Genomic DNA, 229,147 nt, shown 5'->3' with positions numbered 1-229,147 from the left:
ACGGCTACGACGGCATCCCCACGCGCCTCGTGGAGCACGTCCAGTACACGCTGATGGCCCTCGGTCTCGCCGCCGCGATCGGGCTGCCCGTCGGTCTGCTGACCGGGCACACCGGACGCGGTGGCAACGCCGTCGCCTTCGTCGCCACCGCCGCCCGCGCCCTGCCCAGCTTCGGCCTGCTGGTGCTGATCGCCGTCGTCGTCGGTATCGGTCTGCTGCCCGTGATGATCCCGCTGGTCGTCCTCGCGATCCCGCCGATCCTGGTCACCACCTACGAGGCCGTCCGCTCCGTCGACCCCTCCCCGGTGGACGCCGCGCGGGGCATGGGCATGCACGAGACCGGCATCCTCTTCCGGGTCGAACTGCCCGTCGCCCTCCCGCTGGTCCTCAGCGGGCTGCGCTCGGCCGCCATCCAGGTCGTGTCGACGGCGACCATCGCCGCGTACGTCAGTCTCGGCGGGCTCGGCCGGTACATCATCGACGGGCTCTACCAGCGCGACTACGAGAAGGTCGTCGGCGGCGCCGCACTCGTCGCCGTCCTCGCACTCGTCACCCTCGCGCTCTTCTGGGCCGCCGGGCGGTTCGCGGTGTCCCCGGGGGTGCGCAGGCGATGACGGCGCACGGCGGCGGGAAAACCGTAACCAGGCCGTTCTTGACTGACCGGCAAGTGGCTCGTTTGGATCGACGGATGACTTTCACCGCCAAGAGCAGCAGGTCCAGAACGAGGCACACCGGCGCGGCGGCCGTCGCGCTCGCCGCCGCGGCGGCGCTGCTCGCGGGCTGTTCCTCCGACTCCGACGACACGTCCGACAATCCGCTGGCGGGTGACAAGGCGGAGGCCGGCACCGTCGTCGTCGGCTCCAACAACTTCGCCGAGAGCACCCTCCTCGCCGACATCTACGGGGAGGCGCTCAAGGCCAAGGGTCTCAAGGTCTCCTACAAGCACAACATAGGCAGCCGCGAGACGACCTACGGCCTGATGAAGAACGGCTCCGTCACGGTGCTGCCGGAGTACAACGGCTCACTGCTGGCCTACCTCGACCCGAAGGCCGTGCAGAAGTCCGCCGAGGCGGTGAACGAGGCGGCGAAGGCGAAGCTGGACAAGAAGCTGACGCTGCTGGAGTCGTCGCCGGCCGAGAACAAGGACTCGGTCACCGTCAACGCCGAGACGGCGAAGAAGCACGGCCTCACCGCCGAGTCGACCCTCGCCGACCTCAAGGAGGCCGCACCGGACCTGGTGATCGGCGGCTCGCCCGAGTTCCAGACCCGGCAGCAGGGCCTCAAGGGCCTGGAGTCGGTGTACGGGCTGAAGTTCAAGTCGTTCAAGGCGCTCGACGCGGGCGGCCCGCTGACCCAGTCGGCGCTGACGAAGAACACCGTGCAGGCCGCGGACGTCTTCACCACCGACCCGACGATCATCAAGGAGAAGCTCGTCGTCCTGAAGGACCCGGAGAACCTCTTCGGCCACGCGAACGTCACCCCGCTGGTCGCCAAGGACGGACTGTCCAAGGACGGCGTGGCCACGCTCAACGCGGTCTCCGCCAAGCTGGACACCAAGACGCTCCTCGACCTGGACGCGAAGGTCCAGCTGGACAAGAAGGACCCGCTGGACGTGGCCAAGGAGTGGCTGAAGTCCGCGGGCCTCGGCTGACCGAGGCCGGCGTCACGACGCCGCGGCACCGGCCGCGGCGTCGATCAACTGGTCGATCAGGGCGATGAGGACGTCCCGGCTGGAGGTCCGCTCCCGCGCGTCGCACAGCAGCACCTGCACGTGCTCCGGCAGCGCGAGGGCCTCGCGGATCTCCGCCGCCGGGTACGGGTGCCGGCCGTGGAAGCCGTTCACGGCGACGACGAACGGAATGCGCCGCCGCTCGAAGAAGTCGACGGCGGCGAAACTCGACTCCGGCCGCCGGACGTCCACCAGGACGACCGCGCCGAGCGCCCCGATCGCCAGGTCGTTCCACATGAACCAGAACCGCTGCTGACCTGGCGTGCCGAACAGGTACAGCACCAGGTCCCGGCCGATGGAGATCCGGCCGAAGTCCAGCGCCACGGTCGTGGCCCGCTTCTCCTCGATGCCGGCCAGGTCGTCGACGTCCAGGCCCGCCTCGGTGAGCGGTTCCTCGGTGCGCAGCGGGGCGATCTCGCTGACCGACCCGACCATGGTGGTCTTGCCGACCCCGAAACCGCCCGCGATCAGGATCTTCACCGCGTCGGGCGCGGTGGAGCGTGCGGGCGCCGCGGCGGCCGCGGTGATCTCGGCAGCCGCGGTGTTCTCGGCAGCCGCGGTGGTCTCGGCGACGCGCTCAGAGCCGGCCAAGGCCGTCCCTCACTTTCTGCAGCAGGTCCAGGTCCTCGGAGGCACGGGAGACGACGTGCGGCGGCCGGGCGGTGATCCGGCCGGCCTCCAGCAGATCCGAGAGCAGGATGACGACCACGCTCACCGGCAGGTCGAGACGGGCCGCGATCTCCGCCACGGCCACCGGCTCGGCGCACAGCCGCAGGATCCGCAGGTGCTCGGGCTGCGGCCGCGCCGCCCGGGTGGGCTGTGGGTGGACGGCGGTCACCGTCGTGATGAGGGTGAAGTCGGCGCGGCTGGGCCGGGTCCGGCCGCCGGTCAGCGTGAACGGCCGCACGAGCCGGCCCGCCGCGTCGCCTCCGGTCACGTCACTCGCCGGGGCCGGCGGTGGCCCGCGGTGCCGCGCTCAGGTGCTCGCCGATCTTCTTCACCAGCATGTTCATCTGGTACGCCACCACGCCGACGTCGGCGTTCGGACCGGTCAGCACCACCAGGTGCGCGCCGGGGCCCGCGGAGGTGAGTATCAGGTAGCTGTTGGCCATCTCGATGAGCGCCTGGCGCACCGGGCCGCCCCGGAAGTCCATGCTGACGCCCTTGCTGAGGCTCATCAGGCCCGACGCGGTCGCCGCGAGCCGCTCGGCGTCGTCCCGCAGGAAGCCGGTGGACTTGCTGACGACCAGTCCGTCCTCGGAGAGCACCACGGCCTGGTTCACCTCGGCGACCCGCTCCACGAGTCCGGTGAGCAACTGGTCCAGCTCGGTGTGCGTGGCGGGGGAGGGTCGGGTCATCGCGTGTCCTTCGTCGGCGGTCGGCGGTCGGCGGTGGGAGTCGAGGGGCCGGCGGACGGGACCGCGCGCCCGTCGGTGTCGGTGTCGGTGCGGGTGTCTGCGGCGTCCGGGCCGTCGTCGCTCTGGGCGCGCAGCGTGCCGCGCTGGAAACCGGCGAGGGACGACGCGGCGCGCTCGGCCGTGAAGTCGGCGTAGTCCCCGGGTCCGTCGTCCGGGCCCTCCCGGCGGCCGGGGTCCTCGTCGCGCAGCTCGGCGGCGAGGCTGGTCTGCGGCACCCGGCGGGGCAGCGGCGCCAGGCCACCGTGCCCGTCGGGGGAGCGGCCGGGCGAGCCGTCGCGCGAGCCCCCGGAGGCCCCTGCCGCGATCGCTGACCGGGCCGGCGGCGCCGGACGGGAGGACCGTACGGGCTGTTCGCCGCCGGCCGGGCCCGAGGCGGGGGATGCCGTGCCCCCGGAGGCCCGGGAGGCCTGCGCGCCGCCCGGCGGGACACCGGTGCCGTCGGCCCCGTCGACCGCCTCGCGCACCACGATGTCGTGCGGGATCAGCACGATCGCCGTGGTCCCGCCGTACGGGGAGGGGCGCAGGGTGACGGTGATGCCGTGCCGGTGCGCCAGGCGGGCGACGACGAACATGCCGAGCCGCAGGTCGTCGGCGAGGGCCACCACGTCGAACTGCGGAGCCACCGCCAACTGGGCGTTGAACGAGGCGTAGTCCTCCTCGGACAGCCCCAGCCCGCGGTCCTCGATCTCGACGGCCAGGCCCTTGGCCACCAGCGCCGCCCGCACCCCGACCGGGTTGGGCGCGGGGGAGTACGCGGTCGCGTTGTCGATCAGCTCGGCCAGCAGGTGGATCACGTCGGCCACCGCGGGCGGGGCGAGGGCCACCTCCTCGTCGGCGTGCAGCTCCACCCGCTGGTACTCGGCGACCTCACCGACGGCGCTGCGCAGGATGTCCACCAGCGACACCGGCTCGCGCCACGTGCGCCGGGGCTGCTCACCGCTGATGATGACGAGGTTCTCCTCGTAGCGGCGCAGCTGACTGGCCGTGGAGTCCAGCTCGTACAGGCCCTTGAGGATGTCCGGGTCGGTGTGCTCGCGCTCCAGCGCGTCCAGCTTGCCCAACTGCATGTTGACGAGGTTCTGGCTCTGCCGGGCGATGCCCAGGATCACCTTCTGGAACCCGCGCCGGGTGTCGGCGAGTTCGACGGCGGTGTGCACGGCGGTGCGCTGCGCCGTGTTGAACGCCTGTGCCACCTGGCCGAGTTCGTCCCGGCCGTAGTCCAGCGGCGGGGTGGCCGACTCCACGTCGACCTTCTCGCCGCGCTCCAGCCGGGCCACCACGTCGGGCAGCCGCTCCTCGGCCAGGCTCAGGGTGGCCAGCCGCAGACCGCGCAGCCGCCGGGACAGCGAGCGGGTGATGCGCCAGGACATGACGATGCAGAGCAGCAGCGCGAGCAGCCCGCCCGCGCTGAGGGATGCGGCCTTGATCAGCAGGGCGCGTGCGTCGTCGGCGCTGCGGTCGAGGAGCCCGCCCGTCTGCTGCCGGATCAGCCGCCCGTACTGCTCGGTGACCCCCTCCATGGCGGGGGTCCACCGCTGCCGCAGGTCGTCCGGCAGGTCGATGCGGTCCTCGCCGTCCGCCGTACGGGCCGCGAGCACCTGGTCCTCGACGCTCTGCAGGGTCTTCCATTCCGGGCCCGCCAGGATGCGCTCGGTCTCGGTCTTGGCGCTGCCGTCGAGCGAGGGGAGGATCTGGTCCCGGATCAGCCAGCGCCGGGTGTGGACCAGCATGGCGAACTGCTCCCACTCCGTCTCGTCCATCCGGTCCGACGGCCAGGCCAGGGTGAGCCGGGCGTCCTCCTGGGAGACCAGCTCGGCGGCGTGTTCGAGGGCGACCAGCGGACCCGCCTGCGAGGTGAGGTCGCCGTCGTCGACCTGGGACAGCTCCTGGAAGGCGTGGATCTGCTCGTCGACGATCGCGGTGTACTGGTCGAGCGCCTGCTCGGCGGTGATGTCGCTGGGGTCGTCCACCTGGTCGCGGTAGTACTCCAGGCTGCCCACCGAGCCGAGGACCGAGTACAGCCGGTCCGAGATGCGGTCGGGCGCGCTCTCGATCGCGTCGGACTGGCTCACCAGCTGGGCGATCGCCTCGTCCGCCTTCTTGCGCTGCGCGTCCAGTTCCGTCCGGTCGCCGCCCGGGTCGGCCAGCAGGGCCGCGGACAGGCTGCGTTCCCGCTGCAGGGCGAGGGCCGTCTCGGTGCCCATGGCGCCGGTGTCGCGGCTCAGCTGGGTCTGCGCACGCAGCCGCAGGCCCTCGGAGAACATCTGGATCGTCGTGACGCCCCACACGGTCGCGAGGGTGACGCCGGGCACCAGGGCCAGGAGGATCAGGGACAGGCGTATGGAGCCCAGGCGACGCCGGGCGCGCGTCCTCCGCGTCGTGCCTGTGGTGCGTGCAGACATCGTCGTCCTAGGCGGTCAGTGGGCGGGAAGGGCGGGGACGCGGAGGTGACGGCGGCCGCGGGACCGCCCGGTCACCGGGTGCCGCCCGCGGCGAACTTCGCGACCGAGTCGGCGTTCGTCCGGGTCACGAACGCGGGGCCGGTCAGCACGGGGGACACCCCGCCGCCGCTGACGTTGCCGTTGGTGCGGTACAGCCACAGCGCGTCCACGGCGAGATAGCCCTGCAGATAGGGCTGCTGGTCCACCGCGAACTGGACGTCCCCGCGTTTGACGGCGGCCACCAGGTCGTCGTCGAGGTCGAACGTGGCGACGTGCGCCCTGCTGCCCGCCTCGTCGACGGACTCGACCGCGGTGAGGGCGAACGCCGCGCCGTTCATGACGACTTCGTCGATGGCGGTGTCCTGCCGCAGCCGCGCCGTGACGGCCGCGCCGACCGCCTTCATGTCGGTGCCCTCGACGTAGAGCATCTCGGTCTCGCCCCGGAAGGTCTTCTTCACGCCGGCGCAGCGGGCCTCCAGGGCGACGTTGCCGCGCTCGTGGATGACGCACAGGGCGTGCTTGGCCTTGAGGGCGTTGAGCTTCTCACCGACGGCCCGGCCCGCGACGCTCTCGTCCTGTCCGAAGTACTCCAGGAGCCCCGTCGAACGCCAGGCGTCGATGCCGGAGTTGAGACCGACCACGGGGATCCCGGCGGCCTCGGCCTCGGCGACCGGCGCCTTCATCGCCTGCGGTTTGGCCAGGGTCACGGCGATGCCGTCGACCTCGTCCCGGACGGCGTCCCGCACCAGGTCGGCCTGGTCGGCGGTGTCGGCGTCACCGGCGTAGGTCAGGTCGACGCCGTCCTTGGCGGCCGCCGCCTCGGCGCCCTTGCGCACCCGGTCCCAGAAGGCGTCGCCCTCACCGCCGTGGGTGACCATGACGATCTTCATCCGGTCGCCGCCCGGCCCGCTCGCGGCGTCCCCCGCCGAAGAACCGTCCTCGTCCCCGCCGAGGGCGGAGCAGCCGGCCGCCAGCAGACAGACGGCGGCGGCGAGGGCCGCGATGCGCAAGGGGCCGGGGGAGTGGGTGGGCGGGGGAGCTGTACTCATGGGGGCGGGGGCACCTCGCTGTGCGGCCGAGCAGGAGGAACGGGACGAGCCGGCCCGGAGCCGCGGGTCAGTGCGTCAACCGGGTGAAACTCGCCTGGCCGGAGCAAACCGTGTGTGACCGCTGACAGTCAAGTGACCAGGGATGCGCTGTCAGTTGTCGGTGCCGCATCGTGATGAACCGGTCGGCGAAAGCGGGCCGAAGCGGAATCCCGGGCGGTATGCCGGTGGCTGTGGCTGTGGCTGTGGCTGTGGCTGTGGCTGTGGCTGTGGCTGTGGCTGTGGCGGGACTCCGGGCGCGAGATCCGTGCCGTCCGTGCCGTCTGTGCCGTCCGCGGGTTCGCCGAAGAAGGCTGATCTGACGGGCAGTTAGCCGGTGAGTTATCGTGTACAGGGGGTAAAGGCAGGCGGCCGGCCTGTCGGGTCCAGCCCGGGAGAGTTAAGCCGATGGCGAGGCAGGCACGCGCCGAGCAGACACGCGCGACGATCGTCGACGCCGCGGCAGACCTGTTCGACCGTCACGGGTACGAGTCGACCAGCCTGAGCGAGATCGTCGCCCACGCCGGAGTGACCAAGGGTGCCCTGTACTTCCACTTCGCGGCGAAGGAGGACCTCGCCCACGCCATCATGGAGATCCAGTCCCGCACCTCGCGCCGGCTGGCGCGGGACCTGGACGGGCGGGGCTACTCCTCGCTGGAGGCGCTGATGCGTCTCACGTTCGCCATGGCGCGGCTGTGCGAGGAGGGTCCGGTGCTGCGGGCCGGGCTGCGGCTCGCCACCGCCGGAGTGCCGGTACGGCCGCCGCTGCCGCACCCGTTCACCGAGTGGCGGGAGATCGCCACCTCCCGGCTGCTGAACGCGGTGCGGGAGTCCGATGTGCATCCGGACATCGACGTGGACTCCGTCGCCCACACCCTCGTCTGCTCCGTCGTCGGCACCCGCGTCGTGAGCGGCACGCTGGAACCGTCCGGCCGCCAGCCCCGCCGCCTCGCCGAGATGTGGTACATCCTGGTGCGCGGCATGGTCCCGGTGACCCGACGGGCCCGCTACCTCACCCTCGCCGCGCGCCTGGAGCAGGAGACGGGCCCGGCCTGACCGGTACGGTGACGGGCATGCCCGACACCCCGTCCCCGTCCGCGCCCGTCATCCTCGGCGACGAGCCCGGGTCCTTCCCGCACGGCGTGCTCGCCGAGCGCCACCCCGCCATCGTCCGGCAGGTGCGCGACGCCTTCCCGCTCGACCCCGGACGGCGCCGGGCGCTCGACGCGCTCCTCGCGAGCTGCGCCGACGGCGTCGTCGAGCCGCTGCCCGCCGACGCCGACCCCACCGGACGCGACCGGGAGCTCTGGGCGGCCTGGGGCCTCGACGGGTACGCCGGCCGCTCCTGGTACGACGTGCCCTGGCTGTGGGCCGAAAGCCACTTCTACCGCCGCCTCCTGGACGCCGTCGGCTACTTCGGCCCCGGCCCCTGGCAGGGCGTCGACCCGTTCCGGCCCGCCAAGCTGGCCGAACTCGACGCGCCGGAGACGGACGAGGAGCTCGCCGCACTCGACGGCCTCGCCGAACTGCCCGCCGCCGAGCGGACGAAGGCCCTGCTGCACGGCTCGCTGTGGGGCAACCGCGCAGACCTCGGCTTCCGCCTCTCCGGCCGCGGCGCGGACGCCGCGGACCAGGTGGACGCGCTCGTCGCCGACGACAGCGACACCCTCTGGTCTCTGCTCCCGGCCCCCGGACCGGGCGCCTCGCGGCCGGGACCGGCCACGCTGTGCCTCGTCGCCGACAACGCCGGCCGCGAACTCGTCCCCGACCTGCTGCTCGTCTCCCACCTCCTCGCCGAGGGCCGCGTCGACCGCGCCATCCTGCACGTCAAGCCGTACCCCTACTACGTCTCCGACGCCACGCCCACCGACGTGCTCGACGCCCTGCGGCGGCTCGTGGCGGCGGGCGGCACGGCGGCCGCGTACGGCGACCGGCTCTGGGCCGCGCTGACCGACGGCCGCGTCACCGTGCGCGCCCACCCCTTCTCCTGCGCGCCGCTGCCGTACGCGGACATGCCCGACGACCTGCGCGAGGACTTCGCCGCGGCCACCGTCACCGTGCTCAAGGGGGACCTCAACTACCGGCGTCTGGTGGGTGACCGTCGCTGGCCGGCGACCACCTCCTTCGCGGACGTCACCGCGTACTTCCCCGGCCCGGTCGCCGCCCTGCGCACCCTCAAGTCCGACGTGATCACCGGGCTCGACGCCGGGACGGAGGCCGCGCTGGAGGCGAGCGGCGAGCGGCGATGGCGGACCAGCGGGACCCATGCGCTGATCCAGGTCAGGCCCTGAGGGAAAAGTTCCGCGGCGTCGGCCGGTTCACGCGATGGTGTGATCATGTGCCGCCGGCCGGATGCGTCCGAGGAGCCGTGGGTAGGGCCGGGCCATGACGCAACAGCCCTTCCGACTCCCGCACTTCTACCTGCCGCATCCGGCGCGGCTCAACCCGCATCTCGACGAGGCCCGCGCCCACTCGACGGCGTGGGCCCGCGAGATGGGCATGCTGGAAGGCTCCGGGGTCTGGGAGCAGTCGGACCTCGACGCCCACGACTACGGCCTGCTCTGCGCCTACACCCACCCCGACTGCGACGGGCCGGCGCTCTCCCTCATCACCGACTGGTACGTGTGGGTCTTCTTCTTCGACGACCACTTCCTGGAGAAGTTCAAACGCACCCAGGACCGCCTCGCAGGCAAGGCCCACCTGGACCGGCTCCCGCTGTTCATGCCGCTCGACCCGGCCGCCGACATGCCCCGGCCGGAGAACCCGGTGGAGGCCGGCCTGGCGGACCTGTGGACCCGTACCGTGCCCGCCATGTCGGCCGACTGGCGCCGCCGTTTCGCCGTCGCCACCGAGCACCTCCTGAACGAGTCCCTGTGGGAGCTGTCCAACATCAACGAGGGGCGGGTCGCCAACCCCGTCGAGTACATCGAGATGCGCCGCAAGGTGGGCGGCGCCCCCTGGTCCGCCGGGCTCGTGGAGTACGCGACCGCCGAGGTGCCCGCCGCCGTCGCCGGGTCCAGGCCGCTGCGGGTGCTCATGGAGACCTTCTCCGACGCCGTCCACCTGCGCAACGACCTCTTCTCCTACCAGCGGGAGGTCGAGGACGAGGGCGAGCTGAGCAACGGGGTGCTGGTCCTGGAGACCTTCTTCGGCTGCACCACCCAGGAGGCCGCCGAGCTGGTCAACGACGTCCTCACCTCCCGGCTGCACCAGTTCGAGCACACCGCGTTCACCGAGGTGCCCGCCGTCGCCCTGGAGAGCGGCCTCACCCCGCCCGAGGTCGCCGCCGTCGGCGCGTACGCGAAGGGCCTGCAGGACTGGCAGTCCGGCGGTCACGAGTGGCACATGCGCTCCAGCCGCTACATGAACAAGGGCGAGCGCCCCCTGGCCGGCTGGCAGGCGCTGACCGGCCCGGGCACCTCCGCCGCGGACGTCGGCGCGCTGCTCGCCGAGGCGGCCGCCCGGCGGACCCGCTCCTACACCTACGTGCCCTTCCAGCAGGTCGGCCCCTCCGTCATCCCCGACATCCGCATGCCCTACCCGCTGGGGCTGAGCCCCGCCCTGGAGGGCTCCCGGCGGCACCTGTCCGAGTGGTGCCTGCGGATGGGCATCCTGAGCGAAGGCGTCTGGGACCAGGACAAGCTGGAGAGCTGCGACCTGGCACTGTGCGCCGCCGGTCTCGACCCCGACGCCACACAGGACCAGCTCGACCTCGCCTCCGGCTGGCTGGCCTTCGGCACCTACGGCGACGACTACTACCCTCTCGTGTACGGCCACCGCCGGGACCTCGCCGCCGCCCGGCTGACCACCGCCCGCCTGTCGGCGTGCATGCCGCTCGACGGCGAGCCGGTCCCGCCGCCCGCCAACGCCATGGAGCGCTCCCTGACCGACCTGTGGGCGCGCACGACGGCCGGGATGACGCCCGAGGAGCGGCGCCCGCTGAGGACGGCCGTCGACAAGATGACCGAGGCGTGGGTGTGGGAGCTGTCCAACCAGATCCAGCACCGCGTCCCCGACCCGGTCGACTACCTGGAGATGCGCCGCGCCACCTTCGGTTCCGACCTCACCCTGGGCCTGTGCCGCGCCGGACACGGCCCGGCGGTGCCCCCCGAGGTCTACCGCAGCGGTCCCGTCCGCTCCCTGGAGAACGCGGCGATCGACTACGCGTGCCTGCTCAACGACGTCTTCTCGTACCAGAAGGAGATCGAGTACGAGGGCGAGATGCACAACGCCGTCCTCGTCGTGCAGAACTTCTTCGGCGTCGGCTACCCGGCAGCGCTGGGCGTCGTGCAGGACCTGATGAACCAGCGCATGCGCCAGTTCGAGCACGTCGTCGCGCACGAACTGCCCGTCGTGTACGACGACTTCCAGCTGTCCGACCAGGCGCGGACCGTCATGCAGGGGTACGTGACCGACCTGCAGAACTGGATGGCCGGCATCCTCAACTGGCACCGGAACGTCCCGCGCTACCGGGCCGAGTACCTCGCGGGGCGCACCCACGGATTCCTCCCCGACCGGATCCCGGCGGCGCCCGTGACCGCGCCGGTCCTCGCGCCCCCGCCGGTGCCGGTGCCGAGGAGCAGTCCCGTCCCGACGACCTGACCGGCGTTCAGTCTCACTCTTTCGTGGCTCGTCACGCGCGGGTGCGCCGGGTAGAGCACCTGCCGGAGGCGATCCATGGAACAGACAGCGTTGCGTCCCAAGCCGATGCCCGGCAGGGACCCGGGGCCCGGCACGGAGCCCGACACCGACCGGCGTCCGCACACCGGGGGCCGGCGCCGTCGGCGGGCGGTCACCGTGCTGCTCGGGGTGCTCGCCGCGGTCGTCCTCGTCCTCGCGGGCGTGGGGCTCGGCACGGTGGGCGCCACCGTGATCGGCATGAGCAAGTTGGCCGAGCTGCAGCAGCGGGCCGGTGCGGCTGGGCCCGGCGGGGCGGCGGGAGCGCCGGGGGCCGGGGGGACGGCGGGAGTGCCCGGGGCCGGGGGGACGGCGACGGGCAGCCGGGGAGCACCGGCCCACCCGTCGTCCGGCCCCTCGCCCTCCCGGGTCCCGGTCGGGGCGACCCTCGGAGTGGAGGTGGTGGACGACAAGGGGCCAGGCGCCCGGGTCGTGGGCGTCCACGTGCCGGGCCCCGGATACGCGGCGGGCCTGGTGCGGGGAGACGTGCTGCTGGCCTTCGGCACGACCCGCGTCGACTCGGCCGCCGACCTGGCGCACGCCGTGTCCCGCGCCAGGCCCGGCAAGAAGGTGAGGCTCACCGTGCGCCACCGGAGCGGGGGCTACCAGCAGCTGACGGCCCTGCCCGGCGTGGTCACCTGACGGTTCGCGCCCGGCCGTGCCCGGTCGCGTGCCGTCACGCGACCGTACGGAGCGGCTCGTGAGCCGTCCGGCACCGTCCGACACGTGGTGGGCCGGTCGCGTCCCGGCCCGCTACTGTCCCGGCCCGCTACTGTCCCGGCCCGCGACTGTCCCGGCGCCCCTGCCGTGTCGCCGGGACATCCGTCCACCGGCTCGCCCGCCCGGGCCGCCGGGACACCGCCCACAACCTCCCCGGTCAGAACAGCCAGCCAACCAGCCAGCTCGCCCGGGCCGGCCGCGGAGCCCGCGTCACCCGGCGGCGATCCCGGCGGCCGCCCGCGAACACGGTCGCGGCGGGAGCGCGGGCCCGCCGTGATCTGCGGTCCCGGCGCGGACCACCGGGTGGGCGCGAGCACGGGCACGGTGCCGTCCCACTCCGAGCGGCGGACCCGTCCCCCTCGAGACCGACGCGTGACGGCGCCCGGCCGTCGGCCGTGAGGACCGAGCAACGGCAATCGGCTCGCGCCGCCCCCTTCCTGCGGGCAGGATGCTGCCCGTGGTTCCTTCACCCTCGTGCCCTGGGAGGCCCGGATGACCGGCAGCAGGCCCGCTGCTCCCTTCACCGCCGACGACTACCGGACCCGTATGCGGCGCGCCGCCGGTGCGGCGGCCGACGCCGGGCTGGCCGGACTGCTGGTGGCCCCGGGCCCCGACCTGGTGTGGCTCACCGGCTACGCGCCCACGGCGGACACCGAACGGCTCACCCTGCTCGTCCTCGCCCCGGACCGCGATCCCGTGCTCGTCGTCCCCGCCCTGGAGGCCCCCGACGCCGCCAAGGCGGCCGGTGCCCCCGCGCTGACCCTGCGCGACTGGACCGACGGCAAGGACCCCTACGCGGCCACCGCCGCCCTCCTCGACCGGACCGGCCGCTTCGGCATCAGCGACAACGCCTGGGCGATGCACCTGCTCCAGCTCCAGCGCACGCTGCCCGACACGTCCTACGCCTCCCTCACCGAGGCGCTGCCCATGCTCCGCGCCGTCAAGGACACGGCGGAGCTGGAACTGATGGCGGCGGCGGGCGCCGCCGCCGACGCCGCCTTCGAGGAGATCCGGAAGGTCCGCTTCGGCGGGCGCCGCGAGTCCGAGGTCGCCGCCGACCTCGCCGAGCTGCTGCGGCGGTTCGGGCACTCGCAGGTCGACTTCACCATCGTCGCCTCCGGACCCAACGGCGCCAACCCGCACCACGAGGTCGGCGACCGCGTCATCGAGGACGGCGACATGATCGTCCTCGACTTCGGCGGCCTGAAGGACGGATACGGCTCCGACACCTCCCGCACCGTCCACGTCGGCGCGCCCACCGACGAGGAGCGCCGGGTGCACGACCTGGTCCGCGAGGCGCAGGAGGCCGGCTTCCGCGCGGTGCGGCCCGGAGCCGCCTGCCAGGACGTCGACCGGGCCGCCCGCGCGGTCATCGCCGGCGCCGGGTACGGCGAGTACTTCATCCACCGCACCGGCCACGGCATCGGCGTCACCACGCACGAACCGCCGTACATGATCGAGGGCGAGGAGCAGCCCCTGGTGCCCGGCATGTGCTTCTCGGTCGAGCCCGGCGTCTATCTGCCCGGCCGTTTCGGGGTACGCATCGAGGACATCGTCACCGTCACCGAGGACGGCGGCAGGCGGCTCAACGACACCACGCGGGAGATGATCATCGTCGAGTGACCGGTGGCGGACGGACACCGAACGCCCCGGCAGACCCGGAAGACGACGGCGCGACATGACCCAGGCACCGACACCCACCGCGGACACCGTCCGCCGACTGGTCCGCTCCCTGCTGGGCGGGAGCACGGAACCCGACGTCCGGCCCGTCCCCGGGGGCGACGGGCCCGACACGTGGTGGGTCGGCCCCCGGCACGTCCTGCGGCTGGCCCCCGACCGGGAGACCTCGGCGCGCAGGCGCCGCGAGCTGCGCCTGCGGGAACTGGTCCGGCCGTACGTCCCCGTCGCGCTGCCGACGAGCGTGGCGCACGGCGACTGGGCGCCGGGCCTCGCCTACACGCTCGACGCCAGGGTGCCCGGCGGGTCGGGCGAGGACCACGACGTGTCCGCCGCGGGCGAGGCGGACCTCGCGGCGCTGCTCGGCGGCCTGCGCGAGGTGCCGGTCCGGCAGGCCGAGACGCTCGGGGTGCCGCGGGCCGCCCCCCGCTCCCTGGAGACCCTGCGGCAGTCGGCCGAGCACGCCGCCCGCCGCCTCGCCGCGGCCGACGAGTTCGACGCCGCACGCCCGGAGCGCCTCACCCGGGAGGCGGCGGCCCAGCTCGGCGTCCAGCAAGGCGCGGCGGTCCTCGTCCACCACGGGCTGACCGCCGGGCACCTCGTGGTCGGCGCCGACGGCCGGGTGCGCGGTGTCCTCGGGTGGAGCGACGCCGTCCTCGGCGACCCGGCCGAGGACATCGCCGGGCTCGCGCTGTCCGTCGGCTCACCGGCCGCCGTGCGCGCCGCCACCCTCGCCGGTTACGGTGCCCGGCCCTGCCTGCGCGGCCTGTGGCTGGCCCGCTGCGACGCCGTCGCCCACCTGGCGGAGGGCCTCGCCGGCCGGTCCGGCGCGCCGCTTCCCCTGCTCAGGACCCGGCTGCGGCACGCCTGGGAGCCGATCCTCCTGGAACGCGTGACGGAGCTGCGCGACGACGGCCGGGACGACCCCGCCTGACCGTCCCGGGCCCCTCGCTCACTCCTGCACCAGCACCACGCTCGACTCGCCCGGCACGCGCAGTATCCCGTTCGCGCCCGGGCCCTCCACGGGTTCCCACGCGGCGAGCACCCGCGCCGGGCGGTTGCCCAGCGGGATCGCCGCCGGCTCGGTGCCCAGGTTGACCACCACCCGGATGTCCCCGCGCCGGAAGGCCAGCCAGCGCGCCGTGACGTCGTACGCGACCCTGGTGTCGGCCAGGTCCGGGTCGGTCAGGTCCGGCTGCTCCGCGCGCAGGGCGATCAGCCGCCGGTACCAGTCCAGGACGCGCGCGTGCGGCTCGCGTTCCGGCTCCGACCAGTCCAGGCAGGAGCGCTCGCGCGTCGCCGGGTCCTGCGGGTCGGGCACGTCCTCCTCCCGCCAGCCGTGCGCGGCGAACTCCCGCCGCCTGCCGTTGCGTACCGCCTCCGCGAGCTCGGGGTCGGTGTGGTCGGTGAAGAACTGCCACGGCGTGCCGGCCGCCCACTCCTCGCCCATGAACAGCATCGGGGTGAACGGCGCGGTCAGCGTCAGCGCGGCCGCGCAGGCGGCGAGCCCGGGGGAGACCAGGGACGCCAGACGGTCCCCCTGGGCGCGGTTGCCGATCTGGTCGTGGGTCTGGCTGTAACCGGTCAGCCGGTGCGCGGCCACCCCGGCCCGGTCCAGTGCCCGGCCGTGCGAGCGGCCCCGGAAACTGGAGTAGGTGCCGTCGTGGAAGTAGCCCCGGGTGAGCGTCTTGGCGAGGGCCGCCAGCGGATCGCGCGCGAAGTCGGCGTAGTAACCCTGCGACTCGCCGGTCAGCGCGGTGTGCAGGGCGTGGTGGAAGTCGTCGTTCCACTGCGCGTGCACACCCAGGCCGCCCTGAGCGCGCGGGGTGATGATCCGCGGGTCGTTCAGGTCGGACTCGGCGATCAGGAAGAGCGGCCGGCCCAGGTCGGCGGCCAGCTCGTCCACGGCGCTCGACAGCTGCTCGAGGAAGTGGCACGCGCGGGTGTCCACCAGGGCGTGCACCGCGTCCAGGCGCAGCCCGTCGAGCCGGTAGTCCCGCAGCCACGCCAGCGCGCTGTCCACGAGGAACGCCCGCACCTCGTCCGAGCCGGGCGCGTCCAGGTTGACGGCGACGCCCCAGGGCGTGTGGTGGGTGTCGGTGAAGTACGGGCCGAAGGCGGGCAGGTAGTTGCCGGACGGGCCCAGGTGGTTGTGCACCACGTCCAGGACCACACCGAGCCCCAGCTCGTGCGCCCGGTCGACGAACCGCTTCAGCGCCTCGGGTCCGCCGTACGGCTCGTGCACCGCCCACAGCGAGACCCCCTCGTATCCCCAGCCGTGCCGGCCGGGGAAGGGGCACAGCGGCATCAGCTCGACGTGGGTGACGCCGAGCCGCACCAGGTGGTCGAGGCGCTCCGCGGCGGCGTCGAGCGTGCCCTCGGGCGTGTACGTCCCCACGTGCAGCTCGTACAGGACCCCGCCGGGCAGCCCGCGCCCGGCCCAGCGGGCACGCCACGCGTACCGCCCGTGGTCGACGACCGCGCTGAGCCCGTCGGGTCCGTCCGGCTGGCGGCGCGAGCGCGGGTCGGGCAGCACCGGCCCGTCGTCCACCGCGAAGCCGTACCGCGAGCCGTCCCCGGCCCGTGCCTCACCGCACCACCACCCCGGCCGCTCCGGATCGCGCTCCAGCGTGCGCGTGGCGCCGTCGCACTGCAACGTCACCCGGCCGGCCTGCGGTGCCCACACCTCGAACTGCACGGACGGTTCCCCTTCGTCTGTGGTCCCTGACCCGTCCATGGTCCTCCACCGCGGATCGTTCCGCTGGGGATTCTCCGCGCGCCGGGTGTCGCGTCCGGTGCGCGGCCCTACCGCCAGGGATCGAGCGCGAACTTGCCCCGGGTCCGGCCCGCTCCGAGTTGCCTCAGCACTGCCGGTCCCTCGGCCAGGGGACGCACGTGGGGGGTGCCGGGCGGGTACACGCCGTCGGCGACAAGGGCCTCGATCTCGACGAGCAGCGACCGGTAGAGGGACGGAGCCGCGACCGCAAGTGCGCCGATGTGCAGACCCTTGACCTGGACCGGGTGGGCGAAGACCAGGTCGTGGGTGGTGAGGGTGGCGTCGCCGGAGGCGGCGCCGAACACGACGACGCGTCCGGTGAAGGGTCTGGTGACGGCCAGGCTGGTCCTGAACGTGGCCCGTCCCACGGACTCCAGGACCAGATCGACACCGCCGGTCAGGCGGGTGATCTCCTCCGCCAGGTCGGGGCGCCGCCTGTCCAGGACCGCGTCGGCGCCGAGGGCTTCGACGGTGTGGTGCTTCTCCGGTGAGGCCGTGGCGGTCACGCGTGCGCCGTAGTGGCGGGCGAGGCGGACGGCGGCCTGCCCCACGCCGCCTGCCGCGGCATGGATGAGGACCGCCTCACCCGTCTCGACCTCGCCCAGCGGCTTCAGTGCCGCCAGGGCGGTGGCCCAGTTCAGCACCAGACCGAGAGCTTCGGCGTCACTCCAGCCGGACGGCACGGGAAACACACCCGCGGCCGGCATCGTCATGTACTGCGCGAAGGCGCCCGGTCCGGCTCCGACCACGTGGGTGCCGGGCTGGAGGGGGGCCTCGATCTCCGGGCCGACCGCCACGATCTCGCCGGCGGCCTCGAAGCCCGCCACGTAGGGAGCCTGCGGGCCTCCTCCGTAGGTGCCGTACGTCTGCATGACGTCGGCGAAGTTGACCCCGGCCGCCCCGACGCGGATCAGGTACTCGCCCGGCCCCGGAACGGGGCGGCGGTGACCGGTCGTGAGGGCCAGGTCCTCCGGTCCCCGGTGCGAGTGCTGGACCAGTGCCCGTACGGTCGGTCCGACGCTGTTCTGCTGCCTGTCGATCTCCATGCGTCCGAACGTAGGAGCTTGACACTTGCGTCAGGGTCAAGCGGCTGTCAGAGATCGGTACGGCGGGCCTCCAGCAGGTAGGCGTCGAGTGCGGCCTGCTGACCGCTGAGAACGGCGATGCGGGCGGCGAGCCTGTCGCGATGGCGCTGCACCTCGTGGAGGAACTCCTCGGACACCATCTCGGTGCCGGCGCCGGACCCGTCGGCGGGGCCGGGCAGGGCTTCCTTGATCAGCCGCACGGGCAGCCCGGACTCCAGCAGCGAGCGGATGACGAGGACCCGGTCGACGGTGGACCGGCAGTAGTCACGGAACCCGTTGCTGAAACGCCCGGGACGATCAAGCCCTCGTCCTCGTAGTGCCGCAACGACCGCGCACTCACACCGCTGGCTCTGGAAGCCTCGCCGATCCGCATACACGCAACCAACGACCAGGAGCACCGCGTTCTTCCGGCACGCGCCGCGTGTCCCCCGACATCCGGCCGGTTCGTCGGCCATCGCTCCCGAGGAGGCGCCTCAGAAGCCGGGTCGGTCTCGTCGGACAGGCCGGCAGTCGCTGTCACCGGCCCGCGTTTCTGGACACCCCGGCCCTCGCTGACCGACAATCAGGCGCGTGACGTCGTCCTTCGAGTTCCCCGTACACCCCGCCCGGTTGTCGGACGCGGAGCGCGACAAGGCGCTGAGCGTGCTGCGGGACGGCGTCGCCGCGGGCCGCCTGTCGCACGACACCTTCCTCCGCCGGATGGAGCTGGCGCTCGCCGCCCGCCGCCTGGAGGAGCTGGCCGTGCTCACCGCCGACCTGCGCACCGAGAGCCGGCTGTCGCGGATGGTCTTCGGCACCGTCGAGGCGGTGTCCGGGTTCGGGGTACGGCTCGGCCGGGCGTGGCGGGCCGAGCGGCTGCCCAAGTTGCTGCTGCCCCACCCCGGCACGGGTCATCCGCTGCGCATAGGGCGCGACCCGGCGAGCGGACTGCGGCTGAGCCACGACACGGTTTCCCGGGTGCACGCCGAGCTCAGCCGCCAGGGCGGCATGTGGGTGCTGCGCGACCTCGGCTCCACCAACGGCACCACGGTCAACGGGCGGCGGGTCATCGGCGCGGCCGTCGTCCGCGAGGGCGACCAGGTCGGCTTCGGCCGGATGTCCTTCCGCCTCGCGGCGGCCTGACGCGAGCGTCCCCTCGGGCGGTGCGGGCCCGGCGGACCGAGCGACCGAACAGAGCCCTGGCCTGGGCCTCACGTGGAGTCGTGGCCGTTTCGAGGGGGCAAACGCCTTTGCTTCTCGCGGTGTTGACGTAACCCCCGACTCGTGACTGACTGTGCGTACACCGCGCACGCCAGGTAAATCGACGGCCCGCTTCGTGGAGGTGTGCCCTGCCGCCCCTCCTGCGTTACCCGACCGTGGACGAGCTGGGGGCCCGGGCCGCCGCACTCGTCGCCCGGCACCCCCGGCAGGCCCGGCTGCGCCGGGTCGGGACCTCCCGCGCGGGCAGCCCGCTGCTGCTGCTCTCCGTCGGCCACGGCAGCCGCCATGCCCTCGTCGTCGCCGGACCGCACGCGAACGAGCCCGTGGGCGGCGCCACCGCCCTGCGGCTGGCCGAGCGGGCCGTGGCCGATCCCCGGCTCACCGACGGCGCCGACGCCACCTGGAACCTGCTGCTGTGCGCCGACCCCGACGGCCTGCGGCGCAACGAGGGGTGGCTCACCGGCCCCTACACCCTCGGCCGCTACGCCCGGAACTTCTTCCGGCCCGGCTTCCTGGAGCAGCCCGAGTGGCTGCCCGACGGCCCTGAGCGCGCCACGCTGCCCGAGACCCGCACGCTGCTCGCCCTCCAGGACGAACTGCGGCCCTTCCTCCAGTGCTCCCTGCACGGCGTGGACGTCGGCGGCGGCTTCGTCGAGCTGACCCACGACCTGCCCGGCCTCTCCCAGCGCATCGCCCACACCGCGGCCCGGCTCGGCATACCCCGCGAACTCGGCGCCTACGACACCCTGTACTGGCCCGACCTGGGACCCGCCGTCTACCGCATCCCGCCGCCCCGCCGCGGCGACTTCACCGCCGCCATCACCGAGGCCGCCGTCGACTCGACGTGGTGCCACCCGCACCGCTTCGGCACGGTCACCGCCGTCGTCGAGGCACCGATGTGGGGCGTGGCGGCCGTGGCGGACGGCTCGCCCCCGGCCGACCGCGACGCGGTGCTGCGCACCGTCAGCCGCACCCTGCGCCACGACACCCGGCGCCTGCACCGCATCCTCGCCCGGCTCAGGCCGCACCTCGCCGACGTGCCGGAGGCGGCGCACCTGCTCGCACCGGTCGACGACTACCTGCTGGTCTGCCCCCGGCTCGCCGACGCCTGGGACCCCGACACCGACGACGGGACGGGCCGCTCACTGCCGCCCATGAACACCTCCCACCTGGTCGCCCTGCGGCTGGCCGGACGGCGCCTGTCCCTGCGGACCGCGGGGCTGCTGCACCAGCTGGTCACCCGGACCGGCGGCGATCCGGCGGGCGTCCTGACCGAGGTGGACCGGATCGTGGACGAGGGCTGCGCCGACTACCGCGACGGCTGCGCGGCGCACTGGATACCGGTCGGGCGCCAGGTGGAGTACCAGACGCGGGTCGTGCTCGCCGCGTTCGAACTGGCCGTGCGGCGGGACGCCGGGGACTCCCGCCCGGGGGAGCCGGACCGGAGCCCCGGGGCCACGGTGCCGGTGCACCGCGACTGACACGGACCGCCTCCGGCCCCGGTTCACGCCTCCCTCGCCGCCCAGGGTCCGTCGTCGTACTCCCGCCCGCTCGGCGCCAGGCGCGCACGCCGGCCGCACCGGGCGCCGACCACGTACGACCCGTACGCCGGTCGACGCCCGGCACACCGGGAGCCCCCTGACGCCGCCGAGCCCGCCCTGCGGCCGGACGACGGGAAGGTGGCGGCAGGACCTACCCCCGCGCCTCGTCCACCCGCTCCAGCAGTGCCACCGGCGTGTCCGCGAACAGGTCCGCCACGCGCGCGTGCCCCTCGAACAACCGCCCCGGCACCAGCGCGTCGGCCCACCGGCCCGGCGGCAGCGCCAGCGTCGTGCCGCGCCAGCCGCCCTCCTCCGCCAGCCGCAGCGACAGCCGGGTCACGGCCGTCACGACCCGGCCGGAGCGGGCGAACGCCACGCAGTGCTCCGCCGCCGGACCGTCGGCGGGCAGCGGCTCGTACGTCGCCGCGTCGCCGAACGCCTCGGGCCGCCGCGTCCGCAGGGCCAGCGCCGCCCGGCTCACCGCCGCCTTCTCTCCGGCGTCCGGCTCCCGCACCCCGGCGGGGAAGTCGACCGGCCGGCGGTTGTCCGGGTCCACCAGCGCGAGGTACTCGTGCTCGGTGCCCTGGTAGAGGTCCGGCACGCCCGGCATCGTCAGATGGACGAGAGCGGTACCGAGGACGTTCGCCCGGACGTGCGGCCCGAGCGCCTCGCGGAGGGCCGCCACCCGCTCGCCCGGGACGCCGCACGGCCCCGCCGCCACGAACCGGGCCACCGCCTCCTCGTACGCGGGCTCCTGCTCCGTCCAGCTGGTGTGCATGCCCGCCTCGCGCACGTGCTTCAGCAGCGCCTCGCGCACGCGCTCCCCGTCCGCCGGGCCCAGCCCGAAGACCGTCTGCCAGGCCGCCCACGCCGCCTGCCCGTCCGGCGCCCCCTCGCCCGGGCGGGCGACCTCCGCCAGGACGTCCTCCCAGCGCGCCGGGCACTGGGTGAGCACCGCCAGCGCGGCACGCACGTCGGCGCTGCGCTTGGTGTCGTGGGTCGAGACCACCGTGCCCGTCGTCGGCCAGTCCCGCTGCACGCGCGCGCAGTACGTGTGGAACTCCCGCGCCGACACCGCCGGCCGGCCAGGATCACCCCCCACTTCGGTCGCCGACAGCAGCGGCACGTAGCGGTAGAAGGCCGTGTCCTCGACGGACTTGGCGCGCAGCGCCGACGCGGTCTGCGCGAAGCGCGTCCGGAACTCCACCTGGTCGGGCCCGTCCCCGTACCGCCCGAGCAGCAGATCCCGCACCACGTCCACCGCGCCGGCCTCCTCCGGCACCGCGAAGGCGAGCCGCGCCTCGGCCGCCGCCTCCTCGGTGACGACGGCCGCCGCGTCCGCCGTGGTGTACGGCCGGTACACCTCCAGCCGGACCAGCAGTTCCCGCAGCGCCGTGCGCAGCGCCCAGGGCGCCCGGTCGCGCAGCGCGGGCTCCGGCGAGGTGGCGCACAGGCGGTGCGCCACCCGGGTCAGCCGGTCCGTCTCGGTGGCCAGCTCGTGCGTGAGCACCTGGTACGCGGCGTGCCGCACCGTCGCCGCCCAGTCCCCGCCCAGGTCCGCTCGCGGGGCGGCGAACCGGCGGTAGTGGTCGAGCAGTTGCCCGTACCCCGCCGGGTCCACGAAGAGGCCGTCGACGTGCCGCAGGGCGTCGTAGCCGGTCGTGCCGGCGACCGGCCAGGCGGCGGGCAGCCGCTCCCCGTCCGCGAGGATCTTCTCGACCACCGTCCACCGGCCGCCGCTCGCCCGGTGCAGCCGCTCCAGGTACGCGCCGGGGTCGGCGAGGCCGTCGGGATGGTCGACGCGCAGTCCGTCGATGACGCCCTCGCGCAGCAGCCGCAGGACGGTCCCGTGCGTGGCGTCGAACACCTCCGGGTCCTCCACGCGCACGCCGATCAGCTCCGAGATGCTGAAGAAGCGCCGGTAGTTCAGCTCGGTGCGGGCCAGCCGCCACCACACCGGCCGGTACCACTGCGCGTCCAGGAGCCGGGGCAGCGGCAGGTCCGCGGTGCCCTCCCGCAGCGGGAAGGCGTGCTCGTGGTAGCGCAGGACGTCGCCGTCGACCCGGAGATCGGCCAGCACCTCGCCGACGGGGGCGCCCAGTACCGGCAGCAGCACCCGGCCGCCCTGCGCCTGCCAGTCGATGTCGAACCACCGCGCCCAGGGCGACTCCGGTCCCTCGCGCAGCACCTCCCACAGGGCGCGGTTGTGCCGCGGGGACATCGCCATGTGGTTCGGCACGATGTCCACCACCAGACCCAGACCGTGCTCCCGCGCGGTGCGCGACAGCGCCCGCAGTCCCTCCTCGCCGCCCAGCTCGGCGCGCACGCGCCCGTGGTCGACGACGTCGTAGCCGTGCAACGAGCCCGGGACCGCCTCGAGGACGGGGGACAGGTGCAGGTGCGACACCCCGAGCGAGGCCAGGTACGGCACGGCCGCCGCGGCGGCCTCGAAGGGGAAGTCCGGCTGGAGCTGGAGCCGGTAGGTGGCCGAGGGGGCGGGCGAGGCGGGCGCGTCGGTGGGGGCGGAGGAGGCCGGGGAGGGCACCGGGTCGGGTCGCTCAGGTGTCATGGAAACCTACGTACCCGCCCCGCCGCCTTTCCTGTCACCGGCCCCCTGCTCGGGTGCAGGGGGCCGGGCGGCGGGCGGGCGCCTACACGGGACGCTGCAGCACCGTCAGGCTCCGGTCCACCAGCGTCAGCCGGTCACCTGCCTGCACCTTCGGGCCGGTGCCCGCGGGCACTCCCTCCGCCAGCGCGGTGTCGACGACCACTTCCCACTGCCGGCCGTGGTCGACCGGCACCACGAAGTCGAGCGGCTTCGGCGAGGCGTTGAACATCAGCAGGAACGAGTCGTCGGCGATGCGCTCCCCGCGCGGGTCGGGCTCGGAGATCGCGTTGCCGTTCAGGAACACGGTGAGCGCCGAAGCCCGCGCCGAGTTCCAGTCCCGCTGGGTCATCTCCGCGCCCTCCGGGGTGAACCAGGCGATGTCCGACAGCTCGTCGTACGTGCCCTGCACCGGGCGCCCGTGGAAGAAGCGGCGCCTGCGCAGGACCGGGTGGTCCTTGCGCAGCCACACCATGGCGCGGGTGAACCGCAGCAGGTCGTGGTCGTCCTCCGGCCACTGCACCCACGCCAGCTCGTTGTCCTGGCAGTACGCGTTGTTGTTGCCCCGCTGGGTGCGGGCGAACTCGTCGCCGTGGCTGATCATCGGGACGCCCTGGGAGAGCAGCAGGGTGGCGATGAAGTTGCGCATCTGCCGTGCCCGCAGGTCCAGCACCGCGGGGTCGTCGGTGTCGCCCTCGACGCCGCAGTTCCAGGAGCGGTTGTGGCTCTCGCCGTCCCGGTTCTCCTCGCCGTTGGCCTCGTTGTGCTTGTCGTTGTAGGCCACCATGTCGTGCAGGGTGAAACCGTCGTGGCAGGTCACGAAGTTGATCGAGGCCAGCGGGCGGCGCCCGTCGTCCTGGTAGAGGTCGGACGACCCGGTCAGCCGGGAGGCGAACTCCGCCAGCGTGCGCGGCTCCCCCCGCCACAGGTCCCGCACCGTGTCCCGGTACTTGCCGTTCCACTCGGTCCACAGCGGTGGGAAGTTGCCCACCTGGTAGCCGCCCTCGCCCACGTCCCAGGGCTCGGCGATCAGCTTCACCTGCGAGACCACGGGGTCCTGCTGCACCAGGTCGAAGAACGACGACAGCCGGTCCACCTCGTGGAACTGCCTCGCCAGGGTGGCCGCGAGGTCGAAACGGAACCCGTCGACGTGCATCTCGGTGACCCAGTACCGCAGCGAGTCCATGATCATCTGAAGGACGTGCGGGGACCGCATCAGCAGCGAGTTCCCGGTCCCCGTGGTGTCCATGTAGTAGCGGGGGTCGTCCGTCAGCCGGTAGTACGAGGGGTTGTCCAGGCCCTTGAAGGACAGCGTCGGCCCCAGGTGGTTGCCCTCGGCGGTGTGGTTGTAGACCACGTCCAGGATCACCTCGATCCCCGCCTCGTGCAGCGCCTTGACCGCCGACTTGAACTCCAGCACCTGCTGGCCGCGGTCGCCCCAGGAGGCGTACGCGTTGTGCGGGGCGAAGAAGCCGACCGTGTTGTAGCCCCAGTAGTTGTTGAGCCCCATGTCCACCAGGCGGTGGTCGTTGACGAACTGATGGACCGGCATCAGTTCCAGCGCGGTCACCCCGAGCCCCGTGAGGTGCTCGATCACCGCCGGGTGCGCGAGGCCCGCGTAGGTGCCTCGCAGCTCCTCCGGGAGATCGGGATGCCGCATGGTCAGGCCCTTCACATGGGCCTCGTAGATCACCGTGTGGTGGTACTCCGTCCGGGGGCGCCGGTCGTCGCCCCAGTCGAAGTACGGGTTGACCACGACCGACGTCATCGTGTGCGGGGCGGAGTCCAGGTCGTTGCGCCGCTCGGGTTCGCCGAAGTGGTAGCCGTACACCTCCTCGCCCCACTGGATCTCGCCGCTGATCGCACGCGCGTACGGATCGAGGAGCAGCTTGGCGCTGTTGCAGCGCAGTCCGCGCTCCGGGGCGTAAGGACCGTGCACGCGGTACCCGTACCGCTGCCCGGGCATCACCCCCGGCACGTAGGCGTGCCGTACGAAGGCGTCGCTCTCCCGTAGCTCGATCGCCGTCTCCGAGCCGTCGTCGTGCAGCAGACACAGCTCTACTCGGTCGGCGGCCTCCGTGAAGACCGCGAAATTGGTGCCGGCGCCGTCGTACGTGGCACCCAGTGGATATGCCTCTCCAGGCCAGACCTGCATGAACACGACTCTTTCAGGTGTGGGGCGCCGCTGTGGGCGCCTTGGCTGCGAGTCCCGCGGAAGTCTCCCCGAAAGTGAGGTGACCACCTAGCACGTACGTCCTCATACCCATCCCTCGGCGTTCTGTTCCGTCGGACCCCGTGCGGGTGCCCGGCCTCCCGCGTCGTACCCCGCCCACGTCACCGCTATGAATCCGCTCACTCCCCGGTGTGAGCCGGTGAGGAACACGCCTACGGGCCAACGACGTTGGTGAAAACCGGCCCGTCCATCGGGCTGCACCGCGGACCGCTCCCGGAGTACCCTTCCTTGATCGTTGGGACGGGGTGTCCCCGGCAGTGACCGGGGGAGCGGAAGGCGGTACTCGGGTGGGCTCGGGAGGGCTGGAGCTGCCTCCTGGTGACGAGGATCACCAGGAGACCTCCACGGACGTCCCGCCCGGTGCGGTGTCCCTGGCGCGGCCGATGAGCGCGGGCGCGATCGGTCCGGAGCTGGACTGGGACGCCGGGGACTGGAACGAGGTACGCACCCGTGCGCAGCGGGCGGGCCGGGCCTACATCTGGCTCAACCTCGTCGAACAGAGGCTGCGCGCGGTGGTCGCCGCCGTCCTGCGGCCCGTCTACGAACCGGTCCACGGCGACGACTGGGTGGTCGCCGCCGCCGGGCCCGCCGGCCAGGAGTGGGTGCAGCGCGCCGTCGCGGTGCGCGAGGTCAGCCGCCGCAAGGGCTACCTGCTCGACCCGGCCGACGACAACGTGCTCAGCTTCCTCACCCTGCCCCAGCTGCGCGAGCTGATGGTGCAGCACTGGCCCTGCTTCGAGCCCTACGTGGACGAGCGCCGCGACGTCGAACTGGCCCTGGACGAGCTGGAGGTCACCCGCAACGTCGTCTCCCGCAACCGGGCCCTGTCCGAGGCCGTCCTCAGCCAGGCCGAACGGGCCTCCGCGCGGCTGCTCGAAGTCCTCGGCGCGGGCAGCGACGTGCCCTCCGCGCGCCGTCTGCCGGTGGACGCGGTGGAGGACCTGGTCGGGGACCGCTACGCCGACGTGGTCGCCGTGCACCCGGACCGGGTGCGGCTGCTGCGCCAGTTCCCCGCCGAGGACCTGTTCGGCAGCGCCCGCCGGGTGGACGCCCTCGGCATCGGCCTCAACCTCCTCGTGCAGAACTTCTCCGGCCGGCGCCTGCTGCGGATGGCCGAGTCCGGCGGCCGGGTCCGGCTGCTCTTCCTGAACCCGGCCTCCAGCGCGATCAAGCGCCGGGAGCGCGAACTGGGCATCAAGCGGGGCGAGCTGAGCCGCGCCGTGGAGATGAACATCCTGCACATGCGCCGGGTGCGGGCCCGGTTGCGGGACCCGGGTGCCTTCGAGATCCAGGTCTTCGACGAGACACCCCGCTTCACGGCCTACCTCGTCGACGGGGACGGCACCGACGGCATCGCGGTCGTGCAGTCCTACCTGCGCCGGACGCGCGGCATGGAGGCTCCGGTCCTCGTCCTGCGCAACGGACGCAACGGCGGAAAGGTCGTGAAGTCGGACCGGCTGGACGAAGGCGGACTCTTCCCCACCTACCGTGAGGAGTTCGAGCTGATGTGGGCGGATTCGCGCCCGGTGTCGTGACCGGCGCGCCCCCGGGACCTCCCGGGCGGAAGCGGAAGGCGATCCTCTGATTGTCAGTGGCCCGTGCGAAGGTGGAGACCACTGGGGGACGCACCACCAAGGAGGGGGACCGCCCATGGGCTGGCACCGCGAGCTGCTGATCGGCTTCGACCTGGAGACGACCGGCACCGATCCGCGCGAGGCGCGCATCGTCACGGGAGCCGTGATCGAGGTCAGGGGCGGGGAGCCGCTCGGCCGCCGGGAGTGGCTGGCCGACCCCGGCGTGGAGATCCCGGCGGACGCCGTCGCGGTGCACGGGATCAGCAACGAGCGGGCGGCCAGGGAGGGCCGGCCCGCCGACCAGGTCGCCGACGCCATCGCCGGCGTCCTCACGGACCACTGGAAGGCCGGCGTCCCGGTCGTCGCCTACAACGCGGCCTTCGACCTCACCCTGCTCTCCGCCGAGCTGCGCCGGCACGGACTGCCGTCCCTGCGCGAGCGCCTGGGCGGCCTGGACCCCGCCCCGGTCGTCGATCCGTACACCATCGACCGTTCCGTCGACCGCTACCGCCGGGGCAAGCGCAACCTGGAGGCGGTCTGCCGGGAGTACGGCGTCCCGCTCGACGCCGCCCACGACGCCACGGCCGACGCCCTCGCCGCGGCGCGGCTCGCCTGCGCGATAGCCGGCCGGCACCCCAAGGTCGCGGCCTTCGGTCCGGCGGAGCTGCACCGCCGTCAGATCGAGTGGTGCGCCGAGTGGGCGGCCGACTTCCAGGCCTTCCTGCGACGCAAGGGCGACCCCACGGCCCTCGTCGACGGGACCTGGCCGCTGCGCGAGCTGACCGCGGAGCCGGCCGACGAGCGGGTCTGAGCACCCCTGCCGGAGCGGCCGGGCCGGGTCAGAAGGGGTACCACCGCACCGTCGGGTCCCCGTCCCGCAGCGACGCCACCCTGCGCTCGAACTCGGTCAGGGCCTTCGGGTTGCTCGGCGCGTGCTGGGCGACCCAGGCGCAGCTTGCGGTCTCCCGGGCGCCGCGGAGCACGGCGCAGCCGTCCCACTCGCGCACGTCCCAGCCGTAGGTCGCGGTGAAGGCGTCGTACGCCTCGGCGGGCAGCCCGTAGCGGTCCCGGCTCAGCGCCATCACCACGAGGTCGTGCTCGCGCAGGTCGGCGGAGAAGGTCTCCAGGTCGATCAGGACCGGTCCTCCGGGGCCGACGTGCACGTTGCGGGGCAGCGCGTCCCCGTGGATCGGGCCCCTCGGCAGGTGCGGGGTGAGCGCGGCGGCGGCCGACGCGAAGCCGTCCCGCCGCTCGCGCAGATACGCGGCGTCCGCCGGGTCGATCACGTCACCCGCGAGGCGCAGCCAGCGTTCCACACCGCCCAGCAGTTCGCGGGGCGGCAGCTCGAAGGACGAGGGGAGGGGCAGCTCGTGGACGAGCCGGAGCAGCGCGGCCACGTCCCGCGGCTCGGTGGGCCGCACCGGCTCGGGCAGGCGCCGCCACACGGTCACCGGGTGCCCGTCGACGATCAGCGCCGTCGGGTCGGCCGCCCGCACCGCGGGTACGCCCGCCTCCTCCAGCCAGAGCGCGACGGCCAGCTCCCGGCGCGCCCGGTCGAGCAGTTCGGCGTCGCGGCCGACCTTGACCGCCAGGTCCCCGGCGGCGAACACCGCGTTCTCGCCGAGCGCCAGCAGCCGTGCCTCCCGGGCCTCCCGTGCCGGGCCGGGCAGTACCCCCGCCGCGGCCAGCACCTCACGCGCCCGTACCTCGTCCATCGTCCCGCGCCTCCGTGCCCTCGGTGTTCTCCCGCGAGTCCCGTGTTCTCGCCGACCGTCGGCCAGTGTCGCATTCGCACTGGTGGGAGGGTGTACGCGGGCCCTTGACGGGACACGGTCACTTCACGACCATGGCCAGGCCCGTTCGAGCCGTGCAAAGGGGTTGATTACGTGACATTGGTGACCGATGCGAGAAGACCGGCGCGTCGTGCGCCCGGCGCGGACCGCCCACCGGGCGGACCGGACCACGGCGCCTGGTTCCTGGTGCTGCCCGCGCTGATCCCGATCCTGGTCCTCAGCGTCGGTCCGCTGCTCTACGGCATCCTGCTGGCGTTCACCGACGCCCAGTCGGGCCGCACGGAACCCACCCGGTGGATCGGCGCGCTGAACTTCCAGGACCTGCTGCACGACACGCTGTTCTGGGAGTCGTTCCGGATCGGCCTGGTGTGGGCGGCCGGGGTGACGGTGCCGCAGTTCCTGCTCGCGCTCGGCCTCGCCCTGCTGCTCGACCAGAACCTGAGGCTGCGCTGGCTGGCCCGCGCCCTCGCGATCGTCCCCTGGGCGATGCCCGAGGTCGTCGTCGGCATCATGTGGCGGCTGGTCTACAACACGGACGCGGGCATCCTCAACGAGACCCTGCGCGACCTCGGTCTCGGCGACGGCCACGACTGGCTCAGCGGGCTCGGCACCGCCCTGCCCGCCGTCATCGTGGTGGGCGTCTGGGCCGGCATGCCGCAGACCACGGTCGCCCTGCTCGCCGGGCTGCAGAACACCCCGCGCGAGCTGCACGAGGCCGCCGCCGTCGACGGCGCGGGCGCCTGGCGGCGCTTTCGCACGGTCACCTGGCCCGCCCTCAGGCCCGTCGCCCTCGCCATCACCGCGCTCAACCTCATCTGGAACTTCAACTCCTTCGCCCTGGTCTACGTGCTGACCAACGGCGGCCCCGGCGGACGTACCCGGCTGCCCATGCTCTTCGCCTACGAAGAGGCCTTCCGCTACGGGCAGTTCGGCTACGCGGCGGCGATGGGCTGCGTGCTGGTCGCGGTGATCTCGATCGCACTGGCCGTCTTCCTCGTCGGCCGGCTGCGCGGCGGAGCCGGGGGAGGTGACGAGGCGTGAGGACCTCGACGAGCGCCCGGGTGGGCCAGTACGCCGCACTGCTCGCGTATCTGGTCTTCCTGGCCTTCCCGTTCCTGTGGCTGATCTCCGTAGCCTTCAAACCGCCGCGCGAGCTGGCCGGTCTGCACCCCACCTGGATCCCCGAGCACCCCACCCTCGACAACTTCCGGCAGGCCTTCGACGAGCAGCCGCTGCTGCGCGCCGGGCTCAACTCCCTGCTCGCCGCGCTCGGCGCCGCCCTGATCGCGGTGCTGATCGCGACACCGATGGCGTACGTCATGGCCCGCCGTCGCGGCCGGCTCGCCAAGGCGGCCACCGGCTGGGTGGTCGTCAGCCAGGCCTTCCCCTTCGTGCTGCTGATCATCCCGCTGTTCCTGGTCCTCAAGAACCTCGGACTGATCAACTCCGTCCCCGGTCTGGTGATGGTGTACGTCGTGTGGTCGCTGCCGTTCGCGCTGTGGATGCTCGCCGGGTACGTCCGCGCCGTACCGCGCGAGCTGGAGGAGGCGGCCGCGGTCGACGGCGCCGGCCGGCTGCGGACGCTGGTCTCGGTGACCGCGCCGCTGCTCGCGCCGGGGATCGTCGCGACGGCCCTGTTCGCGTTCATCACCGCGTGGAACGAGTTCTTCTTCGCGCTGGTGCTGCTGAAGACACCGGAGAAACAGACCCTGCCCGTGATCCTGACCCACTTCATCGGCGCCGAGGGCGTCGCCGACCTCGGACCGCTCGCCGCCGCGGCCGTCCTCGCCACCCTGCCCTCGCTGCTGGTCTTCGCCCTGATCCAGCGACGGATCACGGGCGGCATGCTCGCCGGGGCGGTGAAGAGCTGATGCGCACCAGAACCACCACCCTGCTCCTCGCCCTCGTCCTGCTCCTCGCCGGCTGCGCGGGGGGCGCCGACCGCGACGACGGCCGGATCACCCTCCGCTTCCAGTCCCTGGCCTGGCAGGACGAGTCGGTGAAGGCCAACAAGGAACTGGTGCGGGAGTGGAACGCCACCCACCCGGACGTGCGCGTCGAGTACGTCCAGGGCAGCTGGGACAGCGTCCACGACCAGCTCCTCACCTCCTTCGAGGGCGGCGAGGCGCCCGACATCATCCACGACGCCTCCGACGACCTCGCGGACTTCGCCTACGGCGGCTACCTCGCCGACCTCACCGGGCTGCTGCCCGCACGGCTGACGTCGGACATACCGGAGCGCAGCTGGGAGGCGGCCACCTTCGGCGACGGCGTCTACGGCGTGCCGTTCCTCCAGGAGCCGCGGGTGCTGATCGCCAACGCGACCCTGCTGAGGAAGTCGGGCGTGCGGATCCCCACGCCGGAACATCCCTGGACCTGGGCGGAGTTCAGGCAGGTGACGAAGGAGCTGAGCGGCGAGGGGACGTACGGGGTGGCCTGGCCGCTCAAGGAGCCCGTCTCCGCCACGCTCAACCTCTCCCTGTCCACCGGCGGCCGGCTCTTCCACCGCGGCGCCGACGGCAAGGTGACCGTCCGTTTCGAGGAGGGCGACCAGGTGGTGCCCCGCACCGTCCGGGACCAGGTCGGCGCCGACCGCAGCGCCTCGCCCACCACCCTGGGCAGCGGCGGCTCCGACACCCTGCCCGGCTTCTTCGCGGGCAAGTACGCGATGGTGCCGCTCGGCTTCTCCTACCGCCAGCAGATCGAGCAGCAGGCCCCCGAGGGCTTCGACTGGCAGGTGCTGCCCGCCCCGGCCGGCGCCGACGGACTCGCCCAGGGCGTCAGCCCGCAGACCCTGTCGGTCGCCGAGGACAGCCCGCACAAGAAGGAGGCGGCCGCGTTCGTCGACTTCCTCCTCCAGCCGGACAACATGGTGCGCCTCGCACTGGGCGACTGGATGCTGCCCACCGGCGAGCAGGCACTGAAGGACCCCGCCCTGCACACGGCCGAGCACGGCTGGGACACCGGCACCGCCCTCGCCGGGCACCTGCGCTCGGCGCCGGCGCAGTCCGTGCGGGGCTACGCCGAGTGGAAGGACAAGGTCGCGACACCGGCGCTCCAGGAGTACTACAGCGGGGCGATCGGCATGGACGAACTGCGCCACAGGATGGAGGAGGACGGAAACCTCGTACTCGCCCGCTACCAGCGTTGACGGCTACCAGCGTTGACGGCTGCCCGCACCGACGACGGTCCGCGCCGGCGTCCGCCCGCGCGAAAACCGGTTGCCGGCCGGGCGCGGACCCGCCTAGCGTCGACTCCGTGGCAGCTTTCAACGCGATCTTCAACTCCGGTCTCGGCCGGGGCCGCACGTACGCCATCAGGATGCGTCGTGGCCCCGGAGCCCTGACCGGCCCGGGGTCCCCCCGCCGCTGACGCGCCCGAAGCGTCCGACGCGCCCGGCGCGCGTGCGGCGGGGCTGAGCCTCCGCATCCCTTTTCGCCTTCGTCTTCCGGTCAGGGCCTTCGGCTGCCCTTTTCCCTTTCGTCACGGAAGACAAGGACCGCAGGCCATGGCCCGCCCCACCCAGCGTGCCCGCACGCTCTCGCAGAACTTCCTCGCCGACCGCGCCACCGCCGACCACGTCGCCCGGCTCGCCGCCCCCGACCGCGGGCGCCCGCCCCTCGTCGTCGAGGTGGGCGCGGGCAGGGGCGCCCTCACCGAGCCGCTCGCCCGCCGCAGCCGCGAGCTGCACGCCTACGAGATCGACCCCCGGCTCGTGCCGGTACTGCGCGCCCGTTTCGCGGGCAGCCCGCACGTCCGCGTCGTCGCCGGTGACTTCCTCGCCGCCCGGCCTCCGCGCGCGCCCTTCTCGGTGGCCGGGAACGTCCCGTTCTCCCGCACGGCCGACATCCTCGAGTGGTGCCTGACCGCACCCGGTCTCACCGACGCCACCCTCCTCACCCAGCTCGAGTACGCCCGCAAACGCACCGGCGACTACGGCCGCTGGAGCCTGCTCACGGTCCTGACCTGGCCGCGGCACGAATGGCGGCTGGTGGGCCGGGTGGGCCGGCACCGCTTCTGCCCGGCGCCGCGCGTCGACGCCGGCATCCTCCGCCTCGAACGGCGCCGCCCCCCGCTGCTGACCGACGCCGCCGCCCGCCGGACCTGGGCGGACCTGGTCGAGCTCGGCTTCTCGGGTGTCGGCGGCTCGCTGCACGCGTCCCTGCGCCGGGCCCATCCGCGGCGCCGGGTGGACGCGGCGTTCCGGGCCGCGCGGCTCGATCCCGGCGTACTCGTCGGCGAGGTCGCGCCCGGCCGCTGGCTGCGGCTGCACGAGGAGCTGGTGGGGTGAAGCACCATCAGTTGCACGAGACGTCTCGTCTCGCGTACGGTGGGGTCATGTCCACTCCCGCGCACATCGCCATGTTCTCCATCGCCGCCCACGGTCACGTGAACCCCAGCCTCGAGGTGATCCGCGAACTCGTCGCGCGGGGGCACCGGGTGACGTACGCGATCCCGCCGCTCCTCGCGGACAAGGTCGCCGAGGCCGGCGCCGAGCCCAAGCTCTGGAACAGCACGCTGCCCGGTCCCGACGCCGACCCCGAGGCATGGGGGAGCACCCTGCTGGACAACGTCGAGCCCTTCCTCGACGACGCGATCCAGTCGCTCCCGCAGCTCGCCGAGGCGTACGACGGGGACGAACCGGACCTGGTCCTGCACGACATCGCCTCGTACCCCGCCCGCGTCCTCAGCCGCCGCTGGAACGTGCCGGCGATCTCCCTGTCGCCCTGCATGGTCGCCTGGGAGGGATACGAGCAGGAGGTCGCCGAGCCGATGTGGGAGGAGCCGCTGAAGACCGAGCGCGGCCGGGCGTACTACGCCCGCTTCCACGCCTGGCTGGAGGAGAACGGGATCACCGAGCACCCCGACCCGTTCCTCGGCCGCCCCGACCGCTCCCTCGTGCTGATCCCCAAGGCGCTCCAGCCCCAGGCCGACCGCGTCGACGAGAAGGTGTACACCTTCGTCGGCGCCTGCCAGGGGGACCGCACCTCCGAGGGGGACTGGACGCGTCCCGAGGACGCCGGCAAGGTCGTGCTCGTCTCCCTCGGGTCCGCCTTCACCAAGCAGCCCGCGTTCTACCGGGAGTGCGTCGAGGCCTTCGGTGGGCTGCCCGGCTGGCACACGGTGCTCCAGGTCGGCCGGCACGTCGACCCCGCCGAGCTGGGCGACGTACCGGCCGGCGTGGAAGTGCGCACCTGGGTGCCGCAGTTGGCGATCCTCCAGCAGGCCGACCTGTTCGTCACCCACGCGGGCGCCGGCGGCAGCCAGGAGGGCCTGGCGACCGCCACGCCGATGATCGCCGTACCGCAGGCCGCGGACCAGTTCGGCAACGCCGACATGCTCCAGGGCCTCGGTGTCGCCCGTACGCTCCCGACCGAGAAGGCCACCGCCGAGGCGCTGCGCACCGCCGCCCTCGCCCTGGTCGACGACCCGGAGGTGGCCGGGCGGCTGAAGGAGATCCAGGCGCGGATGGCCCAGGAGGGCGGCACCCGGCGGGCCGCCGACCTCATCGAGGCCGAACTGGCCGCCGCGCGGGGCTGATTCCCCGTACCGCACACCGCGGGTCCCGTCGGTCCCCCCCCGGAACCGACGGGCCCCGCGGCGCGGCTGTGCCCCGTACCCGTGTCTATCGGGTCCGCATGACCGGCCTGCCCCTCATGTGCGGTGCCGGCCCCCTGCCGCCACCTTGCGATGGGGCACCTTCGCGGCGTTGTCGAACACGTCACAGGCGCGTGCGGTGGTTGAATTCCGCGCACCGCATCGGAGAGAGTGACGCGCACGTGCGCCCGGCGCGCGGCCCGGCCGTCGTGCCCACCCCCACGGGGCACGACGGCCGTTCTATGGTGTGCCGATGACGACGATGTACGCGGCCCTGCTGCGCGGGATCAACGTGGGCGGCCGCCGGAAGGTCCCGATGGCCGACCTGCGCGCGCTGCTGACCTCCCTCGGTCACGACGCCGTACGCACCCATCTGCAGAGCGGGCAGGCCGTCTTCGCCTCCGACCACGGCGACGAGGACTCCCTCGCCGCCGACCTTGCCCGGGCGATCGAGCAGCGGTTCGGCTTCCCCGTGGACGTGATCGTGCGCGACCACGCCTACCTGGAGGCGGTCGTCGAGGCGTGCCCCTTCCCCGCCGCCGAACTGGAGGCCAGGCAACTGCACGTCACGTACTTCTCCGCGCCGGTCGCCGAGGAGCGCTTCGCGCCGGTCGACCGGGACGCCTTCCTGCCCGAGGAGTTCCGGCTCGGCGACCGCGCCCTGTACCTCTGTGCGCCGGACGGCCTCGGCCGCTCCAAGCTCGCCGAGGCCCTGGCCAAACCCCGTGTCAACAAGGGGGTCGTCGCCACCACCCGCAACTGGAACACCGTCACCAAGCTGGCGGAACTGACCGGTCCCTGACCTCAGGCGGCCCCGGCCGCCCGCGCCATCGGCGCCCGCGCGGCGTCGTACCGCTCCAGCAGCACCCGCGCCACCTCCGGTGCGGGGCCCAGGACGTCCGCCAGCACATCCGCCCCGGCCGCGCCCCGCGCGATGCGGTCCGGCAGGAAACCCGGGGCCAGGACGTACGGGGCCACCGCGACGCGCGCACACCCCAGCGCGCGCAACTGCCGCACCGCGTCCTCGGTGCGCGGAAGGGATGCGGAGGCGAACGCAGGCCGCACGGCGCACCAACCGGTGAGCCGCCACTCCCGCGCGATGTCAGCGATCACTGCGATCGCCTCCGGGTCGGAGGACCCCGCCGAGGCCAGCACGACCCCGGTGGAGGACTTGTCGGCGGGCGTGAGGCCCGCCTCGTACAGGCGCCGTTCCAGCGCCGACAGCAGCAGCGGCGACGGGCCGAGCACCTCGGCCTGCCGGATCCGCAGCCGGGGCGGCGCCGCAGCCAGGACCGCGGGGATGTCCGCCTTGGCGTGGAAGGCGCGGGTCAGCAGCAGCGGAAGAACCACCACGTCCCGCACGCCCTCCGTCTCCAGGGACTCCAGGACGCCCGGCACCGAGGGGACGTTGAAGTCCAGGAAGCCGGTCTCCACCCGCAGGTCCGGACGCAGCGCCCTGACCCGGCGGACCAGGGCGTGCACGGTCGCGGCGTGCCGCGGGTCGCGGCTGCCGTGGGCGACGACCAGGAGCACGGGGCGGAGCGACGTGGACATGGCGTACCTCAGCCCTTCACCAGCAGACCGCGGCTGCGCAGCACCCACCGCTCCAGCGGACTGAAGATCAGCAGGTCGATGGCGATGCCGACGATCAGGATGAGCAGGATGGCCTCGAAGACCATGGCCATGTCGCTGGCGTTGCGGCCGTTCTCCAGCAACTGCCCGAGGCCCACCCCGAGGTCGGGGAAGGACGCGATGATCTCGGCGGCCATCAGCGAACGCCAGGAGAAGGCCCAGCCCTGCTTGAGGCCGGCGACGTAGCCGGGCAGCGCGGCCGGCAGCACGATGTGCCAGGTGCCCTTCAGCCCCGTCGCGCCCAGGGTGCGGCCCGCCCGCAGGAAGATCGGGGGGACCTGGTCGACGCCGGACACCAGGCCGTTGGCGATGGAGGGCACCGCGCCGAGCAGGATGACGGCGTACATCATCGAGTTGTTCAGGCCCAGCCAGATCACGGCCGGCGGCACCCAGGCCACCGACGGCAGCGACTGGAGGCCGGACAGGATCGGGCCGATCGCCGCGCGCACGAACTTCACCCGCGCCACCAGCAGTCCCAGCGGGGTGCCGATCAGCAGCGCGAAGCAGAAACCGAGCAGGCCGCGCGAGACGCTGGTCCAGATGTAGCCGATCAACTCGCCCTTCAGCCACGCCTGGTGGACGACCTCCCACACGTCCGACGGGGCGGGCAGCTTGGTCGGGTCGTCGACGATCTCGAAGGAGACCAGGGCCTGCCACACCGCGAGGACCAGCAGGACCGCGACGGCGGGCGGCAGGATCTTCTCGACGAAGGTCCGCCGCAGCGGTGTGCGGCCCTGCTGCACCGACTCCAGTGCGTCCAGGCCGGCCTCCAGACCGGCGAGGTCGCCGACGTCCTTCGCGCCGCGGTCCCCGGCGGGACGCGTCGTGTCAGTGCTGGCCATGTCGGCGGATCTCCCCACGCAGTTCTTCGGTGATCTCGACGGACAGCTCCGCCACGGCGGTGTCCTCGATACGGCGCGGCTGCGGGATGCCCACCGTCCACTCGCGCGCCACGCGCCCGGGACGCGAGGACAGCAGGACGACCCGCTCGGCCAGCCGCACGGCCTCGCGGACGTTGTGCGTCACGAACAGCACGGACAGCCGCGTCTCGCGCCAGATGCGGGTCAGCTCGTCGTGCAGCACGTCCCGCGTGATGGCGTCGAGCGCCGCGAACGGCTCGTCCATCAGCAGCAGCCTGCTCTCCTGGGCGAGCGCCCGCGCCAGCGCGACCCGCTGGCGCATACCGCCCGACAGTTCGTGCACCCGCTTGCCGTACGCGCCCTGGAGGCGGACGAGTTCGAGCAGCTCCTCCGCCTTGCCGCGGCGCTCGGGCTTGGGCACGCCCCGCAGCTTCAGGGCGAGTTCGATGTTCTTGCCCGCGGTCAGCCACGGGAACAGGGCGTGCTCCTGGAACATCAGGGCGGGCCGCCCGTCCGTGCTGATGCCGCCCGCGCTGGGCTCGTCGAGGCCCGCCACCAGGTTCAGCAGCGTGGACTTGCCGCAGCCGGAGGCTCCCAGGAGGGTGACGAACTCGCCGGGCGCGACATCGAGGGTGATGTCGTCCAGGACGAGCTGCTGCCCGGCGGGGCCCGCGAAGGACTTCGAGACGTGCTCGATCCGGGCGGCGTACGCGGCCGGCTCGGTGCCGTCGGCGGCCTTGGCGAGGGTCGTGGTCGTGGCCATGGTCGTCACCTCCTGGGTGGTCGGATCCGGGCTTTACTCGACGCCGAGTCCGGCGTCGTCGACCGCGGGCTCGCCCTTGGCCTTGAGGACCTTGTTGAGCAGCGTCAGGTCGTAGATGCCGGTCAGGTCGGGCTTGTCCAGCAGGCTGGCCTTCACGGCGTGCTTCGCCTGGGCGTCGAGGGTGGAGGCCAGCGGATCGTCGATGACCTTGATCGACTTCCAGGCCTGGTCGAGCACGGCCGCGGGCAGCGCCTTGCCGGAGTCCTTCTCCAGCTGGGCGTTGGCCGCCGTCTTCGCCTCGTCCGGGTGGGCCGTGATCCACGCGTTGGTGTCGACCGACGCCTTCAGCACCGCCTCCACGGCCTTCGGGTGCTCCTTGAGGAACTTCTGCGACACGATGATGTTCGTGATCACGAACTTCTCGTCCGGCCACAGCGTCGACTCGTCGAGGAGCACCTTGCCGCCCTCGGCGACCAGCTTGGACGCGGTGGGCTCGGGCACCCAGGCGCCGTCCAGCGAACCGGACTTGTAGGCGTCCGGGGTGACCTTGTTGTCGCTGCGCACGACCGTCACGTCGCCCTTGCCGCTCTGCGCGTCGACCTTCCAGCCCTGCTCGGCGATCCAGTTGAGGAACGCCACGTCCTGCGTGTTGCCCAGCTGCGGGGTGGCGATGCGCTTGCCCTCGACGTCCTTCAGGGACTTGATCTTGTCCGGGTTCACCACCAGCTTCACGCCGCCCGACGCGGAACCGCCGATGATGCGCAGGTTCTTGCCGCCGGACTTGGTGTAGCCGTTGATCGAGGGCGAGGGGCCGATCCAGCCGATGTCGATGGAGCCGGAGTTCAGCGCCTCGATCTCGGACGGGCCCGCGTTGAAGACCGCGTACTTGGCCTCGGTGGCGCCCAGCGCCTTCTGGAAGAAGCCCTTCTGGTTGGCGACCAGGGGCGTGGCGTGCGTGATGTTGCCGAAGTACCCGATCCGCACGGAGTCGAGGCCGTCGATCTTGTCGGCGCCCTCGGCGACCTTGGCGGAGTCGTCGTCCTTCGCCTCGGAGCCGTACCCGCAGGCGGCCAGGGAGAGCAGGGGAAGGGCGGCTATGACCGCCAGGGTGCGGCGAAGGGCGGTGGTGGCAGGCACGGGAGGTGTTCCTCTCGTTGGTCCGGCACGCACGCCTGTCGGATCGTCCGAGGTGTCAGGTCGTGGCCGGGAGGTCGGCAGGTCTTCGGCTGTGGGGGGTGTGGGCGCGCGAGCGGTGCGCGTACGTCAGCGCGCACATCGCGCCACTCCGCCCTGCCCGCTGCCGAGGAAACCGCTGCCTACGCGGCCGCCCTCCTTGGCGAACGTGGAGTAGAAGTCGGGGGAACGCATGCTCAGAAGTCCCACCCGTCGTCGTCGGCCGCGTCCTTGACCGGCTCCGGCGCGGCGAAGGACTCGCCCGCCATGCCGGCCGTGAGCGTGGTGCCGTCGCTGGGGTCGATCAGGATGAACGAGCCCGTGCGCCGCGAGTCGGCGTAGGAGTCCGCGGGCAGCGGCTCGGCGGTGCGGATCTTCACGCGGCCGATGTCGTTGGCGACGAGCTGCCCGGGGTGCGGGTGCAGGGACAGGTCGTCCAGGGTGAGCCGGGCCGGGATGTCCTTGACGATCGCCTTGACGGTGCGGGTGCCGTGCTTGAGCAGCACCCGGTGGCCCACGGTGAGCGGCGCGTCGGCGACGTGGCAGACGGTGGCCTCGACGTCCTGGCTGGTGTCCGGGGCGTCCTCGCGGGGCACGATCAGGTCGCCGCGCGAGATGTCGATGTCGTCCTCCAGGAGCAGCGTCACCGACTGCGGCGTCCAGGCGGCCTCGACCGGCTGGCCGAGCAGGTCGATCCCGGACACCTTCGAGGTGCGGCCCGAGGGCAGCACGGTGACCTCGTCGCCGACGCGGAAGGTGCCGGCCGCGATCTGGCCCGCGTAGCCGCGGTAGTCGGGGTGCTCGGAGGTCTGCGGCCGGATCACGTACTGGACGGGGAGCCGGGCGTGGCAGTGCGCCAGGTCGTGGCTGACCGGCACGGTCTCCAGGTGCTCGAGGACCGTCGGGCCGCCGTACCAGTCCATGACGGCGGAGGCCTCCACCACGTTGTCACCGGCGAGCGCCGAGATCGGGATGGCGGTGACCTCGGGGACGCCCAGTTCGGTGGCGTACGCCGTGAACTCCTCGGCGATCCTCGCGAAGACGGACTCCTGGTAGTCGACCAGGTCCATCTTGTTGACGGCCAGGACGACGTGCGGGACGCGCAGCAGCGCGGCGATCGCGGCGTGCCTGCGGGTCTGCTCGACGACGCCGTTGCGGGCGTCGACCAGGATCACCGTCAGCTCGGCCGTGGAGGCTCCGGTGACCATGTTCCGCGTGTACTGCACGTGGCCCGGCGTGTCCGCCAGGATGAACCGGCGGCGCGGGGTGGCGAAGTAGCGGTAGGCCACGTCGATGGTGATGCCCTGCTCGCGCTCGGCCCGCAGGCCGTCGGTGAGCAGCGCGAGGTCCGGGGCGTCCTGGCCGCGGCTCGCGGAGGCGCGCTCGACGGCCTCCAACTGGTCGGTGAGGACCGACTTGGAGTCGTGCAGGAGACGGCCGACCAGCGTGGACTTGCCGTCGTCGACCGATCCGGCGGTGGCGAAGCGCAGCAGCGTCGTCTCCGACAGCTGCCACACCGACAGCGCCTCGGCGGACTCGGCCGACGGGGCGGGCTCGATGGGCTCGGTGGTGCTGGTCATGGTTAGAAGTACCCCTCGCGCTTGCGGTCTTCCATCGCGGCCTCGGACATCTTGTCGTCGGCACGCGTCGCGCCGCGCTCGGTGAGGCGGGAGACGGCGATCTCGGCGATCACCTTCTCGATGCTGTCGGCGTCCGAGTCGACGGCGCCGGTGCAGGACATGTCGCCGACGGTGCGGTAGCGCACCCGCCGCTTCTCGACGCTCTCGCCGTCCTTCGGGCCGCCCCACTCGCCGGCGGTCAGCCACATGCCGGAGCGGGCGAAGACCTCGCGCTCGTGGGCGTAGTAGATGGCCGGCAGTTCGATGCCCTCGCGGGCGATGTACTGCCACACGTCCAGCTCGGTCCAGTTGGACAGCGGGAAGACCCGGACGTGCTCGCCGGGGGCGTGCCGGCCGTTGTACAGGTTCCACAGCTCGGGGCGCTGGCGGCGCGGGTCCCACTGGGAGAACTCGTCGCGCAGCGAGAACACCCGCTCCTTGGCGCGGGCCTTCTCCTCGTCCCGGCGCCCGCCGCCGAAGACGGCGTCGAACTTCTCCGCCTGGATCTTCTCGGTCAGCGGCAGCGTCTGCAGCGGGTTGCGGGTGCCGTCCGGGCGCTCCTTGAGCACACCCCGGTCGATGTAGTCCTGCACGGAGGCGACGTGCAGCCGCAGCCCGTGCTTCTCGACCGTGCGGTCGCGGTAGTCCAGGACCTCGGGGAAGTTGTGCCCGGTGTCCACGTGCAGCAGGGAGAACGGCACCGCCGCCGGGGCGAACGCCTTCAGCGCCAGGTGCAGCATCAGGATCGAGTCCTTGCCGCCGGAGAAGAGGATCACCGGCCGCTCGAACTCGCCCGCCACCTCGCGGAAGATGTGCACCGCCTCGGACTCGAGCGCGTCCAGGTGGGAGAGGGCGTACGGGCTGCCCGTACCCCCCTCCACCGCGGCCGCGGACGTCACGGACGTCGTCATGCCAGTCCCCTTTCGGTGAGCAGGGCGTGGACCGCCGCGGCGGACTCGTGGACGGTCTGGTCCTGCGACTCGATGCGCAGGTCGGGCTTGACGGGCTCCTCGTATGGGTCGTCCACCCCGGTGAGCCCCGTCAGCTCACCCGCGGCCTGCTTGGCGTACAGGCCCTTCACGTCGCGCACCGAGCACACCTCGACGGGCGTGGCCACGTGCACCTCGACGTACGCCGTGCCGTTCGCCTCGTGGCGCTCGCGCACCGCGTCGCGGCTGTCCGCGTACGGCGCGATGACCGGGACCAGCGCCGTGACGCCGTTGCGGGCGAGCAGTTCGGCGACGAAGCCGATGCGCTGCACGTTGGTGTGCCGGTCCGCGCGGTCGAAGCCGAGGCCCGCGGAGAGGAACTCGCGGATCTCGTCGCCGTCGAGCAGCTCGACGCGCCGGCCCTCCTCACGCAGGCGCTCGGCCAGCGCGCGGGCGATGGTGGTCTTGCCGGCGCTGGGCAGCCCCGTGAGCCAGACGGTGGCTCCGGTCGTCACGTGGTTCTCCCTGGAGGTCGATGGTCCCGACGTCGTCGGTCCGGTGGTGGTCGTCATGTCAGCCGTGCAGTCCGCACTCGGTCTTGGAGCGGCCCGACCAGCGTCCGGCGCGGGCGTCCTCGCCCTCCAGCACACGGCGGGTGCAGGGCGCGCAGCCCACGGAGGCATAGCCGTCCGTCAGCAGCGGATTGGTGAGGACGCCGTGCTCGGTGACGTACGTTTGCACATCTTCCTGTGACCACTTCGCGATGGGCGAGATCTTCACCTTGCCCCGCTTCTCGTCCCAGCCGACGACCGGCGTGTTCGCCCGGGTCTCCGACTCGTCGCGGCGCAGCCCGGTCGCCCAGGCCTGGTAGCCCGCGAGGCCCTCCTCCAGCGGCTTCACCTTGCGCAGCGCGCAGCACAGGTCGGGGTCGCGGTCGTGCAGCTTCGGGCCGTACTCGGCGTCCTGCTCGGCGACCGTCTGCCGGGGCGTGAGCGTGATGACGTTGACGTCCATCACGGCCTCGACCGCGTCACGGGTGCCGATGGTCTCCGGGAAGTGGTAGCCGGTGTCGAGGAACACCACGTCCACGCCGGGCAGGGCACGCGAGGCGAGGTGGGCCACGACCGCGTCCTCCATGGAGGAGGTCACGCAGAAGCGCTTGCCGAACGTCCCGGCCGCCCACCGGAGGATCTCCAGCGCGGTGGCGTCCTCCAGCTCACGGCCCGCCCGCTCGGCGAGTGCCTTGAGTTCCTCGGTCGTACGTTCTTCCTGAACCGCCGTCATATCGGTTCCCCTCCCGTGGAGTCGGGCTGAAGTCCCCGGGTCAGCAGCCCGAGGAACTTCAACTGGAAGGCGCGGTTGCATGCCCCGCATTCCCAGGCTCCGTGGCCCTGCTCGCCCGGACGCAGGTCCTCGTCGCCGCAGTAGGGGCAGTAGAAGGGCGCGGCGCGCTCGGTCACGACAGGGCCTCCTCGGAGGCCCGGGCCGCCCAGGCGGCGAAGCGCTCGCCGTCCTCGCGCTCGGCCTGGAAGCGCTTCAGCACGCGCTCCACGTAGTCCGGCAGCTCCCGGGCGGTGACCTTCAGGCCGCGCACCTTGCGGCCGAAGCCGGCCTCCAGGCCGAGGGCGCCGCCCAGGTGCACCTGGTAGCCCTCGACCTGCTCGCCCCGCTCGTCGAGCATGAGCTGGCCCTTGAGGCCGATGTCCGCGGTCTGGATACGGGCGCAGGCGTTCGGGCAGCCGTTGAGGTTGATGGTGAGGGGCTCGTCGAAGTCCGGGAGGCGGCGCTCCAGTTCGTCGATCAGCGAGGCGCCGCGCGCCTTGGTCTCGACGATGGCGAGCTTGCAGAACTCGATGCCGGTGCAGGCCATGGTGCCGCGCCGGAAGGTGGAGGGGCGGGCGGTGAGGTCGAGCGCCTCCAGGGACTCCACCAGGGAGTCGACCTGTCCCTCCTCGACGTCGAGGACGATCATCTTCTGCTCGACCGTGGTGCGCACCCGGCCCGAGCCGTGCGCCTCCGCCAGGTCGGCGACCTTGGTGAGGACCGTGCCGTCGACACGGCCGACGCGCGGGGCGAAGCCGACGTAGTAGCGGCCGTCCTTCTGCCGGTGCACGCCGATGTGGTCGCGCCAGCGGCTGGTGGGCTCGGCGGGCGCCGGGCCGTCGGTCAGCTTCCGCTTCAGGTACTCGTCCTCCAGCACCTGGCGGAACTTCTCCGGGCCCCAGTCGGCGACCAGGAACTTCAGGCGGGCGCGGTTGCGCAGCCGCCGGTAGCCGTAGTCGCGGAAGATGGAGATGACGCCCTCGTAGACGTCGGGCACGTCCTCGATCGGCACCCAGGCGTTCAGCCGCACGCCCAGCTTGGGGTTGGTGGACAGGCCGCCGCCGACCCAGAGGTCGAAACCGGGCCCGTGCTCGGGGTGCTCGACGCCGACGAACGCCACGTCGTTGATCTCGTGGACGACGTCCTGCACCGGCGACCCGGAGATCGCGGTCTTGAACTTGCGGGGGAGGTTCGAGTACGCCGGGTTGTTCAGGACCCGGCGCTTCATCTCCTCCAGGGCCGGCGTGCCGTCGATGATCTCGTCCTCGGCGATGCCCGCCACGGGGGAGCCGATCATCACGCGGGGCGTGTCGCCGCAGGCGGTCACCGTGGACAGGCCGACGCCCTCCAGGCGGTTCCAGATCTCCGGCACGTCCTCGATCCGGATCCAGTGGTACTGGACGTTCTGCCGGTCGGTGATGTCGGCCGTGCCGCGCGCGAACTCCTGCGAGATCTCACCGACGACGCGCAGCTGGGCCGTGGTCAGGGCGCCGCCGTCGATGCGGACGCGGAGCATGAAGTAGCGGTCGTCCAGCTCCTCCGGCTCGAGGATGGCCGTCTTGCCGCCGTCGATGCCCTGCCGGCGCTGGGTGTACAGGCCCCACCAGCGCATGCGGCCGCGCAGGTCGCCGGGGTCGATCGAGTCGAAACCGCGCTTGGAGTAGATCGTCTCAATGCGTGTCCGCACATTGAGACCGTCGTCGTCCTTCTTGGTCTGCTCGTTGCCGTTGAGCGGGGTGAAGTGCCCGGCCGCCCACTGGCCCTCACCGCGGTGACGGCTCACCTTGCGGCGGGGGCTCGCGGCAGCAGGCTTCGGCGGAGTGGCGGCCATGGTGTGACACGTCCTTTGAAAACGGGCGGAAAGCGGCTCTGACCTGCGCGCATGGCGCATGGCACTACGTGGGCGTACAGGAGGCACGCGTGCGCGTCATTGCGCGGGAGCAAGGAGAATGCGGGGAATCCGGAGGTGCTGGAGGGGGCTCTCAGCGGCCCGGACAGATGGCGCTGGACATGCGGCCGAGGTCGACGTGCCGCCGACTCACCAAGGCAATTCCAGTTCCAGACATGACGGAAGCGTGGCACGGCGATCTGTGACTGGTCCAGCTTAATCCAAAATGTGGACACCCTTGTCTCGTGGGGCGAGACAAGGGTGTCCTTGGTCACTCGTGTGGCGGCGCGGCCGGTGACACGGCCGGAAAACGATGTGTCGGCGCAGGTCAGGCGGGGAAGGCCCCGGGCCACGGCCCCGGGGTGGCCACGTCCGCCTCCTCCTCCACCTTGGTGTCGAACAGGCGGAAGCCGCGCCGCTGGTAGTTGGCCATGGCGTGCGCGCCGTCCTTGCTGCAGGTGTGCAGCCACACCCGCTTGGTGGTGGCCAGCCCCGGCCAGCGCTCCGCCAGGTCCCAGGCGCGGGCGGTGCCGAAGGAAAGGAGGTGACCGCCGATACCCCGGCCGCGGAAGGCCTCGATCAGGCCGAAGTACTCGATCTCCACGACCCCGTCGTCCCCGGGCGTCAGCTCCACGTATCCGGCGGGTGTGCCCCGGTCGTGGGCGACCCAGGTCTCCACGCCCGGCCGCTCCAGGTGCTCCCGCCACCGCGCGTGGCTCCAGCCGAGCCGGTCCGTCCACCGGATGTCGCCGCCGACCGAGGCGTACAGGAAGCGGCTGAACTCGGGGGAGGGCACTTCGGCGCGGACGATCCGGACGTCCCCCTCCGGTGCGGCGGCCGGCAGCAGATCGGTGGGCGCCGTCTGCTCCAGGGACCACGTGGTCACGGCGATGTTGGTCATGCCGGTCAGGGAACCATCCGCTTCGCGGATCTGTCGATTCCCGCCCCGCGCGGCCCGGGGTTCCCGTCAGCCGATCGCGTCCACGATCGCCGACAGCGGCAGGGCGAAGAGCACGCGGCCGGACTGGGACCAGACCTCGCCGGTCGGCGCCGCGTACGACAGCGAGCCCGCCCGGCCGCTCCAGCACCGCTGCGACCGGTCCGCCCCGCACTCCGAGGCCCGGGCGCCCTCCGAGTCCTGGCGCCACAGGGTCCCGCGCCCTTCGTGTCCGCCGGCCGTGCGCCCCAGGTACCACTCGGTCCGTGCCGTGCCCGGCGGACGGTACGACAGCACGCCGCCGACCTCGGCCGCCCCGGTCTCGTACGCCTCCACCGCGTCCACGTGCCCGGCGGAGTCGGTGGCGGGCAGCCCGGTGCGGGCCGGGTCGGTGGTGGTGCGCAGCGCGTAGCGCCACAGCCGGGTGGGCCGGCCGTCGTCCGCGTCCACGCGCTCGCTCGCCACCAGGCTGGCCGGGGCCGTGCCGCGGTCCAGGGAGATCGCGCCGGGCCGGGCCGCGCCGTCGGTGTCGGGAAGCCGGTAGGAGGCGACGGCGGGCAGCACGTACCGGTGACCGCCCGCCGCCCAGCCGCCGGGCACCCGCCCGACGGCGTCCGCCGCGGTGGTGGCGCGCTGGATCCGGTCCACGTCGTACACGTACAGCGCCTCGCGGTCCCCGGTGGCGGCGGTGACCAGCAGCTTGTCCTGGTACCAGACCATGCCGGTGACGGGGGAGGCGAGCCCCCGGTAGTCGTGGCCGCCGTCGACCGGCACGGCGAGGAGCGCCGAGGCGTAGCCGAGCCGGCCGGGGCCGTCGGCGTCGACGAAGGAGACCCGGGCGAGGCCGCCCTGGGGAGTGCCGTCGTCGCGGGACCAGGCGGAGAGGACGACGCGATGGGTGCCCCAGCGGCCGTCCTCGTCGGCGTCCGCCGAGGTGGTGACCGCGCCGGGGCGCCAGCCGTCGGTGTCCGCCTCGTCCCAGCAGTAGGCGCGGGTGGCGGCGGGGGAGACCGGCAGGTCCTCGCGCTCCCCGGCCGTGCAGTCGGCGTCCTCGCGCAGCCTGCGGTCGGCGGAGGCGAGGACCGTGTCGACGCCCACCGGGTCGCCCATCGCGGCGGAGAGCCGGTCGAGCCAGGCCGTCGGCACCCGGTGCTCGGTCAGCCGCAGTGCGTCGGTGTCGGCCGCGGAGGTGAGGGGTTTGAGGGTGCCGGGATCGTCGGCGACCGTGGCCTGAGAGGCGCTGATCAGCGTGGCGGCACCGGTCAACGCGAGTGCCGCGCCGGTCAGGGCCGCGCGCAGCGCCCTGCCCCGTCTGCGCCGGCGGTGTCTGCCGCGCTGCTTCATAGAACCTCCACGGACACCGGACCAACTGCGCTCGACGGTGGTCGCGTTGACCGAGGAGCGGATGAGGCGGTCCGTAGGGGATGCTACGGCAGAAGGGCGGGCCGGCGGGCGCAGACGGTGCAAGTATGCGCGATCGTGCCGTCCTCGCGGCCACCCCGGGGGTGCTGCCCCTCGCCTCCGCTTCCGTATCCGTCCCCGTCCCCGGCGGGAAGCCCACCCGGACCGGGCCGTCTCCCCGTCACGGCACCCTCGTCGCCCCCGTCACGGCGCGCCGCGCGACGCCCGCCCCTCCACCACCGCGGGAGCCGAGGAGTGGGGGAGCAGGTCGCGGGGGTCCGGCGGGAGGAGGAGCTCGATCTCCGCGTCCTCGCAGAAACGATACGGCCGGTGTTCCAGGTAAGCCCCGAGGTATCTCCGCACCCGTGACATCTCGGCCCGTACCGTCACCGTGCGGGCCGGGTCGCCGAACATGTCCTCGGCCAGCCCGGCGGCGCTGCGGCCGCCCCGGTGCACCGCCAGCAGGTAGAGCAACTCCGCGTGCCGCGGACTCAGTTCCCGCGCCCAGTCCTCCGCGCCGCCCAGCACCCGCACCGACCAGCGGCGCGGCTGACCGAGGTCCAGCACGATCCGGGTGGCGCCCTGCGGCACCGGCCCCGCCACGGCCCGCACCAGCCAGCCCTCCGCCAGCGGCTCCACCGTGCACGCCCCCAACGCCGGCAGCCACCGCACCCCCGCCTCCGGCGACTTGGGCAGCACCACCCGCTCCAGGTACGGCATTCCCGTCACCGCCGCCGTCCAGCCGTCCCGGTCCGTCACCAGTGCCCGCCCCTCCAGCCGGGCCAGCACCGGTGCCGCCACCGTCCGCAACCGCTCCAGCGACTGCGTGTGCAGCTCCCGCAGCCGGGCCTCGGCCAGCTTGGCCACCGAGTCCACCCAGGCCAGCGTCGCCGGGTGCATCGTCTCCAGCGGCCCGCTCACGTCGACCACGCCGAGGAGCCGGCCGCTGCGCGGGTCGGTGATCGGCGCCCCGGCGCAGGTCCAGGTGGCCTGGGACCGCACGAAGTGCTCGGAGGCGAAGACCTGTACGGGCCGCCGGGTGACCGCCGGTGTCCCCACGCCGTTGGTGCCGACCACCTCCTCCCGCCAGTCCGCCCCGAGTTCGAACCCGAGCCCGTCGGCCCGGCGCAGCACCCGGGCGCTGCCCTCCCGCCACAGCAGCCGGCCGTCCCCGTCGGCGACCACCATGATGTGGTGGGCCACGTCCGCGACCGACAGCAGCGCCTCCCGCAGCACCGGCAGCACGTGCCGCAGCGGGGAGGCCGCGCGCCGCCGCCGTATCTCCTCCGGCGCCAGCAGTCCGGAACGGACGTCGTGCTCCGGATCGACGCCGCTGCGCAGCATCCGGTCCCACGACTGCTCGATCACCGGCCGCGGCGCCATCGGAGCCCGCCCGCCGGAGAGTCTCGCGGAGCGGACCTCGCTGAGCATCCGGGCCGCACGCGCCGTGTCGACGGCGGCGAACTGCGTCACGTCCATGGGCGAGAGCGCCACGGGACCTCGTCCTTCCGGAAGCCGAATGTTCGTCTCATGGTGACCGGTTGCCCCCTGCCCCGCGGGCACGGTCCGCACACAGCCGACCGCAAGTTGCAACCCCCTGCAACCCTGGTGGACGACTTCGTCGGTGGCCAGACTTGAACCACGCCGTCCCGAGCGGCGTACGCGGCCTGAACGGGCCCGTGTGGCGGGGGTGGTGCCGTGTCGGCGCAGCACCACCCCCGCGCCGCGCGGCCGGAATCAGACCTCCGGCCGGGCCCGCCGCACCACCGACGCCAGGTCCAGCGAGGGCGGCAGCGTGCCGAACGCCGTCCCCCCGTCGCCGCCGAGGCGCGAGGCGCAGAACGCGTCGGCCACCTCGGGCGGCGCGTACCGCACCAGCAGGGCGCCCTGAAGCACCAGGGCCAGCCGCTCCGCCAGCAGCCGCGCCCGCCCCTCGGCGGCCGCGAGGTCGGCCAGCTCGGTCAGCAGCTCCCGGATCGCCGCGTCCAGCCGGTGATCGGCCCCGCGCGCCCGGCCCACCTCCGTCAGGTACGCGTCCAGCACCTCGGGCTCCCGGCCCAGGGTCCGCAGCACCTCCAGCGCCTGTACGTTGGCCGCGCCCTCCCCGATCGAGTGCAGCGGCGACTCGCGCACCAGCCGGGGCATCCCGGACTCCTCGACGTACCCGTCGCCGCCCAGGCACTCGGCCGCCTCCAGCACCACCGGCGCGCACCGCTTCGTCACCCAGTACTTGGCCGCCGGCACCGCCAGGCGCAACAGCGCCGCTTCGCGCTCGTCGCCGCCCTCGGCGGCGTCGTGGGCCGCCGCCAGCCGCAGCCCCAGCGTCGTGGCCGCCTCCGACTCGACGGCGAGGTCCGCGAGGACGTTGCGCATCAGCGGCCTGTCGACGAGCATGCCGCCGGACACCTCGCGGTACCCGCAGTGGTGCACCGCCTGCGCCACCGCCTGCCGCATCAGACCCGCCGAGCCCAGCACGCGGTCGAACCGGGCCGCCGCCAGCGTGCCGGTGATCACGGCCGGCCCGCGCCCCTCCTCGCCGACCCGGCGCGCCCACGTCCCGGCGAACTCGACCTCGGCACAGGCGTTGGACCGGTCGCCCAGCGTGTCCTTGAGCCGCTGGATCAGGAACACGTTGCGGGTGCCGTCCGCCAGCACGCGCGGCACCAGGAAGCAGGTCAGCCCTCCGGGTGCCCGCGCCAGGACCAGGAAGCCGTCCGACATCGGCGCCGAGCAGAACCACTTGTGCCCGGTCAGCTCGTACGTGCCGTCCTCGGCCAGCGGCCGCGCCGCCGTGGTGGTCGCCCGTAGGTCGCTGCCGCCCTGCCTCTCCGTCAGGCCCGTCCCGAACAGCACCCCGGCCTTCAGCCGGGCCGGCCGCAGCTCCCTGTCGTAGACCCGCGAGGTCAGCCGCGGCACCCACTCGGCGGCCGGCCCGGGGTCGGCGCGCAGGGCGGGCACCGCCGCGTGGGTCGTCGACAGCGGACCGCAGGTGCCCGCCTCCACCTGCGTCCACACCACGAACCCGGCCGCGCGCCGCACGTGCCCGCCCGGCCGGGACCAGGCGTCGGTCAGCCCCGCCGAGACGCCCTTGCCCAGGAGCCGGTGCCAGGCCGGGTGGAAGTCGACCTCGTCGACGCGGTGGCCGAAGCGGTCGTGGGTGCGCAGGACCGGAGGGTTCGCGCCGGCCTGTCGGCTCCACTCCTGGGTCTGGAGCGCCCCGCCGGCGCGGCCCGTCCCCGACAGCTCGGCCAGCGCCTCCTCGCGCAGGTCCGCCGGCAGGTGCCGCCGGACCGCCTCCGTCAGGGCCCGGTCGGAGGTGAAGACGTCGTAGCCGGTCAGCGGCGGTGCCTGGTTCGTCACGGTGTGGGTACGGCCTGCCATGGACGTGAACCTACCGCGCCGCGGGGCCGCCGCGAGCCCGGTACGGGATCAGGGGCCTCCGCGGATGAGTGCCGCCCCCCACGCCGGATACCTTTAGGGCGTGCAGCCAGCAAGTGACTCCCCCGAACGGCCCTCGGGCCGGCTTCACCGTGCCCGGGTTCTGTACCGGAACGTCTCCAAACGCAGGACCGCCTGGCTGCTGCTCAAGGACACGGTCAACTCGTGCATGGAGTACCGCATCCTCGGCCTCGCCGCCGAGGCCGCGTTCTTCACCCTGCTCTCGGTGCCGCCCCTGCTGCTGAGCGTCCTCGGACTGCTCGGCTACGTGGACTCCTGGATCGGCGCGGACACCACCGAGAGCCTGCGCAGCAACATCCTGGACGCCTCCCGCGCGGTGCTCTCCGAGCGGGGCGTCAAGCAGATCACCGAGCCGATCCTGGACGACGTGACCAAGGGCGGCCGGCCCGACGTCATCTCCATCGGTTTCCTGTTCGCCCTCTGGTCGGGCTCCCGCGCGGTGAACGTCTTCATCGACACCATCACCGTGATGTACGGCCTCGACGGCGTCCGCGGCATCGTCAGGACCCGGCTGATGGCCTTCCTCCTCTTCATCGTGGCGCTGCTGATCGGTTCGATCGCACTGCCGCTGATGGTGGCGGGACCGGACGCCGTGGTGCGGGTCGTGCCCTGGTCGACGACGGTCGTCCAGGTCCTGTACTGGCCGGTCGTGATCATCCTGTCGGTGGCGTTCCTGACCACGCTGTACCACGTGTCCGTACCGGTGCGCTCGCCGTGGATCGAGGACGTCCCCGGCGCGCTGGTCGCCCTCGCCATGTGGGTGCTGGGCAGCTTCCTGCTGCGCATCTACCTCACCAGCACCGTCGAGGGCCCCACCATCTACGGCTCCCTCGCCGCGCCCGTCGCCGTACTGCTGTGGATCGGCGTGTCCGCGTTCGCGGTGCTCGTCGGCGCCGCGGTGAACGCGGCCATCGACCGGGTGTGGCCGGCCGCCGCGACCGCCGCCGCCCGCGAGGCCAACGAGCGGCTGCGCCAGGCCCAGGTCGCCGAGTACGTGGCCCGTACCTCCGCGAGCGGCGAGAGCGACCCCGACATGCCCTCCGAGTTCCCGGAGCGCTGGTCCCGCTTCCTGCCCCCCGAGGACGTCACCGCCCGCCTGCGCACCGCGAAGAACGCGCAGCCCGGCCAGAACCACGCCCACGACCACGAGCGCGGGCACGACAAGCCCGAGGCCTCCTAGGGGGCGTCGCCCGGGTGGGACCCGCTCCGGGGGAGGCCGGAAGCCGGGGATGCGGCCCATCTCGCCGGCGCCACCACCACCCGGGCGGGACGGGAGGACGGCGTCAGCACGTGGGAGGGCGGGAGAACCGTCCCGGCGTAACCTGGCACGCGTGTACGTGGAGCGGCGGGCCCGGCTGGCCGGCGCGGTGGTGTGGACCAGCACACCGACGGGGTCCGGAACCGGGCGGGTGCTGCCCGACGGCTGCATGGACCTGCTCTGGTACGACGGCCGGCTGCTGGTCGCGGGCCCCGACACCCGTGCTCACGTCACCGAGGGCGCCCCGGGCAGCTGGGCCGGCGTCCGCTTCCACCCCGGCACCGCGCCCACGCTGCTCGGTGTTCCCGCCGTCGCGCTGCGCGACCGGCGCGTCGACCTGACCGACCTCTGGCCGGCCGGCCGCGCACGGCGCCTGACGGCTCTGGTCAACGCGGCCCCCGACCCGGCGACCGGCCTTGAGGAGGCCGCGCTGTCCCGCGCCGCCGAGACGGGGCCGCCCGACCCGCTGCCGGCCCGGATCGTCGCCGCCCTCGACGCGGGCCGCCCGGTCGCCGCCACCGCCGACGCCCTCGGCATCGGAGCCCGCGCGCTGCACCGCCGCTCCCTGGCCGCCTTCGGCTACGGCCCCAAGACGCTGGCCCGCGTACGGCGACTGCAACGCGCCCTGGCCCTGGCCAGGGAGGGCACGCCGCTCGCCGAGACGGCCGCCCTGACCGGCTTCGCCGACCAGGCACACCTGGCACGCGACGTACGCGACCTGACGGGTCTGACCTGCGGCGAGCTGCTGAGCGGCTAGGGGCGGACCGTGCCGCCCCGCCGTCCATCAGCAGCAGGGACCTGTCACTACCGCGCGCGTTCCCGGGCCGGCCGCGGTCCCCGACCGTCTCCTGGTCCGGCGGGGCGTCCATGAGCGGCGAGAGCAGCCGTCAAGCCGAAGGCGCGAAGAGGTCGACGCCGTGGCCGTCGGGGTCGGCGACGACGGCGTACCGCTGGCCCCAGGGCGCGTCCCAGGGATCCCGCTCGCCGTGGCAGCCCGCGCCGGTCAGTTCCGCGTAGAGGGCGTCCACCTCCGCCGGGCCGTCGCAGAGCAGGGCGAGCGAGTGCCGGCCGCCGCCTGCGGGGGGCTGCCAGCCGGGGGTGAAGGAACGGACGGACTCCTCGGTGTCCAGGAGCAGCCGGATGCCGCCCGGGAGCCCGGCCTCGGCGTGCGGCTGCCCCTCGCTTCCCTCGGGGAAGGCGAAACCGAGCCGGCGGTAGAAGGTCACGGAGGCGGCCATGTCGGAGACGATGAGGCCGATGGCGTCGAATCGTGCGGTCATGGCGTCACCGTAGGCAGGGTGCGTGGTCACGGTCTTGAAGAAAACGGACACCCGGCTGCCGCCTGCCTCAGAACCCGCTCAAGTCCGTTGAAGAACACGGGTGTCCAGCCGATCATGGCCGTATGTTCGGACGACTCGCCCCACCGGAACTCAACGTCCTCGTCCTGCGCGACACGGACGTCGTCGCCCACGGCATCCGTCAGGCGCTCGCCGGGGCGACGCCCGAGGAACGGCCCGGACTCGAGCGGGCCGCCGCCCTGGTCGAGCGGGCCGCCGCGGAGCCCGACGCCGCACTGCTCGCCCGCTGGGTGCACGAACGCCTCGCCGCGGCCGGCCACGAGGGCCCCGTCGACTCCGTCCGGGCGGTGAAGACCCTGCGCGAGGCGGCCCCCGGCATCAGCCTGCGCCAGGCCGTCAGACTGACGAAGGACGCCGCCGCCCACCACCCCTAGACCCCGTCGGGAGCACACCCGTGGAACACCTGTGCGGCAGGATGAGCACATGATCCGTCACGCGCGCGTCCTGCCGGTGCTGCTGCTGGCCCCGCTGCTGCTCACCGCCTGCGGCTCCGAGAAGGCGGGTGACTCCCAGCCGTCCGGCCCCACCTCGGCCGGCGCCCCGGCCGCGGCCCCCGACACCGGCGAAGTCGCCTCCCGCGCCGCCGCGTCGGGCGTGGCACCCGAGCTGGTCTACGTCACCGAGGCACCCGGGTTCACCCTGGCCCAGCAGTCCGTCGGGGTCCTCGGTGACGACGGTTTCTCCGCCACCTGGGTCTCCGCAGGCAGCGGCGCGCAGCTGCGCCTCGCCGTCGACCGGGGCACGATCACGGCCGCCACCTGCCCCCAGCAGCCCGTCGGCGACATGCCCGGCGAGCACACCACCTGCGAACGCGACGGCGACGCCTGGTACCGCACCGGTGCCGGACGCCACGAGTACGCCCTCCCGGAAGAGGGCCACGTCGTCCGCGTGTCGGCGGAGACGGACGCCGTGTCCCGCGACGTCCTGCACGCGGCCGCCCTCGCCGCCCACCGCCCCGACGCGGCCGAGGCGGAAGGTCCCCCGCCGTCCGCCGATCCCGCGCCTTCCACACCGGTCGAGCGCGGCGACCTGCCGCCGTTCGGGGACGGGGCACCCGACAACCACGTGGACGTCGGCGGCTGACCCGGCTACGCCGTGAAGGCGGCCACCGTGTCCAGTCCCGCCTGCCGCAGCGTCCGGTGGACGGCCGGGCGGGCGCCCCGGACGGTGAGGGCGACCGGCTCCGGTGCGCGGGTCACCGTCCGCAGCAGCGCGTAGGCGCAGGCCAGGTCGATGTGGTCCAGGCCGCTCATGTCCAGGGTCCAGGTGCCCGGCTCCCGCAGCCGCGGGTCGAGGAGCAGCTCCTCCAGCACGCGCAGCGCGGCGGCGTCCAGGTCTCCGGAGAAGGCCAGTACGGCGCGGTGCCCGTCGGCCTCGGCGATCCTCACGGGTGCGTCCGTCACGACGGCCTCCTCAATCGCGCAGTGCGTGCGTGGCGTGCGTGGTGTCCATTGTCCCTCCGCCGGGACGGCAGGGGCGCCCCGGAACACAAGTCCTTGCGCCGGTACGGCAGGGGCACGCCCCGGAATAGAACCGGCCGGCGTGACGCTGATCCGTGAGCGGTACGGGAGTACGGCGAAGGGCTGGTGGGCGCATGCGGTCAGGCCGGACGGACCCCGTCGTCAGGACGGTGCACGGGGCGGTGCGCGGCAGGTACGAGCACGGGACCGCGGTGTTCCGGGGCATCCCCTACGCGGCGCCCCCCTTCGGGCCGGGCCGGTTCCGCCCGCCCCTGCCGCCCGAGCCCTGGGACGGCGTCCGCGACGCGGGCTCCTTCGGCCCCACGGCGCCGAAACCCCCGTACTCCGAGGCCTTCGCCCGGTACCTCTCCGATCCGGCGATCCCCGGCGACGACTGCCTCAACCTCAACGTCTGGACCCCCGTGCCGGGCCCCGGCGCGCGTCTGCCGGTGCTGGTCTGGCTGCACGGCGGCGCCCTGACCAGGGGCTCCTCCGCCGTACCGGTCTACGACGGCCGCACCTTCGCCCGGGACGGCGTGGTGTGCGTGTCGGTCAACTACCGACTGGGTGTGGAGGGCTACGGCCTGTTCCCCGACGCCCCCGCCAACGCCGGACTGCGCGACCAGATCGCCGCTCTCCAGTGGGTGCGGGACTCCATCGCCGCCTTCGGCGGGGACCCTGACCGCGTCACCGTCGCCGGCCAGTCCGCGGGCGCCATCAGCACCGGCGCGCTGCTCGCCGCACCGCGGGCCCGGGGCCTGTTCCGGCGGGCCGTGCTGCAGAGCGGCGCACCGGAGGCATCCGACCGCGACAAGGTGCGGCGCATGGTCCGCCGGATGGCCTCCCGGCTGAAGATCCCCGCCACCGCCGAGGCCTTCGCCGCCGCCGACCGCGACCAGCTGCTGCGGGCCCAGGCCGAGGTGGGGCGCTTCAGCAGCCCCGTGCTCGGCGGTCCCGGCTTCGGCCTCGTCGTCGACGGCGACGTGCTGCCGCGTGATCCGCTGGAGGCGCTCGTCGCGGGCGACGCGGCACCGGACGTCGACCTCATGATGGGCTGGACCCGCGACGAGTACCGGCTCTGGCTCGTCCCCGGCGGCCTGCTCGAACGCGTCGACCGGCTCGGCGCGGTGGCCCTCGCGGGTGCCCGCGCCCGCTGCCACTGCGGCAACGAGGTGGTGCGCGGCTACCGCGCGCTGCGTCCCGGCGCGGGCGCCGCGGAGACCGTGGGCCAGCTGGTCACCGACCACCTGCTGCGCATCCCGATGCACCGCCTGGCCGACGCGCGGACCGGTTCGTCGTACGTGTACGAGTTCGCCTGGCCGTCCCGCCTGCCCGGCCTCGGTGCCTGCCACGCCCTGGAGCTGGGCTTCGTCTTCGACTCCGGCGACCATGCCGACGCGCGAAAGCTCGCGGGCGAGGGGGCGCCGCAGGAGCTGGCCGACGCGATGCACGGGGCGTGGGTGCGCTTCGCGGAGTCCGGGAACCCCGGCTGGGCGTGCTGGGACGCCACGCATCCCGTGCGGGTCTTCGGCGACGGTGCCCCACGCACGGCCCACGGCCCGCTCGACGCCGAGTACGACCTGTGGAAGGCCGACGTCACCGCGCGGGAAACGCCCCGGGGAACGCGGCCCAGGCGGCTGGTGCGACGGTGACGTGCCCCCGCGGGGCCGCGGACGGCGGTTCGGTGCGTGGGCGAACGCGACGCAGCAGCCCGGCTCCGGTTGCGGAAGACCGCCCAGGTGGTCGTCTCCGTGTGCCGCAGGCCCGGCAGCACCCGGTTCCCGTATGACGAGATGGCGAGATGGCGAGATGGCGAGTGATCCGTCGCCTTCAGTCCCCCGGGGCACCGGCCTCCGGGGCATCGCCCCGCCAGCGGGCGCGCAGCACCGCGGCGCCGGCCACCGCGAGCCCCACCACCGTCCCGGCGGCGATCACCCGGTCCAGGCCCGAGCCGGTCCCGGTCACCGGTACCGCCGCCGCGGCCGCCACCACACCCGCACCCGCGCAGGCCGCGACCGCCTCGCCCCACACTCGGGCGGGCCCGCGTCCCCACCGCCACGGCCACGTCTCACTGGTCACCAGGTAGGCGACCAGCAGCCCGACCGCACAGGCACCCTCCCACCGGGCCCGTTCCCCGAACGCGGCGATCACCACGACGCCCGACGCCAGCAGCGTCGTCCGGTGGCGCAGCAACCGGTCGGACCAGAAGGCCCCCACCGACGGCCGCCGGTCCGGTGCGGGCGCCGCCCACACCGCGAAGGCGACCGCGCAGACGAAGGGCACCGCCCGCCCGGCGGTGTCCACCGTCGTCCACGGCCGCCACGCCACGACGACGGCCGCCACCCCCAGGACCCGCACCGGCACGGTGCCGATCCAGTAGCCGAGATACTCCCGCAGGCCGACCCGCGTGTCCGGCGCCGTCACCCCGCCCTCCCCCGCCCTCCCCCGCCCGCCGACCCGCCCCGCCGCCATCGGCGCCAGCGCCAGGTCCAGTGACTCGCCCTCGGTGTGCCGCAGGACCGGCACCCCGCTGTCCCGCAGGGCGAACCGCATCGCGTCGCGCTCCGCGTGCCACAGGCGCAGCCCCAGTTCCCCGGCCTCGTCGCCGTCTTCCACCACCGGGTCCCCGCTCGGTATCTCCACGACGACCGGGCGGCGCCCCCGCGTCTGGAGGTCCCGCAGCACCGCCAGGATCCGTGCGTCGCTGAGCGGGGTGAACACGTACACCAGGGCACCCTCCGGGAGCGCGGGCGGCGGGACCCGCTCCAGCCCGCCCCGGCCGAAGGCGCGGTCCTTGCGGACGTCGAGGACGCTCTCGACGATGCGGTAGAACGCCGCGTCCCCGGTGCCCGGCACCAGCCAGCGGGTGGTGCCGCCGGTCGAGACGACCCCCACCCGGTCATGGGTGCGCAGGTAGGCACGGGCGAGCCCGGTGGCTGCGCGCACCGTCTCGTCCAGGGAGGACGCCCCGGTCACCGGATCGGCCACGTCCCCGAAGGCGTCGAGCAGCATCACCGTGTCGGCCGCGCGCTCGGCGGCGAACCGGTGCAGCTGCACGGACCCGCGCCGGGTCGTCGACGGCCAGTGGATGCGCCGCTGCCGCTCACCGGGCACCCACGGTCCCACCCCGACCACCTCGACGCCCTCCCCGGACTGCGGCGCGGCGTGCTCGCCGAGCCGTTGCGGCAGCCGTACCGGGACGGGCGTGAACCGGGCCTGCGCGGCGCGCGGGAACACGGACACCTCCGCCGCCTCCACGCGCACGGTGCGGCGGACGGTGCCGCCGCGGTCGTACACGTCGAGATCCACCGGGCCGAGCGACCAGCGGCCCCAGCGCAGCGCCGTGTGGTGCAGCGTCACCGTGGACCGGCCGACGACGACCTCGTCCAGGCGCAGCCCCGGGCCGAGCGTGACCCCGGGGTCCAGGCGCACCCCGTCGCCGTCGTGGGCCACCTCGACGCGGACGGTGACCCTGTCACCCTCGAAGCAGCGCCTCGGCTCGACCGTCGCGGAGGTCTCGACGCGGCGCGCGTGGGCGCGGGGCAGCGCCAGCGCGAGCAGTACCAGCGGCGCCGCGGCGAGCGCCAGCAGCCACGCCCGGCCGGTGAGCAGCGCGGCGGCCAGCGCCACGACGGCGACGGTCAGCAGGCGCAGCGTGCGCTCACCCGGACGCGGGCCGCCGGGCGGCGGGGGCGGTGGCTGCGTCGGGGAGGTGCGCCCCTCCAGGGCGCGGGCCACCGCCGCGCTCGGCACGGGCCCGGGCGCCGGGTCCGGCGCCGGTGCGGGCGGGGTCACGACGGCACCGCGGCCGTACGCCGCGTGGTGGGCGTGCCGACGCTGCCGACGATCTCGCGCAGCACGTCGTCGGTGGACATCTCGCGCACCCACAACTCCGGCCGCAGCGACACCCGGTGGGCCAGGGCGGGCACCGCAAGGCCCTTGACGTCCTCCGGGACGACGTAGTCGCGGCCGTCCAGCACGGCACGGGCGCGGGCCAACTGGACCAGGGCGAGCCCGCCGCGCGGTGACGCGCCGATGCTGATCTGGGGGTGCTCGCGGGTCGCGCCGACGAGTGCGACGGCGTACTCCAGCAGGTCGTCGTCGATCTCCACCCCCTCCACGACGGCCCGCCACGCCACGACGTCCTCCGGTCCGGCGAGCCGTTCGAGCACCGCCTCGGGCGCCGCCCGGTCGACGCGGGCCCGCAGCATCGCCAGCTCCTGCGCCGCGGTCAGGTACCCCATCCGCACCCGCAGCCGGAACCGGTCGAGCTGGGCCTCGGGCAGCGAGTACGTACCCTCGTACTCCACCGGGTTGGCCGTCGCGATCACCAGGAACGGATCGGCCAGCGGCCTCGTCTCGCCGTCCACGGTCACCTGCGACTCGGCCATCGCCTCCAGCAGCGCGGCCTGGGTCTTGGGCGGCGTCCGGTTGATCTCGTCGGCGAGCAGCAGGTGCGTGAAGACCGGGCCTGGGTGGAACACCATCTCGCCGGTGCGCTGGTCGTACAGGGGCGTGCCGGTGACGTCGGAGGGCAGCAGGTCGGGCGTGAACTGGATACGGCGGAAGTCCAGCCCGAGGGTGGTGGCGAACGACCGTGCCAGGAGCGTCTTGCCGAGTCCGGGCAGGTCCTCGACGAGGACGTGGCCGCCGGCCAGCACGCCCAGCATCACGAGTTCGAGGGCGTCCGGCTTGCCGACGACGGCACGGCCGATCTCGCGCAGTACGGCACCGGCCTGTTCGCCGACCTGCTCGGCGGTGCGGGGCGTTGAGGTGGGTGTCACGTCGATCGGTCCTTACCGGTACGGGGGCTGGGCGTGCGGGGCGCGCCGAGTGCTTCGAGCCGGTCGACGAGGCGGCGCAGCACGTCGACGGGTATCCCGCCGTCGGGTCCGGCGTCCGGTGGCACGGGGCCGAGCCACGGCCACAGCTGGGGACCGATCAACTCGGCGGCCCGTTCCGGCTGGTGCTCCAGGGAGACGTGGTGGTGCTCGGCGAGCACGGCGGCGTACAGGTGGCGCAGCTCGGTCCGGAGCACCGCACGGTAGTGGAGGGCGCCGTCGGGACCGGTGGAGGCGGCCACGTTCCGTCGCCACTCGCCCATGCCCGGGGCCCGGGTCCGCAGCAGCCGCACCTCGTCCCGGTAGGCGGGGTCCAGGGCGCCCGCCCCGGCGACGTACCGGGCGGCGGACAGGCCGACGGCGGCGAGCACGGCCGTGACGGCACCGGCGGCCTCGGCACCGTCGAGCAGCAGGACGAGCAGGGTGCCCGAGCCGGCGACCGCACCGCCGAGCAGTCCGAGCCGGCGCAGCGTGAACGCGTTCTCCTGCGAAGCCCTCGTCGCGGAACGGTTCATCGCCCGGCCTCCGGATCCGGACGCGAGGCCCTTTCCCCGTTCCCGGCGGGCTCCCCGAGGAGGGCCGCGAGCGCCTCCAGCGCCGCGGCCGCGGCCGCCCGGTGCGAACCGTCCATCGGGTGCGAGGAGTAACGGGCCTCGCGGAAGAGTGCGGTGAGGCGCGCGGGGGCCGGTCCCGGCGCGAAGCCCGCGCCGACGGCCCGCGAGAGCAGGTCGGCGGGGCTGTCGGAGGCGCGCCGCGGCACACCGGACACCGCGAGGGCGTCCTCCATGGCGGCGTAACAGGCGATGACGGCCTCCCGGGCGTCCTCACCGCCGTCCGCCAGGGCGCGGCGGCCCGAGTCCACGGCGGACAGGAGCAGCCGCGCGTCCTCGTCCGGCGGTGCGGTGCCCGCGGGGCCGGGCCGCTGCGGCACCCTCAACCCGAACCGTCGCAACCGCCGCACGACGGCCACCACCACGAACGCGGCGGCGACCGCGGCCGCCAGAGCGAGGACGAGGTGGAGCGGCAGGGAGGAAGGCTCCGGCGCACCGTGCCGCAGCCGGGGCGGGGGAGTGCCGGCGGCGGTGGGCGTCGGCATCGGGTCCGCCGCGCCCGGCGGGGGAGGCCCCGATGTGTCGTCGCCGGTGGAGAACCGGTGCAGCACCAGGGCCAGGACACCGACGAGGCCCACCGCGGCGAGCAGCAGGGGCCCGGCGGCCTCCCGCAGCCGCTCCTCGACCGGTGACGGCGGCGTGCGGTCGGCGCCGAAGCGGTGGCGCACGTTCTCCACGGCCGTCCAGACGCCGAACGTCCAGGCGAGGGACGCCCCGATCGCCAAGAAGCCCGAGCGGCCGAGCGGACCTCTGCCGGAGTGCAGCAGCCCCTCGGCGGGCCGCAGCGCGAGCGCGGCGAGGGCCAGGGCCATGACCACCGCGACGGCGATCACCGCCCCGGGCGCCGTCCGGCGTCCCGTCCGCTCCCCGTGTGCCATGCCGCCCCCGCCGAACCCGCCGCCACCGAACGCCTGTTCAGCACCATCCTGGCACACGGCGCACCGTCCGCCCCGGGCCCGGCGCCTCCCCGGCCGACGGGGAGGGGCAGGCGGTCCGCGCCCAGGTAGCGGGCAGTCCTCACCCCGGGGGGGGGGGGAGTCCTAACCCCGGTAGCGGGCGCGCCCCACGGCGGCGGCCACCGTCAGCGGGACGGTGAGGACCGCGGCGGTGAGGAACAGGCCGTGGTAGGCGTGACGTTCGGCGGGGCCGGCGGCGACGGCGCTGGCGACGGCGCTGCCGACGTAGAGGGCCACCCCGAACATCGCGACCCCGGTCGCACGGGCCGCCGGGGACAAGGCGGTGGCCCAGGACTGGATCGTGGAGTGCATGAACGACCAGCCGCCGCCGAGCAGCAGGGCGCACGCCACCAGCGCGGGCACCGACCGGTCGGCCGCGGCACAGCCGAAGGCCACCGTGATCTGGACCCCGCCGGTCACGATCAGCCGGACCGGCGTCCACCGTCCGACCAGCCGCTTGACCAGCTGCGCCGCACCCATCGAACCCACGCCGTACAGCGCCGTCACCGCGCCGGCCAGGGCGGCCGAGGCACCCTGGGCCTCCAGCGCCGGCGCGAGGTAGGTGAGGAAGCCCAGCAGCACGGCGCCCTCGAACGCGGCGACGGCCATGACGTACCACTGCCAGCGGGACCGCAGGACGATCCCGAAGGGCGCGAACAACGCGCCGGGCGTCGCGCGCGGCGGCTCCGGCAGCCGGCGCAGGGCGACCACCAGGTAGGCGGCGATCAGGCCCGGCAGGGCGAAGACCACGCGCCAGCTCGCGTAGTGCGCCAGCACCCCGGCGACGACGGTGGCGACGGCGGTGCCCAGTGCGAAGGCGGTCATCAGCTCGCTGAGCGGACGCTGACGGACCGCGGCGGGCACCGTGTCGCCGACGTAGGTGATGGACGCGGCGATGGACGCGGCGAAGCACGCGCCGGCCACGACACGCGCCACGATCAGCACCGTCGCGCCGGGCGCGAGCACCGAGGCGAGCGCGGCGACGGCCGCACCGGCCAGGGAGATCCGCATGACCCGCACCCGGCCCAGCCGGTCGCTCGCCAGTCCCCAGACCGGCTGCATCAGGCCGTAGGCGAGGAAGTAGCCGCTGGCGGCGAGCATGACCGTGGTCAGCGGGACACCGAGCGCGCCGCCGATGACCAGCAGCATCGGAGTGATGCAGAACCGGTCGAAGTTGCTGACGAACCCCGCCGTGCGCAGCAGCCGCAGCGCCGCAGGGGGCAGCGGCACGGCGGCCGGGCCGGCCGGGTCGTCGGCGCGGTGGGCCGCCGGAGGCGGTGCGGACGTGGTGGGGGACGGGTCGGCCGGGTCCATGGCGTGCTCCTCGAACGGTGGTCACCGGCCTGTCCGACCGGCGTGACCAGCTCATCACCGCGGCCGGCCGCCCCGGACCCGCAGCCGATTACCCTTGCTCACAGCCTGAGGTGCGATGCGATGCGATGCGTCGCGCCGTCGCGGGCCGGTGGCGCGAGAGGAGCGAGGACGTGGACGGCGGGGGGACCAGCGACCCGCGGCGCGAGCTGGGAGCGTTCCTGCGCTCCCGCCGGGAGCGGCTCCGGCCGGCCGACGTGGGACTGCCCGGCTCACCGCGGCGGCGCACGCCGGGGCTGCGCCGCGAGGAGGTCGCCGAGCTGGCCGGGGTCAGCGCGTCCTGGTACGCCTGGCTGGAACAGGGCCGGGTCCGCACGTCGGAACAGGTGCTGCGTTCATTGGCGCGGGCCCTGCGGCTGACCGCGGACGAAACCGCGCACGTGCTGTCCTTCGTCGAGCCGGCCGCGCCGGCCGGGCGGCCGCCGCGCTGGGTGTCGCGGAACCTGCTGTCGCTGGTGGAGTCGCTGGCACCGAACCCGGCCGCGGTGCTCGACCCTCACTGGGACCTGCTGGCCTGGAACGCGGGCTACTCGGGGCTGCTGACCGACCTGGCGCGGCTGGCGCCCAAGCAGCGCAACCTGCTGTGGCTGGTGTTCCGCTGGCCGCCCTCCCGCACCCTGCTGGCCAGTTGGGAGTCCGAGGCGCGCAGTCTGCTCGGGCAGTTCCGGGCGAAGGCGGCCCGGCATCCCCAGGACGGCCGGTACGCCGAGATCACCGAGGAACTGCTGCACGATCCGGACGCCGCCCGCTGGTACGGCCGCCGGGAGACGGCGGCGTTCCACCCCGCCGTCCGCCATTTCCGGCACCCCGAGGCCGGTGACCTCCGCCTGCGGTACGTCAAACTCGCCGCCGTGGACGAGCCCGGCCACCACCTGCTCGCCTACCTGCCCGACGACCGGGCGACGGCTGAGGGACTGGGGCTGCTCGCCGGGCAGCGGTGACGGCCCGGGCCGCGCGGAGGCGGTCGCCGGGCCGTCGGGTTCACCGGGTGCGGCGGGGTCAGGACGTGAGCACGGCCTTGATCACCGATCCGTCGGCGACCGCGTCCAGCGCTTCGGAATGCCGTTCCAGCGGGAACGGCGTCACCAGACCCGCCAGGTCGAACCGGCCGGTGAGAGCGGGCAGCAGACGTACGTACTCGACGAGATGGGCGCCGGTGAAGGCCCAGGAACCCACCACGTCGAGTTGCCGGTGGACGATCTGGTGCGGGTTGACCGCGGTGTCCCCGGCGTCGGTGTACTGGCCGATGACGAGGTAGCTGCCGCCCCGGCGGGCCAGGGCCAGGCCCTGACCGACGGCGGCCGGGACTCCCGCGCACTCGATCACGAGGTCGGCGCCGTCCCCGCCGACCGCGGACCGCGCCTCCCGCAGGACCGCCGCGGGGTCGGCGGCGCCGGCGATGTCCAGGTGGACGTCGCCGATGCCCGCCTCGGCGGCCCGCTCCAGCCGGCCGGCCGGACCGCCGACGATCACCACCTTCGCGGCCCCGGCCAGGTGCGCGAAGGCGGCAGCGGCCAGTCCGACCGGACCGCTGCCCTGCACCACGACCGTCTCGCCGAGCCGCACCGGCCGCCGCTCGTACAGCGCGTGCGCCACGGTGGGCCCGGCGCAGGCCAGGGACATGGCGGCGAGCGGGTCGGTGCCCTCGGGGACCTTGATCACGGTGGTGCCGGGCTGGAGCACGATGTGGTCGGCCCACGCCCCGGACAGTTCGGGACCGTCGGTGAGGGCCCGGTTGACGCCGTAGGTGCGGCGCCGCTCGCACAGGGTCGGTTCACGGTGCAGCCGGCAGGGCGGGCAGACTCCGCAGGAGATGGAGGAGGCCCACATCACCGTGTCACCGGCCGCCAGCGGCGTCCCGGCGGCGTCCAGTTGGGCGCCGGGGCCCAGTTCCCGTACGACGCCCAGCCCCTCGTGGCCCAGGACGAGGGGGACCGGGATGTCCAGGTGGCCCTGGCACAGGTGCAGGTCGGTCCCGCAGACACCGCCGTAGCCGCAGGCCACGACCATGCCGCCGGCCGGCGGTCCGGGCAGCGGGAACCTCCGCAGCGACAGCGGCTTGCCGAACTCCTCCAGGACGACGGCGCGTCCGGTGGCGGCGCCGGTCGCGGTGCGGCCGGTCACGAGGCCACCGCGACCGGCGCCTGCGAGAACGGCAGGGCCAGCGGGCGCAGCGGTGCCGTGTCGCGGCACACCACGTAGTCCGGGCGGGGCTCGCCCGCGGGCCGCGGAAGGTTCTCGGTGTCGTTGTAGGTGGCGATCAGCAGGCGGCGGGCGAACGGCGACATGTTGGGGGACGAGCCGTGCACGATCTCAGGGGAGAACAGCACGACGGAACCGGCCGGGCCCTTGGGGCTGGTCATGCCGTGGCGGTCGACGTGCTCCGCGAGCTGTGCCGGCGACAGCGAGATGTCGTCCGGGTCGAGGTGCTGCTCGGACCGGGCGGACGCCGACCGGCCCCGGTGGACGAGCCCGCGCCGGTGCGAGCCGGGCAGGAAGATGACCGGGCCGTTGAACTCGGTGACGTCGTCCAGGAAGACGCCGATGTTGACCTGGCGCGGCGCGGGCAGGCCGTCGGCGATGCGCCAGGCGAGGAAGTCCTGGTGCCAGGCCCACCTGTCGCCGCCGAAGGCCGGCTTGGCGTTGATCTTGAACTGGTAGACGTAGACGTCGTCGCAGAGCAGCTGCCGCACCGGTGCCAGGATGCGCGGATCGCGGACCAGCCCGGCGTACTCCGGCTGCCGTTGGTGCGAGGAGTAGACGGCGCGGACCTCCGTGCCGCCGTCCTCGGTCACCACCTGCGGGCCGGGAACCTTCGCGTCGCGTTCGAAGGCGGCGCGCAGGGACTCCACCTCCTGCGCGTCGAGGAGGGATTCGAGCATGAGGAAGCCGCGCTCGTGGTACTCGGCGGCCTGTTGCTGGGTCAGTCGCATGCGCTTCTTCTCCTGATGGATTCGGTGGGGGCGAGGAAAGTGGGGAAGACGGGGGCGGTCATCCCATGAAGTGGCCGCCGTCGACGACGAGTTGCTGGCCGGTGACGTAGCCGCTGCGCGCGCTCACCAGGAACTCGAGGGCGTCGGCCATGTCCTCGGCCGTGCCGAGCCGGCCGCGCGGGACGGTGTCCAGGACGGCGCCGAGCCGCGCCGGGTCGTCCAGGCGGTAGCGCTCGGTCACCTCCTCGGTGTCGGTGAACCCGGGCAGCAGGGCGTTGACCCGGACGCGGGGGGCGAGTTCGAGGGCCAGGCACTTGGTGAGCTGGAGCAGGCCCGCCTTGCTCGCGCAGTAGTTGGCACCGTCGGTGCGGGGCCTGATCGCCGTGGTGGAGGCGACGTTGACGACGTTGCCCCCGCCCGCCTCCACCATCGCGGGGGCCAGCGCGCGGGTCAGGTGGAAGGGGCCGGAGAGGTTGGTGGCCAGGACCGTGTCCCAGTCCCGCGCCGTCATCGACAGGAACGGCCGGTCGCGGTTGACACCGGCGTTGTTGACGAGCACGGAGGGCGCCCCGAGGCGCTCGGTGAGCGACGCGCAGACGGTCCGGATCTCCTCCGGGCGGGCGAGGTCGCAGCGCAGCGTCTCGACCCGGCCGTCACCGGCCCTCTCGGTCTGCCGCGCGGCGGCCCCGTCACTGCGGTAGAGGGCGACCACCCGGTGGCCGAGAGCGGCGAGCCGGAGACTCAGCGCCCGCCCGATGCCGCGGGTGCCGCCGCTGACCACGGCGACCGTCATGACACCTCGGCGACCAGGTCGCCGCGCTTGAGGCCCGAGCCCGCGGGCACCTCGGCGGGGTCCGAGCCCAGGGCGGCGATGGCGTTGTGCTCGTCGACGAACACGACGTCGGGAACGAAGGAGGCGGCCTCTTCGTCCGTCATGGCGGCGTAGGCGATGAGGATGACGAGGTCACCGGGGCTTATCAGCCGGGCCGCGGCTCCGTTGATGCCGAGGACGCCGGAGCCGGCCGGGCCCGCGATGACGTACGTGGACAGCCGGGCGCCGTTGTCGATGTCGACGATGTCGACCTTCTCGCCGGGGAGCAGACCGGCGGCGTGCATGAGGTCGGAGTCGACGGTGACCGAGCCGACGTAGTGCAGGTCGGCCTGGGTGACGGTGGCGCGGTGGATCTTCGACTTCATCAGGGTGCGGAACATGCTGGCTCCTTCACGTGGCGGGGGAGTGGGACGGACGGGGACGGCCGGTCGATGCCGGGTCACACCGGCCAGGTCGCGTAGCGGCGCATGCCGTACAGCAGGGGTGCCGCCTCGGCGGCGGGGACGTGCGTCTCGGTGTGCAGGACCTCGCCGATCACGATGGTGTGGTCACCGGCCGGGACCATCCGGGTGACGCGGCACTCGGCGGTGGCGTGGGCGTCCTGCGGCAGGACCGGCAGTCCGGTGTGGTGCCCGGCCCGCCAGGGGACGGTGGTGAACCGCTCGGCGGCCGGACCGGCGAACGCCTGGGCGGCGCGCCGACCGGTGCCGTGCAGCAGGTTGACGGTGAAGGCCCCGCGGGCCGCGAGCACCGGCAGGGTGTTTCCGCCCGCCGACGCGCACACCAGCAGCTGCGGCGGATCGAGGGAGACCGAGCACAGCGCGGTGCAGGTGAAGCCGTACGGCGTGCCCCGCGCGTCGGCGGTGGTGACGACGGCGACACCGCCGGGGTGCGAGCCCATCAGGGCCCGGAAGGCGTCGTGCGGTACCGCGTGTTCGTCCGCGGCGAGCGGGACGGAGGGCACCGGGGCCGTGGCGCTCGCGGGGGTCACCACGAGAAGGCCCGGGCGTCGTAGAGGTTGACCCCGGTCGCGGCCTTGCCCAGGTACTCCAGGCACTCGTGCGGCTTGGCCGGCATCACGTGGGAGAACTGGACCTCCCGGACGAGCCGTTCCAGCGCGTGGCCGCGGCTGACCGCGGCCGAGCCGCACAGCCGCAGGGCGTCCTGGGCCAGGCTCGGGCCGGTCTCGCCCACGACGTACTTCGCGGCGTGCACCATGGCGTTGGCCTCCAGGCTGCCGCGTTCCGCGGTGACCAGGTCGCCGGCCTCGTGGACCAGGGCGCGGGCGGCCCGCAGACGGGCGGACATCCGGCCCAGTTCCTGCTGCACGACGGGCGAGTCGGCGCGGCCGGGCACGGCGGTGACGTGATCCACCGTGTGCCGGAAGAGGGCCTCCACCATGCCCAGGTAGGCACCGGTGTAGCCGGCGAACATCCAGTGGGGTTCGCGCACCACCTTGAACAGGGACATGCCCTCGACGCCGAGGTAGAGACGGGAGCGGGGCACCACGACCTCGTCCAGCGTCATCGGGGCGGTGCTGGTGCCGTACATCGCCGACAGGTGCCGCACGGAGCCGAAGCCGACGCCCGGGTCGTCGGCGGCGACGACGAAGTGGGAGACCTCGCCGCTCTCCTCGGCGTCGCCGTCCGCGGCGGCCACCACGTAGTAGTCGGCGGCGCCGGCCAGGGACACGAAGTCCTTCCTGCCGTTCAGGACGTAGTGCGTGCCGTCGTCGGAGCGGCGGTAGCGGGTGTGCATGCCGCGCAGCTTCGCCCCGCGGCCGGCCTCGGAGGTGGCGGAGGCGAACATCTTGCGACCGTGCACCACCTCGCCCAGCATCCAGGTGCGGAAGGCGTCGGCGGCCGGGGACAGCCGGGTCCCGGCGGCTTCGGCGAGTGCGCCGACGACGACGTGGTGCATGTTGAAGCCGAGGGCCGCGGCGCCGTGGTGCGCGCCCAGTTCGGCCAGCACCCGCCAGTAGTCGCCGAAGCCGAGTCCGGCGCCGCCGGCTTCCCGGGGGACGAGCAGGGCGAGCAGCCCCGACTCGCGCAGCACGCGGTAGGCCTCGTGGCCGTCGTCGTCCGCGGCGTCGGTGCCGGCGGCGAGCGGGGCGATCGCGGAGCCGGTGTCCGCGGCGAGTTTGAGGAGGTCGTCGAAGTGGGTCGGCAGCGTCATCGATGTCCTTGGGGTCGGTTCTCGGCCGGTGGGTTGTCGGCTGTGGGGCGTCGGCCGGCCGGGTCTCGGCCGGCCGGTCCGGCCGGTCGGCCGGGTCGATCGACCGCGTTTCGGTCGGCCGGGTCTCGGTCGGCCCGTTCGGTGGCCGGGTCTCGGTCGGCCGGGTCTCGGGCGGCCGGTTCGGCGGGCCGGTCGGGTGACCGGTGGCTTCACGGCCGGTCGGGAGGCGACCGGTCAGTTCTCGACGGGCAGGCCGAGCTGACGGGCCACGGCGACCCGCAGCAGGTCGTTCGGGCCGGCGTAGGTCAGGGCCGCCATGGGACTCGCCAGGTCCGCCGCGAGGTCGAAGCCGGGCAGGAAGGCGCGCACGCCGGACAGCGCGGTGGCGTGCTCGGTCATCCGCACGTAGTCCTCGGAGACGGAGATCTTGGTGAGGGCGGCCTCGGCGGCCAACTGCCGGGCGGGTGTGTCGGCGTCGAGCCGGGCGGCCATCGCGTACAGCTGCACGCGCGAGCGGTGCAGGGCCAGCGCCATGTCGCTGACGCGCGCGGCGACCTGGTGACTCGCGCCCATGCGCCGGCCGAAGTGCTCGCGTCCGGCGGCCCACTCCACGGTGCGCGCCAGCAGACGGTGCATCGGGCCGAGGGCGTAGCCGAGGATGACGGACCGCTCCCAGGCGGTGGTCGACGCCATCACCGCGAGTCCGGAGCCCTCCTCGCCGAGCAGCGCGTCCGCGGGGAGCCGGGCGCCCTCGAAGATCAGCTCCCCCATCGGCACGGTGGGCAGCGCCGTCTTGGCGAAGCTCTCGCCGCGCCGGACCCCCGGGAGGTCGAGGGGGAGGAGGAACGCGGACAGGGCGAACGGTGAGCGCCCCGGAGCGGTCCGGGCGAAGACGATCGCCCGGTCGGCCACGGGGGCCGCGGTGACGAACGTCTTCGCGCCGTCGAGCACGAAGCCGTCGCCGTCGCGCACGGCGCGGGTCTCCATGGAGAACGGGTCGCTGCCGCCGCCGCGTTCGGTCAGCGCGTGGCAGAGCAGTGTCCGGCCGTCCTGGACGCCGGCGACCGCGTCCCAGGCATCGGCCGGGAGCGTGGCCCGCAGGGGGAACTGCATCCCGAAGACCTGCGACGCCAGCGCGTAGCACAGACCGGGGTCGACGCCCGCCAGTCCGATGCCCTCGATCACGGCGAGGGAGCGGGTGACGGGTCCGGGCGCCGTGGCGCCGGGCGGGGCGAGACGGAGCACCCCGAGGTCGGCCATGGCCCGCCAACCGGCGGTGAAGTCCAGGTCCCCGGTCCGCTCCGCCAGCGGCGCGGCCAGGTCACGGTAGGCGTCGACGACCTCCTCGGTCTCCGGTGCGCAGCCGCGCAGCGCTGCGGTGGCCGTCGCGCTCATGTGCGCCCCTGGGCGGCGAGGTTCCCGATCGCGGCCCACAGCGCCCTGGGGCTGCGGAAGTTGGCGGCGACGATCTCGGTGTCGGGCAGGGTGACGCCGGCCTCCTTGTCGAGCGCCGCGACGATCTCCATGATCGCCAGCGAGTCGACCAGGCCCATCTCGAGGAGCGGGGTGTCGGCGGTCAGGGAGCCGGCGTCCTCGCCGGGTCCCCAGGTGATGCGGCTGCCGATCAGGTCGCAGAGTTCTTCGACGCTGTTCATACGGTGACGTCCTCCGGGTGTGCGGGGCCGGCCGTGCCGCTCAGGGCGCGGCGGTCGACCTTCCCGCTGGTGGTGGTGGGCAGGGTGGTGAGCGGAACGACGCGGTCGGGCAGCATCCGCTTGGGCAGTACGCCGCGCAGTGCGGCCAGGACCTCGTGCTCGGCGGCGTCGGTCTGCGCGTACGCCCAGATCTGGCCGGTGCGGGAGCCGTCCGCGGCGTCCTTGGCGACGACGGCGGCGGTGACCACCTGCGGGAGCTCCAGGACGGCGTGCTCCACGTCCATCAGGTCGATGCGGTGGCCGCGCCGCTTGACCTGGTGGTCGCGCCGCCCGCGCAGCAGCACCCGGCCGTCGGGACGGATCCGGCCGAGGTCCCCGGTGGGGTAGGCGCGGCGGGCGACTCCGTCGCGGAAGACGGCGGTGACGGTGGGGTCCTCCGGTGCCCCGCCGCGCAGGTAACCCTGGAAGACGACGGGGCCGGCGACGTGGATCTCGCCCTCGCCGTCGGTGGGCCGGCCGTCCTCGTCGAGCACGTCGACGTGGACGCCGCCGATGCCCCGGCCGATGGGCAGTTCCCGGTCGGCCGTCCAGTCGGCCGGCACCCGGTGGTAGGTGCAGGCGTTGGTCTCGGTGGGCCCGTACAGGTTGTAGAACGGCACCCCGTCGAACAACCGCAGGTACCGCTCGAGCAGTTCGGGGGCGAACGCCTCCCCGCCGAAGGCGGCGATCCGCAGGGTGGCCGGCGGACCGTCCGCGAGACCGCCCTGCTGGAGCATCGCGTGGTACAGGGACGGTACGGCCATGAAGGCGGTGACGCGCTGTTCGGTCAGCCACGCGACGACATCGCGGGGGAAGACCCGCAGCGCGTCCGGCATCAGGACCGTACAGGCTCCCGCGGCGGCGGCGCTGAACAGGTCGAAGGTGGTCAGGTCGAAGGTGAGGGCGGCCTGGGAGCCGATCCGGTCGTCCGGGGTCAGCCCGAACTCCCGCGCGGCCCACAGCGCGTAGTGCGCGACGTTCTCGTGCGAGAGGAGGACGCCCTTGGGCCAGCCGGTGCTGCCGGAGGTGAACAGGATGTAGCCGCCCTCGTCGGCCGGCGCGGGCAGGGGCGCGGGCCGCTCGCCGGGGGCGAGGGAGCGCAGCAGGCGCAGGCCGTGGTCGAGGGCCTCCTCGGCGCCCGGCCCGCCGCCGAGGGTGCGGGCGACGGCCCGGCGGGCCCCGGTCAGGGCGCGGTCGACGGTGAGGAGCGCCGACAGACCCGCGTTGCGGATCATCCGCGCGGTGCGCTCCGGCGGGTCCGCGGTGTCGAGCGGTGCGGCCACCGCGCCGGCCCGCAGCACCGCGTACAGGGCGACGACGGTGGCGGGGGACTTGGGTGCGTAGACGCCGATCCGGTCGCCCGGGGCGACGCCCTCGGCCGACAGCCGGGCGGCCAGCGCGTCGACGGCCCGCTCCAGCCGGGCGTACGTCCAGCTCTCGCCGGCTCCCTCCAGGGCGGTGCGCCCGGGGTGGGTCCGCGCGGAACGGGCCAGCAGGGCGTCGAGGCGGGGGGTGGCGGTCACCGGCCGGCTCCCGCGGTCCGCGTCCCGGCCGTGCGGGGACTGGCGAGGAATCCGCGGACGGCGTCGACGACGAGGTCGGGCCGCACCAGGTGGGGGTAGTGGTCGCAGCCCTCGGGGACCAGACGCTCGAACGGGCCGTCCACCGCGCGTTCCGCCGCGTCGACCTGGGCCATCGTGCCGTACTCGTCCTCGTCGCCCTGGATCGCCAGTACCGGTGCGGTGACGTGCAGTTCGTCCTCGATGGACCAGTCGCGGAAGGCGGGCGAGAGCCAGACACCGCTCCAGCGGTCGAACACTCCTCGGGGGTCGTCGTGCACCATGGCCAGCTTCCGGGCGAGCGGACCCGCCTCGTAGGAGGCGCGGGCGTTCTCGATGCCCCGGCGGTTCTCCTCCTCGAAGTACAGGTGCGGGCCCATCGCGACGACCGCTTCGACCGGGTGCGCCGAGGCGTGCAGCAGTGCCATGGAGGCGCCGTCGCTGTGGCCGACCAGGACGGGGCGGCGCATGTCCAGCACGTCGAGCAGGTCGGGCAGCACCCCGTGGGCGTGCTCCTGCATGTAGCGGACGGTGCGGGGGAGCGGGTCGGGACCGCTGCCGCCGTGGCCGTGCCGGGAGTAGACCAGGGCGCGGCGCCCGGTGGCCGCGGCGAGCCGGGCGGGGAAGCGTCCCCAGGCGGCGAGACAGCCGAGTCCGCCGTGCAGGAAGACGAGGGGGGAGAGGTCGGGATCGCCGTCGATGACGACGTGTTCCAAGGGACCGTTGCGCATGGTGATGACCGGCACGGCACAATCCTTCTGAGTGTTCGCGGTTGCGGAGCGGGCATTCCGGCAGGGCGGGCGGACATCGCGCCGTTGTGGTGAAGACGACGCGGTCCGGTGCCCGGCAATGCGCCGGCAGGGCGTCAGGAAAAGTCGAGGGAATGACAATCGCGGGGCGGCGGGTGTCGCGTCCACCGGACGGTCCGGACGCGGCGTCTTTGCTCGGCCTTTGGCCGATCTTTGCGCCACGCCGATTGACGGTGCGCGTCAATTTCCCGGCACAGTAACCCCGTTGCCGTCGAACGCACGGTCCGCCCGGCGGCACCACGAAGACTAGGCGCCGCGCAAGGTGAGGGAGAAATGACGTTACCGAACCACCTATACGCTCAGCGAATGAATGTCGAACTGCGCCACCTCCGCTGCTTCCTGGCCGTTGCCGAGGAAGGCGGGTTCACGGCGGCCGCGCACCGGTTGCACCTCGCCCAGCCGACCCTGACGCGCAATATCAGGGCACTTGAGGACTCTTTGGGCGTGCGGCTGTTCGAGCGCACCACGCGCAGAACGGAACTGACCGGCAAAGGAGAGGCCCTGCGCGACGCGGTCGTCCCGCTCCTGCGGCAACTGGATTCCGCGCTGACGGACCTGCGCAACGGGGACACCCTGCGGGTCGGGTTCAGCTGGGGACTGCCCGAGGGCCTGTCCCGGCTCGCCGCCCGGTTCACGGAGACGACCGGCACCGGGGTCGAGTTCATCCGCTGCGACACCCCCCAGGCCGGACTCGACACCGGCCGGGCGGACGTGGCCCTGCTGCGCAGCACGCCGCCCAAGGGGCTGCGCGGAGTCCTGCTCTACGAGGAGTCGCGCAGCGCGGCCGTCCCCGCCGGCTGGAAGCTGGCCGAGCGCAGCGAACTCGACTGGGCGGAGCTGGCCGGGCTGCCGCTGATCGTCAACACCGTCAGCGGGACCACCTTCCCCGAGATGTGGCCCGCCGGCAGCCGGCCCGTGGTCGGTTCCGAGTGCCGCAACTTCGACGAATGGCTGGAGCAGGTCGCCGTGGGCCTCGGTGTGGGCACCGCACCGGTCTCCGCCGCCCGCCGCTACACCCACCCCTCCGTGCGGATCATGCCGCTGACCGGCGCACCCGCCGTGCCCGCCTACCTCACCTATCCCTCGCACGGCGCCCACCCCCAGGCCGCCCGCTTCGCCGACCACGCCTGGCGCGCCGCCGAGGAACTGCAGCGGGCCTGAGGACGGCCGGTCCGACGAGCGGCCGGTCCGACGAGCGGCCGGTCCGACGAGCGGCCGGACCGAGGCGCGGCCGGCCCGAAGCGCGGCCGGTCCCCGGGGAGGCGGGTGTCGGCCCCGGCCAACTCATCACGATTCGTGATCGTGGCGAGAGCGGACTGCGTCTTGGACGGCCCCGCGCCCGGTGCTGGACTTGGGACACCGCGACTCCCCGGCCCACGGCGCCGGGGCGTACGCCGTCCCGTCCGCAGTCCAGAACGAGTACCGGAGCACGTCATGCCCCTGATCCACGTGCAGCAGACCCCCGGCAAGACCGCCGAGCAGAAGAGCGAGCTGGTGCGCGCCCTGACCGACGCCTACGTCGGCGCCACCGGCAGCAAGCCGGAGAGCGTGTGGGTGACCGTGCAGGAGATCGCCACCGACAGCTGGTCGATCGGCGGGGACACCCTCGCCGCCCGCGCCGCCCGGAGCTGACGGCCCGCAGCCGCCGTTCCCACCGGGAACCGTCCTCCCTCGTTCCCGGCCGGGAACGGCATCCTCATCCCGCAGGAAGTGGTCATGAGAACCGCATCGACACCGGTACCGACGCCCGCGCGGACGTCCTACGCGCTGCTGCTGGCCGTGCTGTGCTCGCTGAACGCCGGTGGTCTGTTCGCGTCCGACATCAACCTGCCGGGCGTGCCGGACACCGCACAGGCCTTCGGGGCCCCGGTCGCGTCCGTGCAGTGGACGTTCAGCGCGTTCATGATCGGCATAGCCGTCTCGCAGGCCGTGTACGGACCGATCTCGGACGCGTACGGGCGCAAGCGCGTCATCGTCTTCGGGCTCGGCCTGTTCGTCGCCGCCTCCCTGGTCTGCGCGGCGGCCCCCACCATCGAGGTCTTCGGAGCGGGACGCCTGCTCCAGGCGCTCGGTGCCGGGTCGGGCATGGTGCTCGGCAGGGCCGTGATCAGCGATCTGTACGAGGAGAAGGAGGCGGCCAGGACCTTCGCCACGGTCATGCCGATCGTGGGCGTCTCACCGTCCGTCGCCCCCTTGATCGGCGGCTACCTGACCTCGTACGTGTCCTGGCGCGCGCCGTTCGCGGTGACCGCGCTGATCGGGCTGACGACGCTGGTCGTGATGGTCACGCGCATCCCGGAGAGCCTGCCGCCGCAGCGGCGCAGCAAGCACCTGGCGGCCACGCTCAGGGGCTACCCCCGCCTGCTGACCCGCCCGCTGTTCTGGGCCTACACGGCCAACCTCGCGGTCGCCTACGGCGGTTACTTCGGCTACCTGGCCGCCTCGCCGCTGGTCTTCGAGAAGATGGGCCTGGCCACGGAGACCACCAGCTACTGCTACATCACCGTCTCCGTCGGCTATGTGGCGGGGAACCTGACCTCGCGCGCCCTGGTCCGCAGGCACCGCATCGACCGACTGCTCTGGACCGGCCACGGGTTCTTCCTGGCCGGCGCGCTGCTGATGCTGGCTCTCGGGCTGAGCGGCGCGGGCGGGAGGTGGGGCCTGCTCGTGCTGGTCTTCATGCCGGTGATGACCTTCGGCAACGGCTTCCTGCTGCCGCTGTCCATGAGCGCCGGGGTGACGGCCTTCCGTACGACGGCCGGTTCGGCGTCCGGGCTGATGGGCGCGCTGCAACTGCTCGGCGCCTCGCTGGGCATCTTCCTGACCAGCAGGCTGCCCGCCGGTGACCTCTTCGCACTGGGCTGGTTCGTGCTGGCCGCGTCGGCGGTGGGCGGCGTCCTGTTCGCCCTCTTCCTGTCGCTGGCGGGCCGGGAACGCGCGGGCGACGACACCCGGGCCGGGGACGCCGCGGCCACCGCGACCGTCACCGTGGCGCCCACCGCACCCCTGACCACCGCGGCGACCCTGACCACAGCGGCCCCGGCGACGGCCACGCCCCTCGCCGCAGCCACGACCGCCGTCGGCGAGCGTCCCAGGGAGGTCCAGGAGGCCGTCGCCGAGTAAAAGGACGGGTTCCGTCGGCGCGTCGGCTAAATCCTCACCGAACCGCCACCCGAAGAACTCATCGTGTCCCTCTCCGCCACGAGCGGCCCTCCCCTGGGGAGGCGCCGCTCGGCGGTATGCGAGGATTTCCCTCGCGGCGCCCCCCACCCGCCTGTGTTCGGCATATTCCATAAAGGGGTCGCCGGTCGCAGAGGGGGACACGTGGAACTGCGTCAGATTCAATACTTCGTCGCCGTCGCCGAGGACCTGCATTTCGGCCGCGCGGCCGAACGCCTGCATATCGGCCAGCCCGCGGTCAGCCAGCAGGTCCGCCGCCTGGAGCGCGAGCTGAGCGCCGAGCTCTTCGACCGCTCCGGCCGCACTGTCACCCTCACGCCCGCCGGCCGGGAACTGCTGCCCGAGGGGCGGGCCGTGCTCGAGGCGATGGACTCCTTCACCGCCAAGGCGCAGCGGCTCGCCGCCCGGGGCGATGCCACCTTCCGCGTCGGCATCAGCTCGGCGCTCGGGGAGCGGCTCGACGACTTCCTGGACGCGCTGCCCGACCGGGGCGCGGGGACCCGCTTCGAGTTCCAGACCCTGGACGCCCACACCCGGCTGGAGGAAGTGCGGGCCGGACGGCTCGACGCGGCCTTCGTCCGCGGCCTCGAAAGCGCCCCTGGCCTGCTGTTTCTCAAGCTCTGGCAGGACCCGCTCGTGGTGGCCCTGCCCGCCGCGCACGAGGGGGCCGGGCGTGACCGCCTGAGCCTGGCCGACCTGGCCCGCCTGCCGTTGCGCATCGCCCCCCGCGCCGAGAACCCCGTGCTCTTCGACACGGTGGTCCTCGCCTGCCGCAGGGCGGGCTTCGAGCCGGCCTTCGGTCCGCCCTCGACCGGTCTGCAGGAGACCCTCGCCGAGATCGGCGCGGGCGCGGACGGCTGGATCCCGCTGTACCCGGCGGCGGCCGGCGCGGTCTCCTCGCGCCGCGTCGCGGTGCTGCCGCTCGACGGCGAGCCCATCGCCGTCCGCATGTCCCTCGCCCTGCGGGCGGACGAGGATCCCGGGCGGCTGGGCCTGCTGGCCGAAACCAGTGCCCGCGTGCGCGAGAAGTTCGCGGGTAAAGACCTGTCCCGCTGAATTCTTTACCTGGGTATTAAAGTCATGCCCACATCGTGGGATAGCGTGTCCCGTGTCGAAGAACTTCCTTCAGCGTGACGCTGGTTGAATACCGAAGTTCTTCGCGGTTCATCAACGGGGTGATGCGGAGCGGGTCCATCGGGACCCCCCGCAACAGAATGAACGGTTTCCCAATTCTTTGTCGGCCCGCGCGGAAAGCCGCGCGGGCCGTCGCCCCGCCTGCTGCATGCGCCATTCATGGAGGGGTAAAAATGGTCGTCAATCTTGACGTGACGCTGCGCGACGGCGGTTACCGCAACAACTTCGACTTTCCGCTCGACTACGCCCGCCACCACGCCCGGGAGAGCGTCGCGGCCGGTATGGAGTGGGTCGAGATCGGCTACCGGAACGGCTCCTTCAAGCCGCGGCCGGGCATCGGCCGTACCGGGCTGGGCGCCGACGACTACATACGCGCGCTCGCCGAGGCCGTCCCGCCGGAGCACCTGTGCATGATCCTGCACCCGAAGAACATCACCGAGGACGACCTGCCGCGCATGTACGAGGCGGGCGTGCGCATGGTGCGGTTCTGCCTGCCCTCCGGTGCGCCGGAGGCCGGACTCGCCCTGCTCTCGCAGGCCGTCGACCTCGGATTCACCACCACCGTCAACATCACCCGCGTCAGCCAGCTCGACGGCCGCCGCCTGGCCGAACTGGCCGCCCTGTCCGGCGACTCGGGCGCCGACGTCGTCTATCTGGCCGACTCCAACGGCAGCATGCTGCCGCGCGAGGTCTCCCGGCTGGTGACCCTGGTCCGCTCGGTGACCGACGCGGCCATCGGCCTGCACGCCCACAACAACCTCGGCCTCGCCCTGGCCAACGCCATCGCCGCCGTGGACGCCGGAGCGACCTGGATCGACTCCTCCGTCCTCGGCATGGGCAAGGGACCCGGCAACCTCGTCACCGAACAGTGGCTCGCCTACCTCGGCCGGCACGGGCACACCGACGGCTACGACCTGGGACGGATCCTCGCCCTCGCCCACCGCATGGAGGGCGAGTTCACCGAGGCCGCGCCCTCCCTGCCCCTGCCCGACCTGGTCCTCGGCCACTTCGACCTGTCCGTCGAGGAGCGCGCCAAGCTCCCGCAGGGCCACATCTCGGACGCCTTCTCGGCCGCCCGGGAACTGACCGCCACAGGCGCTCGGTGACGCGGCCCGCACCAGGGGCCGAGCCCACGCACGACGCGGCGCCCGTGCCGGCCCGCGCCGTGCTGGGCCGGCCCGACGCCCCGCGCCACGCGGTCGTCCTCGCCCCCGTCCTCGCCCGATGGGACGGCGGCGCGTTCTTCCGGCCGATCGCCGGCCCGCTGCTCGACTCCGGCCACCGGGTCACCGTCCACGACACCCTGTCCCTGCTGCGGGACGGCGACGACCTCAAGAGCCTCGTGCACCGCTGGGCCCGGTACCTCGCACCGCGGGAGCGGCTGCGCGGCACGACGGCCGACGCGCACCGCCCGGAGCGGGACGAGGCCCCGGACGTCCTCGTCGGCAACGCCCTGGGCGGCGCCGTCGTCCAGGGCATGCTCACCGAGCCGTGGACCCACCGGGCCAAGGTGCTGCTGCTGTCCGGGCCCACCGTCGCCGACCACGCGCTGAACACCGCACTCGAACGCATCGCGGCGTCGGCCGAGACCGAGGGCCTGCCGGCGGCCACCCGCCTGCTCGAAGAGGTGGTGCGCGGCCCCGAAGGACCGGCCCGCACCGCGGACCCGGGATCCGGCCCGCCGGACGCCTCCCGCCCGGACGCCGGCGAACCGGCGGCGGCCCGACGGCTGGCGGCCGGCCTGCGCCTGCTGCGCGACGCCGACGCCCGGCACGCCGTACGGGACTTCCCCGGACCCCTGCTGCACGTGTACGGCGCCCAGTCCCGGCTCGTCCGGCGCACCCACCTCGCGACGGGGCCGCTGCCGCACCACCGTCTCGTCGCCGTCGCGCGGGCCGGGATGCGCCCGCACGCCGACCGGCCGGATCTCGTCCGGCACACCCTCACCCGCTTCCTGGGAGCTGAACTCACATGAACCGCAAGACCGTCGCCGTCCTCCCCGGCGACGGAATCGGACCGGAGGTGCTGGACGCCGCGCTGCCGGTGATCGACGCCCTCGACCTTCCCGTCGACCTCGTGTTCGGCGACATCGGCTGGCAGTGCTGGCGCGACGAGGGCAACCCCGTCCCGGACCGCACCTGGGACCTGATCGGCCGCAGCGACGCCGTGCTGCTCGGCGCCACCACCACCAAGCCGCGCGACGAGGCACTGGCGGAACTCGCCCCCGAACTGCGCGGGAGCGCCCCGCGCTACATCTCACCGATCATCCAACTCCGCCGCCGCCTCGATCTGTTCGCCAACCTGCGGCCGGTGGAGAACTACCTGGGCGGCACCGCCCCGTACCGCTACTGCGTGGTGCGGGAGAACACCGAGGGCCTGTACGCGGGACTGGACTTCAGCCCCGTGCCGGACGCCCTGTGGCCGCTGGTCGCCGACCACCCCAACGTCCGCCGCTCCAGCCGCGCCGGAGCGGCCGCGTCCGTCCGCCTGCAGACCGCGCACGGCCTCGACCGCATCCTGCGCTTCGCCTTCGAGACCGCCCGCGCCCACGGCTACGGGCGCGTCACCCTCGCCGACAAGCCCAACGTCCTGCGCGACTCCAGCGCCTACGTCCTGCAACGCCTCGAAAGCATCGCCGGCGACTACCCGGAGATCCCGTACGAGGTGCTCAACGTGGACGCGGTCGCCCTGTGGATGACGCGCCGCCCGGAGCGGTTCGGCGTGATCGTCGCCGAGAACATGTTCGGCGACATCCTCTCCGACCTCGGCGGCGGCGTCATGGGCGGACTCGGTCTGGCCCCCAGCGCCAACATCGGCGAGACGGGCAACTACTTCGAACCGGTGCACGGCAGCGCCCCCGCGCTCGCGGGCCGGCAACGCGCCAACCCCGCGGCCGCGTTCCTCACCATCGGGCTCCTGCTCACCCACCTCGGCTTCCCCGAGCAGGCGGACACGGTCAGGGACGCCGTACGGCACGTCACCCGGCGGCGCGACCGGGTCACGTACGACCTGGGCGGCTCGGCCACCACCGCCCAGGCCGCCGAGGCGCTCCTCGACGCCTGCCGTGCGCTGCCGCACGCCCCCACCGCCGCCGTCGTCACCGTGGGCGACGAACTCCTGCGCGGCGACCTGGAGGACACCAACGCGGGCCACGCCTCCCGCATGCTGGCCGAACGCGGCATCCCGGTGCGCGTCCGGCACACCGTGGGCGACGACGAGGCCGGCATCGCCGACGCGGTCCGCTCCTGCCTGGGCCGGGACGACGTCGTCGTGGTCATGGGCGGACTCGGCCCCACCTCCGACGACGTGACGCGCGCCGCCGTGGCCCGGGCGCTCGGCAGGCCGCTGGAGCACCGGGAGGACGCCTGGCAGGCCGTCGTGGCCCGGCTGACCCGCTTCGGCGTCGCCGTCCACGACGACAACCGCCGCCAGGCGCTGTTCGCCGAGGGCGCCGAGCTGCTGCCCAACCCCGACGGCACCGCCTGGGGCTGCCGCGCCGAGACCCAGGGCAGCACCGTCCTGATGCTCCCCGGCCCGCCGCGCGAATGCCTGCCCATGCTGGAGGAGTCGCTGCGCGACGGCCTGCCCCACATCCCCCGGCCGCCCGAGACCACCACCCTCTTCCGCCGCACCCTCGGCGTCATCGAGGCGGACGCCGCGGCCCTGGTCGACTCCCTGCTCAAGGAGAACGGCGGGCAGGCCAAGGCGTCCTACCGCTGGCACTACCCCTACGTCGACATCCGCGTCACCTGCCCGCCCGGGGACGCCGGGCACCTCGCACGGCGCCTCGACGCCGCGCTGGCCGGCCACATCGTCACCGACCGCGACCGCACCGCCGTCGAGGAGCTGGCGGCCGTGCTGGACGGGCACGACATCGCCCTGGACGTGGACGACCGGCTGACCGCGGGCCGCTTCGCCGCCGAACTCTCCCGCGCCCGCGACACCGGCGACGGCTCGCGCTCCCTGCGGGTCGTCCTCTCCGGCCGGTGGGAGGGCGGAGACCCGACGACCTACACGGGCACCGTCACCCTGAGCTGCACCGTGGGCGAGGGCGCGGACGAGCGGGAGCACACCCTGACCGTCCCCAACCGGAGCGCCGAAGTCACCGCGTACGCCGCCCAGTACGCCGCCTGGACCCTCGCCCGGCACGTCACCGGCCACCCGTACCCGAAGGAACCCGCATGACCACCGCCACCACCCCCGCCGACGACACCGGTGAGCTGCGCCGGAGGCTGGCGCGGCTGGACACCGCCGCCCTCTCGGACGCCCTGGACAGCCTGCACGCCCCGCCGTGCGTACTGCCGGGCATCCGCCCGCGCACGCCGGGCACCGTCGCCTGCGGTCCGGCCTTCACCGTCCGCTACCGCCCCCTGGACCCCGACGCCCGGGGCTTTCGCAACGCGGCCGACTACATCGACGAGGTACCGGCCGGCTCCGTCGTCGTCGTGGACAACGGCGGCAGCACCACCTGCACCAACTGGGGCTCCCTGCTCAGCACCGTCGCCCGGCACCGCGGCGTCTCCGGCACGGTCGTCCACGGCTCGGTGCGCGACGTGGCGGAGAGCCGCGCCGCCGGCTACCCCCTCTTCAGCACCGGCGTCACGATGGTCAGCGGCAAGAACCGGGTCGTCCTGGACCGGACGGGGGCGAGCGTGGACGTCGGGGGCACCACGATCGACCCCGGCGACTGGATCGTCGCCGACGACAACGGCGCGCTGCGCGTCCCCGCCGCACTGGCCGCGGAAGTCCTCCGCCGCGCCGAGGCGGTCGACCGCACCGAGGCACGCATCCGCGCCGCCGTGCTCGACGGCAGCCGGCTCGACGCGGCACGCGCCCGGTTCGGCTACGCCCGCCCGTGGGAGGACGGAGGCCACGATGACGGCCGCTGACGGCGGGGCGCGGGCCGCCCGCTTCATCGACGTCCACTACCACTGCGGCCCGGACGCGTACGTGCGCCGCCGCACCGCGACGGGCGCGGGCGCCGCCTACGCCGAGCACGGCGGGTGGGTGGTCCTGAAGAACCACCTGGGATCGACCGCGGCCCAGGCCTGGGAGGCCCGCCAACAGGGCCTGCCGGTCTCCGGCTCGATCGTCCTCAACGACCTGGCCGGCGGCTTCGATCCGAGGGCGGTGGAACAGGCCGTCGTCCAGCACGGCGAGGACAGCGGCCTGCGGCTGGTCGTCCATCTGCCCACCGTCACCGGGCGCACGCACCGCAGCCGCCTGGCCCGCACGCCCTCCCACCCGCTCCTCGCCCACGGCCTGCGTCCGCTCACCGTCACCGACGACAGCGGCACGCTCCGCCCCGACGTCCGCGAACTGCTGCGCGCCGCCCGGGACCTCCCCGTGGTCGTCTCCACCGGACACGCCGACGGGCACGAGGTGCGGCTGCTGATCGACGAGGCCGTCAGGCTCGACCTGCCCCGCCTGATGCTCAACCAGCCGGCCAATCCCATGACCGGCCTGACCTGCAAGGACCTGGCGGACCTCGTCGGTGCGGAACAGGTCTTCACCGAGCAGACCGCCCTGACCCACCTCCTCGGCTACCAGCCCTGGTCCGACCTCGCCGACGTCCTGACACTCCTGCCGAGGGTCGTCTACAGCTCCGACCTGGGCCAGCCGTCCCAGCCGGACATCACCCCCTGGCTGGAACAGAGCGCCCAGTGGTTCGCACGGGCCGGCATGGGCCGGGACCGCGTCCAGGAGGTCACCCGGGACACACCCCTGGCGATGCTCTCGCTGTGACGGCACGACGGGCGGCCCCACGGCCACCGGCCGGGAAGCTCAGACCGACGGGGGCGCCGACGCGATCGACCTGATCACGTCGGGCCCCACCCGGCAGCAGCCCCCGACCAGCCGGGCTCCGGCCGCCCGCCACTCCCGCACCAGCCCGGGCGCGAACGAGGAGCGCCCCCGCCAGGCCCGCGCCCGCGCGTCCCAGGTCTCCCCGCTGTTGGGATAGGCGACGACCGGCTTCCCGGTCACCCGGGCGGCGATCGCGACCGCGCCGGACACGTCCTGCGGTGCACAGCAGTTGACGCCCACCGCGACCACCTCGTCCGCGTCGGCGGCCAGGGCGAAGGCCTCCTCCAGCGGCTGGCCGGCCCGGGTGCGGTCCCCGGCGACGGTGTACGACAGCCAGGCGGGCACCCCCAGCCCGCGCACCGCCCTCAGCAGCGCCGCCGCCTCGTCGGCGTCCGGGACCGTCTCCAGCGCGAGGACGTCGGGCCGGGCGGCGGCCAGGACCTCCAGGCGCGGGCGGTGGAAGCGCTCCAGCTCACCGGCGGACAGGCCGTACCGCCCCCGGTACTCGGAGCCGTCCGCGAGCATCGCCCCGTACGGACCCGCCGACGCCGCCACCCACAGCGGCCGGCCGGGCCGGCCCGCCCGCGCCAGACGAGCGGCCTCCCGCGCCGACTCCACACTGCCCGCCATCAGCGCGGCGCCCCGCTCCCGGCCGATGCCGCGCCGGGCGAACCCCTCGAAGGTGGCCTGGTAGCTGGAGGTGATCACCACGTCCGCACCCGCCTCGAAGTAGGCGAGATGGGCCGAGACGATCGCTTCGGGGTCCTCGTCGAGCAGCCGCGCCGACCACAGCGCGTCCCCCAGGTCGTGCCCGGCCGCCTCCAGCTGGTTGGACAGCCCGCCGTCGAGCACGAGCCCCCCGGAGGCGAGGGCACCGGTGAAGGAGGAGACGGCGGCACCGTCGGCGAAGTCGCTGGTCATGCCCCCGAGGCTACGACGCGCCCGGCCGGGTGCCCGCCCCGTGTCCCCCGTGCGAGCTACAGCCAGGTGTCCACCGTGTGGTGACGATCTACCGCCGCCGGATCCGTAGCGTCCGGTGCAGCAGCCCGGGATGCCGAAGTGCCGGGCCCTACCGAGGAGTCACCGTGCGTTTTGTCTGGCAGTTCCTGGCCGTGCTGGCGGCTTACGCCCTCAGCGGGACGGCCGTCCAGGCGGTGAAGGACAACGACTGGCTCACCCTGGTCGTCGGACTCACGGCGGCCGCGCTGATCATGTTCGTGTACGCGTGGGTGGTGCGGCGCACCGAGCGCCGTCAGGCCCGGGACGTGGCCCTGGAAGGCGCCCTCACCAGGACCGGCTGGGGCATTCTGATCGGTGCCGGGATGTTCTCGGCCGTGATCACCAACCTCCTGTCCTCCGGGTACTACGAGGTCGAAGGACTGGGCTCGGTGCAGGGCGCGATCGGGCTGGTCGGCTTCATGGCCGGCGCCGCCGCGACCGAGGAGGTCGTCTACCGCGGGGTGCTGTTCCGGATCATCGAGGAACACATCGGCACCTACCTCGCGCTGGGCCTGACCGGCCTCGTGTTCGGGTTCTCCCACCTGCTCAACGAGGACGCCACCCTGTGGGGCGCCGTCGCCATCGCCGTCGAGGCCGGATTCATGCTCGCCGCCGCCTACGCCGCCACCCGCAGCCTGTGGCTGACGATCGGCGTGCACTTCGGCTGGAACTTCGCCGCGGGCGGCGTCTTCAGCACCGTCGTCTCCGGCAACGGTGACAGCGAGGGCCTGCTCAACGCCACGATGTCCGGTCCGAAGCTGCTCACCGGCGGTGACTTCGGCCCGGAGGGCAGCGTGTACTCGGTGGGCTTCGGGGTGCTGCTGACGCTGGTGTTCCTGTGGCTCGCGCACCGGCGCGGGAACATCGTGCCGTTCGGCTCCCGGCGGCGTGCCGCGGGCGTCGACGCCGCCGCTACACTTCCCCGGTGATCGATCGCCGACGGGTACCGGAGCTGTGGCGCCGGCTCGACGTCACGGTCCGGGACCTCCCGTTGGGGGTGCTGCTCCTCGCCGCGTCGCTGCTGCCCGCGCTGCGCGGTCACGGCACCGAGGTCGGCGGCCTGCCGACCCGCCCCGGCGACGCCCTGGCCACAGTGGCGGCCGTCCTGCAGTCCCTCCCGCTGGCCCTGCGCCGCCGGTGGCCGCTCGCCGCCCTCGCCCTGGTCTCGCTCGGCTTCGCCCTCGACCAACTGCGCGGCTACCACCTCTTCGCCGGGGCCGCGCTGCCCGTCGTACTGATCAGCGCGGGGTCCTACCTGGAGACGTACCGGCGCGCCACCCTGGTCACCGCGTCCCTGGCCTTCGCGGCCCTGTCGGCCGAGCTCCACCGGCGCGGCCCGGGCGAACCCGCGATCGAGTTCGTCTCGTTCTACCTGGTGCTTGCCTTCACCTGGGGCGTCGGCGCGTGGCTGCGCTCGGCGCGTGCCGCGGAGGCAGAACGCCGCGGCAGGGTCGCCGAGGACGCCCGCAACGCCGAACGCGCCCGCATCGCCCGCGAGTTGCACGACGTGGTGACCCACCACGTGACGGCGATGGTCGTGCAGTCCGAGGCCGCCCGCTATCTCAAGGCCGTGCCCGACCGGCTCGACGAGAGCCTCGCCGCCGTCAGCGACACCGGCCGCCGCGCCATCACCGACCTGCGGCACCTGCTCGACCTCCTCGATCCCGACCACGGGACCGCCGAGCCCAGGACGCCACCCGTGGGCCGCGTGCTCACGCTGGTCGAGCAGACGCGCCGGGCAGGACAGCCGGTGGAGTTCACCGAGGAGGGCACCCCGGCCGAGGCGACCGGCAGCTCCGACCTCGTGGCCTACCGCGTCGTGCAGGAGGCCCTGACCAACGCCCTCAAGTACGACCGGGGCGCCAGGACCTCGGTGCTGGTCCGCCACGGCGAAAGAGAGATCACGGTGGAGGTCGGCACGGACGGCTCCGGCACGGGAGCCGCGTCCCCCGGCGGAAGCGGACGGGGACTGGCCGGCCTGCGGGAGCGGGTCGACGTACTGGGCGGCGAGTTCAGCGCGGACCGTCCGGCGGGCGGCGGCTTCGTCGTCCGGGCCCGGATCCCCGGGGGGAGCACGGCATGAGCGCACCCGTCCGGGTCGTGATCTGCGACGACCAGGCACTGATCCGCACCGGCCTGGCGACCATCGTCGACGCCCAGCCCGACATGGAGGTGGTCGGCGAGTGCGGGGACGGCCGGACGGGCGTCGACCTGGCCCGCCGACTGCGCCCGGACGTCGTGGTGATGGACATCCGCATGCCGGTGCTCGACGGCCTCGAAGCCACCCGCCTGCTGGCCGGCGCCGGGGTGGAGCATCCCGTCAAGGTCCTCGTGGTCACCACGTTCAACCTCGACGAGTACGTCTACGAGGCGCTGCGCGCCGGCGCCAGCGGCTTCCTGCTCAAGGACGCGCCCCCGGACCGGCTGCTGCACGGCATCCGCACCGTGGCGATGGGCGCGGCGCTGCTCGACCCCGACGTGACCCGCCGCCTCGTGGGCCGCTACGCCGCCCGGATCCGCCCGGCCGGGGGCGCCGTCCCGGAGACACCGCTGACGCCGCGCGAGACGGAGGTCCTGAGGCTGATCGCGGAAGGGCTGTCCAACAGCGAGATCGCCGCCGCCCTCGTGATCAGCCCCGAGACCGTCAAGACCTTCGTGTCCCGCATCCTGACCAAACTCGACCTGCGCGACCGCGTCCAGGCGGTCGTCTTCGCCTTCCGCCACGGACTGGTGACCTGACGGCCCGTACCGGAACTCAGCCCTGCAACCGGCCGCGCATCTGGGACAGACGCCGGTCGAAACGCCGCTGGTGCCAGACCAGGTAGCCCACGAGCGTGACGCCGAGGACGAGCATCAGGCTTCCCATGCCGACCGACCCGGTGGCGTACCCCAGGGCGGCCGTGCCGAGGAAGAGGACCGCCAGCAGCGGGAGCGCCCACCAGCGGTTGCGCCGCAACCGCTCCTGGCGCGAGTCGACCAGCTCCGCCATGGCCCGTCGCCGCTCCGGGTCCCGGGGCGCCGGAGCCCCCTCCAGGATCTGCCGTTCCATGGCGGGCACGTCGTCCGGCCGGGTGCCCACCTCGCGGGCGTCGCGCACCCGTCGGCGGCGCACCAGGTACACGATCCAGGCGGCGGCCGGGACCGCGCCCAGCAGAGCCGACGGCCACGCCGACGCGCCGTTCATGAGCAGCCTGACCCCGACGGCCACCACCAGGGCCATCACACCGATGCCCCAGAGGCTGTCCTGCCACCGCAGCCGCGGACGGTCTTCGCTTCTCGTCGTGTTCGACATGTCACCTCGCACGGGAGGACGGGTGGGAACGATGCCGGTCGGATACCCGCGTTCGTCCGGAACACTTCGGTCCGCACCGAACCGACCGGCCCCTAGCGTGCGGGACATGAACGACACGCCAACCGCCGCCAGCACCCTCGCACCCGCCGCCGCCGTCACCGGCATGGTCGACCACGTTCTCGCCCTGGCCGCCACCTGGACCCACTGGGACGGGCGGCCCGCACACGTCGACGGCCGCGTCTACACCCCGCACAAGGCGATCCGCCGGGTCGCCGACCACATGATCGACCATCTCGCGGAACTGGAGGCCAGGTCGGCGGGGGAGGAGCCGCAGCCCGACCACTGGCACGCCTCCGTCATCACCACGGACGCGGACCGCGCCCCCTTCACCGCCGAGGACCTCGACGAGGCCCGCAGCCGCCTCACCCGCCTCGCCCGGATCTGGGCCAACCGCCTCGACGCGCTCACCGACGACCGGCTCGACCACTCGCCCGGCGAAGGCTGGACCTTCCGTGAACTCGCCGTCCATCTGGCGGAGTCCGCGTACTACGCCGACGCGGTGGGGGACCTCTCGTGAGCGCCTTCGCCGCACTCCACCGACCCGGCGATCCCCTGCTCCTGCCGTGCGCCTGGGACCACGCCTCGGCGTTCGCCCTCGCCGGGCACGGCTTCGCGGCCGTCGGCACCACCAGCCTCGGTGTCGCGGCGGCGGCCGGGCGGCCCGACGGCGCGTCGGCGACCCGCGACGAGACGCTGCGGCTGGCCCTCACCCTCGGCTCGGCCCCCTTCCTGCTCTCGGTCGACGCGGAGGACGGCTTCAGCGACGATCCGGACGAGGTGGGCGAGTTCGCCCGGCAGCTGGCGGCGGTCGGCGCCGTCGGGATCAACCTGGAGGACGCCCTGGGACCGGCCGACCGGCACGCCGCGAAGATCGCCGCGGTCCGGTCGGCGGCCCCCGGCCTGTTCGTCAACGCCCGTACCGACACGTACTGGTCGGGCGACGGCGACTGGACCGCGACCCTGCGGCGCCTGGACGCCTACCGCGAGGCCGGCGCCGACGGCGTCTTCGTCCCCGGGCTCACCGACCACGCACTCATCGCGGCCCTCACCGCCCGCCTCGACGTGCCCCTCAACGTCCTGTACACGCCGGGCGGCCCCACCCTCGCGCACCTCGCCGACCTCGGCGTGCGCCGCGTCAGCCTCGGTTCGCTGCTCTACCGGCGGGCGCTGGGCGCCGCCCTGGAGACGGCCGCCGGCGTCCGGGCGGGCCGCGACCCGGGCGGCCCGGCACCCACGTACGACGAGGTGCGGGGGCTGACCTAGCCGGCGCCCGAACCCCCGTCGTCCCGGGGCCAGTTCTCCAGCGCCACGTGCAGGGCGTCGACCGCCTTGTCCCAGGACGCCTGTACGTCGCGCGGGGCGCCGAAGCCGCCGGAGGCCTCCAGCACGCAGTACCCGTGGAAGGTGGAGCGCAGCAGGCGTACCGCGTCGGTGAGGTCCGGTTCGGCCAGGCCGTAGGCGCGCAGCATGCCGTAGGTGATCTCGGCGGTGCGGCGCAGCGCGGGGGAGCCGGCGACGAGGGCCTGGTCGATGCGGATCTGGGTGGCGGCGTACCGGCCCCGGTGACGCAGGGCGTAGGAGCGGTAGGCGCCCGCGAAGGCGGTCAGGGCCTCCCGGCCCGCCCGTCCGGCGACCGCGGCCGCGATCTCCTCGATCAGCTCCCCGCCCGCCAGCAGCGCCATCCGCTCCCGCAGGTCCCGCAGGCCCCGCACGTGCGCGTACAGACTCGCGTCCTTCACCCCGAGGCGCCGGGCCAGCGCGGAGACGGTGACGTTCTCGAACCCGTCCTCGTCGGCCAGGTCGGCGGCGGCCGCGACGACACGGTCGGTCGTGAGACCGGCTCGGGGCATGGGACCACCTTCCGCAACCCGCCCTCTTCGGGCACCACCCTAATGCCAGGCCCGAGCCCCTCCCGCCCGTTCCGCTGCGGCAGCCGGCCACCGGGCCGTTCCGCCCGCCCCGCCGCTGCCGTCGGCTCCCGGTCGTCAGCCCGCCAGCACCCCGCGCACGAACGCGTTGGTGAACTTCCCCGCCGGGTCCAGCGCTCCGGTCAGCGCCCGGAAGTCGGCCAGCCGCGGGTAGAGCGCGCCCAGCCGCTCCGCCGGGGTCGTGAACACCTTCCCCCAGTGCGGGCGGGCCGCGAACGGGGCGAGCGCCTCCTCGAGGCGGCGCACCACCGGCAGCACCGTCGCCGTGTCCTCGACCCAGGTGAAGTGCGCGGCCACGGAGTCCCGGCCGTAGGCGGGGCTCAGCCACTGCTCGTCGGCGGCGACCGTGCGGATCTCGCAGGTCTGCAGCACCGGCGCGATCACCTCGCGTATCGCGTCCACCGCGTGCAGGGCGGCCAGGGCGTGCTCCCGGGGCATCAGGTACTCCGACTGCAGCTCGGCACCGCTGCTGGGCGTGAACTCCGCGCGGAAGTGCGGCAGCCGCTCGTGCCAGGGCCCCGGCACCCCGAACTGCTCCGTGCAGTTGACCGCGGGCATGCCGGGCACCGGGTGCATCTTCTCGGTGGCCGGCGCCGCGTACGGGAAGCCGGGCAGCGGCCGGTCGGTGCGCCGCTTGAGCCACACCTGCCGGAAGCCGGGCGCCCGCCAGTCGGTGAACAGGCTCACGCTGTACGCCGCGGCCATCACCGTCTCGAACGTCGCCGTGTCCAGGCCGGCCAGCGGCAGTTCGGTGAAGACGTGCTGCTCGACCTCGTAGGCCGGCTCCAGGTCGAGGGTGAGCGCGGTCACCACGCCCAGCGCGCCGAGCGAGGTCACCGCGCCGCCGAACCGCTCCTCGCCCCGCGCGACGGTCACCGTCGCACCGTCGGCGGTGACCAGCTCCACCTCGCGCACCACCGAAGCCAGCGGAGCGTTGCCCACCCCGGAGCCGTGGGTGCCGGTCGCCACCGAACCGGCGACCGAGATGTGCGGCAACGACGCCATGTTCGGCAGCGCGAGGCCCCGCGCGTGCACCGACCGGGCCAGCTCGGCGTACCGGACACCGCCGCCGACCCGCACCGTACGGGCCGCGGCGTCCACGTCCACCTCGGGCGGCAGGTCCGCCAGGGACAGCAGGACGCCCCCGGCGCCCGGCTCGGCGATCTCGTTGAAGGAGTGCCCGCTGCCCAGCACCCGCACGCGGCCGCTTCCCGCCACCAGGGCCCGCAGCGCGTCCAGGGAGCGCGGCCGCAGCAGCTCCTCGGCGGTGTAGGTGATGTTGCCGGCCCAGTTGGTCACCGTGATGTCGCTCATAGCGCGGAAACCTACCCGGCGCGCCTGGAGGGGGACCCGGGCGGGAAGCCGCTGCCCCGGGGGCATACCGTGAGAAGTCGAACGCCGGAGCTGGGAGGAGACACGGGATGGACAGCCGTACCGCGCTGGTCGAGGATCTTATGGAGCGGTTCCCGAACGTACCGCGCGAGGCCGTCTTCAAGGAGGACCTGCTGCGCGGCGGCGTCGCCTTCGACCCCTCCGCGCTCAGTGACAACGAGGACGGCGAGGTCAAGCCGAAGTCGTACTTCATCTTCTCCTTCGACCACGGCACCCTGCCCGAGCTGGGCGAGGCCGCGCTGCGCCGCCCGCCCGAGGAGATCATCCTCACCGGCGGCCCCTACGACCTGCGCCGCACCGTCGTCTCGGTCCGCGTGAACCCGTCGTCGCCCTACCGGGTCGCCGCCGACGAGCAGGGCCAGCTCGGCCTCTACCTCGACGGCAGGCGCATCTCCGACGTCGGCGTGCCGCCCATGCCGGAGTACTACCGGCACAAGCTCTCCAACGGGAAGTCGGTCATGGAGGTGGCCCCGACCATCCAGTGGGGCTACCTGATCTACCTGACCGCGTTCCGCGTCTGCCAGTACTTCGGCGCCAAGGAGGAGTGCCAGTACTGCGACATCAACCACAACTGGCGCCAGCACAAGGCGGCCGGACGGCCGTACACGGGCGTCAAGGACGTCGACGAGGTCCTCGAGGCGCTGGAGATCATCGACAAGTACGACACCGCGAAGATCTCCACCGCGTACACCCTCACCGGCGGCGCGATCACGACGAAGGTCCAGGGGCTGGACGAGGCCGACTTCTACGGGCGGTACGCCAAGGCCATCGAGGAGCACTTCCCCGGCCGCTGGATCGGCAAGGTCGTCGCCCAGGCCCTGCCCAAGCCGGACGTCCAGCGCTTCAAGGACTACGGCGTGCAGATCTACCACCCCAACTTCGAGGTGTGGGACGAGTACCTGTTCAAGATGTACTGCCCCGGCAAGGAGCGCTACGTCGGCCGCGACGAGTGGCACAAGCGCATCCTCGACTCCACCGAGGTCTTCGGCGCGCGCAACGTCATCCCCAACTTCGTCGCCGGCGTCGAGATGGCCGAGCCCTTCGGCTTCAAGACCGTCGACGAGGCGATCGAGTCCACCACCGAGGGCCTGCGCTTCTTCATGTCGCACGGCATCACGCCCCGCTTCACCACCTGGTGCCCCGAGCCCACCACCCCGCTGGGCAAGACCAACCCCGACGGCGCCCCGCTGGAGTACCACATCCGCCTGCTCCAGGCCTACCGCCAGACCATGGACGACTTCGGCCTCTCGTCGCCCCCCGGCTACGGCCCTCCCGGCGCCGGCAACGCGGTCTTCTCGGTCAGCTCCTTCATGGACAGCCTGCCGGCGGACGCACCCGTGGAGGTGTGAACGGGCGGTCCCGCGGTCCCCGGTGGCGCGCTCCCGTGATTAATCGGTGGTGTCGCCCCGGCGGCCGCGTCTAAGGTGACCGATGTCCGAGCGGCGGTCCTCAGCGGCCGTCGCCACAGGGGTACTTCAGAGGAGGTGTCGACCCATGGCTGTCACTGTGGCGGGCGCTGCCCGCATCCAGGAGTCCATCGAGTCCACCTCCTTGGCCACCGGCTGACCTCAGCCACTCCCTGAGATCCGGCGCCGGGGCCGCACCCTGAAGGGTCACCCCTTGTCTTCCACGTCTTCCACGTCTTCCACCTCCGCTTCGCACACCCGCTCCGCCCTCGCCCCCCTCGGCTGGGACGAGGACTGGGCCGACGCCTTCGCGCCGCACGCCGCCGGCGGACTGCTGCCCGGCCGGGTCGTCCGCGTCGACCGCGGGCAGTGCGACGTCGTCACCGCGGACGGCCTGCTGCGGGCCGACACCGCGTTCGTCACCCCCAACGACCCGCTGCGCGTCGTCTGCACCGGCGACTGGGTCGCCGTGGACCCCGAGGGCGGCACCCCGCGTTACGTCCGGACGTATCTGCCGCGCCGTACCGCCTTCGTCCGCTCCACCTCCTCCAAGCGGTCCGAGGGGCAGATCCTCGCGGCCAACGTCGACCACGCGATCGTCGCGGTGTCGCTCGCCGCCGAGCTGGACCTCGCCCGGATCGAGCGGTTCCTCGCGCTCGCCTGGGAGTCCGGGGCGCAGCCCCTGGTCGTCCTCACCAAGGCCGACCTCGTCCCCGACCCGGTGACCCTGGCCCACCTCGTCCAGGACGTGGAGACCGCCGCGCCCGGCGTGCCGGTGCTGTCCGTCAGCGCCGAGCAGGGCGAAGGGCTCGACGTGCTCGCCGCCGTCGTCTCCGGCGGCACCGCGGTGCTGCTCGGTCAGTCCGGCGCCGGCAAGTCCACCCTCGCCAACGCGCTGCTCGGCGAGGACGTCATGGGCGTCCAGGCCATCCGCGACGTCGACGGCAAGGGCCGGCACACCACCACCACCCGCAACCTCCTCGCCCTGCCCGGCGGGGGCGTGCTGATCGACACCCCCGGGCTGCGCGGGGTCGGGCTCTTCGACGCGAGCAGCGGGGTCGGGCAGGTGTTCGCCGAGATCGAGGAGCTGGCCGAGAACTGCCGGTTCCACGACTGCGCCCACGAGAGCGAGCCGGGCTGCGCCGTTCTCGCGGCACTCGACGACGGTGAGCTGTCCGTGCGGCGCCTGGAGAGCTACCGCAAGCTCCTGCGGGAGAACCAGCGCATCGTGGCCAAGACCGACGCCCGGCTGCGGGCCGAGATCCGCAAGGAGTGGAAGCGCCGGGGCGCCCTCGGCAAGGCGGCGATGGAGGCCAAGAGGGGCGGCCCGCGGTAGCCCGCCGGACGCCGCGACGCGATGTCCGATTTCCGCCAGCCCGCATCCGCGGACTGGCGGAGACTGGATCGCATGAAGGGAACGGCGGAGTACGAGAAGACACGCGACGACGGCAGGTACGAGGCCGTGCGGAGCCGGGACGCCCGGTTCGACGGCGCGTTCTTCTTCGCCGTCGAGACGACCGGCATCTACTGCCGGCCCAGCTGTCCCGCCATCACGCCGAGACGGCACAACGTGCGGTTCTTCGCGACGGCCGCCGCCGCGCAGGGCTCGGGTTTCCGGGCCTGCCGGCGGTGCCGTCCCGACGCCGTGCCGGGCTCCGCCGACTGGAACGTCCGCGCCGACGTCGTCGGCCGCGCCATGCGGCTCATCGGTGACGGTGTCGTCGACCGCGAGGGCGTCGCCGGACTCGCCGGACGTCTCGGCTACAGCGCCCGCCAGGTGCAGCGCCAGCTCACCGCCGAGGTGGGCGCCGGACCCGTGGCGCTCGCCCGCGCCCAGCGGGCACACACCGCGCGGGTCCTGCTGCAGACCACCGGCCTGCCGGTCACCGAGATCGCCTTCGCCTCCGGGTTCGCCAGCGTGCGGCAGTTCAACGACACGATCAGGGCCGTGTACGCGTCCACCCCGACCGAGCTGCGCGCCGCGGCCCCGGCCCGCGACCGGACCGCCCGGCACACGGCCACCCCCTCCGCGGGCATCCCGCTGCGCCTCGCCCACCGGGGCCCCTACCAGCCCGGCCCGGTCTTCGACCTGCTCCAGCGGGAGGCCGTCGCCGGCGTCGAGGAGGTGAGCGGCGAGGACGGCCACCGCGTCTACCGGCGCACCCTGCGCCTGCCGTACGGCACCGGGATCGTCGCCGTCCGGGAACGGCCGGAGCGGCCCGGCACCGGCGGCGGCTGGCTGGACGCCCGCCTCCACCTCACCGACCTGCGCGACCTGACCACCTCCGTACAGCGGCTGCGGCGGCTGTTCGACCTCGACGCCGACCCGTACGCCGTCGACGAGCGGCTCGGCGCCGACCCCCGGCTCGCCCCGCTGGTCGCCGCCCGCCCCGGGCTGCGCTCACCGGGCAGTGCCGACCCCGACGAACTCGCGGTCCGTACCCTGGTGGGGCGCGCGGAGGCCGAGCGGCTCGTCCAGCGGTACGGCAAGGTGCTCGACGCGCCCTGCGGCACCCTCACCCACCTCTTCCCCGAACCGGCCGCCCTCGCCGGGGACGCCCCCGACGGCCCCGCCGGTCCGCTGGCCGCCGCCCTCGCCGACGGCACCGTCCGCCTGGACCCGGGCGCCGACCGGGACGAGGCGGAGCGCGCCCTGCTGGCCGTGCCCGGCCTGGACGCCCGTACCGTCGCCGTCGTGCGCACCCGCGCCCTCGGCGATCCCGACGTGGCCCCGCCCGGGCTCACCGTCCCCGACGCCTGGCGCCCATGGCGCTCGTACGCACTGAACCACCTGCGCGCAGCAGGAGAGTGGGAGAACGACCGATGACCACCGTCACCTACTGGCACGAGATCGACAGTCCCGTCGGGCGGCTGCTGCTCACCGCCGGGCACGACGGGGCGCTCACGTCCCTGTCCGTGCCCGGGCAGAAGGGCGGCCGGAGCGTCCTCGACGGCTGGCGGCCCGACGCCGGGCCGTTCCGGGCGGCCGAGGAGCAGCTCGGCGCCTACTTCGCCGGGGAGCTGACCGGGTTCCGGCTGCCGCTGCGCGCCGAGGGCACCGCCTTCCGCGAGCGGGTGTGGGCCGCCCTGGACGACGTGCCCTACGGGGCGACGACGACGTACGGCGAGATCGCCGCACGCATCGGGGCCTCGCGCCCCGCGGTCCGCGCGGTAGGCGGCGCGATCGGCGCCAACCCGCTGCTGATCCTGCGCCCCTGCCACCGTGTGATCGGCGCCGACGGCTCCCTGACCGGGTACGCGGGCGGCCTGGACCGCAAGACGCGGCTGCTGGCGCTGGAGGGCGCCCCGCTCAGCCGGCCAGCACCGCTCCCAGCCACGCCCCGGTGATCAGCAGGCACGCGAACAGCTCAGTCAGCAGGTCGGCGCCGCCCTGGCGCATCGCCGTGCGCAGCGACGCCATCGCCTCGCCGTGCCGCCCCAGCCGCAACCGCTCGGCGAGGTAGATGCCGCCCAGGAAGCCGGGGGCCGCGCCGAGCACGGGGACGAGCACGAAACCGAGCACGGCGCCCGCGCCCGCGTACGCCGTCAGCCGGCGCATCGCCGCGTCCCGGCGTCTCCTGCGGGTCGGCAGCGCCCAGCGCACCGCCCGCGACAGCAGCAGGACGAGCGTGGCGCCGACGAGGACGGCCCACGCGCGCGGCTGCGGATCCTTCAGCGCCCACCACAGGACCCCGGCCCACACCAGCCACGCCCCGGGCACGCCGGGCAGCAGGACGCCGCACAGCCCGAGCAGGATGACCAGGCCGGTCAGCAGGAGGTCCCACGCTCCCATCTGTCCAGGGTGCCGGAGTCCGGCGCGGTCCGCAGAAGTCCGGGCGCGGGGGAGGGGCGCCTCAGGGCTTCCGGGCCACCCAGTCCCTCTCGTAGGCGTGCCAGCCCAGCTGGAGCCGGGTGGTCACCCCGGTCAGCTCCATCAGGCGCTTCACGCGTCGCTGCACGGTCCGCAGGCCCAGGTCGAGCTGTTTGGCGACGCTCGCGTCGGTCAGCCCGGCGAGGAGCAGGGAGAGGATCTCCAGGTCGGTGCCGTCGGGGCCGTCCGGGCCGTGCTCGGTCACACCGGACGTGCCGAGACGCAGCGGGAGCGCGTCCCGCCACACCACCTCGAACAGGCCGGACAGCAGCTCCAGCAGGCCGCTGGCGTGCACGACCAGCGCGGCGGGCTCCGAGGAGCGCGCGGTGAGCGGCACCAGGGCGAGGGACCGGTCGGCGACGATCAGCTTGGTCGGCACCCGGTCCACGACGCGGACCTGCTCGTCCCGGCCCAGTGCGGCGGTCAGCTCGGTGATGCCGGTCGGCAGGTCGAGGACCGACCGCTCGACCACCACGCGGTAGCGGACCCCGCGTCCCGTGGCCTGCTCCTCCGCGTCGTTCTCCATGCCGGTCACGGCGACCGGCCGGTCGGTGACCAGCGCGCACACCTCCTCGGTGGCGCCGAGCTGGAGCTGGAGGAAGCGCCGGGCGACGGCCGCGGCGCCGGTCACCACCTCCACCAGGTCGTGCACGGCGGGCTCGGCCGCCGCCGCCCGGTACTCCTCCGCGAGGAGCGCGGCCGCCAGCTCCGCCCGCTCCAGCTCGTGCCGCTGCTGGGTGAGCAGGGCGCCCAGCGCGACGCCCGGCGGGGCCGCGACCCAGCGACCCGGGCGGGCCGAGGACTGGGCGGCGAGCCCGTTCTGCTCCAGCCGCCGCAGCGCGCGCTCCGTGTCCTGCTCGCCGAGCTCCAGCCGCCGCGCCAGGTCGGGCACGTCGGCCGCGCCCACCGACACCAGCGCCCGGTACGCCGCCTCCTGCGTGTCCTCCAGCCCCAGCACTCCCAGCATCAAGCGTCGCCCCTCCCCGGAGAACCATGATCATCATCAGCGACGGGGAGGTCCATGGCGGAAAACGGCCACGGCGTAAACCCGCCTTCGCACATCATCGCGGTACCACGGGTCACTCTGCCAAGGTGGCGTCGCCGAGCGGTCCTCCCGTGGGGGGTGGGGCCGCTCGGCCACGCTCACCTCGGAGGACTGTTCGACCCGTCCCCCGACACGCCGCCCGGCCGGCTCCGGGCCGCCCGAATTTCGCGATGCCCCGTTTCCATCCGGCTTCCGCGGTGGACAATCAGGAGCATGAGCCAGCAGGGGGGAAGGCCCACCGGTCCCACGGGCCCCACGGGCCCCACGGGCCCCACGGGCCCCACAGGCCCCACAGGCCCCACAGGCCCCACGGGCCCCACGGGCCCCACGGGGCCTGAGGACGACTGGTGGGGGCAGCTGTACGACGACTCCACCGGCGACACCGGCCCCACGGCGGCACCCGATTCCCTCGACGACCGCTTCGCCTCGGCGTCCGGCACGGTGGGCGGCCGGCCCGGCCCCGGCACCGCGAACCCGGCGGCCGCGCCCTCGTCGGCCCCCACCTCGCCCGCGCCCGGGGCCCCGTGGTGGGACCCGTCGGGCCCTCCGGGCGTCCCCGGCCCCCGCAGCGCGGCCCCGGCGGACGCCCCGGGGCCACGGCAGGCGATTCCGCCGGAGTCCTCGCCCGCGACACCGACCGGCCCGGCGGACTTCCCGTCGGACGCCCAGTGGCAGGGCGTCGCACCGCCGGAGGGCGAGCGGCCCGCCACCATATCGCCGGGTCCCGAGCGGCCGACCGTTCCGCCGGGTCCCGAGCGGCCGACCGTTCCGCCGGGTCCCGAGCGGCCGACCGTTCCGCCGGGTCCCGAGCAGCCCACCGTTCCGCCGGGTCCCGAGCGGCCCGGCACCACCCCTCCGGAGCCCGAGCGGCCCCGTAGCAGCCCGCCCGCTGCGGCCCCGCAGGCGTCCGGCGCCGCAGCGCCCCCGCCCCCGCCCCCGGCACAGCCGCCCGCCCAGCCCCCGGCACCCGGCGGCCGGGGGCGCGGCGGTGTCCCGCGTGCGCTCACCACCTCGGGCACCGGTCCCGCCGACCTCTCCGAGCCCCCCGCCGCCGTCCCGCCTCCCCGCAGCGCGTCCGACCTGCCCCCGCTCCCGCCGCCGTTCCTCCCCTCGCTGTCCGAGCCGTGGTCCGAAGACGCCCCCGACGGCACCGACCGCGGGTACGTCGGCGCCCGGCCGCCCACCTACGACGCCGAGCCCACCGCGTTGCCGCCCGCCGAACCCGACGGCCTCGACGGGCTGGTCCCGGACACCGTGCTGGAGGGCGCCCGGTACGGGACGTGCACCCTGCGGGCCGTCTCCGTGCGCGGGGACTCCGCGCGGTACCGGGGCGAGCCCCGGCGCGACGCGCTGCTCGTCGCCCGGTTCGGCGCGGGCGAGCAGGCGCTGGTCCTGGTGGCGATGGCGACGGGTGCCCGCGCCACGGCCGGCGCGCACCGGGCGGCGGCCGAGGCGTGCCGGTGGATCGGCCGGGCCGTGGGCCGCAGCCACGCCCGGCTCGTCGAGGACCTGCGGGCCGCCCGGCGCGGCGACCTGAAGTCCGGTCTGCACCGGCTCACCGACCGCAGCCTCGGCCGGCTCCGCGCCGGCGCCGCCGAACAGGGCCTCGCCCCGCACGAGTACGCGGCCACCCTGCGCTGCCTGCTGCTGCCGGCCGACCCCGAGTGCCGCACCCGGGTGTTCTTCGGCGTCGGCGCGGGCGGACTGCTCCGGCTGCGCGACGGCGCCTGGCAGGACATGGAACCGGCCGTCGGCGAGGTCACCGGTGAGCCCGTCCTCGGCTTCGGCTCCGCGCCCAGGGACCCGTTCGGAAGTCCGCCCGGGAGTACGCCCGGCAGCCCGCCCGAGGACGTGCCGAGCGAGACGCCCGAGGGCGACCGGCTCACCATGGACCTCGGCATCACCACGGCCCCGGGCCCGCACCGGGGGCCGCCCGCGGAACCGCCCCGCGAGCCCTTCCGTTTCCGGGCCTCCGTCGCCCGCCCGGGTGACGTGCTGCTGATGAGCACCGCAGGGCTCGCCGAGCCGCTGCACGGCGAGCCCGAGCTGGGCGAACTCCTCGCGCGCAGATGGGCGGGCCGCCCGGCACCCGGGCTGGGGGAGTTCCTCGCCGACAGCGGCGTCCGGGTCAAGGGGTACGCGGACGACCGTACGGCTGCCGCCGTTTGGGAGGCGTGAGGCCGCTCGCTGTGGCATAGCTGGACCCATGGCCAAACAGAACGTCGCGGAACAGTTCGTCGACATCCTCGCCCGCGCCGGGGTCGAGCGCCTCTACGGAGTCGTGGGGGACAGCCTCAACCCGGTGGTGGACGCCGTGCGCCGCCACTCCGGCATCGAATGGGTGCACGTGCGGCACGAGGAGACAGCCGCCTTCGCCGCCGGAGCGGAGGCCCAGATCACCGGGAAGCTGGCCGCGTGCGCCGGCTCCTGCGGACCCGGCAACCTCCACCTCATCAACGGGCTCTACGACGCCCACCGCTCGATGGCCCCCGTCCTCGCCCTGGCCTCGCAGATCCCCTCCAGCGAGATCGGCCTGGGCTTCTTCCAGGAGACCCACCCCGACCAGCTGTTCCGCGAGTGCAGTCACTACAGCGAGCTGATCTCCAGCCCGAAGCAGATGCCGAGGCTGCTGCAGACCGCCATCCAGCACGCCGTCGGCCAGGGCGGCGTCAGCGTCGTCTCGCTGCCCGGCGACATCGCGGACGAGCCCGCCCCGGAGAAGGCCGCCGAGACGGCCCTCGTCACCTCCCGGCCGACCGTCCGCCCCGGCGACGAGGAGATCGACCGGCTGGTACGGATGATCGACGACGCCGACAAGGTCACCCTGTTCTGCGGCAGCGGCACCGCCGGCGCGCACGCCGAGGTGATGGAGTTCGCCGGGAAGCTCAAGGCACCGGTGGGGCACGCCCTGCGGGGCAAGGAGTTCATCCAGTACGACAACCCCTACGACGTCGGCATGAGCGGACTGCTCGGCTACGGCGCCGCCTACGAGGCCACCCACGAGTGCGACCTGCTGCTCCTGATCGGCACGGACTTCCCGTACAACGCCTTCCTGCCGGACGACGTGCGGATCGCCCAGATCGACGTACGGCCCGAGCGCCTGGGCCGGCGCTCCAAGCTGGACCTCGCGGTGTGGGGCGACGCGCGGGAGACGCTGCGCTGCCTGATCCCGCGGGTGAAGGAGAAGAAGAGCCGCCGCTTCCTCGACCGGATGCTGAAGAAGCACGCGGACGCCCTGGAGGGCGTCGTCAAGGCCTACACCCGCAAGGTCGACAAGCACGTGCCGATCCACCCCGAGTACGTGGCCGCCATGCTGGACGAGATGGCCGACGACGACGCGGTGTTCACCGTCGACACCGGCATGTGCAACGTCTGGGCCGCCCGCTACATCTCGCCCAACGGTCGTCGCCGCATCATCGGTTCCTTCTCCCACGGCTCCATGGCGAACGCGCTGCCGATGGCGATCGGCGCCCAGTTCACCGACCGGCGCCGACAGGTCGTGTCGATGTCAGGCGACGGCGGCTTCACCATGCTGATGGGCGACTTCCTCACCCTGGTCCAGCACGACCTCCCGGTGAAGGTCGTGCTCTTCAACAACTCCTCGCTCGGCATGGTCGAGTTGGAGATGCTCGTCGCCGGCCTGCCCTCGCACGGCGTGGCCAACAAGAACCCGGACTTCGCCGCCGTCGCCGAGGCCTGCGGCGCCTTCGGTGTACGGGTGGAGAAGCCCAAGGACCTGGCGGGCGCGCTGAAGGCGGCGTTCAAGCACAAGGGCCCGGCCCTCGTCGACGTCGTCACCGACCCCAACGCCCTGTCCATCCCGCCGAAGATCAGCGCCGACATGGTCACCGGATTCGCCCTGTCCGCCTCGAAGATCGTCCTGGACGGCGGCGTCGGACGCATGCTCCAGATGGCCCGCTCCAACCTGCGCAACGTGCCCCGGCCGTGATCGAACGGACAATCGTCCGGAAACTGGATGACTGCCGAGCGCCCGAACGGGCAAGGCTTCCCCCGTGAAGATGTTCGACCCGAGCGGGACAGACGGAGGGAAGCGACATCAGCGCGCCGACGGGGGACATGAAGGAGCAGGCGGAACCACAGCTCAGGCGACGGCTCGGCCGGGCGGACCTGCGGGCGGTGCCCGAGGCCCGGCGGGCCCTGCGTGAGCTGCTGCGGCACTGGGGCGGGCCCGGGCAGTCACAGGTCGCGGAGCTGCTCACCAGCGAGTTGGTGACCAACGCGCTCGTGCACACCGACGAGGGCGCCGTCCTGACCGCGACGGTCGGGCCGCGCGCCCTGCGGGTCGAGGTGCGGGACTTCGTGGGCCGGGGGCGGCAGCCCCGTCCGCGTGCCCCGCGGGAGGAGAGCACCAACGGCAGAGGACTGGTCCTGGTCGAGTCGCTCGCCGACGACTGGGGGGTGCGCCCCTGCGACGTGGGCAAGTCGGTCTGGTTCGAACTGGGCGCGGAAGCGGACACGGAAGCGGCCTGAGGATCCGGGGCGACCCCCGGTGCCTCAGGCCGTCGGCCCGCCCGTCGCGCCCCGGTCTAACCGAACTGCTGCTCCAGATCCTTGAGCTTGCGCTCCAGGGAGTCCAGACGGGGCAGGGCCTGGGTGTCGTCCTCGGCGGTGAGGTCGACGGTCTCCACGGCCGGCTGCTCAGCCCCGCTGCGCACGGGCTGCAGGGAGGGACGCCGGGTCGCTGCGGGCAGCTGCTCCGGGGCCGCTATGGCAGGCTCCGCGGTGGCGCGTTCCGAGCCCCGCTCGACCTGCTGCACCTCGACCTCGACCTGTCGGCCGCGGCCCGGGAAGCCGCGGTGGCCGTGCCCGCGGCTGATCGCCTTGAGCTGCGCCCGCTCCAGCCGCTCCTGCTCGCGCCGCCGCAGCTTCTTCTCCTCCTTCTGACGCCGGTCGTCGCGTACCTCCTCGACGGCCTCGTCCAGACTGCGCACCCCCTCCAGGAGCATCAACGACCAGGCGCGGTACGTCTCCCGGGGAGCGCGCAGCCAGCGGACCATGCGGATCTGCGGCAGCGGGCGGGGCACCAGGCCCTGCTCGCGCAGCGCGGCCCGGCGGGTCTGCTTCAGGGCCCGGTCGAAGAGCACCGCAGCCGAGAGGGACATGCCCGCGAAGAAGTGCGGGGCACCCGCGTGCCCCAGACCGCGCGGCGCGTGCACCCAGTTGAACCAGGCCGCGGCGAACGCGAAGGCCCACACGAGTATCCGCGAGCCGAGCGCCGCGTCGCCGTGGCTGGCCTCGCGCACCGCGAGGACGGAGCAGAACATCGCCGCACCGTCGAGCCCGAACGGGACCAGGTACTGCCAGCCGTCGCTCAGGCCGAGGTTCTGCTCGCCGAAGCCGACCAGACCGTGGAAGGAGAGCGCCGCGGCGACCGCGGCACAGCAGAAGAGCAGGACGTAGGAGAAGGTGCCGTAGAGGGCCTCCTTGCGACGGCGGCGCTCCTCCATGCGCTCCCACGAGTCGTCCGCGCCCGCGTCCTTCCCCGGGGAACGCTTGCCGCGCGCCAGCACCGCCACCGCCGCCAGCATGCCCAGGAGCAGCACGGCGCCCGGAAGCAGCCAGTTCAGCGATATGTCGGTCAATCTCATCTGGGGTCCCTTGCAGTGGGATAGGGCGTAACGCCCGCCATGGTGGCCCAAACCCGGCGGCCCTCAGGGGGTTTCGAGGCAAGAGGCCGCCAAGGAGGTGCGAGGGGGGTACCCCGGGCGGCATTCTGCTCGAACTGCCGCATGACGGGCGGGAGTTGAGTTCGAATAAGACTACCCGTACGAGTGGTTCGGCGGAAAGTTGCCGCGACGCGTGGGGAGGTTGTGAAACAGCGTCGCCGATCCTAGTCGACGATCCCGGCTCCGCTGACCGTCCGTCAGCCCGCCGTGGCGAGCAGCTTGTCGACGCGGTCCGCGTCACAGGTCCGCGGGCAGGTGGCGCAGGTGTCCTCGGGACGCAGGGTGTAGAACATGCAGCAGCTCGCCCGGTCCCGGGTGTGCAGCGGCGTGCCGTCCGGTCCCTTCAGCTCGCGGAACGCCGCGTCCCCGACGTACGGCTTGGTCGCGCCCGGCAGCAGCAGCTCCAGCTCGTGCCGTGCCCGCTCCTGCTCGCCGAGCAGATGGGCGACGTACCACAGCCCCTCGACGACCTCGTCGGTCGCCATGCCCCACAGGGCGCGTCCGCGGCGTCGCATGCGGGGGCCGAATCCGGCCAGCACCGGCTCGAGGTGCTCGGCGGCCGCGGCCCGCACCTCGGCGCGCAGCGCCTCCTCGTCGGCGACCACCCGGGCACCGGGCAGACCGGCGGCCGGATCGCCGGGCAGGCAGGCGAAGGAAGCGGGGCGCACGGCCATCAGGCCGAGCGGGAGTCCGGCGGCCGTACGGTCGTAGGACACGTGGGCCGCGGGGAGGCGGGGCACGCGGCGGTGCAGGAACCACGGCACGGTGATCATCAGGCAGGCCGGCCACGCGTACCGGTGCAGGCCGAAGCTCGCGATCACGTCCGGCCGGGCCCGCTGCCCGTAGTCCCGCAGCACCTGGGCCTCGTCCTGGGCGAGGAACGCCGCCAGCTCCTCGCCGCCCGCGGCGAGCGAGGCGGCCGAGACCCAGCCGTCGCCGCTCGGGTCGGGGTCGGCCGCGTCCAGTTCGGTGACGCCGAGCCCGGGGAGGACCTCGGACAGGCGCGCGTAGGCGTCCGTGAAGGCCGTACGGGCGACAGGCATGCGGGACCACCGATCCACGTCGGGTCAACGGGCTCTTAAAGGTAAGCCTTACCTTACCCAAGATCCTCGGGATGTGAACCGGCGGCCCCCCTGCGCTTATGGTGCTTGACGGACAGGTGACAACCCGCCGTAATGACCTCAAGTACCGACACGTCCCGCAGGAGGACCCGTGGAGCACAGCGCGCAGAGCGCCGCAGGAGCGGGTGCGGGCACGGCGGCCGACGCGGTGCGGATCCCGGCGCAGCCGGGAGCGGCGGACCGGGCGCCGGCCCTCGGCCGGGCGCGCGGCGCCGGGGAGGCGGACGGCGCGGCGCGCGGTGAGCACACCCACGGCGAACCACACGCACCGCGCCCGCGCGGCCTCGTCCGGCGTTCCTCCGTGCGCGGGCAGATCCTCGACGCCCTCCGCTCCGCGCTGGCCACCGGTGACCTGCGGCCCGGCGAGGTGTACTCGGCGCCCGTGCTCGGCGAGCGGTTCGGCGTCTCGGCCACCCCCGTACGGGAGGCCATGCAGCAGCTCGCCCTGGAGGGAGCCGTCGAGGTCGTCCCCAACCGCGGTTTCCGCGTCGTCGAGCGCGGCGGCCGGGAGCTGGCCGAGCTGGCCGAGGTCCGGGCCCTGATCGAGGCCCCGGTGTGGCTGCGGCTCGCCGGTACGGTGCCCGCCGAGCGCTGGGCGGAGCTGCGCCCCCTCGCCGAGGCCACCGTCCGCGCCGCGTCCTCGGGCTGCCCGGCGACCTATGCCGAGGCCGACCGCGCCTTCCACCGCGCGGTGCTCTCCCTGGCGGGCAACGAACAGCTCGTCCGGGTCGCCGCGGACGTGCACCGCCGTGCCCAGTGGCCGCCGGCCGGCTCGCCCTCCGCACGGGGGCGGGCCGACCTGGTCGCCGACGCGCACGAGCACACGGCGCTGCTCGACGCGCTCATCGCCGGCGACCGGGACGCGGTGCGGGCCCTGGTGGCGGACCACTTCCCGGGCACCCGCTGAACGCGGACGCTACGGCACCTCCCGCCGTTCGGTGCGGCCCGCGGGCGTCCGCTTGCCGGCCCGGCCGGCCTTCCCCGTCCCCTCCCTGCCGCGGTCCGCGCCGCCCCTGCCGCGCGCGGAGCGGGACCGCGCCCCGCGTCCGTGCAGCTCGACGGCGAGCGGAGCGGCGGTGAGGACCGAGGAGTACGTCCCGACCACCACGCCGATCAGCAGCGCGAGCGCGAAGTCGGTCAGCGAGTCGTCGGCGAGGACGGCCAGCGAGGCGAGGATGAGCAATGCGCCCATGCCCGTGTTGACCGTGCGCGGCAGGGTCTGCAGGATCGCGTCGTTGGTCAGCCGGGCGAACGGTGACGTCCGCTCCCGGCGCAGCAGCTCCCGCACGCGGTCGAAGAGGACCACCGAGTCGTTGACCGAGTAGCCGATCACGGTCAGCAGCGCGGCCAGGAACACCCCGTCGACCGGTTTGCCCAGCCAGGCGAACACCCCGACCAGGATCACCACGTCGTGGGCGAGCGCGCCGACCGCGGCGGTGCCGAACAGCAGCCGGAACCTGGCGGCGAGGTACGCCAACTGGGCGGCCAGCGCCAGCCCGAGGGCGATCAGCGCGTCCCGGCGCAGCTCCGCGCCGAGGCTCGGGCCGATCAGTTCGTCGCGGGCCTTCTCGGTCTCGCCGCCCAGCCCGGCGACGACCCCGGTGACTTCCGCCGCCTCGGCGTCGGTCAGCTCCTGCGTGCGCACCGTGAGGTCGCCGTCGCCGGAGGACTGGACGACGGCGCGCGGCAGGCCCGCGTCGGCGAGGGCGTCGCGGGCCCGGTCCGGGTCGACCTGTACGGCGGTGGAGTACTCGATGAGCCGCCCGCCGGTGAACTCGATGCCGAAGTCGAGGCCGCGCACCAGGATGCCGGAGCCCGCCGCCACGAGGACGGCCAGCGAGGCCGCCAGCCAGCGGCGCGGCCGGCGCATCAGGAACGGGTCGCGGCGCAGCAGGGCGTCCCGGACCGGGCCGGTGGACGAGATGCCGGTGACGTGGGGACGCCGGAGGACCGCCGGGCGGCCCACGGCGTACTCGGCCAGTACCCGGGTGATCACCAGCGCGCTGACCATCGAGGCCAGGACACCGATGCCGAGGGTGACGCCGAAGCCCTTGACCGGGCCGGAGGCCAGGAAGAAGAGCAGGGCGGCGGCGATCAGGGTGGTGACGTTGGAGTCGGCGATCGCGCTGAAGGCGCCGCGGAAACCGGTGGTCAGCGCCGACCGGGTACTCGGACGCGCGCGGGCCGCCTGTTCCTCGCGGGCCCGTTCGAAGACGAGGACGTTGGCGTCCACCGCCATGCCGATGGCCAGCACGAAGCCGGCGAGGCCGGGCAGCGTCAGGGTCGCGCCGACCGCGGCCAGGGCGGCGTAGGAGATCAGGCCGTAGCAGAGCAGCGCCACGGTCGCCAGCGCGCCCATCAGCCGGTAGACGACGACGATGAACAGCGCGGTCAGGGCGGTGCCGATGACGGCGGCCCGGGTGCCGGCCGAGACCGCCTCGTCGCCCAGGGTGGCGCCGATGGTGCGCTGCTCGACGGTCTCGACCGGCACGGGCAGGGCGCCGCCCTCGACGAGCAGGGCCAGCTCGCGGGCCTCCGCGTCGTCGAAGGAACCGGTGATCCGGGTGGAGCCGCCGGCGATGCCCGCCCCGCAGGACACGGACGGGTCGACCTGCGGCGAGGAAATGATCTTGTCGTCGAGCACGACGGCGACCCGGCGCCGGGGATCACCGGCCGGATGACAGGCCGCCTCGCCGGTCACCCGGGCCCACCGGTCGCTGCCGGCGTCCCCGAAGTCGACGGTGACGTGCCAGCCCGCGCCGCTCTGCTGGTCGAAGCGGGCGTCGGCGCCCTTGACGTCCTGCCCGGTCAGCGCGGCGTCCGCCAGCCGCAGCGACTGCCCGGACTCGTCCGGCAGCACCCGCTCGCCGTTCTCGCCGGCTTCACCCGGTGCGCCGGTGCCGCCGCTGCGGCCTGCCGCGCCGCCCTCGCCGGTCCGGCCGGACGGCTGCTCGGCCGGACCGAGCACCGGGTGGACGGTGAGCTGCGCGGTGCGGCCCAGTACGTCGGCGGCCTTCTTCGGGTCCTGCACGCCCGGCAGCTCGACGACGACGCGGTTCTCACCGGAGCGGACGATGGTCGGTTCGGCGACGCCGAGGGCGTCGATGCGGCCGCGCAGCACCTCCACGGTCCGGTCGGTGGCCTCCCGGCCGGCCTCGGCGGTCTCCGTCGGCCGGGTCTCCAGCACGATCTGGGTACCGCCGCGCAGGTCGAGCCCGAGCCGGACCGGCATGGTCAGGGCGATGGCCACGGACACGGCCAGCACGGCGAGCGCGGCGAGCGCACGGACCTCGCGGGCACGGGACCGCGACCGCGGACGGGGGCGGGAAGGGGGGCGGGAGCGGTTCAACACGGGCCTCCGGCGGGCATGCCGCGGCGGCGGCCGAGCGCGGCCGCGGCGGAAGAAGGTGGGGGTCAGGGGTGTGCGGTGTCTCGGATGCCGGAGGAGACGGGAGGCGCCCGGCCGCTGTCGTGGCTCGTACGGCCGGGGGAGGCCGGCACCGGGCCGGACCCGGCCGGGGCCCGGGTGCGGGAGGCGGGGACGGCGCCCGCACCCCGTGAAGGGGCGGCCGCGGGCTGATCCGGTGCCGCGGGGCGCTCGGCGGGCTGGTCGTGCCGGGCCCGGGGCTGCACGGCGCAGTCCGGTGCGCACCCGTCGTCCATGTGGAGGTCCGGGGCGGGGTGCGGTACGGCGGTGGCGCCCGCCACCGCCAGGGCACCGGCGTGCCCGGTGTGGTCACCGGCGTGCGCGTCGGCCCCGGGTCCGGCCTGGAACAGGGGCAGCAGGAGCGTCAGCAGGACGGTGAGCACGGTCGCGAGCCGTCGGCGCATGCACCGTCCCCTTTCGTGGCGGGCGGACGAGGAGGCGGGCGGAGCCCGGGGCTCCGGCCGGGGAGTGGGCGGCCAGAGCCACGGGCGGTCCGAGGGAGCGTCAGGGCTCGATGAGCCCGGCGCGGATGGCGTACCGGGTCAGCTCCAGGCGGTCGCGCAGACCGAGCTTCTGCAGCAGGTTCGCCCGGTGCCGCTGGACGGTCTTGATGCTGATGAAGAGGATCTCGGCGATCTCCTTCGAGGAGTGGCCCTCGGCGACCAGCTTGAGGACCTCCTCCTCACGCGGGGTGAGGATGTGGTCGGAGGTCTCCTCACCGTGCCGTACCCGGTCGAGGTAGTTGCGGATCAGCGCCGTCACCGCACCCGGGTACAGGAAGGGCTCGTCGCGCATCGCGGCCCGGCAGGCGGCGACCAGATCCCGGTCGGCGACCGACTTGAGCACGTATCCGCAGGCCCCCGACTTCAGCGCCTGGAACAGGTACTGCTCGTTGTCGTGCATCGTCAGCATCAGGATGCGCAGCCCCGGTTTCAGCGCGGTCAGTTCGCGGGCCGCCTGGAGACCGGTGAGGCGGGGCATCGCGATGTCCAGGACCGCGAGGTCCGCCTCGTGGGCCCGGGCCATGTCGATGGCCTCCGCGCCGTCCCCGGCCTCGGCGACCACCTCCAGGTCCGGCTCGCGGTCGAGGATGAGACGCACCCCGCGGCGCACCAGCGCGTGGTCGTCGGCGAGCAGGATGCGGATCTTCGCCGGGGCGGACGCCGGGGACGCGCCGGACACGGCGGAGGCCGCGTACCCGGCGTACGCGGACGGCCCGTCGTGCGCGGACCGCTGGTACGGCTCGTACGGCGCGGACCGCTCGTACGGCTCGTACGGCTCGTACGGCTTGTTCCGCGCGGACCGCTCGGACGGCGCGGGCCCCTCGGGCAGGGACGGGTCGGACATGGTCGGGCTACTTCCTCAGGAGGGGTGCGGTGAGCCGGATGCGGGTGCCGGAGCCGGGGGCCGACGTGATGTCGAGGGCGGCCCCGATGAGCAGGGCCCGTTCCCGCATGCCGCGGATGCCGGCGCCCTCGTGCGCCGCCTCGATGCCCCGGCCGTCGTCCGCGACGGTGAGCGTCACGGCGCCGTCGGCGCGGCCCAGCCCCACCTCCAGGCGCTCGGCGTCCGCGTGGCGGGCGGCGTTGGTGAGGCTCTCCTGCGCCACCCGGTAGAGGACCAGTTCGGTTTCGTGGTCCAGGACCGGCAGGTCGGCGTCGAACCGGCGGACCACCCGCAGACCGGTGTGGGTGGCGAAGTCGTGGGTGAGCGAGGACAACGCGCTGACCAGGCCGAGGTCGTCCAGGACACCGGGCCGCAGCCGGCGCACCAGGCGGCGGACCTCGTCCAGGCTCTCCCGGGTGATCTCCTGCGCCTGGTGCAGCTCGTCGCGCAGCGGCTCCTGCGCGTCGTCCGCGGCACGCCCCAGGACCAGCAGGATCGCCGTCATGCTCTGCCCCACCTCGTCGTGCAGCTCCTGCGCGATACGGCGCCGCTCCGCCTCCTGGGCGAGCAGCACGCGGGCGCTGCTCGTGGCCCGCTCGGTCTCCAGGCGGTCCAGCATGGCGTTGAAGGTGCGGATCAGCTCCGGCACCTCGCCGCCGCCGGAGACCGGCAGCCGCTGGCCGGGGCGCAGCAGGTCGACGGTGGTCATCAGCTTGGTGAGCCGCCCCAGCGGCGCCAGCCCCCAGCGCAGCAGCGCGCCGTTCGCCACCAGCATCACGCCCATGCCGACCACCAGGACGACGGCCTCGGTCAGCAGGATCGGCACCGAGACGGTCACCGGAGCCCACAGCAGCAGCGCCGTGGCGAAGCCCAGCACCACCGCGTTGAGCCCGAAGATCCGCCAGAACAGGGACACCGGGGGTACGCCTCCTTCAGCGACGTGTCGACTGGTACGCCTCTACTGTCGGTCATGTCGGTCATGTCGGTCATCGCGCGCCCTCGGTGGGAGCTGCGGCCCGGGCGGCGACCGGGCAAGCGACCAGCGTGCCCTGCCGGAACCTCCCGGTCGATGGGTAGCGACCCCCATTTCCGGGTTGCCGTGCACCCACGTGGGTCCCCCGGCGCACCGCCCCGTGGATCCCGGGCCCCCGGGCAAATGGGTCCCGCGCCCGATGGGATTCCTTGGGCCGCCCGGCCAGGGTTGAGGACGACCGGGACCGACCGGCCCCGGCGCCACCGCACCTCCGCGGCACCCTCCGGGATCCCGCGGCAGCCTCGCGGCACCCGCGAGCACCCCGGAACCCCGCAGCACCTTCCGAGAAGAGGACCACGCACCGTGTCGCTCGACGCCTCCCGCATCGAACCCCGCCCCGAGCGGCTGACCGCTCACGAGGCGCGCCAGCGTCTCGAACACGCCCGCAACACCCGCCTGACCCAGCTTCAGGCCCTCGACGAGAGCGGCCAGGCGGACGACCAGCTGATGTCCGCGCAGAAGGCGGCGATCGAGCGGGTGCTCAAGGAGATCGACCAGGCCTTCGCCCGGGTCGAGGACGGCACCTACGGCGCCTGCCTGGGCTGCGGCAAGCCCGTCCCGGGGGAGCGCCTGGAGATCCTCCCCTACACGCGGTACTGCGTCGCGTGCCAGCGCCGCGCCGCGGCCTGACCGCCCTCCCGGCCCCCGGCCCCCGTCTCTCCGTCCCCCGTCCCCCGTCCCCCTCTTGTCCCTCCCGCCCTGCCCAAGGGGTGAAGTGGTGAACCAGCAGATCACCGGCGACCGCGGCACGCGCCCGTCGCCCCTGTCGTCCGAGCACCTCGCCGCGCTCCGGGAAGACCTCCACGAGCGGCGGCTGTTCCGCGAGGAGCAGCCGCGGCGGCTCGCGGTGGTCCCGTCCCGCGCCGACGAGCCGGCCGAGCGGCGGTCCGCCGCGCGGAGAGAGGTCCCGGTCGAACCGGCGGCCTCGGCGCGCATGGTCCTCGCCGCCGTGGAAGCGGTCCTCGGCCACATGAGCGAGGGCCGCCACGGCCGTGGTCAGCCGTGCCGGCACGCCGCCGACCGCGGCCGGCCGGCGATCGTGCCGCGGGCCCGCTGCTGCGCCCGCTGCCGGCAGGTGCGGGAGGCCGGGCGATGACCGTGCTCCGGCGGCCCCGCGCCGCCCTGACTCGGCACCGGCCCTGGCCGCTGTGCCGGCGGTGCGGCGGCGTCGCCCTCGACCTGGGGAGCGCCCGTACCCGGGCCTGGGTCGCCGGGCGGGGGATGATCCTCGACGTGCCGACGGTGACCTTTCCCGGCGCCGGCGCGGTGTACCCCGTCCAGCGCGGCTCCATCGTCGACACCCAGGGCACCGCGCGGATGCTGGAGCGGCTGCTGGGCCACCGGCTGCCGCGCTTCGCCCGTCCGGTGGTCGTGGTGACCGTGCCGGTGCTGGACGGGCCGGCCTTCCGGACCGCGGCCCGAACGGCCGTGGAGGTGCTGCGTCCGCGCACCGTGCTGACCGTTCCCGCCGCGAGGGCGGTGGCCCTCGCCGCGGGTGCCGACCTGTCCCGGCCGCTGCTGGTCATGGACATCGGCGCCCATCTCACGGAGGTGGTGCTCCTGGTGGACGGCGCCGTCTTCGACGCCCGCCGCGCCGCCCTGGGCACCGGGGACGTCGACGACGACACCCCCTCCGCGCGGCTCGGCGAGGTACTGGCCGGCATGACGACGTCCATGCTGCGGCAGGACGCCACGTCCCTCACCCTCGAGGCGCTGGACCGGGGGCCGCTGCTGGCGGGCGGCGGCGCGCTGCGCCCCGAGATCACCTGCCGGCTCGCCGACCTGCTGCACGTACCGCTGCGGGCGGTGCCGGCACCGCACACCGCCGCGGTGCGCGGCGCCGCGAAGCTCCTGGAGGCCGCGCACCCCCACCCGCCGTTCACGGGCCCGGACTCCGCACCCGACGACCACCCGCACTGAGCCGCCCCCGAGCCAGGAAGGAGCGACACCGTGGCCGGAGAGACTCCCCGGTCCCAGCCGACCCCCGCCGGCCCCGGGCCCGAGGCCGGGTCCGTGGGGCGCCCGTACCTCCTGTCACGGCGGTGGCGCCGCAACCCGTTGCGGCGCCCGACCGACCGGCTGCGGGCCCGGATCGGGCTCGTGCTCGTGCTCGCCGTGCTGGTGGCGGCCCCGGCGGCGATGTTCCGGGTCGGGGACAGCGCCTACCGCCACTACGTGAGCACCGCCGCGCACCAGGCGCAGACCCGTGACCACCGGCCCGCGGTCCTGACCCGCGACGCCCCGCGCCACCCCGAGCCGGGCTCCGACGAGGCGAAGAAGGCCCGCTACCCGGTCACGGTCCGCTTCACCGGCCCGGACGGCGCCGTGCGGACCGGGACGACCGAGGTGGCACCGGGGCTGCCGGCGGACAGCACCGTCCTGGTCTGGGTCGACGCGCAGGGCGGGATCACCGGGCCGCCGCTGACCGCGGAGGAGATCCGCAGCCGCACGATGGGCTGGGCGATCCTCGCCTTCCTGGGCGTCGTCGTCACCGGGCTGGCGGCCCACGCCGCCACGGGGTGCGTGCTGCACCGGCGCAACCTCGCCCGGTGGGACGCGGACTGGGCCGCCACCGCCCCGCGCTGGTGCGGACTTCCGTGAGGTCCCCGGGGCCGCGGGCCGCTCAGGCCGTCGCCGCGTCCGCCGCCGGTGGGGCCAACTGCCGCGCCAGCCACGTCGGTACGCCGCCGAGCAGCCGGAACAGCCGCCGCGCCTCCTCCCGCAGCCGGGACGCCTCCGGCTCCGACTCCGCGTCCGCGAGCGAGGCCAGCGCGGGCGCCGTACCGACGAGGTAGCCCAGCTCCTCGCGGATGCGCAGCGACTCGGCGAAGCCGTGCCGCGCCTCGGTCAGTTCCCCCTCGCGCAGGGCGAGTCCGGCCAGATGACGCCAGGTGAAGGAGAGGAGCAGCGGATCGGCGTGCGCCGTCGCGCCGGCGTGCGCGCGCCGGTACGCCGCGCGTGCGGCCTGCGGCGACCCGGTCAGGTTCTCCGCGAGGAGCCCGCGCCGGAAGTCCAGGAGCGCCCGCCCCTTCGCCCCCGGCGCGATCAGCGCGGCCGCCCGGCCCAGCGCGGACCGCGCCTCGTCGGCCCGGTCGCGCGTCTGGTGCACCGTGGCGGCATAGGCGAGTTGACCCCGTTCACAGGCCGCGGCCCCGCGTTCGTCGTCGCTGTGGGCCAAGGCCTCCGCGGTGCGCAACGCGTCCTCCGCCTCGGCCCAGCCCTGCTCCGTGTACAGGCACCGCTCCACCAGCAGCGCGGTCCGCTGCAAGGCGGTGGCCGCGGTGACCGGCTCCAGCAGGGCGGCCGCGTCGGCCCAGCAGCCGCGCGAGCGCAACCGCCATACCGCGGTCTGGAGCGGATCGTCACCCTCGGTCGTTCCCCAGCCAGAACCAGCCATGGCGGAATGCGCCACGTCGCCCTCCCCTTAGCACGCCATCGAGCTCTCGAGTGGTGGCCGCATCTCAGCACGGATCCGGCGGCCCGGCCAAGAGGATGGGTGAAAGATTTCACAAAGTCGTGGACTTCCCGCTCCCGAGGTTCGGGACGGGGCGCGGCCCTCGGGAGCCCCCCCCGCCTCAGCTCATCCGCAGGGCCAGGAAGAAGTCGAGCTTGTCCTCCAGGCGCGACAGGTCACGCCCCGTCAACTGCTCGATCCGCCCGACGCGGTAGCGCAGCGTGTTGACGTGCAGGTGCAGCCGGTTGGCGCACCGCGTCCAGGAGCCGTCGCTCTCCAGGAACGCCTCCAGCGTGGGGATCAGCTCGGCGCGGTGGCGGCGGTCGTAGTCCCGCAGCGGATCGAGCAGCCGGGCGGTGAAGGCGCGCCGCACGTCGTCGGGGACGAAGGGGAGCAGGAGCACGTGCGAGGCCAGCTCCTGGTGACCGGCCGCGCAGACCCGCCCGTGCCGTGCCGCGGCGACCCGGCGCGCGTGCCGGGCCTCCTCCAGCGCCCCGCGCAGCCCTTCCGCCGAGTGCACGGCCGCGCTGACGCCGAGCGTGACCCGCCCGTCGCCGTCCAGGCCCGCCGCCAGCGGTTCCCGTACGGAGTCGAGCAGCACGTCCGCGACGACCCCGCTCTCGGAGCCGTCGTGCTCGCTGGAGACCGCCGGAAGCGGTACGAGGGCGACCGCCTCCTCGCCGGTGTGGGCCACGGCGATGCGGTCGGACTGCTCGGGCCCGGTGGCGCGCGGGTCGACGAGGATCTCCTCCAGCAGGGTCTGCGCGATGCGGCCGGTCTGCTCGTCGCCGTCCGCCCACTCCACCCGGGCCACCACGACCTGCCAGTGCGGTGCCGCGCCGAGCCCCGGCAGCAGTACCGGTGCCGCCACCCGGAGCCGGGCCGCGATCTCGGCCGGCGCGGCACCCGTCTGGACCAGTTCCAGGACCTCCTGGGCCAGGCGCCGCCGCACCGTGCGCGCCGCGTCCCGCCGGTCCCGCTCGACCGCGATCAGCTGAGTGACCCCGTACAGCAGGTCGAGGCGCTCCTCGGCCCAGTCCCCGGCGTCCGCCTCCACCACGAGGAGCCAGTCGGACAGCACCGTCTCGCGCACGTCCCGGCCGGCGCCGGGGCCCTGCGTCCTGGCCCCCGGGGGCGTCACCGGGGTCTGCCCGCGGCCGCGGACCGGGAAGAGGCTGTACGTCGTGGAGCCGACGGCCACCCGGTGCGGCGCGCGCCGGCCCGTGCGGGTGGCCGCGAGGTGCTCGGCCGCCAGCTTGGCGCACACCTCGCCGCTCAGCGCGGGTTCCGCGTCCTTCGGCCCGGCGACCTGCCGTCCGGTGGGGGAGAGCACCCAGGCCCGCAGGTCGAGGTCGGAGCCGAGCAGGTCCAGGACGACGTCGGGGCCGCCGCCCGCAGGACCGGAGGTCATCATCCGGCGGTGCCGGTCCACCACGGCCGCCAGATCCCCGGCGCGCTCGCCGGAGACCTGGCGCACCACGTGCTCGGTGATCGTCGCGAAGGCCACCGACTCGTGCACCGCGAACAGCGGCAGCCGGTGCCGCGCGCACGCCACCACCAGGTCCTCCGGGACGCACCCCAGCTCCGCCTCGCCGGCGGCCAGCGCGACCACCTGGGCCTGCACCAGGAGGCGGACGAAGGGCTCGGAGTCGGCGGCGTCCCGGCGCCAGGCCAGGCCGGTGAGCACCAGCTCACCGCCCGACAGGTAGCGGCTGGGGTCCCGCAGGTCGGTGGTCATCACGCCGCGGACCGTGCGGTCCAGCTCGTCCTCGCCGCCGAGCAGCTTGAGGCCCAGCGCGTCGGTGTCCAGCAGTGCGCGCAGCCGCATTCTCGTCGCCGCCGTTCTTTGTCTCGAAGTGTTCCAGGTCACGCGGCTGTGTCGCCCGATTCCAGAGGAGAACAGGGAGGCTTTTGTGCACCTCCGTTCATACGAATCTACAAGATGCCCGCCCTGGCCAGCCAACTCCTTCATGGTTTCTGCGACTGACCCTGGTGGAGCACACGAAGGTGTACTGAGGCCAGTCCACGTGAACAGCACATGAACGAGCCGGGCCACCGCCCACGTGAATGGCCTGATCTCTACGGCCGCCCCCGGCACCGGCCACCGTACGCACGGGCACCGCACGCACGGACATCCCACCCGGACACCACCGCACGCAGACGAGGAGGAGAGCCGGTCATGGACTTCCTTCGCCCCGCCCGCTGGGAGGAGGCGCTCGCCGCGAAGGCCGAGCACCCCACCGCGGTGCCGATCGCGGGCGGTACCGACGTGATGGTCGAGATCAACTTCGGTCACCGCAGGCCCGAGTACCTCATGGACCTGGGCCGTGTCACCGACCTGGCCGAGTGGGAGGTCGGTGAGGACTCCGTACGGCTCGGTGCCTCCGTGCCCTACACCAGGATCATGGAGAACCTGAGCACCGAGCTGCCGGGTCTCGCCCTCGCCTCGCACACGGTCGCCTCCCCGCAGATCCGTCACCGCGGCGGCGTGGGCGGGAACCTCGGCACCGCCTCCCCGGCCGGTGACGCCCACCCGGCCCTGCTCGCCGCCGGCGCCGAGGTCGAGGTCGAGTCGGTGCGCGGCGCGCGCCGCATCCCCGTCGACGCGTTCTACACCGGCGTGAAGCGCAACGCGCTGGAGCCCGACGAGCTGATCCGCGCCGTGCACGTCAGGAAGGCCGACGGACCGCAGCAGTTCTCCAAGGTCGGCACCCGCAACGCCATGGTCATCGCCGTGTGCGCGTTCGGCCTCGCCCTGCACCCCGGCACCCGCACCGTGCGCACCGGCATCGGCTCGGCCGCGCCCACCCCGGTCCGCGCCGGGGCCGCCGAGGAGTTCCTGAACGCGGTGCTCGAGGAGGGCGGCTTCTGGGACAACGGGAAGATCGTCACGCCGTCGGCCGTCAAGCGGTTCGCCGACCTGTGCGCCGCCGCCTGCCACCCGATCGACGACGTCCGCGGCACCGCCGCCTACCGCCGCCACGCGGTCGGCGTCATGGCCCGCCGGACGCTCACCTGGACGTGGGAGTCGTACCGCGGCGCCCGCCGCGCCACGGAAGGAGCCGCGTGATGCGCGTCAACTTCACCGTCAACGGACGTCCGCAGCAGGCCGACGACGTGTGGGAGGGCGAGTCCCTGCTGTACGTGCTGCGCGAGCGGATGGGCCTGCCCGGCTCCAAGAACGCCTGCGAGCAGGGCGAGTGCGGCTCCTGCACGGTCCGCCTGGACGGCGTGCCGGTGTGCTCCTGCCTGGTCGCGGCCGGACAGGCCGAAGGCCGCGAGGTCGTCACCGTCGAGGGCCTGGCGGAGTTCGCCCGGCGCCGCGCCCGGGGCGACACCGCCGGCGCCCTCGGCGGGGAGAGCGCCTCGCTGGACGCGGCCAAGCGGTGGCAGGCCGGCGGAACCGACTCGCAGACCGGCGAGAACATCGAACTGGCCCCCATCCAGCAGGCGTTCGTCGACGCCGGCGCCGTCCAGTGCGGCTTCTGCACCCCCGGACTGCTGGTCGCCGCCGACGAACTCCTCGAACACCACCCGGACCCGACCGACGAGGACATCCGCGAGGCGCTGTCGGGCAACCTGTGCCGCTGCACCGGCTACGAGAAGATCATGGACGCGGTCCGCCTGGCCGCGGCCCGCCAGGGCGAGGGGGCCTGAGATGGCTGCCGACGGCGCACCCACCGGCATCACCCAGGGCACCCGGACCGGGGGCGGCGTCGGTGAGTCCACGCTCCGCCCGGACGGTGTCCTCAAGGTCACCGGCGAGTTCGCGTACGCCTCCGACATGTGGCACGAGGACATGCTCTGGGGCCAGATCCTGCGCTCCACCGTCGCGCACGCCGAGATCCTCTCCGTCGACACGGGCGAGGCCCTCGCCACCCCCGGCGTGTACGCCGTCATGACGTACGACGATCTGCCCACCCACGTGCGCCACTACGGACTGGAGATCCAGGACACCCCGGTCCTCGCCCACGGCAAGGTCCGCCACCACGGCGAGCCGGTCGCGATCGTCGCCGCCGACCACCCGGAGACCGCGCGCCGCGCCGCCGCCAGGATCAAGGTGGAGTACCGGGGGCTGCCCCTCGTCACCGACGAGGCCTCCGCCACCGCTCCCGGCGCGATCCTGGTCCACGAGCACCGCGACGACCACCACTGCGCCCACGTCCCGCACCCCAACATCGTGCACCGCCAGCCCGTCGTGCGCGGCGACGCCGACGCGGCCGCCCGGCGCGCCGACGTGATCGTCACGGGGGACTACCGCTTCGGCATGCAGGACCAGGCCTTCCTCGGCCCCGAGTCCGGTCTCGCCGTGCCCGGCGAGGACGGCGGCGTCGACCTGTACATCGCCACCCAGTGGCTCCACTCCGACCTGCGCCAGATCGCCCCCGTGCTCGGCCTGCCCGAGGACAAGGTGCGGATGACCCTGTCCGGCGTCGGCGGCGCCTTCGGCGGACGCGAGGACCTGTCGATGCAGATCCACGCCTGCCTGCTGGCCCTGCGCACCGGCAAGCCCGTCAAGATGGTCTACAACCGCTTCGAGTCCTTCTTCGGCCACGTCCACCGCCACCCGGCCCGCCTCCACTACGAGCACGGCGCCACCCGGGACGGCCGGCTCACCCACGTCAGGTGCCGCATCGTCCTGGACGGCGGCGCCTACGCCTCCGCCTCCCCGGCGGTCGTCGGCAACGCCGCCTCGCTCTCCGTCGGACCGTACGTGTGCGACGACGTGGACATCGAGGCCCTGGCCCTCTACTCGAACAACCCGCCGTGCGGCGCCATGCGGGGCTTCGGCGCGGTCCAGGCGTGCTTCGCCTACGAGGCGCAGATGGACAAGGTGGCCGCGGAACTCGGCCTGGACCCGGTGGAGTTCCGCCGGATCAACGCCATGGAGCAGGGCACGGTGATGCCCACCGGGCAGCCCGTCGACTCCCCGGCACCCGTGGCCGAACTCCTGCGCCGGGTCCAGGAGATGCCGATGCCGCCGGAGCGCCAGTGGGAGTCCAGCGAGGGCGCCGACGTGCGGCAGTTGCCCGGCGGCCTGTCCAACACCACGCACGGCGAGGGCGTCGTACGGGGCGTCGGCTACGCGGTCGGCATCAAGAACGTCGGCTTCTCCGAGGGCTTCGACGACTACTCCACCGCCCGGGTCCGCCTGGAGGCCGCCGGCGGCCGGCCCGTCGTCACCGTGCACACGGCGATGGCGGAGGTCGGCCAGGGCGGCGTCACCGTCCACGCGCAGATCGCCCGCACCGAGCTGGGCGTCACCCAGGTCATCATCCAGCCCGCCGACACCCGGGTGGGCTCGGCCGGCTCCACCTCGGCCTCCCGGCAGACCTACGTCACCGGCGGCGCCGTCAAGCACGCCTGCGAGCTGGTGCGCGAGCGGGTCCTGGAGATCGGGCGCCGCAGGTTCGGCCCGTACCACCCGGCCTGGGGCACCGCCGAACTGCTCCTGGAGGGCGGCAAGGTCGTCACCGGCGCCGGGGAGGTCCTCGCGGACCTCGTGGACGTCCTGGAGGACGAGGTGGTCGAGGTCGAGGAGGAGTGGCGGCACCGGCCGACCGAACCCTTCGACCGGCACACCGGCCAGGGCAACGGGCACGTCCAGTACTCCTTCGCCGCGCACCGCGCCGTCGTCGAGGTCGACACCGAACTGGGCCTGGTCAAGGTGATCGAGCTGGCGTGCGCCCAGGACGTCGGCAAGGCGCTGAACCCGCTCTCCGTGATCGGCCAGATCCAGGGCGGCACCGTCCAGGGCCTGGGCATCGCGGTGATGGAGGAGATCGTCGTCGATCCCGTGACCGCGAAGGTCCGCAACCCGTCCTTCACGGACTATCTCCTCCCCACGATTCTCGACACGCCGGCCCTACCGGTCGACGTGCTCGAACTCGCCGACGACCACGCGCCCTACGGGCTGCGCGGAGTCGGCGAGGCGCCCACCCTGTCGTCCACCCCGGCGGTCCTCGCGGCCGTCAGGGACGCGACCGGGCTGGCGCTCGACCGCACGCCCGTACGTCCGGAACATCTCACCGGCACGGCGGGTCCCGATCGGCACCCCCAGGACCCTCCGGGCGGCGCACGGAACGTCACACCCTCCGCGCCGCCCGGAGCACCGACCGAGTACCGCTCCGCTCGCGGCACTTGAAGTACCACCCCGTACCACCGGCACCACCACATGCGTTCGTCTCGGGCCGTCCCCCGGGTCGTGCATATCCCAAATCCCGCGGCCGCCCCAGCGGCCGGGCGGGTGCACCTATGAACCTTGGGAGACGGCCCCATGACCCAGCAGTCAGTGGAGCCCGAGATCACCGCCGAAGACGCGGGCGCGGGTTCCCGCGTCCCCGGCGGACGGTCTTGGCTCGACCGGTACTTTCACATATCCCACCGGGGATCCACGGTCGCGCGTGAGGTGCGCGGCGGTATCACCACCTTCATGGCGATGGCGTACATCGTCCTGCTCAACCCCGTGATCCTCTCCGGCAAGGACGCGGCCGGGGACACCCTGGGCCAGAAGGCCCTGATCACCGCGACGGCGTTCGCCGCCGCGCTCACCACGCTCCTCATGGGCTTCGTCGGCAAGGTGCCGCTCGCCCTGGCGGCCGGGCTCTCGGTCTCCGGCGTGATCGCCGGACAGGTCGTCCCGCAGATGACCTGGCCGCAGGCCATGGGCATGTGTGTGATGTACGGCGTGGTGATCATGCTGCTCGTGGTCACCGGGCTCCGTGAAATGATCATGAACGCGATCCCGCTCGCCCTCAAGCACGGCATCACCATGGGCATCGGCCTGTTCATCGCCATCATCGGTCTGGTCAAGGGCGGTTTCGTCCACGCCGGCAAGGCGACCCCGCTCACCCTCGGCCCCGCGGGCGAACTCGCCGGCTGGCCGGTCCTGCTCTTCGCGGGCACCCTGCTCCTGATCTTCATGCTCCAGGCCAGAAACATGCCCGGCGCCATCCTGATCGGCATCGTCACCGGCACCGTCGTCGCCGCGATCCTCAACGCCGCCGGGGTCATCGACCCCGCGCAGTGGGCCAACGGCGCCCCCGAACTGCACGGCAGCGCGGTCTCCATGCCGGACTTCTCCCTCTTCGGCGACCTGGAGTTCGGCGGCTGGGGCGAGGTCGGCGCGATGACGGTCGGCATGATCGTGTTCACGCTGGTGCTCGCCGGGTTCTTCGACGCGATGGCCACCATCATCGGCGTGGGCACCGAGGCCAAGCTCGCCGACGAGAAGGGCCGCATGCCGGGTCTGTCGAAGGCGCTGTTCATCGACGGCGCCGGCGGTGCCATCGGCGGTGTGGCGGGCGGTTCCGGCCAGACGGTCTTCGTCGAGTCCGCGACCGGCGTCGGCGAGGGAGCCCGTACCGGACTCGCCTCGGTCGTCACCGGTGTGTTCTTCGCGGCCTGTCTCTTCTTCACCCCGATCACCGCGATCGTGCCGCAGGAGGTCGCCTCGGCGGCCCTGGTGGTCATCGGCGCGATGATGATGATGAACGCCCGGCACGTGGACTGGGCCGACCGGGCCACCGCGATCCCGGTCTTCCTGACCGTCGTCCTGATGCCGTTCACGTACTCCATCACGGCCGGTGTCGCCGCCGGCGTCATCTCCTACGTCGCCATCAAGGTCGCGCAGGGCAAGGCCAGGGAGATCGGCGCGTTCATGTGGGGCCTGACGGTGATCTTCATCGTCTACTTCGCCCTCAACCCGATCGAGAGCTGGATGGGCGTGCACTAGCCGCCACGACGGGAACCCTTCACGTACCCGTCGCCCGAGGAGGTCCGGAAGATGCTGGACATCGCCGAGGAGCTGCACCGGTGGGTCGAGCAGGGACGCGACTTCGCCGTGGCCACCGTGGTGGCCGTCGGCGGCAGCGCCCCCCGGCCGACCGGCGCCGCCCTCGCGGTGGACGCCGACGGCACGGTGGTCGGCTCGGTCTCCGGCGGGTGCGTGGAGGGAGCCGTGTACGAGCTGTGCCGGCAGGCCCTCCAGGACGGCGGCACCGTCACGGAGCGCTTCGGATACAGCGACGAGGACGCCTTCGCCGTGGGTCTGACCTGCGGCGGGACCATCGACGTCCTGGTCACCCCGGTCCGGACGGGCGACCCCGTACGCCCCGTCCTGGCCGCGGCCCTCGCCGCCGCCGCGCGCGGGGAGACGGCGGCCGTCGCCCGGGTCGTGAGCGGCCCGGCCGAGCTGGTGGGCCGCGCGCTGGTCGTCCGGGCGGACGGCTCCCGCACCGGCGGCTTCGGCGGCCACCCCGAGCTGGACCGCACGGCGGCCGCCGAGGCGGGTGCCTTCCTCGACGCCGGGCGCACCGGCACGCTGCGGATCGGCGAGCGGGGCTCGCGCTGCGGAGCACCGCTCACCCTGCTGGTCGAGTCCTCGGTACCGGCGCCCCGCATGATCGTCTTCGGGGCGATCGACTTCGCCTCGGCGCTGGCCCGGGCCGGCAAGTTCCTCGGCTACCACGTGACGGTGTGCGACGCCCGCCCCGTCTTCGCCACCCGGGCCCGCTTCCCCGACGCGGACGAGATCGTCGCCGAGTGGCCGCACGAGTACCTCGCCCGCACCGCCGTGGACGCCCGTACGGTGCTGTGCGTGCTGACCCACGACGCCAAGTTCGACATCCCGCTGCTCCGGCTGGCGCTGCGTCTGCCGGTGGCGTACGTCGGCGCCATGGGATCGCGCCGCACCCACCTGGACCGCGAGGCCCGCCTGCGCGAGGCCGGCGTGGGCGACCTGGAACTGGCCCGCCTCAGGTCGCCGATCGGCCTCGACCTCGGTGCCCGCACCCCGGAGGAGACGGCGGTGTCCATCGCCGCCGAGATCGTCGCGAGCCGCCACGGGGGTACCGGCGCCGCGCTGACCGGCGCCCGCACGCCCATCCACCACGACGGCCGGACGGGCCCGGCGGGGCACATCGGCTCGGTGGCGTAGACCCCGAGGGCGGCAGTGGCCCTCGGCTCGGTCCAGCCGCTGTCAGCCCCGGCCGGACCTGCTCCGGGACAGGGACACCTCGGCGACCACCGGCCGGTGGTCCGAGGCGGCGGGTTCCGGAGGGACCGCGACGTCGCGCACCCGCACGCCCTCGCCCACGGCCACGTAGTCGATCCGCTTCACCGGGTCCTCGGCCGGATACGTGTCCGCAGCCCCCGCGCCCGCGTCGCGCAGCTCCTTCCACAGCGGCGCCAGCTCGGGCGCCGAGGGCTCGGCGTTGAAGTCGCCGAGCAGGAACTGGCGGACACCCGGCAGTTCCGCCCGCTCCCGGGCCATGATCCGCCGGGTGTCGGCGACCTGGGCCCGCCGCACCGCCGGGTCCGCGCGGTAGTCGAGGTGGGTCACGAACACCTGGACCGGCACGCCCCGCACCTTGAGCGTCACCTCGCCGAACCCGGGCGCGGGGGCGGGCACCGGGTTCTCGTCCTGCGTGGACAGGCGCGTGATCTCGTGGTTCACCGCGGAGCGGACCGGGAAGCGGGACAGCACCGCCACGCCGTACTCGCGCCGGGGCTCCCCGGCCGTCACCGGATCGAGGCTGTAGATCGGTGCGAACGACACCCGCATGCCGAGCCGGCGCGCCAGTTCCCCGGCGACGTCGAGCCCCTGACTGCGGGCTCCCCAGTGCACGTCGACCTCCTGGAGCCCGATCACGTCCGCGTCCAGGGCACGCAGCGCGGCGGCCTGCCGGTCGAGGTCGAAGACACCGTCGGCACCGGCCCCGGCGTGGATGTTGTACGTGGCGATGCGCAGCGGGACGGGGCGGCCCTGGTCGGCGGAGGCGGGCGGTGCCGCCACGGCCACGGTCAACAGGGCTCCGGTGACGGACAGTTGGATGAGGGTGCGCGCTCTGGGAGACATGCCGGCACGGTACGTGGGAAACGACCGGGACGGGGCCCGCGCCACCCCTCCGACGCAGGCCGGTCCGATCCCTCGGGGTGGCCGGCCGGTCCCTCGGGGGTGGCCGGCGGTTCACGAGACGCGCGGCCGGCGTGTCACGGGACGCGCGACCGGGGGTCACGGGCTGCGCAGCAGGTGGTCCACCGTGCGGCCGAAGACGTACCGGCCCGAGCGGCCGAGGACGCCGTCGAAGAGGGAGGGGAGGAACCGGACGTCCAGTTCCTCCCGCCAGCCGACGCGGGTGCGGCCGCCGGGCCCGGGGCGCACCTCGATCTCCGCCCAGCCCCGGACCACCCGGCCGCGCTTCTCCAGCCGGCACCGGCCGGGGTAGCCCTCCCGCGGCGGCTGCCAGACCGTCACCTCCATCGCGTCGTCGAGGACGAGCCGCCCGGCGCCCGTGCGGGCCACGACCACCGTGCCCCGGCGGGTGGGGCCCGGCGGATCGGCGGTGACGCGGGTCAGCGGCACGGTGTCGCCGTGCCGCTCCCAGCGGGTGAGCCTGCGCCAGGCCTCCTCCGGGGCGAGCGGGACGGTGCGTACGAACGAGAAGACGGCCACCGGACGATCGTAGGCAACGACGGGTCCTCCTACCGGTAGACCTCGCCCGGCTCGGCCCTTCCGGGGGCGAGCAGCTGGGGCACCGTCACGAAGACGTAGCCGCGCTTCTTGAGCGCGTCGATGATGCCGGGCACGGCGGGCACGGTGCCGTCGTAGATGTCGTGCAGCAGGATGATGCCGTCCCGGGACGCCTGGTCCAGGACCCGCTCGGTGATCAGGTCGGAGTCGTTCGTCCGGTAGTCCTTGGCGGTCACGCTCCACAGCACCTCCGAGAGACCCAGTTCCCGGCAGATGTCGTGCACCGTGTCGTCCGTGCGGCCCTGCGGCGGGCGCATCAGCGTGGGGCGCTTGCCCGTCAGGCGCTCTATCTCCTTGTTCGGGCGCTCCAGCTCCTCGCGTATCTCCTCCGGATCGGCGTCGGTGAGGATCCTGTGCGTCCAGGTGTGGCTGGCCACCTCGTGACCCTCGTCCGCCATGCGCCTGACAAGCTCGGGGTACGTGTCGATGTGCCGCTTGCCGAGCAGGAAGAAGGTCGCCGGGACCTGCTTGTCCTTGAGCACGTCGAGCAGGCGTGCGGAGTTCTCGCTCGGACCGGCGTCGAAGGTCAGCGCGATGCACTTGGCGTGCGCGCAGTCGACGGTGCCCAGTCCGGCCGCACGGGCCTGGGTGCCGGCCGCGTTCCGGGCGGAGCTGGGGGAGTTCGTCTCCAGCTTCGTGCAGCCGCTCAGCGCGAGGGTCAGCGAGGCGGCGGCGGCGAAGGCCGCGAGCACGCGCAACCCGGTCCCCGGTTTCGTCGTCTTCCTGGTCAGCGAAGGCATGCGAGGACTATACACAGTGAGTATATACGCAGTTTATAGTCCTCCTTCGAATGCGAGTTCGGGGTAGTGGGGGTGTTCGCCGGGTTACTCAGCCGACACGCACGTGACGGTGAGAGCGAGGAGAAGCCCGTGAGCGAGAGCACCGGGGCCGTCGGCCCCAGAAGCGGACGGGTCTGGCGCCGGGCCCTGGTGACCGGCGGGGCCGGGTTCGTGGGATCCCACCTGTGCGGCCGTCTGCTCGACGCCGGTACCGACGTCGTCTGCCTGGACAACCTGGCCACCGGCTCGCGCGCCAACGTGGCCGACCTGGAGCGGCGGCGCGGATTCCGGTTCGTCCGGGCCGACGCCACCGATCCGAAGGCCCTGCGGGGCCTGCCCGGCCGCTTCGACCTGGTCCTGCACTTCGCCTGCCCGGCCTCGCCCGTCGACTACCTCCGGCTGCCCCTGGAAACCCTCGACGTCGGCAGCACCGGCACCCGCAACGCCCTGGAGCGGGCCCACGCGGACGGTGCCCGCTTCCTGCTCGCCTCCACCTCCGAGGTGTACGGCGACCCGCTGGAGCATCCGCAGCGCGAGACGTACTGGGGCAACGTCAACCCGATCGGCCCGCGCAGCGTCTACGACGAGTCCAAGCGCTTCGCCGAGGCCCTGGTCACCGCCCACCGCCAGGTGCACGGCACCGACACCGCCATCGTCCGGATCTTCAACACGTACGGGCCCCGGATGCGCACCGGGGACGGCCGGGCCGTGCCCACCTTCATCGCGCAGGCGCTGGACGGCATGCCGCTCACCGTCGCCGGCGACGGCGGCCAGACCCGCTCCCTGTGCTACGTCGACGACACCGTGTCGGGCGTGCTGGCCCTCGCCGCGTCCGGGGAGAGCGGGCCGATGAACATCGGCGGCGCCGACGAGATCACCATGCTGGAACTGGCCCGCCGGATCGTCGAACTCACCGGCTCCGGCTCCCGCATCCGCTTCGTCGAACGCCCCGTCGACGACCCCGGTCGGCGCAGGCCGGACACCACCCTCGCCCGGGAACGTCTGGGGTGGCGGCCCGGTGTGAGCTGGAACGAGGGCCTGGAGCGGACCATCGGCTGGTTCGCGCACGCCGTCGCCGCCTGAGCGGCACCGCCTGGCCCGGGCTCTCGCCGGTGCGGCCGGGGACGGCCCTTTCCTTCGGCGGGCGTCGCCTGGCCCGGGCCCCGGCTTCGGCCGAAGCTGTCCCGCCCAGGTCCCGACCTGCGTCGGCCCGGCCGGATACCCGGGCGGGCCGGGCCGGGCTGCGCCCAGGGTGCTTGACCGACGCTGCCTGGCTCTGCGCGCGTTCTGTCCGTGCGCCTGCCCCGGTGTCCGGCTCACCGCCGCCGGGCCGAACCCCGGCGTGTCACGGAAAGTGATGGCACCCCTTTTTCCCGGATTCGACCAGTTTCCAAGTGTTTGAGGCAACTCGCCCGCGGCACCCGCGACGCCGAGAGAGGAGCCCGCCCCATGCGCATCCTTGGTGTCAACGCCCTGTTCCACGATCCGGCCGCCGCCCTCGTCGTCGACGGCCGGACCGTCGCGGCCGCCGAGGAGGAGCGGTTCAGCCGGCGCAAGCACGGCAAGCGCCCGGTGCCGTTCTCCGCCTGGGAGGTCCCGGAGCTGTCCGCGCGGTGGTGCCTGGAGCACGCCGGGATACGGCCGGCCGAGCTCGACGCCGTGGCGTACTCCTTCGACCCCAAGCTCGCCCGGCCCGCCCGGGACATGGGACTGGACGACCCCTGGGACCCGCTGCGGCTCGAATACGCCCGCCGGGCCCCCGAGTTCCTCGCCGAGGCACTGCCCGGACTCGACCCCGACCGGGTCGTCTTCGTCCCGCACCACGTGGCGCACGCCGCCTCCGCCGGACCCGCCTCGCCGCACCCCGACAACGACGTCCTCGTCCTCGACGGCCGCGGCGAGTCCGCCTCCCACCTGGCAGGCCGCTACCGCGACGGCAAGCTCGACGTCCTCGCCACGCAGGCGCTGCCGCACTCGCTCGGCCTGGTCTACGAGGAACTGACCGAGCACCTGGGCTTCCTGCGCAGCAGCGACGAGTACAAGGTGATGGCCCTCGCCTCCTACGGCACCCCCCGCCACCTCGGCCGGCTCCGCGAGCACATCCACGCCGCCGGCGACGGCGGCTTCCGCGCCCACGGCGTCGACTGGGCGGCCCTCGCCCCGCCGCGCGCCAAGGGCGAGGACTGGACGAGGGACCACGCCGACCTGGCCGCGAGCACCCAGGCCGTCCTGGAGGAACTGCTCCTGGAACTCGTCCACTGGCTGCACCGCGAGGCCGGGGGCGACGCCCTGACCATGGCGGGCGGCGTCGCGCTGAACTGCGTCGCCAACTCGAAGATCGCCGCCCGCGGACCGTACCGGCACGTGTGGGTGCAGCCGGCCGCGGGTGACGCCGGCACCGCTCTCGGCGGCGCCCTGCACGTGGCCGCCGCCCAGGAGGGCACCGCTCCCGAACCGATGCCCGGCGCCGACCTCGGCCGCGGCTGGAGCGACGACGAGATCCGCGCCTGGCTGGAGACGGCCGCGATCCCCTACGAGGAACCCGACGACATCGCGGAGACCGTCGCCGAGGAACTCGCCCGGGACGGCGTCGTCGCCTGGTTCCAGGGCCGCAGCGAGTTCGGACCGCGCGCCCTCGGCCACCGCTCCCTGATGGCCCACCCCGGACGCGCCGAGAACCTGGAACGCCTCAACCACGTCAAGGGCCGCGAGGAGTTCCGCCCCGTCGCGCCGATGGTGCTCGCCGACCGTGCCGCCGACATCTTCGCCGGGCCGGTCCCCAGCCCGTACATGCTCTTCGTGCACGACGTCGACCCCGCCTGGCGCGACCGCGTACCGGCCGTCGTCCACGTCGACGGCACCGCCCGCATCCAGACCGTCGAGGAGCGGCGCGAACCGCTCGTCGCGCGGATGCTCGCCGCCTTCGAACGGCGCACCGGGCTGCCCGTCGTCGTCAACACCAGCCTCAACACCGCGGGCCGGCCCATGGTGGACGACCCGCGGGACGCGCTGGAGTGCTTCGGTTCGGCACCCGTGGACCTGCTGGCCATCGGCCCCTTCGCGGTGCGCCGGGGACGGGCGTTCGCATGAGCACCGCCCCCGGGACCGGCGGCCCGCGCACGGGCTACGCCGTGGTCGTCCCCACCCTCGTACGCGACACGCTCGCCGACTGCCTGGCCGCCCTGGTCGCCGCGCACGGGCCGCGCCCCGACGAGGTCGTGCTGGTGGACGACCGGCCGGACCCGGACGCCGACCCCGGCGCGCTGGAACACGCCCTGACCGTTCTCGGTGACCTGCGTGAGCGCACGGTGGTGCTGCGCAGCGGCGGACGCGGTCCCGCCGCCGCCCGCAACACCGGCGCCCGGGCGGTGACCTCGCCCTGGACCGCCTTCCTCGACGACGACGTGCAGGTCGGACCGCACTGGTGCGACCAGTTGATCCAGGACCTCGCCGAGGCGGCGCCCGACACCGGAGCGGTGCAGGGCGTGATCGCCGTGCCGCTGCCGGGGGAGCGCCGCCCCACCGACTGGGAACGCGGCACCGCCGGCCTCGCGCAGGCCCGCTGGATCACCGCCGACATGGCCTACCGCACCGACGTGCTCAAACAGGTGGGCGGCTTCGACGAACGCTTCACCCGCGCCTTCCGCGAGGACGCCGACCTGGCACTGCGCGTCCTCGACGCGGGCTGGCGGATCCGGCGGGGCCGCCGCACCACCCGCCACCCCGTACGCTCCGCCGCGCGCTGGGTCTCCCTGAAACAGCAGCGCGGCAACGCCGACGACGCCCTCATGCGGCGGTTGCACGGCCCGAACTGGTGGGCCAAGGCGGTCGCTCCCCGGGGCCGTATCCGCCTCCACGCCGCGATCACCGCCGCCGGCGCCGCCGCCGTCGTCCTCGCGGCGGCCGGACGCCCCCGCGCCGCCGCGGTCGCCGGGGCCGGCTGGGCCGCGGGCACCGCCGAGTTCGCCTGGGCCCGCATCGCGCCGGGTCCGCGTACCCGGCACGAGGTGACGACCATGCTGGTCACCAGCGCGCTCATCCCGCCCGCGGCGACCTGGCACCGGCTCAGCGGACTCTGGCGCCACCGCGGTGCCCCCGCCTGGCGGGAGGTGGTCGCGTGAGGCCCGCCGAACGCCCGGTGAAAGCCGTCCTCTTCGATCGCGACGGCACCCTCGTCCACGACGTCCCCTACAACGGCGACCCGGAGCGGGTCCGGCCCGTCGAGGGCGCCCGCGAGGCGGTGGCGCTGCTGCGCGAGCACGGCATCCGCGTCGGCGTCGTCACCAACCAGTCCGGCGTGGCCCGCGGCCTGATCGGCGACGGCGACGTCCGGCGCGTCAACCGCCGCGTCGACGAACTGGTCGGCCCGTTCGACGTCTGGGCGGTCTGCCCGCACGGCCCCGACGACGGCTGCCACTGCCGCAAGCCGCAGCCGGGCATGGTCCTGTGGGCCGCCGGACGCGTCTGCACCCGCCCCGCCGACTGTGTCGTCGTCGGCGACATCGGCGCGGACATGGAGGCCGCCGAACGGGCGGGCGCCCACGGCATCCTCGTCCCCAACGACCGCACCCGGCCGGAGGAGACGGCCGCCGCGCCCCACGTGGCCCCCGACCTCCTCACCGCCGTCCGCGCCGTCCTCGAAGGCCCGCCCAGGTGGGGACGGGCCCCGGCGAACGAGCGGACCGTCGCTGCGGCGTACGGGTCGGGATTGCACGACAGCCCGCGGACCACCACCACCGACCAGACCCGGCCCGCCCCCGCGCGGCCCGCGTCCGCCGCCCCGGCTCCCGGGCGGCCCGCGTCCGCCCCGGCCCCCGCGCGGAACCGGTCCGCCCCGGCTCCCGGGCGGTCCGCGTCCGCCCCGGCCCCCTCGCGGAACCGCTCCGCCCCGGCTCCCGGGCGGTCCGCGTCCGCCCCGGCTCCCGGGCGGCCCGCGTCCGCCCCGGCTCCCGGGCGAGGCGTGCCCGCCTCCGGCGACGCCGCCCACCGGCCCCCGCCCGAGGACAGACCGCGGGAGGACCGACCGCCCGAAAACCGACCGCTCGCGGACACCCCCGGCCGGGACGCCCGTTCCGCCGGCGCCGAGGCCGGTCCGGACGCACGTTCCGCCGACGCCGAGGCCGGGCGGGAGCGCCCGGACCCCGCCCTCCCGGCCCGGGCGCGCACCGAGCCCGGCATCAGGGCCGCCCCGGGCGGGGACGTCGGTGACCGGCGCGGGAGGTCGGCATGAAGGCGCTCGTCGCCCGGCTCGACAGCTTCGGCGACGTGCTGCTCGCCGGGCCCGCCGTACGCGCCGTCGCCGCGCGGGCCGACCACGTCACCCTGCTGTGCGGGTCACGCGGCGCACCCGCCGCCCGGCTCCTGCCCGGAGTCGACGAGGTGCTGGTGTGGGACGCCCCGTGGGGCGGGTTCGCGCCGCCCGGCGTGCGGCGCGAGGACATCGACGCGCTCGTGGACCGGATCGACGCCGACACCGCGCTGGTCCTCACCTCCTTCCACCAGTCCCCGCTGCCCACCGCCCTGGTGCTGCGCCTCGCCGGGGTCCGGTACATCGCGGCGGACAGCGTGGACTACCCCGGCTCGCTCCTCGACCTGCGCCACCACCGTGCCCCGCACGCCCACGAGGCCGAGGCCGCGCTCGACCTCGCCGAGGCGGCCGGGTTCCCCCGCCCCGACGACGGACGGCTGCGCGTGCACACGCCGCCGCGCGACGACGCCCTCACCGGTCCCGGCCCCTACGTCGTCCTCCACCCCGGCGCCAGCGTCCCCGCCCGCGCCTGGAGCCCGGAGCGCGCCGCCGAGGCCGTACGCGAACTGGCCGCCGCCGGGCACCGCGTGCTGGTCACCGGCGGCCCCGGCGAGCGCGACCTGACCGCCCACGTCGCCGGTGAGCACGGCACCGACCTGGGCGGCCGTACCGGCGCCGCCGAACTGGCCGGCGTCCTCGCCGGGGCTGCCGTCGTCGTCACCGGCAACACCGCGCCCGCCCACCTGGCCGCGGCCGTCGGCACCCCCGTCGTCTCCCTGTTCGCGCCAGTCGTCCCCGCCGAGCGCTGGCGGCCGTACGGCGTCCCCTACGTCCTGCTGGGCGACCAGGACGCCCCGTGCGCCGACAGCAGGGCCCGGGACTGCCCCGTCCCCGGACATCCCTGCCTGAACACCGTCACGGCCGCCGACGTGGCCGCCGCCGTCGAGAAACTGATGGGGGAGCCATGAGGATTCTCATCTGGCACGTGCACGGGTCGTGGACCACGGCCTTCGTGCAGGGCCCGCACACCTACCTCGTCCCCGTCACCCCCGACCGCGGACCCGACGGCCTCGGCCGCGCCCGCACCTGGGACTGGCCCGGCTCCGTCGTCGAGATACCGCCCGAACGGCTGCGGGACGAGGACGTCGACCTCGTGATCCTCCAGCGCCCGCACGAACTCGACCTGGTCGACCGGTGGCTGGGCCGCCGGCCGCCGCTGGTCTACCTGGAGCACAACGCCCCCGACGGCGACGTGCCCCGCACCCGCCACCCGGCCGCGGACATCCCGGGCGTCACGCTCGTCCACGTCACCCACTTCAACCGGCTGATGTGGGACGCCGGTCCGACGGACACCGCCGTCGTCGAACACGGCATCGTCGACCCCGGCCACCGCTGGACGGGCGAGCTGGAGCGCGCCGCCGTCGTCGTCAACGAGCCGATCCGGCGCGGGCGTACGACCGGGACCGACCTGCTCCCCGCGTTCTCCCGCGCGGCCCCGCTCGACGTGTTCGGCATGCGCACCGAAGGACTCGCCGGGCACATCGGCGTCGACCCCGAGCGCTGCCGCACGCAGGACGTCCCCCAGAGCGACCTGCACACCGAGCTGGCCCGCCGCCGCCTCTACGTCCACCCCGTCCGCTGGACCTCCTTGGGCCTGTCCCTGCTGGAGGCCATGCACCTGGGCATGCCCGTGGTCGCCCTCGCCACCACCGAGGTCGCCGAGGCCGTGCCCCCGGGCGCCGGGGTGGTGTCCAACCGCATCGACGTACTGACCGACGCCGTACGCGACTTCCTCGCCGACCCGCCGCGCGCGCGGGCGGTCGGCGAGGCGGCCCGTGCGGCGGCCCTGGCCCGCTACGGGCTGTCCCGCTTCCTGGACGACTGGGAGCGGCTGCTGAAGGAGGTGACCCGATGAGGATCGCCATGGTGTCCGAGCACGCGAGCCCGCTCGCCGCGCTCGGCGGCGTCGACGCCGGTGGACAGAACGTCTACGTGGCCCGTCTCACCGAGGAGTTGGCCAAGCGGGGCCACGACGTCACGGTCTACACCCGCCGGGATGCCTCCGACCTGCCCGACCGGGTGCCCCTGCCCGGCGGCGCGGTCGTCGAACACGTGCCCGCCGGACCGCCGGTGCCGGTGCCCAAGGACGAACTCTTCGCGCACATGCCCGCCTTCGGCGCTCACCTGGCCCGCGCCTTCGGCCGGGAACGGCCCGACGTGGTGCACGCCCACTTCTGGATGTCCGGCATGGCCTCGCAGATCGGCGCGGGTCCGCACGGCATCCCCCTCGTCCAGACCTTCCACGCCCTCGGTACCGTCAAGCGGCGCCACCAGGGCATGCGGGACACCAGCCCGTACGAGCGCATCGGCATCGAGCGGCAGCTCGGCCGGGGCTGCGCACGGGTCCTGGCCACCTGCACCGACGAGGTCGTCGAACTCGGCGACATGGGCGTCCCGCCCCGGCAGGTCTCCGTGGTGCCCTGCGGGGTGGACGCCGAGCACTTCCATCCCGCCGCCGACACCGGCCGCACCCCCGAACGGCGCCTGCGGCACCGGCTGCTCGCCTGCGGGCGGCTCGTCCCCCGCAAGGGCTACGACCAGGCCGTCCGCGCGCTGGCCCACATACCCGACACCGAACTCCTCATCGCCGGCGGCCCGCCGGCCGGCGCGGTGGAGGCCGAACCCGAGGCACGGCGCCTGACCGGCATCGCCCACCGCGCCGGCGTCGCCGACCGGGTCAGGCTGCTCGGCGCGGTCGACCCGGACGACATGCCCGCCCTGCTCCGCAGCTCCGACCTGGTGCTGTGCACCCCGGTGTACGAGCCGTTCGGCATCGTGCCGCTGGAGGCCATGGCGTGCGGCGTCCCCGTCCTCGCCACCGACGTCGGCGGCCACCGCGACTCCGTGGCCGACGGGATCACCGGCCGCCTGGTCGCCCCGCAGAACCCGTGCGCCGTCGCGGACGCCGCCCGCGAACTCCTCGCCGACGAACGGCTGCGCCGCCAGTACGGCAGGAACGGCCGCGAACGCGTCCTGCGGCACTACACCTGGGCCCGCGTCGCCGACGGCGTGGAACAGGTGTACCGCCTGACCCGGTCCGAGGACGCGATGACGACGGAGGTGGCGTCATGACCGTGCACCCGCCCGTCGTCGGGCACTGCGACGAACTCCTGCACGCGCTCGGGGCGTTCCGCGCCTCCGCACACGTCACCCAGCGCTGGGGCGACCGGCTCGCGGCCGTGCTGAGCGGCGGCGGGCGGCTGCTCGCCGCGGGCAACGGCGGCAGCGCCGCCCAGGCCCAGCACCTGACCGCCGAACTCGTCGGCCGCTACCGCGACGACCGCCCGCCGTTCTCCGCCATCGCGCTGCACGCCGACACCTCCTCCACCACCGCCATCGCCAACGACTACGGCGTCGACGAGGTGTTCGCCCGCCAGGTCCGCGCCCACGGCCGCGAGGGCGACGTCCTGATGCTGCTGTCCACCAGCGGCGCCAGCGCCAACCTGCTCTCCGCCGCCGACGCGGCCCGCACGGCCGGGCTGCGGGTGTGGGCGCTCACCGGGTGCGCCCCCAACCCGCTGATGGCGGGCAGCGACGAGTCCCTGTGCGTCGACGCCCCGTCGACGGCCACCGTCCAGGAACTCCACCTGGTCGCCGTCCACATGATCTGCGCGGCCTTCGACGCGGCCCTGGAACGCGGCGCCCGCGGTGCGCGGGGAGCGGGACACGCGGCACAGCGGAAGCGGAGGTGACGGGGGACATGGCTGCCATGGCCGACAGGACACCCCTGGTCGTGGTCGGCGACGCGCTGCTCGACCGCGACCTCACCGGCTCCGCCGACCGGCTCGCACCGGACGCCCCGGTGCCGGTGGTCGCGGAGTGCGCCGAACGGATCCGCCCCGGCGGCGCCGCCCTCGCCGCGTACCTCGCCGCCCGCGACGGCCGCGAGGTCACCCTGATCACCGGCGTCGGCGACGACCCGGCCGGTCTCGCCCTGCGCGAACTGCTCACGCCCTGGCTGACGCTGGTCCCGCTGCCGTTGACCGGCACGGTGCCGGAGAAGACCCGCGTCCTCGCCCAGGACCGTCCCGTCGTCCGCCTCGACCGGGGCGGCGGCCGGGTCCACGAGGCCACGGACGAGGCCCGTGACGCACTGCGTGCCGCCCGGGCCGTCCTGGTGTCCGACTACGGCCGGGGCGCCGCGGACGCCCTGCGCGACGTGCTCGCCGCGCGCCCGCCGCTGGTCTGGGACCCGCATCCGCGCGGGGGCCCGCCGGTGCCCGGCACCCGGCTGGTGACACCCGCCGAGAAGGAGGCCCGCGGCTTCGCGCCGGAGCAGGGCCGCCCGGGCGGCGGTCTGCGCGCCGCCGCGCTCGACGCCGCCGCCCTGGTACGCGACTGGCGGGTGGCCGCGGTGACGGTGACGCTCGGCTCGCGCGGCGCGCTCCTGTCCTACGGCGAACACCCGTTGCTCGTCCCCGCGCCCGCCGCCCACCACGGTGACTCCTGCGGCGCGGGGGACCGGTTCGCGGCCACCGCGGCCGGGCTGCTCGCCGACGGCGCGCTGGTGGGGGAGGCAGTCGAGGGCGCGGTGAGCGCGGCCACGGCCTTCGTCGCGGCGGGCGGCGCGGCCGCCGTGCCGCCCGCCGGCTCCGGCCCGTCGCCCGCCACGCCGCCCGACACGGACGACCCCGGCGTCCTCACCGCCCGGGTCCGCGCCGAACACGGCACGGTCGTCGCCGCCGGCGGCTGTTTCGACCTCCTGCACGCCGGACACGTGGGCCTCCTCCAGGCCGCCCGTCGGCTCGGCGACTGCCTGGTGGTCTGCGTCAACTCCGACGCCTCGGTACGCCGTCGCAAGGGCGGCGGCCGCCCCGTCAACCCCCTCGCCGACCGTGTCCGCGTCCTGCGCGCCCTCGCCTGCGTCGACGCGGTGGCCGTCTTCGACGAGGACACGCCCGAACGCCTCCTGGGCGACCTGCGCCCCGACGTCTGGGTCAAGGGCGGCGACTACGCCGGCGCCGACCTCCCCGAGGCCGCGCTGCTCCAGGAGTGGGGCGGGCAGGCGGTCCTCCTGCCCTACCTCGACGGCCGCTCCTCCACCGCCCTGCTGGCCCGCGCCGCCGAGGGGACCCGATGAGGACCGCCGCCCGGGACACCGCGGGCGCGGAGGACAGCGGAAACGCCGGGGACGGCGGCGCCCCGGTTCCGGGGTCGGCCGGTGGGCCGGTTACCGGGGACCCGGTGCATCCTGCGCCCGCGGGCGTGCCGAACCCGGGAGGGGCCGGCTCGGCAGCGGCCTGGTGTGAGGACGGGGTCCGGCGGGGGGCAAGGGGCCGGGGTGAGGACGGCGGCGCCCCGGTTCCGGGGTCGGCCGGTGGGCCGGTCACCGGGGATCCGGTGCATCCTGCGCCCGTGGGCGTGCTGAACCCGGGAGGGGCCGGCTCGGCAGCGGCCCGGCGTGAAGACGAGGCTCGGCGTGGGGACGAGGCCCGGCGTGGGGACGAGACCCGGCGTGAGGGCGGGGACCGGCACGAGGGCGGGGTCAGGCCCCGTGTCCTGGTGCTGCGGGCCCTCGGGCTCGGGGACCTGCTGGCCGGGGTTCCCGCCCTGCGGGCGCTGCGGCGTGCCTACCCGGGGCACGAACTGGTGCTGGCCTGCCCCGCGGAGCTGGCCCCCGTGGCCGCCGCGACCGGCGCCGTGGACCGGGTGCTGCCCGCCGCCGAACCCGGGCGCGCCGTCCCCCGCACCCTGGACTGGACCGGGTCGCCCCCCGACGTCGCCGTCGACCTGCACGGCAACGGACCGCCCAGCCACCGCCTCCTGGCCCGTCTGCACCCGGGGAGACTGCTGGCCTTCGCCCACCCCGGCACCCCCGAGGTCGACGGCCCTCCCTGGTACGCCGAGGAGCACGAACGCGACCGGTGGTGCCGCCTGCTGCGCGCCTACGGCATCGACGCCGACCCCGCCGACCTGCGGCTGCCGCGCCCCGACGCACCGTCCCCCGCCCCCGGCGCCGTCGTCCTGCACCCCGGTGCCGGCGCGCCCTCCCGCTGCTGGCCCGTGGAACGGTACGCGGCCGTCGCCGAGGCGCTGCGCGCACGCGGACGCCGGGTCGTGGTGACCGGGGGAGCGGACGAGGCGGACCTGGTGGCCCGGCTGGCCAAGCTCGCCGACCTGCCGGACACCGACGTGTTCGGCGGCGGCCTGCCCCACGACCGGCTCTCCGCCCTGGTCGCCCGCGCCCGTGCCGTCGTCAGCGGCGACACCGGCATCGCCCACCTCGCCGTCGCCCACGCCACCCCCTCCGTCACCCTCTTCGGTCCGGTGCCGCCCAGCCGCTGGGGCCCGCCGCCCCACCCCAGGCACCGGGCCCTGTGGCACCCGGGCCCGGACGGCGACCCGCACGGCCGCACGACCGACCCCGCGCTGCTGCGGATCACCCCCGGCGCCGTGCTCGACGCGTTGGACGCACTCGACGCACTCGACACCCCGGACACCCGGCACGCCCCGGAAGAGGGACCATGAGCCACGCCGCGCACCACGGCCCCACGGCCACCCGCGAACGGCACCACCCGGACCCCACGCCCCCCGCCCCCGTCGGCATCGTCATCGCCACCCGCAACCGCCGCGCGAGCCTCTCCGTCACCGTGCGGAACCTGCTCGCCCTGCCCGAGCGGCCCGAGGTGCTCGTCGTCGACAACGCGTCCACCGACGGCACTCGTGCCATGCTGGCCCGGGACTTCCCCCAGGTCCGCCTCCTCGCCCTGCCCCGCAATCGCGGCGCCCTCGCCCGCACCCACGGGGTCCGCGCCCTGGACACCCCGTACGTCGCGTTCAGCGACGACGACTCCTGGTGGGCGCCCGGCTCCCTGAGCACCGCCGCCCGCCACTTCGACCGGCACCCCCGGCTCGGCCTGCTCTCCGCCCGCACCCTCGTCGGGCCCGCCGACACCGCCGACCCCCTCAACGACCTGCTCGCCGACTCACCGCTCGGTGCGGCCGCCGACCTCCCCGGCACCCAGGTGCTCGGCTTCCTCGGCTGTGCCGCCGTCGCCCGCCGCACCGCCTACCTCGACGCGGGCGGCTACCACCCGCTGCTCTTCTTCGGTGCCGAGGAGACCCTCCTCGCCTACGACCTGGCCGCCCGCGGCTGGGGCGTCACGCACTGCCCCGACGTGGTCGCCCACCACCACCCCGACCCGCGGCCCCGCACCGGACGCCCGGCCGTCGTACGCCGCAACGAACTTCTCACCGCGTGGCTGCGCCGCCCTCTCCCGTACGCGCTGGCCCGCACCCGGGCGCTGGCCGCCGACGCCCGCCGGGACCCGCACGCCCGGCACGCCCTGCGCGAGACGCTCGCCCGCCTGCCCGCCGCCCTGCGCGCCCGCAGGCCGCTGCCCCCGCACGTGGAGCGGGCCGCCCGCCTCCTCGACGAACCCGGCACCGGGACAGCGGGCGAAGCCGACGGAGCGGCCTCATGACGGACCGCCGGACCACCGTCGTGGTCATCACCCACAACAGGTGCGCCGAACTCCTGCGCACCCTGGACCGGCTCGCCGAACTGCCCGAGAAACCCCCGGTCGTCGTCACCGACAACGGCTCGACCGACGGCACCGCCGCCGCCGTCGCCCGGCGGCACCCCGGCGTCCGTCTCCTGCGCCCCGGCCGCAACCTCGGCGCCGTCGGGCGCAACCTGGCGGTACGTCAGGTCCGCACCCGCTACGTCGCCTTCTGCGACGACGACTCCTGGTGGGCGCCCGGCTCCCTGTCCGGTGCCGCCGACCTGCTCGACCGGTACCCGGCGGTCGGCACGGTCACCGCCCGCATCCTGGTCGAGCCCGACGGCACCGAGGACCCGATCGTCGAGGAACTGCGCCACTCGCCCGTCCCGGGCCCGGACTGGCTCCCGGGACCGGCGCTCGGCTCCTTCCTGGCCGCCGCGACCGTCCTGCGCACCGGCGCCTTCCGCGCGGCGGGCGGCTTCCACCCCCGGCTGTGGCTCGGCGGCGAGGAAGAGCTGCTCGCCGCCGACCTGGCCGCCGACGGCTGGTGGCTGACGTACGCCGATCACCTGACGATCCATCACCACCCCTCCCCGGTACGTGATCCGACGGTGCGGCGCGCGCACGGCATCCGCAACACCCTGTGGTTCACGTGGCTGCGCCGCCCGGTCGGTCCCGCCCTGCGCCGCACCCTCCACCTGGCCCGCACCGTCCCCCGCGACGCCGCGTCCCTGCGCGCCTTCGCGGAGGCGACGGCCGCACTGCCGTGGGTGCTGCGCGAACGCCGCGTGCTGCCGCCGGAGGTCGAGAACCGGCTGCGTTCACTGGAACCCGCCCAGCGCGACTCGACGGCCCGCAGCTACACCGGCTGACAAGGCCCGGCACCGGCCACCGCGAGCGGGCCGCACGATGTCTCCTCCCGGGGCCGGACCGACCACCGCCGCCAACCGCCCGCACCGCCCCGCGCCAACCGCGCACCGCCCTGCGGCTATCCGCCCGGCCGCCCCGTCCTCGCCCCGCCCGGGCCCCCGGCACCCGCCCGCAACGCCTCCACCAGGCCGTCCGCGCCGTCCGGCCACGCCTCCGGCGCCGAGTCGGCCGCCCCGAACGCCGCCCCGATCCGGGCCGCCTCCGCCCGCCCGTCGGCCAGGCACCAGTCCCACCAGTGCTCCAGCAGACCCTCGGCCGCCGCCCGCCCCGGTGTCCGGACGAGCCGTTCGGCGGGCAGCAGGGCGGGCCAGCCGCAGGCGCGGGCCTGCGCCGTCACCTTCGCACCGCCCTCGACCGGGTCCACCGCCAGCACCGGGACCCCGGCCCGCAGCGCCAGGACCAGCCCGTGCAGCCGGTCGGTGACGACCAGGTCGAGCCGGGACAGCACCGCCTCCAGTTGGGCCGGGGTGCCGCACAGCCGCCAGTCGTGGGCGTCCAGCCGGGTCTCCAGCTCCAGCCGGGCACAGTCCCGGCCGCCCAGCCAGCGCGTCAGCACCGCGGCGACCTCCTCGTGCCGTCGCCGCCCCCCGTACTCGTGCTGCCCGCGGGTCAGCACCACCCCGACGACGGGCACCGCCGGGAGCGCCGGAGCGCGGGCCGCGAGATCCAGCCCGGGGCCGGGGCCGGCGGGGTCCCGGGCCAGCACCCGGTGGAAGCCGGTGACGGCGGGGGAGTCCGGGTCGACCACGGAGACGCCGACCGCGACCCGCACGCAGTGCGCGAACCGCCGGTGAACCTCCTCGACCTGCGCCCCGTGCACCGGCCCGCACACGAACACCAGCCGCGTGTACGCCGCCGGGTCCACGTCCTCGAAGTGCGTGCCGTCGGCTCGGAAACCGGGGCTCCACACGACGTCGTAGGCCAGCCCCGCGTCCCGCAGCACCCGCTCCACGCGCGCCAGCGCCAGTACGTCCCCGGCCGTCGCCTCCCCGTGCAGGAAGCTGAACCAGCCGGTCACCAGGATTCTGTCCCGTGTGTGCACAGTGCCCCCGGGTGCCCCACCGGCGACCGGGCAACCACCGGCGTCACGACCACGCGCGACGGCACGGCGTGGAAGGAGCGGAGGATGCCGGGGCAGCGCGTGGACCCGCACCGCGTGGACCCGCACCGCGTGGACCCGCACCGCGCGGGCCTGCACCCGGCCCCCCGGCTTGCCGAACCGCACTGCCGTTGCGCCCGTCCCGTACCGTGCACGCCATGACGACCAAGGCAGGAACGACGGCCCCCGTCCTCGGTGTCCGGGCCCTCAACCGCGCCACCCTGGAACGGCAGTTGCTGCTGCGCCCCGCGAGGATGTCCGCCGAGGCCGCCGTCGCCCATCTCCTCGGCCTCCAGGCCCAGGCCGTCAAGCCGCCGTACTACGCGCTCGCCGCCCGCCTCGACGGCTTCACCCCCGAGGACCTGTCCGCGCCCATGGCCGACCGGCGCGTCGCCCGGCTCGTCACCCTGCGCTCGACCATCCACACCCACACCGCCGACGACTGCCTCACCCTGCGGCCGCTGGTGCAGGCCGCCAGGGACCGGGAGCTGAACGCCTTCCGCAAGCACCTGACCGGCGTCGACCTGGACCGGCTCGCGGTCCTCGCCCGCGCACTGGTCGAGGAGGAGCCGCGCACCCTGGGCCAGTTGCGCGAGGCCCTCCTCGCCGAGTGGCCCGACGCCGACCCGCAGGCCCTCGCCGTCGCCGCCCGCTGCCGGCTCCCGCTCGTACAGGTGACGCCGCGCGGACTGTGGGGCAGGAGCGGTCAGGTCACGCTCACCACCGCCGAGCACTGGCTCGGACGCCCCACGCGGCCCGCCCCGGCACCCGACGACACCGTGCTGCGCTACCTCGCCGCGTTCGGGCCGGCGTCGGTGAAGGACATGCAGACCTGGGCGGGTCTGACCCGGCTCCGGGACGTCTTCGAACGGCTCCGGCCGCGCCTGGTCACCTTCCGGGACCCGAACGGCACCGAACTCTTCGACCTGCCCGACGCGCCCCGCCCCGACCCGGACACTGAGGCCCCGCCGCGTTTCCTGCCCGAGTTCGACAACCTGCTCCTCTCCCACGCCGACCGCAGCCGCCTCGTCCCGCCCGCGCACAAGGGCCGGACCTGGCGGAAGAACCAGCCCTTCCGCGTCCTGCTCGTCGACGGCTTCGTCGCCGGGCTGTGGAAGCTCGACGACGGCGCCCTGGTCGTCGAGCCGTTCGACACCCCTGCGAAGAGCCGGCGGGAGGAGATCGTGGCCGAGGGCGGGCGGATGCTCGCCGCGATGCACGGCGACGCCGCGTACGACATCCGCTTCGGGACGGTGCGCGGCTGACGAGGAGGCGGGGATGCCGGGACGCGGAGAAGGAGGAGACGTGGAGAGGGAGCGTTGCGGGCCGCTCGTGGAGGCTCGCAACGCTCCCCGGTCTTGCACCTGAGGGATGCTCAGGGGATCAAGGGGCGGCCGGTCTGGAGCGGGTGAACCGGGGCATGAGTCTCCTCAAGTGGTTGCCGGTGGGGGGTCGCCCGGGCGTGGGGGGTTGGACGGGGGTCTCGGGACAGACCCCCGTATGCCCGGGCGAGCGGCACGTGTTCACGCTAGAACCGGTGGTCCGGACCGCCCAATGAGGGAACCCCCTAAGGGCCTCGGGCAGGGAAAACCCTCGGTGTACCGCAGGTAAACCCGATGGTTGCGGAGGGGCCGGAGCGGCCGTGCTCAGTCCGGACGCCGGCCCGCCGCCAGCCGGACGATGTCGACCCGGGACCGGATCCCGAGCTTGCGGTACACCCGGGTCAGCGTCGCCTCGACGGTCTTGACGCTGACGAACAGCCGGGTGGCGATCTCCCGGTTGGTCGCGCCCTCCATGACGAGCGCGGCCACCTGGCGCTCCATCGGGGCGAGCCCCGCGAGACCGTCCGGCTCGGCGTCCGGCACCGGCAGCGGTCCGTCCGCCCGTGCCGCGGCGGCCGCCTCCACCCGCCGCAGCCAGGGCAGCGCCCGGCACCGCCGGAACAGCCGCGCCGCCTCGTCGTACGACACCGACTCCGGGGCCCGCCCGGCCCGTTCGGCGTGCAGCTCGGCCAGCGCGAGGACCGTGCGGGCCTCCTCGAGGCCGAACCCCAGCCCGGCCAGCCGATCCCGCGCCGACGTCAGCCGGGTCACGGCAGCCCGGTGTTCGCCCCGCGCCGCCCGCACCAGCGCCTCCGCCCGGTCGAGCACGGCGAGCACGCTGCCGCGTCCCAGCCGCAGCGCGTCCGCCCGGGTGACCTCGACGACGTCCATCGCCTCGGCCGGCTCCCCGGTACGCACCAGCGCCTCCGCGAGGTCACCCTGCCAGCGGCCGCGCGCCGGGTCGGTGATGCCCGCCCCGGCCTCCAGCTCCCGCACCCGCCGCAGCGCCCGTACGGCCGCCGCCGCGTCGCCCGCCACCAGGTGGGCGTGACCGAGCGCGGCCAGCGCCCGCGACAGGTACACGGCGTCGCCGTCCTCCTCCGTCCGCCGCACCGCCTCCCGCGCCAGCTCCAGCGCCCGGTCCGGATCGCCGCCCGCGGCCTCGGCGAGTGCCGCCAGCATCACGCCCGCGCCCTCGCCGATACCCGCGTCGCGGCCCAGGGTCAGGCTCTCCCGGGCCAGTTCGAGGGCCCGGCCGCAGTGGCCCGCGTGCAGTTCGGTCTCGGCGAGGAACCGCAGGTAGTGGACCTCGCTCTCGGCCATGCCGCGCCGGCGCACCTCGCGCAGCAGCGCGGTGACGGCGGTCCGTGCCTCGGCCAGCCGGTCGCTCATCACCAGCCAGCGGAACCGGGAGGAGCCCGCCCCGTTGTGGTGGCACGCCACCCGCGGGTCCTGCGGCTCCTGGAGCGCCCGCCGGATGGTCGCCTCGGCGTCCGGGTGGCCCATCAGCGTCTCCGACTGCGCCTGGAACGCCAGCGCGAGCAGTTCGGTGCTCCGGTCCCCGGCCCGTGCCGCCAGCCGGGCGGCGTGCGCGGCCTCCTCGCGGCCCTGGGCGAAGTCGCCCTGCACCACCAGGGAGCGCCAGGCCAGTTGGTAGTGGACCAGGGCGAGCAGCCGCGGGTCGTCGCCCGCGTCGGCCAGCGCCTGCGGGAAGACGGCGTCGACCTCGCCGATGGCCTGCCCGGCCGCCTCGATCACCGCCATCCAGGCCCGTACCCGCTCGCCGGGCTCGGTGGCCCGGGTCAGCACCTCGCGGGCGACGTCCCGGGCGAGGTCCTGCTCGCCCGCGGTGATGGCGTCCTCGGCCGCCGTGAGCCGGCGCTCGTCCGGGCCCGGTGTGCCGTCCGGCGGGGTGTGGCGGGCGGCCAGCAGCCCCAGCGAGGCGGCCACCGACGGCGCCCCGCGGTCCCGGGCCAGTGCCGCGGCCTCCGCGAGCCGCGCCGCCACCCGCGGGTCGGTGCCGGTGGTGGCCAGCGCCAGGTGCCGGGCGCGTTCGATCGGGTCGGATGCGGCCGTGGAGAGCGCCGCGTGCGCCGCCCGCCGCTCCGGCGCCGGGGCCTCGGCGTACAGCGCGGCCGAGATCAGCGGATGCGCGAACCGCAGGGTCGGTCCGTCCGGGTCGGGCGCGAGCAGCCCGAGCGCCGCCGCCTGCGCGGTCTCCGCCTCGGCGTTCTCCCGGCCGGCCGCGTGCAGCAGGGCCGGGGTGGGGCGGGCGCCGGCGCTGGCCACCAGGAGGGTGCGGCGCGCCTCGTCCGACAGCATCTCCAGGCGGGACAGGACCAGGGCGCGCAGCGAGGTCGGCACCGGTAGCGGCTCGCCCGGACGCGGTGCGGCCGGGCTCTCGGCCAGGGCCCGGCCCAGCTCAAGGGCGAACAGCGGGTTGCCGCCGCTGGTGCGGTGGATGTCGCGGACCGTGGAACGCGGCAGGCCCGCGTAGCCGCGCCCGTCCAGCAGCGTCGCGACCTGGGCGCGGGTCAGCGGCCCCAGGCGCACCGCGCGGGTGTCCGGCGGCGAGGCGCGCAGATGCCGGTCGTACTCGGCGTCCTCGCTCTCCGGACCCTCGGTGCGCACCGCGCACAGCAGACGCACCGGGGTGTCGCCCAGGCGGCGGGCGGCGAAGCCGAGGAGCTCCGCGCTGGCCGGGTCGAGCCACTGGAGGTCGTCGGCGACGACGAGTACGGGGCCCTCGACGGCGAGGGCGCGCAGCGCGGACAGGACGGCCAGACGCAGCGCGAGACCGTCGCGCCGGAGGGTGGACTCGCCGCGGCCGGTGAGCGCCGCCTCCAGCGCGGTGCGCTGGGCGGCGGGCAGGGCGGGGGAGACCTCGTCGAGGACCAGGCCCAGCAGATCGGCGAGGGCGAGGAAGGGAAGGTGGGATTCGGACTCGGTGGCCGAGCAGCGCAACACGGTGTGCGACGTGCGGGCGTATTCCGCGGCCAGGGTGCGCAGGACCGTCGACTTCCCGATTCCGGCGGGTCCGTGCAGCAGCACGCTGCCGCCGCGGGAGAGTTGCTCACGCGCCGCGTCGAACGAGTCCTCCCGCCCGATGACCAGGTCGGAGCGGCTTCCGGCAGTCCCCGCGAAGTCCCGTGGCACGGTGACCGCTCCCCTCCGTGTGTCGTGTCCGGGCCAATATTAGGCACCGGGGCATTCCCTGACGGAGATGCGGCGAGGTGAGCCGGACAACAGACACCGGAGCACGAAATGAAACACCGCCGGGACATGTGCGACCCGGTTCGCGTCCTACGGCAGCCACCCCGTTCTGCGGGCCGCCGCGACGGCCTCCGTGCGGGTGTGGGCGCCCAGCTTGCGCATCGCCGAGCGCAGATACCCCTTGACGGTCTCCGGGCCCACCCCGAGCCGCTCGGCCGCCGCCCCGTTCGTCGCGCCCGCGGCCACGCAGGCCAGCACGTCCACCTCCCGCGGTGCCAGCCGGGGCCCGGGGAGGGGTCCGTCCCCGGCCGCCAGCAGACCGCACGCCCGCAGCAGCTCGTCGCGCAGCGCCGGGTCCGCGATCCTGGGCGCCAGCGCCCGCAGCGCGGCGTGCGCCTCGCGCACCTGCTCCCAGGACGCGCCGTCCGCCGGACCGTGCGCGGCCGGCCGCGCCGACGGGGGTGCGGCCGTCGCCAGCAGGCCGTCCGCCTCGTCGCGCAGCACCAGTGCCTGCTCCACGTCCCGCGCCGCCGCCACGGCCGCGCTCAGCGTGCGGTCGCCCAGCGGCTCGGCGGTGCGCAGGGCGCCGTACAGCACCCCGCGCACCCGGCGCCGTACCACGACCGGTACCGCGAGGACCGAGCGCAGGCCCTCGGCGGCGACGGGCAGGTCGTACTCGTGGGTGATCTGCCGGGAGACGGAGTAGTCGGTCACCGCGCACGGCCGCGACAGTGCCACCGCCCGGCCGCCCAGCCCGTTGCCCGCCGTCACGGCCAGCGCGCTCAGCGCGGTCGTGGCCGTGCCGCTCAGCTCGCTGATGCGCACCCGGCGCCGCCCGGGCTCCACCAGACCGCCGAAGGCGACGGGCAGCCCGGTCGTGCGTCGCAGCCGCACCAGCGCGCCACGGATCTGCGCCGCGTCCGCCGCGTCCACCGCCACTCGTTCCGCCTCCCTCGCGACCACCGCGGGACGCCCACCCCCGTTCGGGGGTAGTGAGACCCACATCACGGATTAGACGATGGCACGGAGCCGCCCGGCAAGGTCCGGCACCGAGGAGGACAGATGACGACGGCCACGGAGCTGTTCCGCAGCGCACGGGACTTCCTGCTGGAGCACCGCGAGGACTACCCCGCCGCCTACGAGGGGTTCCGGTGGCCCCGCCCCGCGCACTTCAACTGGGCACTGGACTGGTTCGACGTGATCGCCGACGGCAACGGGCGCACCGCCCTGCACATCGTCGAGGAGGACGGCCGGGAGACCCGGGTCTCCTTCGCCGAGATGTCCGCCCGCTCCGACCGCGTCGCGAACCGCCTGCGCGAGTGGGGCGTCGGCCCGGAGGACCGCATCCTGGTGATGCTCGGCAACCAGGTGGAGCTGTGGGAGACCGCGCTGGCCGCGATGAAGCTGCGCGCGGTGGTCATCCCGGCCACCACCCTGCTCGGCCCCGCCGACCTGCGCGACCGCGTCGACCGCGGCCGGGTGAAGCACGTGATCGCGCGCTCCGAGGACACCGGCAAGTTCGACGACGTGCCCGGCGACTACACGCGCGTCGCGGTCGGCGGCGGCCCTGAGACGGCACCGGGCTGGCGGTCCTACGAGGACGTGTACTCGGCCTCCGACGCGTTCACCCCGGACGGCCCGACCGCCGCCGACGACCCGCTGATGCTGTACTTCACCTCCGGCACCACCGCCCGCCCCAAGCTCGTCGAGCACACCCACGTGTCCTACCCCGTGGGGCACCTGGCGACCATGTACTGGATCGGCCTGACCCCCGGCGACGTGCACCTGAACATCTCCTCGCCGGGCTGGGCCAAGCACGCCTGGTCGAACCTGTTCGCGCCGTGGAACGCCGAGGCGACCGTCTTCCTGTACAACTACACCCGCTTCGACGCGGGCCGCCTGATGGCCGAGATGGACCGGGCCGGGGTGACCACCTTCTGCGCCCCGCCGACCGTGTGGCGGATGCTCGTCCAGGCCGACCTCACCCGGCTCACCACCCCGCCGCGCGAGGTCGTCGCCGCCGGCGAGCCGCTCAACCCCGAGGTGATCGAGCAGGTCCGCCGTCTGTGGGGCAGGACCGTCCGGGACGGCTTCGGCCAGACCGAGACCGCCGTCCAGGTGTCCAACAGCCCCGGCCAGGTGCTGAAGACCGGCTCGATGGGCCGCCCCAGCCCCGGCTACCGCGTCGAACTCCTCGACCCGGTGAGCGGCGCGCCCGGCGCCGACGAGGGCGAGATCGCCCTGGACCTGTCCGCGCGTCCCGTCGGCCTGATGACCGGCTACCACGGCGACCCGGACCGCACGGCCGAGGCGATGGCCGGCGGCTACTACCGCACCGGTGACATCGGCGCGCGCGACGAGGACGGCTACCTGACCTACGTGGGCCGGGCCGACGACGTGTTCAAGGCCTCCGACTACAAGATCAGCCCCTTCGAGCTGGAGAGCGCCCTGCTGGAGCACGAGGCGGTCGCCGAGGCCGCGGTCGTGCCCGCCCCGGACGACCTGCGCCTGGCGGTGCCGAAGGCGTACATCGTGCTCGCGGCCGGCTGGGAGCCCGGCCCGGACACCGCGAAGGTGCTCTTCGAGCACTCCCGCCACACCCTCGCCCCGTACAAGCGGGTACGCCGCCTGGAGTTCGGCGAGCTGCCCAAGACCGTCTCCGGCAAGATCCGCCGGATCGAACTGCGCGAGGCCACGGCGGCCGGCTCCGCGAACGAGTACCGCGAGGAGGACTTCCGGTGACAGCGTCCCCGGCCCAGCCGTCCTACGCCCACGGCACCAGCACCTCCCCGCTGCTCGGCGACACCATCGGCGCGAACCTCGACCGCGCGATCGCCGCCCACCCCGGCCGCGAGGCCCTCGTCGACGTCCCGTCCGGACGGCGCTGGACCTACGCCGAGTTCGGCGCCGCCGTCGACGAGGTGGCACGGGGGCTGCTCGCCAAGGGCGTCACCAAGGGCGACCGGGTCGGCGTCTGGGCGGTCAACTGCCCGGAGTGGGTCCTCGTCCAGTACGCCACCGCCCGCATCGGCGTCATCATGGTGAACGTCAACCCGGCCTACCGGGCGCACGAGCTGGAGTACGTGCTCCGGCAGTCCGGCATCACCCTGCTGGTCGCCTCGCTCGCCCACAAGAGCAGCGACTACCGGGCGATCGTGGAGCAGGTCCGCGGCCGGTGCCCGGCGCTGCGCGAGACCGTCTACATCGGCGACCCGTCCTGGGACGCGCTCACGGCGGGCGCCGCCTCGGTGCCGCGCGAGCGGATCGACGCGCTCGCCGCCGAGCTGAGCTGCGACGACCCGGTTAACATCCAGTACACCTCCGGCACCACCGGCTTCCCCAAGGGCGCCACCCTCTCCCACCACAACATCCTCAACAACGGCTACTGGGTGGGCCGCACGGTCGGCTACACGGAGCAGGACCGGGTGTGCCTGCCGGTGCCCTTCTACCACTGCTTCGGCATGGTCATGGGGAATCTGGGCGCCACCTCCCACGGCGCCTGCATCGTCATCCCCGCCCCGTCCTTCGAACCGGCGGCGACGCTGGAGGCCGTGCAGCGCGAGCGGTGCACGTCCCTGTACGGCGTCCCGACCATGTTCATCGCCGAGCTGAACCTGCCCGGCTTCGCCTCCTACGACCTCACCTCCCTGCGCACCGGCATCATGGCGGGCTCGCCCTGCCCGGTGGAGGTGATGAAGCGGGTGGTCGCCGAGATGCACATGGAGCAGGTCTCCATCTGCTACGGCATGACCGAGACCTCCCCGGTCTCCCTGCAGACCCGCATGGACGACGACCTCGAACACCGCACCGGTACCGTCGGCCGCGTTCTGCCCCACATCGAGGTGAAGGTCGTCGACCCGGTCACCGGCGTGACCGTGCCCCGCGGCGAGGCGGGTGAACTGCGCACCCGCGGCTACAGCGTGATGCTCGGCTACTGGGAGGAGCCGGAGAAGACCGCCGAGGCCGTCGACCCGGGCCGCTGGATGCACACCGGGGACCTCGCGGTGATGCGCGAGGACGGGTACGTGGAGATCGTCGGCCGGATCAAGGACATGATCATCCGGGGCGGCGAGAACATCTACCCGCGCGAGGTGGAGGAGTTCCTGTACGCCCACCCGAAGATCGCGGACGTCCAGGTCGTCGGCGTACCGCACGAGCGCTACGGCGAAGAGGTCCTGGCCTGCGTCGTCACACGCGACGCCGCCGACCCGCTCACCCTGGAGGAGCTGCGCGCCTACTGCGACGGACGGCTCGCCCACTACAAGGTGCCCAGCCGTCTCCAGCTCCTGGACTCGTTCCCGATGACCGTCTCGGGGAAGGTGCGCAAGGTGGAGCTGCGGGAGCGGTACGCCCGCCCGTAGCGGCGCGACGACTCAGCCGGCCGTGGCGTCCAGCGCCACGGCCGGCGCGTTGACCGGACGCGGTACCCCCGTCGGGTCCAGCACGAAGAGCGGCACGTCCAGCAGGTCGGCGCGGGCGCGGGCGTCCTCGGCGTACCCGGCCAGCGAGAAGTGGAGCCCCCGCGCCGACTCCGCCATGGCCGTCAGCCACAGGCACTCCACGTCCCGCGCCGGGACGGGCCCCGCCGTCGGATCCACCTGGACGACGACGCCGGGCGCGGCCAGGCCGATGCCGGACAGGGGCCGCTGGTCGGCGCGGCGCACGTTGCGGTGACCCAGCCCCCGCAGATACAGGACGGCGGCGGTGACCGCGTCGCGGGCGGTGCGGATCGGGACGGCCCGGTGCGCCGGGACCCGTGACCCGGGGACGCGCCCGGCCCGGCCCGTCGCCACGGGGTCCACCGGCACGCACAGCACCGTCCCGCACGGGCAGCCCAGCTCCGGCCGAGGCCAGTGGCTCTCGGCCCCGCAGGCCGCGCAGCGCAACCCGATCCACTCCTCGTCCCACGCCCGGTGGGTGACCTCGGTGGCGGCCCCGCGCGGATCCAGCTCCGGCGCGACGGGCGCCCCGCAGGCGCAGGGATACGACGGTGCCGTGTAGCGGTGCCGGCGCCCGCAGGCGGTGCAGCACACCGAGATGGTCCCGGACATGACCCCCATCGTCCTCTCTTGACGGTCCCCGGCTGCCCACTTACATTACTTCCAGATCGTAGAAAACAAATTTCGCTATACGGAAGTTGCTACGGAAGAAGCTCACCGCGGGGCGCGACGGGAGTGCGAATCCGACAGCCGGAGCAGGAGTACTCGATGGCTCGTATGACCGCTGCCCGAGCGGCAGTTGAGATTCTCAAGCGCGAGGGCGTCACCGACGCGTTCGGTGTGCCGGGCGCGGCGATCAACCCCTTCTACGCGGCACTCAAGGCGTCCGGCGGTGTCCAGCACACCCTCGCCCGCCACGTCGAGGGCGCCTCGCACATGGCTGAGGGCTACACCCGGACCCACCCCGGCAACATCGGTGTCTGCATCGGCACCTCGGGCCCGGCCGGCACCGACATGATCACCGGCCTGTACTCGGCGATCGGCGACTCGATCCCGATCCTGTGCATCACCGGCCAGGCGCCGACCGCGGTGATCCACAAGGAGGACTTCCAGGCCGTCGACATCGCCTCGATCGCCAAGCCGGTCACCAAGATGGCCGTCACCGTCCTGGAGGCCGCGCAGGTCCCCGGCGTCTTCCAGCAGGCCTTCCACCTGATGCGTTCCGGCCGCCCCGGCCCGGTCCTCATCGACCTGCCGATCGACGTCCAGCTGACCGAGATCGAGTTCGACCCGGAGACCTACGCGCCGCTGCCGGTCTACCGGCCCACCGCCACCCGCGCGCAGGTCGAGAAGGCCATCGGCCTGCTCAACGCCGCCGAGCGCCCGCTGCTCGTGGCCGGCGGCGGTGTCATCAACGCCGACGCCGCCGACCTGCTCGTGGAGTTCGCCGAGCTGACCGGCACCCCGGTCGTGCCGACCCTGATGGGCTGGGGCATCCTGCCCGACGACCACGAGCTGAACGCCGGCATGGTCGGTCTGCAGACCTCGCACCGCTACGGCAACGCGACCTTCCTGGAGTCCGACTTCGTCCTCGGCATCGGCAACCGCTGGGCCAACCGCCACACCGGCAAGCTGGACGTCTACACCGCCGGGCGGAAGTTCGTCCACGTCGACGTCGAGCCGACCCAGATCGGCAAGATCTTCGCCCCGGACTACGGCATCGCCTCCGACGCCAAGGCCGCCCTGGAGCTGTTCGTCGAGGTGGCCAGGGAGCTGAAGGCGGCCGGCAGGCTGCCCGACCGCTCCGCGTGGGCGGCCTCCGCGCAGGAGCGCAAGGCGAGCCTCCAGCGCCGTACGCACTTCGACGACATCCCGATCAAGCCGCAGCGCGTCTACGAGGAGATGAACAAGGCCTTCGGCCCGGAGACCCGGTACGTCTCCACCATCGGCCTCTCCCAGATCGCCGGCGCCCAGATGCTGCACGTCTACCGCCCGCGGCACTGGATCAACTGCGGCCAGGCGGGACCGCTCGGCTGGACCGTCCCGGCCGCCCTCGGCGTCGCCAAGGCCGACCCCGACGCCCAGGTCGTGGCGCTCTCCGGCGACTACGACTTCCAGTTCATGCTGGAGGAGCTGGCCGTCGGCGCCCAGCACAAGATCCCCTACATCCACGTCCTGGTGAACAACTCCTACCTGGGCCTGATCCGCCAGGCACAGCGGGCGTTCGAGATCGACTTCCAGGTCAACCTGGAGTTCGAGAACATCAACTCGCCCGAGCTGGGCGTCTACGGCGTCGACCACGTCAAGGTCGCCGAGGGCCTGGGCTGCAAGGCGATCCGGGTGACCGACCCCGCCGAGCTGGGCACGGCCCTGGAGCAGGCCAAGAAGCTCGCCGCCGAGCATCGGGTGCCGGTCGTCGTCGAGGCGATCCTGGAGCGCGTCACCAACATCTCCATGTCGGGCACCAACGACATCAGCAACGTCGTGGAGTTCGAGGAGCTGGCGACCGAGCCGGGCCACGCCCCGACCGCGATCAAGCCCCTGAAGGCCTGACGCGCCCGGCGCCGAGCGCGCCGAACGCCGAGAGCGGTCCGTCCCCCAGGGGCGGGCCGCTCTCGGCGTCCGTACGTCGTGCACCGGTGTACGCGGCACGCGTCCGTGCGCTCAGTCCGAGCCCCCGCCCCCCGAGCCGCGACCCCCCACCTGGTCCCCGTGGCCGGTACCGCCCCGGTCGCCGGAGACCGAGTCCCCGTACGCGTCGCGCCACCTCGGGAACCTGCCGCGGCCCAGCGAGAAGCGCACTCCCTCGGCCGGCGCGCCCGGGGCGACGAGCCCGGTCCGCAGCGCGAAGCGCGGCAGGAGCAGCCGCAGCGCGGCATCGCCGTGCAGGGCGACCGCGAGCAGTGTGTCGCCGTCCGTCAGCCCGTGCCGGGCCGCCGGCAGCGGGTGCCGTTCCCGCCAGAACGCCACGCGCCGCCGGGCGCCGCGGGTCGGCCTGAGCCAGGGGTGGCCGAGCAGCCCGGCCTCGGCGAGCGGGATGCGCGTCAGGGCCAGAGCGAGGCGCACGTCCGGGTGCCGGACCAGCTCCCGGGCGGTGAGCGGCTCGTGCAGACAGTCCAGGACGGTCCCCTCGAACGGACCCAGCCCGTCCGGCTCGGGACCCGCCGCGCACAGCGTCCTGCGCGGGCCGCTCTCGACTGCGCCCAGCAGGTGCAGGGCGACCAGCGCCACCGTCACCGCGGCCGGCGGACCGCCGCCCAGCAGCGCCACCTGGTGCGGCTCCCACCCGGTCTCCGCGCCACCGTCCACGACACCACCCCCGTGCGCCCCGTGCTGTGCCCGGGTTGTGCCCGCAGGGCGGGGCTCCTACGCGCGCTTTAGTCCTCGTGGTGCTCGTGCAGCCCCGGCCAGTCCTCCGGGCCGCCGCCCTGCCACTCGACCAGGTCGCTGTCCTCGACGTCCGTCACGTAGAGGCCGGCCAGGCGCAGCAGTTCGGCGACGTCGTCGAGGTGCGAGGCGACGCCCAGGGTCTCCTCGCCGGAGGTGACCCGTCGGGATCCGTCGAGCGCGGGGGAGTGGACGACGATGTGCGGGTGCCCGGACGGGGTCGTGGGGCCTCTCGGGGGAGGCGAGTGGCTGGGACCGCGGCGGTGCGACGGGCCGGAACGGCTCCTCCCCTCAGGTCGTAGGAGAAACGTCCGTGCCCTTCACCACCGCACTGGCTCGCAGGCCGCCGCGGTCCTCGCCCTGCCCGCGCCGGCACCTGGCGGTCACCCCTCATCCGGGCCGCTTCGGTGCCTGCGCGGGCCGCGCACACGGCCCGGCCTCCCCGCCGGGTTCCGTGCACGAGCCGGTGGGGTCAGTCCTCGCGCAGGGCGCGGACCGCCTCCTCCACGCGCTTGCCGTACTCCGGGTCGGCGGCGTGGAAGTGCGCGAGGTTCTTCTCGACCACGTCGTTGCGGGAGACCTGGGACAGGCCGCCGGCGAGGTTCGCGACCAGCCGCTGCTTCTCGTCCTCGCTCATCAGCCGGTACAGCGCACCGGCCTGCACGAAGGGGTCGTCCTTGGTGTGCAGCGGCGCCTCGTGGGTGCCGGTGTGGCCGGATACCGGGAGCGCGGCGGCCAGCGGACGGCCGGTCTCCACCGGGCCGTCGTAGGAGTTCGGCTCGTAGTTCTTGGCGTACCGGCCCTGGGAGTTGGCCGCCATCAGACCGTCGCGGCCGTAGTTGGCGGCGCCGCCGGGCACGGCCTTCGGGGCGTTCACCGCGAGCTGGGTGTGGTTGACGCCCAGGCGGTAGCGGTGCGCGTCCGCGTAGGCGAACAGGCGGCCCTGGAGCATCTTGTCGGGGGAGGGGCCGATGCCCGGAACGAAGTTGTTCGGGGAGAACGCGGCCTGCTCGACCTCCGCGAAGACGTTGTCCGGGTTGCGGTCGAGCACCAGGCGGCCCACGCGGCGCAGCGGGTAGTCGGCGTGCGGCCACACCTTGGTCACGTCGAACGGGTTGAAGCGGTAGTTCGCCGCCTCGGCCACCGGCATCAGCTGCACGTGCAGCGTCCAGGACGGGTACACGCCCCGCTCGATGGCCTGCACCAGGTCCGTCTGGTGCGAGGTGGGGTCCTCGCCCGCGAGCTTGGCGGCCTCGTCGGCGGTCAGGCAGCGGATGCCCTGGTCCGTCTTGAAGTGGTACTTGACGAAGAAGGACTCGCCCTTCGCGTTCGTCCACTGGTAGGTGTGCGAGCCGAAGCCGTCCATGTGGCGGTAGGACGCCGGGATGCCGCGGTCGCCCATCAGCCAGGTGACCTGGTGCGTCGCCTCGGGGGAGTGCGCCCAGAAGTCGAAGACGTTGTCCGGCTCCTGGCGGCCCGTGAACGGGTCGCGCTTCTGCGAGTGGATGAAGTCGGGGAACTTGATCGGGTCCTTGATGAAGAACACCGGGGTGTTGTTGCCGACGAGGTCGTAGTTGCCCTCCTCGGTGTAGAACTTCACCGCGAAGCCGCGCGGGTCGCGGACCGCGTCCGCGCCGCCGAGGGAGTCGGCCACGGTGGAGAAGCGCAGGAAGACCTCGGTGCGCTTGCCGACCGTGTTCAGGAAGTCGGCGTGCGTGAAGCCGGTGACGTCGTCGGTCACCTCGAAGTGGCCGTAGGCGCCGGAGCCGCGGGCGTGCACCACGCGCTCCGGGATGCGCTCGCGGTTGAAGCGGGCGAGCTTCTCGATGAGGTGCTGGTCCTGGATCAGGAGCGGGCCGCCGATGCCGGCGGAAGCGGAGTTCTGGTTGTCGGCGACCGGGGCGCCGGACTCGGTGGTGAGCACGCGCTGCGACATCGTGGGCCTTCCATGCGAGGGGTGCAGCGGAAACTTGTTTCCGCTTTGTGGAGCTTAGATTTGGGGCAAGGGCACGTCAACAGTTTGTTGAAGTGGGTTCCGGGCGGCGCCGCCGCTCGGGCGCGACATGACAGGTGTCAGCAGCGGCGCCGCCCGGAGGTCTCATGCGGTGCGGACGGTCAGACCCGGTCGCCGGAGAGGCGCTCCACGGCCCGCAGCAGGGCCGAGTGGTCCAGGCCGCCGTCGCCCTGGGCGCGCAGCGACGCGACGAGCTGGGCCACCACGGCGCCCACCGGCAGCGCGGCGCCGACGTTGCGGGCGGCGTCGGTGACGATGCCCATGTCCTTGTGGTGCAGGTCGATGCGGAAGCCCGGCTTGAAGTCGCGGTCCAGGAAGTTGTCCTTCTTCCGCGTCAGCACGGTCGAGCCGGCCAGGCCGCCGTTGAGGACGTCCAGGGCGGCCTTCAGGTCCACGCCGGACTTCTCCAGGAAGACCACGGCCTCGGCGCACGCCTGGATGTTCACGGCGACGATCAGCTGGTTGGCGGCCTTCACGGTCTGGCCCGAGCCGTGCGGACCGCACAGCACGATGGTCTTGCCGAGCGCCTCCAGGAGCGGCTTGGCCTCGTCGAAGTCGGCCTGCTCACCGCCGACCATGATGGACAGCACGGCCTCGATCGCGCCGGCCTCGCCGCCGGAGACCGGGGCGTCCAGGACGCGGACGCCCTTGTCCTTCGCGGCCTTCGCCAGGTCCACGGAGGTCTGCGGGGTGATCGAGGACATGTCGACCAGCAGGGCGCCGGACTTCGCGTTCTCCAGGATGCCCTCGGGACCGTAGGCGATGGCCTCGACCTGAGGGGACGCGGGCACCATGGTGACGATCACGTCGGCGTCGCGGACGGCCTCGGCGATCGAGCCGGCCGCGGTGCCGCCGGCGGCGGACAGCCGGTCCAGCTTCTCCTGCTCCAGCGTGAAGCCGGTGACCTGGTAACCCGCCTTGATCAGGTTCTCGGACATGGGCGAGCCCATGATGCCGAGACCGACCCAGGCGACCTTGGGGAGTGTGCTCATGATGGGTACCTCTCTGGCAATCTCTGAAAAGTTCCGCGGGTGCTCAGCGGGCCGCGCGGGCCTCGGCCGGCAGCCACGCGAAGGACTGGGCGCTGGGGTTGTCGCCGGGCTTGTACTCCAGGCCGACCCAGCCGTCGTATCCGGCCTTCGCCAGGCGGTCGAGCAGCTCCTCCAGCGGGAGGGAGCCGGTGCCGGGGGCGCCGCGGCCCGGGTTGTCGGCGATCTGCACGTGGCCGGTCTTCGCGGCGTACGCGTCGATCACCTGCGGCAGGTCCTCGCCGTTCATGGACAGGTGGTACAGGTCCATGAGGAACTTGGCGTTGCCGAGCCCGGTGGCCTCGTTGACCTTGTCCACGACCGCGATCGCGGCCGGCGCCGACACCAGCGGGTACAGCGGCGACTCGGGCTTGTTGAGCGCCTCGATCAGCAGGACCGCGCCGATCCGGTCGGCCGCGCGGGCGGCGAGGACCAGGTTCTCCAGCGCGAGCGCGTCCTGCTCGGCCGGGTCCACGCCCTCGACCCGGTTGCCGTACAGGGCGTTGAGGGCCGTGCAGCCCAGCGACCGGGCGAAGTCGGCGGCCACGTCGATGTTGGCGCGGAAGCGCTCCGACTCCTCGCCGGGGACCGACAGCGCGCCCCGGTCGGGACCGGGCAGCCGGCCGGCGTAGAAGTTCAGGCCGGTGAGCTGGACGCCCGCGTCCTCGATGGCCGCCTTCAGGGCGTCGAGCTCGGACTGCTCGGGGGTGGGCGAGTCGATCCAGGGCCACCACAGCTCGACCGCGGTGAAGCCGGCCGCGGCGGCGGCCGCGGGACGCTCCAGGAGCGGGAGTTCCGTGTAGAGGATCGACAGGTTGACGTTGAAGCGCTGGTCTGCGAATCCCATCGGGTGCCGCGCTCCCTTCCGCTCGATGATGTTTCCGTATTACGGAAGTTCGTTTCTGCTTAATGGAAGATTGCCGGGGAGGTGTCGCACTTGTCAAGAGGGGGCGGCGCAATGCGGTCACCCCGCGTTAGGTTGACCGGGTGCGATTGAGAGTGGAGTTCACGACCGAGCCCTTCGACCTGGACGAGGCGCCCGCCCATGCGGTGGTGGCCCGGGAGGTCGTCGAGGCGGCCGAGCTGGACGCGGTCGACGTCGGCCCCTTCGGCAACACCGCCGAGGGCGGCGCCGACCGGGTGCTCACCGCCGTGGACGCGCTGCTGCGCCGTTCCCTCGATGCGGGCGCCACCCGGATCTCGCTCCAGGTCAACGTGGTCGCGGAAGGCGCCGAAGGGGATCGCGCCGAAGGGGAGGGCGAGCGGTGACCGGCCCGGCCGAGGAGCCGTTCATCGCGGCCGTCAAGCCCCTGGTCGACGCCATGGGCGGCGAGATGCTGCCGCCGGACGAGGCCGGCCTGGAGGACGTCGTGCTGTCCTGGGAGGGCGCCGACGTCGTCGCCGTACGCCTGCCCCAGCTCGCCGACTCCCTGGACCACATCCTGGCCGCCATGGAGCGCCGCCGGGGCAGGCCGCTGGCCGACCTGGACCGCCGGACCAAGCAGGAGGTCGTCCGGGCCCTGGAGGCGCGCGGCGCCTTCGCCGTGCGACACGGCGTGGAGACAGTGGCGAGCGCGCTCGGCGTCAGCCGTTTCACCGTGTACAACTACCTCAACCGGGAGAAGGGCGCCTGACCTGCAAGGTTCCCGCACGCTCCCCGCCGCCGTCCGGTCACCGGGCGGCGGCTTTTCTGACCCCGAATTTTCAACAAAGTGTTGACGGCTTGTTTCCGAGGGCGTTAGCTATCGGCACGCCCGCTCAGCACAAGGCCACGGAGGCTCCCGTGACGTCCACTTCCGCGTCGGGTCTGGCCCGCCTCAACACCCTCGAGGAGTCCTCGGCACGCGCCGAACTCCACGAGGCGTGCGCCTCCACGGCGTGGGCCCGGCACCTGCTCGCCGCCCGCCCCTTCACCACCGCCGAGGACCTGTACGCCGCCAGCGACGCCGCCATGGCCGAGCTGACCGCCGAGGACCTCGCCGAGGCGATGGCCGGGCACCCGCCGATCGGCCGCCCCAAGCCGGGCGACCCGACCTCGTCGCGCGAACAGGCGGGCATGGCCGGCGCCGCCGAGGAACTCAAGGCGGAGATGCTCGAACTGAACCTGGCCTACCAGGAGAAGTTCGGACACGTCTTCCTCATCTGTGCCACCGGCCGGACCGGCGAGCAGATGCGGGACGCCGTCAAGGAGCGGATCGGCAACTCGCCCGAGCAGGAACGGGAGATCGTCCGCGCCGAACTGGGGAAGATCAACCGTATCCGCCTGAACCGACTCGTCGAACAGGACGCCCGACCATGAGCACCAGCACCACCGCCTCCGTGTCCACGCACATCCTGGACACCAGCGCCGGCCGCCCCGCCGGGGACGTCGCCGTCCACCTCTCCGCCCGCACGGGCCTTGAGGCGGACTGGCAGGCGCTCGGCGGCTCCGCGACCGACGCCGACGGCCGGTGCAAGGACCTCCCGGCCCTGCCGGAGGGCACCACCCACGTACGGCTCGACTTCGACACCGAGACGTACTTCGCCAAGAAACAAGCCGCGGCCCAGCAGGACGCCCCCGCGCTCCGGGACAGCGAGAACGGCCGGCCCGTGTTCTTCCCCGAGGTCACCATCACCTTCGCGGTGGTGCCCGGCGAGCACTACCACGTTCCGCTGCTGCTCAACCCGTTCGGCTACTCCGTTTACCGAGGGAGCTGACCGAATCATGACCCGTTTCGTCCTGGGACAGAACCAGTACGGCAAGGCAGAGAACCGCGTCGTCAAGATCACGCGTGACGGCGACACGCACCACATCAAGGACCTGAACGTCTCCGTCGCCCTGTCCGGCGACATGGAGGAGGTCCACCGCAGCGGTTCCAACGCCAACGTCCTGCCGACCGACACCACCAAGAACACCGTGTTCGCCTTCGCCAAGGAGCACGGCATCGAGAGCGCCGAGGACCTCGGCGTGAAGCTCGCCCGCCACTTCGTGGACAACAACGAGCCGATCCACCGGGCCCGCATCCGCATCGAGGAGTTCGGCTGGGAGCGGATCGAGACCTCCAAGGGCGGCGCCCGCTTCGTCGGCTCGGAGGAGATCGCCCACTCCTTCGTCCGCACCGGCCAGGAGACCCGCGTCGCGCAGATCACCTACGACGGCCACGGCATCCAGGTGCTCTCCGGCTTCAAGGACCTGACCGTCCTGAACTCGACCAACTCCGAGTTCTTCGGCTACCTGAAGGACAAGTACACGACCCTCAAGGAGGACTACGACCGGATCCTCGCCACCACCGTCTCCACCTGGTGGCGGCACAACTGGGACGGCGTCGACTCGCACGCCCCGGACTGGGACCGCTCGTACAACGGGGTGCGCAAGCACGCGCTCCAGGCGTTCGCGGAGACGTACTCGTACTCGCTCCAGCAGACCCTCTTCGAAATGGGCGTGCGGGTGCTCAACTCGCGCGACGAGGTGGACGAGATCCGCTTCTCGATGCCCAACAAGCACCACTTCCGCTCGGACCTGTCGCCCTTCGGGATCGACAACGAGGCCAAGGACGGCGCCGTGTACTACGCCGCCGACCGCCCGTACGGCCTGATCGAGGCCACCATCCTGCGCGACGGCGCCGAGCAACTCATCCCGGTCGACATGACCAACCTCTGACGCGGGAAGCGCGCCCCCGGCCGTCCACCAGGACCCGGGGGCGCGCCACACCGGAGGAAACACCATGGCACTGCCTGCGAAAGGGCCCGCCAAAGGCCTGGATCCCACCTCGCCGGAGCACACCGAGGACGCCGTCACGTCCGTGCATCCGGTGGACGAGAAGCTCCACCCCTCGCGGCTCGTTCCCGCCGCGCTCCAGCACATCGCCGCCATGTACGCCGGTGTCGTCACTCCTCCGCTCATCATCGGCCAGGCCGTCGGACTCGACATCGAGGGCCGCACCCGGCTGATCGCCGCGAGCCTGCTCATCGCGGGCGTCGCCACCCTGCTCCAGACCCTCGGCGTCAAGGGCTTCGTCGGCAACCGGCTTCCGTTCGTCAACGCCGCCTCCTCGGCCGGCATCGCGCCCATCCTCGCCATCGTCGAGACCAACGCCAAAGGCAGCCAACTTCCCGCCGTCTACGGCGCGGTGATGGTCGCCGGTGTCTTCTGCCTCGCCGTCGGCCCCTTCTTCGGCAGACTGCTGCGCTTCTTCCCGCCCCTGGTCACGGGTGTCGTCATCACCCTCATCGGCGTCACGCTGATGCCGGTCCCGGTCGGCTGGGCGCAGGGCGGCGACGAGACCGCCGCCGGCTTCGGCTCGATGCGCAACCTCGCGCTCGCCGCCTTCACCCTCGCCGTCATCCTCGTCATCCAGCGCTTCGGCAGAGGCTTCGTCAAGCAGGTCGCCCTGCTCTTCGGCCTGCTGATCGGCACCCTGGCCGCCATCCCGTTCGGCATGGCCGACTTCGACGCCCTGAAGTCCGCGCCGGTCGCCGCCCTGCCCACCCCCTTCGCCTTCGGCGCCCCCGAGTTCCAGCCCGCGGCCGTCCTGTCGCTGTGCATCGTGATGCTGGTCCTGATGACCGAGTCCAGCGCCGGCATGCTCGCCCTCGGTGAGATCTGCGACCGCCGCGCCGACGCCAAGGTCATCACCCGCGGCCTGCGCACCGACGGCCTCGCCACCCTGGTCGGCCCCGTCTTCGGCGGCTTCCCCACCTCCGCCTTCGCCCAGAACGTCGGCGTCGTCTCCCTCACCCGGGTGCGCAGCCGCTACGTCGTCGCCGTCGCCGGCGCCACCCTGCTCGTCCTCGGCGCCTTCCCGGTCCTCGGCGCCGTCGTCTCGCTCGTGCCCATGCCGGTCCTCGGCGGCGCGGGCATCGTGCTCTTCGGCTCCATCGCCGTCAGCGGCATCCGTACGCTCTCCGAGGCCGGGCTCGACGACAGCTCCAACATCATCCTGGTCGCCGTGGCGCTGGGCGCGGGCATCATCCCGCTGGCCGCGCCCACCTTCTACGCCGGCTTCCCCGCCTGGGCCCAGACCGTGCTCGGCTCCGGAATCAGCGCCGGAGCGATCGTCGCGGTCTCGCTCAACCTGTTCTTCCACCACCTCGGCACCCGCGGCCGCCGCACGGCGGCTCCGGCACTCGAATCCTCCTAGGGTCCTGCCGTGCCCTCCCGTGGGCATCCGACTCCCCGCCCGTGGGCCGCACTGAAAGACGAGGAAGCAGCATGGCAGCAGCATCGGCAGCCGAGCGCACCGTCATCGAGAACGCCGCGATCGCCACCGTGGACGCGGACGACACCGAGTACGCCTTCGGTCACGTCGTGATCGCGGGCAACCGGATCGAGTCCGTCGGCGCCGGCCGGGCACCCGAGGGCCTGGAGAACGTCGTCGGCCGGATCGACGCGACCGGACACCTGGTCACGCCCGGTCTGGTCAACACCCATCACCACTTCTACCAGTGGCTCACCCGGGGCCTGGCCACCGACCACAACCTGTTCGACTGGCTGGTCGCCCTGTACCCGACCTGGGCGCGCATCGACGAGCCGATGGCCTACGCGGCGGCCCAGGGGTCGCTGGCGATGATGGCCCGCGGCGGTGTGACCACCGCCGCGGACCACCACTACATCCACCCGCGCGGCGCGGGCGACCTGTCCGGCGCGATCATCCGCGCCGCCCGCGACATGGGCGTCCGCTTCACCCTCGCCCGCGGCTCCATGGACCGCGGCGAGTCCGACGGCGGGCTGCCGCCGGACTTCGCGGTCGAGAGCCTGGACGACGCCCTGGCCGCCACCGAGGACACGGTGCGCGAGCACCACGACGCCTCCTTCGACGCGATGACGCAGATCGCGGTGGCCCCCTGCTCCCCCTTCTCCGTCTCCACCGAGCTGATGCGCCGGGGCGCGGAGCTGGCCCGCCGGCTCGGCGTACGGCTGCACACCCACGGCTCGGAGACCGTGGAGGAGGAGAAGTTCTGCCACGAGCTGTTCGGCATGGGCCCCACCGACTACTTCGAGTCCACGGGCTGGCTCGGCGAGGACGTGTGGATGGCGCACTGCGTCCACATGAACGACTCCGACATCGCCGCCTTCGCCGGCACCGGCACCGGCGTCGCCCACTGCCCCTCCTCCAACGCCCGCCTGGCCGCCGGGATCGCCCGGGTGCCCGACATGCTCGCGGCCGGCGTCCCGGTCGGCCTCGGCGTCGACGGCACCGCCTCCAACGAGTCCGGTGAACTCCACACCGAACTGCGGAACGCCCTGCTCGTCAACCGGCTCGGCGCCCACCGCGAGGCCGCGCTCGACGCCCGCAAGGCGCTGCGCCTGGGCACCCACGGAGGCGCCCGGGTCCTCGGCCGGGCCGCCGAGACCGGCTCCCTGGAGGCGGGCAAGCTCGCCGACCTGGTGCTGTGGCGGATGGACACCCTGGCGCACTCCTCGATCGCCGACCCGGTGACCGCGCTGGTCTTCGGCGCCGCGGCCCCGGTCACGGCGTCGTTCGTGAACGGCCGCCGGATCGTCGAGGACGGCAGGCTGCTCACCGTCGACGAGGACGCCGTCGCCCGCTCCACCCGGGACGAGGCGCGACGCCTGGCGCAGCTCACCGCACGGGGCTGAACGCCGTACGGCAGAACACCCTTTGATCTCCGGCCAGGAGGGACGGCTCCCGGCCGGTAGCCGTGGACCCGAGCGGGGTCCACGGCGACCGACTCCGGGGCGTGCGCCCCTGTGCGCACGCCCCGGATAGGTCTCCCGTTTCCCCGAACGGTCCGTCCCGGTCCCTCCCCCCACGCTCGGCTCCGCTCGAGCGTGAGGTGCCCCCATGACCAGCACCCGCACCACCTCCAAGACACCCGCGTCAGAGCCGACGTGTAACCGACCGGAGGAACGCCGCCGTGGCCGACCACCCTGTAGACGAGAAACTCCCGCCACTGAAGATGGCGACGACCGGCCTGCAACACGTGGCCGCCATGTACGCCGGGGTCGTCGCCCCGCCCCTGATCGTCGGCGCGGCCATCGGCCTGAGCGCCACCGAGCTGACCTTCCTCACCGGTGCCTGCCTGTTCACCGCCGGCCTCGCCACCTTCCTCCAGACGCTCGGCATCTGGAAGATCGGCGCCCGGCTGCCCTTCGTCAACGGCGTCACCTTCGCCGGCGTCGCCCCCATGACGGCGGTCGTCGCCTCCACCGACGACAAGTCCGACGCGCTGCCGATCATCTTCGGCGCGGTCATCGTCGCCGGACTCCTCGGCTTCCTCGCCGCCCCCGTCTTCTGCAAGGCGATCCGCTTCTTCCCGCCGGTCGTCACCGGCACCGTCATCACCCTGATCGGCATATCCCTGCTGCCCGTCGCCTTCGGGTGGGCGCAGGGTCCCGCCCCGACGGCGGACGACTACGGCTCGGGGACCAACCTGGGCCTGGCCGCCATCACCCTCCTCATCGTCCTGCTGCTGCGCCGCTTCACCCGCGGCTTCGTCAAGCAGATCGCCGTACTGCTCGGCCTGGTCGCGGGCACGCTCATCGCCATCCCGTTCGGCGTCACGGACTTCGGCCCGGTCGCGGACGCGGACGTCGTCGGCTTCCCCACGCCGTTCCACTTCGGCGCCCCGCAGTTCCAGGTCGCCGCGATCCTGTCGATGTGCGTGGTGATGGTGGTCTCGATGACCGAGTCCACGGCCGACATGCTCGCCCTCGGCGAGATCGTGGAGCGCCCGGCCGACGAGAAGACCATCGCGGCCGGCCTGCGCGCCGACACCCTCGGCTCCGCCCTCAGCCCGTTCTTCAACGGCTTCATGTGCAGCGCCTTCGCCCAGAACATCGGCCTGGTCGCGATGACGAAGATCCGCAGCCGCTACGTCGTCGCAGCGGGCGGCGGCTTCCTGGTCCTGATGGGCCTGTGCCCGATGGCCGCCTCGCTCATCGCCGTCGTCCCCCGCCCGGTCCTCGGCGGCGCCGGCGTCGTCCTCTTCGGCTCGGTCGCGGCCAGCGGCATCCAGACCCTGGTCAGGGCGAGCCTGGACAAGGACAACAACGTCCTGATCGTGGCGGTCTCCCTGGCCGTCGGCATCATCCCGATCGCGGCGCCGGACTTCTACCACTCGTTCCCGGAGAACGCGCGGATCATCCTCGACTCCGGCATCTCGACCGGCTGCGTGGCCGCCGTCCTGCTCAACCTGGTCTTCAACCACATCGGCGGCCGGGACCGCGACGCCGAGGACGTCACCCACCCGATGGAGGCGGGAGACGAGATCACCGAGGCGTCCCGGAGCGCGGCGATGAAGTGACCCGCACGTGCGACGCGCCGCGGGCCGGGGGCCGGCACCTCTGACCGGAGGTGCCGGCCCCCGGCGCCGTGCCGGCCGCGCCGGTGCTACAGGCCGAACAGCTCCGGCTCCGCCGCCAGTTTCCTGAAGCGCTGCCTCGGGTCCGGCACCAGCCTGCGCTCGGTCAGGTCCATCAGTCCGCCGACGGCGTCGATCTCGGCGGCGACGGTGCCGTCGGCCTTGGTGACGACCTGCCGGATCCGGAAGGTCTTGCCCTCGCCCCACTCGAACGCGCAGCTCACCGTGACCTCGTCACCGGCGAGCAGCTCCCGCCGGTACCGGATGGTCGTCTCCAGGGCCACCGGCCCGACCCCGTCGGCGACCAGCTCGGCCTGCCGGATACCGGCCGCCTGGAGCAGTGACCAGCGGGCGTGCTCCGCGTAGTTCAGGTACACGGACTGGTTCAGGTGGCCCTGGGTGTCGGTCTCGTACCCGCGGACGGTCACGGGAACGGAGAACGGTTCGCTCACGGCTGCTGCCTCTCTTCGCACACGGACGGACGGACCGATCCTGACACGCGGGCGTCACACCTTCCGCGGGGAGGCCAGCAGGTAACGGGCCCGCGTGCGCGGCTCGGTGTGCTCCCCGACCTGCCAGCCCGCCCGCTCCAGCGTCGCCGCGCAGCCCCGCAGCGCGGTGCCGTCCGGCCCGTGGACGGCGACGGCCTCGGGCTGCGGCGTCGCGCGCACCCGGTACCCGTCCTCGCCCCCCGGGCCCGCCGGACGGTGCCCGGCGGCCTCCAGGGCGAGCGCGGCCGCCCGCACGAGGTGCGACCGCTCCCAGGCGCACGGCCGGTCCGTGCTGCCGTCGGGGTGCGTCATCCGGCGCAGCTCCAGCAGCCCCTGCCAGGCTCCGCGCACCTCCCGCAGCCGGGCGGGCCCCGTGGCGCCCGGGGCGGTCTCCTCCCCGCCGACCCGCGCGGCGAACACACCCCCGTCGGCCGGGGCGGTGGCGGGCGCCGGCGCCTCCCGTTCCTCGGGCGCGTCGGCCGCGTCCCGTATCCGGTGCCCGGCCGGGGTCAGGAAGTGGTCGTGCGGGGGCCGCGGATGACGGAAGGCGAGCCCCCGCTTCACCAGCGCCGCGAGCTGGGTCTGCGGACCCCTCAGGCGCCCGGTGACGGGATCGGCGGCGTCGATGACACGCCGCTGCGCGGCGGTGGGCGACAGTGCCACGGCGTCCCTCCTTCGGTGCGCGGTCCTGCCTTCGCAGGCTACGCCGGAGGTCTGACATTCCAGGCGGCGATCACCGGCCGCCCGTGCTCGGTGCCCAGGCGGCACAGCGTGCCCGTGCCCAGCTGGAACAGCGCCCCCTGCGCGGGCGGAAGACCCAGGTGCCGGGCGGTCAGCACCCGCAGGAAGTGCCCGTGCGCCACCAGCACCACGCACCCCTCGGTGTCGGCGAAGGCCGCCTCCACCGTGGCCAGCACCCGGTCGGCCCGCTCGCCCACCTGCTCGGGCGTCTCCCCGGGGTGGTCCGGCGGCCCGGGCGCGACCCCGTCCGTGAACAGGAACCAGTCCGGCCGGCTCCGGTGGATCTCGACGGTCGTGATCCCCTCGTAGCCGCCGTAGTCCCACTCGTGCAGGTCCGGCTCGATCCGCACCGCGTGCAGCCCGATCAGCTCGGCCGTCTCCCGGGCCCGCTGGAAGGGGCTGACGAAGGCCGCTCCGATCCGGTGCGACCGGATCAACGGCACCAGGCTCCGCGCCTGCTCCCGCCCCTTCTCGGTCAGCGGAACGTCCGTCAGCCCGGTGTGCCGCCCGGACCGCGACCACTCGGTCTCACCGTGCCGGACCAGAAAAAGATCACCCATACCCCCCAGGCTACGGCCGCTGCGGCGTCGGCCGTGGGGCGGCCGCCGCGGACGCCCGGGACTACGCCCGGCTGCCGGAGCGGAAGACGGCGAACACGCCCCGGACGCGGGTGCCGTCCGGAGCCTGCCAGGAGCCGGTGATGTGGCCGGCCGCTCCCGGCGGAGCGGCGGACGGGCCGTCCGGGGCCGGCCGCAGGACCCGGTGCAGACGCAGGACCGCGCCGCCGGGAGCGGTCAGTCCGGTGCCGTCCTCGTCGTCGGTCACCGGGAAGTCCGAGAAGTCCGTGAACTCCGGGAAGAGGGAGCCCGCACCGTCGCGGGCGACGACGACGTCCTGGTCGGGGGTGTCGCTGGTGCTCTGGGCCTGGGCCTGCGCCCGGCCTTCCGCGAGGGCCAGCAACTGGGCGGCCAGGACGGGGTCGTGACAGCCGTCGTAGACCCAGCGCTTCCCCAGTACGCCGTGCTCCATGGTGCCGACGAGCGCGTGCCCGGCCTCGTCGAGCGGGGCACCGCGATAGGTGAGCGGGACGAAGTAGGCGGCCCCGGAGGCGTCGGTGACCACCATGAACTCGATTCCCACCTCGCCGTCCGGGTCGTCCAGCCGGAAGCCGCCGGCCCTGGTCAGCTCCGTTGCGTCCGGGCCGCCGCGGTACCACGGGCGGGAGGGCAGCCAGGAGGCGAGCAGTTCGACTTTGGTCGGCTTCAGCGTTGTGTGATGGATGACGGCCACGCCGTGCGGTCCCTCCGGTCGAGTCGATGTGAGCCCTCACACCATCACACCCCACGGGTCGCGGCGGGAGCGGTTTTTGGTCGCGGGGTGGCCGTCCCCGGTCGCGGGGCGGCCCCGGCTACTGCCGGTACCCGCTCAGGAAGCGCCCGATCCGGCCGATCGCCGCCTCCAGGTCGTCCGCGTGGGGGAGGGTCAGGATGCGGAAGTGGTCGGGGGAGGGCCAGTTGAAGCCCGTGCCCTGGACGACCTGGATCTTCTCGCGGAGCAGCAGGTCCAGGACGAAGCGCTCGTCGTCGTGGATCCTGTGGACGGCCGGGTCGATCCGCGGGAACGCGTACAGCGCGCCCTTGGGCTTCACGCACGTGACGCCGGGGATCTCGTTCAGCTTCTCCCAGGCCACGTCCCGCTGTTCGCGCAGCCGGCCGCCCGGGGCGGTCAGCTCGCGGATGGACTGCCGGCCGCCGAGCGCGGCCTGGATGGCGTACTGGGCGGGGGCGTTGGCGCACAGCCGCATGGAGGCCAGCATGGTCAGGCCCTCCAGGTAGTCCTTCGCGTGCTGCTTCGGCCCCGTCACCACCAGCCAGCCGGAGCGGAAGCCCGCCACCCGGTAGGTCTTGGACAGCCCGCAGAAGGTCAGCACCACCAGGTCGGGGGCGAGGGCGGCGGCCGAGTGGTGCACGGCGTCGTCGTACAGGATCTGGTCGTAGATCTCGTCGGCGAGGACCATCAGGCCGTGCCGCCGGGCGAGGTCGAGGATGCCCTCGACGATCTCCTTGGGATAGACGGCGCCGGTGGGGTTGTTGGGGTTGATGACGACGACCGCCTTGGTGCGGTCGGTGATCTTCGACTCCATGTCGGCCAGGTCCGGGTACCACTCCGCCTGCTCGTCGCAGAGGTAGTGCACCGCCCTGCCGCCCGCGAGGGTGGTCACCGCCGTCCAGAGGGGGAAGTCGGGGGCGGGGATCAGCACCTCGTCACCGTCCTCCAGCAGGGCCTGTACGGCCATGGAGATCAGCTCGGAGACGCCGTTGCCCAGGTAGACGTCGTCCACGTCCACCTCCAGGCCGAGCGCCTGGTAGCGCTGGGCGACGGCCCGGCGGGCGGAGAGGACGCCGCGCGAGTCCGTGTAGCCGTGCGCCCGCGGCAGCATCCGGATCATGTCCTGGACGATCTCTTCCGGCGCCTCGAAGCCGAAGAGGGCCGGGTTGCCGGTGTTGAGGCGCAGGACGCTGTGGCCTGCCTCCTCCAGCGCGTCGGCGTGCTCGATCACCGGGCCGCGGATCTCGTAACAGACCTCGCTGAGCTTGTTCGACTGCCGGAACTCCATGCGCGGCTTCCCCTCCGGAATCTGGTGTTGCTTGGTTTTACCAAGTAGCAGCTTGGAAAGTCCAACAACTTGTCTAGACTGCGTCGCATGTCACCGCGCCCTCGCCGTAGCTACGACCAGTACTGTTCCGCCGCCCGCGCGCTCGACGCCGTCGGAGACCGCTGGACCCTGCTGATCGTCCGGGAGCTCCTCGCCGGTCCCCGGCGCTACACCGACCTGCACGCCGACCTGCCCGGGGTCAGTACGGACGTGCTCGCATCGAGGCTCAAGGACATGGAGCGCGACGGACTGGCGACCCGGCGCCGGCTGCCCCCGCCCGGCGCGGCCTACGTCTACGAACTCACCGTGCGGGGACGCGGACTGCTGCCCGTCCTGGAGGCGCTCGGCGCGTGGGGCGCGGGTGAGCTGGGGGAGCGGCGGCCGACGGACGCGGTGCGCGCGCACTGGTTCGCGCTGCCCCTGCTGCGGGCCCTGCGGGAGGCCGGGGCGACGGAGGGGGTCGTCGAGGTCGGCCTGGAGGAGGGGACGTTCCACCTGCACGCCGGCGCCCGCGCCGAGGAGGAGGGCGAGCCCCTGTACGGCGACGGGCCCGCCCCCGGCCCGTCCGACGCCCGGCTCGTGCTGGACGCCGTGACGTGCGCGGCCCTCGGCCGCGGCGAGGTCGGCCTGCGGGAAGCGGTGCGGACCGGCCGCGTCGGGGTGACCGGCGACGGCGCGGCGGCCAAGGCGCTGCGGGAGGACTGAGCGGGAGGGCTGAAACGCCATGAGGCCCGCCGGAGCGGGCCTCATGACGGACCGTGAGGCCGCCGGAGCGGGCCTCATGACGGACTGTGGGGCCGCCGGAGCGCCTCATGACGGACCGTGGGGCCGCCCGAGCGGCCCGCGTGACGGGCGGTCAGGCGCCGGGCGGCACCCGGGAGGGGCGCCCCGTCCCACGGGTCAGCGCGTAGCCGCCGATGCCCGCGAGCGCGGCGAGCACGGCCCCGATCCCGCTCCACACCCAGCGGTCCGACCACCAGCCCGAGGACCAGCCGTCCTCCGGCTCGATGGCGGACAGCACGGCGCTCTGGTCCTCGCCGTCCCCGTCGTCACCGGCCCCGGACGTCACCGCGATGCCCGGCACCAGCGGCTCGGCCAGCGAACCGTCCACCGCCGCGGCGCCGCCGACGTCCTTCGACTCCACCCGGACCTCGGCCGAGACCGGGACGCCCAGATCCGAGGTGGGCACGTCCACCGCCGTCAGCCGGACGTAGTACGTGCCCGGCAGCGGGTCGTTGGCCCACGGCTCGGACCAGGCGCGCACGGTGCGCAGGACGCAGGCCAGCTCCAGGGAGGAGGCCCCCGCGTCCGCGGTGCGGGTCTGGGCGCCCCACTGGCAGGCCTGCCTGCGGCGCAGCCCGTCGTACACGTCGGCCCGCCAGGTCTGGGCGGCGTGCGTCCCGGGCAGCTTCACCGTGGCCTTCACGGTGGGGCGCTGCCCGGCGTCGGCCGGGAACGACCAGTACAGATAGTCGCCCGCGGCACCGTCCGCCGTGGCCACCTGCCCCTGCTCGAACTCGGTCGCCGTGCGGAAGGAGGTGCCCGCAGTGGTCGGCCCGTCACCGTCCCCGGACGGGTTCGCGGAAGGGGAGGAGTCGGCCGCGGCGGGAGCCGCGGCGAGACCGAGCAGCACGACGGCCGCACTCAACACTCGGGTGAGTCGCATCAGTTCGTCCTCCAGATCGCGAACCGCCAGCGGGAGAGCCAGCCCCACAGCAGACCGGCGAGGAAGCCGACCAGCACCAGCAGACCGAGCAGCCACCAGCCGCGGCCGAGGCCGAAGGCGGCCACGTCGTCGGAGTCGCCCGGACCGTCCACGACGTCGACGGTCAGTTCCAGCGGCAGCCCCGGCGTGGTCTTCACACCGGAGGCGACGGAGAAGGAGTTGGTGACCTGGAGGCACACCGCCTCGGCCGGCGCGTCGTCCTCGTCGCTCTCCGCCTTCGGGTACCGCAGTCCCGTCGAGAGCACGTCGGTGCGGCCGTCGCCCGCCGCCTCGCCGCGCACGATCTCCCGGCCGTGCGCCGTCACCGCGCGCAGCAGCACCCCGTAGGACGGGTTCACGGCCCGGTCGGCGCCCACGCTCACCGAGGCGCGCAGTTCCTGGCCCGGCTCCACGTCCACCCGGTACCAGCGCTGCTGCCCGAACTCCTCGCGGTCGGTGTACAGCCCCGACTTCAGCGCCGGCGCCTTCGCGCAGGCGTCCGCGCCCTCCGTGGCGACCGGCGTCACCACCGGGTCGGCCGCACGGTCCACCAACTGGTTGACCTTGTCGGTCAGTTCGTCGGTGTGCTCGACCGAGGTGTAGGTGCCGCCGGTGGCCTCCGCGATGCAGCTGAGCTGCCGGCGCATCTTGGTGTTCGGGACCAGCCCCAGGGTGTCGATGGTCAGCCCGATGCCCTTGGCGGCGATCTCACGGGCCACCTCGCACGGGTCGAGCGGGGCGCAGGTGTCCTCGCCGTCACTGATCAGCACGATGCGCTTGGAGCCGTCCCCGCCGTCGAGGTCGTCGGCCGCCTTCAGCAGCGCGGGGCCGATCGGCGTCCAGCCGGTGGGGGACAGGGTCGCCACCGCCGTCTTCGCCTCGGTGCGGTCCAGCGGCCCGACCGGGTAGAGCTGCGCGGTGTCCTTGCAGCCCGTCTTGCGGTCGTCGCCCGGGTAGTCCGCGCCGAGCGTGCGGATGCCCAGCCGCACCTCCTCCGGCGTCGCGTCGAGCACCTCGTTGAACGCCTGCTTCGCCGCGGCCATACGCGTACCGCCGTCGATGTCCCGCGTCCGCATCGAACCGCTGACGTCGAGCACCAGGTCGACCTTCGGCGCGTCCTCACCCGTGGGTTCACCGGCCACCGCCCCGGCCGGGAACGCCAACCCGGCCGCCAGCGCGGCGAGCAGGGCGCAGGTGCCCGCCGCCAGCCGTGTTCTTGTGATCATCGGCGGATCTTATTGATCCGGGGTACCGCGCTCCAAAACGAGACCGCGCCGATGCCCCGACTTCACCTCCACCGCAGCGGGTTGGGCAGCTCCGTCCACAGATCTCCCGGCCTTCCCGGCGAAGTCCGCATCGCCGTCAGCGCCTTCACCGGCAGTGCCTCCTCGCGCAGGGCCGCGAGGTCCTCCGTGTGCGGCAGCCCGGGCAGCGCCACCTCCAGGGCTCGGCGCAGGGCCGGGCCCGAACCGGCCGTCGCCGCCAGCGCGCCGCCCACCAGCGACCCGAACAACTTCCGTCGCAGAGCGAGGGGTTCGTCGGTGAGGACGCGTGCGGGCAGGTCCGGCACGGTGATGCCGTGCCGGGCCAGACGGACCGGGGAGACGCGGATGTCGGCCAGGTCCCGGTAGACCAGGCGCAGCGGATCGCCCGTCGCGGACAGCACGGCCAGCAGATTCTGGCCGTGGGCCTCCAGGGCGACGCCCAGTTCCAGCGCGCGCAGCCCGACGGTGAGGGCGAGACGCGTGAAGGCCGCCAGCCACGTCGGTGACCCGGGCAGCCCGGTGGTCGCCAGCGCGGCCACCGGGACCACGTGCTCGCCGGGCGCGGCGTACACCACGGGCGGCTCGCGCAGTACGGCGGCCAGTTCGGGGGAGCCGTCCGTGGCCGCGCCCCGCGTGCGGGTCACGTGCAGCAGGCCGTCAAGGCGCGTCGCCAGCACCTCCCCGAACGACGACAGGAGCGCCGACGCCGTGACGGAGGCGACCGAGATGTCCCGCACCGAGGACGTCAGCCGGGCGCTCAGCGCGGTCTTGACGTGCGGCCCGCCGGGCACGGCGAGCGTGCGCAGGGACATCAGCGGGTGCGCGGGGAGCCACGGCAGGAGGGGCCGGTCGAGCACGTGCGCCGCCTGCCACGGATGCACCGGGACCAGCAGCCGGTCCCCGTCCCGCAGCTCCCGGGGCCACACCCCCGTCACCAGGCAGTCCGCCGCCGCGACGGGCACCAGCCCGAGCTTCACCACCGGCGCGTGCTCGGGGCCGTACGCGAGCTGCTCCGCCACCGAGAAGCCCGGCCGCGCACGACAGCCGGGGTGGTACGGGTGCCCGTCGACCACGCGCCGCTCCCAGCCCCAGTCGCCGTCCGGGCACGCGCCGCCCGGCCACTCGTCCGGGTGATTCTCCGGCGCCCCCTCCCGCACGGTCCGGGGCTGCGCGGCGCGGGACAGCGCCAGCGAAGCAGCACTGTGGCCGAGTTCGGCCGCGAACCCCTTCGCCCCCGGTACGGCGAGGTCGGTCATCAGCCGCTCCGGGTCGTCGTACGCGACCTCGCCCATCCGGACGACCGGGACGTAGGCGTCCGTGCGGTACGGGTCGGCGGCCGGACCGGCCAGCCGGCGGCCGTCGCGCAGGCGCAGGACGAGGCCGTCACCTGACCGCTCCCGGTGTTCGATCCACGGCAGCGGTTCGAAGGCGAGCGCACGCCACAGCCGGGACAGCACCGCCGCCCGCGCCCCGGGCAGCTCGGCGGTGAACCGGGCGGCCAGGGCGGGACGGACGGCCGCCAGTTCGTCGGCGAACTCGGCCGCTGTGCCGGGGGGACGGTGCACGGGCAGGCTCCTCGGGTACGGATGCGCGTCATGACGGGAGACATACTGATCGTCCTGATCGTCTCCGTCCTCCTCTCCGCCATGGACCGACCGTAGGGAACAGTGGAACGCGTGGATCTCCTGCCCCCGCCCACCGGCGCCGACTCCCGGGGCGACCTGGCGCGGCGTGCCGACGCCTACGCGGCCGTGCCGCTGCTCAACTGCCTGCTGCGCGAGGTCGCCGAACCGCTGCCGGGCCCCGGCGCCCGCCCCGTGTACCGGCTGCCCGGCGGCAGACTGCTGCGCGTGCGGCCGGGACGCCGGCCCGCGGAACCGGAGGTCCGTACGGCGGCCGGGTGGCACCCGGCCGACCACGCGGAACTCGTGAAGCTCGTCGCCGAGGCACTGCGCCGGCACACCGGTGTGCCCAATCACGAACTGCCCACCGAGATGACCGACAGCCGCGACGCGGTGGCCGCGCTGCTGACGGCACGCGCGCGTGCCACCCCGCCCGCGGACCCCTACCTCCGCTCCGAGCAGTCCCTGCTCACCGGCCACACCCACCACCCGGCCCCCAAGGCGCGCGGCGGCGGCCCGCACGCCGGCTGGCTGCCGTACGCGCCCGAGGCCCACGCCCGCTTCCCGCTGACGCTGCTCGCCGTGCGCGAGGACACCGTCGTCGACGAGGGCGACACCGCGGCCCTGGACGCCCTCGGCAAGGCCCCGCCCGGGTACCGGCTGCTGCCCGCCCACCCCTGGCAGCTGGAGCTGACGGCGCCGGCCCTCGCCCCGGCCTTCGCCGACGGGCGGCTCCTGCGGGTGGGCACGACCGGCTTCTTCGCCTGGCCGACGGCCGCGATCCGCACGGTGTACGCGCCCGAGTACCTCCCGGGACGGGACCTGTTCCTGAAGTTCAGCCTGGACGTGCGCGTCACCAACGACATCCGCCGTCTGTGGCGCCGCGACCTGATGCGGCTGCGCCGCACCGACACGGCGGTCTGCGAGGCGTTCGCCTCCCTCGGGCCCCCCGCCGCCTGGCTCGGCGACCGCGGCCACCGCACCGCGGACTTCGCCTTCGAGGAACTGGCCGTCGTCGTCCGCGACGGCGTACGGGACCACCTCCTGCCCGGTGCGACCCCGCTCCTGGCCGCCGCGCTCGTGGAGGGCTTCCCCGGCAGCCCGCTGGCCGGCGCCGCGGACCCCGCGGCCTGGTGGGAGGCGTACCTCGACGCCGTCGTCCCGCCCGTGCTGACCGCCTTCGCCGACGACGGAGTCGTCCTGGAGGCGCACCTGCAGAACACCCTGATCGCCGTGGACGCGGCCGGCACCCCGGTGCAGGCCCTCTTCCGGGACGCGGAGGGCGTCAAGCTGCTGCCGGACACCGCCCGCGCCGCCGGCTGGGAGCGCCTGATCTACTGCCTGGTCGTCAACCACCTGTACGAGATCGCCGCCGCCCTCACCGAGCACCACCCCCGCCTCGACCCCTGGCCCGCCGTGCGCCGCGCCCTGGCCCGCCACGACCTCCCGGAGATCCCGGCCCTGCTCGACGCTCCCGCCCTCCCCGCCAAGACCAACCTCCTGCTGCGCTGGACCGGCGCGGACGGCGCCGACGCCCGCTACCTCCCGCTGCCCAACCCGCTGCGCCAGGTGCCGGGGTGACGGTCCCGCCTCGCCGTCGGCACCGTACGCAGCCGGCCGGCCTCGAACCGGTCCGCGGTCACCGACTGAGCCGTCGCAGGGCCCGGGCCCGCCCGTCGTGATTCATACCGGGTTCACAGACAGACCCACACGGAACTCACAGGCAGCGTTCCTACTGTCGTGCCCATGTCCAGATTCTCTCTCGAAGAGCCTGACAACGCCGTCGTCTCCCGCCTCGTGTCCCGCCGCCGCGTGCTCGCCCTCGGCGGCGCGGCCGGCGCCGTCGCCGCCCTCGGTGGCGCGGGCACCGTGGCCGGCGCCGCCGACCGGACCGCCGGGGGGCCGGGCGCCCTCGACGCGGTGAAGGCGGCCGCCACCGCGTCCGACGCCTGCATGGCGCTGACCACGGAGCAGATCGAGGGCCCCTACTACATCGACTACGAACTCTTCCGGAAGAACGTGGTCGAGGACCGCACCGGAATCCCGCTCCTCCTCGTGCTGCGCGCCGTGGACAGCGCGACCTGCAAACCGCTGCGCGACTCGGCCGTCGAGATCTGGCACTGCGACGCCTCAGGCGTCTACTCCGGCTACACCCAGACCGGCAACGGCGGGGACGGCGGGACACCGCCCGGCCCGCCGCCGTCCGGTACGCCGACGGCGCCTCCCGACGGGCCGGGCGGGCCGGGCGGTGGGGGCGGTGGGGGCGGTCACGCGACCCCGACCGACGACCTCACCTGGCTGCGCGGCATCCAGATGACCGACCGGCAGGGCTTCGTCACCTTCCGGACCGTCTTCCCCGGCTGGTACACCGGCCGCGCCGTCCACATCCACACCAAGGTGCACACCGGTGGCTCCCGGGGCTCCGACGGCTACACCGGCGGCCGCACCTGCCACACCGGGCAGTTCTACTTCTCCGAGGACGCGGTGCGGGCCACGGCGGACGTCGCGCCCTACTCGGCGAACTCCGTCACGCGCGTCACCCTCGACCAGGACTCGATCTATCCGGGCACCGGGGCGGCCGGCGGACTGCTCGAACTCGTCTACGACCGGCGGCACATCGAGCGCGGCGTCATCGGCCACCTCACCATGGCGGTCGACCCCGACGCCGTGAACGAAGGCGACGGCGCACCCGGCGGCCCCGCCCCGACCGCCTCCCCGTCACCCTCAGCCTGACACGCGGATCGTCCGCCGGCCGGCGCCGGCCGGCGGGCCCGCGGCGCTACTTCGTCGCCCCCTGGGCGAACCCGTTGTAGATGTACCGCTGGAGGAACAGGAAGACCACCAGCGTCGGCACGATGACGAGCACGGCCCCGGCGGAGATGTTCTCCCAGTGCGCCCCGAAAGGCCCCTTGAACCGGAACAGGGCCGTCGACATGGTGCCGAGGTCCTCGGAGGGCATGTAGAGGAAGGGGATGTAGAAGTCGTTGTACGTGGTGATCCCCTTGATGATGACCACCGTCGCGATGGCCGGCTTCAGCAGCGGGAAGATGACCTTCCGGTAGATGGTGAAGGAGTTGGCGCCGTCGAGCCGCGCCGCCTCGTCGAGGGACCTCGGGATTCCGCGGATGAACTGCAGGAAGATGTAGATGGCCACGATGTCCGTGCCCATGTACAGCAGGATCGGCGCCCAGCGGGTGTTGAACAGGCCGAAGCTGTTCACGACCTGGAAGGTGGCGACCTGCGTCGTCACGGCCGGCACCAGCGTGGCGACCAGGAACAGGGCCATCACCAGCTTCTTGAAGCGGAAGTCGAAGCGGTCGATGGCGTACGCCGTCATCGAGCCGATGATCACGGTGCCGGTGATGGAGAACAGCAGGATGAAGGCCGTGTTGCCGAAGGCCTTCAGCAGGTGGCCGTCGTTGAAGGCCGTGGCGTAGTTGGAGAAGTTGAGCCAGTCGTCCGGCAGGGCCAGGGCGCCCTGGCCGTCGGAGACCTCCCCGTAGGACTTGAGCGAGGTCAGGAAGATCACGGCGAGCGGCAGCAGCACCACGACGGAGGCGACGACCAGCGACAGGTACGTCAGGGCGGTGCCGACGCGCGGACGGCGGCGGGCCCGCTCCTGCGGGCGGCGGGCGGGGGCGGTGAGGGTCATACGAGATCCACCTTCTCGTCGGGCACGAGGCGGCGCTGGATCCAGGTGATCACCAGGATGATCGCGAGCAGCACCACCGCGCAGGCCGAGGCCAGGCCGGTCTTGTTGAACTGGAAGGCGAACTTCACCGTCTGGATGACGAACGTCGAGGTCTCCGTCGCACCGCCGGTCATGATGTACGGGATCTCGAAGACGGACAGCGAGCCGGAGACCGCCAGGATGACGCTCAGGCTCAGCACCGGCCGGATGCTCGGCGCGATGATGTGCCGGAACTGCTGCCACCGGCTCGCGCCGTCCAGCTGGGCGGCCTCGTACAGCTCGCCGGGTATCGACTGGATCGCGCCGAGGAACAGGACGAAGTTCAGGCCGGTGAAGCGCCACACGGACACCCCGGCCATGGAGGTGTTGGCCGACTCCGGACTGCCCAGCCAGGCGTGGTCGGTGCCGACGCCGAACCAGGACAGGACCGAGTCGAGCGTGCCGCCGTCCTGGAAGAAGTACAGGAAGACGAAGCCGATCGCCACGCCGTTGATCAGGTACGGGAAGAACAGGATGCCCTTGAAGAGGTTCCTGAAGCGCAGGTCGAAGCTGAGGACGGCCGCGAAGTACAGGGCGACGACGATCTGGACGACGGACGCGGCGAGGTAGTAGAAGCTCACCGCGAACACCCGCAGCAGCTCGGGGCGGGTGAAGATCTCGGTGTAGTTCTCCGTGCCTACGAAGGCGCGGTCGGGGCTGACGCCGTCCCAGTCGGTGAAGCTGTAGTAGATCATGTTGCCCACCGGCACGTAGGTGAACGTGATCAGCAGGGCGAGCGGGGCCAGCAGGAACAACCACGGCGTGAGGACGCGCATCGGCCGGTCGCGCCGTGAGGCGCCGGCCCGCGCGCGGTGGCGGGAGGGGAGCTTGCCGACCCGGTCCGGCGCGGCGGCCGGGGCGGGCGGTGACGCGGTGGAGACGGTTCGGGTTCGGGTTCGGGGCATCGCGGTGCCAGGGCCTTTCGTCGTCCGCTGAGGGCGCTGGGCGCCGGGTCCCGCTCACCGGGTGGCGAGGCGGGACCCGGCGGGTGCGGGAGTCGGTGCTGCGTCCGGGTGGGCGCCGGCTCAGGAGCCGACGGTCCGCCGGGCCTCGGACCAGCGCTTGTTCAGATCGTCGAAGTAGCCTTCGAGCGAACCGTCCGTGGCGCCCCGCGCGATGTCGATGAGCTTCTTGCGGTAGTCGGGCTTGTTGAGCCCGATCTCGGAGGCGTTGTCGACGGCGTTTACCTCGGCCGTCTTCGCCTCGGACCGCTCGATCATCTTGACATCGTTGTCAACATACTCCCGGAGTGTCGTCGGCATCCCCTCGGACCTGAGGGCGGAGACGGCACCCTCCTCGGCCGCGTAGCCGGACTTCTCCGTGAACCAGTCGATCCACGCCCGGGCGGCCTCCTTGTGGTCGGAGTGGACGTTGACGGCCTGCTGGTAGTCGGAGACCAGGGTGGCGCAGAACTTTCCGTCCCGCTGGGACGGGACCGGCATGAAGCCGATGTCGTCCGGGTCGCGCCCGGCCGTCTCGGCGGCGTCCCGCATCTGGTCGACCGCCCAGGAGCCCAGCATCATGCTGCCCACCTCGCCCTTGGCCAACAGGGTCTTGGAGCTCTCCCAGTTGGTGGTGGCCGGGTCCTTCTCCGACAGCTTCCCGTGCACGATGTCGTGCAGCAGCGTGTCGAGGGTGCGCAGGTCGTTGCCCTTCGCCCAGGGCTCGTCCATCCCGGCCAGCTTGTCGGAGGCCTGGGTGTCGCAGCTGACCGAGCCGACACCGTTGGTCCAGGGGCTCTCCAGCGGCCAGCCGTCCTTGAAGTTGGTGTAGTACGGGGTGGCTCCGGTCTTCTCCTTCACGGCCTCGAGGTCGTCGAGGAACTGCCCGGTCGTCGTCGGCCAGTCGGTGATCCCGGCCTTCTTCCACACCGCCTTGTTGTAGACGAGGCCGTTGGCCGTGCCGAAGGTGGCGATGCCGTACGTCTTGCCGTCGACGTCGGTCTTGTCGGTGAAGCGGTACGTGGACTTCATCGACGACGTCTCGCCGAGCGGCGCGAAGAAGGTGGGGTAGTCGCCCTTGGCGACCGCCGACGGGATCAGCAGGACGTCGCCGTAGTCCTCCGTGTTCATGCGGATCTTCACCTCCCCCTCGTAGTCCGTGAGGCCCTCGAACTCGACCTTCACCTCGGGGTAGGTCTTGTTGAACTCGGCGGCGTACTTCTTCATCGTCCCGTCCTCGACCAGGTCGGTGCGATTGGTCAGCACGGTGATGTCCCCCGAGACGCCGTCCGGGTTGACCGGCGCGGCGGCGGTCTCGCCGGCGTTCGGGCTGCCTCCTCCGCCGCACCCCGCGACGGTCAGCGTCACGGTGGCGAGCAGAGCGACGCCCAGCGTCCTCTTCCCCATGTGCCCAGCTCCTTTCCAAGGATCACGGCTCGGGCTCCGGTGGTGGTGTCGGCGACTATGTCAGCCAGTCGTTAACCGGTAAAGCTCGTCTTTCGCTCGCGATACTCAATCGTTACCTCGGGCGAGGGCGCAATCAGCTCTACCGGCGGTTTCCTCGCTCCATCCGAAGATCTTCTGTCGAGATGTGAGGGCTAGACCGGTTCACTTCTGTGGGGTTAGGTTGAGCCGCGTTGCCCCACGACAACGGGCCCCGTCCCGCCGAAGGAGCCGTCCATGAAGGAAGTCGTCCCGCTCACCGAGGGCTGGAGCCTGAACCACGACGAGAAGCCGCTGCCCGCCCGGGTCCCCGGCTGCGTCCACACCGATCTGCTCGCGGCCGGCCTGATCCCGGACCCCTTCCTCGGCGTCAACGAACCCGACGCGGCCTGGGTCGGACGACGGGCCTGGAGCTACGTCCGCGACCTGCCCGCCACCGACACCGACGGGGAGCCGTACGAGCGGACCGATCTGGTCTTCGACGGCCTGGACACCGCCGCGACCCTCACCCTGGGCGGGCGGGAACTGGGCCGCACCCGGAACATGCACCGGCGTCACCGCTTCGACGTGACCGGTCGGCACGGCCTGCTGGAGGTGCGCTTCGCCTCGGCCTACGACGAAGCGGCCTCGGTGCGGGCGCTGACGGGGGAGCGTCCCAACGTCTACCCGGAGCCGTTCCAGTACATCCGCAAGATGGCGTGCAGCTTCGGCTGGGACTGGGGCCCGACCCTGGTGACCGCGGGGATCTGGCGTCCGGCCCGGCTGGAGCGCTGGTCGACGGCCCGGCTGGCGGACGTGCGCCCGCTGGTGACCGTCGACGGCGGCACGGGGCGCGTCGAGGTGCACGTCGAGGTCGAGCGGACCGCGCGGGGGACGGCCCGCCCGCTCGCCGTACGCGCCACCGTCGGGGACGGCATCGCCGAGGCGCGCGGCGCGGTGGAGGGCACGCGCGCGGTGCTGACCCTGGAGGTGCCGGACGCCTCCCTGTGGTGGCCGCGCGGTTACGGCGACCAGCCCCTGTACGACCTGGAACTCACGCTGACCGAGGCCGGTGACGGTGCCGACGCGCGCCCCCTCGACTCGTGGCGCCGGCGCATCGGCTTCCGCACCGTGGAGGTGGACCGCTCGGCGGACCGGCACGGCACCGGATTCACCCTGGTCGTCAACGGTGAACGGATCTTCGCGCGCGGGGTCAACTGGATCCCGGACGACGTGTTCCCGTCCCGGATCACCCCGGAGCGCTACCGCACCCGGCTGCGCCAGACGGCCGACGCCGGAGTGGACCTGGTGCGGATCTGGGGCGGCGGCATCTACGAGGACGACGCCTTCTACGACGCCTGCGACGAGTTGGGTCTCATGGTCTGGCAGGACTTCCTCTTCGCCTGCGCCGCCTACCCGGAGGAGCAGCCACTGCGCGGCGAGGTGGAGGCCGAGGCGCGCGACAACGTTGTCCGGCTCATGCCGCACCCCTCCCTGGTGCTGTGGAACGGCAACAACGAGAACCTCTGGGGCTTTCGCGACTGGGACTGGGAGCCCGAGCTGCGCGGCGACTCCTGGGGCGGCGGCTACTACCTGGACCTGCTCCCGCGGATCGTCGCCGAACTCGACCCCACCCGTCCCTACACCGCGGGCAGCCCCTGGTCCGGCTCCTGGGACCACCACCCCAACGACCCGGCCCACGGCACCCACCACTCCTGGGAGGTATGGAACCGCCGGGACTACGCCGAGTACCGCGACTCGGTGCCCCGGTTCGTGTCGGAGTTCGGCTGGCAGGCCCCGCCCGCGCTGGCGACCCTGCGGCGCGCGCTGCCCGGCGAACGGCTCGCGCCCGACTCGCCCGGCATGCTGCACCACCAGAAGGCCGAGGACGGCAACGGCAAGCTGAACCGGGGCGTGGAGCGCCACTTCGTGCTGCCCGAGGACGACTTCGACCGCTGGCACTACCTCACCCAGGTCGTGCAGGCCCGCGCGGTCGCCACCGGGATCGAGCACTGGCGTTCGCACTGGCCCGTGTGTGCCGGGACGATCGTCTGGCAGATCAACGACTGCTGGCCGGTCAGCTCCTGGGCGGCCATCGACGGCGACGGCCGCCTCAAGCCGCTCTACCACGAGCTGCGCCGGGTCTACGCGGACCGGCTCCTCACCCTCCAGCCGGGCGACGGCGACGACGCCCTGCCCGTCCTCGCCCTCGTCAACCAGTCCGCCGATCCCTGGCAGGCCCGCGTGACCCTGCGCCGGCTGCGGGCGGACGGCACCGTGGTGGCCGAGCAGGTGATCGACGCGGCCGTCGCCGCCCGCTCGGTGCACCGGCGGACCGTGCAGCCCGACCTGGCCCCGGTGCCGGCGTCCGCCAAGGAATTCCTGGTGGCCGACGGCGACGGCCTGCGCGCCGTGCACTTCCCCGTCACGGACCGGGAGTTCGCCTACCCGGCCCCCCACTACGACGTGGCCGTCGAGTCCCCGGTGGGTGCGGGGACGGGTAGTGTCGAAGTCGTGGTAACCGCACACACCCTCGTACGCGACCTCCTCCTGCAGGCCGACCGGCTCGGACCGGACGCGGTCTGCGACACCGGGCTGCGCACCCTGCTCCCCGGCGAACAGCTCCGCCTGCGGGTCGCGGGCGCCGCGGAGACCGGGGCCAACGCCGTACGAGCGGCCCTCTTCTGTGTGGAACCGGCGTGAGCACACCGTCCGTCCGCGTCACCATCAAGGACGTCGCCGCGGCCGCCGGCGTCTCCAAGGGCGCCGTGTCCCTGGCCTTCAACGGCAAACCCGGGGTCTCCGACGCCACCCGGGAGCGGATCTTCGCGGCGGCCCGGCAGCTGGGCTGGGCCCCGAATTCCTCGGCCCGCAGCCTCTCGCGCCAGTCCGTGGACACCGTGGGGCTGGCGATCTGCCGGCCGGCGCGGCTGCTGGGCCTGGAGCCGTTCTACATGGAGTTCGTCTCCGGCATCGAGAGCGTGCTGGCCGAGCGGGACTGCTCCCTGCTGCTGCGCCTGGTCGGCTCGCTGGAGGAGGAGATCGGGCTCCAGGAACGCTGGTGGCGGGAGCGGCAGGTAGGGGGCTCCATCCTGGTCGACTTCCATCAGGAGGACCCCCGGATCGGCCCGCTCGGGCGCATCGGCCTGCCCGCCGTGGCGGTCGGCCACCCGTCCCTCACCGGCGGTTTCCCGTCGGTGTGGACCGACGACGCCGCAGCCGTCGCCGAGGCGGTGCGCTACCTGGCGGTGCTGGGACACCGGCGCATCGCGCACGTGGGCGGCCCCCGCGGGCTCGGGCACAGCGCCATCCGGACGACGGCGTTCGAGCGGACCATGAGCGAACTCGGCCTGGACCGCGGCCCGCACCTCGAGACGGGCTTCTCGGGTGAGGACGGCGCCCGCGCCACCCGCTCCCTGCTGCTCTCCGCCGAGCGCCCCACGGCGATCCTGTACGACAACGACATCATGGCGGTCGCCGGTCTCGGCGTCGCCGCCGAGATGGGCGTCTCCGTGCCGGAGGACCTGTCGCTGCTGGCCTGGGACGACTCCCAGCTGTGCCGGCTCACCCACCCGACGCTGTCCGCGATGAGCCACGACGTGCACGGCTTCGGGGCGCAGGTCGCGCGGGTGCTGTTCGAGGTGCTGGCGGGCAACGACGTGCCGTCCCGGCCGGTGGCGACACCGTCCCTGGTACCGCGGGCGTCGACGGCGTCGCCCCGCGCGTAGCGGCGGCGCGACGAGTGGGCCGAGAGGGGCGTGACATCATGTCGCGCCCCTCTTTCTGCTAAACCGCTAAACCTGCTGACCAGGGGGTAAGACCCTTCGATTCACGCTGCTCACCTGCGCAAATGTCCTCTGCGCAACTGATTGACAGACTGGGCGGGTGTCCCTACGGTCCCTATCGGTTAACCGGTAAATGTCGATCCCGTGAACACGGGACAACGTTGTCAGGTTCATGCTCGCCTTCGAAGGAGACCCATGCGTAAGCCAAGAAGCACGCTGATCACGACCGCGGGGGTGGCGTTCGCCGCCGTCCTGGGTCTGCTGTTCGCCCTCGCCGGTCCCTCCGCGGGAAGGGCGGAGGCCGCGGCCGGCGGTATCCACGTCGGCAACGGGCGCGTGGTCGAGGGCAACGGCAACGCGTTCGTCATGCGCGGCGTCAACCACGCCTACGCCTGGTACCCGGACCGTACCCGCGCCATCGCGGACATCGCGGCCAAGGGCGCCAACACCGTCCGCGTCGTGCTCGGCAGCGGCGGTCGCTGGACGAGGACGAGCGCCTCGCAGGTCTCCACGCTCATCGGCCAGTGCAAGGCCAACAAGGTCATCTGCGTCCTCGAGGTGCACGACACCACCGGCTACGGCGAGGACGGCGCCGCCACCAGCCTGGACCAGGCGGCCGACTACTGGATCAGTGTGAAGAGCGCGCTGCAGGGCCAGGAGGACTACGTCGTCGTCAACATCGGCAACGAGCCCTTCGGGAACACGAACTACACCGCGTGGACCGCCGCGACCAAGGCGGCCATCGGCAAGCTCCGCGGCGCCGGACTCCACCACGCCCTGATGGTCGACGCGCCCAACTGGGGCCAGGACTGGTCCGGCACGATGCGCTCCGACGCGGCCTCGGTCTTCGCCTCCGACCCCGACCGCAACACCGTCTTCTCCATCCACATGTACGGGGTCTACGACACCGCCGCCGAGGTGCGGGACTACCTCAACGCCTTCGTCGGCAAGGGACTGCCCATCGTCGTCGGAGAGTTCGGGAACCAGCACAGCGACGGCAACCCCGACGAGGACGCCATCATGGCGACGGCCCAGTCCCTCGGCGTCGGCTACCTCGGCTGGTCCTGGAGCGGCAACGGCGGCGGGGTCGAGTACCTCGACATGGTCAACGGCTTCAACGCCAACTCGCTGACGAGCTGGGGCAACCGCATCTTCTACGGCAGCAACGGCATCGCCGCGACGTCCAGGAGGGCGACCGTGTACGGCGGTGGCGGCGGCAGTTCGGGCGGTACCGCGCCCAACGGGTACCCGTACTGCGTGAACGGCGGTGCGTCCGACCCGGACGGTGACGGATGGGGCTGGGAGAACAGCCGGTCCTGCGTCGTCCGGGGCAGCGCGGCGGACCACTGATCGGACCGACGGCGACGCCCCGCCCCTGAGGATCGGCGCAGGGCGGGGCGTTCGGGCATGCGGAGGCGTCGGCAGCCCCGCGCTCTGCTCAGCCGGCGATGTCGAGCGCCGTGCCGTACAGGCGCTCCACCTTCAGTCGAATGACCACCCGGCGCTCGGCGACCAGTTGCGCCAGGAACGCATCCTCGTCCTCCGGTCTCGCGCCCTGTGGGACCATCGCGAGCAGTTCCCGCCCGACGGCGTCGCCCGGAACGGTCGTACTCCCGGACACCTCGGCCTCGCCTTCGGCGACGGCGAACGACCACACGTCGCCACCCTGCACATGCAGCGCCGCACGCGGGTTGCGCCGTAGATGCGCGACCTTGACCCGGTCGGCCGTCGTCGAGAACCGCACCGTGCGGGCTTCGGGGTCCCAGCTGTACAGCATGGTGGTCAGATGCGGGTGGCCACTGCGCTTGACGGTGGCGAGCGTGCCGAACTGCTGCTTGCCGAGCAGGGCGGAGAGGGCTTCGTCGGTCAGGGGGCGAGGCGCTGGTCCTTGAGTCATGACGTGGTCAACGTCCGTGAAGGCGCAGCCATTTCATGGACGCACGTGTGAAGGAAGCGGATCCAGGCCGCCGGGGAGACGGCGAGCTGGTCTCCCTGCCGCACCTTCGAGTCGCGGACGTGCACGGTCTCGGGGCAGGACGCCACCTCGACGCAGTCGCCGTCGCCGCCGCTGCTGTAGCTGGACTTGTGCCAGGACAGGGCCACCTCGACGCAGTCGCCGTCGCCGCTGCTGCTGTACGAGCTTTTGAACCAGGCCAGTTCCATCGTGTTCATGAGGTTCCTCGCATCCGCTGCAACAGGCCCAGGGAGTCATCGAGGGAGAGAGCCTGTGACCGCATCCTGGCATACCTCATTTGGAGGACGCTGACCTCTTTCCGCTCGGAGACGAACATGCCTCCCCGTTGACCCTCGTTGTAGGCGAACCAGCGTGCTTCGGGTGTCTCAAGCAGTTGCATTGGGCCGGCCATCCCCGCATGGGCGTTCCGCAGCGGCATCACCTGGACCTCCACGTTCCGCAACTCCGCCAGCCTTAGGACGTGATCGAGCAACTCCCGCGTGACCTCTGCTCCGCCCGTGCGGCGCAGAAACAGATGCTCCTCCAGAATGAAGCTGAACGCCGTGTTCGGCCGCTCCCTCAGCAGCCGCTGCCGCTCCGACCGTGCGATCCACTGTGCCTCGATCTGGTCGTCACCCAGTGGCGGCAACTGGTTCGTGAACAGCGTGCGCGCGTACGCCTCGGTCTGCAACAGCCCGGGAACCAGGCGGCATTCATAGGTGTACAGACTCACCGCCTCCGCCTCGAACCGCGCCCACTGCCGGAACCAGCTCGCCAGCCCCGGTTGCCGCGACAGGTGCCGTGCCGCCCCCCGCAACGCGCCGAACGCGTCGAGGACTTCCTCCGCGCGCTCCACGAAGTCCAGCGGCGGGAAGCGCCGCCCCTGCTCGATCGAGGCCACCGTCGGCACCGAGTACCGCACCTGCGGGGCGAACTCCTCCTGGGTCAGGCCCGCCCGTTTGCGGAACGCCTTGACGACCTCACCGAAGGTCCTGAGACTGTCCGACCGCTCCGGTTCACCGCCCCCGCAGAGCGCTTCCGCGCCGCCCGCGCCACCCGTACCGTCCGACATCCAGGACACCTCCCGCCACGTACATCCACTGGACCAACCCGGCCAACGGGCCCATGGTCACGGATGGTTACCCCTACCGTCCACACTCCGTACCCGTACGCTGACCCTGCGTACCGGTGACCGACCTGGTGGCGGACCGTCGCCGCAGGTGGGATGGGCGGCATGAGACCAGCCCCCACACCCCGCCCTCCGGTCACCGCGCGTGTGTTCGTGCAGCGGTTCAGCTCCACCCCGCGCGGCGCGCGACTGGCCCGGCATCTCGCCCTGCACCGGCTCGACACCTGGGGCGTCCCGTACGGTTCGGCGCTCTCCGACACGGCCGCACTGCTCGTCGCGGAGCTGGCGGCGAACGCCGTGACGCACGGGCGGGTGCCGGGCCGGGACATCGAGGTGCTGCTGCGGCTCGACGCCTACACGCTGCGGATCGACGTGTCGGACAGCCGGGGAGAGCGCCGCCCGGAGATCACGGCGGCGCCGGAAGGCGAGCACGGGCGCGGGCTGCTGCTCGTGGACGCGCTGGCGGACCGGTGGGGCGTGCTGGACCGCGTACCCGTCGGCAAGACGGTCCGCGCGGAGCTGGACCTCGGGTGACGGACGGCGCCGCACGCGTCGGACGGGCGCGCCTCCATATGCTCGTCCCATGCTCACCGAAGTCACCGTCACCCGCTACGTCGAGCCCCTGCGTTCCGGTGGCTCCGTGCCCGCCGTCGTCGAGGCCGACGACCTCGGCACCTACGTCCTGAAGTTCACCGGCTCCGCGCAGGGCCGCAAGGCGCTGGTCGCCGAGGTGATCGTGGGGGAGCTGGCGCGGGAGCTGGGACTGCGGGTGCCGGAGCTGGTGCTCGCGCACTTCGACCCGGCGATCGCCGAGGACGAACCGCACCAGGAGGTGCGGGACCTGCTGCACGCCAGCGCGGGGCTCAACCTGGGCATGGACTACCTGTCGGGCGGCGCCGACTTCACGCCCGAGCTGGCCGAGGTGTTCCCGGTGGACGCGCGGGAGGCGGGGAGGGTCGTCTGGCTGGACGCCCTCACCGTCAACGTCGACCGGACGGTGCACAGCTCCAACCTCATGGTCTGGCCCACCCTCGGCACCGTGCCCCCGCGCCTGTGGCTGATCGACCACGGCGCGGCCCTCGTCTTCCACCACCGCTGGGGCGCCTCCCCGCCCGAGAAGGCGTACGACTTCCGGCACCACGCCCTCGGCCACTACGCGCCCGACCTCCCGGCCGCCGACGCCGAGCTGGCGCCCAAGGTGACGGAGGAACTGCTGCGCGAGGTGGTGGGCCGGGTGCCGGAGCCCTGGCTGACCTGCGAGGGCGACCTCGACACGCCGGAGAAGGTGCGCGCCGCCTACGTGGCCTACCTGCACGCGCGCGTACGGGCCTCACGGCAGTGGCTGCCCACCGGCTTCCCGAGCCGCGAGGAACTCGCCGCCGAGAACGCGGCCCGCGCGGCGCGCACGCAGCGGGGCCGGCCGGACTGGCTGAAGCGGGTCCCCGACCTGCACGGCAAGCCGCCCGCCGAGCAGGACTGGTCCGTGCACCTGGGTTGACCCGCCCGGCCCGGCACACGATCGCGCCCCCGGTGCCGTGCTGCGGCACCGGGGACGCGGTCGTCGAACGCGGGGCGGCGTCAGCCCTTCAGCTGCTCGTACGCCGGCAGCGTCAGGAAGTCGGCGTAGTCCTGGTCGAGCGACACCGTGAGCAGCAGGTCGTGCGCCTGCTGCCAGTTGCCGGCCGCGAAGGCCTCGTCGCCGATCTCGGCGCGGATGTTGGCCAGTTCCTCGGCGGCGACCTTGCGGGCCAGCTCCGCGGTGACCTGCTCGCCGTTGTCGAGGACGACCTCCGCGTTGATCCACTGCCAGATCTGCGAGCGGGAGATCTCGGCGGTGGCCGCGTCCTCCATCAGGTTGAAGATGGCGACCGCGCCGAGGCCGCGCAGCCACGCCTCGATGTAGCGGATGCCGACCTGCACGGCGTTGACCAGACCCGCGTACGTGGGCTTCGCGTCCAGGGAGTCGATCGCGATCAGGTCGGCGGCCTTGACGTCGACGTCCTCGCGCAGGCGGTCCTTCTGGTTCGGCTTGTCGCCGAGCACCTTGTCGAAGGACTCCATGGCGATCGGCACCAGGTCCGGGTGGGCGACCCAGGAGCCGTCGAAGCCGTCACCGGCCTCGCGGTCCTTGTCGGCGCGGACCTTCTCGAAGGCGACCTTGTTGACCTCGGCGTCCCGGCGCGAGGGGATGAAGGCCGCCATGCCGCCGATCGCGTGCGCGCCCCGCTTGTGGCAGGTGCGGACGAGGAGTTCGGTGTACGCCCGCATGAACGGGGCGGTCATCGTCACGGCGTTGCGGTCCGGCAGGACGAACTTGGCACCGCCGTCACGGAAGTTCTTGACGATGGAGAACAGGTAGTCCCAGCGACCCGCGTTCAGCCCGGCGGCGTGGTCGCGCAGTTCGTAGAGGATCTCCTCCATCTCGTACGCGGCCGTGATCGTCTCGATCAGGACGGTGGCGCGGACCGTGCCCTGCGGGATGCCGACGTAGTCCTGCGCGAAGACGAACACCTCGTTCCAGAGGCGGGCCTCCAGGTGGGACTCCGTCTTCGGGAGGTAGAAGTACGGGCCCTTGCCCAGGTCGATGAGGCGCTGGGCGTTGTGGAAGAAGTACAGGCCGAAGTCGACCAGGGCGCCGGGGACCGGGCGGCCGTCGACCTGGAGGTGGCGCTCGTCGAGGTGCCAGCCGCGCGGGCGCATGACGACCGTCGCCAGCTCGGCGTCCGGACGCAGGGCGTAGGACTTGCCGGTGCGCTCGTCGGTGAAGTCGATGGTGCGGGTGTAGGCCGAGGTCAGGTTCAGCTGACCGAGGACCACGTTCTCCCAGGTCGGCGCGGAGGCGTCCTCGAAGTCCGCGAGCCAGACCCTGGCGCCCGAGTTGAGGGCGTTGATGGTCATCTTGCGGTCGGTGGGGCCGGTGATCTCGACGCGGCGGTCGTTCAGCGCGGCCGGAGCGGGGGCCACCTTCCAGGAGTCGTCCGCGCGGATCGCGGCGGTCTCCGGGAGGAAGTCGAGCGTGGAGGTGCGGGCGATCTCGGCGCGGCGCTCGGCACGGCGGGCGAGGAGCTCGTCACGCCGGGGCGTGAACCGCCGGTGCAGCTCGGCCACGAAGGCGAGCGCCGCATCGGTGAGGACCTCCTCCTGCCGGGGCAGGGGCTCGGCGTCGACGATGGCCAGCGTGGACGGCGCTGGTGCGGACATGAGCTGTCACTTCCTTCAGCGGTGGCACCGGGTGCCAGAGGGTGCGTATGGGGCATTACGCACTCGCCGTGCAGCGGAGTGCTTCTGGTCAGTGGATAGTAGTTTCCTCATCGTGGAACTTCAATGGTTTGTTGATGTCGAGATTCTCCGAGTCGAGGAAAGGTGGCGCTCGGTGCCATCCCCCTCACTCAAGGTGGACCAGGTCCGCCTCGGTGTCGATGTCGTACGGCCGTGCCACGTCCCCGCACTCGACGAGGGCGATCTGCGCCTCGTGTTCCCCGAGATACGCACGGGCACCCCGGTCGCCGGTGGCGGTCGCCGCGATCCCCGCCCAGTGCGCGGCGCCGAGCAGAACGGGATGCCCGCGCCTGCCCGCGTAGGCCGCCGAGACCAGTGAGGTCTCGTCCCGGTATCCGGCACGCACCCGGGTCATCGCCTCAGCGCCGATGCCGGGCTGGTCGACCAGGGAGACGAGCGCCGCCCGCGCCCCGGTCCCGGCCAGCGAGCCGAGACCCGCCCGCAGGGACGAACCCATGCCCTCCTCCCAGTCGGGGTTGTCCACCAGCACGCAGCCGTCGAGGGCCGCCCGCGCGCGTACGTCTTTGGCGCGGGCCCCCAGCACGACGTGGACGCGGACGCACCCGGCCGCGCGCAACACGCCGACCGCGTGTTCGACGAGCAGGTGTCCACGGTGTTCGAGCAGCGCCTTGGGGCGGCCGCCGAGCCGCCGGCCGCCCCCGGCCGCCAGCAGCAGTCCCGCCACCGGGCCGCCCACCTGGTCTTCCGGCCGGGTCTCGTTGTCGGTCATGCGTCCTGCATACCTGACGGCACGCCAAACGCCCCGGCGTGCGCCGGGTTTTCGGAGGCTGAATTTCGGTCCGCGTGGTGGCGCGGCCGGCGCGGGGTGGCGTTTACTGGCCCGCGCACATCGGGGTGCGAGGGGGAGGGCTGCGTTGCGGAGCTTGGGGCAGAGGCACGTGACCGTCGGCGACGAGGACGTGAGGGTGGTGGCGCTGCGCGCGGCGGTGTCCCGGTTGCGCCGCCGCCTGGCCGCGCTGCCCGCGGACTTCCCGGACCGGGGGATCGCGGAGGACGAACTGGCCGACCTCGCCGCCATGGCGGGTCACGGCGTCCCGGAGGCGCCTCGGCTGCGCCGCTCTCTGTTGCTGATAGCCGGGGCGATCGGCTCCGTCAGCGCACTCGCCCCGGGGCTGACGGAGGTCCGTCACGCGGTGGAACTGTTCGGGGACCCGCCGCGCCGCTGAGTTCCTTGAACCGAACCCCGTGACGGAGCGCCACGGGGCTCGCGGGCCGGCGCCGGTGCGGCGGGCGGGCCTCAGGCGGCCGGAGTGCCGTTCGCGCCGTTCGAGGTCAGCAGGGCCTCGGACAGCTCCGCCGCCACCTGCTGCAGCAGGGGCACGATCCGGTCGGTCGCGGCCTCGGTGACCCGGCCCGCGGGGCCGGAGATCGAGATGGCCGCGGCGGTGGGGGAGTCCGGCACGGAGACGGCCAGGCACCGGACGCCGATCTCCTGCTCGTTGTCGTCGATCGCGTAACCCTGGCGCCGCACGTCCTCCAGCGCCGCGATGAAGCCGTCCGGGGTGGTGATCGTCTTGTCGGTCGCGGCCGGCATGCCGGTGCGGCCCAGCAGGGCCCGCACCTCGTCCGCCGGGAAGTCCGCGAGCAGCGCCTTGCCGACACCCGTGGAGTGCGGCAGCACACGCCGGCCGACCTCGGTGAACATGCGCATCGAGTGCTTCGACGGCACCTGGGCGACGTACACGATCTCGTCGCCGTCGAGCAGCGCCATGTTCGCCGTCTCGCCGGTCTCCTCGACCAGGCGGGCCAGGTGCGGGCGCGCCCAGGTGCCGAGCAGGCGCCCCGCGGACTCGCCGAGGCGGATCAGACGGGGGCCGAGCGCGTACCGGCGGTTGGGCTGCTGGCGTACGTATCCGCAGGCCACGAGGGTGCGCATCAGGCGGTGGATGGTCGGCAGCGGCAGCCCGCTGCTCGCCGAGAGCTCGCTCAGGCCGACCTCGCCCCCCGCGTCCGCCATCCGTTCGAGCAGGTCGAAGGCGCGCTCCAGGGACTGGACGCCACCGGTGGCGGACCTGGCGGAGTCGGTGGTGCTGGCGCTGGACGTCGGCACGGCACGTTCCTTTCGGGGCTGGCGGGAGGAAAGAAGCGTACCCGGCGGCCGGTTGACTACCGGCTTGTACGTAGCTACGTTCTGCTTGCTGGAATTCTAATTCCGCTTTGTGGAAACGTCCAGAGCGGTGTCATTGGGCATGCCATCACAAAGGGTGCCTCTTGACGGCCTCGGAGCGGGAGTGAAGACTCCTTCAACAGAACGTTGAAATTCGACGGGCAGAGGCAGACACGCACAGGTAGAGAAGGGGATCCGGGTGTCCGAAGCTGAACTGGTGCTGCGCTCGACGCGCGTCATCACTCCCGAGGGGACGCGCGCCGCGTCGATCGCGGTCACCGGGGAGAAGATCACGGCCGTGCTGCCGTACGACGCCCCCGTCCCGGCGGGCGCCCGGCTCGAGGACGTCGGCGACCACGTCGTCCTGCCCGGCCTCGTCGACACCCACGTACACGTGAACGACCCCGGGCGCACCGAGTGGGAGGGCTTCTGGACCGCCACCCGCGCCGCGGCGGCCGGCGGCATCACCACCCTCGTCGACATGCCGCTCAACTCCATCCCGCCGACCACCACGGTCGACAACCTGCGCACCAAGCGCGAGGTCGCCGCGGACAAGGCGCACATCGACGTCGGCTTCTGGGGCGGCGCCCTGCCCGACAACGTCAAGGACCTGCGCCCCCTGCACGAGGCCGGGGTCTTCGGCTTCAAGGCCTTCCTGTCGCCGTCGGGCGTGGACGAGTTCCCGCACCTCGACCAGGAGCAGCTCGCCCGGTCGCTGGCCGAGATCGCCGCCTTCGACGGCCTGCTGATCGTGCACGCCGAGGACCCGCACCACCTGGCCGCGGCCCCGCAGCAGGGCGGCCCCAAGTACACCCACTTCCTCGCCAGCCGCCCGCGCGACGCCGAGGACACCGCCATCGCGACCCTCCTGGCGCAGGCCAAGCGGTTCAACGCGCGCGTGCACGTGCTCCACCTGTCCTCCAGCGACGCCCTGCCGCTGATCGCCGAGGCCCGCGCCGACGGCGTACAGGTGACGGTCGAGACCTGCCCGCACTACCTCACGCTCACCGCCGAAGAGGTGCCGGACGGGGCCAGCGAGTTCAAGTGCTGCCCGCCGATCCGCGAGGCCGCCAACCAGGACCTGCTCTGGCAGGCGCTGGCGGACGGCACGATCGACTGCGTCGTCACCGACCACTCGCCCTCCACCGCCGACCTCAAGACCGACGACTTCGCCACCGCCTGGGGCGGCATCGCCGGCCTCCAACTCAGCCTGCCGGCCATGTGGACCTCGGCCCGCGAGCGCGGCTACGGCCTGGAGGACATCGTGCGCTGGATGTCGGCGCGCACGGCCGGCCTGGTGGGGCTCGACTCCCGCAAGGGCGCCATCGCGGCGGGCCACGACGCGGACTTCGCCGTCCTCGCCCCCGACGAGACCTTCACCGTCGACCCGGCCGCCCTCCAGCACCGCAACCGCGTCACCGCGTACGCGGGCAAGACCCTGTACGGCGTCGTGAAGTCCACCTGGCTGCGCGGCACGCGCATCGTGGCGGACGGCGCGTTCACCGACCCGAAGGGACAGCTCCTCGACCGGGCCTGACGGCTCGGCCCCCTGAACCAGTCCCTCCCCGAACAGCCCCGAAAGGAACACCTGATCACCGTGACGGCCCAGCAGAACACCTCGTTGGCCAGCTTCACCGGCGACGCGAACCCCTACGGGGGCGGCGACCCGTACGCGGACTACCGCACCGCCGACCTCCCCTTCACCCAGTACGCCAACCTTGCCGACCGGCAGCTCGGTGCGGGTGTCGTCGCCGCCAACGACGAGTTCTTCGCCCAGCGCGAGAACCTGCTGGTGCCCGAGCCCGCCGAGTTCGACCCCGAGCACTTCGGGCACAAGGGCAAGGTCATGGACGGCTGGGAGACCCGGCGGCGCCGCGGCGCCTCGGCCGAGCACCCCTGGCCCACCGAGGAGGACCACGACTGGGCGCTGATCCGCCTCGGTGCCCCCGGCGTGATCCGCGGCATCGTCGTCGACACCGCCCACTTCCGCGGCAACTACCCGCAGGCCGTGTCCGTGGAGGGCACCTCGGTCGCGGGCTCCCCGTCCCCCGAGGAACTGCTCGCGGACGACGTGAAGTGGACGACCCTCGTCCCGCGCACCGCGGTCGGCGGCCACGCGGCCAACGGCTTCGCCGTCTCGGCCGAGCAGCGCTTCACCCACCTGCGCCTCAAGCAGCACCCCGACGGCGGCATCGCCCGCCTGCGGGTGTACGGCGAGGTCGTCCCCGACCCCGCCTGGCTCACCGCCCTCGGCACCTTCGACGTGGTCGCCCTGGAGAACGGCGGCCAGGTCGAGGACGCCTCCAACCTCTTCTACTCGCCGGCCACCAACACCATCCAGCCGGGCCGCTCCCGCAAGATGGACGACGGCTGGGAGACCCGCCGTCGCCGCGACCGGGGCAACGACTGGATCCAGTACCGCCTGGTGGACCGCTCCCAGATCCGCGCGGTCGAGATCGACACGGCGTACCTCAAGGGCAACAGCGCCGGCTGGGCCTCGGTCTCCGTGAAGGACGGCGAGGACGGTGAGTGGCGCGAGGTGCTCCCGCGCACCCGGATGCAGCCCGACACCAACCACCGCTTCGTCCTGCCGGAGACGGCCGTCGGCACCCACGCGCGCGTCGACATCTTCCCGGACGGCGGCATCTCCCGCCTGCGTCTGTTCGGCACCCTGACGGAGGACGGCGCGGCCCGCCTCGCCGCCCGTCGCCAGGAACTGGGCGGCTGACCCGCGCCCGTCACAGACCCGCGGGGCGCACCGGCAGGACAGCACCGGTGCGCCCCGCGCGCATGCCCGGGGCGGTCACGCGGCGTGGCCGCCGTCCACCGCGTACTCCGCGCCGGTGACGTACGAGGCGGTCGCCAGGTACGCCACGGTGGCCGCCACCTCGGCCGCCGTGCCGAAGCGGCCCAGCGCCGTCATGGCCGCCTGCCCGTCCGCGTAGGGTCCGTCCGCCGGGTTCATGTCGGTGTCGACCGGTCCCGGGTGCACGATGTTCGCCGTGATCCCGCGCGGGCCCAGCTCCCTCGCCAGGGCCTTGGTCAGCCCGATCAGCGCCGACTTGCTCGTCGCGTACAGCGTCCCGCCGGGTCCGGGCACGCGCTGGGTCATGCAGGTGCCGACGGTGATGATCCGCCCGCCCTCGGTCATGCGGGCGGCGGCCGCCTGGGAGGCGAGGAAGACGCCGCGGACGTTCACGGCCAGCAGCCGGTCGACGTCGGCGACGGACAGGCTCTCCAACGGGCCGAGCAGACCGATCCCGGCGTTGTTGACCAGCACGTCGAGCCGGCCGCCGAGCGCCTGAGCGGCCCGCTCGACCGCCCCCGCCGCCTCGTCCGCGTCGGCGGAGTCGGCCCGCAGGGCCACCGCCCGGCGCCCCAGCGTCTCGATCTCCCGTACGACACCGTCGGCCGCGTCCTTGCCGTTCACGTAGGTGAGCGCCACGTCCGCGCCCTCCCGGGCCAGCCGCAGGGCGGTCGCCGCGCCGATGCCCCGGCTGCCGCCGGTCACCAGGGCGGTGCGGCCGGTCAGGGGAGTGGTGGCGGGGGCGAGTGGGGTGGTGTGCGTGTTCGTGTCCATGGGTCCATCCCACCCGGGCCGCGGTGTCCGTGCTGGCGGCGAACGGACGTCGACCTGAGCGCCGGACACCCCTGCCCGGCGCCGGTGTGTCCACGCGGGATACACATACGACGTCCCGGGAAACTCCACGAACTTGACATTGACATGCCAGCGTCTACGCGCGTCATCATGGGTCATGCGATTCCCCCCACGCGCCGCCCGGCTGGGCGCCTCAGCCGCAGTCCTGTCCGCCCTCCTCCTGGGCGGCACCGTCTCCGCGACCCCGGCCGGCGCCGCGCCCGCCGCGGTCGGCGACATCTGCTACAGCGACCTGCCGTCCCAGGCCCACGACACGCTCGACCTGATAGAGCAGGGCGGCCCCTACCCCTACGACCAGGACGGGACCGTCTTCCAGAACCGGGAGGGCGTCCTGCCCAGCCGGTCCTCCGGGTACTACCACGAGTACACGGTGATCACCCCGGGCTCCGACACGCGCGGCGCCCGCCGGATCGTGACCGGTGAGCAGACCCAGGAGGACTACTACACGGCCGACCACTACGCGTCGTTCGACCTCGTCGACCACGGCTGCTGAGACCCCCTCACGCGGACCTGCGGCTCTCGGCGGCGGCGAACAGCGCTCCGCCGAGAACGAGCAGGGTCAGGCTCGCGCAGACCCCGTAGCCGTCGAGGAAGGCGATCCGCCGCACCAGGCCCACCTTCCAGCCGGCGAACTCGTGCACCAGACCCGTCAGGCCCTGCAACACGGCGAGGAAACCGAGGAACTCCAGCAGTCGCTTCACGATCCCGACTCTCGCCCCGCGGTCCCCCCACGCACATCGGTCGCGGGGCGAGCCCTGCCCGACGGAAGGTGTCGCCGGGCGCGCGGCGGCACGCCGAAAGTCGAGGAACGCGCGTCTTTGGTCGACGGCGCCTCCCGACCGGCGGCCCCGGCCGCCGCGACTGCGTAGATTTGCCGACCGTGAACAGTGACGAGCGGGCCGCGCCGCCCCCGGCCTTCGCGAAGCGGCGCTGGGTGCTGCCGGCGGCTCTGGTCGAGGACCTGTACCCGCAGCCCCCGCGCCCCGGCGGACGGCCGAGGCGCACCGCGCGCGACTGGATCGTCGACTTCACCTGCTTCCTGCTCGCGGTCGCCATCGGTCTGCTGGCCGTCGACTCCCTGGACCAGGAGGCGAACCTCCCGCCGGTGATGGAGGCCGTGGACCAGGTGGTCGGGGCCCTGGCCTGTGCCGCCGTGTGGCTCCGGCGGCGCTGGCCGTTCGGGCTCGCGGTGGCGATGGTGCCCGCCTCCCTCGTCTCGGCCACCGCGGGCGGCGCCGCCCTCGCCGCCCTCTTCACGCTCGCCGTGCACCGGCCGTTGCGTTACGTGGCCTGGGTGGGAGCCGCCGGCCTCCTGGTGCAGCCCCTGTACTACTGGATGCGACCGGAACCCGACCTGCCCTTCCTGGCGTCGGTGGTCATCGGCACCCTGCTCACCGTCGCCGTCGTCGGCTGGGGCCTGCTGGTCCGCTCCAAGCGCCTGCTCCTGCTCAGCCTGCGCGACCGCGCCCGGCACGCCGAAGCCGAGGCGCGGTTGCGGGGCGAGCAGGCGCAGCGGCTGGCCCGGGAGGCGATCGCCCGCGAGATGCACGACGTCCTCGCCCACCGGCTGACCCTGCTCAGCGTGCACGCGGGCGCCCTGGAGTTCCGGCCCGACGCGCCCCGGGAGGAGATCGCGCGGGCGGCGGGCGTCATCCGGGAGAGCGCACACGAGGCCCTCCAGGACCTGCGGGAGATCATCGGCGTCCTGCGGGCGGCGGAGGCGGACGACGCGGGCCGCCCGCAGCCGACGCTCGCGGCGCTCGACGCGCTGGTCGCCGAGTCCCGCGCGGCCGGCATGAAGGTCACCCTCACGGACGGCGTCCCCGACCCCGGCACCGTCCCCGCGTCCGTCGGCCGCACCGCCTACCGCATCGCCCAGGAGGCGCTGACCAACGCGCGCAAGCACGCCCCCGGCACCGAGGTCACCGTGTCGGTCTCCGGGGCGCCGGGCGACGGTCTCGTCCTGTCGGTGCGCAACGCCCCGCCCCGCGGCGAGGTGCCCCACGTGCCCGGCTCCGGACAGGGCCTGATCGGGCTGACCGAGCGGGCCACGCTCGCGGGCGGCACCCTGGAGCACGGGCCCACGCCCGCGGGCGGCTTCGAGGTGAGGACGAGGCTGCCGTGGGAGTGAGGCGCCGCCCGGGGCCCGGGGCCGCGAAGAGCGTCACGGAGGTGAAGTCGGCCCGGGCGACCGTGATTACGTAGGGCCATGACTGCCATCAGACTGCTCCTCGTCGACGACGACCCGCTCGTGCGGGCGGGACTGTCCCTCATGCTCGGCGGTGCCGACGACGTCGAGATCGTCGGCGAGGCCGCCGACGGGGACGAGGTGGCGGCCCTCGTCGACCGCACCCGCCCGGACGTCGTCCTCATGGACATCCGGATGCCGGTCGTGGACGGCCTCACGGCGACCGAGCGGCTGCGCACTCGCCCGGACGCGCCCCAGGTCGTCGTGCTCACCACCTTCCACGCGGACGAACAGGTGCTGCGGGCCCTGCGCGCCGGAGCCGCCGGATTCGTCCTCAAGGACACCCCGCCCGCACAGATCCTCGACGCCGTGCGCAGGGTCGCGGCCGGCGACCCGGTCCTGTCGCCCGCCGTCATCAGGCGGCTGATGGAGCAGGCGGCCGGAACCGCCCCCGACACCCGGCACGCACGGCACGCACGCGCGCGTGCCCGCCTGGACGCCCTCAACGACCGCGAACGCGAGGTCGCCGTGGCCGTCGGCCGCGGCATGGCCAACGCCGACATCGCGGCCCACCTCTACATGAGCGTCGCCACGGTCAAGGCCCACGTCTCCCGCATCCTGGCCAGGCTCGACCTCGACAACCGGGTCCAGATCGCCCTGCTGACCTACGACGCGGGGCTCCTGGACGAGTACCGGGACGTCTAGGGAGCTTCCTCCCGGACCTGGGCGGTGGGCTGTTGGCCGATGCCCACCGGCAAGGCGACCGCCCAGGGGCCGCTTTCGGCCACGTCCGACGCATGTGCCATACTCGGCGCCGCTCGTAGCACTATCGGACCGGGGGGCCGCAGTCGCATGCACGCCGTATCGCTGCAAGCCCCTTACCTGGACACGGCCGCGGATCAGCTCTGCTTCTCCCTGGACCTGACCGAACGGCCCGCGCTCGCCGAGCGTGAGGTGTTCGTGGGCGGCCTCGCGGTACGACTGAGGCTGCTCGGCGCCTCCCACCAGGTCTTCGCAGGACCGGTACGGGAGACCGTGGCGTGCCTGCCGGAGGCGGTCAGGGGACTGCCGACGACGCACACCCGGCAACTGGCGGGGTGGACGTACCGCTTCAGCGCCGCCACGGAACGCCTCGGTCCCGAGGAGTTCAGCGCCCGGGTCGCGGACGCCCTGGGCCGCGCGGACGAGGCGGAACACAGCCTGTGCGGGGTCTTCCCCGGGTCTCCGGAAGCGGTGACGGCGGTCGTGGTCGAGGCGGGCGACGAACGGTCCGGCGCGGGACTGGCCTGGCGCACCTGGCACAGCTACCCGCAGGACGGGCACATCGTATCGACGCACAGCCGGCTGGAGGCTCGATGAACAGCACCCGACTCGTGCGCGGGGCGGTGGCGGCCGTGCTGGTCACGGCCCTGCTCTCCGCCTGTTCCAGCGACGGGGAGGACGGCGTCCCACGCGGCTGGATCGGCAAGACGTACACCACCGGCGGGAGCGGGTGGGTCGACAGGAACAGCTCCCCGGCCAAGGTCGCCGACGCGATCGACGGTCACCGCGACGCCCTGGACCGGGCGTCCGGCGGCGGCAAGGAGTTCCTGCGCTACGGCGACGACATGGTGACCGTCTCGCCCTATCGGAGCGGCAGCACGATCGAGATCGAGGACTACCGCAACGGCTACCGCCGGCATCACCAGCACCTCACCTACTGGCCCAACCCGAGCAGCTTCCGCGGCGGCGGCCCCGGCTCGGGCAAGTGACGCCCGGCGCCCCCCGCCCCCGACGACGCCTTCCCCAGACGCCACAGACGCCCTCCAGAAAGGCAACGCAGTGACCGAGATCTTCGAGTCGGCCGGGCAGACCCTGCTCTACGGGGTCGTGGGCCTCGCCGTGATGGCCGTCGGCTTCGTCGCCCTCGACCTCGTCACACCCGGCAAGCTCTTCCACGTGGTGTGGCGGGACCGCAACCGCGGCGCCGCCGTGCTCCTCGGCAGCCAGTCCGTCGCGGTCGGGCTGGTCATCATGTCGGCCATCCGGGCCAGCGAGTCCGAAGAAGGCCTGGGACACGGCCTGTTCAGCACGCTCCTCTACGGTCTGGCCGGGGTGCTGGTGATGACGCTGGTCGGCATCGTCATCGGCGTGTTGACGCCGGGGCAGATGGGCGCGGTGGCCCTCGACGACGGCGACGACCACCGCGCGCACCCCGCCGCCTGGGTCCAGGCCGGCATGTACCTGGGCACCGCCGCCATGGTCGGCGCGGCCCTCTCCTAGGACCACCACGAGGACCACCCCCATGAGCTCCACCCTGGACGACCGCTCCACCGTGACACCCCCGCGCCCCCCGGCCGACCGCCACACCCGGGGGGCGCGGTTCCTGCTGCTGCTCGCCGTCTTCCTCTGCGCGGCCTGCGGCCTCGTCTACGAACTGGCCCTGACCGCGCTGGGCAGTTACCTCATCGGCAACTCGGTGCTCCAGACCTCCGTGGTCATCTCCGTGATGGTCTTCGCGATGGGTGTGGGCTCGCTGGCCGCCAAACCGCTGCGCCGCCGTCCCGTCGTCGCCTTCGCGGTGGTGGAAGGCGTGCTCGCGCTGGTCGGCGGCCTGTCCGTCCTGATGCTGTACGCGGCCTTCGCCTGGCTCCAGCTCTACATGCCCGCGATGATCGTCGTGTCCCTGGTGGTGGGCCTGCTCATCGGCGCCGAGATCCCGTTGCTGATGACGCTGCTCCAGCGCATCCGCAAGCAGGAGGCGAGCAGTGCCGTCGCCGACATGTTCGCCGTCGACTACATCGGCGCCCTCGTGGGCGGCCTGTGCTTCCCGCTGTTCCTGCTGCCGACCTTCGGCCAGTTGAAGGGCGCCCTGGTGGTCGGCGTGGTCAACGCGGTCGCCGGGGTCATCGTCGTGGTGTTCATCTTCCGCCGCCGGACCGGCCGGCGGGCCAAGGCCGGGCTGCTGGCCGGCGTCACCGTGGTGCTCGCCGCGCTCGGCACGACGTATGTGCTGGCGGACGACCTGGAGGTGACCGCGCGGCAGCACATGTACGCGGACCCGATCATCCACTCCGAGACCACGCAGTACCAGGACATCGTGGTCACCCGCTCCACCGCCTTCACCGGGAAGCCCGACGTACGGCTCTTCCTCAACGGCGACCTCCAGTTCAGCTCCGTCGACGAGTACCGCTACCACGAGTCACTGGTCCATCCCGCGCTGTCCGGCCGCCGCTCCGACGTGCTGATCCTCGGCGGCGGGGACGGGCTCGCGCTGCGCGAGGTGCTGCGCCACAAGGACGTCCGGCACGTCACCCTGGTGGAACTCGACCCGGCGATGACCCGGTTGGCGCGCACCTTCGAGCCGCTGCGGAAGCTCAACCACGGTTCGCTGGACGATCCGCGGGCCGAGGTCGTCAACGCCGACGCCTTCACCTGGCTGCGCGAGGCACGGCAGCGGTACGACGCCGTGATCATCGACTTCCCGGACCCGGACTCGGCGTCGCTGGCCAAGCTGTACTCGGTGGAGTTCTACGATCTGCTCCGCCGGGCGCTGGCGCCGCACGGCCAGGTCATGGTGCAGAGCGGATCACCCTTCTTCGCCCCCAAGACCTACTGGTCGATCGCCAAGACCATCGAGACCGCCGGGTACGCGACGACGGAGTTCCAGATCGACGTGCCGAGCTTCGGCAACTGGGGCTTCGTCCTCGCCGCCCCCGGTACCGAGGCCCCGCCGCTGCGGCTCGCCCCGGACACGCCGAAGCTGCGCTACCTGGACGAGGCGGTGCTGAAGGCGGCCACCGTGTTCCCCGTCGACCGCCGCCGCACCGACGTACGGCCGAGCACCCTGATGGATCCCGCGGTGCTCGAATACGTTCTGGACGAGTGGCGCGACTACTGAGGCACCCCGGGGATCTCCGCCAGCCGTACGGGACGGCGCTCGCGGCGGGAGACGTCGCAGGCCTCCGCGATCCGCAGGGCCTGCAGCGCCTCGCGCCCGTCGCAGGGGTTCGCCCGCTCGCCGCGCACGACCTGCACGAACGTGTTCAGCTCGGCCTCGTAGGCGGGTCCGAAACGCTCCACGAAGCCGGTCCAGGGCTTGTCGGCGGCCGGCGGCCCGGTCGGCTCGGTGGACGCGATCGGCGTACGGTCGTCCAGGCCCACGACGATCTGGTCCAGCTCCCCGGCCAGCTCCATGCGCACGTCGTACCCGGCCCCGTTCAGCCGCGTCGCCGTCACCGTGGCCAGCGTCCCGTCGTCCAGGGTGAGCAGCGCCGCGCCGGTGTCCACGTCGTCCGCCGCGCGGAACATCGGCGGACCGGCGTCCGACCCGGCGGCGTACACGTCGACGACCTCCCGCCCGGTGACCCAGCGCAGCACGTCGAAGTCGTGGATCAGCGTGTCCCGGTAGAGCCCGCCGGACTGCGGCAGGTACCCGGCCGGCGGCGGGGCCTGGTCGCTGGTCACCGCCCGGACGGTGTGCAGCCGCCCGAGCCGCCCGGACCGCACCGCCTCCCTGGCCCCCTGGTAACCGGTGTCGAAGCGGCGCTGGAAGCCCATCTGGAGAACCGTCCCGGCCGCCTCCACCTCGGCGATCGCCTGCGACGTGCCGGGCAGGTCGATCGCGATGGGCTTCTCGCAGAACACCGGCAGCCCCGAGCGGGCCGCCCGGCCGATCAGTTCGGCGTGGGCCGGCGTCGCCGTGGTGATCACCACCGCGTCCACGCCCCACTGGAAGATCTCGTCCACCCCCGGCGCCGCCGTCTCGCCCAGCCGGTGGGCCAGATCCTGGGCCCGAGGGAGGTCGGCGTCCGTGAGGATCAGGGATCCGACGTCCCGATGGCGGCTGAGCGTGTTGGCGTGAACGGTGCCGATGCGGCCCGTACCGATGACCCCGATGCGCATGGAATCAAAGTGGGCGCACAGCCCGCACCCTGTCAATCCGTATGTCAGGACAACCGAACCGCACAACTTCCCGTCACCTGCGCACGGAGCTACGCTCGGCGCGTGCCGAAACCAGAAGTGGACCCCACCGTGTCGCTGGACCTCAGCGTGGATCGCAGCAGCCCCGTGCCGCTGTACTTCCAGCTGTCGCAGCAGCTGGAGGCGTCGATCGAGCACGGCGCGCTGACCCCCGGCAGTCTGCTGGGCAACGAGATCGAGCTGGCCGCGCGGCTCGGCCTGTCCCGGCCCACCGTCCGCCAGGCCATCCAGTCGCTCGTCGACAAGGGCCTGCTCGTGCGCCGCCGGGGAGTCGGCACCCAGGTCGTCCACAGCAAGGTCAGGCGTCCACTGGAACTCAGCAGCCTCTTCGACGACCTGGAGGCGGCAGGGCAGCGTCCGGCCACGAAGGTCCTGGTCAACACCGTCGTCCCCGCGACCGCCGAGGTCGCCGCCGCGCTCGGCGTCGCCGAGGGGAGCGACGTGCACCGCGTGGAGCGGCTGCGCCTGACGCACGCCGAGCCGATGGCGTACATGTGCAACTTCCTGCCGCCGGGGCTGCTCGACCTGGACACCGGGCAGCTGGAGTCCACCGGCCTCTACCGGCTGATGCGCGCCGCCGGGATCACCCTGCACAGCGCCCGGCAGACCATCGGAGCCCGCGCCGCCACCGACGGTGAGGCGGAGCGGCTCGGCGAGGACGCGGGCGCCCCGCTGCTCACCATGGAGCGCACCACGTTCGACGACACGGGCCGCGCGGTCGAGTTCGGTGCGCACACCTACCGGCCCTCCCGGTACTCCTTCGAGTTCCAGCTGCTCGTGCGGCCCTGAACGGACACGTCCGGCGGCGGCTCCCACCGTGCGGGTTCGTCGCAATGTCCGGACAATGTGACCGTCGGGCGGTCCCCGGAGGCATGTGCTCCGCTTGCGTGTCGGACAATGGGGCGTTTGGGGTTTCCGGAACCTCGGATTCCACCATCCCGGGTTCCAGGACCCGGGCGGGGCCGTGAGCGGCCCCGCACGCACAGCACGGCACAGCACGGCAAGAAGGGCACGGCCTCGTGGCACGGTTTCGGACATGGGTGGGCATCGCGCTGGCAGGGGCACTGTCGGTGTCCCTGGCCGGCTGCAGCAGCACCGGCGGCAAGCGCGCCGAGGACGCCCGCAAGGCCGCGTCGGCCGAGGGCAGGGCGGCGGTGGACACCCCCCGCTGGACGTTCGCGATGATCACCCACTCGGGTGACGGTGACACCTTCTGGGACATCGTCCAGAGCGGCGCCGAACAGGCCGCGGTCAAGGACAACATCAACTTCCTGTACTCCCACGACGACGAGGCGCAGCAGCAGGCCCAGCTCGTGGACGCGGCCATCGACAAGAAGGTCGACGGGATCATCGTCTCGCTCGCCAAGCCGGACGCCATGAAGTCCGCCCTCGCCCGTGCGGCGAAGGCGGGCATTCCGGTGGTCACGGTGAACTCGGGGTCGGCGGAGTCCAAGAAGTTCGGCGCTCTCACCCACATCGGCCAGGACGAGACGATCGCGGGCGAGGCCGTGGGCGAGGAGCTGAACGAGCGCGGCCGCAAGCAGGCGATCTGCGTGCTCCACGAGCAGGGCAACGTCGGCCACGAGCAGCGCTGCGACGGCGTGGAGAAGACCTTCGACGGCAAGGTCCAGCGGCTCTACGTCACCGGCACCAGCATGCCGGACGTGCAGTCCGCCATCGAGGCCAAGCTCCAGACCGACAAGTCCGTCGACGCCGTGGTCACCCTCGGCGCCCCCTACGCCGACACCGCCGTGAAGGCCAAGCAGGGCGCCGGCAGCAAGGCCGAGATCGACACCTTCGACCTCAACGCCAAGGTGGCCGCCGGCCTGGAGGACGGCACCCTCGGCTTCGCCGTGGACCAGCAGCCCTACCTCCAGGGCTACGAGGCCGTCGACCTGCTGTGGCTCTACCGGTACAACGCCGACGTCCTCGGCGGCGGCCGTCCGGTGCTCACCGGGCCGCAGATCATCACCAAGGACGACGCGGCGGCCCTGGCCGACTACACGAAGCGGGGCACCCGGTGAACGCCACGCAGGTGAAGGCGGCCGACGAGAGGATCCTGCGGACCTCTCCGCTGCGGAAACTGCTGGGCCGCCCCGAGCTGGGCTCCGTCGTCGGCGCGATCGCCGTCTTCGTCTTCTTCGCGTTCTTCGCCGACAGTTTCCTGCACGCCTCCAGCCTCAGCACGGTGCTCTACGCCGCCTCCACGATCGGCATCATGGCCGTCCCGGTGGCCCTGCTGATGATCGGCGGCGAGTTCGACCTGTCCGCGGGCGTCATGGTCACCTCGTCGGCCCTGGTGTCGTCGATGTTCAGCTACCAGATGACCGCCAACGTCTGGGTCGGCGTCGGCGTCTCGCTGCTCGTCACCCTGGCGATCGGCGCCTTCAACGGCTTCATGCTGACCCGCACCAAACTCCCCAGCTTCATCATCACGCTGGGCACCTTCCTCATGCTGACGGGCCTGAACCTGGGGTTCACCAAGCTCATCGACGGCACCGTCTCCACCAAGTCGATCGCCGACATGGAGGGCTTCCCCTCCGCCCACGACGTCTTCGCCTCCACCCTCACGATCGGCGGCGTCGGCTTCAAGGTGACCATCCTGTGGTGGCTCGCCCTGGTCGCCGTGGCCAGCTGGATCCTGCTGCGCACCCGCGCCGGCAACTGGATCTTCGCGGTCGGCGGCAACAGGGACGCCGCCCGCGCGGTGGGCGTCCCGGTGACCCGGACCAAGGTCGGCCTCTACATGGGCGTGGGCCTCGGCGCCTGGATCTCCGGCCAGCACCTGCTCTTCTCGTACGACGTCGTCCAGTCCGGCGAGGGCGTCGGCAACGAGCTGATCTACATCATCGCGGCCGTCATCGGCGGCTGCCTGATCACCGGCGGCTACGGCAGCGCCGTCGGCTCGGCCGTCGGCGCCCTCATCTTCGGCATGACCAGCAAGGGCATCGTCTTCGCCGAGTGGAACCCCGACTGGTTCAAGTTCTTCCTCGGAGCGATGCTGCTCCTCGCGACCCTGCTCAACGCCTGGGTCCGCAAGCGCGCGGAGGCCACCAAGTGACGCAGACCGAAGGCCGTACGGCGCTCGTCGAGCTGTCCGGCGTCAGCAAGAACTACGGCAACGTACGGGCCCTCGAAGGCGTGTCCCTGGAGGTCCACGCCGGCGACATCACCTGCGTGCTGGGCGACAACGGCGCGGGCAAGTCCACCCTCATCAAGATCATCTCCGGGCTGCACCAGCACGACGGCGGCACGCTGCGCCTGGACGGCGAGGAGACCCGGCTCTCCTCGCCGCGCGACGCCCTGGACCGCGGTATCGCCACCGTCTACCAGGACCTCGCGGTGGTCCCCCTCATGCCGGTCTGGCGCAACTTCTTCCTCGGCTCCGAGCCGCGCAAGGGCGTCGCCCCGTTCAAACGCATGGACGTCGACCACATGCGCCGCACCACCCACGCGGAACTCCTGCGCATGGGCATCGACCTGCGCGACGTCGACCAGCCCATCGGCACCCTCTCCGGCGGCGAGCGCCAGTGCGTCGCGATCGCCCGCGCGGTGTACTTCGGCGCGAAGGTGCTTGTACTGGACGAGCCGACGGCGGCGCTGGGCGTCAAGCAGTCGGGCGTCGTCCTGAAGTACGTGGCGGCGGCCCGGGACCAGGGCCTGGGTGTCGTCCTCATCACCCACAACCCGCACCACGCGTACCTGGTCGGGGACAGGTTCGTGCTGCTGAAGCGGGGCACGATGGTGGGCAACCACGAAGGCGAGGACATCACCCTGGACGAACTGACGAGGCAGATGGCAGGCGGAACGGAGCTGGACGATCTGCGCCACGAACTGCAGCGTGCCCAGGGGCGCGGGACTGTGTGATGTGCGGCTCCGCCGCGTGGGCGCGAGTAACCACGACGCACCCGCACCCGGCGAAGAACCGGTCACACCACCCCCTGTCCCATTCGGCACCCGGCGCAGCCGTGCGGCACAATCGCACCCGATGAGCACCTACCGCGACTTCACCGCCCCCATCGGCTCCCGCCGCGCCCCCGTCCTGCGCACCGTGGGCACGAGGGAACGCCGCTCGCACCTCTCGGCACCCCGCGTGCCCACGGTCGGCATCGACATCGGCGGCACGAAGGTCATGGCGGGTGTCGTCGACGCCGACGGCAACATCCTGGAGAAGCTCCGCACGGAGACCCCGGACAAGTCCAAGAGCCCCAAGGTCGTCGAGGACACGATCGTCGAGCTGGTCCTCGACCTCTCCGACCGGCACGACGTGCACGCCGTGGGCATCGGCGCGGCCGGCTGGGTCGACGCCGACCGCAACCGCGTGCTGTTCGCCCCCCACCTGTCCTGGCGCAACGAACCGCTGCGCGACCGCATCGCCGGCCGGCTCGCCGTGCCCGTCCTGGTGGACAACGACGCCAACACGGCCGCCTGGGCCGAGTGGCGCTTCGGCGCCGGCCGGGGCGAGGACCACCTGGTCATGATCACGCTGGGCACCGGCATCGGCGGCGCGATCCTGGAGGAGGGCCAGGTCAAGCGCGGCAAGTACGGCGTCGCCGGCGAGTTCGGGCACATGCAGGTCGTCCCCGGCGGTCACCGCTGCCCGTGCGGCAACCGCGGCTGCTGGGAGCAGTACAGCTCGGGCAATGCCCTGGTCAGGGAGGCCCGTGAGCTGGCCGCGGCCGACTCGCCGGTGGCGTACGGGATCATCGAGCACGTCAAGGGCAGCATCGGCGACATCACCGGCCCGATGATCACCGAGCTGGCCCGCGACGGCGACGCGATGTGCATCGAGCTGCTCCAGGACATCGGCCAGTGGCTCGGCGTCGGCATCGCCAACCTCGCCGCGGCCCTGGACCCGTCCTGCTTCGTGATCGGCGGCGGGGTCAGCGCCGCCGACGACCTGCTGATCGGTCCCGCCCGCGACGCCTTCAAGCGGCAGCTCACCGGCCGCGGCTACCGTCCCGAGGCCCGCATCGTCCGCGCCCAGCTCGGCCCCGAGGCCGGCATGGTGGGCGCCGCCGACCTGGCCCGGCTGGTCGCCCGCAGGTTCCGGCGGGCCAAGCGGCGCCGGGTGGAGCGGTACGAGCGCTACGAGCGGTACGCCGAGGCGCGCCGCGGGACCGGGGAGGCCCAGTGACGGAGACCATGCCGCAGCAGGCGGCGCCCCCGCAGGAGCCCGGACCGCCGGGCGAGGACCGCAGGCACATGATCCGCCGCCGAGCGCTCACTCTGCTCATCATCGTGCTGCTCATCGGCGTCCCGGCCGGCTACCTCGCGATCTCCGCCGGCCAGAGCCGCGACAGCGGCCGGGACAAGGAGGCGAAGTACGCGGCGACCGGCATGACCGACGGCTGGCCGTCCAAGCTGCAGCGCCGCATCTACGAGGTGCCCGTCCCGGTCCCCTCCGACGAGGTCGCGTACTACGAGACGAACAACTGGAGGACCAGCCGGCTCTACGTCCAGTTCGAGACCACCCGCGCGGGTCTCGACGTCTTCCTCGCCGGGCTGGGCGTGGACCGGGACGCGCTGAAGAAGGACCGGATCGCGATCAGCGACCGCGCCCAGCGGGTGACCGGCTGGGAGTTCGGCGGCTCCGGCTCCTGGTGGGGCGTCGTCAACGAGCAGGAGAACCCGGCGCCCACCCAGGACGTCGTCGTGAACATGGCCAACCCCGACTACCCGATGGTGTACGTCGTCTCGCACACCGTCCCGTAGGGCTCCGGGACCGGCCGGAAGGCCGCCGGAGCCGATTGTCAGACCCCGCCCGTAGAGTCGAAGACATCTGATCGGGCTGACGGGCGGGAGGTGACAAGACGTATGGGCGACACGGCCGTGACGGACACGGCGGCTCCCGGCCGGGCGGGGGAGCGGACGGGGAGCGGGGACCCGGACGCGGAGCGGCTGCCCCCGCGGCTCGCGGCCGTCTTCCTGCCCGCACCGCTTCCGCGCGACGGCAGGGTCGCCTTCTGGGACCCCGACGGCGGGCCCCTCACCGGCCTCGTCCCCGAGGGCGGGGCCGACGGCCGTTCCGCCGACGTCACGTCCGTCGGGGACCGGCAGGCGGGCGATTCTGCCGGTGCCGGTGCCGGTGCCGGTGCCGGTGCCGGTGCCGGAGCCGGAGCCGCGGGCACCGGGAGCGGAGCCCGGCCCGCCGGATTCACGGAGCTGACCGTCGTGCGCTCGCACGGCACCGGCGTGCGCCGCAGGACCACGCCCGCGGTGTCGCTGCCGCTCGCCGAGGCGCTGCCCCTCCTGGTGCGGGCCCGGCACGATCCGGCCGCCCACCCGGCCTCCGCCTGCTGGGGCGCGGCGGCCCTGCACGCCCTGCGGCTCACCGCGCGCGGCCGGCTGCTGCCCGGCCTGACCGCGACCGGACACGACGCCTGGCGGGCCGGCCCGCTCGACCCCGACGACGTCGCGCACCTGCGGGCCGTGGCCGCCGCCCTGCCGCCGGAGGGCCACGCGGTCCCGCTCGACGGCCCCGGACCGGTCCGGCTGCCGGAGCCGGAAGCGCTGATCCGCGCCTTCCTCGACGCCGTCGCCGACACCCTGCCCCGCACCCCGGCCGCGCCGCATGCCTCGGGCCGGCCGTTCGCCGCCCGCGGGGCCCAGCGCCTGCCCGACGCCCACGACTGGGCCGCGGAGGTCGCCGCCGGCATGGACGCGGGCGTGCGGATCTCCCTCCGCCTGGACCTGTCCGCGTACGACCTCTTCGACCGGGACGCGGACGGGGGCGCGGGCACGGAAGGCGGCGGACCCGCCGGCGTGCGCAACGCGGGCGCGGCGGTCGTCCAGGTGCACAGCCTCGCCGACCCCACCCTCGTGGCCGACGCCGCCGACCTGTGGTCGGGCACGGCCGACGACGCGTTCGGCCCCCGCGCGCGCGTGGACGCGGCCCTCGCGGTGCGGCGCGCCGCCCGGGTGTGGCCGCCGCTCGACCGGCTCGCCGAGCAGGACGTCCCCGACGTGCTCGGCCTGTCCGAGGAGGAGGTCACCGACCTGCTGGGGGTCGCCGCCGCCCGGCTCGCCGCCGCGGGGGTCGCCGTGCACTGGCCCCGCGACCTGGCCCAGGACCTCACCGCGACCGCGGTGGTCAGGGCCGCGCCCGGCTCGGCGACCGACGGCACGGGCTTCTTCGAGAGCGAGGACCTGCTTCAGTTCCGCTGGCAGCTGGCCATCGGCGGCGACCCCCTCACCGAGGCGGAGATGGACACCCTGGCAGAGGCCCACCGCCCGGTCGTCCGGCTCCGCGACCGGTGGGTGCTCGTCGACCCGTCGCTCGTCCGCCGGGCCCGCAAGCGCGACCTGGGTCTGCTCGACCCGGTCGACGCCCTCGCCGTCGCCCTCACCGGCAGCGCGGAGGCCGACGGCGAGACCGTCGACGTGGTGCCCGTCGGCGCGCTGGCCGCCCTGCGCGACCGGCTCACGGCGGGGGTGCGTCCCGCCGAAGCGCCGCCCGGCCTGCACGCCACCCTCCGCGACTACCAGCTGCGCGGCCTGGCCTGGCTCGACCTCATGACCTCGCTCGGCCTCGGCGGCTGCCTCGCCGACGACATGGGCCTCGGCAAGACCGTCACCGTCATCGCCCTCCACCTGAAGCGGGCCCGGACCGAGCCGACCCTCGTCGTCTGCCCCGCCTCCCTGCTGGGCAACTGGCAGCGGGAGATCGAGCGGTTCGCGCCGGGCGTCCCGGTCCGCCGCTTCCACGGCCCCGACCGCACCCTCGACGACCTTTCCGGCGGCTTCGTCCTCACCACGTACGGCACCATGCGGTCCGCCGCCACGACCCTGGCCGGGCAGCCCTGGGGCATGGTCGTCGCGGACGAGGCCCAGCACGTGAAGAACCCGTACTCGGCGACGGCGAAGGCCCTGCGCACCATCCCGTCCCCGGCACGGGTGGCGCTCACCGGCACCCCCGTGGAGAACAACCTCTCCGAGCTGTGGGCCCTGCTCGACTGGACCACCCCCGGACTGCTCGGCCCCCTGAAGTCCTTCCGCGCCCGGCACGCGCGCGCCGTGGAGAACGGCGAGGACGACCAGGCGGTGGAGCGCCTGGCCCGGCTCATCCGCCCCTTCCTGCTGCGCCGCAGGAAGTCCGACCCGGGCATCGTCCCCGAGCTGCCGCCGAAGACCGAGACGGACCACCCCGTCCCGCTCACCCGGGAACAGGCCGCGCTGTACGAGGCGGTGGTGCGCGAGTCGATGCTCGCCATCGAGGCGGCCGAGGGCATGGGCCGCCGCGGTCTCGTCCTCAAACTGCTGACCTCGCTCAAGCAGATCTGCGACCACCCGGCGCTCTTCCTGAAGGAGGCCGAGCAGCAGCCGGGCGGGACCGACCGGATGACCGCCCGCTCGGGCAAGCTGGCCCTGCTGGACGAGCTGCTGGACACGGTGCTCGCCGAGGACGGCTCCGTGCTGGTCTTCACGCAGTACGTCGGCATGGCCCGGCTCATCACCTCCCACCTCGCCGCCCGCGCGGTCCCGGTGGACCTGCTGCACGGCGGTACGCCGGTGCCGGAGCGCGAGCGGATGGTGGACCGCTTCCAGAGCGGGGCGACCCCCGTCCTCGTCCTGTCCCTCAAGGCCGCCGGCACCGGCCTGAACCTCACCCGCGCCGGCCACGTCGTGCACTTCGACCGCTGGTGGAATCCGGCCGTGGAGGAACAGGCCACGGACCGCGCCTACCGCATCGGCCAGACCCAGCCGGTCCAGGTCCACCGGCTCATCACGGAGGGCACGGTCGAGGACCGCATCGCCGAGATGCTCCAGTCCAAGCGGGCCCTGGCCGACGCGATCCTCGGCGCCGGAGAGTCCGCCCTCACCGAGCTGACGGCCCGTGAGCTGTCCGACCTGGTGTCCCTGCGGAGGCCGTCATGACCCCCCGGCCCGCCGACGAGGCCCGCCGCGCGCTGCGGGAGGCACGCGAGCGGGGCGAGGGTACGGGGGCGGACGCGGGCGCGGAGACCGGGGCGGGGGCGGCGCCCTCGGCACCGGCGTCGTCGGAGCCCTCGGCGTCGGCCGCGGGCCGGGAGGACGGTCCGCTTCGGCGGCCGGCCCAGCCGTCCGAGCCCGCCGAGCCGTCCGAGCCCGCCGAGCCGTCCGAGCCCGCCGAGCCGTCCGAGTCGCGTCCCGGGGACATCGCCCGCGCCGCGCTGCGCAACGCACGGTCCGCCCGGCAGGGGGAGGCGCACAGCCCCGAGGGCGCTCCGTCCGACGTGCCGTCCGTTCCGCCGTCCGGTCTGTCGCCGTCGCCGTCCTCGTTGTCGTCGCCGGGGCATGGGGCAGAGCCCGGGGATCCGGCGGGTCCGGCCCGTCCGGCGAGTTCGGAGAGTTCGGCAGTTCCGGCAGGCGCGGAGGAACCCGGGGAAGCAGCGGACGGACCCGATGACCCGGCCGAGTCGGCCGTTCCGGCGGCCCCCGACGCGGCATCGTCTCCCGGTCCCGCGGGCCGGGGTGGCGGCCGACCGGCGGACGTGGCGCGGGAGGCGTTGCGGGCGGCTCGTCGCCAGGCGAAGGTCGACGCGGCCAGGGAAGGCCAGGCGAGCACCCGGCGATCGTCCCGCCCGTCCGGTCGACAGCACCGGGCAGGCGGCGCGGGCACCGAAGACGCCCGCGCCCGCGCCGTACGCGACTTCGTCTCGGGCGCGTTCCGCCTGCCCGCGGACTGGGACACGGACGCGGACGTGGAGATGGACAGGGACGCGGGCGTGGGTCCGGCCGTGGGGTCTCTGCCTGTCGGAGAGCCCGAGTCCGCCGGAGAGCCCGGGTCCGCCGGAAAGCGGGCCCGTGGCTCGTCGGCCGAGGACCGGACGGCCCCGTCGCGGGAACCAGAGCTCGAGGGAGAGCCGGAGCCGGAGCCCGAATCGGAAGCGGAGCAGGGGCCGAGCCCGGAGCGGCACTCGGAGTGGGAACGGGAGCGGACATCGAGGCCGGAGCGGCAGCCGCAATCGACGCGGCAGTCGGGTTCGGAGCGGCAACCGGGACCGGAGCGGCAGCCAGAATCGATCCGGCAGCCGGGATCGGCGCGGCAGCCGGAGTCGACGCGAGAGCCGGAGGAAGGGGAAGAGGGGCCGGAGGGGGAGCCCACGCGGCCCTCGCCCCGCGCGGTCCCGGCCACCGGCGCCGCACCTGCCCAGCCCCCCGCCCAGGTGCCCACCCATGCCCCGGCCTCGCCCCGCCCCGCCCGGGCCGCGGACGCCACGGAAGCGTCCGTGCCCGCCGCCGAGCGGCCGCGGCACCCGGAGCCTGCGTCGGCGGCGCGCGGCCGGGCGGCCTCCTCCTCGCCGCCCGCGACACCCCGCGCCCCCCGCTCGATGGCGGCCCCGGGCCGTGACGGTGAGCTCCGGCGCACCTTCCCCGCGCTCGCGCCCCGGACGGCCGCGGACGAGGGCTTCGCGGGGACGTGGTGGGGCAACGCCTGGGTGACCGCCCTGGAGGAGGGCGCCCTGGACGCCGCGCGGCTGGAGCGCGGGCGGGGATACGCCGAGCGCGGGCACGTGGACGCCATCACCGTGACGCCCGGGCTGGTCCTCGCCTACGTACAGGGCGGCCGCGCCCGGCCGTACCGGGTGCAGATGCGGCTGCGGACGCTCAGCGAGGCCGACTGGGACCGGTTCCTGGACGCCGCCGTCGAGCGACCCGGGCACATCGCCGCCCTCCTAGACAAGGAGCTTCCGCACTCCCTGGCCGATCTGGCCGACCGCGGCGTCCCGCTGCTCCCCGGGCCCGGCGACCTGACCCCGCAGTGCAGCTGTCCCGACTCCGGACACCCCTGCAAACACGCCGCCGCGCTCTGCTACCAGACGGCGCGCCTGCTCGACGCCGACCCGTTCGTCCTGCTCCTGCTGCGCGGCCGGGGTGAACGGGAGCTGCTCGACGCCCTGTCCCGGCGGAACGCGGCCCGCGCGGCGCGTGCGGCCCAGGACCGGGGGCCCGCGCCCCTGCCCGGAGTTCGGGCCGGGGAGGCCCTGGCCCGGCGCGTGCTGCCACCGCTCCCCGCACCGCTCCCCGTGCCCCCGCACCCCGAACAGCCACCGGCCTATCCGGCCGCTCCGGGCGGCCCCGACCCGTTCGCCCTGGACCAGCTCGCCACCGACGCGGCCGCCCGCGCCCACGCCCTGCTCGCGACGGGGTGTGACCCGGTCGGCGGGCTGACGCTGTGGCAGGACGCCGTCCGCCTCGCCGCGGCGCGCCCGGGCTCCGGCCTCACCGCGGGCACCCGGGCGCTCTACGCCTCCCTCGCCTCCGCCGCCGGACGCGACACGGCGGAGCTGGCACGGGCCGTCGCCGCCTGGCGGCAGGGCGGCCCTGAGGGCCTCGACGTCCTGGAGGAGCCCTGGGACCCGCCGGCCGGCCGCTTCGACCGCGCCCGCCCGCTGCTGCTCGCCGCCGATCTCCCCGCCTTCCGCCCCTGGCGCAACCGCCTCACCCACCCCCGGGGCCATGTCCAGCTCAGACTCGGCCGTTCCGGTCTCTGGTTCGCGTACGAGTCGGAGCCGGACCGCGAGGACTGGTGGCCGCGCGGCACTCCCGACCTCGACCCGGTCGGCGCCCTGACCGGCCTGGGCACCCGCGTCGACCTCTGACCGCCGTCCCGCGCGCAGTACCACCGCCGGGGCGTGCGCGCCACCACCGGCGCGAGCCCGCCACCACCGCGGTCAGCCCGGCCCCACCGCAGTGAGCCCGGCCCCACCGCAGCATGCGCTCCACCCACCGCGCCGGCGGCACCGCCGACACGAACGGGGCATTGTCAGCGGCCCGTCGAATGCGTAGCCTCCCCAATGGCATGTGACATTGCACAGTGCGGTGCGCGGAGGAGGAGCCGTTGACGCTCAAGGTCGTCGTCGTGGGTGCGGGCATCGTCGGCACCGCCTGCGCCTTCCACGCCGCCGCGGCGGGCCTGGACGTCACGGTCGTCGACCGCGGACCCGTCGGCGCCGGGACGACGAGCCGCGGGGAGGGCAACGTCCTCGTCTCCGACAAGGAGCCCGGCCCCGAGCTGGCCCTCGCGCGGCTGAGCCGCACCCTGTGGGAGGAGGCCGGCCGTGAACTCGGCCCCGACCGCCTCGAACTGGAGCCCAAGGGCGGCCTGGTCGTGGCGAGCAGCGCCGAAGGCCTGGCCGCGCTCGGTGAGTTCGCGGCCCGGCAGGAGGCGGCCGGGGTCCGCGTCGAGCGGGTCGACCGGGTGCGGGACCTCGAACCCCACCTCGCGCCCGACATCCCCGGTGGCGTCCACTACCCGCAGGACGCGCAGGTGCAGCCGGTGCTGGCGGCGGCCGCACTGCTGCGGGCCGCCGTGCGGCGCGGCGCGCGGTTGCACGCGGGGGAGGTCGTCGGCGCGGAGACCGGCGGCGGCCGGATCACCGGTGTCCGGACGGCCGCCGGTGACGTCCTGCCCGCCGACGCCGTCGTCAACGCGGCCGGGACCTGGGGCGGCGAGGTCGGCCGACGGCTCGGCGCTCCCGTCGAGGTGCTGCCGCGCCGCGGCTTCGTCCTGGTGACCGAACCGCTGCCGCCGATGGTCCGGCACAAGGTCTACTCCGCCGACTACGTCGCGGGCGTCGCCTCCTCCGACGCCGGACTGGAGACCTCCTGCGTCGTGGAGGGCACCCGCGGCGGCACGCTCCTCATCGGCGCCAGCCGGGAACGCGTCGGCTTCGACACGAGGATGAACATCGCCGCGGTCACGAGGCTGGCGGCCCGGGCATGCCGGCTGTTCCCCTTCCTGCGCGCGGTCCATCTGCTGCGCGTCTACCGCGGGTTCCGCCCGTACTGCCCCGACCACCTGCCCGTGATCGGACCGGACCCGCGGGTGCCGGGCGTCGTCCACGCCTGCGGTCACGAGGGAGCGGGCATCGGTCTCGCCCCCGCGACCGGCGCACTCGTGACGGCCCACCTGCTCGGCCGCCCCTGGCGCGGCGCCGACCCGGCCGCCCACACCGGCCTGCTCCCCGACCGCCTGTCCGGCCTCGGAGGTGCACACCGGTGAGCGAGATCGTCGTCGACGGCGAGCCCCTGCCGTTCGTCGAGGGGCAGACGGTCGCGGCGGCCCTGGTCGCCGCGGGCCGCCTCGCCTGGCGCACCAGCCGCGTCGGACACCGTCCGCGGGGCGTGTTCTGCGGTATCGGCGTCTGCTTCGACTGCCTCGTGACGGTCGACGGAGCCGGCGGCCAGCGCGCCTGCCTGGTGCGGGCCCGCCCCGGCATGACCGTCACGACCCGGGAGGACGACGAGACACCGGAGGACGACGCGACCCGGGAGGACGACGATGAGTGAGCGGACGGACCTCGTCGTGGTGGGCGCGGGACCGGCCGGTCTGGCCGCCGCGGTCACGGCGCTGAACGGTGGACTGCGTGTCGTACTGGTCGACTCGGGTGCCGCCGTCGGCGGCCAGTACTGGCGGCACCCGCCGGAGCACGCGAGCGCGGCCGTCCCCACCGACGACCTGCACCACGGACTGCGCACGTACCGTGCCCTGTGCGGGGCGTCGGCGGCGCACCGCGCGGCGGGCCGGCTCGACCTGCGCCTGGAGCACCACGCGTGGTCCGCCGTCCGCGAGGGCGACGGATTCGCGATCCACGCGGTCGACCGCCGTGACGCGCCGCGGGAGAGCACCGTGGTGCTGCGGGCGCCGAGGCTCCTCGTGGCCACCGGCGCCCACGACCGCCCACTTCCCTTCCCCGGCTGGGACCTGCCCGGGGTCCTGACCGTCGGCGGCCTGCAGGCGCTGCTCAAGGGCGGCGGGGTCACGGCCGGGAGGCGCGTGGCGCTGGGCGGCACCGGCCCGTTCCTGCTGCCGGTCGCCGCCGGGCTCGCGGCGCGCGGCGTCGAGGTGGTCGCGGTCTGCGAGGCGGCCCACCCGCGGGCCTGGCTGCGGCACCCGGGACCGCTGCTGCGCAACCCCGGCAAGTGGGCCGAGGGAGCCGGGTACGCCGCCGCGCTCGTGCGGCACCGCGTACCGGTCCGCCCGCGCACGGCGATCATCGGAGCGGACGGCGACGATCGCGTGACGTCGGTCCGGATCGCCTCACTGACGCCGGACGGACACCCGCGCCCGGGTACGCGGCGACGTGTCGAGGTCGACGCCGTCGGCGTCGGCTGGGGCTTCGTGCCCCGCCTCGACCTGCTCGTCCCCCTCGGCTGCGCCCTGACGGACTCGGCCGACGGCAACGCGGTGGCCGCCGTCGACGCGGGGCAGCGCACCACCGTCCCCGGCCTCTACGCCGCGGGGGAGACCTGCGGCGTGGGCGGGGCCGCCCTGGCCGTGCACGAGGGACGCCTGGCCGCGGAGTCGGTCCTCGCCGACTCCGGCGCCGCCCGCGCACCGGCGCACCGGCGGTCTGCCGCGGTACGTTCCGAGGCGGCCCGCCACCGCGCCTTCGCCCGGGCGATGGCACTGGCCCACCCGATCCCTCCCGCCTGGCCGTCGTGGCTGAGCGACGACACCGTCGTGTGCCGTTGCGAGGAGGTGACCGCCGGTGCGGTCCGGGCCGCCCGCGCCGCCGGGGCCCGCGACCACCGGCAGGTCAAACAACTGACCCGGGCCGGTATGGGCTGGTGCCAGGGCCGGATGTGCGGACCCGCCGTGCACTGCCTCACGGACCGGGAGCGGGCCTACGAGCCCGCGGAACGGCTCGTCGCGACGCCCGTCACCCTCGGGGCGCTCGCGGGTCTCGACGAAGGACGGCCGGCCTCGACGGACGGCGGCGAACACCACAAGGAGTGTTGATGAGCGAGACCCGAAAGCCCTGGCACGGCGTCATCGTCGCGACCGGCCTCCCGTTCCACGACGACCTCTCGGTCGACTTCGGCGCCTACGGCGAGAGCGTCGCCCACCTCGCCGGGCAGGGGATGCACGGCGTCGCACCGAACGGGTCGCTGGGCGAGTACCAGACCCTCACCTGCGAGGAGCGCGACCGCGTCGTCGAGACGGCCGTCGCGAACGCCCCCGAAGGGTTCACCGTCATGCCGGGCGTCGGCGCCTACGGCGCCCGCGAGGCCGAGCGGCACGCCCGCTTCGCCAAGGACGCGGGCTGTCAGGCCGTCATGTGCCTGCCGCCCAACGCCTACCGCGCCGACGACCGCGCGGTGCTCGAACACTTCGAACGGGTGGCCTCGGCAGGACTGCCCGTCATCGCGTACAACAACCCCGTCGACACCAAGGTGGATCTGCGCCCCGACCTGCTGGCCAAGCTGCACGCCGAGGGGTTCGTCGTCGGGGTCAAGGAGTTCTCCGGCGACGTCCGGCGCTGCTACGAGATCGCCGGACTGGCACCCGGCCTCGACCTCCTGATCGGTGCCGACGACACCGTGCTGGAGGTTGCCGTCGCCGGTGCCAAGGGCTGGGTCGCGGGCTACCCGCAGGTCTTCCCCCGGGCCTGCCTCGCCCTGTACGAGGCGGCCGTCCGGGGCGACCTGGAGACGGCCCTGCCGCTCTACCGGCGGCTGCACCCGGTGCTGCGGTGGGACAGCAGGACGGAGTTCGTCCAGGCCATCAAGCTCGGCCGGGAGCTGACCGGCCGCCGCGGCGGTCCCTGCCGGCCGCCACGGCAGCCGCTGGCCCCGGAGACGGAGGCCGCCGTACGCGCCGCCACCCAGGCCCTCGTCGACGCCGGGGTGAACTGACGATGCGTTCGACGGTCTGCTACCACGCCGTCGACTCGCACACCGAGGGCATGCCCACCCGCGTGATCACGGGCGGGGTCGGTGTCCTCCCCGGCGCGACGATGGCCGAGCGGCGCCGGCGGTTCGTCGCCGAACGCGACCACCTGCGCACCCTGCTCATGTGCGAACCACGCGGGCACGCCTCGATGTCCGGGGCCGTCCTGCAGCCGCCCACCCGGCCGGACGCCGACTACGGCGTGCTCTTCATCGAGGTGTCCGGCTGCCTGCCGATGTGCGGCCACGGCACCATCGGTGTCGCGACGGTCCTCGTCGAGACCGGCATGGTCGAGGTGACCGAGCCGGAGACCGCCGTACGGCTGGACACCCCGGCGGGACTCGTCACGGCCCGGGTGCGGGTGCGCGAGGGCCGCGCCGAATCGGTGACCCTGGAGAACGTCGCCTCGTACTGCCACGCGCTGGACCAGGTCGTGGACGTCCCCGGGCACGGGCGGGTGCGCTACGACATCGCCTACGGCGGCAACTTCTACGCCTTCGTCCGCACCGACGACCTGGGCATCCCCTTCGGGCGGGCGCACAAGCAGGCGCTGCTCGACGCCGGGCTGGCCGTCATGGACGCGATCAACGGGCAGAACCCGGTGTCCCACCCGGAGAACCCGGAGATCGACCTGTGCCACCACGTCTACCTGGAGGCCCCCGGCTCGACGGCGGAACACTCGCGGCACGCCATGGCGATCCACCCGGGCTGGTTCGACCGGTCGCCCTGCGGCACCGGCACCAGCGCCCGGATGGCCCAGTTGCACGCCCGCGGTCTGCTGCCTGCCGGACGGGACTTCGTCAACGAGTCGTTCATCGGCTCCCGCTTCGTCGGCCGCGTCCTGGGGGAGACGACCGTCGGCGGCCGCCCCGCGGTCCTGCCGTCCGTCACCGGCCGCGCCTGGATCACCGGCACCGCGCAGTACCTGCTCGACCCCACGGACCCCTACCCGGCCGGGTTCACCCTCTGAGAGCCTCGCGCGGGCCGGGAGCCCGGTGTCCGATTCTCGACGGTCCGCGGTAAATGCCTGGACTGTGATCCCCGTCCGACGGGAAGATTCCGACTTCCGAACCACCGGGAGTGTGATGGGCACCACAGACGCACGAGGGGCGGCGCCGGGCAGGAGCGCGGTCGTCCTGGCGCTGCGCCACTACGGCCGTGAACTGCTGCGACTACGACGACTCGCCCTGCCCGCGCTGCTGTTGCCCGCCGTGGGCAACATCGGCATCCGCTACGTCGCCCCCCTGCTCATCGCCAAGCTGGCCGGTCAGGCCGCCGACGTCGACGACGGCGGCCTGACCCTCGGCACGGCACTGCCGTACGTGCTGGGCTTCGGGGTGACGCTGCTGCTCGCCGAGGTGGTGTGGCGGATCGGGCAGCACTGCCTGAACCGCGTGGACGCCCTCGGCATGGAGCACCTCTACGTGCGCGGCATGGACGAACTCCTCGCCAAGGACGCCGCGTTCTTCCACGACAACTTCGCCGGCTCCCTCACCAAGCGGGTGCTCAGCTTCGGCAAGCGCTTCGAGGACTTCGTCGACACGGTGACGTACCGGATCGTGGGCAGTCTCGTCCCCCTGGTCTTCGGTGCCGTGGTCCTGTGGGGCTACGAACCGATGCTCGTCGTCGGGCTGTTCGTGATGATCGCGCTGACCGTGGCCGCCGCGACACCGCTGATCCGCCGCCGGCAGCGGCTGGTCAACGACCGGGAGGCGGCCGTCGCCCTGGTCTCCGGCCACGTCGCCGACAGCCTCATGAACATGGAGACCGTGCGGGCGTTCGCGGCGGAACGGCGGGAGGGAGACGAACACCGCAGCCGGGTCGCCGAGTCGCGGCGCCTGACGCTGAAGTCCTGGGACTACGGCAACCTGCGCGTCGACACCCTGATCGCCCCCATGTCCGTCCTGACCAACGTGCTGGGCCTGCTGGTCGCCATCGCCTTCGGCGGCCCGGGCCAGTCGGTGGAGGAGGTCGTCGTCGCCTTCACCTACTACTCCAACGCCACCCAGATCATGTTCGAGTTCAACCAGATCTACCGGCGGCTGGAAAGCTCCATGACCGAGGCCGCGCAGTTCACCGAGCTGCTCCTGGACCCGCCCACGGTGCTGGACGCCGACCCACCCGAGCCGCTCGCGCCGCGGGACACCGGTATCCGCTTCGAGGCGGTGACCTTCGCCCACGCGGGCGCCGAGCCGATCTTCCGGGGACTCGACCTGGACGTGCCCGCGGGCGCGAGGATCGGGCTGGTCGGCAGGTCCGGAGGCGGCAAGACCACGCTCACCCGGCTCCTGCTGCGGATGGCGGACCTCGACCGGGGGCGCATCCTGATCGGCGGTCAGGACATCAGCAGGCTGCGCCAGAGCGACCTGCGCTCACTGATCGCCTACGTCCCGCAGGAACCCGCCATGTTCCACCGCAGCCTCCGGGACAACATCGCCTTCGCCCGGCCCGGCGCCACCGACGAGGAGGTCCACGCGGCCGCCGCGGCCGCGCACGTCACCGAGTTCGCCGAGCAGCTGCCCGACGGCTTCGCCACGCTGGTGGGGGAGCGGGGCGTGAAGCTGTCGGGCGGTCAGCGCCAGCGCGTCGCACTCGCCAGGGCCATCCTGCGCGACGCCCCGATCCTGCTGCTCGACGAGGCGACCAGCGCACTGGACTCGGAGAGCGAGCTCCTCGTCCAGGACGCCCTGTGGCGGCTGATGGACGGTCGTACGGCCCTCGTGGTGGCCCACCGGCTGAGCACCGTCGCCGGCATGGACCGGCTCGTCGTCCTCGACCGCGGACACGTCGTCGAGCAGGGCAGCCACGAGAAGCTGCTCGCCGCGGACGGCGCCTATGCCCGGCTGTGGCAGCACCAGTCGGGCGGCTTCCTCGGCGAGAGCGCCGAGCCCGCCACCGGCCGCCCGGTCCCGGCCGCCCGCCCCGGCGACCCGCACGGACCGGCCGACCCGGTGCCGGTGGTGTGACACGCGCCCGGCGCGCCACCGGGGCCCGGCCGGCGCGGCGACCGGAGGAGGAGCCGGTCGCCGCGGCGGATCTGGAGGGGCCGGTCGCCGCGGCGGACCTGGAGGGGCCGCGGGCTACGGGCTGCGCGAGCGGGGACCGGCGCGGCCGGAGATCACCGCGGGGGAGCACGCCTCCACCGCCCAGGACTTCGCCGACCTCGTCGACGGCCCCGGCGGTCCGGTCGTCGACTGCCTCCGGGCCGGCGTGACCCGCTGCGGCGGCGTCACCGGCCTGCCGAGACCGCGGGCCTGTCGGCCGTCCGGCACCTCGCCCCGTCCGGCCACTGCGCCCCGGCGGTCTCCGCCCACGCCTTCTGCGCGGTGCGCAGGATGCCGCATCCGGAGCCCTTCACCGGTCGTACGACGGGCCCCGGGCGGAGGCGGGCGCCGGCCCCGTTCGATCACGGTTGGGTACCGGGCCGGAATTGTGGCCTCCATCACGGCCGCGGCGAACGTGCCCTGGTGAGATCACCGAATGCTCGGTCTCATCGTGCGTCTCCTGCCCTTCTGGATTCGCGAACCCCTCCTCGTCGTCGTCGGCTCGGTGTTCGGCGTACGCCTCATGTATCTGGCCCTCGACGACGGCGAGTGGGTCCCGGCCGCCATCGGTGCGGCCTTCCTGTTGTTCACCGCCGTGCGCGTCCACACGGTGATCCAGGCCCTGCGCGCACGACGCCACCCCGCCCCGGCCGCCCCCGCCGACTCGACGGCGCCCGACGCCGACGCCGACGGCCGGCCGCTGCCGCAGCCCCAGCCTCAGGTCCCGGCGCAGCAGCCTCCCGCCCCGGCAGTCCAGGAGAAGGAGCCCAACGCCTGGGGCCAGGCGGCCGCCGCGATCGCCGTGTTCGCGGCGCTCGCGGCCGCGCTGTGGCTGGGCCCGGAACTGATGCCCTCCGACGCCCACGGCACCCCGCAGGCCGCCGCCTCCTGTCCCACCGGAGAGGACGAGCCGCTGCCGAGCGCGTACACGAAGACGCCACGGGCGGTGACCGGCGACGACCTGTGCAAGGCGCTCAACAGGACCGACCTGCCCCGCCTCCTCGGCACGCCGGCGGAGACCGCGAGCTGGGCGTCCGCCTCCAGCGACACCGCTCCCCTGACCGACGGCAAGGTCGCCCGGCCGGAAGCGGAGGTCGAGTTCGACACCTACACCGTCAACGTCTCGGCCACCTACAACGACCTCTCGATCGCCCAGTACGTGAAACTGATGGAGTTCGGAGAGGAGACGGACGTCAAGAAGCTCGAGGTCCTCGGCCGGTCCGCGGTCATCTTCTCGGACCACACCATGCGGCTCGAGATCGATCTCGGCGGCGGCGGATCCGGCGGACCCGTCGAACAGGGTCCCCTGGCCAGAACCCTGTCCGTGGCCCTCGGCGCGAAGGACCGCGGCGGCTACTACGAGATCACCGTGTGGAGCGAGACCGGCGCCCTCCCGGACGACGCCGCCCTCCTCGACATCACCGAGAAGATCCTCCCGGCCGTCCCCGAACGGACTGCGTGACCCGGCGGGCCCGTTGTGACCCGACGGGAACATATGGACGAATGAGCCAGGTAAGCTCTCCGCAGGTGCTCTTCGGCAGCAGGAGCCTCTGTGACGTACGGACGGGGAGACGGACGGGAGCATTGTGTCGGTGTCACAGTCATGGGCCATGAGAGCGCCCGCGCCCATCGGGAGTGACGACCCGGGAGCACCCTCGCAGTGGTGGGAACCCTCCGTGCTCCTGGTGGAGGACGATCCGGGCGACGCCCTGCTGGTCGAGGAGCTCGTCGCCGACAGCACACTGACGATGGGCCTGCGCTGGGTCCGCTCGATGGCCGAGGCGCGCGAGGCGCTCGCGGCCGAGATGCCGGACTGCGTCCTGCTGGACCTGAACCTGCCCGACACGCAGGGCCTGGAGGCCGTGTCCGGAATCCGGGCGCACGCCGAGCAGGTCGCCGTGGTCGTGCTCACCGGCCTCGCGGAGGAGGAGACCGGGCTGGCGGCGGTGGCCGCCGGAGCCCAGGACTACCTGGTCAAGGGGCGCGTCGAGCCCGAGCTCTTCGGGCGGGCGGTGCGCTACGCGATCCAGCGCAAGCAGGCCGAGCAGGCAGCCGTGGCCCTGCAGGCGAGCCAGATGCAGGCCCAGGAGAACGCGCGGCTCGAGCGCGGCCTGCTGCCCCGCCCCCTGGTGAACGACGGCGCGGTGGAGGTCGTGACGCGTTACCGGCCCGGCCGTGCCCACGCCCTGCTCGGCGGCGACCTCTACGACATCGTGCAGAGCACCGACGGCGCCGTGCACGCGCTCATCGGCGACGTCTCCGGACACGGGCCCGACGAGGCGGCCCTCGGAGTCGCCCTGCGCATCGCCTGGCGAACCCTGGTGCTCAGCGGCGTCACCGGCACCGAGCAGATAGCCAGGCTGGAGGAGATCCTGGTGGCCGAGCGCGGCGGCCCGCAGGTCTTCGCCACGCTCACGAGCCTCACCCGGGAACCGGGGGAACCGCACGTGCGGATGATCCGCGCCGGCCACCCCGGACTGCTGCTGCGCACCGGCGGCCGCGTGGAATGGGTGGAGGTCGACGGCGGCCCCGCGCTCGGCGTCGTGCCCGACCTGGCGCGCTGGCCGGTGCGGGAGCTGGAGATACCGGCGGACGCGGCCCTGGTGCTGTTCACCGACGGGCTCTTCGAGGGCCACGTCGGCCGCGGCAGGGAACGGCTGGGCGAGGAGGGACTGCTGCGGATAGCGCGGGAGGTGGCCGCGCTGCCCCCGGACGCCTTCGTCGACGAGCTGATCGAGCGGACCGAGTCGCTCGCGGAGAGCCAGGGCGGTCTCGCCGACGACGTGGCCGTGCTGCACCTGAGCTGGAAATGAGACGGGCGAACGAGAACGGTGTCGGAGAACAGGGTGAGTGAGAAGACGGGCGGCCGGTCCACGGGGCGGCGGCTGACGGTGCAGGGCTGGTTCCAGGTCGTCCTGGGACTGGTGATGCTCATGGTCATCGGTGGCAGTGTCGTGGGCGCCCAGGTGCTGGAGCAGACGTCGGACGTCACCGACCGGCTGGCCGAGCGCCTCCAGCCGGCGCAGACCGAGACGTACCGGCTCCAGGCCGCGCTGGTCAACCAGGAGACCGGTGCGCGGGGCTACGCCATCGCCGCCGACCGGCAGTTCCTCGCCCCCTACACGCAGGGCAAGGAGGACGAGGCGCGTGCCGCCGCGCGGCTGCGTGAGCTGATCGGGGACCAGCCGCGGCTGCTCGCGGACCTGGAGGCGGTGGAGCGCCAGGCGGCCGACTGGCGTCGCACCTACGCCGAACCGCTGGTGGCCGGCGTGACCTCCGGCGAGCCCCGTGGCTCGGTCCGGGCCACCGCGGAGCAGGGGAAGAAGGTCTTCGACCGGATCCGCAGCGTCTGGGCGACCCAGAACGCCGACCTCTCCGCGGCCGTGGCCGACGGCAAGGAGGACCTGGCCCAGGCCCGCACCGACCGCAACCTGATCCTCGGCGCCATGGTGGCGGCGTTCCTCCTGGCCGGGGTGGTCCTCGCCCTCCTGATCCGGGTGCTGGTGGCCCGCCCGCTCCAGGCCCTCAGCGATTCCTCCCGCCGGGTGAGCGGCGGTGACTTCGACCACGTGATCACCGGCGAGGGCCCCGCCGACCTCGCGGCGGTGGCGGGAGCCGTCGAGGGCATGCGGCAGCGGATCGTCGCCGAACTCGAGGCATCCCGCCGCCAGCAGGACGTCCTCACCCGGCAGACCGAGGACCTGGACGCGCAGGCGGTGGAACTGCGCCGTTCCAACGCCGAACTGGAGCAGTTCGCGTACGTCGCCTCGCACGACCTGCAGGAGCCGCTGCGCAAGGTGGCCTCCTTCTGCCAGCTGCTGGAGAAGCGGTACAGCGACAAGCTCGACGACCGGGGCCGGCAGTACATCGACTTCGCCGTCGACGGCGCCAAGCGCATGCAGGTCCTCATCAACGACCTGCTCACCTTCTCCCGGGTCGGACGCCTCAACGACGCCCGGGTGGAAGTCGACCTCGACCAGGTCCTCACCAAGGCCCTGGCCAACCTGGACACCGCGATCACGGAGACCGGCGCGCTCATCGAACGCCCCGAGCGGCTCCCCCGGGTCGTCGGCGACCCGCTGCTGCTGGGCATGGTCTGGCAGAACCTGGTCGGCAACGCCGTCAAGTTCCGTCACCCCGACCGCACCCCGGAGGTCCGGATCACCTGCGAGGAGGACGCGGACAGCCCCGGCACCTGGCGGCTGTGCGTCACCGACAACGGCATCGGCATCCCCGAGGAGTTCGCGGAGAAGGTCTTCGTCATCTTCCAGCGGCTGCACGGCCGGGACGCCTACGGGGGCACCGGCATCGGACTGGCCCTGTGCAAGAAGATCGTCGAACACCACGGCGGTCACATCGGGATCGACACCGGTCACACCGTTGGCACCCGCATCTGTTTCACCCTGCCCTCCGGCGGCGACACCGCCGACGGCGCCGGCTCCCACACCGAGGAAAAGACCCTGGCATGACGACCTACGACGCGACCCCCATCGACGTACTCCTCGTGGAGGACGACCCGGGCGACGAACTGATGACCCGCGAGGCGTTCGAGGACAACAAGATCGGCAACACCCTGCACGTCGTGCGGGACGGCGAGGAGGCCCTCGACTTCCTCTACCGGCGCGGCCGGCACAGCGAGGCCCCGCGTCCCGATCTCATCCTGCTCGACCTCAACCTGCCCAAGTACGACGGGCGCCAGGTGCTGGAGCAGATCAAGTCCGACGACGGCCTGAGCGACATCCCCGTGGTCGTGCTCACCACCTCGTCCGCCGAGGAGGACATCCTGCGCAGCTACCGGCTGCACGCGAACGCCTACGTCACCAAGCCCGTCGACCTGGACCAGTTCATCGCCGCCGTCCGCCAGATCGACGACTTCTTCGTGCAGGTGGTACGACTGCCCCGGCGCCGGGCCTGACGGGGGCGGCGCGCGACCGGAGTCTCCCGCGCGGCGCAGGGTCAGCGTGACACTCGCGGTCGCCGGCAGTCGGCGGCGGCGAGCAGCACGCTCCAGCGCATACCGGACAGGATCTCCTTCGAAGGACGGCGGAACGGGGAGGTCCCCACGCCGGCATCCTGAGCCGCGAACAACGCCCCATCCGCAAGGGCAGGTTGAGCCTGGCTGAACCTGCCCCCCCCGCGCGGGCGCCGCCACCCCGGGAGCCGGGGCGACGGCCGGAACCGGGTACGCGGCACGGCCTGCCCGGATGGGAGGATGGCGGCGACAGGGCGACGGCGGACGAGGAAGCCGGTGCGAATCCGGCGCGGTCCCGCCACTGTGATCGGCGAGCGCGTCCCGACAGGCCACTGCCCGGCAGCGGGTGGGAAGGCCGGGGCGGGCATCGACCCGAGAGCCAGGAGACTCACGCGGTCGCCTCCTCGACGGACCACCGGGGCGGATCTCCCCGGAGAGAGGGACGGCACCGCATGCCCGCAACGCCGACCGGACCCACCACCGACGACGCCCGGACCGAGACGGCGGCCGGCTCCGTGCCGTGCCGCGTCACCGTCTGCCGCGACTGCTGCTGCGGCACCCCCAAGGTGACCGGCGTCGACCACGCGGCTCAGACGGCACGCCTGCGCGCTCAGGTGCCGGTGCGGGTCTCCGGCTGCCTGGACGTCTGCGAGCAGGCCAACGTCATCGTCGTCCAGCCCTCGTCCGAGGGCCGGGCCGCCGGCGCCCGGCCCGTCTGGCTGGGCCTGGTCAACGACCCGGACGCCACCGAGGACATCGCCGGCTGGGTGCACGCCGGTGGGCCGGGCGTCGTACCCATTCCGGACATCCTCGACCTGTACACGATCAGCCCGCCGCGACGCGGGTGAGCGAGGTGCGCTGCTCGCGCCGCCGGCGTTGTTCGTCGACGTCGGCGACGGGCGCGGAGAGGAGCAGGGTCTTGGTGTATGGGTGCCGGGGCCGGGTGGTGACGGTGGCCGCGTCTCCCGTCTCCACGATGTCACCGTGGTGGATGACGGCGACCCGGTGGCTCATACGGCGGACGACGGACAGGTCGTGGGAGACGAAGAGGTAGGACACACCGGTCTGTTGCTGGATGTCGAGGAGCAGGTCGAGGACGGTGGCCTGGGTCGTCAGGTCGAGGGCGGAGACGGGTTCGTCGCAGACGACGAGGCGGGGGCCGAGGGCGAGGGCCCGGGCTATGGCGACGCGTTGCCGCTGTCCGCCGGAGAACTCGCGCGGCAGGCGGGCGGCGGTGTCCTTGGGCAGGCGTACCTGATCGAGGAGGCCGACGACGCGGTCGCGCGCGCGGCTGCCCTTCATGCCCTGGGCCAGGAGGGGTTCGCACAGGGTGTCGCCGACGGTGCGGGAGGGGTTCAGGGAGGAGTAGGGGTCCTGGAAGACGACCTGGATCTCACGGCTGAGGGCACGGCGCTCGGCGCGGCCGGCGTGCTCGATGGGCCGGCCGTCGAAGGTGATGCCGCCGGAGTCGACCGGGACCAGCCCCAGGACGGCGCGGCCGATGGTGGTCTTGCCGGAGCCGGACTCGCCGACCAGACCGAGGGTTTCGCCGGCGCGGATGTGCAGGTCGACGCCCTTGAGCACTTCGGTGCGCGGGGCGCGCCACCCCTTGCCGGGGAAGGACACCCGCAGTCGCTCCACGGTGAGCAGAGGATCGAGGTCGGTGGTCATGTGTGGACGCTCCTTGTGGGGCGGGGCCGCCAGGGCTCCCGGGGCGGGGCCGAGTCGAGGACGGCGGCGAGGAGACCCCGGGTGCAGGGGTCCTGGGAGTGGTGCAGCACCTGACGGGTCGTGCCGGTTTCGACGAGGCGGCCCTGGTTCATCACCGCGACGCGGTCGCACAGGTCGGCGACGACGCCGAGGTTGTGGGTGACGAGCAGGACACCGAGTCCGCGCTCGTCGCGCAGACGGCGCAGCAGGTCGAGGATCTCGGCCTGGACGCGGACGTCGAGGGCGGTGGTGGGTTCGTCGGCGACCAGGAGCCGCGGATCGCAGGAGATGGCCCCGGCGATGAGGACGCGCTGGGCCATGCCACCGGAGATCTCGTGCGGGTAGCGCCGCAGCACGTCTTCGGGAGAGGGGATCCCGACCTGGCGCAGCAGCTCGACGGCGCGGTCGGCGGCCTGCTTGCGGGACAGGCCGAGGATCCGGCGCATGGGTTCGGTGAGCTGGCTTCCCACGGTGAACGCGGGGTCCAGGTTGCTCATCGGTTCCTGAGGGACGTAGGCGACCGTGGTGCCGCGCAGGGTGCGGTGGGCGCGTTCGGGCAGGCCGGCCACCTCCTGGCCCGCGAGGTGGATGCTGCCGGCGCTGAGGCGGCCGCCTTCGGGGAGGAGCCCCAGGATCGAGAAGGCGGTCTGGGTCTTCCCGGAGCCCGACTCGCCGACGAGACCGACGATTTCGCCCGGCCGTACGTCGAGGTCGACGCCGTGGACGACTTCCCGGTCGGAGCCGTCCGCCAGCGTGTAGGTCACTCTCAGCCCGCGTACGGACAGGAGGTCCGCCCGTTCCTCGTCGCTGTCGCTGTCGCTGTCGCTGTCGCTGCCGCTGCCGGTGTGGTCCGTGGGCACCGCGGTCGTGGTGGCGCCCGGGGAGCGGCGGGGACGGCGCCGGTGCGGTGAACGCTCTTCGAGCGTGTCGCGCAAGGCGGCGGCCAGCAGGACGAGCGCCGCGTTGGTCAGGCCGAGGGCGAGACCGGGCCACAGCATGAGCAGAGGTGCGCGCTGGATGTTCTGGAACGCCTCGTTCAGCATGGAGCCCCAGGTGGCGGTGAGTCCGCTGCCGATGCCGAGGAACTCGAGCCCCGCCTGCAACGCGATGGCCACGCCGGCGACCAGGGCGGTCTGGATGATGATGGGTCCGCGCACGACGACGAGTACGTGCCGGGCGACGATGCGCGGGTCGGACAGGCCGGAGACGCGGGCGGCGTCGACGTACAGTTCGCCGCGGACGTCCGCGACGATGCCGCGCACGAGCCGGTAGAAGCTCGGTGCGGCCAGCACACCGAGGACGACCATGAGGACCCACACGTCGGGGCCGAGGATCGCGCGGGACGCGAGCAGGACGACCATCGCGGGCAGGGCCATGATCAGGTCGACGGTCCAGCCGGCGGCGGCGTCGAACCAGCCGCCGCGATAGCCGGCGTACAGACCGGCGGGCACGCCGAGGAGCAGGGCGAGGCCGAGGGCGATGACCGCGCCGCCGAGGGTGTTGCGGCCGCCGTACATGAGGCGGGAGAGGATGTCGCGGCCTGCGGAGTCGGCGCCGAGCGGATGGCTTCCGCCCGGGTGGGCGAAGGCGTCGGCGAGGCTCGCGTCGGCGGGACCGTGCGGTGCCAGCAGCGGGGCGCACAGCGAAGCGACGATCAGCACGGCGAGGATCAGCAGCGAGAGGGCCGCGAGCGGGTTGCGTATCAGGCGGCCCAGTGTGTTCCGGGGCGGCGGGGCCGGCGCCGCGTCGGGCACGGTGGGGATCGGGGTGTCGCTCATGCGGTCCGCGCCTTCGGGTTGAGCCAGCCGATCAGGACGTCGACGGCGAGGTTGACCAGGACGACGCCGACGACGGTGAGCATGACCAGGGCCATGATCACGGGGATGTCGCCGCGGGTGGTGTAGGTGACGGTCATGCTGCCCAGTCCGGGCAGACCGAAGATCTGTTCGACCAGGACGGCGCCGCCGAGGAGTCCGACGAACTGCATGCCCAGGACGGACAGGCCGGGCGCGGCGGCGTTGCGCAGGACGTGTTTGAGGACGATGCGCCGGGAGGAGAGGCCGCGGGCGCGCAGGGTGCGCACGTAGTCCTGACGCAGTACGTCGATGACCGCGCCGCGCACCTGCTGGGAGACACCGGCGACGGAGGCCACCGACAGCGAGGCGATGGGCAGGGTCACGGTGGACAGCCAGCCGGTGGGCGACTCGGTGAACGGGGTGTAGCCGATGGCGGGGAACCAGCCCAACCGGACGGCGAAGACCAGGACCAGGACCAGCGTGACGAGGAAGCCCGGCAGTGCGTAGCCGGCCACGCCCAGGATCTGCACGATCCGGTCGACGACGCCGCGGCGCACGCCCGCCCACACGCCCAGGAGGAAGGAGACCAGCGCGGTCACCAGGGTGACCCCGAGCATCAGGCTGAGGGTGACGGGCAGTCGGTTGCCGACGGCCAGCGAGACGTCCTCGCTGGAGAACCAGGACGTGCCGAAGTCGCCGCGCACCGCGTGCGTGAGCCACTGCCAGTACTGGGTGAGGACGGGCTGGTCGAGTCCGAGGGCGCTGTTGCGGGCGTCGACGTCGGCCTGTGGGGCGCCGGGGCCCAGGATCTGGCGGCCGATGTCGGTGTCGGGGATCGACAGCAGGAGATGGGTCAGCAGGGAGATGACGAGGAGGAGCACTGCTCCAGCCCCGATTCTGCGTGCGATGAAGGTCAGCATGAGTCTCGGTTCCATGACCGGCGGCCCGTCGGGGCCGGTGTGAGCGGCACTGGCCGCGGGCTCGTGGGAGAGCCCGGTGCCGGCACGAAAGAGGTGGTCCCGGGCTGGGCAGGAGCGGGACTGGCGGTCACCATACCCCCGTGACCAACCAGTTGGTAGGTTTTCTCGGCTGTTTTCTACCGCCTGGTAGATTCCAGCGCACCAAGGTCCGTCCGGCACCCAAGGAGACCGCTCCCGTGAGCCAGGAACCCCGCACGAAGGGCGAGCGCACCCGGGCGCGGATCCTTGACGCGGCGACCGAACTGTTCGCCCGCTCCGGCTACCACCCGGTCTCCCTGCGCGAGATCGCCGCCCACGCCGGCATGACCCATGCCGGGCTGCTGCACCACTTCCCCGGGAAGGAGCAACTGCTCCTGGAGGTGCTGTGGTGCCGCGACCGGCAGGACGCCGGCCACCTGTTTCCTGGGCTGCTCGACGGGGACGCGGCCGGTCCGGCCGACGCGGCGTCCCCTCAGGAGCGGCTGCGGCGGCTGGTCGGCTTCGTCGACCGCAACTCCCGTACCCGCGGCCTGGTCGCCCTGTACGCGAAGTTGTCGGCCGAGGCCTCCGACCCGGATCACCCGGCCCGTGACTATTTCGTCCGCCGCTACCGGCTGCTGCGTGAGCAGATCGCCGACCTGCTGGCCGAGCTCTTCGCGCAGTCGCCGCCGCAGCAGCCGGCCGATCCGCGCACCGTGGCCCAGCAGTTGCTGGCCATGATGGACGGCATGCAGATCCAGTGGCTGCTGGAGCCGGACGCGGCGCCCATGGAGCAGCGGGTGTGGGACTTCCTGGGCGGCTTCGGCCTGAGGCCGGCCGGAACCGCCCGGGAAGGTCGCGGTGGCGGGGACTAACCGCCCAGCAGCCCGGCGATCTTGGCAGCGGTACTCCGGTGAGCGGCGGCGTTGGGATGGAAACCGGCTGCGGCCGCGGTGTCGGTGGGCTCGATCCAGCGCACCTCCGCTGGCTTGCAGGCGTCGTGGCCCACCGACGGGGTGTACGTGTCCACGAACGTGGCGCCGTTGGCGGTGGCCTGTTGGGCCAGCACACCGTTGAGCTGCCGGGTCTTGTCCCGCAGCCAGGGAAAGTCGCCGGTGGCCAGCGGGACGGTGCTGCGGCAGGCGGACCCGTCGTCAGGGACCAGGGAGGGGTATCCGACCAGGAGGATCCTCGCGTGTGGCGCCTTGGCGCGGATCGCCTGCAGGTCGGCGGCGACCTTCGGTGCGGTCGCGTTGATGCGCGAGCCGATCTCGTCGGTTCCCCCCAGCGAGTAACTGGTCTTGCACGGCGCACCGTTGGGGCTGAGGTAGGCCAGCAGCACGCACCGCTTGATCGTG

At 73.7% G+C, this 229,147-nt stretch carries 209 protein-coding genes, 1 pseudogene and 1 riboswitch (2 of these 211 only partly in view); of the genes and pseudogenes, 117 read left to right on the top strand and 93 right to left on the bottom strand.

Annotated elements, in window-relative coordinates; genetic code table 11:
* Positions 1-614, top strand: partial view of an ABC transporter permease gene (locus tag EV562_RS09705; RefSeq protein WP_133886308.1) — the 3' portion only. It extends 52 nt beyond the left edge of the window; only the last 614 of its 666 coding nucleotides appear in the window; the start codon falls outside the window, past its left edge; it ends in the stop codon at positions 612-614.
* 74 nt (positions 615-688) lie between these two features.
* The gene (locus EV562_RS09700) at positions 689-1,651 is read left to right on the top strand and encodes an ABC transporter substrate-binding protein (protein ID WP_133886307.1); all 963 of its coding nucleotides are present in this window, start codon (positions 689-691) and stop codon (positions 1,649-1,651) included.
* 12 nt (positions 1,652-1,663) lie between these two features.
* On the opposite strand, the gene EV562_RS09695 is transcribed toward EV562_RS09700, so the two are convergent.
* The 5 genes from EV562_RS09695 to EV562_RS09675 form a co-directional block, all read right to left on the bottom strand.
* Positions 1,664-2,209 (bottom strand): ATP/GTP-binding protein, encoded by a 546-nt coding sequence (locus tag EV562_RS09695; RefSeq protein ID WP_133886542.1) that lies wholly within the window; start codon positions 2,207-2,209, stop codon positions 1,664-1,666.
* A 97-nt stretch (positions 2,210-2,306) separates the two neighbouring features.
* Positions 2,307-2,666 carry a DUF742 domain-containing protein gene (locus tag EV562_RS09690; RefSeq protein ID WP_133886306.1) on the bottom strand — a complete coding sequence of 120 codons (360 nt, stop codon included), beginning with the start codon at positions 2,664-2,666 and terminating at the stop codon, positions 2,307-2,309.
* A 1-nt stretch (position 2,667) separates the two neighbouring features.
* A complete protein-coding gene (locus EV562_RS09685) occupies positions 2,668-3,087 on the bottom strand; it encodes a roadblock/LC7 domain-containing protein (RefSeq protein ID WP_133886305.1) in 420 nt (139 codons plus the stop codon).
* Positions 3,084-5,549, bottom strand: a complete 2,466-nt coding sequence (locus EV562_RS09680; RefSeq protein ID WP_133886304.1) for a nitrate- and nitrite sensing domain-containing protein — start codon at positions 5,547-5,549, stop codon at positions 3,084-3,086. The genes EV562_RS09685 and EV562_RS09680 overlap by 4 nt, the downstream gene beginning before the upstream one ends.
* A gap of 71 nt (positions 5,550-5,620) precedes the next feature.
* Positions 5,621-6,637 carry a substrate-binding domain-containing protein gene (locus EV562_RS09675; protein WP_133886303.1) on the bottom strand — a complete coding sequence of 339 codons (1,017 nt, stop codon included), beginning with the start codon at positions 6,635-6,637 and terminating at the stop codon, positions 5,621-5,623.
* A gap of 444 nt (positions 6,638-7,081) precedes the next feature.
* On the opposite strand from EV562_RS09675, the gene EV562_RS09670 reads away from it, so the two are divergent.
* The 6 genes from EV562_RS09670 to EV562_RS09645 all read left to right on the top strand — a co-directional run bounded on the left by EV562_RS09670 (position 7,082) and on the right by EV562_RS09645 (position 14,681).
* Positions 7,082-7,729, top strand: coding sequence for a ScbR family autoregulator-binding transcription factor (locus EV562_RS09670; RefSeq protein WP_133886302.1), 648 nt, complete (start codon positions 7,082-7,084; stop codon positions 7,727-7,729).
* A gap of 17 nt (positions 7,730-7,746) precedes the next feature.
* Positions 7,747-8,964: a damage-control phosphatase ARMT1 family protein gene (locus EV562_RS09665; protein WP_133886301.1), complete on the top strand. Its 1,218-nt coding sequence runs from the start codon at positions 7,747-7,749 to the stop codon at positions 8,962-8,964.
* 94 nt (positions 8,965-9,058) lie between these two features.
* Positions 9,059-11,275, top strand: coding sequence for a germacradienol/geosmin synthase Cyc2 (cyc2, locus tag EV562_RS09660; protein ID WP_133886300.1), 2,217 nt, complete (start codon positions 9,059-9,061; stop codon positions 11,273-11,275).
* 75 nt (positions 11,276-11,350) lie between these two features.
* Entirely contained in the window at positions 11,351-11,992 is a 642-nt protein-coding gene (locus EV562_RS09655; RefSeq protein WP_166661691.1) for a PDZ domain-containing protein, read from the top strand.
* A 570-nt stretch (positions 11,993-12,562) separates the two neighbouring features.
* Positions 12,563-13,693 (top strand): aminopeptidase P family protein, encoded by a 1,131-nt coding sequence (locus tag EV562_RS09650; protein WP_133886299.1) that lies wholly within the window; start codon positions 12,563-12,565, stop codon positions 13,691-13,693.
* A 55-nt stretch (positions 13,694-13,748) separates the two neighbouring features.
* On the top strand, positions 13,749-14,681 hold the full coding sequence (locus EV562_RS09645; RefSeq protein WP_133886298.1) for an aminoglycoside phosphotransferase family protein: 933 nt from the start codon (positions 13,749-13,751) through the stop codon (positions 14,679-14,681).
* A gap of 18 nt (positions 14,682-14,699) precedes the next feature.
* Here EV562_RS09645 and treZ read toward each other — a convergent pair whose 3' ends face one another.
* The 4 genes from treZ to EV562_RS35490 all read right to left on the bottom strand — a co-directional run bounded on the left by treZ (position 14,700) and on the right by EV562_RS35490 (position 17,981).
* Complete coding sequence (gene treZ / locus EV562_RS09640; RefSeq protein WP_133886297.1) at positions 14,700-16,445, bottom strand: malto-oligosyltrehalose trehalohydrolase; 1,746 nt, start codon at positions 16,443-16,445, stop codon at positions 14,700-14,702.
* A 107-nt stretch (positions 16,446-16,552) separates the two neighbouring features.
* Complete coding sequence (locus EV562_RS09635) at positions 16,553-17,569, bottom strand: zinc-binding dehydrogenase (RefSeq protein ID WP_133886296.1); 1,017 nt, start codon at positions 17,567-17,569, stop codon at positions 16,553-16,555.
* A 47-nt stretch (positions 17,570-17,616) separates the two neighbouring features.
* Entirely contained in the window at positions 17,617-17,808 is a 192-nt protein-coding gene (locus tag EV562_RS35495; RefSeq protein ID WP_243860013.1) for a hypothetical protein, read from the bottom strand.
* Entirely contained in the window at positions 17,799-17,981 is a 183-nt protein-coding gene (locus tag EV562_RS35490) for a MerR family DNA-binding transcriptional regulator (protein ID WP_243860012.1), read from the bottom strand. Before EV562_RS35490 ends, EV562_RS35495 begins: the two co-directional genes overlap by 10 nt.
* A gap of 197 nt (positions 17,982-18,178) precedes the next feature.
* On the opposite strand from EV562_RS35490, the gene EV562_RS09625 reads away from it, so the two are divergent.
* Both EV562_RS09625 and EV562_RS09620 read left to right on the top strand, forming a co-directional pair.
* A complete protein-coding gene (locus tag EV562_RS09625; protein ID WP_133886295.1) occupies positions 18,179-18,730 on the top strand; it encodes a DUF1707 and FHA domain-containing protein in 552 nt (183 codons plus the stop codon).
* Between the two features lie 233 nt (positions 18,731-18,963).
* Positions 18,964-20,289 carry a M14 family zinc carboxypeptidase gene (locus EV562_RS09620; RefSeq protein WP_133886294.1) on the top strand — a complete coding sequence of 442 codons (1,326 nt, stop codon included), beginning with the start codon at positions 18,964-18,966 and terminating at the stop codon, positions 20,287-20,289.
* 211 nt (positions 20,290-20,500) lie between these two features.
* Here EV562_RS09620 and treY read toward each other — a convergent pair whose 3' ends face one another.
* Positions 20,501-22,918: a malto-oligosyltrehalose synthase gene (gene treY / locus EV562_RS09615; protein ID WP_133886293.1), complete on the bottom strand. Its 2,418-nt coding sequence runs from the start codon at positions 22,916-22,918 to the stop codon at positions 20,501-20,503.
* A gap of 82 nt (positions 22,919-23,000) precedes the next feature.
* A complete protein-coding gene (glgX, locus tag EV562_RS09610; protein WP_133886292.1) occupies positions 23,001-25,109 on the bottom strand; it encodes a glycogen debranching protein GlgX in 2,109 nt (702 codons plus the stop codon).
* A 365-nt stretch (positions 25,110-25,474) separates the two neighbouring features.
* On the opposite strand from glgX, the gene EV562_RS09605 reads away from it, so the two are divergent.
* Together EV562_RS09605 and EV562_RS09600 are read left to right on the top strand one after the other, a co-directional pair.
* Positions 25,475-26,722: an SAV2148 family HEPN domain-containing protein gene (locus tag EV562_RS09605; protein ID WP_133886291.1), complete on the top strand. Its 1,248-nt coding sequence runs from the start codon at positions 25,475-25,477 to the stop codon at positions 26,720-26,722.
* 115 nt (positions 26,723-26,837) lie between these two features.
* Positions 26,838-27,572 (top strand): 3'-5' exonuclease, encoded by a 735-nt coding sequence (locus EV562_RS09600; RefSeq protein WP_133886290.1) that lies wholly within the window; start codon positions 26,838-26,840, stop codon positions 27,570-27,572.
* A 28-nt stretch (positions 27,573-27,600) separates the two neighbouring features.
* Here the strand turns inward: EV562_RS09600 and EV562_RS09595 are convergent, their stop codons facing one another.
* Entirely contained in the window at positions 27,601-28,476 is an 876-nt protein-coding gene (locus EV562_RS09595) for an aminoglycoside phosphotransferase family protein (protein WP_133886289.1), read from the bottom strand.
* Positions 28,477-28,647: 171 nt separating this feature from the next.
* Between EV562_RS09595 and EV562_RS09590 the strand changes: the two genes are divergently transcribed.
* From EV562_RS09590 to EV562_RS09565, 6 genes are all read left to right on the top strand, one after another.
* Positions 28,648-29,595 (top strand): sugar ABC transporter permease, encoded by a 948-nt coding sequence (locus tag EV562_RS09590; RefSeq protein WP_133886288.1) that lies wholly within the window; start codon positions 28,648-28,650, stop codon positions 29,593-29,595.
* Complete coding sequence (locus tag EV562_RS09585; RefSeq protein ID WP_133886287.1) at positions 29,592-30,425, top strand: carbohydrate ABC transporter permease; 834 nt, start codon at positions 29,592-29,594, stop codon at positions 30,423-30,425. The genes EV562_RS09590 and EV562_RS09585 overlap by 4 nt, the downstream gene beginning before the upstream one ends.
* On the top strand, positions 30,425-31,705 hold the full coding sequence (locus EV562_RS09580; RefSeq protein WP_133886286.1) for a sugar ABC transporter substrate-binding protein: 1,281 nt from the start codon (positions 30,425-30,427) through the stop codon (positions 31,703-31,705). The genes EV562_RS09585 and EV562_RS09580 overlap by 1 nt, the downstream gene beginning before the upstream one ends.
* 357 nt (positions 31,706-32,062) lie before the next feature.
* Positions 32,063-32,845, top strand: a complete 783-nt coding sequence (gene erm(O), locus EV562_RS09575; RefSeq protein WP_133886285.1) for a 23S rRNA (adenine(2058)-N(6))-methyltransferase Erm(O) — start codon at positions 32,063-32,065, stop codon at positions 32,843-32,845.
* Positions 32,842-34,095 (top strand): glycosyltransferase, encoded by a 1,254-nt coding sequence (locus EV562_RS09570; RefSeq protein WP_133886284.1) that lies wholly within the window; start codon positions 32,842-32,844, stop codon positions 34,093-34,095. Before erm(O) ends, EV562_RS09570 begins: the two co-directional genes overlap by 4 nt.
* A gap of 310 nt (positions 34,096-34,405) precedes the next feature.
* Positions 34,406-34,954, top strand: a complete 549-nt coding sequence (locus tag EV562_RS09565) for a DUF1697 domain-containing protein (RefSeq protein WP_133886283.1) — start codon at positions 34,406-34,408, stop codon at positions 34,952-34,954.
* Between the two features lie 2 nt (positions 34,955-34,956).
* On the opposite strand, the gene EV562_RS09560 is transcribed toward EV562_RS09565, so the two are convergent.
* The 14 genes from EV562_RS09560 to EV562_RS09490 all read right to left on the bottom strand — a co-directional run bounded on the left by EV562_RS09560 (position 34,957) and on the right by EV562_RS09490 (position 50,058).
* On the bottom strand, positions 34,957-35,706 hold the full coding sequence (locus EV562_RS09560) for a sirohydrochlorin chelatase (RefSeq protein WP_133886282.1): 750 nt from the start codon (positions 35,704-35,706) through the stop codon (positions 34,957-34,959).
* Positions 35,707-35,714: 8 nt separating this feature from the next.
* Complete coding sequence (locus EV562_RS09555) at positions 35,715-36,626, bottom strand: ABC transporter permease (protein ID WP_133886281.1); 912 nt, start codon at positions 36,624-36,626, stop codon at positions 35,715-35,717.
* Entirely contained in the window at positions 36,613-37,407 is a 795-nt protein-coding gene (locus tag EV562_RS09550) for an ABC transporter ATP-binding protein (protein WP_133886280.1), read from the bottom strand. The genes EV562_RS09555 and EV562_RS09550 overlap by 14 nt, the downstream gene beginning before the upstream one ends.
* 33 nt (positions 37,408-37,440) lie before the next feature.
* The gene (locus tag EV562_RS09545) at positions 37,441-38,544 is read right to left on the bottom strand and encodes an aliphatic sulfonate ABC transporter substrate-binding protein (protein ID WP_133886279.1); all 1,104 of its coding nucleotides are present in this window, start codon (positions 38,542-38,544) and stop codon (positions 37,441-37,443) included.
* Between the two features lie 233 nt (positions 38,545-38,777).
* Positions 38,778-40,160 carry a GTP-binding protein gene (locus EV562_RS09535; protein ID WP_133886277.1) on the bottom strand — a complete coding sequence of 461 codons (1,383 nt, stop codon included), beginning with the start codon at positions 40,158-40,160 and terminating at the stop codon, positions 38,778-38,780.
* Positions 40,161-40,162: 2 nt separating this feature from the next.
* Complete coding sequence (cysD, locus tag EV562_RS09530) at positions 40,163-41,110, bottom strand: sulfate adenylyltransferase subunit CysD (RefSeq protein ID WP_133886276.1); 948 nt, start codon at positions 41,108-41,110, stop codon at positions 40,163-40,165.
* A complete protein-coding gene (gene cysC / locus EV562_RS09525; protein ID WP_166661690.1) occupies positions 41,107-41,700 on the bottom strand; it encodes an adenylyl-sulfate kinase in 594 nt (197 codons plus the stop codon). The genes cysD and cysC overlap by 4 nt, the downstream gene beginning before the upstream one ends.
* Position 41,701: 1 nt before the next feature.
* Positions 41,702-42,412, bottom strand: coding sequence for a phosphoadenylyl-sulfate reductase (locus tag EV562_RS09520; protein WP_133886274.1), 711 nt, complete (start codon positions 42,410-42,412; stop codon positions 41,702-41,704).
* Positions 42,409-42,588 (bottom strand): hypothetical protein, encoded by a 180-nt coding sequence (locus EV562_RS09515; protein WP_133886273.1) that lies wholly within the window; start codon positions 42,586-42,588, stop codon positions 42,409-42,411. The genes EV562_RS09520 and EV562_RS09515 overlap by 4 nt, the downstream gene beginning before the upstream one ends.
* The gene (gene sirA / locus EV562_RS09510; protein WP_133886272.1) at positions 42,585-44,282 is read right to left on the bottom strand and encodes a sulfite reductase SirA; all 1,698 of its coding nucleotides are present in this window, start codon (positions 44,280-44,282) and stop codon (positions 42,585-42,587) included. Before sirA ends, EV562_RS09515 begins: the two co-directional genes overlap by 4 nt.
* A 385-nt stretch (positions 44,283-44,667) precedes the next feature.
* Positions 44,668-45,240, bottom strand: a complete 573-nt coding sequence (locus tag EV562_RS09505; RefSeq protein WP_133886271.1) for a GNAT family N-acetyltransferase — start codon at positions 45,238-45,240, stop codon at positions 44,668-44,670.
* Between the two features lie 66 nt (positions 45,241-45,306).
* Positions 45,307-46,620 carry a hypothetical protein gene (locus EV562_RS09500; RefSeq protein WP_133886270.1) on the bottom strand — a complete coding sequence of 438 codons (1,314 nt, stop codon included), beginning with the start codon at positions 46,618-46,620 and terminating at the stop codon, positions 45,307-45,309.
* A 261-nt stretch (positions 46,621-46,881) separates the two neighbouring features.
* Entirely contained in the window at positions 46,882-48,171 is a 1,290-nt protein-coding gene (locus EV562_RS09495; RefSeq protein ID WP_133886269.1) for a GAF domain-containing protein, read from the bottom strand.
* Positions 48,172-48,414: 243 nt separating this feature from the next.
* On the bottom strand, positions 48,415-50,058 hold the full coding sequence (locus tag EV562_RS09490; protein ID WP_133886268.1) for an acyl-CoA dehydrogenase family protein: 1,644 nt from the start codon (positions 50,056-50,058) through the stop codon (positions 48,415-48,417).
* A 100-nt stretch (positions 50,059-50,158) separates the two neighbouring features.
* On the opposite strand from EV562_RS09490, the gene EV562_RS09485 reads away from it, so the two are divergent.
* Entirely contained in the window at positions 50,159-51,316 is a 1,158-nt protein-coding gene (locus EV562_RS09485; RefSeq protein WP_133886267.1) for a YihY/virulence factor BrkB family protein, read from the top strand.
* 151 nt (positions 51,317-51,467) lie between these two features.
* Positions 51,468-52,151 carry a helix-turn-helix transcriptional regulator gene (locus EV562_RS09480; protein WP_133886266.1) on the top strand — a complete coding sequence of 228 codons (684 nt, stop codon included), beginning with the start codon at positions 51,468-51,470 and terminating at the stop codon, positions 52,149-52,151.
* A gap of 130 nt (positions 52,152-52,281) precedes the next feature.
* Here EV562_RS09480 and EV562_RS09475 read toward each other — a convergent pair whose 3' ends face one another.
* Positions 52,282-52,674, bottom strand: a complete 393-nt coding sequence (locus EV562_RS09475) for a VOC family protein (protein WP_133886265.1) — start codon at positions 52,672-52,674, stop codon at positions 52,282-52,284.
* 122 nt (positions 52,675-52,796) lie between these two features.
* Here EV562_RS09475 and EV562_RS09470 point away from each other — a divergent pair, with 122 nt between their 5' ends.
* Both EV562_RS09470 and EV562_RS09465 read left to right on the top strand, forming a co-directional pair.
* Positions 52,797-53,126 carry a hypothetical protein gene (locus tag EV562_RS09470; RefSeq protein ID WP_133886264.1) on the top strand — a complete coding sequence of 110 codons (330 nt, stop codon included), beginning with the start codon at positions 52,797-52,799 and terminating at the stop codon, positions 53,124-53,126.
* A gap of 49 nt (positions 53,127-53,175) precedes the next feature.
* A complete protein-coding gene (locus EV562_RS09465) occupies positions 53,176-53,835 on the top strand; it encodes a hypothetical protein (protein WP_133886263.1) in 660 nt (219 codons plus the stop codon).
* Between the two features lie 5 nt (positions 53,836-53,840).
* Here EV562_RS09465 and EV562_RS09460 read toward each other — a convergent pair whose 3' ends face one another.
* Positions 53,841-54,155 carry an STAS domain-containing protein gene (locus EV562_RS09460; RefSeq protein ID WP_133886262.1) on the bottom strand — a complete coding sequence of 105 codons (315 nt, stop codon included), beginning with the start codon at positions 54,153-54,155 and terminating at the stop codon, positions 53,841-53,843.
* A gap of 191 nt (positions 54,156-54,346) precedes the next feature.
* On the opposite strand from EV562_RS09460, the gene EV562_RS09455 reads away from it, so the two are divergent.
* Positions 54,347-55,864 (top strand): carboxylesterase family protein, encoded by a 1,518-nt coding sequence (locus tag EV562_RS09455; protein WP_133886261.1) that lies wholly within the window; start codon positions 54,347-54,349, stop codon positions 55,862-55,864.
* 178 nt (positions 55,865-56,042) lie between these two features.
* On the opposite strand, the gene EV562_RS09445 is transcribed toward EV562_RS09455, so the two are convergent.
* From EV562_RS09445 to EV562_RS09425, 5 genes are all read right to left on the bottom strand, one after another.
* The gene (locus EV562_RS09445; protein ID WP_243860011.1) at positions 56,043-58,007 is read right to left on the bottom strand and encodes a DUF58 domain-containing protein; all 1,965 of its coding nucleotides are present in this window, start codon (positions 58,005-58,007) and stop codon (positions 56,043-56,045) included.
* The gene (locus tag EV562_RS09440) at positions 58,004-58,996 is read right to left on the bottom strand and encodes a MoxR family ATPase (protein WP_243860010.1); all 993 of its coding nucleotides are present in this window, start codon (positions 58,994-58,996) and stop codon (positions 58,004-58,006) included. The genes EV562_RS09445 and EV562_RS09440 overlap by 4 nt, the downstream gene beginning before the upstream one ends.
* Positions 58,993-59,568 carry a hypothetical protein gene (locus tag EV562_RS09435; RefSeq protein WP_133886259.1) on the bottom strand — a complete coding sequence of 192 codons (576 nt, stop codon included), beginning with the start codon at positions 59,566-59,568 and terminating at the stop codon, positions 58,993-58,995. Before EV562_RS09435 ends, EV562_RS09440 begins: the two co-directional genes overlap by 4 nt.
* Positions 59,565-60,542, bottom strand: coding sequence for a DUF4129 domain-containing protein (locus EV562_RS09430; protein ID WP_208298323.1), 978 nt, complete (start codon positions 60,540-60,542; stop codon positions 59,565-59,567). Before EV562_RS09430 ends, EV562_RS09435 begins: the two co-directional genes overlap by 4 nt.
* 162 nt (positions 60,543-60,704) lie before the next feature.
* Positions 60,705-61,934, bottom strand: a complete 1,230-nt coding sequence (locus EV562_RS09425) for an MFS transporter (protein ID WP_133886257.1) — start codon at positions 61,932-61,934, stop codon at positions 60,705-60,707.
* A 170-nt stretch (positions 61,935-62,104) separates the two neighbouring features.
* Here EV562_RS09425 and EV562_RS09420 point away from each other — a divergent pair, with 170 nt between their 5' ends.
* The gene (locus tag EV562_RS09420; RefSeq protein WP_166661689.1) at positions 62,105-62,932 is read left to right on the top strand and encodes a helix-turn-helix transcriptional regulator; all 828 of its coding nucleotides are present in this window, start codon (positions 62,105-62,107) and stop codon (positions 62,930-62,932) included.
* 58 nt (positions 62,933-62,990) lie between these two features.
* Here EV562_RS09420 and EV562_RS09415 read toward each other — a convergent pair whose 3' ends face one another.
* The 10 genes from EV562_RS09415 to EV562_RS09370 all read right to left on the bottom strand — a co-directional run bounded on the left by EV562_RS09415 (position 62,991) and on the right by EV562_RS09370 (position 71,930).
* Entirely contained in the window at positions 62,991-64,115 is a 1,125-nt protein-coding gene (locus EV562_RS09415) for a zinc-binding dehydrogenase (RefSeq protein ID WP_133886255.1), read from the bottom strand.
* The gene (locus EV562_RS09410; RefSeq protein WP_133886254.1) at positions 64,112-64,924 is read right to left on the bottom strand and encodes a phytanoyl-CoA dioxygenase family protein; all 813 of its coding nucleotides are present in this window, start codon (positions 64,922-64,924) and stop codon (positions 64,112-64,114) included. Before EV562_RS09410 ends, EV562_RS09415 begins: the two co-directional genes overlap by 4 nt.
* A gap of 58 nt (positions 64,925-64,982) precedes the next feature.
* Positions 64,983-65,717, bottom strand: coding sequence for an SDR family oxidoreductase (locus EV562_RS09405; protein WP_133886253.1), 735 nt, complete (start codon positions 65,715-65,717; stop codon positions 64,983-64,985).
* Positions 65,714-66,136 carry an aspartate 1-decarboxylase gene (gene panD, locus EV562_RS09400; RefSeq protein WP_133886252.1) on the bottom strand — a complete coding sequence of 141 codons (423 nt, stop codon included), beginning with the start codon at positions 66,134-66,136 and terminating at the stop codon, positions 65,714-65,716. The genes EV562_RS09405 and panD overlap by 4 nt, the downstream gene beginning before the upstream one ends.
* A gap of 59 nt (positions 66,137-66,195) precedes the next feature.
* Positions 66,196-66,747, bottom strand: a complete 552-nt coding sequence (locus EV562_RS09395) for a flavin reductase family protein (RefSeq protein WP_133886251.1) — start codon at positions 66,745-66,747, stop codon at positions 66,196-66,198.
* The gene (locus EV562_RS09390; RefSeq protein ID WP_133886250.1) at positions 66,744-67,931 is read right to left on the bottom strand and encodes an acyl-CoA dehydrogenase family protein; all 1,188 of its coding nucleotides are present in this window, start codon (positions 67,929-67,931) and stop codon (positions 66,744-66,746) included. Before EV562_RS09390 ends, EV562_RS09395 begins: the two co-directional genes overlap by 4 nt.
* Positions 67,932-68,165: 234 nt before the next feature.
* Positions 68,166-69,326 (bottom strand): acyl-CoA dehydrogenase, encoded by a 1,161-nt coding sequence (locus EV562_RS09385; RefSeq protein WP_133886249.1) that lies wholly within the window; start codon positions 69,324-69,326, stop codon positions 68,166-68,168.
* Entirely contained in the window at positions 69,323-69,586 is a 264-nt protein-coding gene (locus tag EV562_RS09380) for an acyl carrier protein (protein ID WP_133886248.1), read from the bottom strand. Before EV562_RS09380 ends, EV562_RS09385 begins: the two co-directional genes overlap by 4 nt.
* On the bottom strand, positions 69,583-71,148 hold the full coding sequence (locus tag EV562_RS09375; protein WP_166661688.1) for an amino acid adenylation domain-containing protein: 1,566 nt from the start codon (positions 71,146-71,148) through the stop codon (positions 69,583-69,585). The genes EV562_RS09380 and EV562_RS09375 overlap by 4 nt, the downstream gene beginning before the upstream one ends.
* Entirely contained in the window at positions 71,145-71,930 is a 786-nt protein-coding gene (locus EV562_RS09370) for an alpha/beta hydrolase (protein ID WP_133886247.1), read from the bottom strand. Before EV562_RS09370 ends, EV562_RS09375 begins: the two co-directional genes overlap by 4 nt.
* Before the next feature lie 369 nt (positions 71,931-72,299).
* Between EV562_RS09370 and EV562_RS09365 the strand changes: the two genes are divergently transcribed.
* From EV562_RS09365 to EV562_RS09325, 9 genes are all read left to right on the top strand, one after another.
* Entirely contained in the window at positions 72,300-73,154 is an 855-nt protein-coding gene (locus EV562_RS09365) for a LysR family transcriptional regulator (protein WP_243860009.1), read from the top strand.
* Positions 73,155-73,427: 273 nt separating this feature from the next.
* The gene (locus EV562_RS09360; protein WP_133886245.1) at positions 73,428-73,625 is read left to right on the top strand and encodes a tautomerase family protein; all 198 of its coding nucleotides are present in this window, start codon (positions 73,428-73,430) and stop codon (positions 73,623-73,625) included.
* 84 nt (positions 73,626-73,709) lie between these two features.
* Positions 73,710-75,116: a multidrug effflux MFS transporter gene (locus tag EV562_RS09355; protein ID WP_133886244.1), complete on the top strand. Its 1,407-nt coding sequence runs from the start codon at positions 73,710-73,712 to the stop codon at positions 75,114-75,116.
* Between the two features lie 201 nt (positions 75,117-75,317).
* On the top strand, positions 75,318-76,229 hold the full coding sequence (locus EV562_RS09350) for a LysR family transcriptional regulator (RefSeq protein ID WP_133886243.1): 912 nt from the start codon (positions 75,318-75,320) through the stop codon (positions 76,227-76,229).
* Between the two features lie 251 nt (positions 76,230-76,480).
* The gene (locus tag EV562_RS09345) at positions 76,481-77,413 is read left to right on the top strand and encodes a 3-hydroxy-3-methylglutaryl-CoA lyase (protein WP_166661687.1); all 933 of its coding nucleotides are present in this window, start codon (positions 76,481-76,483) and stop codon (positions 77,411-77,413) included.
* Positions 77,410-78,282, top strand: coding sequence for an alpha/beta hydrolase (locus EV562_RS09340; protein ID WP_133886241.1), 873 nt, complete (start codon positions 77,410-77,412; stop codon positions 78,280-78,282). Before EV562_RS09345 ends, EV562_RS09340 begins: the two co-directional genes overlap by 4 nt.
* Positions 78,279-80,492 (top strand): isocitrate/isopropylmalate family dehydrogenase, encoded by a 2,214-nt coding sequence (locus EV562_RS09335; protein WP_133886240.1) that lies wholly within the window; start codon positions 78,279-78,281, stop codon positions 80,490-80,492. Before EV562_RS09340 ends, EV562_RS09335 begins: the two co-directional genes overlap by 4 nt.
* Entirely contained in the window at positions 80,489-81,196 is a 708-nt protein-coding gene (locus EV562_RS09330; protein ID WP_133886239.1) for an RraA family protein, read from the top strand. The genes EV562_RS09335 and EV562_RS09330 overlap by 4 nt, the downstream gene beginning before the upstream one ends.
* Entirely contained in the window at positions 81,183-82,052 is an 870-nt protein-coding gene (locus EV562_RS09325) for a DUF6282 family protein (protein WP_133886238.1), read from the top strand. The genes EV562_RS09330 and EV562_RS09325 overlap by 14 nt, the downstream gene beginning before the upstream one ends.
* 39 nt (positions 82,053-82,091) lie before the next feature.
* On the opposite strand, the gene mmuM is transcribed toward EV562_RS09325, so the two are convergent.
* Positions 82,092-83,033 carry a homocysteine S-methyltransferase gene (mmuM, locus tag EV562_RS09320; protein ID WP_133886237.1) on the bottom strand — a complete coding sequence of 314 codons (942 nt, stop codon included), beginning with the start codon at positions 83,031-83,033 and terminating at the stop codon, positions 82,092-82,094.
* Between the two features lie 164 nt (positions 83,034-83,197).
* Between mmuM and EV562_RS09315 the strand changes: the two genes are divergently transcribed.
* From EV562_RS09315 to EV562_RS09305, 3 genes are read left to right on the top strand one after another with little or no spacing between them, the layout of a single operon-like run.
* Entirely contained in the window at positions 83,198-84,040 is an 843-nt protein-coding gene (locus tag EV562_RS09315; protein WP_166661686.1) for a type II CAAX endopeptidase family protein, read from the top strand.
* Positions 84,037-85,194 (top strand): histidine kinase, encoded by a 1,158-nt coding sequence (locus EV562_RS09310; RefSeq protein ID WP_133886236.1) that lies wholly within the window; start codon positions 84,037-84,039, stop codon positions 85,192-85,194. The genes EV562_RS09315 and EV562_RS09310 overlap by 4 nt, the downstream gene beginning before the upstream one ends.
* Positions 85,191-85,850: a response regulator transcription factor gene (locus tag EV562_RS09305; protein WP_133886235.1), complete on the top strand. Its 660-nt coding sequence runs from the start codon at positions 85,191-85,193 to the stop codon at positions 85,848-85,850. The genes EV562_RS09310 and EV562_RS09305 overlap by 4 nt, the downstream gene beginning before the upstream one ends.
* A gap of 16 nt (positions 85,851-85,866) precedes the next feature.
* Here the strand turns inward: EV562_RS09305 and EV562_RS09300 are convergent, their stop codons facing one another.
* Entirely contained in the window at positions 85,867-86,403 is a 537-nt protein-coding gene (locus EV562_RS09300) for a hypothetical protein (RefSeq protein WP_243860008.1), read from the bottom strand.
* 106 nt (positions 86,404-86,509) lie between these two features.
* Between EV562_RS09300 and EV562_RS09295 the strand changes: the two genes are divergently transcribed.
* Together EV562_RS09295 and EV562_RS09290 are read left to right on the top strand one after the other, a co-directional pair.
* Positions 86,510-86,980 carry a hypothetical protein gene (locus tag EV562_RS09295; RefSeq protein ID WP_166661685.1) on the top strand — a complete coding sequence of 157 codons (471 nt, stop codon included), beginning with the start codon at positions 86,510-86,512 and terminating at the stop codon, positions 86,978-86,980.
* Entirely contained in the window at positions 86,977-87,726 is a 750-nt protein-coding gene (locus tag EV562_RS09290) for an isocitrate lyase/phosphoenolpyruvate mutase family protein (protein ID WP_133886233.1), read from the top strand. The genes EV562_RS09295 and EV562_RS09290 overlap by 4 nt, the downstream gene beginning before the upstream one ends.
* Here EV562_RS09290 and EV562_RS09285 read toward each other — a convergent pair.
* Positions 87,723-88,313 carry a TetR/AcrR family transcriptional regulator gene (locus EV562_RS09285; protein ID WP_133886232.1) on the bottom strand — a complete coding sequence of 197 codons (591 nt, stop codon included), beginning with the start codon at positions 88,311-88,313 and terminating at the stop codon, positions 87,723-87,725. The genes EV562_RS09290 and EV562_RS09285 overlap by 4 nt on opposite strands.
* A 135-nt stretch (positions 88,314-88,448) precedes the next feature.
* Positions 88,449-89,705, bottom strand: a complete 1,257-nt coding sequence (locus tag EV562_RS09280; RefSeq protein WP_133886231.1) for an FAD-binding protein — start codon at positions 89,703-89,705, stop codon at positions 88,449-88,451.
* A 107-nt stretch (positions 89,706-89,812) separates the two neighbouring features.
* Between EV562_RS09280 and EV562_RS09275 the strand changes: the two genes are divergently transcribed.
* From EV562_RS09275 to EV562_RS09260, 4 genes are all read left to right on the top strand, one after another.
* Positions 89,813-91,132, top strand: coding sequence for a radical SAM protein (locus tag EV562_RS09275; protein WP_133886230.1), 1,320 nt, complete (start codon positions 89,813-89,815; stop codon positions 91,130-91,132).
* Positions 91,133-91,403: 271 nt separating this feature from the next.
* On the top strand, positions 91,404-92,525 hold the full coding sequence (gene rsgA / locus EV562_RS09270; protein ID WP_133886229.1) for a ribosome small subunit-dependent GTPase A: 1,122 nt from the start codon (positions 91,404-91,406) through the stop codon (positions 92,523-92,525).
* Between the two features lie 72 nt (positions 92,526-92,597).
* Positions 92,598-94,016, top strand: coding sequence for a DNA-3-methyladenine glycosylase 2 family protein (locus EV562_RS09265; RefSeq protein ID WP_133886228.1), 1,419 nt, complete (start codon positions 92,598-92,600; stop codon positions 94,014-94,016).
* Positions 94,013-94,537 carry a methylated-DNA--[protein]-cysteine S-methyltransferase gene (locus tag EV562_RS09260; RefSeq protein WP_133886227.1) on the top strand — a complete coding sequence of 175 codons (525 nt, stop codon included), beginning with the start codon at positions 94,013-94,015 and terminating at the stop codon, positions 94,535-94,537. Before EV562_RS09265 ends, EV562_RS09260 begins: the two co-directional genes overlap by 4 nt.
* Here EV562_RS09260 and EV562_RS09255 read toward each other — a convergent pair.
* Positions 94,500-94,982: a DUF456 domain-containing protein gene (locus EV562_RS09255; RefSeq protein ID WP_133886226.1), complete on the bottom strand. Its 483-nt coding sequence runs from the start codon at positions 94,980-94,982 to the stop codon at positions 94,500-94,502. The genes EV562_RS09260 and EV562_RS09255 overlap by 38 nt on opposite strands.
* 61 nt (positions 94,983-95,043) lie before the next feature.
* Complete coding sequence (locus tag EV562_RS09250; RefSeq protein ID WP_133886225.1) at positions 95,044-96,027, bottom strand: LuxR family transcriptional regulator; 984 nt, start codon at positions 96,025-96,027, stop codon at positions 95,044-95,046.
* A gap of 291 nt (positions 96,028-96,318) precedes the next feature.
* Between EV562_RS09250 and EV562_RS09245 the strand changes: the two genes are divergently transcribed.
* The 3 genes from EV562_RS09245 to EV562_RS09235 all read left to right on the top strand — a co-directional run bounded on the left by EV562_RS09245 (position 96,319) and on the right by EV562_RS09235 (position 100,596).
* Entirely contained in the window at positions 96,319-98,283 is a 1,965-nt protein-coding gene (locus EV562_RS09245; RefSeq protein ID WP_279588479.1) for a protein phosphatase 2C domain-containing protein, read from the top strand.
* 28 nt (positions 98,284-98,311) lie between these two features.
* Complete coding sequence (locus EV562_RS09240; protein WP_133886224.1) at positions 98,312-100,054, top strand: pyruvate dehydrogenase; 1,743 nt, start codon at positions 98,312-98,314, stop codon at positions 100,052-100,054.
* A 128-nt stretch (positions 100,055-100,182) separates the two neighbouring features.
* On the top strand, positions 100,183-100,596 hold the full coding sequence (locus EV562_RS09235) for an ATP-binding protein (protein WP_133886223.1): 414 nt from the start codon (positions 100,183-100,185) through the stop codon (positions 100,594-100,596).
* Positions 100,597-100,652: 56 nt separating this feature from the next.
* Here EV562_RS09235 and EV562_RS09230 read toward each other — a convergent pair whose 3' ends face one another.
* Together EV562_RS09230 and EV562_RS09225 are read right to left on the bottom strand one after the other, a co-directional pair.
* Entirely contained in the window at positions 100,653-101,714 is a 1,062-nt protein-coding gene (locus EV562_RS09230) for a DUF2637 domain-containing protein (protein WP_133886222.1), read from the bottom strand.
* A 275-nt stretch (positions 101,715-101,989) separates the two neighbouring features.
* Positions 101,990-102,835 (bottom strand): (2Fe-2S)-binding protein, encoded by an 846-nt coding sequence (locus tag EV562_RS09225; RefSeq protein WP_133886221.1) that lies wholly within the window; start codon positions 102,833-102,835, stop codon positions 101,990-101,992.
* Positions 102,836-103,004: 169 nt separating this feature from the next.
* Between EV562_RS09225 and EV562_RS09220 the strand changes: the two genes are divergently transcribed.
* Positions 103,005-103,820 carry a GntR family transcriptional regulator gene (locus EV562_RS09220; RefSeq protein ID WP_133886220.1) on the top strand — a complete coding sequence of 272 codons (816 nt, stop codon included), beginning with the start codon at positions 103,005-103,007 and terminating at the stop codon, positions 103,818-103,820.
* A gap of 9 nt (positions 103,821-103,829) precedes the next feature.
* Here EV562_RS09220 and secD read toward each other — a convergent pair whose 3' ends face one another.
* From secD to EV562_RS09200, 4 genes are all read right to left on the bottom strand, one after another.
* Positions 103,830-106,262, bottom strand: a complete 2,433-nt coding sequence (gene secD, locus EV562_RS09215) for a protein translocase subunit SecD (RefSeq protein ID WP_133886219.1) — start codon at positions 106,260-106,262, stop codon at positions 103,830-103,832.
* A 65-nt stretch (positions 106,263-106,327) separates the two neighbouring features.
* Complete coding sequence (locus tag EV562_RS09210) at positions 106,328-106,744, bottom strand: hypothetical protein (RefSeq protein ID WP_133886218.1); 417 nt, start codon at positions 106,742-106,744, stop codon at positions 106,328-106,330.
* Positions 106,745-106,844: 100 nt separating this feature from the next.
* Positions 106,845-107,687: a response regulator transcription factor gene (locus EV562_RS09205; RefSeq protein WP_133886217.1), complete on the bottom strand. Its 843-nt coding sequence runs from the start codon at positions 107,685-107,687 to the stop codon at positions 106,845-106,847.
* A 7-nt stretch (positions 107,688-107,694) separates the two neighbouring features.
* A complete protein-coding gene (locus EV562_RS09200; RefSeq protein WP_166661684.1) occupies positions 107,695-108,642 on the bottom strand; it encodes a HAMP domain-containing sensor histidine kinase in 948 nt (315 codons plus the stop codon).
* Positions 108,643-109,062: 420 nt separating this feature from the next.
* Between EV562_RS09200 and EV562_RS09195 the strand changes: the two genes are divergently transcribed.
* The 4 genes from EV562_RS09195 to EV562_RS09180 all read left to right on the top strand — a co-directional run bounded on the left by EV562_RS09195 (position 109,063) and on the right by EV562_RS09180 (position 111,360).
* Positions 109,063-109,389, top strand: a complete 327-nt coding sequence (locus EV562_RS09195) for a TraR/DksA C4-type zinc finger protein (RefSeq protein WP_133886216.1) — start codon at positions 109,063-109,065, stop codon at positions 109,387-109,389.
* An 85-nt stretch (positions 109,390-109,474) separates the two neighbouring features.
* A complete protein-coding gene (locus tag EV562_RS09190; protein WP_133886215.1) occupies positions 109,475-109,855 on the top strand; it encodes a hypothetical protein in 381 nt (126 codons plus the stop codon).
* Positions 109,852-110,679 carry a rod shape-determining protein gene (locus EV562_RS09185; RefSeq protein WP_166661683.1) on the top strand — a complete coding sequence of 276 codons (828 nt, stop codon included), beginning with the start codon at positions 109,852-109,854 and terminating at the stop codon, positions 110,677-110,679. Before EV562_RS09190 ends, EV562_RS09185 begins: the two co-directional genes overlap by 4 nt.
* A 30-nt stretch (positions 110,680-110,709) precedes the next feature.
* The gene (locus tag EV562_RS09180; protein ID WP_133886214.1) at positions 110,710-111,360 is read left to right on the top strand and encodes a hypothetical protein; all 651 of its coding nucleotides are present in this window, start codon (positions 110,710-110,712) and stop codon (positions 111,358-111,360) included.
* 22 nt (positions 111,361-111,382) lie between these two features.
* Here EV562_RS09180 and EV562_RS09175 read toward each other — a convergent pair whose 3' ends face one another.
* The gene (locus tag EV562_RS09175) at positions 111,383-112,171 is read right to left on the bottom strand and encodes a hypothetical protein (protein ID WP_133886213.1); all 789 of its coding nucleotides are present in this window, start codon (positions 112,169-112,171) and stop codon (positions 111,383-111,385) included.
* A 163-nt stretch (positions 112,172-112,334) separates the two neighbouring features.
* Positions 112,335-114,041 carry a PucR family transcriptional regulator ligand-binding domain-containing protein gene (locus EV562_RS09170; RefSeq protein ID WP_133886212.1) on the bottom strand — a complete coding sequence of 569 codons (1,707 nt, stop codon included), beginning with the start codon at positions 114,039-114,041 and terminating at the stop codon, positions 112,335-112,337.
* Positions 114,042-114,392: 351 nt separating this feature from the next.
* On the opposite strand from EV562_RS09170, the gene EV562_RS09160 reads away from it, so the two are divergent.
* From EV562_RS09160 to EV562_RS09140, 5 genes are all read left to right on the top strand, one after another.
* A complete protein-coding gene (locus EV562_RS09160; RefSeq protein WP_133886210.1) occupies positions 114,393-115,283 on the top strand; it encodes an FAD binding domain-containing protein in 891 nt (296 codons plus the stop codon).
* On the top strand, positions 115,283-115,870 hold the full coding sequence (locus tag EV562_RS09155; RefSeq protein ID WP_133886209.1) for a (2Fe-2S)-binding protein: 588 nt from the start codon (positions 115,283-115,285) through the stop codon (positions 115,868-115,870). The genes EV562_RS09160 and EV562_RS09155 overlap by 1 nt, the downstream gene beginning before the upstream one ends.
* A gap of 1 nt (position 115,871) precedes the next feature.
* Positions 115,872-118,358, top strand: a complete 2,487-nt coding sequence (locus EV562_RS09150) for a molybdopterin cofactor-binding domain-containing protein (protein ID WP_133886208.1) — start codon at positions 115,872-115,874, stop codon at positions 118,356-118,358.
* Positions 118,359-118,490: 132 nt separating this feature from the next.
* The gene (locus EV562_RS09145; RefSeq protein WP_133886207.1) at positions 118,491-119,948 is read left to right on the top strand and encodes an NCS2 family permease; all 1,458 of its coding nucleotides are present in this window, start codon (positions 118,491-118,493) and stop codon (positions 119,946-119,948) included.
* Positions 119,949-119,999: 51 nt separating this feature from the next.
* Positions 120,000-121,151 carry an XdhC/CoxI family protein gene (locus EV562_RS09140; RefSeq protein WP_133886206.1) on the top strand — a complete coding sequence of 384 codons (1,152 nt, stop codon included), beginning with the start codon at positions 120,000-120,002 and terminating at the stop codon, positions 121,149-121,151.
* A 42-nt stretch (positions 121,152-121,193) separates the two neighbouring features.
* On the opposite strand, the gene EV562_RS09135 is transcribed toward EV562_RS09140, so the two are convergent.
* The 3 genes from EV562_RS09135 to EV562_RS09125 form a co-directional block, all read right to left on the bottom strand.
* Positions 121,194-122,072, bottom strand: coding sequence for an endonuclease/exonuclease/phosphatase family protein (locus EV562_RS09135; protein WP_208298322.1), 879 nt, complete (start codon positions 122,070-122,072; stop codon positions 121,194-121,196).
* 156 nt (positions 122,073-122,228) lie between these two features.
* Complete coding sequence (locus EV562_RS09130; RefSeq protein ID WP_133886205.1) at positions 122,229-122,669, bottom strand: SRPBCC family protein; 441 nt, start codon at positions 122,667-122,669, stop codon at positions 122,229-122,231.
* Between the two features lie 29 nt (positions 122,670-122,698).
* Complete coding sequence (locus EV562_RS09125) at positions 122,699-123,487, bottom strand: polysaccharide deacetylase family protein (protein ID WP_166661682.1); 789 nt, start codon at positions 123,485-123,487, stop codon at positions 122,699-122,701.
* Positions 123,488-123,616: 129 nt separating this feature from the next.
* Here EV562_RS09125 and EV562_RS09120 point away from each other — a divergent pair, with 129 nt between their 5' ends.
* The 12 genes and pseudogenes from EV562_RS09120 to EV562_RS09065 all read left to right on the top strand — a co-directional run bounded on the left by EV562_RS09120 (position 123,617) and on the right by EV562_RS09065 (position 137,151).
* A complete protein-coding gene (locus tag EV562_RS09120) occupies positions 123,617-124,609 on the top strand; it encodes an NAD-dependent epimerase/dehydratase family protein (protein ID WP_133886204.1) in 993 nt (330 codons plus the stop codon).
* A 366-nt stretch (positions 124,610-124,975) separates the two neighbouring features.
* Positions 124,976-126,616 carry a carbamoyltransferase C-terminal domain-containing protein gene (locus EV562_RS09115; RefSeq protein WP_133886203.1) on the top strand — a complete coding sequence of 547 codons (1,641 nt, stop codon included), beginning with the start codon at positions 124,976-124,978 and terminating at the stop codon, positions 126,614-126,616.
* Positions 126,613-127,647 carry a glycosyltransferase gene (locus EV562_RS09110; RefSeq protein WP_133886202.1) on the top strand — a complete coding sequence of 345 codons (1,035 nt, stop codon included), beginning with the start codon at positions 126,613-126,615 and terminating at the stop codon, positions 127,645-127,647. The genes EV562_RS09115 and EV562_RS09110 overlap by 4 nt, the downstream gene beginning before the upstream one ends.
* Positions 127,644-128,195: pseudogene (locus tag EV562_RS09105) on the top strand (HAD family hydrolase); the annotation flags it as partial. The gene EV562_RS09110 and the pseudogene EV562_RS09105, both read left to right, overlap by 4 nt.
* Positions 128,196-128,752: 557 nt before the next feature.
* Complete coding sequence (locus EV562_RS09100) at positions 128,753-129,742, top strand: glycosyltransferase family 9 protein (RefSeq protein ID WP_133886201.1); 990 nt, start codon at positions 128,753-128,755, stop codon at positions 129,740-129,742.
* Complete coding sequence (locus tag EV562_RS09095) at positions 129,739-130,689, top strand: glycosyltransferase (protein WP_133886200.1); 951 nt, start codon at positions 129,739-129,741, stop codon at positions 130,687-130,689. The genes EV562_RS09100 and EV562_RS09095 overlap by 4 nt, the downstream gene beginning before the upstream one ends.
* Positions 130,686-131,906: a glycosyltransferase gene (locus tag EV562_RS09090; protein WP_133886199.1), complete on the top strand. Its 1,221-nt coding sequence runs from the start codon at positions 130,686-130,688 to the stop codon at positions 131,904-131,906. Before EV562_RS09095 ends, EV562_RS09090 begins: the two co-directional genes overlap by 4 nt.
* Entirely contained in the window at positions 131,903-132,526 is a 624-nt protein-coding gene (locus tag EV562_RS09085) for an SIS domain-containing protein (RefSeq protein WP_133886198.1), read from the top strand. Before EV562_RS09090 ends, EV562_RS09085 begins: the two co-directional genes overlap by 4 nt.
* A gap of 17 nt (positions 132,527-132,543) precedes the next feature.
* Complete coding sequence (gene rfaE2, locus EV562_RS09080; RefSeq protein WP_166661713.1) at positions 132,544-133,914, top strand: D-glycero-beta-D-manno-heptose 1-phosphate adenylyltransferase; 1,371 nt, start codon at positions 132,544-132,546, stop codon at positions 133,912-133,914.
* A gap of 419 nt (positions 133,915-134,333) precedes the next feature.
* Complete coding sequence (locus EV562_RS09075; RefSeq protein ID WP_133886532.1) at positions 134,334-135,302, top strand: glycosyltransferase family 9 protein; 969 nt, start codon at positions 134,334-134,336, stop codon at positions 135,300-135,302.
* Positions 135,299-136,258, top strand: a complete 960-nt coding sequence (locus EV562_RS09070) for a glycosyltransferase (protein ID WP_133886196.1) — start codon at positions 135,299-135,301, stop codon at positions 136,256-136,258. Before EV562_RS09075 ends, EV562_RS09070 begins: the two co-directional genes overlap by 4 nt.
* Positions 136,255-137,151, top strand: coding sequence for a glycosyltransferase (locus EV562_RS09065; protein ID WP_133886195.1), 897 nt, complete (start codon positions 136,255-136,257; stop codon positions 137,149-137,151). Before EV562_RS09070 ends, EV562_RS09065 begins: the two co-directional genes overlap by 4 nt.
* 116 nt (positions 137,152-137,267) lie before the next feature.
* Here the strand turns inward: EV562_RS09065 and EV562_RS09060 are convergent, their stop codons facing one another.
* Entirely contained in the window at positions 137,268-138,227 is a 960-nt protein-coding gene (locus tag EV562_RS09060; protein ID WP_133886194.1) for a polysaccharide pyruvyl transferase family protein, read from the bottom strand.
* A gap of 239 nt (positions 138,228-138,466) precedes the next feature.
* Here EV562_RS09060 and EV562_RS09055 point away from each other — a divergent pair, with 239 nt between their 5' ends.
* A complete protein-coding gene (locus tag EV562_RS09055; RefSeq protein WP_133886193.1) occupies positions 138,467-139,573 on the top strand; it encodes a winged helix DNA-binding domain-containing protein in 1,107 nt (368 codons plus the stop codon).
* Positions 139,574-139,954: 381 nt separating this feature from the next.
* Here the strand turns inward: EV562_RS09055 and EV562_RS09045 are convergent, their stop codons facing one another.
* Together EV562_RS09045 and EV562_RS09040 are read right to left on the bottom strand one after the other, a co-directional pair.
* Complete coding sequence (locus EV562_RS09045; protein WP_133886192.1) at positions 139,955-142,786, bottom strand: LuxR family transcriptional regulator; 2,832 nt, start codon at positions 142,784-142,786, stop codon at positions 139,955-139,957.
* Between the two features lie 147 nt (positions 142,787-142,933).
* Positions 142,934-143,782 carry a helix-turn-helix transcriptional regulator gene (locus EV562_RS09040; protein WP_133886191.1) on the bottom strand — a complete coding sequence of 283 codons (849 nt, stop codon included), beginning with the start codon at positions 143,780-143,782 and terminating at the stop codon, positions 142,934-142,936.
* Positions 143,783-143,905: 123 nt separating this feature from the next.
* Between EV562_RS09040 and ibuL the strand changes: the two genes are divergently transcribed.
* Together ibuL and lbuL are read left to right on the top strand one after the other, a co-directional pair.
* Positions 143,906-145,585 (top strand): isobutyrate:CoA ligase IbuL, encoded by a 1,680-nt coding sequence (ibuL, locus tag EV562_RS09035; RefSeq protein WP_133886190.1) that lies wholly within the window; start codon positions 143,906-143,908, stop codon positions 145,583-145,585.
* Complete coding sequence (gene lbuL, locus EV562_RS09030) at positions 145,582-147,204, top strand: linear/branched/unsaturated fatty acid:CoA ligase LbuL (RefSeq protein WP_133886189.1); 1,623 nt, start codon at positions 145,582-145,584, stop codon at positions 147,202-147,204. Before ibuL ends, lbuL begins: the two co-directional genes overlap by 4 nt.
* Before the next feature lie 12 nt (positions 147,205-147,216).
* Here the strand turns inward: lbuL and EV562_RS09025 are convergent, their stop codons facing one another.
* Positions 147,217-147,903, bottom strand: coding sequence for a hypothetical protein (locus EV562_RS09025; protein WP_133886188.1), 687 nt, complete (start codon positions 147,901-147,903; stop codon positions 147,217-147,219).
* A 147-nt stretch (positions 147,904-148,050) separates the two neighbouring features.
* Between EV562_RS09025 and gcl the strand changes: the two genes are divergently transcribed.
* Complete coding sequence (gene gcl, locus EV562_RS09020; protein ID WP_133886187.1) at positions 148,051-149,835, top strand: glyoxylate carboligase; 1,785 nt, start codon at positions 148,051-148,053, stop codon at positions 149,833-149,835.
* A 111-nt stretch (positions 149,836-149,946) separates the two neighbouring features.
* On the opposite strand, the gene EV562_RS09015 is transcribed toward gcl, so the two are convergent.
* The 5 genes from EV562_RS09015 to EV562_RS08995 form a co-directional block, all read right to left on the bottom strand.
* Positions 149,947-150,591 (bottom strand): TIGR04222 domain-containing membrane protein, encoded by a 645-nt coding sequence (locus tag EV562_RS09015; RefSeq protein ID WP_133886186.1) that lies wholly within the window; start codon positions 150,589-150,591, stop codon positions 149,947-149,949.
* Positions 150,592-150,659: 68 nt separating this feature from the next.
* Positions 150,660-150,869 carry a hypothetical protein gene (locus EV562_RS09010; RefSeq protein WP_133886185.1) on the bottom strand — a complete coding sequence of 70 codons (210 nt, stop codon included), beginning with the start codon at positions 150,867-150,869 and terminating at the stop codon, positions 150,660-150,662.
* 272 nt (positions 150,870-151,141) lie between these two features.
* Positions 151,142-152,605 carry a catalase gene (locus tag EV562_RS09005; RefSeq protein WP_133886184.1) on the bottom strand — a complete coding sequence of 488 codons (1,464 nt, stop codon included), beginning with the start codon at positions 152,603-152,605 and terminating at the stop codon, positions 151,142-151,144.
* Positions 152,606-152,784: 179 nt separating this feature from the next.
* Positions 152,785-153,675: a 2-hydroxy-3-oxopropionate reductase gene (locus tag EV562_RS09000; RefSeq protein WP_133886183.1), complete on the bottom strand. Its 891-nt coding sequence runs from the start codon at positions 153,673-153,675 to the stop codon at positions 152,785-152,787.
* 43 nt (positions 153,676-153,718) lie between these two features.
* A complete protein-coding gene (locus EV562_RS08995; RefSeq protein WP_133886182.1) occupies positions 153,719-154,558 on the bottom strand; it encodes a TIM barrel protein in 840 nt (279 codons plus the stop codon).
* A 140-nt stretch (positions 154,559-154,698) separates the two neighbouring features.
* Here EV562_RS08995 and EV562_RS08990 point away from each other — a divergent pair, with 140 nt between their 5' ends.
* The 8 genes from EV562_RS08990 to EV562_RS08955 all read left to right on the top strand — a co-directional run bounded on the left by EV562_RS08990 (position 154,699) and on the right by EV562_RS08955 (position 161,958).
* Positions 154,699-154,980 carry a hypothetical protein gene (locus EV562_RS08990; RefSeq protein WP_166661681.1) on the top strand — a complete coding sequence of 94 codons (282 nt, stop codon included), beginning with the start codon at positions 154,699-154,701 and terminating at the stop codon, positions 154,978-154,980.
* Positions 154,977-155,345 (top strand): helix-turn-helix domain-containing protein, encoded by a 369-nt coding sequence (locus EV562_RS08985; RefSeq protein ID WP_133886181.1) that lies wholly within the window; start codon positions 154,977-154,979, stop codon positions 155,343-155,345. The genes EV562_RS08990 and EV562_RS08985 overlap by 4 nt, the downstream gene beginning before the upstream one ends.
* Before the next feature lie 149 nt (positions 155,346-155,494).
* A complete protein-coding gene (gene uraD, locus EV562_RS08980) occupies positions 155,495-156,010 on the top strand; it encodes a 2-oxo-4-hydroxy-4-carboxy-5-ureidoimidazoline decarboxylase (RefSeq protein ID WP_166661680.1) in 516 nt (171 codons plus the stop codon).
* Positions 156,007-156,408, top strand: a complete 402-nt coding sequence (gene uraH / locus EV562_RS08975; RefSeq protein ID WP_133886179.1) for a hydroxyisourate hydrolase — start codon at positions 156,007-156,009, stop codon at positions 156,406-156,408. Before uraD ends, uraH begins: the two co-directional genes overlap by 4 nt.
* Before the next feature lie 7 nt (positions 156,409-156,415).
* The gene (gene pucL / locus EV562_RS08970; protein WP_133886178.1) at positions 156,416-157,351 is read left to right on the top strand and encodes a factor-independent urate hydroxylase; all 936 of its coding nucleotides are present in this window, start codon (positions 156,416-156,418) and stop codon (positions 157,349-157,351) included.
* Between the two features lie 64 nt (positions 157,352-157,415).
* On the top strand, positions 157,416-158,831 hold the full coding sequence (locus tag EV562_RS08965) for a nucleobase:cation symporter-2 family protein (RefSeq protein ID WP_133886177.1): 1,416 nt from the start codon (positions 157,416-157,418) through the stop codon (positions 158,829-158,831).
* Between the two features lie 71 nt (positions 158,832-158,902).
* A complete protein-coding gene (locus EV562_RS08960) occupies positions 158,903-160,291 on the top strand; it encodes an 8-oxoguanine deaminase (protein WP_133886176.1) in 1,389 nt (462 codons plus the stop codon).
* Between the two features lie 278 nt (positions 160,292-160,569).
* Positions 160,570-161,958 carry a nucleobase:cation symporter-2 family protein gene (locus EV562_RS08955; protein WP_133886175.1) on the top strand — a complete coding sequence of 463 codons (1,389 nt, stop codon included), beginning with the start codon at positions 160,570-160,572 and terminating at the stop codon, positions 161,956-161,958.
* Positions 161,959-162,044: 86 nt separating this feature from the next.
* Here EV562_RS08955 and EV562_RS08950 read toward each other — a convergent pair whose 3' ends face one another.
* The 5 genes from EV562_RS08950 to EV562_RS08930 form a co-directional block, all read right to left on the bottom strand.
* The gene (locus EV562_RS08950; protein ID WP_133886174.1) at positions 162,045-162,467 is read right to left on the bottom strand and encodes an acyl-CoA thioesterase; all 423 of its coding nucleotides are present in this window, start codon (positions 162,465-162,467) and stop codon (positions 162,045-162,047) included.
* 54 nt (positions 162,468-162,521) lie between these two features.
* Positions 162,522-163,169, bottom strand: a complete 648-nt coding sequence (locus tag EV562_RS08945; RefSeq protein ID WP_133886173.1) for a hypothetical protein — start codon at positions 163,167-163,169, stop codon at positions 162,522-162,524.
* A 38-nt stretch (positions 163,170-163,207) separates the two neighbouring features.
* Positions 163,208-163,807 (bottom strand): histidine phosphatase family protein, encoded by a 600-nt coding sequence (locus EV562_RS08940; protein WP_133886172.1) that lies wholly within the window; start codon positions 163,805-163,807, stop codon positions 163,208-163,210.
* Between the two features lie 61 nt (positions 163,808-163,868).
* Positions 163,869-164,537 (bottom strand): 1,4-alpha-glucan branching protein, encoded by a 669-nt coding sequence (locus tag EV562_RS08935; RefSeq protein ID WP_133886171.1) that lies wholly within the window; start codon positions 164,535-164,537, stop codon positions 163,869-163,871.
* A 118-nt stretch (positions 164,538-164,655) separates the two neighbouring features.
* The gene (locus EV562_RS08930; protein WP_133886170.1) at positions 164,656-165,864 is read right to left on the bottom strand and encodes a pyridoxal phosphate-dependent aminotransferase; all 1,209 of its coding nucleotides are present in this window, start codon (positions 165,862-165,864) and stop codon (positions 164,656-164,658) included.
* An 87-nt stretch (positions 165,865-165,951) separates the two neighbouring features.
* On the opposite strand from EV562_RS08930, the gene EV562_RS08925 reads away from it, so the two are divergent.
* The gene (locus EV562_RS08925; protein ID WP_133886169.1) at positions 165,952-166,608 is read left to right on the top strand and encodes a helix-turn-helix domain-containing protein; all 657 of its coding nucleotides are present in this window, start codon (positions 165,952-165,954) and stop codon (positions 166,606-166,608) included.
* Between the two features lie 151 nt (positions 166,609-166,759).
* Here EV562_RS08925 and EV562_RS08920 read toward each other — a convergent pair whose 3' ends face one another.
* From EV562_RS08920 to EV562_RS08910, 3 genes are all read right to left on the bottom strand, one after another.
* The gene (locus tag EV562_RS08920; RefSeq protein WP_133886168.1) at positions 166,760-167,569 is read right to left on the bottom strand and encodes a hypothetical protein; all 810 of its coding nucleotides are present in this window, start codon (positions 167,567-167,569) and stop codon (positions 166,760-166,762) included.
* Positions 167,569-168,834 (bottom strand): VWA domain-containing protein, encoded by a 1,266-nt coding sequence (locus tag EV562_RS08915; protein WP_133886167.1) that lies wholly within the window; start codon positions 168,832-168,834, stop codon positions 167,569-167,571. Before EV562_RS08915 ends, EV562_RS08920 begins: the two co-directional genes overlap by 1 nt.
* A 62-nt stretch (positions 168,835-168,896) precedes the next feature.
* On the bottom strand, positions 168,897-170,438 hold the full coding sequence (locus EV562_RS08910; RefSeq protein ID WP_133886166.1) for an IucA/IucC family siderophore biosynthesis protein: 1,542 nt from the start codon (positions 170,436-170,438) through the stop codon (positions 168,897-168,899).
* Positions 170,439-170,540: 102 nt separating this feature from the next.
* On the opposite strand from EV562_RS08910, the gene EV562_RS08905 reads away from it, so the two are divergent.
* Together EV562_RS08905 and EV562_RS08900 are read left to right on the top strand one after the other, a co-directional pair.
* Complete coding sequence (locus tag EV562_RS08905) at positions 170,541-172,076, top strand: IucA/IucC family protein (protein WP_133886165.1); 1,536 nt, start codon at positions 170,541-170,543, stop codon at positions 172,074-172,076.
* 165 nt (positions 172,077-172,241) lie between these two features.
* Positions 172,242-173,228, top strand: a complete 987-nt coding sequence (locus EV562_RS08900) for an intradiol ring-cleavage dioxygenase (RefSeq protein WP_166661679.1) — start codon at positions 172,242-172,244, stop codon at positions 173,226-173,228.
* A gap of 46 nt (positions 173,229-173,274) precedes the next feature.
* Here EV562_RS08900 and EV562_RS08895 read toward each other — a convergent pair whose 3' ends face one another.
* From EV562_RS08895 to EV562_RS08885, 3 genes are all read right to left on the bottom strand, one after another.
* Complete coding sequence (locus EV562_RS08895; RefSeq protein WP_133886164.1) at positions 173,275-174,147, bottom strand: carbohydrate ABC transporter permease; 873 nt, start codon at positions 174,145-174,147, stop codon at positions 173,275-173,277.
* On the bottom strand, positions 174,144-175,130 hold the full coding sequence (locus EV562_RS08890; RefSeq protein ID WP_133886163.1) for a sugar ABC transporter permease: 987 nt from the start codon (positions 175,128-175,130) through the stop codon (positions 174,144-174,146). The genes EV562_RS08895 and EV562_RS08890 overlap by 4 nt, the downstream gene beginning before the upstream one ends.
* Positions 175,131-175,250: 120 nt before the next feature.
* The gene (locus EV562_RS08885) at positions 175,251-176,573 is read right to left on the bottom strand and encodes an extracellular solute-binding protein (RefSeq protein WP_133886162.1); all 1,323 of its coding nucleotides are present in this window, start codon (positions 176,571-176,573) and stop codon (positions 175,251-175,253) included.
* Positions 176,574-176,846: 273 nt separating this feature from the next.
* Between EV562_RS08885 and EV562_RS08880 the strand changes: the two genes are divergently transcribed.
* The 3 genes from EV562_RS08880 to EV562_RS08870 all read left to right on the top strand — a co-directional run bounded on the left by EV562_RS08880 (position 176,847) and on the right by EV562_RS08870 (position 181,723).
* Positions 176,847-179,291, top strand: a complete 2,445-nt coding sequence (locus EV562_RS08880) for a glycoside hydrolase family 2 protein (RefSeq protein WP_133886161.1) — start codon at positions 176,847-176,849, stop codon at positions 179,289-179,291.
* Positions 179,288-180,316 carry a LacI family DNA-binding transcriptional regulator gene (locus EV562_RS08875; RefSeq protein WP_133886160.1) on the top strand — a complete coding sequence of 343 codons (1,029 nt, stop codon included), beginning with the start codon at positions 179,288-179,290 and terminating at the stop codon, positions 180,314-180,316. The genes EV562_RS08880 and EV562_RS08875 overlap by 4 nt, the downstream gene beginning before the upstream one ends.
* A 252-nt stretch (positions 180,317-180,568) precedes the next feature.
* Complete coding sequence (locus EV562_RS08870) at positions 180,569-181,723, top strand: cellulase family glycosylhydrolase (RefSeq protein WP_133886159.1); 1,155 nt, start codon at positions 180,569-180,571, stop codon at positions 181,721-181,723.
* Positions 181,724-181,811: 88 nt separating this feature from the next.
* Here the strand turns inward: EV562_RS08870 and EV562_RS08865 are convergent, their stop codons facing one another.
* Genes EV562_RS08865 through EV562_RS08855 form a run of 3 tightly spaced genes read right to left on the bottom strand, consistent with a single transcriptional unit; the run spans position 181,812 to position 183,399 of the window.
* The gene (locus EV562_RS08865; protein WP_133886158.1) at positions 181,812-182,270 is read right to left on the bottom strand and encodes a PPOX class F420-dependent oxidoreductase; all 459 of its coding nucleotides are present in this window, start codon (positions 182,268-182,270) and stop codon (positions 181,812-181,814) included.
* Positions 182,267-182,545, bottom strand: coding sequence for a DUF397 domain-containing protein (locus tag EV562_RS08860; protein WP_133886157.1), 279 nt, complete (start codon positions 182,543-182,545; stop codon positions 182,267-182,269). The genes EV562_RS08865 and EV562_RS08860 overlap by 4 nt, the downstream gene beginning before the upstream one ends.
* Positions 182,542-183,399: a helix-turn-helix transcriptional regulator gene (locus EV562_RS08855; RefSeq protein ID WP_133886156.1), complete on the bottom strand. Its 858-nt coding sequence runs from the start codon at positions 183,397-183,399 to the stop codon at positions 182,542-182,544. Before EV562_RS08855 ends, EV562_RS08860 begins: the two co-directional genes overlap by 4 nt.
* Before the next feature lie 162 nt (positions 183,400-183,561).
* Here EV562_RS08855 and EV562_RS08850 point away from each other — a divergent pair, with 162 nt between their 5' ends.
* Positions 183,562-183,990, top strand: coding sequence for an ATP-binding protein (locus EV562_RS08850; RefSeq protein WP_133886155.1), 429 nt, complete (start codon positions 183,562-183,564; stop codon positions 183,988-183,990).
* A 49-nt stretch (positions 183,991-184,039) separates the two neighbouring features.
* A complete protein-coding gene (locus EV562_RS08845) occupies positions 184,040-184,954 on the top strand; it encodes a HipA family kinase (protein WP_133886154.1) in 915 nt (304 codons plus the stop codon).
* A gap of 80 nt (positions 184,955-185,034) precedes the next feature.
* Here EV562_RS08845 and aceB read toward each other — a convergent pair whose 3' ends face one another.
* Together aceB and EV562_RS08835 are read right to left on the bottom strand one after the other, a co-directional pair.
* Positions 185,035-186,657, bottom strand: a complete 1,623-nt coding sequence (aceB, locus tag EV562_RS08840) for a malate synthase A (RefSeq protein WP_133886153.1) — start codon at positions 186,655-186,657, stop codon at positions 185,035-185,037.
* Between the two features lie 184 nt (positions 186,658-186,841).
* Positions 186,842-187,465, bottom strand: coding sequence for a nucleotidyltransferase family protein (locus EV562_RS08835; RefSeq protein ID WP_133886152.1), 624 nt, complete (start codon positions 187,463-187,465; stop codon positions 186,842-186,844).
* A gap of 145 nt (positions 187,466-187,610) precedes the next feature.
* Between EV562_RS08835 and EV562_RS08830 the strand changes: the two genes are divergently transcribed.
* Positions 187,611-187,922, top strand: a complete 312-nt coding sequence (locus EV562_RS08830) for a DUF5955 family protein (RefSeq protein ID WP_243860007.1) — start codon at positions 187,611-187,613, stop codon at positions 187,920-187,922.
* Between the two features lie 71 nt (positions 187,923-187,993).
* On the opposite strand, the gene allR is transcribed toward EV562_RS08830, so the two are convergent.
* Complete coding sequence (gene allR / locus EV562_RS08825; protein WP_133886151.1) at positions 187,994-188,806, bottom strand: allantoin degradation transcriptional regulator AllR; 813 nt, start codon at positions 188,804-188,806, stop codon at positions 187,994-187,996.
* Between the two features lie 256 nt (positions 188,807-189,062).
* On the opposite strand from allR, the gene allB reads away from it, so the two are divergent.
* On the top strand, positions 189,063-190,400 hold the full coding sequence (gene allB, locus EV562_RS08820) for an allantoinase AllB (protein ID WP_133886150.1): 1,338 nt from the start codon (positions 189,063-189,065) through the stop codon (positions 190,398-190,400).
* A gap of 60 nt (positions 190,401-190,460) precedes the next feature.
* Positions 190,461-191,591 (top strand): allantoicase, encoded by a 1,131-nt coding sequence (gene alc, locus EV562_RS08815; protein WP_133886149.1) that lies wholly within the window; start codon positions 190,461-190,463, stop codon positions 191,589-191,591.
* A gap of 75 nt (positions 191,592-191,666) precedes the next feature.
* Here alc and EV562_RS08810 read toward each other — a convergent pair whose 3' ends face one another.
* Positions 191,667-192,443, bottom strand: coding sequence for an SDR family oxidoreductase (locus EV562_RS08810; RefSeq protein ID WP_133886148.1), 777 nt, complete (start codon positions 192,441-192,443; stop codon positions 191,667-191,669).
* A 175-nt stretch (positions 192,444-192,618) separates the two neighbouring features.
* On the opposite strand from EV562_RS08810, the gene EV562_RS08805 reads away from it, so the two are divergent.
* Positions 192,619-193,014, top strand: a complete 396-nt coding sequence (locus tag EV562_RS08805; RefSeq protein ID WP_133886147.1) for a ribonuclease — start codon at positions 192,619-192,621, stop codon at positions 193,012-193,014.
* A 7-nt stretch (positions 193,015-193,021) separates the two neighbouring features.
* Here the strand turns inward: EV562_RS08805 and EV562_RS08800 are convergent, their stop codons facing one another.
* Positions 193,022-193,222 (bottom strand): hypothetical protein, encoded by a 201-nt coding sequence (locus EV562_RS08800; protein WP_133886146.1) that lies wholly within the window; start codon positions 193,220-193,222, stop codon positions 193,022-193,024.
* A gap of 179 nt (positions 193,223-193,401) precedes the next feature.
* Here EV562_RS08800 and EV562_RS08795 point away from each other — a divergent pair, with 179 nt between their 5' ends.
* The 6 genes from EV562_RS08795 to EV562_RS08770 all read left to right on the top strand — a co-directional run bounded on the left by EV562_RS08795 (position 193,402) and on the right by EV562_RS08770 (position 198,589).
* Positions 193,402-194,652 (top strand): histidine kinase, encoded by a 1,251-nt coding sequence (locus tag EV562_RS08795; RefSeq protein WP_133886145.1) that lies wholly within the window; start codon positions 193,402-193,404, stop codon positions 194,650-194,652.
* 78 nt (positions 194,653-194,730) lie between these two features.
* Positions 194,731-195,414: a response regulator transcription factor gene (locus EV562_RS08790; RefSeq protein WP_133886144.1), complete on the top strand. Its 684-nt coding sequence runs from the start codon at positions 194,731-194,733 to the stop codon at positions 195,412-195,414.
* 147 nt (positions 195,415-195,561) lie between these two features.
* Positions 195,562-196,068 (top strand): DUF2617 family protein, encoded by a 507-nt coding sequence (locus tag EV562_RS08785; protein ID WP_133886143.1) that lies wholly within the window; start codon positions 195,562-195,564, stop codon positions 196,066-196,068.
* Positions 196,065-196,460, top strand: coding sequence for a DUF4247 domain-containing protein (locus EV562_RS08780; protein WP_133886142.1), 396 nt, complete (start codon positions 196,065-196,067; stop codon positions 196,458-196,460). The genes EV562_RS08785 and EV562_RS08780 overlap by 4 nt, the downstream gene beginning before the upstream one ends.
* A gap of 70 nt (positions 196,461-196,530) precedes the next feature.
* Complete coding sequence (locus EV562_RS08775) at positions 196,531-196,971, top strand: DUF350 domain-containing protein (protein WP_133886141.1); 441 nt, start codon at positions 196,531-196,533, stop codon at positions 196,969-196,971.
* 22 nt (positions 196,972-196,993) lie between these two features.
* The gene (locus EV562_RS08770; RefSeq protein WP_133886140.1) at positions 196,994-198,589 is read left to right on the top strand and encodes a polyamine aminopropyltransferase; all 1,596 of its coding nucleotides are present in this window, start codon (positions 196,994-196,996) and stop codon (positions 198,587-198,589) included.
* Here the strand turns inward: EV562_RS08770 and EV562_RS08765 are convergent.
* Positions 198,583-199,593 (bottom strand): Gfo/Idh/MocA family oxidoreductase, encoded by a 1,011-nt coding sequence (locus EV562_RS08765; RefSeq protein ID WP_133886139.1) that lies wholly within the window; start codon positions 199,591-199,593, stop codon positions 198,583-198,585. The genes EV562_RS08770 and EV562_RS08765 overlap by 7 nt on opposite strands.
* A gap of 129 nt (positions 199,594-199,722) precedes the next feature.
* On the opposite strand from EV562_RS08765, the gene EV562_RS08760 reads away from it, so the two are divergent.
* The 19 genes from EV562_RS08760 to EV562_RS08665 all read left to right on the top strand — a co-directional run bounded on the left by EV562_RS08760 (position 199,723) and on the right by EV562_RS08665 (position 224,193).
* The gene (locus EV562_RS08760) at positions 199,723-200,460 is read left to right on the top strand and encodes a myo-inositol degradation transcriptional regulator (protein ID WP_133886528.1); all 738 of its coding nucleotides are present in this window, start codon (positions 199,723-199,725) and stop codon (positions 200,458-200,460) included.
* 230 nt (positions 200,461-200,690) lie between these two features.
* Positions 200,691-201,695 carry a sugar ABC transporter substrate-binding protein gene (locus EV562_RS08755; protein WP_133886138.1) on the top strand — a complete coding sequence of 335 codons (1,005 nt, stop codon included), beginning with the start codon at positions 200,691-200,693 and terminating at the stop codon, positions 201,693-201,695.
* Positions 201,692-202,732, top strand: coding sequence for an ABC transporter permease (locus EV562_RS08750; protein WP_133886137.1), 1,041 nt, complete (start codon positions 201,692-201,694; stop codon positions 202,730-202,732). Before EV562_RS08755 ends, EV562_RS08750 begins: the two co-directional genes overlap by 4 nt.
* Positions 202,729-203,538, top strand: coding sequence for an ATP-binding cassette domain-containing protein (locus tag EV562_RS08745; RefSeq protein ID WP_133886136.1), 810 nt, complete (start codon positions 202,729-202,731; stop codon positions 203,536-203,538). Before EV562_RS08750 ends, EV562_RS08745 begins: the two co-directional genes overlap by 4 nt.
* Positions 203,539-203,659: 121 nt before the next feature.
* Entirely contained in the window at positions 203,660-204,808 is a 1,149-nt protein-coding gene (locus tag EV562_RS08740) for an ROK family glucokinase (protein WP_133886135.1), read from the top strand.
* The gene (locus EV562_RS08735; protein ID WP_133886134.1) at positions 204,805-205,386 is read left to right on the top strand and encodes a sugar kinase; all 582 of its coding nucleotides are present in this window, start codon (positions 204,805-204,807) and stop codon (positions 205,384-205,386) included. Before EV562_RS08740 ends, EV562_RS08735 begins: the two co-directional genes overlap by 4 nt.
* 102 nt (positions 205,387-205,488) lie before the next feature.
* On the top strand, positions 205,489-208,548 hold the full coding sequence (locus EV562_RS08730; RefSeq protein ID WP_133886133.1) for a DEAD/DEAH box helicase: 3,060 nt from the start codon (positions 205,489-205,491) through the stop codon (positions 208,546-208,548).
* Between the two features lie 596 nt (positions 208,549-209,144).
* A complete protein-coding gene (locus EV562_RS35485) occupies positions 209,145-211,256 on the top strand; it encodes an SWIM zinc finger family protein (protein ID WP_243860029.1) in 2,112 nt (703 codons plus the stop codon).
* Between the two features lie 239 nt (positions 211,257-211,495).
* Positions 211,496-212,659 (top strand): FAD-dependent oxidoreductase, encoded by a 1,164-nt coding sequence (locus tag EV562_RS08720; protein ID WP_133886131.1) that lies wholly within the window; start codon positions 211,496-211,498, stop codon positions 212,657-212,659.
* Complete coding sequence (locus EV562_RS08715) at positions 212,656-212,946, top strand: (2Fe-2S)-binding protein (RefSeq protein ID WP_133886130.1); 291 nt, start codon at positions 212,656-212,658, stop codon at positions 212,944-212,946. Before EV562_RS08720 ends, EV562_RS08715 begins: the two co-directional genes overlap by 4 nt.
* Positions 212,939-214,399, top strand: coding sequence for an NAD(P)/FAD-dependent oxidoreductase (locus EV562_RS08710; RefSeq protein WP_133886129.1), 1,461 nt, complete (start codon positions 212,939-212,941; stop codon positions 214,397-214,399). The genes EV562_RS08715 and EV562_RS08710 overlap by 8 nt, the downstream gene beginning before the upstream one ends.
* On the top strand, positions 214,399-215,295 hold the full coding sequence (locus tag EV562_RS08705) for a dihydrodipicolinate synthase family protein (protein ID WP_133886128.1): 897 nt from the start codon (positions 214,399-214,401) through the stop codon (positions 215,293-215,295). The genes EV562_RS08710 and EV562_RS08705 overlap by 1 nt, the downstream gene beginning before the upstream one ends.
* 2 nt (positions 215,296-215,297) lie before the next feature.
* Positions 215,298-216,299, top strand: coding sequence for a proline racemase family protein (locus tag EV562_RS08700; protein ID WP_133886127.1), 1,002 nt, complete (start codon positions 215,298-215,300; stop codon positions 216,297-216,299).
* A gap of 115 nt (positions 216,300-216,414) precedes the next feature.
* Positions 216,415-218,295 carry an ABC transporter ATP-binding protein gene (locus tag EV562_RS08695; RefSeq protein ID WP_133886126.1) on the top strand — a complete coding sequence of 627 codons (1,881 nt, stop codon included), beginning with the start codon at positions 216,415-216,417 and terminating at the stop codon, positions 218,293-218,295.
* Positions 218,296-218,809: 514 nt separating this feature from the next.
* On the top strand, positions 218,810-219,835 hold the full coding sequence (locus EV562_RS35050) for a DUF6215 domain-containing protein (protein ID WP_166661677.1): 1,026 nt from the start codon (positions 218,810-218,812) through the stop codon (positions 219,833-219,835).
* Positions 219,836-219,983: 148 nt separating this feature from the next.
* Entirely contained in the window at positions 219,984-221,186 is a 1,203-nt protein-coding gene (locus EV562_RS08680) for a SpoIIE family protein phosphatase (RefSeq protein ID WP_166661676.1), read from the top strand.
* 114 nt (positions 221,187-221,300) lie between these two features.
* Positions 221,301-222,842 carry a sensor histidine kinase gene (locus EV562_RS08675; RefSeq protein ID WP_133886526.1) on the top strand — a complete coding sequence of 514 codons (1,542 nt, stop codon included), beginning with the start codon at positions 221,301-221,303 and terminating at the stop codon, positions 222,840-222,842.
* The gene (locus tag EV562_RS08670) at positions 222,839-223,288 is read left to right on the top strand and encodes a response regulator (protein WP_133886125.1); all 450 of its coding nucleotides are present in this window, start codon (positions 222,839-222,841) and stop codon (positions 223,286-223,288) included. Before EV562_RS08675 ends, EV562_RS08670 begins: the two co-directional genes overlap by 4 nt.
* A 321-nt stretch (positions 223,289-223,609) precedes the next feature.
* Positions 223,610-223,735: riboswitch (cobalamin riboswitch) on the top strand.
* 62 nt (positions 223,736-223,797) lie between these two features.
* Positions 223,798-224,193, top strand: coding sequence for a (2Fe-2S) ferredoxin domain-containing protein (locus EV562_RS08665; RefSeq protein ID WP_243860006.1), 396 nt, complete (start codon positions 223,798-223,800; stop codon positions 224,191-224,193).
* Here the strand turns inward: EV562_RS08665 and EV562_RS08660 are convergent.
* Genes EV562_RS08660 through EV562_RS08650 form a run of 3 tightly spaced genes read right to left on the bottom strand, consistent with a single transcriptional unit; the run spans position 224,171 to position 227,771 of the window.
* A complete protein-coding gene (locus EV562_RS08660) occupies positions 224,171-225,016 on the bottom strand; it encodes an ATP-binding cassette domain-containing protein (protein WP_133886124.1) in 846 nt (281 codons plus the stop codon). The two genes, EV562_RS08665 and EV562_RS08660, sit on opposite strands and share 23 nt — an antisense overlap.
* On the bottom strand, positions 225,013-226,833 hold the full coding sequence (locus EV562_RS08655) for a dipeptide/oligopeptide/nickel ABC transporter permease/ATP-binding protein (protein ID WP_133886123.1): 1,821 nt from the start codon (positions 226,831-226,833) through the stop codon (positions 225,013-225,015). Before EV562_RS08655 ends, EV562_RS08660 begins: the two co-directional genes overlap by 4 nt.
* Entirely contained in the window at positions 226,830-227,771 is a 942-nt protein-coding gene (locus EV562_RS08650; protein WP_133886122.1) for an ABC transporter permease, read from the bottom strand. Before EV562_RS08650 ends, EV562_RS08655 begins: the two co-directional genes overlap by 4 nt.
* A gap of 236 nt (positions 227,772-228,007) precedes the next feature.
* On the opposite strand from EV562_RS08650, the gene EV562_RS08645 reads away from it, so the two are divergent.
* A complete protein-coding gene (locus EV562_RS08645; RefSeq protein WP_133886121.1) occupies positions 228,008-228,664 on the top strand; it encodes a TetR/AcrR family transcriptional regulator in 657 nt (218 codons plus the stop codon).
* Here the strand turns inward: EV562_RS08645 and EV562_RS08640 are convergent.
* Positions 228,661-229,147, bottom strand: the 3' portion of a protein-coding gene (locus EV562_RS08640) for an SGNH/GDSL hydrolase family protein (protein ID WP_133886120.1). It continues 404 nt past the right edge of the window; the window shows 487 of its 891 coding nt (coding positions 405-891); its start codon lies beyond the right edge, outside the window; it ends in the stop codon at positions 228,661-228,663. The genes EV562_RS08645 and EV562_RS08640 overlap by 4 nt on opposite strands.

Source organism: Streptomyces sp. BK208 (assembly GCF_004364245.1).
Classification (GTDB): Bacteria; Actinomycetota; Actinomycetes; order Streptomycetales; family Streptomycetaceae; genus Streptomyces.
The sequence above is the reverse complement of the archived record's forward strand: the minus strand, read 5'-3'. Positions and strand labels throughout refer to the sequence as shown.

Bases quoted from the DNA above. Each gene is read 5' to 3' on its own strand.
- EV562_RS09700 (WP_133886307.1), top strand. From the start codon at position 689: ATGACTTTCACCGCCAAGAGCAGCAGGTCCAGAACGAGGCACACCGGC.
- EV562_RS09685 (WP_133886305.1), bottom strand. From the start codon at position 3,087: ATGACCCGACCCTCCCCCGCCACGCACACCGAGCTGGACCAGTTGCTC.
- EV562_RS09680 (WP_133886304.1), bottom strand. From the start codon at position 5,549: ATGTCTGCACGCACCACAGGCACGACGCGGAGGACGCGCGCCCGGCGT.
- EV562_RS09675 (WP_133886303.1), bottom strand. From the start codon at position 6,637: ATGAGTACAGCTCCCCCGCCCACCCACTCCCCCGGCCCCTTGCGCATC.
- EV562_RS09670 (WP_133886302.1), top strand. From the start codon at position 7,082: ATGGCGAGGCAGGCACGCGCCGAGCAGACACGCGCGACGATCGTCGAC.
- EV562_RS09665 (WP_133886301.1), top strand. From the start codon at position 7,747: ATGCCCGACACCCCGTCCCCGTCCGCGCCCGTCATCCTCGGCGACGAG.
- cyc2 (WP_133886300.1), top strand. From the start codon at position 9,059: ATGACGCAACAGCCCTTCCGACTCCCGCACTTCTACCTGCCGCATCCG.
- EV562_RS09655 (WP_166661691.1), top strand. From the start codon at position 11,351: ATGGAACAGACAGCGTTGCGTCCCAAGCCGATGCCCGGCAGGGACCCG.
- EV562_RS09650 (WP_133886299.1), top strand. From the start codon at position 12,563: ATGACCGGCAGCAGGCCCGCTGCTCCCTTCACCGCCGACGACTACCGG.
- EV562_RS09645 (WP_133886298.1), top strand. From the start codon at position 13,749: ATGACCCAGGCACCGACACCCACCGCGGACACCGTCCGCCGACTGGTC.
- EV562_RS09635 (WP_133886296.1), bottom strand. From the start codon at position 17,569: ATGGAGATCGACAGGCAGCAGAACAGCGTCGGACCGACCGTACGGGCA.
- EV562_RS35490 (WP_243860012.1), bottom strand. From the start codon at position 17,981: ATGCGGATCGGCGAGGCTTCCAGAGCCAGCGGTGTGAGTGCGCGGTCG.
- treY (WP_133886293.1), bottom strand. From the start codon at position 22,918: ATGACACCTGAGCGACCCGACCCGGTGCCCTCCCCGGCCTCCTCCGCC.
- glgX (WP_133886292.1), bottom strand. From the start codon at position 25,109: ATGCAGGTCTGGCCTGGAGAGGCATATCCACTGGGTGCCACGTACGAC.
- EV562_RS09600 (WP_133886290.1), top strand. From the start codon at position 26,838: ATGGGCTGGCACCGCGAGCTGCTGATCGGCTTCGACCTGGAGACGACC.
- EV562_RS09595 (WP_133886289.1), bottom strand. From the start codon at position 28,476: ATGGACGAGGTACGGGCGCGTGAGGTGCTGGCCGCGGCGGGGGTACTG.
- EV562_RS09580 (WP_133886286.1), top strand. From the start codon at position 30,425: ATGCGCACCAGAACCACCACCCTGCTCCTCGCCCTCGTCCTGCTCCTC.
- EV562_RS09565 (WP_133886283.1), top strand. From the start codon at position 34,406: ATGACGACGATGTACGCGGCCCTGCTGCGCGGGATCAACGTGGGCGGC.
- EV562_RS09560 (WP_133886282.1), bottom strand. From the start codon at position 35,706: ATGTCCACGTCGCTCCGCCCCGTGCTCCTGGTCGTCGCCCACGGCAGC.
- EV562_RS09555 (WP_133886281.1), bottom strand. From the start codon at position 36,626: ATGGCCAGCACTGACACGACGCGTCCCGCCGGGGACCGCGGCGCGAAG.
- EV562_RS09550 (WP_133886280.1), bottom strand. From the start codon at position 37,407: ATGGCCACGACCACGACCCTCGCCAAGGCCGCCGACGGCACCGAGCCG.
- EV562_RS09535 (WP_133886277.1), bottom strand. From the start codon at position 40,160: ATGACCAGCACCACCGAGCCCATCGAGCCCGCCCCGTCGGCCGAGTCC.
- cysD (WP_133886276.1), bottom strand. From the start codon at position 41,110: ATGACGACGTCCGTGACGTCCGCGGCCGCGGTGGAGGGGGGTACGGGC.
- cysC (WP_166661690.1), bottom strand. From the start codon at position 41,700: ATGACGACCACCACCGGACCGACGACGTCGGGACCATCGACCTCCAGG.
- EV562_RS09520 (WP_133886274.1), bottom strand. From the start codon at position 42,412: ATGACGGCGGTTCAGGAAGAACGTACGACCGAGGAACTCAAGGCACTC.
- sirA (WP_133886272.1), bottom strand. From the start codon at position 44,282: ATGGCCGCCACTCCGCCGAAGCCTGCTGCCGCGAGCCCCCGCCGCAAG.
- EV562_RS09505 (WP_133886271.1), bottom strand. From the start codon at position 45,240: ATGACCAACATCGCCGTGACCACGTGGTCCCTGGAGCAGACGGCGCCC.
- EV562_RS09500 (WP_133886270.1), bottom strand. From the start codon at position 46,620: ATGAAGCAGCGCGGCAGACACCGCCGGCGCAGACGGGGCAGGGCGCTG.
- EV562_RS09490 (WP_133886268.1), bottom strand. From the start codon at position 50,058: ATGGCAGGCCGTACCCACACCGTGACGAACCAGGCACCGCCGCTGACC.
- EV562_RS09475 (WP_133886265.1), bottom strand. From the start codon at position 52,674: ATGACCGCACGATTCGACGCCATCGGCCTCATCGTCTCCGACATGGCC.
- EV562_RS09470 (WP_133886264.1), top strand. From the start codon at position 52,797: ATGTTCGGACGACTCGCCCCACCGGAACTCAACGTCCTCGTCCTGCGC.
- EV562_RS09465 (WP_133886263.1), top strand. From the start codon at position 53,176: ATGATCCGTCACGCGCGCGTCCTGCCGGTGCTGCTGCTGGCCCCGCTG.
- EV562_RS09455 (WP_133886261.1), top strand. From the start codon at position 54,347: ATGCGGTCAGGCCGGACGGACCCCGTCGTCAGGACGGTGCACGGGGCG.
- EV562_RS09435 (WP_133886259.1), bottom strand. From the start codon at position 59,568: ATGAACCGTTCCGCGACGAGGGCTTCGCAGGAGAACGCGTTCACGCTG.
- EV562_RS09430 (WP_208298323.1), bottom strand. From the start codon at position 60,542: ATGGCACACGGGGAGCGGACGGGACGCCGGACGGCGCCCGGGGCGGTG.
- EV562_RS09425 (WP_133886257.1), bottom strand. From the start codon at position 61,934: ATGGACCCGGCCGACCCGTCCCCCACCACGTCCGCACCGCCTCCGGCG.
- EV562_RS09410 (WP_133886254.1), bottom strand. From the start codon at position 64,924: ATGCGACTGACCCAGCAACAGGCCGCCGAGTACCACGAGCGCGGCTTC.
- EV562_RS09405 (WP_133886253.1), bottom strand. From the start codon at position 65,717: ATGACGGTCGCCGTGGTCAGCGGCGGCACCCGCGGCATCGGGCGGGCG.
- panD (WP_133886252.1), bottom strand. From the start codon at position 66,136: ATGTTCCGCACCCTGATGAAGTCGAAGATCCACCGCGCCACCGTCACC.
- EV562_RS09390 (WP_133886250.1), bottom strand. From the start codon at position 67,931: ATGACGCTGCCGACCCACTTCGACGACCTCCTCAAACTCGCCGCGGAC.
- EV562_RS09385 (WP_133886249.1), bottom strand. From the start codon at position 69,326: ATGAGCGCGACGGCCACCGCAGCGCTGCGCGGCTGCGCACCGGAGACC.
- EV562_RS09380 (WP_133886248.1), bottom strand. From the start codon at position 69,586: ATGAACAGCGTCGAAGAACTCTGCGACCTGATCGGCAGCCGCATCACC.
- EV562_RS09365 (WP_243860009.1), top strand. From the start codon at position 72,300: ATGAATGTCGAACTGCGCCACCTCCGCTGCTTCCTGGCCGTTGCCGAG.
- EV562_RS09360 (WP_133886245.1), top strand. From the start codon at position 73,428: ATGCCCCTGATCCACGTGCAGCAGACCCCCGGCAAGACCGCCGAGCAG.
- EV562_RS09355 (WP_133886244.1), top strand. From the start codon at position 73,710: ATGAGAACCGCATCGACACCGGTACCGACGCCCGCGCGGACGTCCTAC.
- EV562_RS09345 (WP_166661687.1), top strand. From the start codon at position 76,481: ATGGTCGTCAATCTTGACGTGACGCTGCGCGACGGCGGTTACCGCAAC.
- EV562_RS09335 (WP_133886240.1), top strand. From the start codon at position 78,279: ATGAACCGCAAGACCGTCGCCGTCCTCCCCGGCGACGGAATCGGACCG.
- EV562_RS09330 (WP_133886239.1), top strand. From the start codon at position 80,489: ATGACCACCGCCACCACCCCCGCCGACGACACCGGTGAGCTGCGCCGG.
- EV562_RS09325 (WP_133886238.1), top strand. From the start codon at position 81,183: ATGACGGCCGCTGACGGCGGGGCGCGGGCCGCCCGCTTCATCGACGTC.
- mmuM (WP_133886237.1), bottom strand. From the start codon at position 83,033: ATGACCAGCGACTTCGCCGACGGTGCCGCCGTCTCCTCCTTCACCGGT.
- EV562_RS09305 (WP_133886235.1), top strand. From the start codon at position 85,191: ATGAGCGCACCCGTCCGGGTCGTGATCTGCGACGACCAGGCACTGATC.
- EV562_RS09300 (WP_243860008.1), bottom strand. From the start codon at position 86,403: ATGTCGAACACGACGAGAAGCGAAGACCGTCCGCGGCTGCGGTGGCAG.
- EV562_RS09295 (WP_166661685.1), top strand. From the start codon at position 86,510: ATGAACGACACGCCAACCGCCGCCAGCACCCTCGCACCCGCCGCCGCC.
- EV562_RS09285 (WP_133886232.1), bottom strand. From the start codon at position 88,313: ATGCCCCGAGCCGGTCTCACGACCGACCGTGTCGTCGCGGCCGCCGCC.
- EV562_RS09280 (WP_133886231.1), bottom strand. From the start codon at position 89,705: ATGAGCGACATCACGGTGACCAACTGGGCCGGCAACATCACCTACACC.
- EV562_RS09275 (WP_133886230.1), top strand. From the start codon at position 89,813: ATGGACAGCCGTACCGCGCTGGTCGAGGATCTTATGGAGCGGTTCCCG.
- EV562_RS09265 (WP_133886228.1), top strand. From the start codon at position 92,598: ATGAAGGGAACGGCGGAGTACGAGAAGACACGCGACGACGGCAGGTAC.
- EV562_RS09260 (WP_133886227.1), top strand. From the start codon at position 94,013: ATGACCACCGTCACCTACTGGCACGAGATCGACAGTCCCGTCGGGCGG.
- EV562_RS09255 (WP_133886226.1), bottom strand. From the start codon at position 94,982: ATGGGAGCGTGGGACCTCCTGCTGACCGGCCTGGTCATCCTGCTCGGG.
- EV562_RS09250 (WP_133886225.1), bottom strand. From the start codon at position 96,027: ATGCTGGGAGTGCTGGGGCTGGAGGACACGCAGGAGGCGGCGTACCGG.
- EV562_RS09245 (WP_279588479.1), top strand. From the start codon at position 96,319: ATGAGCCAGCAGGGGGGAAGGCCCACCGGTCCCACGGGCCCCACGGGC.
- EV562_RS09240 (WP_133886224.1), top strand. From the start codon at position 98,312: ATGGCCAAACAGAACGTCGCGGAACAGTTCGTCGACATCCTCGCCCGC.
- EV562_RS09235 (WP_133886223.1), top strand. From the start codon at position 100,183: ATGAAGGAGCAGGCGGAACCACAGCTCAGGCGACGGCTCGGCCGGGCG.
- EV562_RS09230 (WP_133886222.1), bottom strand. From the start codon at position 101,714: ATGAGATTGACCGACATATCGCTGAACTGGCTGCTTCCGGGCGCCGTG.
- EV562_RS09225 (WP_133886221.1), bottom strand. From the start codon at position 102,835: ATGCCTGTCGCCCGTACGGCCTTCACGGACGCCTACGCGCGCCTGTCC.
- EV562_RS09210 (WP_133886218.1), bottom strand. From the start codon at position 106,744: ATGCGCCGACGGCTCGCGACCGTGCTCACCGTCCTGCTGACGCTCCTG.
- EV562_RS09205 (WP_133886217.1), bottom strand. From the start codon at position 107,687: ATGTCCGACCCGTCCCTGCCCGAGGGGCCCGCGCCGTCCGAGCGGTCC.
- EV562_RS09185 (WP_166661683.1), top strand. From the start codon at position 109,852: ATGACCGTGCTCCGGCGGCCCCGCGCCGCCCTGACTCGGCACCGGCCC.
- EV562_RS09170 (WP_133886212.1), bottom strand. From the start codon at position 114,041: ATGCGGCTGCGCGCACTGCTGGACACCGACGCGCTGGGCCTCAAGCTG.
- EV562_RS09160 (WP_133886210.1), top strand. From the start codon at position 114,393: ATGGACTTCCTTCGCCCCGCCCGCTGGGAGGAGGCGCTCGCCGCGAAG.
- EV562_RS09155 (WP_133886209.1), top strand. From the start codon at position 115,283: ATGCGCGTCAACTTCACCGTCAACGGACGTCCGCAGCAGGCCGACGAC.
- EV562_RS09150 (WP_133886208.1), top strand. From the start codon at position 115,872: ATGGCTGCCGACGGCGCACCCACCGGCATCACCCAGGGCACCCGGACC.
- EV562_RS09145 (WP_133886207.1), top strand. From the start codon at position 118,491: ATGACCCAGCAGTCAGTGGAGCCCGAGATCACCGCCGAAGACGCGGGC.
- EV562_RS09140 (WP_133886206.1), top strand. From the start codon at position 120,000: ATGCTGGACATCGCCGAGGAGCTGCACCGGTGGGTCGAGCAGGGACGC.
- EV562_RS09135 (WP_208298322.1), bottom strand. From the start codon at position 122,072: ATGTCTCCCAGAGCGCGCACCCTCATCCAACTGTCCGTCACCGGAGCC.
- EV562_RS09125 (WP_166661682.1), bottom strand. From the start codon at position 123,487: ATGCCTTCGCTGACCAGGAAGACGACGAAACCGGGGACCGGGTTGCGC.
- EV562_RS09115 (WP_133886203.1), top strand. From the start codon at position 124,976: ATGCGCATCCTTGGTGTCAACGCCCTGTTCCACGATCCGGCCGCCGCC.
- EV562_RS09110 (WP_133886202.1), top strand. From the start codon at position 126,613: ATGAGCACCGCCCCCGGGACCGGCGGCCCGCGCACGGGCTACGCCGTG.
- EV562_RS09100 (WP_133886201.1), top strand. From the start codon at position 128,753: ATGAAGGCGCTCGTCGCCCGGCTCGACAGCTTCGGCGACGTGCTGCTC.
- EV562_RS09095 (WP_133886200.1), top strand. From the start codon at position 129,739: ATGAGGATTCTCATCTGGCACGTGCACGGGTCGTGGACCACGGCCTTC.
- EV562_RS09090 (WP_133886199.1), top strand. From the start codon at position 130,686: ATGAGGATCGCCATGGTGTCCGAGCACGCGAGCCCGCTCGCCGCGCTC.
- EV562_RS09085 (WP_133886198.1), top strand. From the start codon at position 131,903: ATGACCGTGCACCCGCCCGTCGTCGGGCACTGCGACGAACTCCTGCAC.
- rfaE2 (WP_166661713.1), top strand. From the start codon at position 132,544: ATGGCCGACAGGACACCCCTGGTCGTGGTCGGCGACGCGCTGCTCGAC.
- EV562_RS09070 (WP_133886196.1), top strand. From the start codon at position 135,299: ATGAGCCACGCCGCGCACCACGGCCCCACGGCCACCCGCGAACGGCAC.
- EV562_RS09065 (WP_133886195.1), top strand. From the start codon at position 136,255: ATGACGGACCGCCGGACCACCGTCGTGGTCATCACCCACAACAGGTGC.
- EV562_RS09055 (WP_133886193.1), top strand. From the start codon at position 138,467: ATGACGACCAAGGCAGGAACGACGGCCCCCGTCCTCGGTGTCCGGGCC.
- ibuL (WP_133886190.1), top strand. From the start codon at position 143,906: ATGACGACGGCCACGGAGCTGTTCCGCAGCGCACGGGACTTCCTGCTG.
- EV562_RS09025 (WP_133886188.1), bottom strand. From the start codon at position 147,903: ATGGGGGTCATGTCCGGGACCATCTCGGTGTGCTGCACCGCCTGCGGG.
- gcl (WP_133886187.1), top strand. From the start codon at position 148,051: ATGGCTCGTATGACCGCTGCCCGAGCGGCAGTTGAGATTCTCAAGCGC.
- EV562_RS09005 (WP_133886184.1), bottom strand. From the start codon at position 152,605: ATGTCGCAGCGCGTGCTCACCACCGAGTCCGGCGCCCCGGTCGCCGAC.
- EV562_RS09000 (WP_133886183.1), bottom strand. From the start codon at position 153,675: ATGAGCACACTCCCCAAGGTCGCCTGGGTCGGTCTCGGCATCATGGGC.
- EV562_RS08995 (WP_133886182.1), bottom strand. From the start codon at position 154,558: ATGGGATTCGCAGACCAGCGCTTCAACGTCAACCTGTCGATCCTCTAC.
- uraH (WP_133886179.1), top strand. From the start codon at position 156,007: ATGAGCACCAGCACCACCGCCTCCGTGTCCACGCACATCCTGGACACC.
- pucL (WP_133886178.1), top strand. From the start codon at position 156,416: ATGACCCGTTTCGTCCTGGGACAGAACCAGTACGGCAAGGCAGAGAAC.
- EV562_RS08965 (WP_133886177.1), top strand. From the start codon at position 157,416: ATGGCACTGCCTGCGAAAGGGCCCGCCAAAGGCCTGGATCCCACCTCG.
- EV562_RS08960 (WP_133886176.1), top strand. From the start codon at position 158,903: ATGGCAGCAGCATCGGCAGCCGAGCGCACCGTCATCGAGAACGCCGCG.
- EV562_RS08940 (WP_133886172.1), bottom strand. From the start codon at position 163,807: ATGGGTGATCTTTTTCTGGTCCGGCACGGTGAGACCGAGTGGTCGCGG.
- EV562_RS08930 (WP_133886170.1), bottom strand. From the start codon at position 165,864: ATGGAGTTCCGGCAGTCGAACAAGCTCAGCGAGGTCTGTTACGAGATC.
- EV562_RS08925 (WP_133886169.1), top strand. From the start codon at position 165,952: ATGTCACCGCGCCCTCGCCGTAGCTACGACCAGTACTGTTCCGCCGCC.
- EV562_RS08920 (WP_133886168.1), bottom strand. From the start codon at position 167,569: ATGCGACTCACCCGAGTGTTGAGTGCGGCCGTCGTGCTGCTCGGTCTC.
- EV562_RS08915 (WP_133886167.1), bottom strand. From the start codon at position 168,834: ATGATCACAAGAACACGGCTGGCGGCGGGCACCTGCGCCCTGCTCGCC.
- EV562_RS08900 (WP_166661679.1), top strand. From the start codon at position 172,242: ATGTCCAGATTCTCTCTCGAAGAGCCTGACAACGCCGTCGTCTCCCGC.
- EV562_RS08895 (WP_133886164.1), bottom strand. From the start codon at position 174,147: ATGACCCTCACCGCCCCCGCCCGCCGCCCGCAGGAGCGGGCCCGCCGC.
- EV562_RS08890 (WP_133886163.1), bottom strand. From the start codon at position 175,130: ATGCCCCGAACCCGAACCCGAACCGTCTCCACCGCGTCACCGCCCGCC.
- EV562_RS08885 (WP_133886162.1), bottom strand. From the start codon at position 176,573: ATGGGGAAGAGGACGCTGGGCGTCGCTCTGCTCGCCACCGTGACGCTG.
- EV562_RS08880 (WP_133886161.1), top strand. From the start codon at position 176,847: ATGAAGGAAGTCGTCCCGCTCACCGAGGGCTGGAGCCTGAACCACGAC.
- EV562_RS08870 (WP_133886159.1), top strand. From the start codon at position 180,569: ATGCGTAAGCCAAGAAGCACGCTGATCACGACCGCGGGGGTGGCGTTC.
- EV562_RS08865 (WP_133886158.1), bottom strand. From the start codon at position 182,270: ATGACTCAAGGACCAGCGCCTCGCCCCCTGACCGACGAAGCCCTCTCC.
- EV562_RS08860 (WP_133886157.1), bottom strand. From the start codon at position 182,545: ATGAACACGATGGAACTGGCCTGGTTCAAAAGCTCGTACAGCAGCAGC.
- EV562_RS08855 (WP_133886156.1), bottom strand. From the start codon at position 183,399: ATGTCGGACGGTACGGGTGGCGCGGGCGGCGCGGAAGCGCTCTGCGGG.
- EV562_RS08850 (WP_133886155.1), top strand. From the start codon at position 183,562: ATGAGACCAGCCCCCACACCCCGCCCTCCGGTCACCGCGCGTGTGTTC.
- EV562_RS08845 (WP_133886154.1), top strand. From the start codon at position 184,040: ATGCTCACCGAAGTCACCGTCACCCGCTACGTCGAGCCCCTGCGTTCC.
- aceB (WP_133886153.1), bottom strand. From the start codon at position 186,657: ATGTCCGCACCAGCGCCGTCCACGCTGGCCATCGTCGACGCCGAGCCC.
- EV562_RS08835 (WP_133886152.1), bottom strand. From the start codon at position 187,465: ATGACCGACAACGAGACCCGGCCGGAAGACCAGGTGGGCGGCCCGGTG.
- EV562_RS08810 (WP_133886148.1), bottom strand. From the start codon at position 192,443: ATGGACACGAACACGCACACCACCCCACTCGCCCCCGCCACCACTCCC.
- EV562_RS08805 (WP_133886147.1), top strand. From the start codon at position 192,619: ATGCGATTCCCCCCACGCGCCGCCCGGCTGGGCGCCTCAGCCGCAGTC.
- EV562_RS08790 (WP_133886144.1), top strand. From the start codon at position 194,731: ATGACTGCCATCAGACTGCTCCTCGTCGACGACGACCCGCTCGTGCGG.
- EV562_RS08785 (WP_133886143.1), top strand. From the start codon at position 195,562: ATGCACGCCGTATCGCTGCAAGCCCCTTACCTGGACACGGCCGCGGAT.
- EV562_RS08780 (WP_133886142.1), top strand. From the start codon at position 196,065: ATGAACAGCACCCGACTCGTGCGCGGGGCGGTGGCGGCCGTGCTGGTC.
- EV562_RS08770 (WP_133886140.1), top strand. From the start codon at position 196,994: ATGAGCTCCACCCTGGACGACCGCTCCACCGTGACACCCCCGCGCCCC.
- EV562_RS08765 (WP_133886139.1), bottom strand. From the start codon at position 199,593: ATGCGCATCGGGGTCATCGGTACGGGCCGCATCGGCACCGTTCACGCC.
- EV562_RS08740 (WP_133886135.1), top strand. From the start codon at position 203,660: ATGAGCACCTACCGCGACTTCACCGCCCCCATCGGCTCCCGCCGCGCC.
- EV562_RS08730 (WP_133886133.1), top strand. From the start codon at position 205,489: ATGGGCGACACGGCCGTGACGGACACGGCGGCTCCCGGCCGGGCGGGG.
- EV562_RS08710 (WP_133886129.1), top strand. From the start codon at position 212,939: ATGAGTGAGCGGACGGACCTCGTCGTGGTGGGCGCGGGACCGGCCGGT.
- EV562_RS08705 (WP_133886128.1), top strand. From the start codon at position 214,399: ATGAGCGAGACCCGAAAGCCCTGGCACGGCGTCATCGTCGCGACCGGC.
- EV562_RS08700 (WP_133886127.1), top strand. From the start codon at position 215,298: ATGCGTTCGACGGTCTGCTACCACGCCGTCGACTCGCACACCGAGGGC.
- EV562_RS08695 (WP_133886126.1), top strand. From the start codon at position 216,415: ATGGGCACCACAGACGCACGAGGGGCGGCGCCGGGCAGGAGCGCGGTC.
- EV562_RS35050 (WP_166661677.1), top strand. From the start codon at position 218,810: ATGCTCGGTCTCATCGTGCGTCTCCTGCCCTTCTGGATTCGCGAACCC.
- EV562_RS08680 (WP_166661676.1), top strand. From the start codon at position 219,984: ATGAGAGCGCCCGCGCCCATCGGGAGTGACGACCCGGGAGCACCCTCG.
- EV562_RS08675 (WP_133886526.1), top strand. From the start codon at position 221,301: ATGCTCATGGTCATCGGTGGCAGTGTCGTGGGCGCCCAGGTGCTGGAG.
- EV562_RS08670 (WP_133886125.1), top strand. From the start codon at position 222,839: ATGACGACCTACGACGCGACCCCCATCGACGTACTCCTCGTGGAGGAC.
- EV562_RS08665 (WP_243860006.1), top strand. From the start codon at position 223,798: ATGCCCGCAACGCCGACCGGACCCACCACCGACGACGCCCGGACCGAG.
- EV562_RS08660 (WP_133886124.1), bottom strand. From the start codon at position 225,016: ATGACCACCGACCTCGATCCTCTGCTCACCGTGGAGCGACTGCGGGTG.
- EV562_RS08655 (WP_133886123.1), bottom strand. From the start codon at position 226,833: ATGAGCGACACCCCGATCCCCACCGTGCCCGACGCGGCGCCGGCCCCG.
- EV562_RS08650 (WP_133886122.1), bottom strand. From the start codon at position 227,771: ATGCTGACCTTCATCGCACGCAGAATCGGGGCTGGAGCAGTGCTCCTC.